This is a genomic window from Bacillus sp. FSL K6-3176 (genome assembly GCF_038003325.1).
Taxonomy (GTDB): Bacteria; Bacillota; Bacilli; order Bacillales; family Bacillaceae; genus Bacillus; species Bacillus altitudinis.
Map to the genome: position 1 here is coordinate 1,038,089 of NZ_JBBOOX010000001.1, position 228,257 is coordinate 1,266,345.

The following is a 228,257-nucleotide window of genomic DNA, read 5'->3' on the forward strand; positions in this document are numbered from 1 at the left end:
ATCACTATGGACAGAAAAACGAACTGCTGGCTGAACTGACTGGATTAGGAGAAGCTGGTCCAGAGGCATTAGCGAAAGCTAAAGAAGCAGCTGCGCAGGCGCAAGCTATTTTTCTTGAGAAAAAACAAACGCGGGACGAAGCGTTCACTACTTTTACAAAAGCGCAAGCCATCTGGCAGTATCAAAAGGAACAAGAAGCGTACGAGAAGGAACAAAACAAACTCAATCTACTGGCACCAACGATGGAAGAGAAAAAGAATCAACTTCGCATTGCAGAGCAGGCAGAGACATTAAAGCCTTATGCGGATGCATTAACAAAGTCTGAAAAGCAGCTCTCTCAAGCATCAAAAGAGAAGCAGGAAGCAGAAAAACATTTACTTCATCAACGAACGATCTATGATCAAATGACGCAGGAGTATGAGCAAACGCGGCAAAAGAAAATGGAAAATGAGCCAGAGCTTCTTCAAAAGAAAGAGCAGCTGATTCAATTAAAAGAAATTGAACGAAAAAAAGAAACAGCTCTTCAGGAAAAGACCGTACTAGAGCAGCAAAACCATGAAAAAACGCAGCAATTGACTCAAAAAAAAGCGGAAGCCGAAAACCTGCAATCTTTATTAGAGCGTGCGCTTGCGAAACAAACACAGTTGAAGCATGAGCTGGAACAATTACAAGTCTCTGTCAAAGAGCGGAAACTTGTACAAGACGCACTTCGTTTCAGTGAAAATGTTCAAAGAATGAATGTGAGCATTCAAAAGGAAGAACAAAAGATTGAGGAGCTAAGACAGCGTTCAGCACAGGCGACACAATCATATGAAAAGCTTCAAAAACAGCAAAAAGATCATCATGAAAAAATAAATCAATCGTTTCAAGCGATAGAACAATTGTATTTTTATGTATGTGAATTTGAACGAGGTCTTACAGAATGGAGTCATAAAGAGCAGGACAAAAAACAAGAAAAATTAAAACAGCGTGATGTTGTCAGATCGGCAGAATTAAGAAAAGAATTAGCGGCAGAGCTAGTAGACGGTGAACCATGTCCTGTTTGTGGATCGATTCATCATGATCCAAATGCTGTGATAGACAATGACCATGAAGAAACGGTTGCCCAAATTGATGAATGGATTGTAAAAATGGATAAAGAGCTCAAGCTGGCAGAGGAATATGCTAGAGACATGTTTGCTGCAAAGCAGCTGCTTGAAACGCATGCCAATCAATTAGTTAAACAGTTCTCCTTTTTATCTCAAAAAGCCCCCGATTCGGAAGTAGCTGCAGCAGTAGAAGCAGTACAGAATCCGCAGTCTTTGTACCAGCTGATTCAAGAATGGAAAGGTGTAAAACAAGATATTCAAGCAATCGAAAGCAAACGAGCTCGTTTAATGGACGTCACTTATGATCAAGCGGCAGAAATGAGCAAAGTAAAAGATCAACTGACATTTGAGCAGCAGCGCATACAAGAACTAGACATGCTGATCAAGGAGCTTCGGTCTGAGCTTTCCGAACAACTGACGCAATTTGAACAGACCTTTCCTCACCTGACAATCAACCAAGTGCAGGAAATGCAGCAACAAATTGACGAAAAGGATCAACAAGCGGAAGGTTATCAAGAGCGTATTGAGAAGAGTATTTCTTTTCTAGAGGAAAAACAGCAGGCAAAAGAGCATCTGCAAACAGCCATATACGATCTAGAGAAGGAACTCGATAAGCTGGCGCATCAACTGGGAAGCCAGCAGCACCTGATCGATCAATATGAAACAGATCTACAGCGATATCCTTTAAAAGCCGCTTCTCTTTCTGATGAACTGGACGAAGTTCAACAATCTCTTGCTCATCTAAATGAAAAAGAACAGCATTCGTACGAGCAATTAAAGCATGCACAGCAATTATTTAGTGAGGCGCAAAGCCATTTCTCAAGCAGTGAACGTCAGCTCCAAGAGGCTAAGCGGCGAAAACAAGAAGCTGAGGAAGCATGGCAAAAAGAAACAGGACCTACTCCTTTTGATCAGCCGCAGGAGATTGAACCTGCTTTAATGGATCGATCTGTACGTCTTACAGTCAAACAGGAAATTGAGGAATTTGAGGATAAAAGAAAGCAATGTGCAGCAAACTTAAAGCGAATTTCTGAACTGTTAAAAGGTGAGTCGCTGGATGAAGACGAGTGGACAGACATTCAACTAAAAAAAGAAGCGGCAGAAAAAGCGCTTGAAGAAGCGACAGCGCTGAGTGGATCTGCACAAGAGCATCTGCGAGTGATTGAAACAAACCATCAGCGCTTTGCAAGCATTCATGAACGTCTTGAAGAATTGCAACAAGAAATTGACCGGCTGGATAAGCTTCAAACTGTGTTTAAAGGGAATACGTTTGTTGAGTTCCTAGCAGAAGAACAGTTAGAAAGTGTCAGCCGCGATGCTTCTCATCGTCTTGGGATTTTGACAAGACAAAGATATGCCATTGAAGTCGATTCAGAGGGCGGTTTTGTGATGCGGGATGATGCCAATGGAGGTGTCAGACGTCCGGTATCCAGCTTGTCTGGGGGAGAAACTTTCCTGACGTCTTTAGCACTTGCCCTTGCTCTGTCTGCACAAATTCAGCTGAGAGGTGAGTTCCCGCTGCAATTCTTCTTCTTAGATGAAGGATTTGGTACACTCGATCAAGACTTGTTAGATACGGTGATTACAGCATTAGAGAAGCTACAGTCTCAAAATTTGGCTGTTGGTGTGATCAGCCATGTGGAAGAATTAAAGATGAGACTGCCAAAGAAACTGATTGTCCACCCAGCAGATCCAAGCGGGAAAGGAACAACAGTCTCGATGGAATTAATGTAAAGTGAGGTGATCTCAGGTTGGCAAAGCAAACGATTGGATTATGTGAGCTGTGCGGAAGACAAGAGGTCGTCCTTACGGAACATCACTTGACCCCAAAAGAAGAGGGCGGGGCCTTTCTACCGACTACCTTCCTGTGTATCCCTTGCCATAAACAAGTACATGCTCTTTATACAAACCAGGAGCTTGCCGCACGTTTGAATACGCTGGATGCACTAAGACAAGATGAAAAGCTTGTTCCGTACATCAAATGGATTCGAAAGCAGCCGGCAAGCAAGCTGGTCAAAACAAAGAAATCAAGACAACGTAGAAAGAAATGAGCATAAAAAAGCGCTCCTCTAAATGAAATGAGTGTAGAGGAGCCGCTTTATGCATTGCCTACCATATTCTGATCATTTAAGTCAGGATCCACATAGTTGGTGGCGCTAATGCCATTATTTAAAATCAAGAAATCTCCGGTATTCCCCGCTCCAGAGCCTAAAGCAGATTTTGAAGAACTTTTAGGCGAAAGATAAAATGAGTCACCGACGTTTACGACGCCCCCAGAAATCGAGTTAATGTAAATGGGTCCGACAATTGCTGGCATAATCGACATCCTTTATTCGAAGTCATATCACCATCATATGCGCAGGTAGGTCCAATTGTGAGTTTGGCGGATGTTCGTCATTGTTGCTAAATAACTCTCGAATATGCTTCACTCGCGCAACGGCATTTATTCCGCACGTAGAGCCAATTTGATAGATAGACGAGGAAGAGACCCCTTCTACATGAATGGACGAAACTTTAATGAGAGGCTTTTCATGATAAAAGGCCGTTCTAACCGCTCGTTCTGGCAGCATCAATGGGATTGGTTCATAATACACTTCAAATTCTTTTGCATCTAGGTTTTTAGCTTCATTTCCATAAAACAAACTAATGGTTCGCTGAACAGCTAACACCTTCACGTTCGGACATAGCTCCTGTGTATCACCAATTTGAACAACACTCGCAATCCCGACAGAATTCACCTTCGAGAACTTCACTTGAGATGTGCGCTTAATCATTATCGAGGGGCTAGAGGAACAAACGGGCCAATAATTAATGATTCTGGCGGTGTATCGAAAATCGATGACAGTTGTACGTGATCTGTGTCCCCGATAATAAATAGGGAAGAGGACGATACCCCAACTACTTTAATGCTTCCGGTTTCGATGTTGCGGTTGACGACTGTGAAATTCATCCGTTTTCCTCTCCTTTCGTTTCATTTGGAATATGGGCTAAAAAGTGCTCGATTGCCCGTTTGACATCATGTTTCACATATTCAGCAATTTGCTCGGAACGTTGAAGCGGGGTCATATCTTCCCTTTGTGGCAGCTGCCCCGCATAATATTTGATTCTGCTGTCTATTTGTTTTCGAATGTCCTCAATGATATGGTGTTTGTTGCTTTCATCAAGCGAGCCTTCGTATCGCTGCTCTAGTTCTTCAAGAAGCTGTGGAGCTTCTTCATTTAAGAATGCATCGACAAGCTGGCGTGTTTGATTGAAAGATTGATCAGCCATTTCTTGCTGCATCATTCCAATTCCCGGGGTTGTTGTTTGGCCCACTTCAAAATTTTGAACACTATTTGGATCAGATGGATTGAGGCCGATATTTAATGTGCCTTCCAGCCGCTCGATTTTCAGTTGATCAAATTGATAATCAATCCGTTCAATCGTTGTTGTCGGTTTATCTTTGATCATTTGCATTTCCTGCTGAAGCTCGTTAAGCCTTTTTTCAAGCATCATGATTTGCTGTGTTTGCTTTTGAATGATGCCATACAATTGTGAAGCGCTGTTTTGATAGTCATACATATGCATACACCTCCGGGGATTGCAGATGAACTTATGTTGTTGGTGACTGAAGCGGTACAAAAGGTGCTGTGCTTGCGCCTTGAGATTCTTGAATTCCTTGTGTGCCTGCTGCGGCAGGTGCTGATTCTACATAGCTTCCAGTGTTATACAGATTGGAGAGTGCCTTGATTGATCCAGCACTTCCGATTTGCAGAACGGATGAGTTACTCACAGACTCCACACGTAAGTAATTAATTTGTATCGCTTGATTAATATAGAAGTTCAACGGATTCTCACTCCTTACAAGTTACCAACAAGCGGTTGATCAATGACATCACTATCATACGTATTTGTCACACTTTTATAGTTGCTAATGCGTAATTGATCACCAGTGTTAAAACTGCCTGCGCCGGCAAACGTTTTAACCTGACTATTTGGAGAAATGGTGATGCAGTCTCCAACATGAACGACTCCGCTCGTTCCGACGGCATTTACTTTAAAGGCTCCAACAATAGCCGGCATAGCGGTGCACATCCTTTAGAAAAATAGGGCACTTCGTTTTTGGGCGTTTCACCATAGCTTATGATGGGTCTTTTAATATGTGATTGTCTTTTTGAAGAACTTTGATGAGAGGAATGAAGTGTATGGTTTACCCTTTATTCGAGCATTCTTTAGAGGTGGTTTTGATGCCTTTATTTAAGAGTGTGTCAAGCTCTTGACTGCACCTGATGGTTTCTTCGGCATTCATTCCGAATTTTTTTGCGGTCTCAATCAAATGTAATCTTTTTTGTTCAATTTCATAATTGATCATAACGGACGCCAACTCTCACATTTTTTATCAAATAGAAGGATATGGTTAGTATACCCTATTTTTCTATAAAAAAAGCTCTTTCGTCAATATGAGAACTAAAGTGACAAAATTCGAAAGTGTCTTTACAGGCGCGATGTCTCTTTTTTAATCTCAGTTTGTAAATAACGTCGTCTTTTGTTGATATACTGTCGGATTAATTCTCGCTCTGAACGCAGCATGTCTTGTCGGTTTTTCGTATATGGATCATCTCCAATTCGCTGATCAATCGAAGCATGCCATGTCTCAATGATGGGGAGAAGCCGGTTTTCTAAAAAATGTGTATCTAGTACGTGCTGGAAAAGGGCATAATAGTCTCTTTTAAATGCAGGGATGTCTAGTAATCTAGCGGTTAATGTATTGAAACCGCTGACTGGAATATAATCAAACGCCATTTCTTCTCCGTGAATATCACGACCCCAAGTCGCATCATAATCCCAAGGCATTACTTGAAACCTTCCTTGATCATTCACATAAAGCGCATAGTTATGAACAAAGCCATCAAAATTTTGGGTACACACGACACCAATGAGCCAGCGAAAATATTGTGTCACATCAAGGTACTGCTCAATCTTATTTGCAAACGTGTCGTCCCTTGCGGTGTTCAAAAAGTAAATAAATTCACTCAGCTGCTTGTCGTGTTCAGGAGTTCCCGTTTTTTTCTCATAACCGAGAAGAAGATGTTTTTTTGGCTTTTTATCAAATGAACTTAAAAGAGAGAAATTGGCGTCATCATCTACAGCATAATAAATGCCGCCTCCATGCAGCTGTCGTTTTTGGAGGAACAGCTCATCTACAGATTCTATTTTTAAATAAATGCCTTCTTTTCTTCCATTAATGGTCAGAAACACATGAGAAGCGGACGGGCTGAACACACCCATTTGTTCAAAGAAATAAAAAGATAGCCTGTTGCGAATGAAAGAAGGATCATTGTACTCTGCATTTAAGTGAAAAAGGGATTCGCCCTGTCTTTGCTTTGGTTTTCGATATTCAATTTGATATGATTTTTTCTTGAGCTTTCGAATGTGTGATCCTCGGTATGAGGCATAAATATGTGACTTGGTTTGGCCGGTTTTCAGAATGGCCTCAACGGGTTCATCGTTCCATACGTCCTTTTTTAATTCCATGAGATCTTTTGGATGAATCCAGATATCCAGTTGTTTTAAAGGTTCTGTGTCCATGCGTTCATCACCCTCCTATATCTCCTCCACTATATGAAAATGAAGGAATGTCCTGTACCTGCTGATAGGTATTCATGGAGTTTTATAAGAAAGAGGCATTCGCCAAGAACACTTGTCTATCGAGTCTCGTAACATAAAGCAGAGAAGATAAACAGCTTTGTCTGTTTGTTTTGTCAGAGCACAGATTGGGAGGGGAATTGTTCGTGAGCACATTTGATCATTCGCATATTGAACATGCAGTTGATTCACTTCGAAGTGAGGGGCGTGATCATCACTTAGATCGTGAACCTGAATCGGGACATTCACACAAATCATCTCGTTCTCGTCATTCAAATCGCCGTCACTGGTTCTTTGGTGGGGGAGGATGCCGTAAGTCACATCGCAGCAAAAAAAGCCATAAAAGCTATCGCTCTAAAAAAAGTCGCTGTTCAAAGAAAAGTGTAAAGAGCGAGAAACCATGCAAAAGTAAAAAGTCGTACCGCAGCAAAAAGTCGTACCGCAGCAAAAAGTCGTATAAAAGCAAAAAGTCATGCCGTAGCAAAAAGTCGTATAAAAGCAAAAAGTCATGCCGTAGCAAAAAGTCGTATAAAAGCAAAAAGTCTTGCCGTAGCAAAAAGAGTGAACCAAAAAAATCATGCCGCAGCAAACACAGATCACATCATAAGAAAAGCTGCCGCAAATCACACCGCAGCCATCGATCTAAACGTTTTCATCACCATAAACGGAGTCACTCTTGCCGAAGATGCGGAAAGAAAAAACATCATTCCCGCCATCAAGGAAATGTTGATCGTAAATGGGATCAAGGGAATATGTGGGAGTATCGACGCTACCGCTAAATGTCAGGTCTTCATTTTTGAAACCCTTTTTAAAAGAGAGTATGATAAAAAAGGGTTTTTTTTATTTCGTAGAGAAATAAAAATGAGACATCATAATGTATTGAAATGAAGATTGTGAGGGGAAGACATGAAGTTTTTTACAGGTGAGATACATAACAGATTGTTTATCGGGGTCGTCATTGATGATGAATGGGTGATGGACGTCAAAAAGGCAGAAGCAAAACTATTTGAGCTAGAAACATTGCCAAACTCTTTATTTGAATGCATCAACATGGGGGACAAGTTTGTCGAACACGTCAAACAGCTTCTTGATTGGGCGGAGAAAAAAGAAGAAGACCGCGGCTCTTATGTCTATCCGCTTTCGGACGTGACACTCCATGCACCAATTCCAAAACCAACGAAAAACATCATGTGTGTTGGGAAAAACTATCAAGATCACGTCATGGAAATGGGAAGTGCGGCAGATATTCCTAAAGACGTGATGATCTTTACAAAGGCGCCTACCTCTGTTGTAGGGCATGAAGCGGACATTCTTCTCCATGAAGATGTGACAAGTGAATTGGATTACGAAGGGGAGCTTGCCATTGTCATTGGCAAAACAGGAAAGAATATTGCTCCAGAAGAGGTCCAAGATTACATTTTCGGTTACACCATTTTAAATGATATAACGGCAAGAGATTTGCAGAAAAAACACAAACAATTTTTCATAGGAAAAAGCTTAGATACAACTTGTCCAATGGGACCTTATATCGTTCACAAGTCAGTGATCGAGGATCATGGAGCACTCCATGTGGAAACAAAGGTAAACGGAGAGGTTCGTCAGTCTGCCAGTACGGAATTAATGATCTTCCCAATTGAAGACATTGTGTCAACTCTTTCAAAAGGGATGACGCTGGAAGCGGGAGACATCATTGCAACAGGTACACCTTCTGGAGTCGGCAAAGGTTTTGAACCGCCAAAATTTTTAGCCTCAGGCGATCAGGTTGAAGTAACAATTGAACCAATTGGGACGTTATCAAATCGCGTCAAATAAAGGCGTGTTGACACAGGATTGTCGCTTTGTGTTCGACTTATTTCGTGGTACGATGAGAAGGTAATTGTTCTGATAAAGGGGGAAATCACAAATGGGAACACATTTACATATTACAGCGTGGGTGCTAGGTATTATCTTATTTTTCGTTGCCTTTGCATTAGCAGGTAAAAACGATAAAGGCGCTAAAATTGTGCATATGATCGTACGCCTATTTTACTTGATTATTATTGCAACGGGTGTAGAGCTGTATGTTCGCACAGGAATGAAAATCCCGGGTTACGGGGGCGAGTATGTTGGAAAAATGATACTTGGTATTCTTGTGATTGGTTTCATGGAAATGGTCCTTGTACGCAAGAAAAAAGGAAAATCGGTGACGGGTGTATTCATTGGTTTTATCGTGGTTGCTATTGTGACCATTCTTCTCGGCTTACGTCTGCCGATCGGTTTCCATATCTTTTAAGATAAAAAGGGCATTGCTTATCAAAAGCAGTGCCCTTTTTATGTGAGATCAAACTGAGACATCAGCCGGTGACCGTCAGACGTCGTCCATTCCAATTGAACTTGATTTGTACCCGAATGATGGTTGCATTGAAGGGCAAGTGATTGCATGTCTCCTGAAAACTGAAAAAAAGACACGCGATGAGAAGGATGGAAGGAAGAGAAGACACAATCATAGACGGAAAAGCCAAGCTGTTCTACATGGTCAATGATCTGATAAAAGACGCTTTCTGGTACGAACATAAGCAAATCAAGCCACCCTTTAGAAAGAGACGCTGTATATTGAATGCGTTCACCGCCTTTTACCTCCATCAACTTCCCATTATCACAAAGAACGACAGACCCGAGCAATTCTCCTTTTGTCCATCGATCCTTTTCTTTCAAACAGATCATAGAACTTTGAAGGCTTTCAGGCATCATGATGTCTCCTTCTTCGTCTTCAATCAGACAATGACCGTTTTCCATCAGTAAGTACCCGTTACACCATTTTGGGTGGTTTTGCTGAAGATAGGTCATGCGGTTCTCCATTCGCAAAACCTCCTTTCCTCTTTCTTTTCTTACCAAATGAAGCTTGTCCTATACACAGGAAGAAAAAAGGACAAATCAACTATCAAGGAGACGATGCATAAACTAAGAAAGGCTAAATGAGAACACTTGATGAAAAACGGATGGGAGCTGATGATGATGTGTGGAATAACAGGCTGGGCAGACTTTAAAAAGCAGCTCATCCAACAGGATCATGTAATCAATCAAATGACAGATACATTATCTAAACGAGGGCCGGATGATACAAATACGTGGAAAAGTGAGCACGTTCTTTTCGGCCATAAACGGTTAGCCGTTGTCGATGTTGAAGGCGGAAAGCAGCCGATGACATATACCCATCAACACCATGATTATACGGTGGTATACAATGGAGAACTCTATAACACAGAGGATATACGAAAAGAATTATTCAAAAGGGGGCACCGCTTTCTTGGGCATTCTGATACAGAGGTTCTTCTTCACGCCTATACAGAATGGAAGGAAGAGTGTGTGACCCATTTTAATGGAATTTTTGCATTTGTCATTTGGGATAGTGAGCGTGAATTATTATTTGCAGCGAGAGACCGGCTCGGTGTCAAGCCATTTTTCTATACAGAACGTCATCATTCCTTTTTGTTTGGTTCAGAAATCAAAGCACTTCTGGCTCATCCTGAGATGAAAGCCAAAGTCGATCATGAAGGCTTATCAGAAATTTTTGGCCTAGGGCCGTCTAGAACACCAGGGCAAGGCGTATTTAAAGGGGTGAAAGAGCTGAGGCCGGCACATGCCCTAACCTTTTCAAAAGATGGTTTGCGTGTGTGGAGGTATTGGAATGTCAAAAGCAAGCAGCATACAGACTCGCTTGATGACACCGCTCAGCACGTGAAGGAACTCTTTACGGATGCCGTTACAAGACAGCTCGTCTCTGATGTGCCTGTATGTACGTTTTTATCGGGCGGAGTGGATTCTAGTGCCATTACGGCCATTGCCGCCAAGCACTTTGAGAAAATAGGGAAAGCCCCGCTGCATACGTATTCCGTTGATTACGACGGAAATGATCAATTCTTTGAAGCAAGTCAATTCCAGCCCAATGCTGACGGGCCGTGGATTGATCGAATGACCAAAGCGTTTCAAACGAATCATCACAGCTGTATCATCGGGCAAAAAGAGCTGGCTTCTTATTTGAAAGAAGCGGTTGAAGTGCGAGATTTGCCGGGGATGGCAGATATTGATTCTTCCTTACTATGGTTCTGCCGAGAAATTAAAAAGGATTTTGTTGTTGGTTTATCAGGTGAATGTGCAGATGAAATTTTTGGAGGTTACCCATGGTTTCACATGGCAAGCGAAACCAATGGATTTCCGTGGATGAGATCAACGGAAGCACGCATTCAGCTTCTTCAAGACTCATGGCAAAAGAAATTATCACTGAAGGAATATGCGCAAAGCAAATATGAAGAAACCGTGGCAGAAACCCCTCTTTTAGATGGAGAAACTGGAGTAGATAAAGCCCGAAGAGAACTTTTTTACTTAAATATGATTTGGTTTATGACAACACTGCTGGATCGAAAAGATCGTATGAGCATGGGGGCGAGCCTTGAGGTACGTGTACCATTCGCAGATCATCGTCTTGTTGAGTATGTATGGAATATTCCTTGGGAAATGAAAATGTATGGAAATCGGGAAAAAGGGGTTTTGAGGAAAGCATTAGAGGGAATTTTACCGAATGAAGTGCTTTATCGCAAGAAGAGCCCTTATCCGAAAACACATCATCCTGCTTATACTCAGGCGGTAAAAGAGATGTTAACAGATTGTCTCGCGCAAAAGGATTCTGTGCTTCATGAATTTTTAGATCCACATCAATTAAAACAGCTGATTGAAACGGAAGGGGCTTCTTTCCAGGTCCCTTGGTATGGTCAGTTAATGAAAGGCCCACAGCTCATTGCCCATTTGGCACAGATTCATCATTGGTTTGAAACATATCGAATTGATATAGAAGCATAACAAAGGGTCGGCTTTCTTGCACTTGTTGAAAGGAAGTCGGCTTTTTTGATACATAACATGAGACTTTTAGAGCACATCAAAAGTTGAACTAACAGTTTTAATTTGTATAATTAACTTAAAGTGAATTAATTTGGAGGAAAAAGGATAATGAAAATCATTGTGATCGGAGCAGGACCAGGGGGACTTGCAGCAGCTATGATGTTGCAAAGCAAAGGACATGATGTTCATATATATGAAAAACAGTCCTTTGTTGGCGGACGTAACTCTAAGTTTCAACTTGGTGATTTCACGTTTGATACAGGTCCTACTTTTCTCAGTATGATTCATATTGCAGAGGAACTATTCACCTTTGCCGGTAAAAATCTCTATGATTATATAGATGTGATTGAATTAAAAGAAATGTATAGATTAATCTTTCAAGATGAGAAGCTTGATATGATTCGAGATCGAGACGAAATGTACAAACGACTAGAAGCCTTTGCACCTGGTGAGGGCGAAGGGTATGTACGTTTTATGAATGACACAAAACGAAAAATGGACCGCCTAACGCCGATTCTACAAAGTAAAATGGATCGTTTCCATCATTATTTGCGTCCAAAAGTCATCAAAGCACTTCCTCAGCTCTCATTAAATAAAAGCTTATATGATGTGCTGTCGGATTATTTCTCAAATGAATCAGTGAAATATGCCTTTACATTCCAATCAAAATATTTAGGGATGTCACCTTGGGAATGCCCAGGAGCGTTCTCAATTCTTTCCTTTATGGAGCATGACACAGGCGTTTATCATCCGAAAGGCGGAGTGAATCAGCTGTCAGAAGCGATGGCAAAGGCAGCTGTTGAATCTGGGGCTACCCTTCATCTATCAACTGGAGTTGAGAAGTTGCTGACGGAAGGCAGGAAAGTGAAGGGCATTCGCTTAGAAACTGGTGAAGAAATACAGGCAGATGAGGTCGTCGTAAATGGTGATTTTGCACACGTGATGACAAAGCTTGTAGAGCCGGGTCTTTTAAAGAAATATAGCGAGAAGAAACTGAAAAAGAAAAAATTCTCATGCTCCACCTTTATGCTGTACCTAGGTTTAGATACGATATATGATGAGCCGCATCATACCATCGTTTTTTCCGATGACTATGCGAAGTTCGTCAAAGAGATTACAAAAACCTTTGAGCTGCCGGATGATCCGTCCATTTATATTCAAAATGCAAGTGTGACAGATGATTCGCTTGCGCCAAAAGGCAAGTCCGCTCTTTATGTGTTAGCACCCGTTGCCAATAATCAAAGCGGTATTGACTGGGAAGCGTATCAAGAAGAATTTAGAGAGCTTGTGCTGGATACACTGGAGCGGAAAACGGGTTTTAAGAATATCAGGCAGCATATCGAAGTCGAGCGGATGATCACGCCGAAGCATTGGGAAGAAGAGCTGTACGTGTATGAAGGAGCTACATTTAATCTTGGTCACCAGTTGACGCAGATGATGGTACTAAGGCCGCATAATGAATTTGATGAGTTGAAACACTGCTGGCTCGTTGGTGGAGGAACCCACCCAGGGAGCGGATTGCCAACCATTTTAGAATCAGCGCGTATCACGACAAATGCGATTCTGTCAAAAGAGAAACATACGCACAAAAGAGTGCCACATGAAGAAAAGGGGAGCGCCTCATGAAAAAACATATATTGATTGCTGGCGGCGGTATTGGCGGAATGATCTCAGCTCTCTATTTAAATAAAGCTGGACATGATGTCACCCTTGTTGAAAAAAATGAACGGCTCGGCGGGAGACTTGCTTTTGTACGTGAGAAAGGATATAAAGTAGATGAAGGTCCGACCATTGTCCTACTTCCTGATATGTTAAAAGGCATTTTACATGACGTAGGCATTGATGAAACATCTCTTGATCTCTTGCAGCTCGATCCGCTGTATACGATCCACTATCAAGATGGAACCTCCTACACGAAATACTCTGATACACGGCGACAACTAGAAGAAATCAAACGTGTATTTCCAAAGGAAGAACAGGGATATTTAACATTTATGCAAGAAATGACGGATCGGTTTCAAGAAGGGCAGCAAGCTTTTCTAGAAAAATCATTTCATGAAAAACGAACCTTTTTTACAAAAGCGAACATGAAGATTTTAATGAAATTAAAAGCATATCGAACCGTTCAAAGTTCTCTCAAAAAATATTTTTCAGATGAGCGCCTCCGAGATGCATATGCACTTCAAACCCTCTATGTCGGAGGAAATCCGTATGAAGCATCCGCCATTTATTCGCTTGTTTCATATAGTGAGCACGCACACGGAATTTACTATTTAAAAGGCGGATATGCGAGTTTAGTAGATATATTGGAGAGACAGCTCTTAAAGACGGGTGTACGCATAAGAAAAAGTGAAGAAGTCGCACAATTTGAGTTTGAGGGGAAACGTGTGGTCAAGGCAAAAATAAATGATGAGCACATAGCAGCTGATGCATTTGTGATGAACGGAGATTATCCAGCGGCGTTAAAACAGCTTGGTTTAGGTGAACAAGATCGGCGTAAATACGTTCCATCCTCCGGCTGCGTGATGGTGTATCTAGGGTTAAACAAAGTATACGATGAAGCACCTGTTCATCAATTTTTCATGGGAGAACACTTTGATCAGCATATGAGAGAGGTGTTCCAAACGAAAACGATACCTCAAGATCCATCATTTTATACGTTTAATCCATCGACCATCGATCCATCCCTTGCCCCAGAAGGCAGCAGTGTCCTATATATGCTCATTCCTGTTCCATCAGGAGATCACATCAATTGGGAACAAGAGACAGACTTTGTGGATAAAATGGTGGAGCGTCTTGAAAAAAGAGGCTTTCCACAGCTGCGAGAGGCGGTTGTCTGGCATAAGGTGAGAACACCGAATGATTCAATGCGAGAAGGATTGTTTGAAGGCGGCAGCTTTGGACTCGCTCCTAATTTGTTTCAATCAGGTGTGTTTCGCCCGCAAGTAAAGGTTGCAGATGTAGACAATCTATATGCGGTAGGTGCTTCCATCCATCCCGGCGGCGGGGTACCGATCGTGATGCAAAGTGCAAAGCTCATGGCTTCTGTACTGCTTAAAGATCTGAACAACAGAAAGGAAGTGAAGCTAAGTGGTTGATGTGCAAACAGCATTGAAAATATGTGAAGAGACCATTCAAACCCATTCAAAAACGTTTTATCGTGCCTTTTCCATGCTGCCTAAAAAGAAAAGACAGGCTGTTTGGGCTGTTTATTCTTTTTGTAGGAGAGCGGATGACATTGTAGATGAGTCTCCTTCACCAAAGGAAGAACTGGCGTCTTTTCAGGAGGCATTTGAACGTTTCTTGCAAGGAGAAGTAGATCGTGATGATCCAATGTGGGTGGCGCTGGAGTATACATTTCAACAGTTTCGTATGGATGAATCCCCATTCCGTGACCTGCTGCGAGGACAGGAGATGGATTTAGAGCAGCACCGGTATGAAACGTTAGATGAACTGCTCATCTATTCCTATCATGTCGCAAGTACAGTTGGATTAATGCTGCTTCCGATCATTGCACCGCGTAAAAAAGAACAGCTAAAAGAAGCCGCGATTTCCCTTGGGATTGGCATGCAGTTGACCAATATTCTTCGAGACATTGGTGAGGATAAGGCGGAAAGGAACCGCATTTATTTGCCAAAACAAGTCATGGATCAATTTGGGTATACAGAGCAAGAATTACAAGAAGGGATCGTCAATCAAGCCTTCCAGCACGTATGGGAATATATTGCGTTTGAGGCAGAGGCGTACTATGAGGAATTTTTTGACCATCTACATGAATTCCCACTTTATTCAAGGATACCGGTGAAAGCAGCTGCTCACTTTTATAAGGCTATTTTAGATAAAACTAGAGAAAACGAATACCGCGTCTTTACGAAGCGGTCATATATTTCAACACAAGAAAAAGCACTTATTTTAGAAGATATTACGTAATGAAAAGAAGACAAAAGGTAAAATAGAGTTCGTTCGTTTTAGCCCTTTGTCAACAATCTGAAAGGACTGCACCCGCAGTCCTTTTTATGTGGAAGTAAACCGATACTCCGTCCACACCCTTGAACGCCACCGCCTATACATAAAGATGCCTCTTACCCATTCATCCACGATAAAAGAAATCCAAACCCCGATCAGGCCCATCTCAAGTTGAATGCCTAATAAATAAGCGATCGGAAGGCCGATGCCCCACATTGAAATCATCGCCATATAGACTGGAAACTTCGCGTCACCAGCTGCCCTCAAGGAGTTGATGATGACCATATTAAAAGAACGTCCAGGCTCTAAAATAATCGTCAATATGAGGAGAAGGCTCGCGATTTGAATGATCTCACTGTTGCTAGTGAAAAAAGTAAGTAAATGCGTCGATGATAAAGATAAAGCAGTAGAAGAAAGAAGTGAGATGGCAATGGCCCAGTATAAGCTTTTCATGCATCTTCGATAGGCCGCATCAAATTCTTTCGCCCCGATCAGGCGCCCAATTAAGATTTGCGTTCCTTGGCTAATGGCGGCACCAAATAACATAATGAACATCATCAAATTCTGGGTATAGACTTTTGCTGCCAGTGCTTGCGTGCCCATAAATGTGATAAACAGCGTAATAATCATTTGAGAGCCATTATAAGAAAGCTGTTCTCCAGCAGAAGGAATGCCGATTTTTAGCAGTTTTTTTAAATGCGTTCGCTGGATGTAAAACATTCGCTTGAATGAAAAACGCAATCCAATGCGGTGTCGAACAATGAGAATCATGGCTGTTAGACCGATCAACCGTGCAAATGATGTGGAAAGAGCAACACCCATGACACCTAATACAGGGAAGCCAAATGGTCCAAAGATGACCAAATAATTACCAACAACGTTTAACAGATTCATACCGATGGTGACATACATCGTATCTCTCGTGAATCCATAGCTTTTTAAAATAGCACTATAGGTCATAATGAGCGCCTGTATAAAAGAAAGCAGGCCGACAATCTGTAAAAAGACGGTTGCATCTGGCATTAGCTCGCTTGATAATCCCATCATATGCAGGATGGGCACAGCTAACACAAACATAAGAAGACTGATCACAAAGCTAATGAGGAAGTTGGTGCCTAGTGATACATAGGCAACTTGGGTCGCTTCCTGCTTGCGGCCCGCTCCTAAAAGCTGCGCAATGACAATCGTCGTCCCAGTCGTAATGAAGCTGAACATCACAATCAATAGATTTAATAGCTGATTACTAACCCCTACTGCGGCAACACTATTGTCAGAATACTGGCTGAGCATCAGTGTATCTGCGCTCCCCATCAGCATATATAAAGAGATTTCGATAAAAATAGGCCAAGTTAATGCAAATAATGAAGGGTGGGATTTTTCACTTTTGGCTTGAACCTTTTGTATTGTGAGTGCTTGTGGTTTCATCACATCACCTTCTTTCGTATAAATCCGATTTATAGTGTACCTTGCATCGACTATATTAAGAAGAGATGAAACCGAAACTTATTGGAGAAATCCGACTTCATAAGGGGATGAATATGGGTCCGTTTATTACATTTACTGTACCGCCATTTCCAGTCTATATTGCTTCAGGCAAAGGTGTATTCCATCCAGGAGAACGACATATCTCCAGAATTTTCACCGTATTTGATCTTCTTTATGTCACGAAAGGGGAACTATGGATCACAGAAGACGAGGTGCCTCATCACGTAAAAGAGGGAGAATATATCATCTTATCACCGGGACTCGCCCATGGTGGACATCTGCCATGTAAAGAAGAAACACTTTATGAGTGGCTGCATTTCTCAATTGATCCATTTGAGTTTACAGATCGGCCGAGAGAACACTGGTTTGACATGAAGCAAAATCAAGCCACTTTTGAAAAAGCAGCAAGCTATGAATTTCGTCTGCCCCGAAAAGGAAAAGTGAAAGGGGGAAGCGTGCTACAGAAGCATCTTTTAGCGATGCGCGCTTTAAATGATGATGCGTCTGAACTTCAGCTCAAAAAGCAGCTTCAATTTGAGGAAATGCTCATCCATTTACAAAAAGAAGCATTTCATATTCCAAGTGCAAAGGAGACTGTCGCTTCAGAAGTGGTTCACTATCTTGAACGTCATTTTACGCAAAAATTACAGATGGAGAAGCTGGCAGAGATTCTTCATTATCATCCTGATTACATGACAAGGTGCATGCAGACCGTGTACGGACTGACGCCGAGCCAGTACATCAATCGCCTCAAAATTGAAAAAGCCAAAAGCCTACTTGCTTCAACGAATGAAAAAATAGCTCTCATTGCAGAACATGTAGGCATTGATGACCCTACTTATTTTTCAAAGCTGTTTCGGCAAAATGAAGGAATGACGCCTATCGAGTATCGTCATCTTGCTAAAAGAACGACAAAGTAAAGGAACGTGAACAGATGAAAGGAAAAAAAGAAGAGATTGTGAGCATACGTCCATTAGACGAAACCGATTTAGAAGTGGTATGGCATTTAAGGTTTAAAGCACCAGACCAGGCCTATCGAAAGTGGAATGCACCGTATTTTATTGAACATGACATATCGCTTGCTGCATTTAAAAAACGCTATTTACAGGATGAATCTGTCCTGCCAAAACTATTTGGCATTGATGTCGGAGGTGAATTAAAGGGCACAGTTTCTTATTATTGGGAGAATGAACGCACACGCTGGCTGGAGTGCGGGATTCTTATTTATGACTCGCGTTTTTGGAATGGGGGCGTTGGAACAAAGGCATTGCGTCTATGGATCGATGAACTCTTTTCACACATTGATATCCCACGCATCGGTCTGACCACCTGGTCTGGAAATGAACGAATGATGCGTTGCGCAGAGAAATGCGGGTTTATCCTTGAGGGAAGACTGCGTAAGGTACGTTACTATCAAGGGGAGTATTATGATTCGATGCGGTATGGGATGCTGAGAGAAGAATGGCAAAGCCTTCCGAATCATTCATTTGAATAGTTGTTTTTAAGATTAGGAAAAAAGTATAGTAAGATTCAATAAATTGAAAAAGAAGGGTGGCGGATGAATGTGAAATGGATTACAGGTTGGTTTGTATCCATCTTAGTCGCAATCTACCTATTCGTTGATGCACCAAAACACGGGAAAAATAAATGGTTATGGGCCATCTTAGGTCTTTTACTCGGGCTCTTCACACTTGGAATATATCTCATTCAAACAGGAAGAAAAGGGTTGGGCTGGACAGTACTGATTGTGTCCATTCTCATCTATGCGATTGCCATCCTCGTCTTTGTCTTGTACTTTCTCATGCTGGTCTTCGGGTACTCCAACGCAAATTAGAGAGTACGGCTGTGGCGATTTGTTTCACTTCAAGTTGCTACCGATTGATGGTTTGATTGCGCCAAAGCATCTTAGGATAAATGGTGATGGGGCTCGGGCAGGATGATCCTCATGTTTATCCATCTTATTTTATCTCATGTGGCTCACTGCTTTGGTCAAGTAAGTCCTTCATAAAGAAGGGCTTTTTTCTTTTATTTTTTGAGCAGGGACACCTGCAATGACAATCCGCTCTTCATGAAAGGAGCGATTCACTACTGCATTTGCTCCGATGGAAATATGATTCGCAATATAAATATTTCCAAACAGTTTAGCGCCAGGGCCGATCCATACACGATCTCCAATGACGGGCACATCTTTTTCATGATGGTTTTGACCGATATTCACGCCTTGATGAATATCACAAAACGATCCGATTTTGGCATGCTTGTTCACAATCAACAGCCCAGTATGGTTGATTCTGAGCCCAGGTCCAAATACACCAATTGGGATATCAAAGCCAAGCTGCATGCCTTTCTTTTTATGTAAGTAACGATAAAACCATTTGCGTAACGTAGCACCGCTATTCGTATAGTACTCATATTTTCGTAAATATCTTTGATATTTCCAAATATCATCCCCAAGCCACTTTGGTCTTTTTCGATTGATGGCAAGTGCTTTCTGATCTTGTGCCAAGTAGTGGTGAAGGTCATGCTTCGTTAAAATCATCAGATCTCCCTCGATTCCCTTTCGTTTCAGAGAAATTATACCATCATAACCATTTATATCAAGATAAAATAACGTTCATTTTTTGTTTTACTGCATTCATTTCATTCGGCCGTCCCGTATCAAACAAGGGAGCTACAACGCATAGAGCAAAAGAACCAGGAGAATTGTTTTGTAATTTTTTTCAATATTTTTCATACTCAAACGTTACATCGCCCTTATGGCTGTAGATGTTTGTAAAAAATACACGAAATTACTCGTTAAAAAGAGAATATAGCATTCATATGCTTTTAGAATCATCTTTTTGAATACAATTGACTTTCGTATCTTACATCCTCTAGGCTAGTAAATGAAAATGATAATCTTTATCAATTGGAGGAGTGTTTTATTATGTCCATCAAAACCGTTTCTAAAAATCAGCAATTTTTAGAGCAGCAAAGTCAAAGAGAATCTAATGCAAGGTCTTACCCGAGACGGTTCCCATTAGCCATGCAAAAAGCCGAAGGTATGATCGTGACAGATGCAGATGGTAGAGAATTTTATGACTGCCTAGCAGGTGCAGGAACACTTGCCCTTGGTCACAATCACCCGGTTGTTATAGATGCTATTGAACGTATGCTTCATGAAAAAAGACCGTTGCATACGCTGGACATCACTTCAGAGATTAAAGAAGAATTTGTGAATGAGATTTTTTCTCACTTGCCAGAGGAGTTTGCAAAAAGAGCGAAAATTCAATTTTGCGGACCAACTGGTGGTGATGCTATAGAAGCAGCAATTAAACTAGTCAAGACAGCGACGGGAAATCGTTCCATTCTATCATTCCACGGGGCATATCATGGTGCTACGCATGGCACGATGTCATTAAGCGGCAACTTATCGCCAAAGGAAAGAGTACAAGGATTAATGCCAGATGTTCACTTCCTGCCTTATCCATATGAATACCGCTGTCCATTTGGAATTGGCGGTAAAGATTCACATCGCATTTCCAGCTCTTATATTGAGCGTGTATTAAATGACCCTGAGAGTGGAATTCTCCCGCCAGCAGGCATGATCTTTGAAGCGGTGCAAGGGGAGGGCGGCTCCATCCCGGCATCAATTGAATGGATACAAGAAATGAGACGAATCACAAAAGAAAAAGGAATTCCACTTATTATTGACGAGGTTCAATCAGGCATCGGCCGAACTGGTAAGATGTTTGCCTTTGAACATGCTGGTATTGTGCCAGATGTCATTGTGTTATCAAAAGCAATTGGGGGAAGCCTTCCGCTATCAGTTGTGATTTATGACAAAGACTTAGATCAATGGAATCCAGGTGCACACATTGGCACGTTTAGAGGAAATCAAATGGCGATGGCAGCTGGAACTGCTACGCTTAAATTTATAAAAGAAACCAATCTGCTTGATCATGTAGAAGCGCTTGGTCAGCGTATGCAGGCCAATCTAAAAGACATTCAAAAACAAGTGCCTGCTCTCGGTGATGTGCGAGGAAGAGGATTAATGATTGGTGTTGAAGTTGTGAATCCAGATGAGAAACAGGATGTGGACGGCAGTTATCCAGCAAATCCAGAGCTAGCCAGTCTCATTCAAAAGAATTGTTTTGATAAAGGCTTAATTGTGGAGACAGGAGGCCGTTTTGGAAGTGTGATTCGATTCTTACCGCCTTTGATCATGACAGAAGAACAGCTTGAAAAAGTCATCACGATTTTTAAAGAGGCAGTTTACGATGCAGTCAACTAAACCATCTGTCGATTCATTATTTATTCAACAAAGCCAGCTTGGGAGGGAGTCCTTCCAAGCGGCTCTCTACGCATCCATCGACAGTTTACTGGCAGAGTGGCAAACAAGCAGAGGACCGTATAGCGGGATATTGCCTGGGAAATTAGCGACTCATGTCGAATCGTTATTCCAGATTCAACCGGCTGGTGAATCCATTGAGTCTGTTTTTCAAGATATAAAAAATCACCTTTTACCGCATTTGGTTGATGTGTCACATCCTAAATGCCTGGCACATTTGCATTGCCCACCTCTTATCCCTGCTCTGGCAGCAGAGGTGATCGTAAGTTCCTTTAACCAATCAATGGATTCCTTTGATCAAAGCGGCATTGCATCTTTGGTTGAGGAGGAAATCCTCAAGTGGTTATGTGAAAAGTTTTCTTATGGAGAACGAGCAGATGGGACCTTTACGAGCGGTGGAACCCAATCTAACTACATGGGACTGCTTTTAGCAAGAGATGCATTTTGCGAAAACACTTGGCAATGGAATGTACAGCAGAAAGGGTTGCCGAGCGAGGCAAACCGTATGCGGATTCTTTGCTCCAAGAATGCCCACTTCACTGTGAAAAAATCAGCATCTCAGCTAGGTTTAGGTGAACAGGCTGTTGTGTTAGTTGAGACAGACGAACATCATCGAATGGACCTGCATGATTTGCAGAAGAAGCTTATGGAGCTTAAGGAGCAGGATTTGCTTCCATTTGCAGTCGTGGCGACTTGCGGGACAACTGATTTTGGCAGTATTGATCCTGTACGTGACATATATGACATGGTGAAGCCTTTCGGTTTGTGGATTCATGCAGATGCTGCCTATGGAGGAGCGCTTGTATTAAGCAAAACGTTCCGAGGAAAATTAGATGGCATCGAGCTTGCTGATTCGATCACGATCGACTTTCATAAGCAATTTTATCAGCCGATCTCCTGCGGGGCATTTCTACTAAAGGATAAAAGACATTTTGGTTTGATTGATTACCATGCAGATTATCTCAATCCAAAGGAAGATGAACTGGAAGGCATTCTGCATCTCGTGAATAAATCTGTTCAGACGACGCGCCGGTTTGATGCACTAAAACTCCTTCTCTCTCTGCGTATGATTGGAGAAGAAGGATTTGCAGGTATCATTGACCATACCATCCATTTTGCGAAAGATGTGGCTACGTTGATTGAGAAAAATGAGCATCTTGAGGTGATCAATCCTGATCCAGAAATCAATGCAGTCGTGTTTCGTTTTATAGATGATCATCAAGCAGAGGACATCAATAAAGTCATTCATCGCACACTTTTCCAAACAGGAACGGCTGTCGTAGCAAAAACAGTAGCCGATGGTCAAACATGCTTAAAATTCACTTTGTTAAATCCGAGAACGACTATTACACATATTGAGGAAATCCTTTCTGACATTGTTGATATCGGGATCGCTCATATTCAATCCGGGAGGGTACTACGTTGAGTCAATATAAACAAATGGCTGAAAATGCAACGATGCAAAGCTTTTTAAACTGTTTTTTACGTGAAACAGGAATTGATCGATCTGCAAAGAAAGAGACAAAAGCAGACGGCTCACTTGTATTTGTAGCAGCATTAGCAAAACAAGATCTTGAGCTTGTCATTCCGATTCGATATTTTTCGCCTGTAGGCCGTCATCTCTTTGATTTTCCCGTTCGCTTTCGCCCGCAAGGCAGTGAGCAACAGGGGACGATCGTCGATTATACAACACTTGTTGCTTTATGTTCAAAGGAACTTCTCATTGAATACGGCCGCACAGATGCAGAGGATGAGTTCATGCTTCGCATCATTTTAAGCTGCCGGAATATTGAACGATTCATCAGAGAGAGAGAAAGTGATCGGGCAGCTCTTTCTTCAGCTGATTTTGAATATATCGAAGCGGAGCAGTCACTCCTTCTTGGGCATTTAACGCATCCTACACCAAAAAGCAGACAAGGAATGACAGAAGAGGAGGAAGCTATTTATTCTCCTGAGCTGAAAGGCTCTTTCCAACTTCATTACTTTAAAGCACATCCGTCAATTGTGCTTCAGGATTCTTCAATTTCACAGTCTGCGGCAAGCCTCATGTTTGAGGAGCTCATGCGCCAGATGCCAGAAGAAAAAGAGAGACTGACGACGTTAACAGAAGGCGGTCAATATGTCCTGATTCCGATTCATCCGCTGCAAGTCCAAGTGGTGATGGAGAAAGCGTTCGTCAAGCGTTATATAGAGGACGGAAAGCTGGCGTATTTAGGGCCACTAGGGTCTGAATACACAGCGACATCTTCCTTTAGAACGGTCTATCAAAAAGACTCTGCGTACATGCTCAAATTCTCTGTCCCTGTAAAGATCACAAACTCTTTACGCGTTAACAAACAAAAGGAACTTGATCGTGGAGTTGAGATGTCTCGTATCTTAAAAACAGAATTAGGCGTTTCTTTATATGACAAATTTTCTGGATTCCGTGTGATTGAAGATCCTGCGTATCTATCTATTCAAGGGGATGAGGCGGAATCTGGCTTTGAAGTCGTCATTCGTCAAAATCCATTTTTGCATCATGAAAAAGGGGCAAGCTTAATTGCAGGGCTATGTCAGGATCATGCATACGGAGAAAAATCACGCCTTTCAGGCATTATTCATGAATTAGCAGACGCTGAAGGCAGATCAACAGAAGATGTCAGCCGTGATTGGTTCACACAATATTTATCGATTTCGTTAGAGCCGATGCTTTGGTTGTTTGAAACGTATGGTCTTGCCCTTGAAGCCCATCAGCAAAATGCTGTCGTACAGCTAAAGAATGGATATCCGCACACATTCTATTATCGTGACAATCAAGGCTACTATTATAGCGAATCGAAAAAGGATCAGCTTGCGAAGCTTGTTCAAAACTTAAGCGTCAGAAGTGAAACCATTTGTGCAGACGATGTAGCGGTTGAGAGACTGCGTTACTATTTCTTCTTTAATCATTTGTTTGGTCTTGTGAATGGTTTTGGTACAGAGGGGCTTGCAAAAGAAGAAGATTTATTAGCCCTGATTAGAGACACACTGCTTGCGCATGAAGAGACATATGGTGCATCTGAGCTGACGAACAGTCTTCTTCGGTCACAGGAGCTGCCTTCAAAAGCGAACTTACTCACGAGGTTTGAAGATATGGATGAGCTGACGGGTTCTTTAGAAACGCAATCCAGGTACACGTCTGTGTTGAATCCGCTCTTTTTACATAAGGAGGCGCTGATTGGATGAGGCATCGAATTGGGTTCATTCGCGCTGAATATGAACGGGACGTCCAGCTTGTCCACAAGTGGATGCAAGAAGAGTATGTCCACCCATTTTGGCATTTGAATATTCCATTTCCTGCTTTTGAAAAGCGCTTTTATCAGGCCATTCATGATCCGCATCAAACCCTTTATTTAGGAACCATTGATGGAACGCCGATGAGCTATTTTGAAGCATACAATGTGAAAGGGGATATCATTGAATCGTACTATCAGCCTTCTCCGCATGATCAAGGCATTCACCTGTTAATTGGAGAGCCAGATTATGTAGGGAAAGGATTTGCGACTCCGCTGCTTCAAGCCATGACAGCATTTCAGTTTGAGCAGAACAAACGAACAGAAAAAATCGTGGCTGAGCCAGATATTCGGAACGAAAAAATGATTCATGTCTTTGAAAAGTGTGGATTCGAACGTGTGAAACCAGTCACTTTACCAGATAAAACAGGTCTTTTAATGTTTTGTCATCGAGATCGATTTGAAAGGAAGTATAACCATGACGCGGTTCAACAAGCAAAATAATGTAGTGGATGTCATTGGGATTGGCATTGGACCATTTAACCTAGGGCTTGCTGCATTATCTGAAGAAGTAAACGAAATTGACGCTTTGTTTTTTGAAAGAAGTGAAGCGTTCCACTGGCATCCAGGTATGCTCATTGAAGGGACAACACTTCAAGTCCCCTTTTTAGCGGATCTTGTCAGTATGGCGGATGTGAAAAGCAAATATAGCTTTCTCAACTATTTGCAGGAACAAAACCGTTTGTATTCATTTTACTTTCTAGAAGACTTCCATATCCCGCGCAAGGAATATAGCCATTATTGCCGCTGGGTCGCGGATCAATTAGATTCTTGCCGATTTGGCATGAATGTCGAATCTGTCTCCATTGTTGAAAAAGCTGGAGAAAAACGATATGAAGTGCATGTCCGTCATGTGAAAGATCAAACGGTAGAGGTGTTTGAAAGTAAGCATCTTGTTTTAGGTATCGGCACACAGCCTGCGGTACCAGCACCTCTTCAGCCAGCTTTAGGGGATCGGGTGTTTCATTCTGCTGATTACTTGAAACGAAAGAAAGAAGGCTGTTTTAAAGGAAAATCCGTGACGGTCATCGGTTCTGGTCAAAGTGCGGCAGAAGTATTCTATGACATTTTATCAGACGATGAGGCGAAGGATATTCATTGGTTTACACGCTCTAAAGGGTTTTTCCCAATGGAATATTCAAATTTGGGTCTTGAGTATTTCTCTCCAGACTATATTGATTTCTTTTATGAGCTTCCGCAACCTAAAAAAGATGCGCTATTAAAGCAGCAAGATTTGCTGTATAAAGGCATCAGCTCAGCGATGATCCGAGATATTTATCACTTGCTTTATGAACGTTCTGCTTGCGGAGAGCAGCTGAACACCGTGCTGCAGGCGATGACGGAGGTCAATTTGATCGAGGAAACGAGGGACGGCTTATCGCTTTCATGCAATCAATGGGTCAAAGAGGAATCCTTTACGCATGAGACAGACATTGTCGTCTTGGCAACGGGCTATCAATCCGTATTACCGCCATTTATTGATCCGATTTCCCATCATATTCAGTGGGATCATCAAGGACGCTTCCAGGTTGAACGTGAATATCGATTGAAAACAAATACTTTAGGTGAAAATGATATTTTTGTACAAAATGCAGAGCTTCATACACATGGAGTAGGCGCACCAGATTTAGGGCTAGGGGCGTACCGAAACAGTGTCATTATCAATGAACTGGCTCGTCGACCTGTGTATCCACTTTATCAAAAGCATGTTTTCCAGACATTCGGTACACATAAACACGCAAATACATTTGAAGAAATCAAAGGGTAAGGAGGATGAACCGATGAGTGTACAAGATGAATTGAAAAAAGCGGTCAATCCTGCTGCTTGGAAAAAAGCAAACCAGCGAATGGTGGCAAAAATGCTGTCCGAATATATGTATGAGGATATGCTTCATCCCATTCAGCTAGATCATCAGGATGGCATCGCCCAATACGAATTAATCATTCACGAACAGAAGAAATATCGTTATCTCGCAAAACCTCGTTTGTTTGATAGTTTTGATACGATTGCTGAATCGATCGAGTGCTGTCAAGACGGAACATGGACAAAGGATGTTAGTGCCATTGTGTTTTTACTAGACATTCAGCCAATCATCCCAATGTCTTCTGAAACAACTGGCCATCTGATCAAAGAGCTTCACCATACCTTGTTAGCGGATGTTCATTTGCTGTCGAAAAAAGCACTTCATGCGGATGAGCTAACGGATACAGACTACGCATGGATTGAAGGCGAGATGACTGGTCATCCTTGGATCGTCTATAACAAAGGGCGTATTGGGTTCAGCTACGATGATTACTTAGCCTATGCACCTGAAAGGCAGGAAAGTGTGCAGCTGTCTTGGATTGCTGTTCACCGAGAACTTGCGACATTCCATGCGGTCGATCATGAGAACTATGAGCACATCATTGCCAAAGAATTAGACGAAGTCACGATTCGTCAATTCCAACGTGTGTTAAAAGATGAAGGGCTGAATGCGGCTGATTATTATATGATGCCTGTTCATAAATGGCAGTGGACGCATATGATCATCCAGCATTTCCCCGAAGATTTGGCCATGCGCCGCATAGTGTATTTGGGAGAAGGGCTGGATCAATATATTCCACAGCAATCGATCAGAACCTTTACGAACATCTCAAATAAAGGCAAGCATCATATTAAACTGCCAATGAGTATTTTAAATACGCTAGTGTACCGGGGGCTCCCATCAGAACGTACAGTTATTGCGCCACGTATTACAGCGCATATTAAAGGAATTGCCGATCAAGACGCCTTTTTATCCGATGTATGCCGCGTGATTTTACCAGGTGAGAATGCGAGTATCAATGTTGATCATCCTTATTACAGCAAGCTACCTGGTGCGCCATATCAATACCTTGAAATGCTTGGGGTCATTTTTAGAGAAAGCATTTATACGTATTTAGATGAAGGGGAGAGCCCTGTTACGCTGGCGGCACTGACTTATGAGGATCATGAAGGCGAGCCTTATCTAAAGCAGCTCATTGAAAAATCGGGTCTGTCAGCAAAAGAATGGATGGCGTCATTCTTCCATGTTGTCATGCCGCCGCTTCTGCACTTTATGTATCAATATGGCACGGTGTTTTCACCGCACGGACAAAATACAATTCTTGTATTAAAAGATCACAAGCCGCATCGTTTGGCGATCAAAGATTTTGTTGATGATGTGAACATTAGTGATCAACCGCTGCCTGAATTGGCTTCATTAGAAGAAGATCTAAAGGAAGTGCTGCGTAGTGAGCCGCCTGAGGGTCTTGTACAATTTATTTTTACGGGCCTGTTTATTTGCAATCTTCGTTACGTGTCAAACGTGTTAGACAATCACAATCTGTTAGATGAAACGACGCTTTGGCGCTTGCTTGCAGAAGAAATTCAGCAGTATCAAAAGCAATTTCCACAGCTAAAAGATCGTTTTGCTTTATTTGATCTATTCCAGCCTCAGCTGACAAAGCTTTGCTTAAACCGTAATCGCATGATTGATTATGGCTATGGAGATGGAGATGACCGGCCGCATGCATCAGAGCATGGCAAGGTCACAAATGCACTCGCTCAAGTTCTCTCATCCGTAGGCGAAAAATAAAAAAGAAAAGCTGTAGACAACATCTGTCTACAGCTTTTTGATTTTTTATGAAAATGCTTGTGAGGCCAGAAAATAGAGAAGCGCCGGATCGTTCTGCTTTTCGATCCCACGAATCATCATAAAATGTGCGACGTTTGTTTTCGTAAATCCTGCTTCTACAAGTGATGCATGCAGGCGTTCAGCTGTTTCTTCCTGCATATCTAAACGAAAGGCGCCAGAATAAGACGTGAGAAGTGATTGAATGAGTGATAGCGCCGTTTGTTCATCGTTTGCTGCAAGCGGGCCAATCATCAGATTAGCTGGTGTTTCCACACCAAACGCGAAACCGGTGATTTCGTGGTGTTCATCCTTTGCGATCAGTTTAAATGCTGCTCGCTCCATTCGTTTTATTAAGAAGTTTGATCGATTGGTTCCTGCGCCTTTTTCATCCAGTCTTTCAATAGACGGGAGGTGCGTTTCATCAGCGGGAAAAAGATGAATCTGATGTGACACGTGAAGCGCACTAGGATTTGTTTTTTGTGCTTTGTATGTATGAATATAACCGGCTGTCTGAAAGCCGATTTTTTCATAGACTGGCTGTCCTTGTACAGTAGCCGTTAAAACGACAGGGACACTTGGATCACTATGACGAAGCAGTGTGTCAATCATTTGACGGGCAAGACCGAGGCCTCGATGTGTCTCAGATACAATGACCGCTCCAATTGATGCCACACTGTCATACTGAAAAAGTCCAGCGCATGAAATGACTTGTCCGTCAGTTGTTGTAAAACCGGTAAAATGTCCATTTGTTAAAAGAGATGTGAGCTCTTCCGCATTGTAATCAGGCCAATCGACCTCTTTTGACAATGCGACAAGGTCTGGTATGTCATCAAGGGTTAAAGATCGTTGAATAACGTTTGGCAATACACGCAACTCCTTCTTAGCTGATTTCTCTCTATGTATCGTACCATAAGAACGCATAAGAAAAAGGAAAAGGGGATACCTTTTCCTTTTGTCTAGTTTAATAATTGAGGTCACGGTTGTATTCATATTCAAAGGTGAGCTGTAAGTTCTTAATTGAGACAACGCCTACTTTGATTAACCGTCCACCGATCAATTGAGGAACCTCGGTTGCATTAAAAGAAACAAAAAAGCGGTCTTTTGCTGGCACTTGACTTGTTTTATAAGAAGAGATGTCAACTTTTTGACCGTTCCAAGGTACGTTCACTGTTCCGCCTTTTAAGGAAGAGACGGTGAATACATAATTATATGCATTTGTACTACCTTTTTCAGCTTCTAATGACAGTCCAGTGACAACGGCATCCTGCGGCAAGCTGTTTAAATCAAAAGAAGAGTTGGGAGATCCGGCTTCATTGAAACTATTCAATGTGGCAGGTGATCCATATCGTTTCGTTGTGCCTTTTTCAATACTTTTATCAAAGACAATACGATACATGTTGTCCTCTTCATTTAATAATTGCTTTGGTTTGACGGCTAAATAGTAGTCAGTACTGGCGGCAATTTTCGGCATATGGATGATTTCATTTTGGTTGTTTGTCCGCACAGAGGAAGACACGAGTGACCCGCTCTGATTGTAAAGATAAAGATCGAAATCATTTCCAGCTTTCACATTGACGAGTTTGATAGAAAAGCGGCCATCTGCTCCATCAAATTTAGAGCTGGTGAACCGATAAAAATCAATGTCATTCATAGAAGAGATACTGCCTTCGTGATATAAATAGGTCTTGTTTAGATGAAGAGAGTGCTGTAAAAATTGAGCTTTTTCCATCGTATCATTGTTTGCATAATCACTGTCTGGATACAGATGCTCCAATTCTTCTGTATAATATTTTGTTTGTTTCGTAGACGTTTCACTTGCTTGAGCAGGTGATTGGAAAAGAGGGCTAGCGATAAAGAGGCCTGTAAGCAATAAAACCCCGATCTTCTTTTTGAACATGACAAACATCTCCTTTTAAGTAAATGACTTTCATTTATAATATCGGTAAATAAACGTATTTTTTCATATATATTCCATTTTTATTTATAAAAAGAACCTCCAATTCAGGAGGTTTTTTTAGTGAACGTTAAAATATCGAGCTTCAGGATGAGAAACGACAATGGCTGAAACGGATGCTTCAGGCTCCATCATAAACCCTTCTGTGAGATGAATCCCGATTTTTTCTGGCTGCAGCAGATGGAATAGTTTTTCTTGGTCTTCTAGATTAGGGCACGCTGGATAGCCAAAGGAATAGCGCTGACCTTGATATTTGGCTTGGAACCGTTTCTCCATCGTGAAATCGACTGGGTCTGGGAATCCCCATTTATCACGAATTACTTGATGCGTTCGTTCAGCCAAGCCTTCTGCAAGCTCAAGTGCTAAAGCTTGGACCGCATGCATTTTTAAATAGTCACCCTCTTGTTTAAATTGCTGCGCAACTTCTCGTATGCGGGCACCAGCCGTCACTGCAAATAAGGCGATATAATCTTTCTCGTTCTCTCCGCTTTTCCGCACATAATCAGAAATAGACCGGTACGGAAGTTTTTCCTGTCTTGGAAATTGGAATGTCTCAATGACGCGGTCAGGCGCTTCTGGATCATAGATATGCAGGTCATTCCCATTTGAATTGGCAGGGAAGAATTGATAGACGAATGCAGGTGCAAACCAGTTTTTCTCTCTGCCTTCTTGAAGAAGATCTGTGATCAGTTGTTTTAACTCCAATGCTTTTGGATGCTGTTCAGCCAAGAGCTTTTTGACCTTTCCTTTTAAACCGAGATGATGGCCGATCAGCATTTGCTCATTGACATAGGGCATAATGTGGTGCAAATCAATATCCCGTACATAATGGCGTTTCGTATTTTCTGGCGTGAATATCGCTGCCTCCGGAAGTGTCGCGCGTTTTTCTAGTAATTCAATCACGGCTTTTGGCTGCTTTGTTTCTTTTTCCTTATGGAGTGTTTCTTGATCCTCTAAGGGTTTTGTTTGAAATTGAAGAGGGTTCGTTCTTAATTCATTCGCTAAAGACAGACCGTCCATTGCATCTTTGGCGTAAAGGACGGGGCCATCATATTGAGGCGAAATTTTCATCTTCGTAAACTTCCGTGAAAGCGCCGCGCCGCCCACCAAAATGGGAACAGAGATGTTTGCTTTTTGTAAATCTTGAGCGGTCAAGACCATTTGCTGTGCTGATTTGACAAGTAAACCTGATAGTCCAATCATATCTGGCTTTTCTTTTTGCACCGCTTCAATCAATGTTTGTGGGGTTACTTTGATTCCGAGATCGACGACGTGAAAGCCATTATTGCTCAAAATGATGTCGACCAGGTTTTTCCCTATATCATGGACATCGCCTTTGACGGTGGCGAGGAGAATCTTCCCTTTGCCGCTTGCGTCCTTTTTCTCCATAAATTGCTCAAGGTATGAAACAGATGCTTTCATGACCTCAGCGGATTGGAGGACTTCAGCTACAATCAATTCGTTTTGATTAAAAAGGCGCCCAACCTCCGACATTCCCTGCATTAATGGTCCATTGATGACATGAAGAGGTGATTCAAATTTTTCCAAAGCAAGGGCAAGGTCATCAATCAGTCCTTCTTTCGTCCCTTCGACGACATAGAGTGCCAGCCTTTCATCAAGTGATAAGGAGATCTTTGGTTTCTTCTCTGTTTTCTTTTTCCCGCGATAAAATTGGGTGAACTCAGCAAGGGTTTGATCATTTGTTTCATAAAGTAAAGTTTCAGCCAGCTTGATTTCTTCCTTTGGAATTGAAGCAAAGCGTTCAAGCTTTTCAGTATTCACGATCGCATAATCAAGTCCTGCTTTGACGCAGTGATACAAATAAACGGCATTCAATATTTCTCTGCCGACTGGTGGGAGTCCGAAAGACACGTTACTAATGCCTAAAATGGTGAGACATTCAGGCAGTACTGCTTTGATTCGCTCAATGCCTTTAATCGTCTCTTCAGCAGCACCAATATACTGTTCGTCTCCAGTACCTACTGGAAAGACAAGCGGGTCAAAAATGATATCACTCGCAGGGATTCCATATTTTTTCGTGAGCAGGTCATGGGATCTTACGGCAATTTCAAGTTTTCGATCTGCTGTGACGGCCATCCCTGTTTCATCGATTGTTCCAACAACAAGTGCGCCGCCATATAGCTTGACAAGCGGAAGAATCTCTTCAAAGCGCTCTTCTCCATCCTCTAAATTAATAGAATTAATAATGGCTTTTCCTTGAGAATACATGAGTGCTTTTTCGATGACATGTTTATCGGTTGAATCAATGACAAAAGGAGCTTTCACTTTTTTCATGGCTTCTTTTAAAAAGCCTTCCATGTCTGCTATCTCATCACGATCAGGGTCTGCTAAACACACATCAATGACGTGAGCGCCATTTTTCACTTGAGCACGGGCAATTTCTGCTGCCTCTTCAAACTTTTGTTCTGCGATGAGCCGTTTGAATTTGCGTGAACCAATGACATTTGTGCGCTCACCAACAAAGAGGGGGCGCATCGCTTCTTCATAAATGAGGGGCTCGATTCCTGATACGGTATGCGGTGATGACTCATGCGACATGCTGCGGGGCTGAAGCGGACGTACTTCATCTGATAATGCCTTAATATGTGCAGGCGTTGTACCGCAGCAGCCGCCAACGATATTTAACCAGCCTTCTTTTGCAAAAGCGGCGATTTTTTTAGCAAGCGAAGCAGGGGATTCGTGATATTGTCCTTCTTCATCAGGGAGACCAGCGTTTGGATAGCAGCTGACAGCCGACTTTGAGATGGAGGAAAGTGTACGGATATGGTCTGTCATAAATTCTGGACCAGTTGCACAGTTTAGTCCGACGCTGATTGGTTTCATATGCTCAAGTGAGATATAAAAGGCTTCAATATCTTGACCGGCAAGGGTGGTGCCCATTGGTTCGATCGTCCCTGACACCATCAGTGGTAGCTCAATACCGGTTGCGTGAAAGGCTTCTTGAATGCCTTTAAATCCAGCTTTGACATTCAGCATGTCTTGACTCGTTTCTAAAAGAAGAGCATCACATTTCCCATCAATCAGGGCGCGGGCTTGTTCTTCATAATTTGCAACGAGCTCTTCAAACGTTGTGCCGCCTGTCACGGATAATGTTTTTGTAGTGGGCCCCATTGCGCCTACTACAAAGCGGGGCCAGTCTGGCGTCGACAAACGGTCTGCTTCACGCTTTGCCAGCTGAGCTGCTTTTACGTTCAATTCATAGGCGAGATGGCCAAGTCCATATTCATCGAGAACGAGCTTCGTCGCACCGAATGTATTTGTTTCAATGAGGTCAGCACTTGCCTCTAGGTATTGCCGGTGAATCGTGGAGATAATGTGAGGGGCTGTGACGTTTAAATATTCGTTACAGCCCTCATACTCTTCTCCGCCGAAATCCTCTGCTGTGAGATCGGCGTTTTGAATCATTGTGCCCATTGCACCGTCAAGGACGAGGATGCGTTTTTTGAGCTGTTCAGTGATAGTTGGCATGGATGTTTGGCTCCTTTTCTTTCTGATGGATGTAAGTTGTCAGTTCTGCTGTTAAATCTGATCGAAGGAAAGGGGTAATTAAATAGATACCATTAAACAATTCGCAAGCTGTATCTAATAAAGAGCGGGCAATCGCTAACCCTTCTGTCCGCTGCTTTTCTTTATTTTCGCCTGCCTTGGCCATAATCTCACGAATCGAGTCAGACAATTTAATGCCGGGAATTTCATGATGAATAAACTCTGCGTTTCGGCTGCTTGTTAGCGGCATAATACCGATGTAAATCGGTTTATCCAAATGTCGGCTTTCTTCATGAATCTTCACAAGCTGTTCCTCAGAGTATACAGGTTGTGAAATAAAATAATCGGCACCGTATTCGATTTTCTTCTCGAGGCGTTTGACTGCTTTATCAATATGACGGACATTTGGATTAAACGCGCCAGCCACTGAAAAATTAGTCTTTTTCCCGAGCGGCTTCCCGGAGAAAGATAGTCCCTCGTTAAATTGTTTGATCAGACGGATCAAATCAAAGGAGGTTAAATCATACACAGATGTCGCACCTGGGAAGTCTCCAATTTTAGACGGATCGCCTGTGATGGCTAAAATATCGGTTAGTCCAAGTGTGTCCAGCCCCATTAAGTGGGATTGGAGTCCAATCAAATTGCGATCACGACATGTGATATGGACAAGTGAACGCATATCAAGCTGCTGTTTTAATAAAGCGCCGCATGCCACATTGCTAATACGCGGGGTAGCTAGAGAGTTATCGGCCAGTGTGAGGGCATCAATGCCTGCACTTTTTAATTCGTTCGCTGCGACGAGGAATTTTTCAAAGTTCAGCTTCTTCGGCGGGTCTAGCTCGACGATAATCGAACGTTTTTTCACAGCCAGCTCGTCAAGACCTGGTTCTGTCCGTTGATCTTGGATGGAAATGATTTCTTCTTTTAATATTTTCACTTCTTTTTCGGTGATAGGTGCTAAATCTTTGACCGCCTCAGCCATGGCGCTAATATGCTGAGGGGTTGTTCCGCAGCAGCCTCCAATGATTCGTGCGCCCTGATTTCTAAACTCAAGTGCACTTTTTCGGAAATAATCATTATCTGTATCATAGACGAGTCTGCCTTCTTCAAGGGAGGGGAGACTGCTGTTTGGATAGACAGATAAATGAGAATTTTCCAAAAGTGGAACACCTTCAAGTGCCTGAATCATATGATAAGGGCCCAGCCGGCAGTTAATGCCGACGACATCAGCGCCAAGTGAGGATAATTCAGATAAACCGTCTTTTAGCGGTGTCCCGTCCTGCAATACACCTTGCTCATGCATGGAGACGTTCATGACAATCGGAAGCGCTGTTTCTTTGCGAGCAATCTCAAGAACGGCTTTTGCTTCTTCAATATCGTAATATGTTTCAAGCAGTAATCCATCAGGCTCTTCATTTAAAAGGATATAGAGCTGTTCTCTAAAGCTCCGTTTAATCTCGTCTAAAGAGTAGGCATTTTTGTTAAATGTTCGAATGCCACCGATCGTTCCAAGGACATAAGCTGAGCCAGCGGCTGCTTTGGCAATTTGTACAGCTTTTGTGTTAATGCGTTTTGTTTCTTCTTCCAAACCGTAGCGGGATAGTTTAATATAATTCGCACCGTATGTGTTCGTTTGAATAATGTCCGCTCCAGCTTGCACATATGCCTCGTGCACTCTTTTGACTTCATCTTCTTTTGATAAATTTAATTCTTCAAAGCAGCGGTCAATGCCATAAGAGTATAAAAGTGTTCCCATTGCTCCATCAGCAATCAGTACGCGATTTTGTAAGTCTTGTAATAGGCCCATTGGTTTCCTCCTTATTTCTATGTAACAAAAAAAGCCTTCTGATAAGAAGAAGACTTTTTGGCTGTATTGAAATTCTTCTCCTTATCTTCCAAGCAGTTGCTTGCTGGATTTAGCACCTTGGTCATAGAAAATAGATTTCTACTACACCGGTTGCTGAGGCTTCACAGGGCCAGTCCCTCTGCCTCTCTTGATAAGAAAGCGATATGAACATGTCAATGAATTGAACTTCCATCAACTGTATCGAAAAAATCGGAAATAATCAATGGAAAATTTGAAATTTATCGAAAATTTATAAATTGGACGTCAATCGGTAAATCTGCCTTGCGCATGAGCGCCATCACTTCTTGTAAATCATCTTTATTTTTTCCTGTCACACGCACTTGGTCATCTTGAAATTGCGACTTTACCTTTATACCAGATTGTTTGATCAAGGCATTGATCTTTTTGGCATTGTCCTTATCAATCCCGCTTATCAGCTTTGCACGCTGGCGAACGGTTCCACCTAGGGCATGTTCTGTTTTTCCGTAGTCAATGTTTTTAGTCGGTACGTTTCGTTTAATCAGTTTTGTCACAAGGACATCCTTTAGCTGCTCCAGCTTGAAGTCATCATCAGAAATGAGAACGAGTTCTTCTTTTTCTAGTGAAATATCACTTTTACTTCCTTTAAAATCATAACGGTTTTTAATTTCTTTCAGTGCTGCTTGAATGGCGTTTTGCACCTCTGGCAGCTCCACCTTCGATACAATATCAAATGAACTTTCTTTTGCCATCACATATGACCTCCAACTATAGATATTGCGTCTATTTTATCATGCCCATAGGGGAAGAAGAAACTTTATCGAGGAGAGTTCAGATGCATGCGGTATAATTCAAGTACAGTTTGTCCACTTTAGCTAACAGAACTAGAGATGTTCATGATGACAGAAGTATAGTAGAATAAAGTGAATCAAAAGATGAACGAACGCTCTTTTAAGGGCAGATAGGAAGGAAGAGAACATGAGACCAGGTGAGCAACTGACCTTGCAAATAGATAACGAGATGGAATACGGCTACTTTTTAACAGATGGCGAAGATTCTGTCCTCCTACATCGCAGTGAGATGACAGAGGATATTGGAGATCGTGATGAAGTAGAGGTCTACTTATATGTAGATCATGAGGAAAGACTGGCAGCGACGATGAAAATTCCTAAAATCAATGCACATACATACGACTGGGTAGAAGTCGTAGACGTTGTAGAAGATATGGGTGCTTTTGTCGATATAGGTTTGTCAAAGGATGCACTTGTTGCAACTGAACACCTCCCGCCTTTTGAGGAAGCGTGGCCGAAAAAAGGCGACAAACTATACTGTATGCTCAAAGTGACAAGTTACGGGAGAATGTTCGCAAAACCAGCCACTGAAGATGTGATCAGTGAATTGTTTACTGAAGCGCCAGAAACGTTAATGAACAAAGAAATTACTGGAACAATCTATCGCTTAATTGCGACAGGTTCTTTTATGCTGACAGATACAGGCGTGCGTGGATTTATCCACCGCACGGAACGAAAGGAAGAGCCTAGATTAGGATCGACCGTGACAGGACGCGTCATTGCAGTGAAAGAGGACGGAACCGTGAACGTTTCTCTGCTTCCTAGAAAACAGGATGCATTATCTGTCGATGCAGAAGAAATCTTAACTTACATGAGAACGAGAAACGGTGCAATGCCTTACGGGGATAAAAGTGATCCAGAAGATATCCGGGAAAGATTTCAAATGAGCAAAGCAGCCTTCAAACGAGCATTAGGTCATCTGATGAAAAATGATCTTGTTTACCAAAAAGAAGGATGGACATACGAGAAAAAGTGAGCATTTGCTCGCTTTTTTTATTTTTGTCATAAATAATGGTTTTTTTCAGTGAAAAAAGTCATGAAAAAAGCTGAAAATCCTTCACTTTATCATTGAAACAATGACTCTCAAATCCGATAAATAAGGGGTAAGGATGATAAAAGGAGTGTGTTTTTGGATGAAAGTGAAGATTTCATTACTTCTGATGGCAGCGATGATCATGGTACTCGCCTCATGCAGCAATCAGCAGGGAGGACCACCGATATCAAATGCGAAGCATATTGGTGTCATGCTGACGGATGATGGTCTTGGTGATCAATCATTTAACGATTCATCATTTAAAGGATTAGAAAAAGCACGTGATGAGCTTGGCATTGAATTTGATTATAGAGAAATTGCAGAAACCGATACATATGAAAAAGGGCTGACCGAGCTTGTGAAAGATGGAAATGACCTGATCATCGGTGTAGGTTTCAGTATGCAAGAAGACTTAGAAAAGGTAGCGAAAAAATATCCGAAAAAGCAATTTTTACTCATTGATGCTGTGTCTGAACTGAAAAATGTCACATCAGTGACTTTTAAAGAAGAGCAGGGCAGCTATTTAGCGGGAGCACTTGCTGCCATGACAACAAAAAGTGATGTCATTGGTTTTGTGGGCGGAGTCGATGCAGAGGTGATCCACCGATTTGAACAAGGCTATCAAAAAGGCGCAAAATCAGTGAATCCGAAAATCAAGGTCGTATCCACGTATGCTGGCACATTTAGTGATGCAGGCAAAGGCAGTAAAATAGCGAAAGACATGATCAAAAAGAAAGCAGATGTTTTATATGCTGCAGCCGGTTATACGGGTGTTGGTGTATTAAAAGAAGCGCAGACGCAAGGCAAATATGCAATCGGCGTGGACAGCGATCAGTATTATACAGCTGAAAAAGCCGTTATTTCGTCTATGGTCAAAAAAGTAGATGAAGTCGTTTATCAATTCAGCGAACAGCTCGTCAAAAGCAGCAAAATCAAAAGCGGGCATATCGTTTATGACTTAAGTAATGACGGAATCGATATGGCAAGAATCCGGGTGCTCAAAGATGCTGAGAAATTGACCAAAAAATTAAATGGACTGAAGCAGACACTTCTGAAAGAAGAGGGGGCAGCATCATGAGCTTACGCATCAAAATTTTGCTCAACTCACTCATTTCACTTCTTTTAGCGGTTGGCGTAATTGCCTTTATTATTGTGAGTATGACAAAGATTCAGTCATCAAGCGAAGAAGAAGTTCAAACCTTGCTGAACGTACAAAAAACGAAGGCCAGCTTTGAAAGTGTCGAACAAGCCATGACCAATTATTCCATGACCCTTTCAGATGAACAGCTAGAGGTCGTTCAAAGCGATATATCGACAGCGAAAAAACAGCTGCAAACGTTAAACAAAAACGCAGGAAATATGAACAAAGAAGCCCTAACACGGTTAAATTCAAAGTTTGACACATGGACGCAAGAAGCAAACAATGCCATTGGTGAAAAAAATGCCTCTGATGCCAGACGAGTGGCTGCCAGAATTGACGGTGTTTTAAACGACGTGCATACGATGAATAAAAGAGCACAAGAAGCGTATGAATACCATTTAGAGGAGGCGGCAGACAATGTGCAAAGGATCATCACAAGCGCATCTGTCGCAGCCCTCACGCTGATTGTCATTGCCGTCTTTTTAAATATTGGGTTAACGAGATCCATTGTGACGCCAATCAAATCCCTTTCTTACCGGGCAAAACAGATTGCCGAAGGAAACCTCGCTGTGGAGCGGATGGACATCAAGCGGAAAGATGAAATCGGTGGCTTAAATGAGTCGTTCAATCAAATGACGGATCAGCTGATTAGCTTGATTCAAGAAATCAGCCATGTATCAAGCCAAGTAGAATCATTCTCGGTTCAGTTAGATGATGAAAACAAAAAGCTTATGGAATCGGCCAATCAAGTGTCTGTATCGACAGACGAAATGGCGAATGGTTCACAAGCGATTTCAGAAGACCTTCAGCATGGCGTTAGTTTGATTGAAAAAATGGATTCACATGGCCGTAAGAATTCCGAAAGATCACATACAGTCATCCGTAGTACAGAGGATGCCATTGAAGCGGTGGAAAGCGGAAAGCACACGTTAACAGAAACAAAAGCAGCCATTGAAAAAAATACACGTGCGACGAGACAAATTGAAGAGTCTGCAGGAGAATTCACTCAGTACGCAAGCGGAATCTCCGCAATGGCCAAAACGGTTTCTGATATTGCGGACCAGACAAACCTCCTCTCGCTCAATGCGGCGATTGAAGCGGCAAGAGCAGGAGAAGCTGGCAAAGGGTTTGCCGTCGTAGCGGACGAAATTCGTAAGCTGGCAGATGAATCGTCTCGTGCAACAAGACAAATTTTTGACATGGTGAGTCATATTGAAAAAGGCATTCAATCCATTAGCCAAACTGTACAAGAAGGGGTCAAGCTATCACTTCAGCAGCAAGATGCAATGGACAAAACCTCACACTCCTTTGAAGATATAGAAACAAAAGCACAACATATTAAGCAAGAAATGGCGGTCTTAAATGACCAAATTATTCAATCAACAGAGCTTGGCGGACAAGTGCTGCACTCGATTGAAAATATTAGTGCCGTTGTAGAAGAAACGGCAGCGGGCAGCGAAGAAATTTCTGCCTCGGCAAACGAACAACTGCAATCTTTCCATCAAATGAACAAACAAGTAGAAGAACTGATGAGTATGACGGCAAGGTTAAACGAAACCGTTCACCGATTTAAGCTATCATAAGAAAAGCACCCTTCCCGTGATGTTTCAGGGAAGGGTGCTTTTTATGATGGGCTACCTGTAAAGAAGATGGCAAGTGTGCTAGGGCCTGAGTGGGACCCGACAGCCGCGCCGATGACCTGGATGTCGATTTTTTTTGGATGAAATTCGGCTTCGATTAATTGTCTCATTTCTTCTGCAAGTGCAGGGTCGTCTCCATGACTAATGCCAACAGTTTGACTAGACCAGTCAGATCCGCGTTCTTTCATCAGCTCGATAATGCGTTTCAATAATTTTTTACGGCCACGAATTTTTTCAAGGGGTATCAGTTTTCCATCCTCAACGTGTAAAATGGGTTTAATACTTAACAATCCGCCAACAAATGCGGACGCTTTACTGATTCTTCCGCCTCTTGCTAAATACGATAAATCGTCTACAGTAAAAATATGTTGTAAAGATTCACAAAAATGCTTTACAGACGTTTCAATTTCTTGTATTGTATTTCCGTCAATGGCAAGTGATTGAGCGTGTTTGACAGCTAGTCCATAACCAAGTGAAGCACATTTAGAATCAATGATTCGTAAATCGAAATCAGGGTATTCTTCCTTCACTTCGTTTGCCATCATCACAGCGGTTTGGTATGTACCTGAAAGCTCTGATGAAAAGGCAACATAAATAGCGGATGTATGGGTTTGTGCTGCAGAAACAAAGGCTTCTTTGATCCGATTCGGTGAAGCTTGTGATGTTTTTGGACTTGCACCTTGTCTCATCGCATCAAATACTTGTTTTGGTTCAATGGTGATCAAATCCTCAAATTCCTGCTCGCCGAGTAATACACGCAGCGGAATGAGTGTCATGTTTTGTTCATCATAATAAGAAAGAGGCAGATCAGCAGCACTGTCTGCTATGATATGAACAGTCATCAAAATCCCTTCTTTCTAAAAAAATCAACCATATTTTACATCTTTTTAGCCTAACTATATCATAGAAAATCATTTTTTCGTGTTCAAATTCTAAATTTTAGGGAAAACCATAGAGAGAATGGTAAGTGGAGGAATGACAACATGTTCATTGGAGAAGCAAAAAAACTCATCGTCGTCGTCATTGGTGCCTTACTCAATGCGATTGGGCTGAATTTATTTTTAATCCCTGCTGACGTATATGCAAGTGGTTTTACAGGGGTTGCCCAGCTGTTATCTAGTTTAATCGATCAATATGCACCGTTTTATTTATCAACAGGGATCCTATTATTTATTTTAAACATTCCGGTCGGCATTTTAGGCTGGATGAAGGTTGGTCGTTCCTTTACTTTGTATAGCATTATTAGTGTCGCACTGACAACGATTTTCCTCGGCATTTTACCAGAGACAAGTGTTTCTGAAGATATTTTATTAAATGCTGTATTTGGCGGAGTCATTTCTGCACTTGGCATTGGGATTACACTGAAATATGGGGCATCTACAGGCGGCCTTGACATTATTGCGATGATTTTAGCGAAATGGAAAGACAAACCAGTGGGCACGTATTTCTTCATTTTAAACGGAATTATCATTTTTACAGCAGGATTGTTACAAGGTTGGGAGAAAGCTTTATATACCCTTGTCACATTATATGTGACGACTAGGGTAATTGATGCCATCCATACGAGACATGAAAAGCTGACTGCCATGATTGTGACAAAGAAAGCAGATGAAATCAAAGAAGCCATTTATGGAAAAATGGTCAGAGGGATTACGACTGTTCCGGCAAAAGGGGCATTTACCAATGAACAAAAAGAAATGATGGTCATTGTCATTACAAGGTATGAGCTGTATGAACTTGAACAAATTATAAAGGAAGTCGATCCAAAAGCCTTTACAAATATTGTTCAAACAACCAATATTCTTGGATTTTTCAGACGAGATTAAAAGGTGGGTAGAAGATGAAAAAAGGGTTAGTGCTTTTTCTCGTTCTATTGGTTTTAACAGCTTGTGGACAACAAAAAAAGGATGAACCAGACAAGGAGGTATCCGGTCAAATGGGAGAAAAAACCGTTGTACTCACAGTAGACCCCGTCCAAAAAGGTTCTTCGGTTCAATTTCATATGTCACTCAAAAATGAATCAGATCGAGATATTGAATTCACGTTTAACACAAGCCAAAAATTCGAATTGAGTGTGTACGATGAAGACGGAAATGAAAAATACCGTTACTCGAAAGACCGTATGTTCACACAAGCCATCCAATCCTTTGTGCTGAAAGCAGATGAAACATATGACTTCCAAGATACGTGGTCAAACGGTGTGGAGCCGGGAACGTATGAAGCGGTCGTCACATTTAAAGGAAAAGCAGAAGGGCTAAAGCAAATCACTGAGAAGAAAACGTTCCAAGTGAAATAAGCATAAGAAAAGCTGTCCACAAAGCGGACAGCTTTTTTCGTTAAAGATCATCAAGCAGGTCTTGGAACGTATGCAGCTGGTTTCTTTCTGCATCTGTCGAATTAGCAAATGCAGATGATACGGCGTTTTTAGCTCGCTGAACTGCTTGTTGACGCTCTAAACCAGATGGAAATGAAGAAGTAAGGGCTTCTTCAGTAAATGATTTGGCTTGATCAAAAAGTTCGTTTCTCACAATGAACCTCCAGAAGCATCAGTCTTCATATTTCCCCTGTCCTCCGCAGCTTCTTCAAGTGTGGAACGATACGGAAAACGTGCGTCATGCAGACTGACTGAATCTTTACCTTGTTGTATAAAGCGTTTCGATTTGCTTCTTTTACCCATTCGGAATCCGCCCCTTTACACAAGCTGACAGGACAACCTGTCTAACGGTAGTATGCCCGCTTCGACCTGCTATGTATGAATGGAAAAATTAAAGCGAGAAGTAATTCGTTAGGAATTTTGCAATCCCATCTTGTTCGTTCGTATCTGTCACTTCATTAGAGACGCGTTTCACTGCATCAATTCCGTTGCCCATGGCAACCCCGCATCCAGCAAACTCAAGCATTTCTAAATCATTGTCTTCATCTCCGAATGCCACAATCCGCTCCTGAGGCACACCGTAATAATCACTGATCTTTTGCAGTCCAACGGCTTTATTCATACCTGTTTTAATGATTTCAATGACGTGCCACGGAGCAGCCCAGCGTCTGTGATCAATGACTTCTGCATGAACATCTGTCAAATAGCTCCGGATCGCTCCGACGTCTTCTTCTTTTGCGTGAATTAAGACGCTTGTGACATTCTCTCCAAGATTGTTCCGAAGGTCTCCAACGGTCACTTTGTTTGCATTCATATTAAATATATCAATGAGCTTTTCATCATGATAATGGAAATACAAATCGTCTAGCACTTCAGCTAACACATTGTGTACTTTATATTCCTCACTAATATCCACAAGCTGTTTCACGACTTGAAGATCAAGTGATGTGTGAAATCTGCCCCATTTTTCATCAAGAGGATGATGGACAAACGCTCCATTAAAGTTCACAATCGGTGAATCGAGCTGCAATTGCTGATAATAAGGAGAGCTGGAACGAAATGGCCGGCCAGTTGAAATACAGACATGATGCCCGCTGTCTTTCACTTTTTGAATGACATCAAGTGTGTGAGTTGAAATCGTTTTATCGTCTTTTAATAACGTGCCATCCAGGTCAAGTGCGATTAGATAAGGTTTAGTCTCCATAAAATCTCCTTTGATCTGTAAGTAATAGGAGGCAGCTGGTGCGGGTGCCTCCACCTATAGTGTATCTTTATCACATCTTCGTTGTCTACATGTTAAAATAAACAAAGACGGGAATGATAAAGGAGGATTCATAGGCTGTGATCACCATTGATGAGCAAATGACGCACGATATTCCATTTTTACATATCGTAAAAGCTGAAAATAAAGATAAACCACTGCCACTTGTATTTTTTATACATGGATTTACAAGTGCACGCGAGCACAACTTACACTTCGCCTTTCATTTGGCGGAAAAAGGCATGAGAGTCATTTTGCCTGACTGTGCTTATCATGGTGTAAGATCAGAAAACCTCAGCTTAGAGGAACTGGCATCAAAGTTTTGGGAAATCGTCCTAAACGAAATACGTGAAATCGATATACTTAAGACACATTTTCAAGAAAAACAATTGATTGAAGCTGATCTAATAGGTGTTGCAGGTACATCTATGGGAGGGATCACGACCTTTGGTGCACTTGCAAAGCATGATTGGATTAAAGCGGCAGTCAGCTTGATGGGCAGTCCGAAATATACGACATTCCTACAAGCACAAATCATGGACATGCGTCACAAAGGGTTGATGAAAGATATCACGGACGAAGAAGTCAATCAGCAATTAGACGCTCTGCGTCCTTATGATTTAACGCTGCAAACAGATCGACTAAACAAAAGACCGCTGTTATTCTGGCATGCAGAAAACGATCCAGTTGTCCCTTACAGACATGCAAAAGCTCTTTATGACGAGTTAGCAGAAACCCAATATAAAGAAGATCCGCACCTGATTCGTTTTATTACAGATGGACAGGCTGGCCATAAGGTCTCAAGACAAGCGATGTTTGAAACGATTGATTGGTTTGTGACACACCTGAAAAGCACAAACGTTTAGCCAAAAGGAAAAGTACGTTATACTAGTTGAAAAAGGAGTGGATATCATGGATGAAGCATTGAAAGAAAATATTTTAGGCGCCCTAGAACAGGTGATTGACCCTGAGTTAAACGTAGACATCGTCAACCTTGGACTTGTCTATGATGTCGATCTTGATGAGAATGGAAAAGCGGATATCACAATGACTTTAACATCAATGGGCTGTCCTCTTGCACCAGTTATCGTCGATGAAGTCAAAAAAGCATTGAGCGACTTGCCTGAAGTGAAGGAAACTGAAGTTCACATCGTCTGGAATCCACCTTGGACACGTGACAAAATGTCAAGATACGCTAAAATTGCGCTTGGTATTCAATAAGCACAAAATGAAAAATGCCTGGTATGAGATAAACTCGTACCAGGTTTTTTTATGAAAAATTAAGGTAGAGGAGGAGTATGGCTTGATATAATGGATGTAATTTTATAGAACGGAGTACCTATAATGAAACGAAAGTGGATATGGATCGTTCTTTTAATGGGATATGGTGCTGCCTTTTTTGCATCAGTCTCTATACGTGAAGGTCAAGCACACAAAAGACAAGGACTTGAGGCGTTTACAGATGTGAGTCACCTCATGCCGGTCAAAATAAAAAAAGTCGTGCAAGGAAAAGAAATAGAATCTTTAAAAGAAGTATTAGAAGAAGCAAAAGAGAAGAATCTGCCCATTTCAATCGCCGGAAAGCAGCATAGTATGGGCGGCCACACGTATTATGAAAATGGCATTGTACTAGACATGACGAAATTTCGCCGAATCGTATCATTTAATGAAAATAAGAAGACCATTCGGGTCCAGAGCGGCGCCACATGGGATGATATTCAAAAATATGTGAACCCATATGGTCTTGCAGTAAAGGTGATGCAATCTCAAAACATCTTTACGATTGGTGGCTCGTTAAGTGCAAATGCACATGGACGTGACATTCGCTACGGCTCACTTATTGACACTGTGCGCTCTTTCACACTGTTAAAAGCAGATGGAGAGATCATCACAGTAAAGCCTAGCGATGATTTATTTACTGCCGTGATTGGAGGATACGGCTTATTCGGTGTCATTTTAGATGTTGAGCTTTCCTTAACAAAGGATGAATTATATAAAATGGAGACAACCTCTCTACACTACGATGAATACACTGATTATTTTCAAAAGCATGTAAAGAACAATAAAGAAGTGCGCATGCATCTCGCAAGAATCTCTACAGCGAAAACAAATTTTTTGAAAGAGATGTATGTGACGAATTATTCACTTACTTCTGATCAACAGATCGATCCATACCGCGAGCTCAAAGAAGATCAGCTCGTCATCCCTTTAAAATTTATGCTCGGCCTTTCGAGAAGATTTGATATGGGGAAAGATTTGCTATGGAACTTGCAAAAGAAGTATTTTCAAAGTCAAAATGACCAGCTGATCACAAGAAATAACGTGATGCGGTCTGATTCTGCTTTTTTAGAATATGAAAATGAGTCAGATACCGATGTGCTTCAAGAATACTTTGTTCCAGTTGATCGTTTTCGTGCGTATATCGATGACATGAGAGGGTTTTTACAACAGGAAGAATTGAATTTAATGAACATCACGATCCGCTACGTACAAAAAAATGAAAAAGCGGATCTCTCATATGCGAAAGAAGATATGTTTGCACTTGTTTTGTTAGTGAATTATGGTTTTGAGAAAGAAGAGAAGGCAGAAGCAGAGCGGGTCATCCGGCAAATGACAGATATCACCTTGCGGCACCATGGAAGCTATTACTTACCATACATGCCTTATCAAACGAAAGCACAAATGAAACAAGCGTATCCAAAAACCGATCTATTCTTTCAAAAGAAAAAGCAAGCAGATCCAGATGGCAGATTTATCAACTACTTTTATGAAAGGTACAATACACAATGAATGCTAAAGCAATGAAATGGTTCGTCTATTCACAAAGTCTACTGTTTTTCGCCAGTAGTCTCATTTTCCCTTTTTATATTCTTTTTATTAAAAATGTTGGGTCGAGCTATTCTCAATTTGGTCTTGCTTATGGTCTGTTTGGTTTGAGCGGTGCGTTCATTCATTTATTATTAGGAAAACTTCCTGAAACGACCGACAGGCGTCTCTTTTTAATCATTCATTCGTTTGGTATGGCGTTTCTTCTTCTCCTTTTTCCACATATCACAGAAGTAGAGCAAGTTTATATGATTCAGATTGCCTTAGGTGTGCTAGGTGGTGTTCAGAAGCACGGAGAGAAACTGCTCGTCACCGAACTCACAAATGAGAAGAAGCGAATGAAAGAAGTTGGGCACTATCATTTTTGGACAGCGCTTTTTTCATCTATCGCCATCATGCTTGGCGGCCTGTTTGCTGATTTTTTCACCATTCATTTGATTTTTTATGCAAGTTCCCTATTATATTTATGCAGTGCGCTTTTGGTTCTCAATATGAAGAACAATAGATAAAATCCGCATGTCTCACGAAGATATGTGGATTTTTTTATGAAAAAAAATGAAAACAAATATTAAATATACAATTGAATTAATTTTTATACATGTTATAATGTTAAATAATTTCACAAAGATCAAGAGGGTGTATTGACGTTGAAAATAGGTGTTATAGGTGCTACAGGGTACGGTGGTGCGGAATTAGTTCGTATCTTTAAGCAGCATCCACATGTGGAGGAATGTATATTGTATTCATCAAGTGGTGATGGACAATTATACAGTCAATCTTATCCGCATCTGACAACGATTACTGACCAAACATTAAAAGCCATTGATCCGGCTGCCATTGTGCAAGAAACAGATGCTGTGTTTTTAGCGACACCAGCAGGCGTTTCAAGTGAACTCACACCGAAGCTCATGAATCAAGGAGTGCCAATTATTGATTTATCAGGTGACTTGCGCATTCAAGATGGAACTGTTTATGAAGCGTGGTATAAACGAAGGGCAGCGGATGAAGCATCGGTTCAACAAGCTGTATACGGATTATCTGAATTGAATCGTGAAACCATTAAGCAAGCGGAAGTCATTGCAAACCCAGGCTGCTTTCCTACTGCAGTTCTTCTAGGATTAGCACCGCTGATGAAACAGAATTTAATCGATGAATCTATGATCATAATAGATGCAAAAACCGGGGTGTCCGGTGCAGGACGATCAGCCTCACTTGGCACACATTTTTCAGAGCTGAACGATAACTTTAAAATTTATAAGGTGAATGAACATCAGCACACACCTGAAATAGAACAAGTACTTAGAGAATGGAACCCGCAAACGGCGAACATCACATTTTCAACACACCTTGTCCCGATGACAAGAGGGATTATGGCGACGATGTATACACAATTGAAAGCAGATGTCACAAAAGAAGAATTAATGAAACGGATGAAGGACTTTTATGAAGATTCCTATTTTGTAAGAGTGAGAGATCATGGGATATATCCGCAAACAAAAGAAGTATACGGCAGTAACTTCTGTGACATTGGTTTTCATTTAGATGAGCGAACAGGCAGACTGACGATTGTATCTGTCATAGATAATCTCATGAAAGGCGCAGCCGGCCAAGCGGTTCAAAACTTCAATATCATCAAAGGCTTACATGAAGAGGCGGGCCTCACAATGACACCTCTCTATCCATAAGAACAGGGGAGACAACAAACATGATCGAATTGAATGAAAAAAGTATTGTCAAAATAGACGGGGACGTATCATCACCAAAAGGTTTTGAAGCAAAGGGGATTCATATAGGATTACGCTATTCAAAAAAAGACCTTGGCTTGATCATCAGTGAAGTACCAGCAGCGAGTGCAGCGGTATACACTCAAAGTCACTTTCAAGCTGCGCCTCTTCAAGTCACACAAAAAAGCTTAAAAAAGACGGGCAAACTAAAAGGTGTCATTGTCAATAGTGCCATCGCCAACGCATGCACAGGTGAGCAGGGATTAAAAGATGCATACGACATGCAGGCAGCCTGTGCAGACATGTTAGGCACAGAGCCTGATTACATTGCCGTTTCTTCTACTGGTGTCATTGGAGAGTGTCTGGATATGGATAAAATCAAAACAGGCATCGCTCAGCTAAAAGAAGCAAAAGCAGGAAATGGCCACTTTGAAGAAGCGATTTTAACAACAGATACAGTCATTAAAAATACGACATACTCCTTGACGATAGACGGGAAAGAGATTCTCATTTCTGGTGCAGCAAAGGGCTCTGGTATGATTCATCCGAACATGGCAACAATGCTCGGGTTTGTCACAACCGATGCAAATGTCGAACAAGAAGCTTTGCAAAATGCTCTTCGTGACATTACAGATGTGACGTTTAATCAAATTACCGTCGATGGAGAAACATCAACTAACGATATGGTGCTTGTGATGGCAAATGGAATGGCAGAAAACCAGGCACTGAATGAAGAACATCCAGAATGGCCATTGTTTAAAGAAGGATTAAAACTAGCCTGCGAAGATCTAGCAAAAGAGATTGCAAGAGACGGAGAAGGCGCAACCAAATTAATCGAAGCAAAAGTTGTTGGTGCAAAAAACAACTTAGAAGCTGGTATTATTGCAAAAAAAATCGTAGGTTCAAGTCTTGTGAAAACAGCCGTATACGGTACGGACGCCAACTGGGGACGGATTGTCGGAGCAATCGGTCATAGCGCAGCTTCTGTCACGCCAGAAGAGGTTGAAGTTTACTTAGGCGGTCAATGTCTGTTTAAACATAATGAACCTCAGTCTTTCTCAGAAGAGGAAGCAAAAGCGTATCTAGAGCAGGATGAGATTACGATTTTCATTCAAATGAATGAAGGAAATGGTGAAGCGGCCGCATGGGGCTGTGACCTTACCTATGATTATGTGAAAATTAACGCGAGCTATCGCACATAATGAAGGAGATAGACATGGATAAAACGATCGTGTTCAAGTGTGGAGGCAGTGTCATTCGAGAACTTTCCGATACCTTTTATGAAAATGTCCGCTCACTTCAAGCTGCTGGATTTAAACTGGCTATCGTACATGGCGGAGGACCTGAAATCACGAGCATGCTGCAAAAATTAGAAGTGAAAACGGAATTTGTAGATGGACAGCGCAAAACAACAAAGCCGGTGTTAGAGGTAGCCGAAATGGTCCTTTCAGGAACGGTGAATAAATACTTTGTTTCAGAGCTGGCAAAGCATGATATATCATCTGTCGGTGTATCTGGTAAAGATGGACAGATGCTTGTCGCCGATTTTCTCGATCAAGATGTATATGGGTACGTTGGCGAAATCAAAGAAGTCAATCCAGAGATGGCAGAAGCACTAATGGAGAAACAATTCATTCCCGTCATTGCGCCGCTATCTATGACCGAAGAATGCCAAACGTTAAATGTAAATGCTGATCTTGCAGCATCAGCAGTCGCAGGAGCTATGAAAGCTGATAAGCTCATGTTTGTCACAGATGTGGAAGGAATTTTAAAAAATGGTGAGCTGTTAGACGTTGTCACCGAACAAGAAGCGCTCAAGCTCATCGATGAAGGTATTATTTCCGGGGGAATGATTCCAAAAGTGCAATCTGCGCTAAGTGCTTTATCAGGAGATGTGGATGAAGTCATGATTGTGAATGGAAAAGGCAGTATTTTTACAGGAGATACCTTTAAAGGAACTCGAATTGTAAAACAAAAGGAGGCGGTCCTGTGAGTCATCTCTTTCAAACGTACGGACGGTGGAATGTTGAAATTAAAGAGGCAGAAGGTTCTTGGGCAGTTGATACAACTGGGAAAAAATATTTAGACTTTATACAAGGCATTGCGGTCACGAATTTAGGTCACAATCATCCAAAGGTCAATCAAGCCATCAAGAAGCAGCTTGACGAGGTCTGGCACGTATCAAATCTATTTGAAAATGGACTGCAAGAAAAAGCAGCGGAAAAGCTGGCAGCAAACAGTTCAGGAGATCTCGTATTTTTCTGCAACAGCGGGGCTGAAGCGAATGAAGGGGCTATCAAATTGGCCCGAAAAGCAACAGGGAAAACAAATATTGTGACGTTTTTGCACTCTTTCCATGGGCGCACGTATGCTGGTATGGCTGCCACAGGTCAAGATAAAATCAAAACTGGTTTTGGACCGATGCTGGAAGGCTTTCATTATGTACCGTTTAATGACCCTGAAGCGATCACAGCGTGTGAAATCGATGATGTCGCAGCGGTCATGCTGGAAGTGGTGCAAGGTGAAGGTGGAGTGAATCCAGCTACAGCTGAATTTCTAGAAGCCGTTCAAACGTTTTGCAAAAAACATCAAGCACTGCTGATTGTAGATGAAATCCAAACGGGTATTGGGCGAACAGGGACAGCATTTGCCTATGAGCAATCGGGACTTGATCCTGATATTATTTCAGCCGCAAAAGGTTTAGGAAATGGATTTCCAGTCGGTGCAGTGATAGGGAAAAAAGCTTTAGGGGATGCATTTTCTCCAGGCTCTCATGGCACAACATTTGGTGGCAATATGCTCGCTATGTCAGCTGTGAACGCAACTCTTGATGTAATATTCAAAGAAGACTTTCTTTCAGAAGTGAAAGAAAAGGGTGCGTACCTTTTAAAGAGACTGCAAGAAGTCAAACAGCTGAACATCGTGAAAGAAGTACGGGGCAAAGGATTAATGGCAGGAATTGAGTGTCATCAGCCAGTAGGTGATTACATCACAGCCCTTCGAGAGCAAGGTTTGCTGGTGCTTCCAGCTGGTCCGAATGTCATTCGTTTATTACCTCCACTGAATGTCAAAAAAGTTGAATTGGATCAAGCAATAGAAGCGGTCATTCAAGTGTTAGCAAATGAAACAGTAAAGGTCTAAATTTTTTTACACCAGAACGCATAAACATGCATTTATATTATTAATTATTCAATATGGGGTGACACAAGCATGAAAGGTTATTTAAATTTAGAAGATGGAGCCTCTTTTGAAGGAGATCTGACAGGAGAAGCTGGCATGACAGGTGAAGTGGTCTTTTTTACAGGTATGACAGGTTATCAAGAGGTGCTCACAGATCCTTCTTATAAAGGACAAATCATTGTCTTCACATATCCGCTCATCGGAAATTACGGCATCAATCATGAAGACTTTGAGAGCAAAAAACCACAAGTAAAAGCGGTCGTTGTCTATGAGGCAGCTGAGCATTTTTCTCATCACCTTGCAGCCGTAAGCTTAAAAGATTATTTACAGAAGTGGAACATTCCGCTTCTTACACATACAGATACTCGCGCAGTCGTGCAGAACATTCGAGCCAATGGAACGATGAATGCAGTGCTTAGTTTAGACGAAAATGAAACGCCGCCTGCAATGAAGCAAGACAATGTGGTTGAGCAGGTCACAGAAGATGAAGTATACACACAAGGCAGCGGCGAGGAACATGTAGCACTCATTGATTTTGGCTTTAAAAAATCTATTGCAGACTCACTCGAAGCGCGCGGCTGTAAAGTCACAGTGATTCCGTACAAACAAATGGAAATGGTATTTGATATCAAGCCAGATGCGATCCTTTTGTCAAATGGACCTGGAGATCCAAAAACAATGAAGCCATATTTAAAAACCATTCATCACATCATGATGACCTTCCCGACACTAGGCATTTGCTTAGGTCATCAATTAATTGCTCTTGCGCTTGGCGGGGATACGTATAAGCTTCCTTTTGGCCACCGCGGGGCGAATCATCCTGTACAAGATACAGAATCAAAACGTGTCTTTATGACAAGCCAAAATCATAGCTATGTGGTCAATGAAAAAAGCATGAATGACAAAGAAGTGGACGTCAAATTCCTCCACGTGAATGACGGATCTGTTGAAGGATTCATTCATAAAGAGAAGCTGATTATGTCCGTTCAATTTCATCCAGAAGCACACCCAGGCCCTGCAGAAAGTGAATGGGTATTCGATGATTTTATTGAGAAAGTGAAACAAGCAAGGAGAGAAGTCGCACATGCCTAAAGATCAAAGCATACAAACCATTCTAGTCATCGGGTCTGGTCCAATCATCATTGGTCAGGCAGCAGAATTTGATTACTCAGGAACACAAGGTTGTATGGCCTTAAAAGAAGAAGGCTACAACGTCATCTTAGTAAATAACAACCCAGCAACCATTATGACAGACGAGTCGTTTGCTGATGAAATTTATTTTGAACCGCTTTCAGTTGATTCAGTGACAAGAATCATTGAAAAAGAGAAACCAGATGGTCTTTTAGCCAATCTTGGCGGACAGACGGCTTTAAACCTTGCTGTCGAGCTGGAAAAAGCCGGTGTGCTGAAAAAGCATGGGGTAAAACTGCTCGGAACGTCAGTTGAAACAATTGAAAACGGTGAAGATCGTGAGAAATTCCGTGCTCTCATGAAGCATTTGAATGAACCTGTACCAGAAAGTGAAATTGTGGATAATGCGAAAGACGCCCTTCAATTTGCAAAAGAAGTGGGTTTTCCCGTCATTCTTCGACCAGCCTACACACTTGGTGGTAAAGGGGGAGGCATCGCTTTAACTGAAGAGGCTTTTAAACCGCTGATTGAAGGTGCTCTTCTAGCGAGTCCGATTCATCAGTGCTTAGTTGAAAAAAGCATTGCTGGCTTTAAAGAAGTCGAGTATGAGGTCATGAGAGATCGTCAAAATACGTGTATCACTGTATGTAACATGGAAAATATCGATCCAGTTGGTGTGCATACAGGCGACTCGATTGTCGTTGCACCGTCACAGACATTAACGGATCAGGATTATCAAATGCTCCGTTCAGCGAGCTTAAAAATCATTTCAGCGCTTGATGTCGTTGGCGGCTGTAATATCCAGTTCGCTCTTGATCCACTTAGCAAAGAATATTTTGTCATTGAGGTCAATCCTCGGGTCAGCCGATCTTCTGCTCTTGCATCGAAAGCAACAGGCTATCCGATTGCCAAAATGGCGGCAAAACTTGCGGTCGGTTATACACTAGATGAATTGAAAAATCCGCTTACAGGAACAACGTATGCTAGCTTTGAGCCGGCACTCGATTATGTCGTGGTGAAATTCCCGCGTTGGCCGTTCGATAAATTTAAACAGGCAGACCGGAAATTAGGCACAAAAATGAAGGCGACTGGTGAAGTCATGGCGATTGACCGTAATTTAGAATCTGCCATTCAAAAAGCCGTCGCATCACTTGAAATCAAAACAAAGGGCTTCCACTTGCCTGAACTGAAAGAACATTCGACTGAACAGTTATTTGAATTAATCAAAACACCGGACGATCGCCGTTTCTTCGCTGTCATGGAGCTGCTTTCCAGACAAGAAACCGTTGAAACGATTCATGAAACGACGAAGATTGATCTGTTTTTCTTACATGTCTTCAAGAATATGATCACACTCGAACAAGAATTGAAGAATCATCAGGGGACGCTATCCAAAGACACCTTAAAAAAGGTGAAAGAAAAAGGTTTCCTTGATGAAACAATCGCTTCTCTGACGGATCGCAGTGAACAAGATATCAGACAGCTTCGCCAAGAGTATGGCATTGCCGCTTCATTTAAAATTGTCGATACATGTGCGGCTGAATTCGATGCAAAAACGAATTACTTCTATTCTACGTACTTTGGCAAAAGTGATGGAGAGCATCAAGAGAAAACAAAGGAGCGTGCACTCATCATTGGCTCTGGTCCGATTCGAATTGGGCAAGGGGTCGAGTTTGATTATAGTGCCGTTCACGGCGTTCTTACTTTACAAAAGCTTGGATTTGAAACCATCATGATGAACAATAATCCAGAAACGGTTAGTACCGATTATGAGATTGCAGATCGTTTATACTTTGAGCCGATCACGTTAGAACATATTTTAAACGTAGTTGAAGCGGAGCAAATTGATTTTGTCATCGTTCAATTTGGCGGGCAGACAGCAATCAATGTGGCGGAAGGTTTAGAAAAAGCCGGCGTTACCTTGTTAGGCACGTCCTTTGACACACTAGATGCATTAGAAGATCGCGATTTATTCTATCAGCTTCTTGATGAACTGAATCTTCCTCATGCAAAAGGAGATACAGCTCATTCAAAAGAAGAAGCACTGGGGCATGCTGCAAGCATCGGGTACCCTGTTCTTATTCGTCCATCATATGTCATTGGGGGAATGGGCATGATCGTTGTCCATACAGAAGCTCAATTGGCAGCAATACTTGATCAGCCAGATCATTTACCTTATCCGATCTTAATTGATGAGTACGTCACTGGAAAAGAAGTGGAAGTGGATCTCATTTCAGACGGAAAGACGACATTCATTCCAACAATCGTTGAGCATATTGAAAAAGCGGGCGTACACTCAGGTGACAGCTTTGCCATCTTGCCAAGTGTCTCTATTAGTGAAGACATCAAAGAGCAGGTGTATAACGCTTCTGAACAAATCGCAAAGAAATTAGCTTTTAAAGGCATCATGAATATTCAATTTGTGATGAAAGGGAACCAGGCGCTCGTATTAGAGGTGAATCCTCGGGCAAGCCGGACTGTTCCAGTTGTAAGTAAAGTCATGGGTGTTGACATGATCCCAATGGCGACACAGCTGTTAGCTGGTGCAACGCTTGAAGAATTGAATCCTGTAACGAAGAATAAGGGGGGCACAGCTGTTAAATTCCCAGTCTTCTCCTCACATGCCATTCAAGATATCGATTTAAAGCTGACACCTGAAATGAAAGCGACGGGTGAAGGAATGTGTGTTGGAAAGAACGTCGAAAGCGCTTTGAAAAAAGTGTTTGCGCCGATCTGGCAACAGAAAGGGACCCTCTATATTCATGGCAGTGAATTACTCATAGATGAAGCTACACGAGCAGGCTTTAACGTCTGGACTGGCAGCTTTGAATCGTGGCTGCAACAAGACGATAAATCGCTTCACATTCATTTAGGTGATGATGAAGAGGCAAAAGAACAGCGTGTAAAAGCACTCACACATGGTGTTCAAGTTCTAACCGAATATGAAACAGCGCAAGCGTTCCTGCAAGGAAAAGATGGAGATGTATCACCAGTATCTCTCCACGAATTATATAAAAAGGAAGTGACGGCATGAGCCAAGTCGACGTGCAACCGGCATTATACGGAAAAGACTTTTTATCGTTAAAAGACTTTTCGATCAATGATATTGCGTACTTAATTGAAAAAGCAGAAGAAATGAAACAACATCCATATCAAGATTTATTCAAAGGAAAAACATTAGCGATGATCTTTGAAAAATCTTCAACTAGAACCCGTGTCTCGTTTGAAGCGGGCATGACGCAGCTAGGCGGACATGCGCTCTTCCTCAGCTCAAATGATCTGCAAATTGGCAGAGGAGAAACGATTGGTGATACAGCGCAGGTGCTGTCTGGGTATGTAGATGGCATTATGATTCGAACCTTTGAACATGAGAAGGTAGAAGAACTTGCAAAATACGCCTCTATTCCAGTGATCAACGGACTAACGGACTACTCTCATCCATGTCAGGCACTGGCTGATTTACTGACGATTAAAGAAGCGAAAGGCACACTAAAAGGTGTGAAAGTGGCGTACATCGGTGATGGGAATAATGTGGCTCATTCCTTAATGGTCGGCTGCGCGCAGTTAGGCTGTGACATTGCCGTTGCATCACCAAAAGGCTATGAACCTCTTCAAGAGGTGACAGACACTGCCCGGGAGTTTGCAAAACAATCAGGCGCAGAAGTCATCGTCACAACAGATGCAGTAGCTGCTGTTCAGGATGCAGATGTCATTTATTCGGACGTATTTACAAGCATGGGGCAGGAAGCTGAAACAGAGAAACGTCTAGCTGAATTTAAAGAATATCAAGTCAATGAGGAACTCATGCAACATGCAGCAGCAGATTATATCTTCCTTCATTGTCTGCCGGCACACCGCGGAGAAGAAGTGACGGCTGATATCATTGATGGACCACACTCTAAAGTATTCCAGCAAGCAGAAAATCGTCTGCATGTGCAAAAAGCGTTAATCAAAGAGCTCATGTATCAACAACCTAAATAAATCACAAGTGTCCCTGTCTCGGCTGAGCAGGGACTTTTTACATATTGGATTGGAGAGGCAATGGACGGGACATAATAACATCAATCGAGAAAGGAGGATGGAAATGGGTCAACAGCATCAGTTTAAATCTGGTAATAAGGCACCTAATAATGGTGTTTATATCGAAATCGGTGAGACCGGTAGTATGGTGAAAGATCCTTTAAAGATAAAGCTTAAAGCAGGAGACGTCTTTCCAGATAACTCGAACCATAACCGTGTTTGGACTTACCAAAGAAAGCCGTAAGCAATTGACTAAGAGTCGATATGAATAAGTCTTTAGAGGCATGTGTCATGCCTCTTTTTTCTTTATAATAAAAAACAATTAAGTTCCAATTTTCAAATAAATAGTATGAAAAAAAGAAAGATTAAGGTAAAATATGTAAGAATAGTATAAGGTTGAAAGGATTTGTGTGATGGAAAAGATGAATCTCAGTGAAAGTGTTTGGAATAAACGCTTCACCTCATTGTTCATATCAAGACTCATAAAAAATACAGGAGAAAGTTTTGCTTTTACATCCGTTCTTTGGTTATTAATTTTAAGAGGGGATGGAGCGCTCGGTACCGGACTTCTTCTAGCAGTGACAGTTCTTCCTTCATCATTGTTGGCCCCAATACTAGGACCTCTTATGAAAAGACATCATTTATCTAAATGGATGTTTGCTTCAGATGTCATTCGAGCAACCATTGTACTCATTATTCCACTACTGCATTTTTCGCACATATTGCCTCTATGGTTATTGATCTCATTAATGGTTATTCAATCGGCAACAGGTGCAGCCTATAACCCGGCTTCTGTGGCCATCCTGCCACAGATTGTTCCAAAGCATCTCATTCAAAAAGCAAATGCGATCCTGCAATCATCTTTTGAAATTGTCGCACTTGCTGCGGTGATGGTCGCTGGTCTTTTGGTCAAATTAATTGGACCTGCAGATACGCTCCTGATCACCACTGCTTTATTTATCATATCGGGCTTGTTCATTATTGGCGTTAAACTCCAAAAGTCAGATGCAGAAAAAGCAGCAGACATTAAACAAGCAAAGAATACATATCTGTATAACTTAAAAAGAGGCTTTCTAGTTGTTAAAAATCATCATATTTTATTTGCACTGACCCTTTATTGTATTTTAATGAATGTCGCCGCAGCTCCGTGGCAGGCATTATCCGCTGTATATGTAGCAGAAGCGCTGCAAAGTGATTCAATGGTGTATTCCATTTTAAGAGGTGTCGCCGCAGTCGGTGCATTTATGATGGGCTTTGCACTGGCGAAGGTGAAAATCAAAAGATTCGGCTTGTTCTTTATTGTCGCAGGCATGATTGAAGGAGCTGCATTCTTTATCACTGGAATGAGTACATGGCTTCCAGTCGTTCTTCTAGCTTCCTTTATTTTTGGTGCAGCCGTCAGTGCAATCAATGTCCCAGAGATGGTCATTATTCAAACGTCTGTTGACCAAGAAGATCAGCCGCAAGTATATGCCGTGATCAATGCGTCATCAAATGTCTTTCTCCCGCTTGCAGCCGTCATATCGGGCGTCCTGGCAGAACGCTTTGGAGCAGGACCTGTCATTGCGGGGGGTGGTGTGCTTGAAATTTTATCGGGCATTGCGATCTTCCTGTTCACAGGGCTTGCGAAAAGCCATTTGTCAGCAGACAAACAGAAGTCCGAAACGGTTGAGGTGTAACTCAAAAACCCCCTGTAATTGACGGCAGGGGGTTTTAGCGTGCCCTCTCAACTTCTGGTCATCATTCTGAAAAAAAGAAAAAGAGCTAACCTCAAATCATTAGCTCTTTTTCACCAATATTAAGAATGTTCTGTTGAACTTTCTGTTTCTTTCATTGGACTTACTTCAGCAAAGATGAATAAAATAACCGTAAACACTATGGCAAGAATGGAAGTTAACGTAAAATCATAAGCAGCTCCATTCATAGATGCAACGATGTAACCAGCCATATGTGTCAGCAGAAAAGTCCAAATGAGGGTGATAATGTAATGCATTATTCCACCGTCCTTTATGTAACAATCTATTGACTATCATACCATAGATACGAGTTCAGAGAAAAGACTGTTTTCCGCCTTTATGTGACCATTTTGAGACCTTCTACTATAAAAATAAAAAGAATTCTTCTGTCTTTAGGGGATTTCCTTATTCCTACAAGAGTTGTTGTTCATATCATAGAAAGCAGAATCACTGAAAGGAGGCTGGCCATATGGGTGTAAGCGAACGTTTTTTCCAGCTTGGTTCCCAGTGGAACGTCATTCACCTTCCTCAAAAACCAAATGGCTTTGGCATTCTAATCCTCGGTGACCGAAATCACTTTGTGCAGGAAAATACATCATTCTGGCTTCAGCATTACGGAAGAAACCAGCTTTTAACTGCTTTAAAGGATGAAGGATATACATTGTTTAATAGTCATCTTCATGGGAATCACTGGGGATGTGAAGATGCTGTTTTTAGTGCGAAACAGCTTGTTCATCACACATTAAAACAAGAAATATTAAACCGGGAAATTCATGTGCTTGCAGAGGGAATGGGAGCACTTGTCGCCATGAGTCTTGCCGAAGAAATGCCAGAAGTGCTAAGGTCTATAGCCATGATGAATCCATGTTTACACCTGCAAGCACAAAGAGAAAGAGAAAAGGAACACAAATTCTTCTACAAACAGTTCATGAAAGAACTCGCACAGAGCTATGGGTGCTCTGCAAAGGAAGCTGAAACGTATCCACTTCCTTCTTGCCCCGTTCATTCAGCTCATGTACCGATTCATATATGGCAGAGACTAAACGGCGCACCGTATGCCTATGAACTACACGCAAAGCCTTTTATTGATCAGCATATGATGAATCCAGACCATTGTCAGATGGACCTTACCTTGCATATGTTTGATCATCCAAGAAGAATCTTTCAGTCCATTCACAAGTTTTATAAATCGCATGAAAGAGAATTGTAATGAATAGGATGATAACAGCCCTTCATGGAAAGGGCTCTTCTTTTTATTCGATATGCTAAAAAAGGGGACATGAACATGGAAACAGGACTGATCATAGGTGCAGATGAATTTTTTGGCCTGACACTTTGTGAATATATGATGAAAGAGGGCATACAAGTGGATATCACATATCCTAAGGAGCAGTCAGAGGAGCAAAAAATGTTATTAGAAGAGCGGATGATGTGGCTCGGCCGCAATGATCTTGTCCGCGTTATTGATGGTCAAGATAGGAAAGAGGCATATGACCTGATCTTTTTTCAATCAGATGATTCAATGAACAGAGAGACAGACCTCGAAGCGAAGCATGGCAAATACCGCTTGTTTTACGAAGAACCCGAAAGCCATTCGCATGAACAAAGCGTTTCGGCTGTTATCCTTCCACGCATGTTTGGTCCGTGGACACTCCATGAAGAGAGACGAATAAAGGATGATCACACATTTTTTGTAGAAGATGTCGCAAAGGAGCTTTTAAGGTGGGCACGCACCGATCAAAGGCAGGAAATGATCCATCAATTAAAGGTAGAAAGACAAACAGATGACAAACAAGCAGAAGAAATCATAGCAGAATGGAAAAGACAAAACTCAACATTTTTCGACAAAAAGCAAGAATGATCTTCCATCTTATCTTTTTTCAGTATAAAATAAACCTATATTTAACATACAGGTTCATGCCTGCGTGTTGCAAAGGGAGTTGAACATGGCATGAAGTACCAGCGGCTTGTCATGATCTTTTCGTTCCTTCTTCTTATGCTATCTGCCTGCTCGCAGGCGCCGTTAAAAGGACATATTGAGAAGGTGGGTTTACTCGTCCCCGATACGATTAATGATCAAGTTTGGGGAACGAAAGGTTATAAAGGCTTATTAAATATCCAATCAACATTTGGTGTAGATGTTTATTATAAGGAAGGGATGGTCGACAAGGAGAAAATCGTTGATGCCATTGAAGAATTTCATAAAAAAGGAGTCAATTTGATTATTGGCCATGGCAATGAATACAGCGAAATTTTCAACTTGATCAGTGAAGATTATCCGAAAACACAATTTATCACGGTCAATGGAGGCAAGCCTCAAGCTGATAATGTCACAAACGTCACGTTTAAAGGGGAAGCAATGGGCTTTTTCGGAGGCATGACAGCAGCGCATATGTCCAAAACAAAAAAGATTGGTATTCTGGCTACATATGATTGGCAAAGTGAAGTAGACGGTTTTATCAAAGGTGCAAAATATCAGGACGAACATGTGCAAGTCCTAGCGGAATTTGTCGAAAACTGGGATGATGCTGACAAAGCGGTGAACCTCTATCAAAAATTGAAAAAACAAGGTGTAGATGTTGTGTATCCAGCAGGTGATGGTTATAATATCCCTGTCATTGAACAAATCAAAACCGACAATTTATCTGCGATCGGATATGTCACTGATCAATCCAACCTTGGAAGCCATACGGTGTTAACTAGCACAGTCCAGCATGTCGATAAAGCGTACAGTATCATTGCGAAGAAGTTTAATGAAGGCAAGCTAAACGAACAAGGTGAGTACTCCTTTGACTTTAAAGAAGGAGTGATCGAAATGGGGAAATTTAGCTCAACCATAGACCGCGCTTTTGTGAAAGACATTGAGAAGGATATTGCGAATTACAAAAAAACAGGCAAACTGCCAAATGAAAAGTGAGGACGTTGAACATGCAGCACGAAAAATCGATGGAGTTTTTACAAATTGCGATGAAGTATTTTCCACAAGCAAAAGAAGAATTAGATAAAGCAGGGATTCAGCTTGATCCACAAGCACTTCAGCCGCTTCTCTCTTTGTTTACATCTGTCATGCAAGAGGCATATGAGCTTGGAAAAGCAGATGCAGCATCAGAAAAAGCCACAGAATAGTGGCTTTCAGCCTGTAGACAAACCCTCGCATTCTTTGTCAGTCCTGCGCGCTGGTGCTCACGAATGACAAATTCGCTCCGTGCAAGTAGCTGTCCTTCCTAGACTGCAAAGGTTTTCTATCACGCTGAGAAGAAGACAAAGGCCTAAAATATTTTAGCCCTTTGTCAACAATCAAAAAAAGCCACAGAATAGTGGCTTTTTTTTATGATAATTTTTTCTTAAAGGCACTGATCATAGGGCCGACATCTTTAAACACAGGCTTCAGCTCATCGATGGAGTTCATAATGTTTCCAATTTGATTCATGACATGCATGTAGTCAATGGAGTCATCACTTGAAGAAGTCTCTGTACGCTCCTCCTTTTTTTCTGTCTTGCTTTTCTCCTTTTCAAGCGGCTGACCAAACATCATTGCTGAGAAAATATCCTTTTGCGCCATATCACATGTTCCTTTCTACTATTGGTATATCATTAATCTATGAAAAAAGTGAGAGGAAAGGTTAGACGTTTGTATTGCCAAGGAGAAAAAAATAAGGTAAAATTAGTACCAGATACTAATATAAGATCACAATATCACATGCTCGTATGAGTAAAAGGAGTCTTATTCAATGAATGCTGGAATTATTGGCCTTGGCCGCTATATACCTGAAAAAGTATTAACAAATCGTGATTTAGAAAAAATGGTTGAAACTTCTGACGAGTGGATTCGTACTAGAACAGGTATAGAAGAAAGAAGAATTGCATCTGATGATGTCAATACATCTCATATGGCGCTTGCTGCTGCAAAAAAAGCTTTAGCTGACGCAGATGTGGCTGCAGAAGATATTGATATGATTCTTGTAGCGACAGTTACGCCAGATCAAGCATTTCCGACAGTCGCTTGTATGATTCAAGAGCAGCTCGGTGCACATAAAGCATGTGCAATGGATATTAGCGCTGCATGCGCTGGCTTTATGTATGGGCTTGTTACTGGAAAACAATTTATCGAATCTGGCACTTATAAACATGTGCTTGTCGTTGGTGTAGAAAAGCTTTCTCGCATTACCGACTGGGATGACCGCAACACAGCTGTTTTGTTTGGAGATGGAGCAGGTGCTGCTGTACTAGGAACAGTCAGCGAAGGCAAGGGAATTCTATCATTTGAGCTTGGAGCCGATGGAAGCGGCGGGAAGCACTTGTACTTAGATGAAAAAGATCATACAATCATGAATGGAAGAGAAGTATTTAAATTTGCTGTGAGACAAATGGGCGAGTCAAGTGTAAACGTGATTGAAAAAGCTGGACTATCAAAAGAAGACGTAGACTTCTTGATTCCGCATCAAGCAAACATTCGCATTATGGAAGCAGCACGCGAACGCTTAGAGCTGCCAGTTGAAAAAATGTCGAAAACAGTCCATAAATATGGAAACACATCAGCAGCATCCATTCCAATTTCACTATGTGAAGAAATCGAAGCCGGAAAAATTCATGACGGCGATGTGATTGTAATGGTTGGTTTTGGTGGAGGATTAACGTGGGGCGCAATCGCTATGCGATGGGGCCGATAAAAGAGTGGGGTGCACAAATTAATGGATAAGAAACGAGTAGTTGTTACAGGATTAGGTGCTTTGACACCTCTTGGCAACGATGTAGAGACAACATGGAAAAATGCTGTAGCAGGTGTATCAGGTGTTGGCCCGATCACACGTGTTGATTCAAGTGAATATACAGCAAAAGTAGCAGCAGAACTAAAAGATTTTAACATCGAAGATTACATGGAGAAAAAAGAAGCGAGAAAGATGGCACGCTTCACACAATATGCAGTCGTTGCTGCTCAAAAGGCTTTAGATGATTCACGCCTTGAAATTACAGATGAAAACGCACCTCGTGTTGGGGTATGGGTTGGATCTGGTATTGGCGGACTTGAAACATTCGAAGAGCAATTCGAAGTGTATTCGAATAAAGGAGCAAGACGCGTAAGCCCGTTCTTCGTTCCAATGATGATTCCAGATATGGCAACAGGCCAAATTTCAATTGCTCTTGGCGCAAAAGGGGTTAACTCTTGTACTGTAACAGCATGTGCAACAGGAACAAACTCCATTGGTGATGCCTTTAAAGTCATTCAGCGTGGAGATGCAGATGCGATGATTACAGGTGGAACAGAAGCACCGTTAACGAAAATGTCGTTTGCTGGCTTCTGTGCAAACAAAGCCCTTTCGACAAATCCTGATCCAGATACAGCAAGTCGTCCATTTGATAAAAACCGTGACGGATTTGTGATGGGTGAGGGAGCGGGAATTGTTGTACTTGAAGAATTAGAGCATGCGTTAAAACGTGGTGCGACCATTTATGCAGAAATCGTTGGCTACGGCTCAACTGGAGATGCATACCATATCACAGCACCTGCTCCAAACGGAGAAGGCGGCGTACGTGCAATGAAAGAAGCCATTCGTGATGCAGGTTTAACAGTGGAAGAAATTGATTATATCAATGCCCACGGAACAAGCACACCGTACAATGATAAGTTTGAAACAATGGCGATTAAAGAAGTGTTCGGAGAGCATGCGAATCAGCTTGCGATCAGTTCGACAAAATCGATGACAGGTCATTTACTTGGCGCAGCAGGCGGAGTAGAAGCGATTTTCTCTGTTCTGGCGATTAAAGACAGTGTCATTCCGCCAACGATTAACCTTGAAACACCAGATGAAGAATGTGATCTTGATTATGTAGCAAATGAAGCACGTTCAAAAGAAGTACAAGTTGCTTTGAGCAACTCACTTGGTTTTGGCGGGCACAATGCGACAATTATCTTCAAAAAATACGAAGCGTAATATGTCTTAAGAAGGCGGCGATCTATAAACAGATCGCCGTCTTTTTGCATATGATGAAAATGGAGGTGTTCAGCGGTATGGGTCTGATCAATACACAATATCTCATTGAGCAATCATCATCATTTCAGGAGCTGGCGGCACGTTTTGTCCCTTATTTTAAAGGAGCGGAGAAAAAAGAAGGATCATCTATTCTCGCCCATTTACAACATCACGGAATGGTTCGATCATGGAACGCCTGCCAGGAAATGATCGACAAGCTCAAAGAAAAAGGGTATTTCAAGCTTGTGATGAAAGAATACAAAGCGCTGCAAAAAAAGTGGGGAGGTCCTGATGTCCCTGTCTTTATTTTGCCTGTTAATGAGAGCAGCAAAGAGATCAGAGAACAATTTTACTTTCAATCCGGCATGGCATTTGATGACAAAATCTTTCTTTTTTTATCCCCGCATACACCGAAGGAGCGAATAGGTACGTTGCTGACGCATGAATATCACCATGTATGCAGGTTGCATTTTCTCACGAAAGAAGAAAAAGATTTTACATTCCTTGATACAATCATGATGGAGGGGCTCGCTGAATATGCTGTGTATCATAGATATGGAGAAAGCTATACAGCAAAGTGGACGACTTTATATGACGAATCGCAGCTGCAGCGCATGTACAAGAAATGGGTATCCAGTCACCTTTATCAGAAAGTGCAGGACGACGAAAGGCTGATACAGAATCTCCTTTATGGAAAAGGGAACTACCCCAAAATGCTTGGCTATGCCACTGGATTTTATATCGTGAAAAAGTATTTCGATGAGCACCGAATCAGCGAGGAGTCTATGATTGCGGAGCCAGCGGAAACGTTTTTAAAGGCGATAGAATCATAAAGACAATCATTCACAAAAAAAGTGACATATTACAATTTTACTAAATACTTCTTGATTTCGTCATGCTGATGTAATAATATACAAATATAAATTTTGATAATTCTTTTTATTCTAAAAAGACGGAATTTTTTGATTTGGTTCATTTGATCTATGGAGAAAGGGGCGAATGCATGAGCACACTGCTTGAAGTGCAAAACTTAAAAACCTATTTTTTTCGAAAAAAGGAACCAATACCTGCTGTTGATGGCGTTGATTTTAGTATCAAAAAAGGGGAAACAGTCGCATTAGTCGGTGAGTCTGGGTCTGGTAAAAGTATTACGTCTTTATCCATCATGGGTCTGATTAATGGGACTGGTGGGAAGATTATGGATGGTTCCATTATGCTTGATGGAAAAGACCTTGTTACATATAGTGAAAAGGAATTGTGCAATATTCGCGGTAATGATGTATCCATGATCTTTCAGGAACCCATGACCTCACTTAATCCCGTCTTAACCATCGGGGAACAAATAACAGAAATCCTCATTTACCACAAAAAACTTTCAAAAAAAGAAGCGACCAAAAAAGCGATTGACTTGCTAAAGCTTGTAGGCTTTTCCAGGCCAGAACAAATCATCAAAGATTACCCGCACCGTTTATCCGGCGGTATGCGTCAACGAGTCATGATCGCCATTGCGCTAAGCTGTGATCCGAAGCTCCTCATTGCGGATGAGCCGACTACTGCTCTCGATGTGACCATACAAGCCCAGGTGCTGACCTTAATGAAAGATTTATGTTCGACCTTTGGTACATCTATACTTCTCATTACGCACGATTTAGGTGTTGTGTCGGAAGTAGCAGACCGCGTCATTGTCATGTACTGCGGACAGGTTGTTGAAAATGGAACCGTTGAAGAGTTGTTTGATCAGCCGCTTCACCCATACACAGAAGGACTGCTTGAATCCATTCCGGTCATTGACGGAGACATTCAGCCATTAACGGCGATAAAAGGAAATGTCCCTGCGCCAGATCAGCTTCCCGCAGGATGCCGTTTTGCGCCTAGATGCCCGAAAGCCATGGAACGATGCATAGGTGAATTGCCCAAACTGACAACCTTTGAAAATGGTAGAAGCGTCAGGTGTTTCTTATATGAGGAGGCAAGCCAAACATGACACTTGCTGAAAATCAACCATACATGACAGATCGATCTGAGAAAGAAACCATCCTGGAATTAAAAAATATACGAAAACACTTTCCGATTAAAGCTGGCGTGCTGCAAAAGAAAGTAGGAGCAGTCAAAGCGGTTGACGGCATCGACTTAAACATTTATAAAGGCGAAACGTTAGGCATCGTTGGAGAGTCTGGATGCGGTAAATCCACATTAGGACGGACGATGATTCGTTTATATGAACCAACAGAAGGACAAATTCTATTTAAAGGGCAAGATATTTCTCATGTATCTGAATCAAAACTAAGACAATCAACAAGGAAAAATATCCAAATGGTTTTTCAAGATCCCTTTGCATCACTCAACCCTAGAAAAACACTTCGAAGTATCATCAAAGAACCCTACAAAACACATCACTTATATTCCTTAAAAGAAAGAAATGAAAAAGTAGAACAGCTTTTATCCAAAGTCGGCCTTCACCCAAGTTTTGCGAATCGATACCCGCACGAATTCTCCGGCGGACAAAGGCAACGGATCGGTATCGCTCGTGCACTTGCCATGAATCCTGAAATGATCATAGCAGATGAGCCTGTTTCAGCGCTTGACGTCTCCATTCAGGCGCAGGTCATCAATTTGATGGAAGAGCTTCAAGAAGAGTTTGACCTCACGTATCTATTCATCTCTCACGATCTCAGTGTGGTCCGCCACATTAGTGATCGAGTGGGCGTCATGTATCTTGGCAAAATGATGGAACTTGCGGATAAGCATAGCCTGTACGATGATCCGCTTCATCCGTATACACAGGCGCTTTTATCTTCCGTTCCAGTCACCCGTAAAAAAGGTCAGGTGAAAAGGGAACGGATTATGCTGCAAGGGGATTTACCAAGCCCTGCAAATCCGCCAAAAGGCTGTGTGTTTCATACAAGATGCCCACACGCGAAAGAAGTCTGTAAAGAAAAAGTACCAGAATTTCAAGAATTAAAAACGAACCACTTTGTGGCCTGCCACCTCTACGACGCTTGATCACGCTTGTATGATCTCATCTTTGAGAGGGGGGATGAAACGGGCTTCTGTCATCATTTTTTAAAAAAGATAGGGGGAATTGTCTATGAAAGATAGAAAGAGAAAGTCCATTTTGGTCAGTTTGCTGCTGATCTTTACATTGATCCTTGCTGCTTGTTCTGGTGGAAATAAAACGTCTGGAGACAGTGAAAAGAAATCCACAGGTAAACCTGTACAAGGTGGCGATCTTGTCATTGGTTCGATTGCAGAGCCTACATTATTTAACTCACTTTACTCAACAGACGTGGCAAGTTCTGATATTGAAGAGAGAATCTATAGCTTTTTACTGCAAACAGATGGGAAGCTTAACCCACAGCTGGCGTTGGCAGAAGATATTAAAGAATCCGATGACGGCAAACAGTTTGATGTGACCATTAGAAAAGGCGTGAAGTTTCATGATGGAGAAGAACTGACTGCTGATGATGTTGTGTTTACATACAGCATTCCGATCAATAAGGATTACAATGGTGAGCGTGGATCAGGCTTTGAAGTATTAGAGTCTGTCAAAAAAACAGGGGACTATTCGGTCGAATTTAAGCTGAATAAAAAAGATCCATATTTTTATAATGTCACGCTAGGAAGCTATGGCATTTTACCAAAGCATATTTTAGGTGATGTCCCTATAAAGGATCTTGGGGAAAATGAATTTAACCGAAAAAATCCAATCGGCTCTGGCCCATTTAAATTTGCCGAGTGGAAAGAAGGAGACTATGTCAAACTTGAAGCATTTGATGACTATTGGGATGGACGGCCATACCTTGATACAGTCACCATTAAAACGATTCCTGATCAAAATGCAGCCATGGCTCAGCTATCCGCAGGTGATATTGATTTCTTTGCAGTGCCTGGAGCAGAACTGCAAACAGCTGAAAAAGTTAGTAACATCAAAATCGAATCTGATCTAGGGCTAAATTATTCATATATTGGCTGGAATCAGAAAAACGAACTGTTCAAAAGCAAAAAAGTCCGCCAAGCGCTTACCCATGCCATTGACCGTCAAACAATTGTCGATCAAGTGTTAAATGGAGACGGGAAAGTAGCCAACATCCCAGAAAGCCCGCTGTCATGGAACTACCCTAAAAATGAAAATGTCCCAGTATTTGAATTTGATCAAGAAAAAGCGAAAAAGATGTTGAAAGAAGAGGGCTGGGAGGATACAGATGGAGATGGTTATCTTGATAAGGACGGTAAGAAGTTCTCCTTCGTCTTGAAGACGAACCAAGGAAACAAAGTCCGTGAAGATATTGCTGTCGTTGTCCAGCAGCAACTCAAAGAAATTGGTATTGAAGCAAAACCGCAAATTGTGGAGTTCAGTGCATTAATCGAACAAACAACTCCGCCAAAATGGGATTATGATGCGTTATTACTCGGCTGGAGCTTAGCGACATTCCCTGACCAATACAGCATTTTCCATTCAAGTCAGTCTGAAAAAGGCTTAAATAACATTTGGTATAAAAATGAAGAAGTCGATAAGCTGCTAGTTGATGCCAAAAACTTGAGTGATCGTAAAGAGTATTCAAAGGCGTATGAAAAAATTTATGAGCTGATTGCAGAAGACCAGCCGTATACGTTCCTTTATTATGCCAACTCACATCGCGCGATGCCATCTAATCTACAAGGCTACTCTTACCACCCGAAAGATGAATATTATAAAATCGAAAAATGGTGGATTGAACAGTAGTCTGCTAGTGAAGAAGGGGAGGGGTCTCCCCTTTTTTCATCATAGTATGGCCATCCGATGAAAAAGGAGTTGTGCATATGGTTACATATATCATTAGAAGGACACTTCTTTCCATCCCAATTTTGTTTGGTATTACGATTTTGTCCTTTGCGATTATGAAAGCAGCACCAGGCGATCCGATGTCACTCATGATGGACCCGACCATTAGTGCCGCAGACCGGGAAGCCTTTATTGATAAGTACGGCTTGAACGATCCTGAATATGTGCAATATATGAAATGGCTCGGTAATATGCTTCAAGGTGACTTTGGCACATCCATTGTAAAAAAAGGAACGCCCGTGGCTGATTTGATTTTTGCTCGGTTGCCAAATACCCTCATCCTCATGATCTTTTCTACATTAGTTGCCCTGATCATTGCCATCCCATTTGGTGTTCTTTCAGCAAAACGTCCGTATACAAAACTTGACTATGGTATTACGGTTACATCATTTATCGGACTGGCTATTCCGAATTTCTGGTTTGGTTTGATCCTTATTATGGTGTTATCTGTGAATTTAGGATGGTTTCCGACCGGGGGTGTCTCTACCTTAAATGCAGACTTTAATCTATTTGACCGGCTTCATCATATTATTTTACCGGCCTTTGTTTTAGCAACGGCTGATATGGCCGGCCTTACACGTTATACAAGGTCAAGTATGCTCGATGTGATGCGGCAGGATTACATTCGCACGGCGCGAGCGAAAGGTTTTAGAGAGAACAAAGTCATCTTCAAACATGGATTGAGAAACGGTCTGATGCCTGTTATTACGATCTTTGGACTCATGATTCCATCCTTTATTGGCGGCGCAGTCGTGGTGGAACAAATCTTCACATGGCCAGGGCTTGGGAAACTGTTTATCGATTCTGCTTTTTCAAGAGATTATCCCGTCATTATGGCGATGACTGTTATCTCTGCTGTGCTCGTGGTCGTTGGAAACTTAATAGCGGATATTCTCTATGCGATCGTTGATCCGCGTATTGAATATTAGAAGGGAGCTGAGGCACAATTGGCACAACCTAATATGGGAACACCTCCTGTTGATCTCAAATTAAAAGAAGGCCTTCCGCCAAAACCAGAGACGATGCTTCGTTTATTTTGTGAGAAATTTTTCAAAAATAAATTGGCGGTTGCCGGCTCCGCTATTTTATTGGTCATTATCTTTTCGGCTATTTTCGCCCCGGTGATCGCACCTTACGCACCGGAACAGCAAGACTTGTTGAAACGGCTACAGCCTCCAAGTGCAGAGCATTTTATGGGAACCGACAAGTTTGGTCGAGATATTTTTTCAAGGGTGCTATACGGAGCGAGGGTGTCTCTATTAGTTGGCTTTGTCTCAGTAGTCGGAGCCATCACCATTGGAACCGTCATTGGGGCGGTAGCGGGATACTTTAAAGGCTTTGTCGATTCTGTGCTCATGAGAATGGTGGATGTGGTATTGTCTATTCCAGATATTTTTCTCTTGATCACGCTAGTGACAATTTTTAAACCGGGTATTGATAAATTGATTTTAATCTTTGCGCTGACTGGATGGACAACAACCGCCAGGCTGATCCGCAGTGAATTCTTGTCACTTCGCACAAGAGAATTCGTACTCGCAGCAAGAACGATCGGAACGAAAAACCATGTCATCATCTTTTCGCATATTTTACCGAACTGTATCGGCCCTATCATTGTGTCTGCTACATTGAAAGTCGGTTCTGTGATTTTAGCTGAGTCGACACTTAGCTATCTAGGGTTTGGCATCCAGCCTCCAACGGCGAGCTGGGGAAACATGCTTCAAGATGCACAAAATTTCTCCATCATGGTGCAAGCATGGTGGTATCCACTGTTCCCAGGTTTACTGATTCTACTTACCGTTTTATGCTTTAACTTCTTAGGTGATGGACTGAGAGATGCCCTTGATCCTAAAAAGCTAAAATAAGGTTCTGCTTATAGAAGATCGTGAAAGGACTCTGCGAGACGTTCTCCTTTTCCCAGGAAATAAAGCCGTCCTTCCGTCAGGGCGAAGTTTTAATAAAGTTGGAATAATTTATCTATCCCTTGCCCATACTGTGGACAACAGTTTTTAAAAAGTGAGGGATTGGTTATGTTATTTCTTCATGACGTATGGGTGAATTGGTTTGAAGGGGAAGAGAATGGCTATAATGTGTGCCATTTTCATGAGTGGCGCAAGGAGGACAGCGTGGAGCTGTTAGATCAAGTACCTTTACTCAAGGTGCAGAGTCCTTTGTTTGATTACATAGAGAATGATCTATCAGAGCTGCCAAAGACGCTGCTAGAGACTGTATTTGAGAAATCATATATTCGAAAAAATCATGAACGCCGTAAATTAGAGTATTGCTTTGTGGTCACGGACGGGATTAGAATCATCGCTGTAGATACGATTGGTTATTCCATCCCTGTGAGAAAGAGCCGATTGATTCCAAGACAGGAGCAATTGGTGTATGAAATGGTGAAAGATGTGAAGGCAGAGGAGTATGAATTTACGACAGACAGCCTTGAATCGACGAAAGAATATCACATCCTATCATTACCACCGCAGCATATCAGCGGATTAACGAGAAAAGAAAGACAGCTGAAGCAGCTGATGTTTATGGCGCTAGATCAACTAAAGGGGCTTCAAAATCGAGCAGAAATTGCCTATTGGTATACAGAATGGAATCCGCGTATGTACAACCAGATCAAACGAATGTCTTTCGAGGAAATTTGGAACATGCTTTATAACGAAACCATTGATGGATGGTCAGAAAACCATTTAGCTTTTTGTGAAAAAATGATTAAAGGACAGCCATTTTTTGAAAAACTTTGGGAAATGGAAAATGAATCAAAAGTGAATTAGAAAAAGCTTGCAGCTGAATATGCTGCAAGCTTGTTTTATTTGCGTTTCCGGCCAAGACCCATCGCATTCTCCATTTTTTTCAGCATTTTGTTTGCCGTACGGTTCGCTTTTTCAGCACCTTCATCTAAAATGCGGTCAAGCTCTTCTGATTCAATGAGTTCATAATAGCGATCTTGAATCGGTTTTAATGCATCCACAACAACGTTCGCAAGATCTCCCTTAAATTCACCATAACCTTTGCCTTCGTATTTTTGTTCAAGCTCTGCAATCGATACGTTCCCTAATACAGAATAAATCGTCAGTAAGTTGGCAATTCCAGGTTTGTTTTCTTTGTCATATTTGACGATGCCTTCTGAATCAGTCACAGCACTTTTGATTTTCTTTTCAAGCTGTTTTGGCTCATCTAATAAGGTAATGAAAGATTTTTGGTTCGGATCAGATTTGCTCATCTTTTTCGTTGGATCTGCTAAAGACATAATCCGAGCGCCTTCTTTTGGAATTTTGACTTCAGGTACAGTGAAGATGTCATTGTACTTTCGGTTAAAGCGTTCAGCAAGCGTTCTCGTTAATTCAAGATGCTGCTTTTGATCTTCTCCTACAGGAACTAAGTCCGTACCGTATAACAAAATATCGCCAGCCATTAATGGCGGATACGTTAATAGTCCTGAAACGACCGCTTCCTTACCAGCAGATTTGTCCTTAAATTGAGTCATTCTTTCTAATTCCCCAATATAAGCGACACATTGTAGCATCCATCCTGCCTGGGCGTGGGCAGGTACCTCTGATTGGATAAACAATGTTGCCTTCTCTGGATCAAGTCCCACTGCCAAATAAAGAGCGGCTAAGCTTCTAATATTTTGTCGAAGGGCTAAACGGTCCTGACTCACCGTAATGGCATGCTGATCGACCACACAAAAGTAGCCGTTGTAATCATGCTGAAGATCGACAAATTGCTTCATCGCTCCAATGTAGTTCCCCAATGTCACAGAACCGCTAGGCTGAATGCCTGAGAAAATCGTCTTTTTTGTCATACTAAAACCTCTTTTCTTCAATATAAAAAGGCCCACCCATCACTTTTCAACAGAAAAGGGACGAATGAACCGTGGTACCACCCTTGTTATTTCAATACGAAATCACTCAAGACGTTGATATCGGAGACTGCTCCGTCTAAGCCTACTGACTCTGTCAAGTGTTCGGTTAGCTGCTCCAAAGCCCATTCCATACATACCATTATCTGCTTGCACCGACCGCAGACTCTCTGTAAATGGTGAATATATGTACTCTTCTTTTTCATCGCAACAGTATGTCTATCTATTATAAAGGATGACCATGAAAAAGTCACGAAGCCTATTTGTGACCTTCTCATCATGTCGTTTGACACTTAAAATTTTAGATAAAATAGTAACTATCTGTCAGAATTTTTTAAAAAAGGATGATTAATTATATGTATAAAACATTATTCCTGCTGAATTTGTTAAATTATTTTAATCAATTTACGCTTTAATTTGTTGAAGTGATTGAGACTTTAGTTTATAAAAATCAATCTTTATCCCCATTTACGTTTTTTAAAAATATGTGAAATTGATATTGCAATAAATTATTCTATTCATTATAATGAATTTGTTCACACGTTTGTGCTAGGCTCTTTACATAGTGAAAATTCAGAAAAAACAAAAGAAATAGAAAGTAAGCTATTCAGGGACTTTTTTACGCTATTTCTTAAATCTGAATCTCATCTTCTATCGAGACCTTTGAACTAAAAACATATTATAAGGGGGAATACAGTTGAAAAAGCGTTGGTCTGTTGTTACTTTAATGCTTATTTTCACACTTGTATTAAGCGCTTGTGGTTTCAGCGGAAACAAATCAGGCGACAGCACGAGCAGTTCTGGAGAGGCTAAAACAACATTAAATGTGAATATCTCCACTGAGCCTTTTTCTCTACATCCGGGATTGGCAAATGATTCAACTTCAGGAAGTGTCATCCGTCAGACTTTTGAGGGATTAACAAGAATTAACGCTGAAGGTAAGCCAGAAAACGCAATGGCTTCTGATATCAAAACAAGTGATGATGGTAAAACTTACACATTCACACTTCGTGATGCAAAATGGTCTAATGGTGACCCTGTCACAGCACAAGACTTCGAATATGCTTGGAAATGGGCATTAGATCCTAAAAATGAATCTCAATATGCTTACCAGCTTTATTATATTAAAGGTGCTGAAGCTGCTAACAAAGGGGAAGCAAAAGTTTCTGATGTTGGCATTAAAGCAAAAGACGACAAAACGCTTGTAGTTGAGCTAGAGAACCCAACACCGTTCTTTACTGAACTAACTGCATTCTATACGTATATGCCAGTCAACAAAAAAGTGGCTGAAAAGAATAAAAACTGGTACACAAATGCTGGTGAAAACTACGTATCTAACGGACCATTTGTTCTTTCTAAATGGAAGCATGGCGGTTCTATCACACTTGAAAAGAACAATGAATACTGGGATAAAGACACTGTGAAATTGAAAAAGATTAACATGTCTATGATCAAAGATACAAACACTGAACTTAGCATGTTCAAAAAAGGCGAACTTGACTGGGCTGGTTCTCCAACTGGAAGCCTTCCAACTGAGTCTTTAAAAACGTTGAAAAAAGAAGGCGGTCTTGAAATTCAAACGATCGCTGGTATCTATAACTACAAATTCAATACAAAAGTAAAACCTTTAAACAATGCGAACATCCGTAAAGCCCTTGCATACTCAATCAACCGTCAAGCGATCGTTGACAAAATTACGCAAGGTGAACAAGTTCCAGCGATGGCAATCGTTCCTCCAACAATGGAAGGATTCACGGATAACAAAACTGGTTACTTCAAAGATCATGATGTAGCGACTGCTAAAGAACTTCTTGAAAAAGGTGCGAAAGAATTAGGTTATAAGTCAGTTTCTGATCTTCCAACATTGAAATTGTCTTACAACACAGATGAAGGCCACCAAAAGATTGCACAAGCAATTCAAGAAATGTGGAAAAAAGATTTAGGTGTTAACGTTGAACTTGATAACTCTGAGTGGAACGTATACATCGATAAAATCCACAGTGGAGACTACCAAATCGGACGTATGGGCTGGTTAGGTGACTTCAACGATCCAGTGAACTTCCTTGAGCTTTACAAAGATAAAGACGGTGGAAACAATGACACTGGATGGGAAAGCAAAGAATACAAACAATTATTGAATGATTCTGCAAAAGAAACAGACAAAACAAAGCGTGAAGAAATGCTGAAAAAAGCAGAAAAAATCATCATCGACGATATGCCTGTAGCGCCTATTTACTTCTACACTCAACTTTGGGTACAAGATCCAAAACTTAAAGGTGTGGTTGTATCTGGACTTGGTGATGTTCAATACAAATGGGCACATTTCGAAAAGTAAGAGTTATAGTGTAAGAGATCTACGGCAAGGATCTTAAGGTATATGGAGGATGTCTCTCCATATACCTTTCTTGCTGATTAGAGAAATTGTTGTAAAATCATGGAGGTGCAATTCCGTTGCTTAAATATATCGGTAAGCGATTAATATATATTTTAATCACACTGTTTGTTATTGTAACTGCAACTTTCTTTCTCATGCAGGCAGCACCTGGTGGTCCATTCTCTGGAGAGAAGAAACTTCCTGCTGAAATTGAAGCAAACCTAAACGAGCACTACGGGTTGGACAAACCCTTATTTGTTCAATACGTGAGCTACTTAGGTTCCGTTGCGAAATTAGATTTCGGTCCCTCATTTAAATATAAAGGACAAACTGTTAATGACTTAATCAGTTCTGGATTCCCCGTTTCCTTTACCCTCGGAATTGAGGCAATTCTCCTCGCATTAGCATTTGGTGTATTGTTTGGGGTCCTTGCAGCGCTCTATCATAACAAGTGGCAAGACTATACGATTGCCATTTTAACGATCTTTGGAATCTCAGTTCCAAGTTTCATCTTAGCGGCGCTATTACAATATGTATTTGCATCTGAGGCAAGCTTTTTAGCGATCTTCCCAGTTGCAGGATGGGAGTCTTGGGCAAGCACCGTACTACCTTCTATTGCACTTTCCTTCATGCCAATGGCATTTATCGCTAGACTTGCACGGTCAAGTATGCTTGAAGTATTAAATAGTGACTACATTAGAACGGCTAGAGCAAAAGGATTAACAAAATCAGCTGTGACGATCAAACACGCCATTCGAAACGCATTGTTACCTGTTATCACATACATGGGACCAATGGCAGCTTCAGTGTTGACAGGTAGTTTTGTCGTGGAGAAGATTTTTGGTATTCCTGGTCTTGGCTCTCACTTTGTTACAAGCATTACAAACCGTGACTACACCGTCATCATGGGTGTCACAGTCTTCTACAGTATTATTCTATTAGTCAGTATTCTAGTTGTTGACGTCCTCTACGGTATTATTGATCCTAGAATTAAACTGACGAAGGCGAAGAAAGGGGTCTAACACATGGAAGAGATGAGAAAAGATTTATTTGTGCCTGCGACAGCTGACGCAGCAGAATCTGAAAAAATTTCTAAACCTAGTCTATCTTTATGGAAGGATGCCATGCTTCGCTTCCGTGCAAATAAACTTGCAATGGTTGGACTTGCAATCATTTTCATTATTGTGATTCTGGCCATTTTCGTTCCAGTATTTTCGAAATATGATTATTCAACGACAGATTTGCTTAATGCAGATCAGCCGCCATCAAAAGAGCATTGGTTTGGTACAGATGATTTAGGCCGAGACATGTTTGTTCGTACATGGGTAGGGGCAAGAATTTCGATCTTCATCGGTCTTGCTGCAGCGCTTCTTGACGTAATCATCGGGATCATCTGGGGAAGTATTGCTGCGTTTAAAGGCGGCCGTACAGATGAAGTGATGATGCGTATCGCAGACGTTTTATGGGCAATTCCAACACTATTAATGGTTATTTTAATGATGGTTGTTCTGCCAAAAGGATTATTAACGATTATCCTTGCTATGACAGTCGTAGGCTGGATTAACATGGCACGTATCGTTAGGGGACAAGTTTTACAATTAAAGAGCCAAGAATACGTTCTTGCAGCACAAACATTAGGTGCAAAAACATCTAGACTTTTATTTAAACACTTGATTCCAAACTCAATGGGACCCATTCTTGTCACAATGACATTAACGATTCCTTCTGCTATTTTCACAGAAGCATTCTTAAGCTATCTAGGTCTTGGTGTACCGGCTCCATTAGCTAGCTGGGGAACAATGGCTTCTGACGGAATTCCGGCCATGACGTATTATCCATGGAGATTATGGTTCCCAGCCGCATTTATCTGTATTACAATGTTTGGTTTTAACGTGGTTGGAGACGGACTAAGAGACGCTTTAGATCCGAAGTTGCGTAAATAAGGAGTGATTAGGATGGAACGTGAACGTATTCTAGAGGTGAAAGACCTTGCAATCTCATTTAAAACATATGGTGGAGAGGTTCAAGCCATTCGTGGTGTGAACTTCCACTTAAATAAAGGCGAGACACTTGCTATTGTAGGTGAATCTGGTTCTGGAAAAAGTGTAACATCACAGGCCATCATGAGATTAATCCCGATGCCGCCAGGTTATTTCAAGCGCGGAGAGATTTTATTTGATGGGCAGGATATTGTCAAGAAAACGGAAAAGCAAATGCAAACCATTCGAGGAAAAGACATTTCGATGATCTTCCAAGATCCGATGACTTCTTTGAACCCAACCATGAAGGTCGGGAAACAAATTACAGAAGTACTTTTCAAGCATGAACAAATCTCAAAAGAAGCGGCTGAAAAAAGAGCCATTGAACTTTTAGAGCTTGTTGGGATTCCAATGCCTGAAAAAAGAATCAAACAATATCCACATGAATTTAGTGGCGGGATGAGACAAAGGGTTGTCATCGCGATGGCACTTGCAGCCGATCCAAAGCTATTGATTGCTGATGAGCCAACGACTGCACTTGATGTAACCATTCAGGCGCAAATCTTAGAATTAATGAAAGAAATTCAGCAAAAAGTCGAAACATCTATTATCTTTATTACCCATGATCTAGGTGTTGTGGCCAATGTTGCTGATCGTGTAGCCGTTATGTATGCTGGACAGATTGTGGAGACAGGGACTGTTGATGAAATTTTCTACAATCCGAAACATCCATATACATGGGGACTTTTAGCATCTATGCCAAGCCTAGACACAGATGGAGGAGCTGAAGGGAAACTAACGGCAATTCCAGGAACACCACCAGATTTAACAAACCCGCCGAAAGGAGATGCATTTGCACTCCGGAGCGATTATGCAATGAAAATTGACTTTGAACAAGAACCGCCAATGTTCAAAGTATCAGATACGCATTATGTGAAATCATGGCTACTTCATCCGAATGCCCCTAAAGTTGAACCGCCTGCTTCCGTAAAGGCGAGAATGCGTGAACTAGAAGGTAGCTACGAAAAACCTGTATTAGTAAAAGAGGGTGAATAGCATGGCAGAAAAACTGTTAGAAATTAAAAATTTAAAGCAGCATTTCCACACAGCAAGAGGGACTGTAAAAGCAGTTGATGGTGTCTCATTTGATATTTATAAAGGTGAAACACTTGGACTTGTAGGTGAATCTGGATGTGGAAAGTCGACAACCGGCCGTTCGATCATTAGACTTTATGATGCGACAGATGGCGAAGTTCTCTATAAAGGAGAAAGCGTACACGGAAAGAAATCAAGACAAAAAATGCTTGAATTTAACCGTCAAATGCAGATGATTTTCCAAGACCCATATGCTTCACTTAACCCTAGAATGACAGTTCTTGATATCATTGCAGAAGGTATTGACATTCATGGTCTTGCGAAAACAAAGCAAGCACGTAAAGAGCGTGTGTATCAATTGCTTGAAACGGTTGGTTTGAATAAAGAGCATGCGAATAGATACCCGCATGAATTTTCAGGCGGTCAAAGGCAGCGTATTGGGATTGCTCGTGCGTTAGCTGTTGAGCCTGATTTCATCATTGCCGATGAGCCAATCTCTGCACTAGATGTGTCGATCCAAGCGCAGGTCGTCAACTTAATGAAAGAACTGCAAGAAGAAAAGGGCTTAACGTATTTATTCATTGCCCATGACCTTTCAATGGTGAAATATATCAGCGATCGTATCGGCGTGATGTATTTTGGGAAATTGGTTGAGCTGGCACCAGCGAATGAATTATATGAAAACCCGCTTCATCCATATACAAAATCATTACTATCTGCGATTCCGCTTCCAGATCCTGATTATGAGCGTAACCGCAAACGGATTAAATACGATCCATCTGTTCATAAAGGAACAAATACGGAATTTCGTGAAGTTAAGCCAGGTCACTTTGTCAGCTGTACTGAGGAAGAATTCAAAGAGATCAAAGCAAAACAATAAGAACAGAGAAGAAGCACTGCGATATCAGTGCTTCTTTTTTTATTTTACAAAAAAACAAGTTGATGGTAATTTTTATGTAAAATGAGTAAACCAGGAGGAAATCAAATGTTGTTATGGAAGATGTTTCGCTATTCATGTCTTCACTTTTTTATCGTCACGATGCTTTTTTCAATATCTTTTTTAACGGAACCAAACGGAGGAAAGTGGATGATCGCATTTTTAGTGTTCATTTGCATCATTTCGTTTTCGGTTGAATTTGCTGTGTATCGGCGCACGAATAAACAGAAGGAAGAAGTCCGGCGTATGAAGTACCTTTATTTCATCATGTTTCAGGTCGCAATGACACTTCTTTTGTTTGCTTGCTTTCAAATGCTCATGAATCGTTCGATATAAAACTTTTTTTGCTTTCTCTTGAAAAAAAGTGAAACCACCAATGGCATTGCTGCGTCTTACTAGTACAGGCGTTTAAATAGCAAGAAATCGGGAATAGATAAGGAAGTGGTTCTTAACTACATCATAAGGAGCGGATCCATGAATTGGTATGAAAAGCTCAGTGAATACTTCCCGATAGAAGAAATGAAGTCAAAAGAGCATATGGAAGCTTTATTAAAGGAAAGAAGTGATATTTATCATAAAGAAGAAGGGCCTCATCATGTGATGATGTACGCTGAATTTGATTCTTTCATCTTTATTGATTATTTATTTGTTTCCAAGGATGCAAGAGGTGAAGGCCTCGGCTCAAAGCTCATTCATAAGCTGAAGGAAAAAAGAAAACCGATCTTGCTTGAGGTCGAGCCTGTAGATGAAGATGATGCAGATACTGCAAAACGCCTAAAGTTTTATCAGAGAGAGCACTTCAAGCATGCTGAATCAATTGGTTATAAACGCAGGTCACTTGCAACGAATGAAGTGAACCGCATGGAAATTCTTTATTGGTCGCCTCGTACAGATAATGAGGAAGAAATGATGGAGGCCATGAGAAAGACGTACGAAAGAATCCATACGTATAAAGACGAAGAATGGTATGGACAATCGTATGAGGATGTTGACGATGTGCTGAAGGTCATTGAAAATAAAAAACAAAAAAATATTTTCGATCATCTCGACTAAATGAGAATGTTCAGACTTCAAACATCTGCACAAAAAGAATGAAATTGTCTAGTTTTTGTCACAAAAATTGCAAGAAAATCTGTTCACACTTACTTTTTTATAGTATAATCACTATAAAGATTACTTATTTAGAACAATTTTAATTTAAGAATACAGATCAATATTCATTCTACAAATTGAGGAGTGAAGATTTATGGTAACATTATACACATCACCAAGCTGTACATCATGTAGAAAAGCAAGAGCGTGGTTAGAAGAGCACAATATTCCATACCAAGAGAGAAATATCTTTTCTGAGCCTCTTTCAATCGATGAAATCAAAGAGATTCTTCGTATGACGGAAGATGGTACAGATGAAATTATCTCAACACGTTCTAAAGTATTCCAAAAACTAAATGTAAATGTTGAGACAATGCCGCTTCAACAATTGTATAAACTAATCAATGAGCACCCTGGTCTTCTAAGACGTCCAATTATTTTGGATGAAAAAAGACTGCAAGTTGGGTACAACGAAGATGAAATTAGACGTTTCCTTCCTAGAACGGTTCGTACATTCCAACTTCGAGAAGCTCAGCGACTTGCTAACTAATAGAGAACAAGAAAAGCTGCCGATCATTTGGCAGCTTTTTTTATTTATTTTCAGCCGTTTGTTCGTAAAAGAGACTGGCTAAAATAACGGTTGCGACGGTTAAAAAGGGAAGCAACAATTCAAGTGTTGTATGCTGCGCCATAAATTCATTCAGTTTTACATCACGGACAATCATTTCTCCGCCAGTAAAAGCTAAAAGGGCACTCCCTCCGTATAAAAGAATCGGAAACTTGGTTAGTGCTGCATGAATCAGCTTACTCCCCCAAATAATAATCGGGACTGAAATCATTAAGCCAAAGGCAGTGAGCACCATGTTCCCTTTAGCTGCCCCTGCAACAGCGATCACATTATCAAGTGACATAAAAAGATCTGCAATCACGATGGTCTGAACAGCACGCCAAAGCGAGCCGCTGCTTTTAATCCGAATGGATTCTTTCTTTTGTTCAATTAACAAATTGTATCCTATATAAAGGAGAAAGAGACCGCCGATAAATTGCAAATAGGGGATGGTCAATAAATAAACGGCAGCACCAGTCATGGTAATTCTCATCAGCACTGCCAAAAGTGTGCCGATCCATATGGCTTTGTTTCGTTTTTCATTTGATAAGCTTCGACTGGCCATCGCAATGATTAATGCATTATCTCCGCCTAATATGAGGTCTATGCCAATAATCATCAGTAAGGATACGATCCACTCTGTTTCCATCCAGTTCACCTCATTTCACTAAAATAGCTCGTACAACCAATATATGAAGACAATTCAAATATATGTTTCTGCAAGTTTTCTCTGCAAAAAATGCGTTTTTATTTCTTTTATTCATGTTTTATCATAAAATAGACAGTACACAGCAATACCTCATTTCTTTAAATGGTTAACATGTAGACGGAACGGGTAAAGTGTAGTAAAGTACTATTAATTGGGAGCTTGTATGTCCCTTCAACATCTTATATAGAAGGGAAGGTTGGCAAAATGGAAATCGAAAGAATAAATGAACATACAGTCAAATTTTATATTTCCTACGGTGATATTGAAGATCGCGGTTTTGACCGTGAAGAGATTTGGTATAATCGTGAGCGCAGTGAAGAGCTGTTCTGGGAAGTGATGGACGAAGTGCACGAAGAAGAAGAATTTGCAGTAGAGGGACCACTTTGGATTCAAGTACAGGCACTTGATAAAGGTCTTGAAATTGTCGTGACAAAAGCCCAACTTTCTAAAGATGGACAAAAGCTCGAATTGCCGATTCCAGAAGATAAAAAAGATCAAACAGATGAAGAAAGTTTAGATGCTCTGCTTGATGATTTTCATAAAGAAGAGCAAGATCAAGAAGATCATAATGAGAAGGACAAAAAACTTCAACTTCAGTTCGTATTGAAAATGGATGATTTTGAAGATTTGATTGCACTTTCTCAATTAAATATGCAGGATTTTACGACAAGTTTATATTCGTTTGAAAACCGTTATTATCTATATGTTGACTTCCACGAGGATTTGTCAGATGAGCAGGTGGAGAATAAGCTTAGTATTCTGCTTGAATATGCTCATGAATCAGTGGTCAGCATCTACAGACTGCAAGAATACGGTCAGCTGATTGTCAAAGAGAATGCGCTTGAAACGATTCAACAGCACTTCTCGTAACAACCAAAAGTCGATTTCTATAGAGGAATCGACTTTTTTATCTGAATGAAAAAGTAAATAAAGTGATCGGCAAGGAGAAAATGAAATGAGAAATGTAGTCAAAGTTCTATTTTTTCTTATCATTACGATAGGTGCTTATTTGATTATCCAAATTTTTGCCGGTGATCTAGCGGTAAGTGTATTAAGTTCCGTCAGTGTTCTATTCACTTTATCGATTATCTTCATCGGGTTTGTCATTTTCTTAGAAAACAGAAACCCCTCTCAAACGATTACGTGGCTTGTGCTGCTTGGGAGCTTTCCGCTTTTCGGGTTTTTGTTTTATATTTTCTTTGGACGCAATATTAAAAAGCGCAGACTTTTTGAAAAGAAAGCGGTACTAGACGAACAGCTTGTCCAGGAAGATGAACGTATCCACAGAGAAGCAATTGAAAAAATGACTCATATGGGTGACCATCAGCAGCTCTTATTTAAGCTGGCCCACAGACTTGGACATACCCCTATTACGTATCGCACATCCTCTAAAGTTCTGACCAATGGAGAAGAAACGTTCTCTCATATTTTTGAAGAAATCAAAAAAGCAACACATCACATTCACCTAGAATATTATATTCTCCGTCATGATGATCTGGGACAAGAATTAAAGGACATTTTAATCGAGAAAGCAAAAAGTGGTGTGATTGTCCGCTTTTTATATGATGATGTAGGCAGCCTAAAACTCTCCCGTCAATATATTGCTGACTTAGAAAAGGCTGGCGTGCAGATCGTTCCGTTTTTACCAGTGAGACTGCCCTTATTAAATAATAAAATCAATTTCCGAAATCACCGGAAAATCGTGGTGATTGATGGAGAAGTAGGATTTGTCGGCGGACTTAACATTGGGGACGAATATATGGGCAGAAGCAGACAATATGGATTTTGGCGTGATACGCACCTGATGATTAAAGGTGAGGCCGTTCGTGATTTGCAGCAGATTTTTATGCAGGATTGGTATTACATGACCAATGAAAGATGCTCGGGTGTGGATTATTTTAAAGATTTCAGTCATATGGAGAGTCGAGCAGAAGGCGTACAAATGATTGCTGGTGGTCCTGATAAACAGTGGGAAGTCATTAAAAATCTCTTTTTCTCCATGATTATCTCCGCCAAAAAATCAATTTGGATTGCTTCACCTTATTTTGTACCTGATGATGATATTTTGTCCGCACTGAAAATTGCAGCTTTGAGCGGAGTCGATGTGCGAATCATTGCGCCGAAAAATCCAGATAAACGCATCGTATTTCATGCGTCCCGTTCATACTTCCCCGAACTTTTAGAAGCAGGTGCGAAGGTATATGAATATGATCAAGGCTTTATGCATAGTAAGTTTATCATTGTGGATAGTGAGCTAGCATCAATTGGTACAGCAAATATGGATATGAGAAGTTTTCATCTGAACTTTGAAGTGAATGCTTTCCTCTATAAAACAAAAAGTACAGAGAAGCTGGTCAACGACTTCTTAGGTGATTTAGAGCAGTCGCATGAAATTGTTCCAGAAGAATTTGCGAAAAGACCTTTGAGGGTGAGGCTGTTTGAATCAACAGCAAGATTGTTATCACCACTTTTATAAAAATTGTATTTTCCCCCCTTTTCTAAAAGGGGGATTTTTTATTTTACTAAGGGAAAGTAGGTTGAAATCGTGTTTTGATACGATAAAAGTTCATTTTCGATATTCGCTTTCTTGTGAGAGAAAAAGCTATAATACGGTCATCAAAGAGCAAGGGGCGAAATATATGAATGCAGCGATCATGGAGAATGGCAAGCTGATTCGCATCACACAACATCTGACTAAAAGGCGGCTAGAGCATGTAAGAGCTACGTGCAAATTTTACTGTCCTGAATGTAGGCAGGAGGTTCTATTAAAGCTAGGTGAGCATCGTGTCCATCATTTTGCACATAAACAGCTCTCGGCATGTCCATTAGCGTCCACCGGTGAAACAGCTTATCATCAGGCAGGGAAAATGGCTCTTAAGGATTGGCTCACGCAGCTTGGATATGAGCCGTTACTAGAGAAATATGTTTCAAACATTCAGCAGCGCCCTGATGTGACCGTTGCTATAGAAAATAAAAGCTATGCCATCGAATTTCAATGTGCAAATATTTCGTGGAAAGAGCTACATAAACGAACGGAAGGTATCCGTGCTGCGGGGCTCTATCCTATATGGGTCATAGGGGCGAATCGTTTAAAACGAATGGCTGGCCAGCTCTTTTCATTCTCCTCCATTCATTGGGGAATTTTAAGGCAGTCAAAGAATAGGAGACTCATTTTTTATTGTCCGATCCAAAATAGATTCATCCACCTGGATCAACTTCTCGTGTTTCAGCCAACGAAAATATGTGCCTCAATGACCGTTAGACCGCCTTCAGCTTATCGCCAACTATCAGCACTCTTATCTGTTTCCTCGAGCAATCATCAATTGTATAAAGAGTGGCTCAAGTGTATTCGGCAATTTAGGGAGCGACCACCCCGCATTTTAGCAAACGAAAGCAAGCGTTTAAGAACCATTTTTTATGAGCATCATCAAACAGCATGGTCATTTCTACCGACAGAATTATTTATCCCCCTGACAGAAGCATATATCTTTTCAAGCCCTGTTTATGTGTGGCAAGGATGTCTTTATGATTGGATGGTTCGAAAGGGAAAAGAACAAGTGACCATTCATCTTCTTTTAAAAGAAATTGAGCGATGTGTCCAGAATAAAGAAGTGAAGCTCCGATATGCCAATGTCACAATAGAAGAAATCAAAGAGGTGATCATTTCATATGTACGGGCGCTTGTGAAACTAGGGTTTTTATACATGACGAAAGAGGGTAATTATCAAGTAACGTCGAATCAAAAGCCTATACGAACAGCAGATGAAGCGATAAAACGAGATGCTTTCTTATTTCATTAGCATGTTTCATGCCCACTTTGATCATGATAAGAAAAAGGTGGTGCTGCTATTGAATAGAAAGAAACGCTTTTTTATCATTTTTTTAGTTTGTTTGGTATTTATTTCTGCATATGATTTGACAAATATAGTTCAAAACAAAGAAGATAAATACAACACCAATTTCTTTCACTTTCCGAAAGGTTGGTTCAACACAACTCATGCAAGGGGGATTCATATGACTTCACAAAATAACAACAATCATTTACCAGACAGAAGCGAAGTAAAAGAAGAAAACAAATGGCGCCTTGAAGATATTTTTGAAAGTGTCGATTCATGGAATAAGGAATTCGAAGCTGTAAAAAAAGAAATTCCGAAGCTCGCCCAATTTAAAGGCAAGCTGGCCCATTCTGCTGATGTCTTGTATGAAGCCCTAACATTTCAGGATCAACTTTCTGAAAAGCTTGGCAAGCTTTATACATATGCGCACATGAAATACGATGAAGATACAACAAATTCATCATTTCAGGCTTTAAATGATAAAGCATCCAATTTATTTACACAGCTGTCTAGTACATCTGCCTATATTGTTCCGGAAATTTTATCTATTCAAGAAGATAAGCTGCAGCAATTTATTTTGGAAAAAGAAGAATTAAAACTTTATTCTCACGCTCTCGAAGAAATTAACAAGGAGCGTCCGCATATTTTAAGTGAGGAGCAAGAAGCTTTATTAGCTGAAGCCTCTGAACCTTTATCAACATCATCCACTACGTTTAGTATGTTTAATAATGCAGATATTTCGTTCCCTTCTGTTAAGGATGAAAATGGAGAAGAAAAGAAAATTACTCATGGCAACTTCATTACCTTTTTAAACAGTGATGATCGTGAAGTGAGAAAGAATGCTTTTAAAGCCGTTTATAAAACGTATGATCAATATAAGAATACTTTGGCGTCTACACTCAGCGGCTCGATTAAAAAGGATAATTTTTATGCGAAAGTACGTCATTACAAATCTGCAAGAGAAGCAGCGTTATCACGCAACAGTATTCCTGAAGAAGTGTATGACAATCTAATTGATACAGTTCATCAATATTTACCGTTATTACACCGCTACATTGAATTGCGTAAAAAGGTATTAAAGCTTGATGAAGTGCACAATTATGACTTGTATACACCATTAGTAAAAGATGCTGGCATGAAGCTGACATATGATGAAGCAAAGGATTATATGCTGAAAGGGTTAGCGCCATTAGGAGAAGAATATGTTTCGGTATTAAAAGAGGGACTCGAAAATCGCTGGGTAGACGTTTATGAGAATAAAGGGAAACGAAGCGGCGCGTATTCTTCTGGAAGCTATGGTACGAATCCTTATATCTTAATGAACTGGCAAAATAATATTGATAATTTATTTACGCTGGCTCATGAATTTGGTCACTCTGTTCATAGCTACTATACAAGAAAGCATCAGCCATATCCGTACGGAAACTACAGCATTTTTGTAGCGGAAGTAGCTTCTACAACAAATGAAGCATTACTAGGTGAATACTTACTCAATCATTTAGAGGACAAAAAGCAGCGCTTGTATGTGCTCAATCACTTGTTAGAAGGATTTAGAGGGACGGTATTCAGACAAACGATGTTTGCAGAGTTCGAGCATCTGATTCATGTGAAAGCGCAAGAAGGGGAGGCATTAACGCCAGAGTTTATGACGAACCTGTATTACGACCTGAATAAGAAGTATTTTGGCGACGGTATGGTTGTGGATAAGGAAATCGGATTAGAATGGACGCGAATTCCGCATTTCTATTACAACTATTATGTGTATCAATATGCGACAGGCTATAGTGCGGCACAGGCATTAAGTAAACAAATTTTAGAAGAAGGGAAACCTGCGGTGGAACGCTATACAGACTTCCTTAAAGCAGGAAGCTCTGACTATCCAATCAACGTGCTGAAAAAAGCTGGTGTAGATATGGCATCTAAAGAACCAATTGAGGCAGCATGTCAATTGTTTGAAGAAAAATTAAAGGAAATGGAAGAGCTCATCTCAAAGACTGGTGAGTAACGAGAAGACTTCTGTCAGATGTGTGAGTGCAAACTCACCTTTTGGCAGGAGTTTTTTCTTGAAATAAAAAGACCAGATTGTTGACAAAGGGCTAAAATGAACTTGATTTTAGCCCTTTGACTTCTTTTTAGCGTGATAGAAAACCTTTGCAGGACTGACACCGAATGCGAGGGTTTGCCTACACGCTAGACCTCGTCTATATGAACGAGGTTTGTACATTCAATGATTACGCTTTAAATCCTTTGAAGGTTTTTCGGTGATTCATTCGATAGAGTGTAAAGAGAATGGAAGCGAATAGGAGTGGAGATGTCAGGTAAAGAGGCAGCATCTTCATTAAGCCTAATATATTTAAACAGAAACATAAGCCAATGGCAACAAGACCAATGGTTGTGCTGCGCATGCAGATCCCCCCATTTTGTTGTTACTTTCACTATATGAAAGTGACAGTCCTCTTATGTTTTGTGACAAAAATATGAACATATAGTATATCGGTTGTCATAAGTCGACAAAATTTGATATACTACAGATGTGAAATTAATCACATACAAACATTACCCCTTTGTTTGACCGTGAAAAATTTCTCCCATCCCCTTTGTTGTCGTTAAGACATAGTGAAACCGCGCTTATCCCGGCGCGGTTTCTTCGTACTTATAAATAGAACAAATGTTCTTTTGGGAGTAAAGAAAAAACATGGGTCAGCACCCATGTTCATTCTCACAGCGGTAGACATCAAGATCTGAATGATTGTCTCCTTCTGTATAACGCCAAAACATTTCCTGATGTACTTGTACACGTTCTACCTTTTTAGCAAATGCGAGTTTTTTCATCTCGCGTTCAACTTCTTCAAGGGTCAGGTCATATACAACGGCAATTTCTTTTGCTGATGCAAATTGAAAGTAAGCGATAAACCATTCAATTGGCGGTCGTTCTGAAGGTGTTGGTTTTTCGCCAATCATTTCAAAGAGAATTTCCTCGTAAATATCATAAGAATATGCACCTGAAATCTTTAATCCTTCTTCACCATTGATCGTATTAAAAAAGGCGAAAGTGGGAAGCTCAGACACATCCATTTCAGCTGCGATTTTCATATCACATTGGAGCGCTTTGACAGCACTTTGAGAATGGATATCTCGCTGGAACTCTTCAATGTCCAGTCCAGCCGTTTTTGCATTTTCTAGCAAGACTTGTTCACTGGTGACGTCCTGCTGATGGCAAAAAAGCGATTCTTGAATGAGTCGTAAAAATTTCATTCCGCATTTTCTGCCCTGAAGTTCAGCTGCTTTTAATGCAAGAGAGGCGAGATAAGGTGATGTCACAATTTGTTCAGACAGCATTTGTTCTTTTTTGGTCTGAGTTTTCGTTGCAAATTTCCCCCACGCTTCGGTTAGTAAATGTTTTTTTCGTTTCCGGTTCAAAGCATTAATACTAGAACTTGTAACCGTTCGTAAAGTGAAGAAACGGCCATATTTCATTTTCAACTTTTTAATTGATGGCTCTAATAACCAGCAGTCCGGGCTGAGAGGATCAATGAATACATAGATTTCAATCGGCTTTTGAGGATGTCCGTGACAATGTGAGAAATATTGCTCATGCGGATTGCAGCTCAAGATCGTCCGTCCTTTTCAGGTATTTGGTTGACCATGTGACGAGCCGTCAAAGACAGTCGCTCAAATAAAAAGTCACGAATATCGCCGGTTAGTCCTACTTGATCCATTGCATCCTCCATGCATTCAAGCCATGCGTCCGCTCGCTCCTCAGTAATCGGAAAAGGGAGATGTCTCGCCCGTAGCATTGGGTGACCATGCTCCTCAGTATAAAGCGGCGGTCCGCCTAAATATTGAGTTAAGAACTGTTTTTGTTTTCTTGCTGTTTCTTTTAAGTCATCCGGGAAAATAGGATGAAGCAAAGGATGACACTTTACATTTTCATAAAAAGTATCAACAAGTTGCGATAGAAGTTCCTCTCCAACCGCTTCGTAAGGTGCGTTAAACGATTGTACCATGTTGACTACTCCTTTAACTCGTAGCTAATAGGATGGCTCACCCTATTGCGAATTTCATGTATTTCAAAAGTGATATTCAGTTTGTTCTATTTTGTTGTTTCTATTATTGTATACTTATTTTAACAACCTCTACTCAATTCCACAAACAAACCGCTTTGGTCCTTTGGGAAAAGTGAGGGAGACAGGTTCCGTGTTCAATTGACCATATCATAACACATTCAGTCAAAAAAGGGTGAAAAGCGACATACAAAAAACCGAAGAGGTTATTCTCTTCGGTTTAGGCGAAATATTGAGCTGTGATTTTCTTTACATAATTTTGTGTTTCTTTAAATGGAGGAATACCTCCGTACTTATCTACATTCCCTGAGCCTGCGTTATAAGCGGCTAAGGCGAGTGAGACATTTCCATTATATTTTTGAAGCATTTGTTTTAAATACTTCGTTCCGCCTTCAATGTTTTGGGCTGCATCAAAGGCATTGTTCACGCCAAGTGATTTAGCAGTAGACGGCATAAGCTGCATCAGTCCAAGTGCACCTGCATGGCTGACAGCATTCGTGCGATAACCGGATTCTTGCTTGATCACTGCATGGATCAGTTTTTCTGGAACTCCGTGCTTTTGAGCCATTTGTGAGACGATTTGATTAATCTCTTTTGATGAAGAGCCTGAAACAGCTTTTTGAAGGGGCGGTGTGTAGCTGTTATTTAAGACGTTTCCAATACCATTTGCGGTATTCAATTGGCTGTCATTTGCATAAAGAGACTGAGATTGAAGCTGTTCACTGCCCGCTATCGCAGATAAATATGGATTCATTCGTGCATATTGCGTGTTCGGAGACGTTGATGGGTCCGATCCCATGAAAGCAGAAATGGAAAGCGGGAGTCGAGATAATTCTGATCCGCCTAAAAAATCTTGCAACAGCGACTGGAATGAAGTCTCAGCGCTTGATTCTTGTCCAGCTGTGAGTTGTGTTTGTCCATTATCAGATTGTAACGTTTTGAGTGCTTGAAGCTGCATAAAGGATTGAAGTTGATTGACGTTCATCATGTTCCTCCTTCAAGGAATTCATCTATTCTTTTGTTTTCATTTTTTCTTCATAAAAACGTACGACTTTGTTTTTCGTGTGTCTTGGTGGGATCTGAAATTGCTGAAGCAATGCTGTGAAAGCGGCTTGTCCAATGTCTAAATCGCTCACTTCAAATTCAAGTTCATAGTCCTCTACTGTTAAATATCGGCTGTGATCCAAAACAATTAAGCCTTCTTTGATCATTTTTTCTGCTCTTGACGTTTCCAGTGAACCAAAATACACGATTTGATCCTTTTGAATGTGAAGGTGTACTAATCTGTCTGCCACTTCACCTTCTGGCAGGTGGAAATGTTCAAGACTTGCGGGAGGATCGATCGTTTGGTGAGTTTCCAAAAGGCCGATCTCATGCGGTTCCTTTAATGTGAGGACCCACTGCCCGCCTTTTTCTCTCATTCGTAATGCAGCGAATTTGGATTTTATATCAAATTGAGGTGTATCAAAATAATAGTTGGTTTGAGTGTGGAAGTCCTCGTCCTTTAATTGAAAATATTCTTTTAACTGTTCAAATTCTTCTTTCATTAATAATTGTTTTAGTTCTATCTCAATTTCCTGTGCCATTTTGACATCAACCTTTCATTTAGAGGAAATATGATTATTGTACATGAAAAGCTTCTTTTTTTCTTATTTATTCCTTAAAAAGAGACGTATATAGATGCTAAATGAGGCAAAATGAACAACGAAATGGAGAAATCAAATTTTCTCAAAAAGTTCGGTTTATCAATATTGAACTTGATATGATAAAATAAAGCTGTACTTTGTTGTAAAGGAGATCATGATGCAAAACAGAATTGAAATCACAGAAGCAACTTTAAAAGAAGACAGGCTGATCTTGACGGTCCAGTCAGATGAGCAAATTCAAAAAGCAAAAGCATCAGGACAAATGCTTGTTGATTCTGATCACTTTGCGTTCGTTTACATACTTGAGACTGAGGAGTCTTTTACGTATCTTATTTTAGGAGAACATACATGGGCTCCATTAAAAGAAGCAATGAATCGTGAAATCCCTGTCTATTTGGCGGCGGAAGAGCAAACGCTAGAACTCATTCAACTTCATCAGGAATTAAACTATTTAATCGACAATATTAAAGACAATGCCAATTACGGAGATATGGAAGAGAAAGTGAAGAGCACATTCCTCTGAAATAATTAGGTATTTGGAATTGGGGGAAGTTTCATGGACAAAAAACAATGGGATCAATTCCTCGCACCATATAAGCAAGCAGTCGAAGAATTAAAAGTGAAACTAAAAGGCATCCGAAAACTGTATGAATTTGAGGATGACCATTCACCAGTAGAATTTGTCACTGGCCGAGTGAAACCCGTTGCCAGCATATTGGAAAAGGCAAAGCGTAAAAACATCCCGATGCATGAGATTGAAACGATGCAGGATATTGCAGGGCTTCGCATTATGTGCCAATTTGTAGAAGATATACAAGTCGTCAAGAAAATGCTTCAGTCACGAAAAGATTTCGTGGTAGTAGATAAACGCGACTATATTGCAGAACATAAAGAAAGCGGATACCGCTCGTACCACCTTGTTGTGTTATATCCGCTGCAAACGATCAATGGAGAGAAGCAGCTCCTCGTCGAAATACAAATCCGTACATTAGCCATGAACTTTTGGGCGACCATCGAGCATTCTCTGAATTATAAATATAGCGGGAATATCCCGGAGAAGGTCAAGCAGCGCCTTCAAAGAGCTTCTGAGGCAGCATCTCTTCTTGATGATGAGATGTCTGAAATCAGAGGGGAAATTCAAGAAGCGCAAGTGGCATTTTCCCGGAAAAAGAAAAACGATAGCTGAGCCTAAGCTTGATCAAATATGATGCTGCTTTCTCGTCGCAGCAAGGTGGAAAAGGAGAAGAATTCATGAAATTTGCAGTTTCTTCGAAAGGGAATTCTGTATCTGACACACTCAAAAATAAAATACAGACCTACTTATTGGATTTTGGAATGGAATTAAATGAAGAGGAACCCGATCTCGTCATTACAGTTGGCGGAGACGGAACCCTTTTATACGCTTTTCACCGGTATAGCAACCGTCTGAACGAAACCGCTTTTGTCGGCGTACATACAGGCCATCTTGGTTTTTATGCGGACTGGGTACCGAGTGAAATAGAAAAGCTTGTGTTAGCCATTGCCAAAACGCCTTATCATATTGTGGAATATCCGATTCTTGAAGTCATCGTCAGGTACAACGATGGCGGCCGGGAAGAAAAATATTTAGCAATGAATGAATGTACGATTAAAAGTATGGAAGGTACACTTGTGGCAGATGTTGAGATTAGGGGTCAGCTTTTTGAAACATTCAGAGGAGATGGTCTTTGTTTGTCTACACCATCTGGCAGTACAGCCTATAATAAGGCACTTGGCGGGGCTATTATTCACCCATCCATTAGGGCGATCCAGCTGGCAGAAATGGCTTCAATCAACAACAGAGTGTTTAGAACGGTCGGTTCGCCGCTCATTTTGCCGGACCACCATACGTGTGTGATCAAACCGATTAATGATGTGGATTTTCAGGTGACGATAGATCATTTGTCGCTGCTGCATAAAGATGTGAAATCCATTCAATGCCGAGTGGCAGACGAGAATGTCCGGTTTGCCCGATTTAGACCATTTCCATTTTGGAAAAGGGTGCAAGATTCCTTTATCGGCAAAGGAGAATAAGAAAGAGGTTGTTCTCGCTGGAATACTTTAAGATAAACAAAACCATATCAGCCAAAGAAGAAGGCAGGCTGTTGAAGGACTACTTAATCGATCTTGGCATTTCAAAACGAATGCTGACAGATATTAAATTTGATGGCGGTGACCTTCTGATTAATGGAGAGCATGTGACCGTGAGATATGAGCTGCGCGAGGGAGACAGGCTCACCATTTTATTTCCCGAGGAAAAAGTGAGTGAAGGGCTAAAACCTGCGGCCATTCCGCTTGATATTTTATTTGAGGACGAGCACGTGCTTGTGCTGAATAAAAAGCCATATATTCCATCGATTCCTTCTCGAGAGCACCCTGAGCATAGTATTGCAAATGGGTTGCTTCACCATTATGCTAAGCAGTCCGTTCGACTGACTGTCCACTTGGTGAACCGTCTTGATCGTGATACTTCTGGTGTCATGTTAGTCGCTAAACATCGCTTTGCACACAGCCTTTTATCAAAGGCGCAGAAAAAAGGGGAAGTCAAGCGAACGTATAGAGCCATGACACACGGCATGATCACGCAAAAGGAAGGAACAATTAGAGCAAAAATTGCTCGAAAAGGGGACAGCATTATTGAACGAATGGTGGATGAATCTGGTCAGGAAGCCGTAACACATTATACGGTGCTGGCGGTACATACTCATTTAGATATGTCTGATGTGTCCCTCACCCTTGAAACGGGAAGAACACATCAAATTCGTGTTCACATGCAATTCCTTGGTCATCCGCTTGTTGGAGATACGCTATATGGTGGAACAAGCGAGAGAATAGGCAGGCAGGCACTTCATAGTGAAACCCTTGTTTTTCCGCATCCGATAACAGGGGAGTCCATGACCTTTTCGGCTCCTTTGCCGGATGATATGACATTATTGCTTCAGTAAACAAGTAAACCCGGTCACCTGTCATGGTGGACCGGGTTTTTTATTGCGTGAAATGCTGAAATCTTGAATCATCATATGGCATAGATGAAGGAACAGATACTGTCTCAAGCTCTGGATATCTAAGGGCAGAGAGCTTGTGGCCAAAGACGCAGCCTGTATCAATGTTAACCGTTCTACCGATAAATCTTGGTTCTTTTACGGGTGTATGCCCGTACACAATCCATGGTTTTCCGTGATATTCCTTTGCCCAGTCCTTCCTGACAGGTCGACCGTCTGGCCATGTTTCTCCGGTGACTGCTCCAAATAATAGATAAGACCTCATCTGTTTGTTCGGTTTTTTGCCAATATCCTTTTCCTTCATTGCTGCGTGTGCAATGATCAGTTCATTCGGAATCAGTACATCATAAAGCGGTGCCTTTTCAAATAAATGTTTAAATTCACGTGATAAAATGGTTTGTTCATCATGCGGCAGTTTTTTGATTTCGTTTACCGTTGTTTCAATGCCGTGCAGTAATTTTACGGGATTTCCTTTCAAATAGCGATACAACTTAAAACAATGGTTGCCAGGCACATAGCGGATGGCGCCCTTAGAATAGGCGTGTATGACAAATTGCATCACGGCAACTGATCGAGGGCCGCGGTCTGTTAAATCACCAACAAGGGCCAGTGTTCTCTTATCAGGGTGGACAGGTAGTCCGTGTTTGAGTTCGTATCCTAGTTTGTGTATGAGGGTAAGCAGCTCTTCGTAGCAGCCGTGGATATCGCCGATGATATCGAATTTCATAAAGGTTCCTCCTGATTTTTTCATCCATTTATCGGATATAAAGAAGTTTGAATTTTAGAAAATATAACGAATGGCTTTCATTTCATTTGGGCAATTGTTAGAATCAATGCTTTAACGTAAAACTTAAAAATTAAACATGAATGTTAGGAGGCTTTAGCCAATGGAGCATACATCTGTTTCATCACTCGTTGTCGTTATTATTGTAGCCTTTTTCACCCCCATTTTATTGCACCGATTTAAGCTGACCATCCCGGTCGTTGTCGCTGAAATCATCATGGGGCTCATCATTGGAAAAAGTGGTCTTCAACTAGTTGTTGAACACGACGCATGGCTAGATACGTTATCCATGCTAGGTTTTATTTTTCTTATGTTTTTAAGTGGACTTGAAATAGATTTTTCTTCTTTTGAATCAAAGAAGAAAGCGCGAGAACTACCAAATGGATTAAAAGAACCGAATACATTTAAAACAGCGACCATTATTTTTGTTGGCGTATTTTGTATGTCCTTTATCCTGTCTTATGCGTTTGTCCTTGCAGGATTTATTCAAAATGCCTTTTTAATGACGCTTATTATTTCCACCATCTCATTGGGTGTGGTAGTTCCTACCTTAAAAGAGGAAAAGTTGATGCAAACGAATATTGGTCAAATCATTTTGCTTGTAGCCGTCATTGCTGATTTGGTGACAATGATTTTACTTGCTGTGTTTTCCTCCATTTATGGCGATGGAACAGGGAACATGTGGTTGCTCTTATTATTATTTGCGGCAGGTATTCTTCTTTATTTATTTGGCCGGGTATTTAAGACAAAGTCCATTTTTCAGTCCATGTCAAAAGGAACGGTGCAAATTGGGACAAGAGCCATCTTTACTCTCATTATAGTCTTAGTTGCCTTATCTGAATCACTCGGTGCTGAAAATATTCTTGGGGCTTTTTTAGCAGGTGTGCTTGTGTCTCTTCTTTCGCCTAATAAAGAACTCGTACAGCAGCTGGACTCGTTTGGCTATGGATTTTTAATTCCGATCTTTTTTGTGATGGTCGGTGTGGACCTGAATATATGGTCACTCTTTAAAGATCCAACCATCATGATCATGATTCCGCTGCTGTTTATCGCATTATTGCTTAGTAAACTCGTTCCGATTCTTTATTTAAAAAAATGGTATGACATGAAAAAAGTTATCGGTTCTGGTTTTTTATTAACCTCGACGTTATCCCTAGTTATTGCTGCTGCAACGATTGGTGAGCGGCTTGGTGTCATTGATCATAAAATGTCAGGAGCCCTTATTCTAGTCGCTGTGCTCACGAGTGTTTTAACGCCTGTTTGGTTTAAGGCGTTATTTAAACAAGAACGTGAAACCAATCATAAAAAGCGTGTGACGTTTATTGGAGCGAATCAGCTGACGTTACCTGTGACGCTTGATTTGCATCAGGATGAATATGATATCCGTATTTTACACGTCTTTCAGGAAAATAAAGAAGCCTTGCTTGCTGACTCCATCTTTGAAGTTGAAGCGATTGAACAATATGACGATGATACGCTCAGGCAGGCTGGCATCGGTCAAGAGGATGTACTCGTTGTGGCTACAGGCAGTGAAACGAAAAATAAGGAAATTGCTTTATTTGCAAAAGAAGAAGGGTCTAAACAAGTCATTGCAAGTGTTAACAAAGCGGAAGCCGAGCTGACTCTAAAGGAAGCAGGGATCGATACCTTTTCTAACTTCTTATCATCTAAAACGGTGCTGAGGGCATTGATTGAAGCACCTGATGCGATTCGCTTGTTAACAAATGAGGATTCTTCTTTGTATCAAATTCAAATGAACAATCATCGGTATCATAATGTCATGCTGAGGGAATTTCCTTTTACCGGCGATTTGGTGTTTGTCCGTATTTTTAGAGGAATTGACAGCTTAGTACCGCATGGGGATACGACGCTTAGAAGCGGTGACCGCGTGCTTGTGTCTGGCTCCCGGGAGTATGTGGCAGGACTTAGAGCCCAATTAGAGTTGCAATGAACCCTTGACCGATGAACAAATCCTGATTAAGATAGAGGTACAACAATATATGTTTGATCCACTAGGGGAGTCCTTTAAAAGGGCTGAGATAAAAGTGTAGACTTTTAGACCCTCATTACCTGAACAGGTTCATACCTGCGTAGGGAAGTGGTGCGGTGTTTGACTATGCTTTTTACAAATTCCAAACCACTTTCCACGCGGAAAGTGGTTTTTTTATATGGAAAAACAGGAGGAGAGGAACATGACATTTTCAAACGAATGTAAAGAAGCAGCAGCTAGATGGTGGAATGGGAGCTTTACACACCCTTTTGTGAAAGGGATTGGTGATGGCACACTTTCACTCGATCGGTTCACTTATTATGTGATGCAGGATTCGTACTATTTAACTCATTTTGCAAAAGTACAATCGTATGGAGCCGCCATTAGTGAGGACTTACATACGACAGGCAGAATGGCATATCATGCGCAGGGTACGTATGAAGCAGAGCTATCACTGCATAGAAAGTTCACAGAACTGCTCCAGATCTCTGATGAAGCGCTGGCAAACTTTAAACCTTCTCCAACTGCTTATGCATATACCTCGCATATGTACCGATCTGTGAAAAGCGGTCGTTTTGAAGAAATTTTAGCCGCATTATTGCCGTGCTACTGGCTTTATTATGAGGTAGGAGAAAAACTGAAACAAACAACACCTGACCATCCGATTTATCAAGAATGGATTTTGACATATGGTGGGGATTGGTTTAAAGAGCTTGTTTTTGAACAGGTGAACCGTTTTGATGAACTTGCAGAAAAAGCGCCAGAACATGTGCGGGCTAATATGAAAGAAAATTTCGTGATTTCAAGCTATTACGAATACCATTTCTGGGAGATGGCGTATGAAAAAGAAATGTGGCAGACAGCATGCTTAGATGGGGTTGGTGCAAATGGAACTCCATGCAGTGACAAATGATACGCTTCCTGTCAGGGAGCTCATCAAGCAAATAAAAGACATTGCGTCTGAAGTAGACTTTATTCATATTCGTGAACGATCGAAGGCAGCAGGTGAGCTGGTTCACCTCGTGAAACAACTACTAGCAGAAGGTGTTCCGAAAGAAAAGCTGATTATCAATGACCGAGTTGACGTTGCGCTGCTGACCAATATTCACCGGGTTCATCTTCCAGGACACAGCTTTTCGCCAAAGGAATTAAGACAAAAATTTCCTCACCTCCATGCGGGGGTATCGGTTCATTCGATAGAAGAAGCCAAAGCAGCAGAGAAGAACGGGGCAGAGTATGTCATGTTTGGGCATGTGTATGATACCGCATGCAAACCCGGACTTCAGGCGAGAGGCATAAAGATTGTGGAAGACATGACTTCTTCGCTGTCCATTCCAGTCGTTGTCATTGGTGGAATCACACCAGAACGACTGCCAGAATTGATGCATGTTGATTTAAAGGGAATAGCCGTCATGTCGGGGATTTTTGCTCATCCTCAGCCGCGCAAAATGGCGCAAATATTTTCTAAAAAGCGAAAGGAGAATCCTTATGAACAAGCATTATGATGTTGCAATCATTGGTGGTGGAATCATAGGGATGTCGATCGCTTATCACCTTGCAAAAGCAGGAAAGCAGATTGTCTTATTTGAGGCAAATGAGATCGGGAAGCAAACGACGAGTGCGGCTGCTGGCATGCTGGGTGCACATGCTGAAGGAGAAGGTGATGAGGATATTTTCTTTCAAGTAGGCAGACAAAGTCAGGTTTTATATGAAAAATTAACGGTCGACCTTCAGCGTGAATCGGGCATTGATATTCGGACATCAGTGGGCGGGATTATGAAGGTGGCTTTTACAGAACAAGAAAAGCGAGCGCTTTGCCGGATGCAGCATTTGCCCACATTTGAATGGCTTGAAGCAAGCAGCGTAAAAGAACGTATGCCTCAAATAGCAGATGACATCGTAGGAGCAGGCTTGATAGCAGATGATGTACATGTCGAGCCATATGCGGTATGCAGGGCTTTTTGGCAGGCGGCTGTTCGGCACGGAGCGGATGTGAAGGAGTTTACCCCCGTTATCGATGTGAAGAGGGGAAAAGAAACTTTGACAGTCAGTACAGCTAAAGGCATCTTCACATGTGATCATCTGACTGTAGCAAGTGGTGTATGGTCAGGCCGTTTTTTAGAAGAACTGGGGTTATCACATTCTCTCTATCCTGTAAAAGGAGAATGCGTGTCTGTTTGGAATAACGGTCCAGCGCTTGCACACACCATCTATCATGATCATTGTTATATCGTTCAAAGGGATAGCGGTAAGCTAGTGATTGGTGCAACGATGAAACCGAATGACTGGCAGGCCGTTCCGACACTTGGCGGTATTGAAGCAGTTATTCACAAAGCATCTCAGCTCATGCCTTCTATTCGAGAGATGCCGATTGATCAATGTTGGGCAGGTCTTCGGCCAGCGACAAGCGACCGGCACCCCTATATCGGAAAACATCCGGAAGACGAGCGTATTCTTTTTGCAACGGGACATTACCGAAATGGCATTTTACTTGCGCCAATTACGGGGGAAATCATTCGCGGCTTGATAGTAGGCGAGTCTGTTCACAAGGAATGGCTTCATGCGTTTCGTATTGGGCGAAAGGAGGCATTGTTCGTATGAAAATTCAATTGAATGGAAGAATGGTTGATTTCGATAAGGAAAATGGCACGATTTTTGATCTGCTGTCAGCCTATCAACTTGAAAACCGAGTGGTGATCGTTGAAAAAAATCAAGAAATTATAGATAAAGAAGCCTTTCAACAGGTAAAAATTCAACCAAATGACACGATTGAAATCGTTCACTTTGTAGGAGGAGGATGACACCATGCTGCGCATTGGCGGAAAAACATTTACATCAAGACTATTACTAGGGACAGGAAAGTATCCATCATTTGAAGTTCAAAAAGAGGCGGTCAACGTATCAGAAGCTGAAATTTTGACCTTTGCTGTGCGAAGAATGGACATATTTGAACCATCACAGCCCAATTTTTTAGAGCAGCTCGATTTATCAGCCTATACATTGCTGCCAAATACTGCAGGGGCAAGTACAGCGGAAGAAGCGGTGCGGATTGCCCGTTTAGCGAAAGCTTCTGGACTGTGTGACATGATCAAAGTAGAAGTCATTGGCTGCTCAAGGTCTCTTCTGCCAGATCCAGTCGAAACGTTAAAAGCATCTGAAATGCTATTAGAAGAAGGTTTTATCGTGCTGCCATATACGTCAGATGATGTGGTGCTGGCAAGGAAATTAGAAGAACTTGGTGTCCATGCCATTATGCCAGGTGCTTCTCCAATCGGTTCAGGTCAAGGGCTTTTAAACCCTCTGAATCTATCGTTTATTATCGAACAGGCAAAGGTGCCAGTTATTATTGATGCGGGTGTAGGTTCGCCGAAGGATGCTGCTTATGCGATGGAATTGGGCGCTGATGCTGTATTACTGAATACAGCCGTGTCTGGCGCAAAGGACCCTGTGAAAATGGCTAAAGCGATGAAGCTGGCGATTGAATCTGGAAGACTCGGTTTCGAGGCAGGCCGTATTCCACTCAAAAACTATGGAACAGCCAGCAGTCCGCAGGAAGGAATGCCAGCATTTTGAGCACACGTTATTCACGCCAAGAGCTTTTTAGGCCGATTGGAACAGAAGGACAAAAACGGCTACATGCCTCAAAGGCCGTCATTATTGGGGCTGGGGCACTTGGAACATCGAGTGCTGAAATGCTTGTCCGTGCCGGCGTAGGATCTGTCACCATTTTGGATAGAGATTATATTGAATGGAGCAACCTGCAGCGTCAGCAGCTATACACAGAACAAGATGTTCTTGATCGGTTGCCAAAGGCTGTGGCTGCTGAGAAAAGACTCAAGCAGGTGAACAGTGACGTTCATGTGAGAGGAATCGTCATTGACGTGAACGCTCAAAATATTGATGAGTACGTCAGCGGGGCATCCATCATCGTGGATGCAGCGGATAATTTTGAGGTGAGAATGATTGCGAACGATGCGGCCGTCAAACATCAAATTCCGTTCCTTTATGGAGCCTGTGTAGCAAGCTATGGTATTCAATTCACAGTGATTCCTGGTGAAACACCATGTTTACACTGCCTGCTTGAGCATTTACCGCCACAAGGCATGACATGTGATACAGCAGGAATTATTATTCCAGTAGTGCAGCAGGTTGCGGCCTATCAAGTGGCGGATGCACTGAAGCTTTTAACAGGACACCACATCACGCCGGTATTAAGATCGTTTGATTTATGGACAAACGAGCGATCTGATATTCGATCCGTTACGTCTTTAAAAAAGAAACAATGTCCAAGCTGCGGTCTTAAGACATATCCATTTCTCTCATATGATCAAAGAGCAAAAGCAGATGTATTATGTGGACGAAATACTGTACAAATTCGCAGTGCACTAGGGGCACCCCCGGCGCTTCATGAAGTAGCACGTCAGCTAAAGAAAGCAGGAATGGATGTGCTGGAAAATCCTTATTTGCTTTCGTGTCAGAAGGATGAGTACAAGCTTGTTTTATTCAAAGATGGCAGAGCGCTTGTACATGGGACAAATGATATTGCGAAAGCGAGAACGATTTATCATCAATGGATTGGCTAATGAGAGGGTGAGATGACATGACGATTAAAAAAGCATTATCCATCGCAGGTACTGATTCTGGTGGTGGAGCAGGTATTCAAGCAGACTTGAAAACCTTTCAGGAGCTTGGTGTGTACGGAATGTCCGCCATTACGGCCATTACAGCGCAAAACACACTTGGTGTTCACGGTATTTATCCACTGTCTATCGAGGCGCTCGAAAGTCAAATTGATGCAGTAGCAGAAGACTTGTTGCCAGATGCCGCTAAAACAGGAATGCTGTGGAGTGCTGAAATGATCAGTGTCGTTGCTGAAAAAACGAAGCAATATGACTTGAAACTAATTGTCGATCCAGTCATGATTGCCAAAGGGGGCGCCTCTTTATTAAATGAAGATGCGGTCTCTGCTATGAAAACACAGTTACTGCCTGTCAGTTATGCAGTCACACCGAATCTCCCTGAGGCAGAAGTGCTGACAGGCATGCGCATTCAGACAAAAGAAGATCGCCATAGAGCAGCTGAACGACTTTATGAGCTTGGCACGTGCTATGTTGTGATCAAAGGAGGTCATAGTCCTTCAGGCGGCCTCATTACAGACCTTTTGTACGATGGAAAAAGCTTTTTTGAACTCAGTAATGAACATATTGATACACCACATACACACGGAACAGGCTGTACATTTGCAGCGGCATTAACGGCAGAAATAGCAAAAGGTCGTTCCATGAAGGAAGCCTTTGAAACGGCAGAAACCTTTGTCCATGAGGCGATCAAATTTCCTCTGAATATTGGCGCTGGGCACGGACCGACTAACCACTTTGCTTATCAGCAAAACAGAGTCAAAGCATAAAAAGAAGACTGTCTTCACTTGTGAGGACGGTCTTTTTTCTGAAATAAAAACTTTCTTTCAACGGAAATTGTCAATATCTCATGATATGTGATAAGATTATGATCAGGTACTAATACTATGTCTTGAAAAAATAGGAGGCTTTAATACATATGAACTTTTCTTTAGAAGGCCGTAATATTGTGGTGATGGGTGTTGCCAATAAACGAAGCATCGCTTGGGGGATCGCTCGTTCACTTCACGAAGCAGGAGCTCGTTTGATTTTTACTTATGTTGGAGATCGTCTGGCAGAATCAGTAAAAGAACTAGCAAGCACGCTAGAGCGTGATGATTCCATTATTCTTCCTTGTGATGTGACAAGTGATGAAGAAATCGAAAAATGTTTTGCAACGATTAAAGAAAAAGTACAAGTCATCCATGGTGTTGCACATGCGATTGCATTTGCGAACAAAGAAGAGCTTGTCGGTGAATATTTGAACACGAACCGTGAAGGTTTCCTTTTAGCGCACAACATTAGTGCCTATTCACTAACAGCTGTAGCAAAAGCAGCACGTCCGCTCATGACAGAAGGCGGAAGCATTGTCACACTTACTTACCTAGGCGGAGAGCGCGTTGTCTCTAACTACAATGTCATGGGTGTAGCAAAAGCAGCCCTTGAAGCAAGTGTGAAATACTTAGCAGCTGATCTTGGAGCGGAAGGCATCCGTGTGAACAGCATTTCTGCTGGTCCAATTCGTACGTTATCTGCAAAAGGAATCAGCGGCTTTAATACGATCCTGAAGGATATTGAAGAGCGTGCACCGCTTCGCCGTACAACGACTCCTGAAGAAGTTGGCGATACAGCACTATTCTTATTCAGTGATTTATCCCGCGGCATGACAGGTGAGAATCTTCATGTTGATTCTGGCTTCCATATCATTGCCCGCTAAACGAATAATTGATTTGCAGCATACCAATCACTGGTATGCTGTTTTTTATTTTTCTTCTGATTTGGGGTGTCCTCTCATATATATAAGGAATGAATCATTCGGGAGGGATTAGTATGTCAAATAAAGGTGATGAGAATCAAAAGCCGCTTATGTATATTGTTCAGCCGAGCTATGATGAATCAGCGCCGGCCATGCAAAATATTGTGAGAAAGCGCAAGAAGTCAGAAAAACCTTCAGAAACCAAAAAAAGCGCCAAAGAGGATGCAATCGAAGAGAGCGTGCAAGAACCTGTATCACAGGAAGTAAAGCAGAAAAAAGAAGAGCCGCCTGCGCTACAGCAAGAGCGGGAGATCAATCAAGAAAAAGATAATTCACAAAATCGAGAGCCAGTACAAGAACAAGAAAAACAGCCAGAAGGCGTATTTCATGAAACAAAAGAAGAACCAAGAAGAAAACGAGTGAAGAAGCCGTTAAGCCAAATGAATATCGAGGAGAAAGTCGATTTTCTTACAAGTCTGCCGCATAATATGCCGAGAGCGCTTTGCCTCATTGAAGCCGATGGAAAAACATATAGAGGGATCATCATGGAGAGAAAAGACAATATGGTGGTCATCCGCACGGCAGGCGGCGGTAATCCAGTGGAATTAGCAATTGGTGATATTTCTTCTATTCATCCACTTGGTTTTTAATGAACATAAAAAAAGTCCCATAACGGGACTTTTTTTGTTAGCAGCTACGGTTGATGAGTCTTGGATTTAAGCACTCGATTGCGCAGAAGCAGTCAAGGTCTACTTCAATGCAATATTTTGATTTTTCTAAACGGAACACATCACATACGGAATCTTTATCTGTAAAATCTAAAATATGACGATCTTTGTCAAATGCAATAAGCAAGCTGAGTGTTGCGCAGTGATCAGAGATGTGTTCGACTCTGAAAAATGCAGTGCTAAAGCAAGGGCCAGCATCTACTTCTCCGACGTTTCCGAATGCGACGAATGGTTTTGATTTTGAGGTAAATAGAACAAACGGGACAGTGTCACCTAATGAATGTGATGGAGAAAGGAGATTGCTGTAACAGCTGGTCGGGCAATCCTCTTCGACGGCATTTTGTAAGTCGTTTATGTTTTCAACAGCCTCTGCTACACAGTTCCATGAATGTTTGCGGCTCATATTCAACCCTCCTATACAAGGAAATTTGTTTGAGTGTTTGAGCACTGTCATCATCATCTATAAGCTTTATTACGTGTCTCGCCGGTTGATGCATCTAATGTCAATCAATGCGGAAGCGGCCGCCTTTTGCTGACTGCTCCGCATGATTGGTTGTCATTCGTGAGGAAGGGGATGCTTTGACTTATGACAAGATAGATGAGCGGGCGATTGGTTTAGCCGTGGTGATGATGCTTTTTATCTTTTGTTGGCATGACTCTGTCGACAAGTTCTGGATTTAAACATTGGATCGCGCAGAAACAGTTCAAATCAACTTCGATACAAAAGTCCGCTTTTTCTAAACCAAAGAAGTCAGGATCGCAAGGGTGACAAACGCTTAGCGTATGTCCGTGTACATCAACAGGTCTTAATACAGATAATGTGGCACAGCAGTCATGCAATTTTTCAACCCGGAAGAAAATGGATTCGAAGCATTGGCAATCGTCAACAAATCCTCCAATGTTTCCGAAAGTAGAGAACAATCCGCCCTTTTTATCAAAAAGTAAAAACGGAATCGTATCTTTTCCAGAAACTGTCGGGCTTAATAAATTACTGTAGCAGCTCGTAGGACATTTATCTTCTACAGCTTCCTGCTCTGCTAAAATCTTATCAACCGCATCGCATACACAGTTTTCATCATGTCGGCCATGGTGTTTTCCGCAGCTCATGGATTTCAGCTCCTTTAACAAGGTATTTGACTTTAGTCCTTAACAACATATGTATGCGCCCTCTAGTTGGTGTGGGTAAATGACTATTTATCTTTGTTGTATTTTTAGAAAAAGGAAAAGCAGAGCTTTTCGCTCTGCTTTTGTACATTAGAGGATACCAATTGCAACGATCGTCGCAACAAGTGTCTGTGTAAGCGTTTGGATGGCAATAGAGATGTCCGCATCGATTGTAGAGACTGTAACGTTTCTAGAGTTTTCGATAACAAGTTTCTGGCGATTTGTTTGTTTGTGGCTAGCTGCTTGTAAGAGATCTTGCGTGACGCGGTCAGCTAGGTCACCATCAGCGATTGAGATGTTTGTAATGGTGATGATCGCTGTTTGAACAGCTGCTTGGATAGATGCTGCAACCTGTGCATCAACAGAAGAAACGTTAATGTCACAAGAATCTCTAACGATAATGACTTCCTCAGATGTCTGCTTTGTGACACTCACTTGATCAAAGTCTTGTAAAACATCTTCATCATCATAATAGTGGCCGTCACAAACTGCTTTTCTTTCGTAGTTATGATGGTAATCGCCGTGGTGTGTACAGTTACGATCTAGAGCGACCCAAGAGTATGGTTTAGAATCCATTTCTTTTCCTCCTTCCGTTTACTTTATTAAATGCTGGAATGATTGGTTTTGTCTCGGGCATTTATCCTAGCAGGCAACCCATTTTTATTTAATCGTTATTTTGCTGCGCTTGACGGCGCTGCTGGATACGATCTCGAAGTGAATTTCGTTTAGGGCGCACTTGTGGTTCAGGCTCGACCTCTTCTGCATGTTTTGCTGCCTCTGCCTGACGCTTTTTCTCCTGCTGCTGCTGTACGAAATCATCTGCTTTCTTTTGTAAATCCTGAACCAGCTTCAAAATCATCCTTCTTTGATCTTCTGAAAGGTTTGCTTTCTGATCATCTGTGACATTATTTTTGTTTAAAATATCACTCACAAGAAGGCTTGTTAATGGATCAACATCAGTGTTGATTTGAAACTCCTTTTTTTCGTTCTCTTCAGCCACGATTATTTCACCTCTTTCATACATGATGTTAGAAAAAGAAAGGGTCAAAGAATGCCGGCTTCAACTAAAAGTACATTCAGTGTTTGAGTGAGAATTTGGACGGAGTTCATAATGGATGCATCAGATAATGTAATCGTGACGTTATAACAATTGATGATTTGAATCACTGTTTTCTTTTGAACTGTCACTTGTTGTGCAGCTAAAAGCTGTTCTGTGATGTCTGCAGCCAATTCATCATCTGGTACAAGAATTTGAATTAAAAGAGTAATGATTGTCGTTACGGTCGCTTGAAGGGAGAGTGCGGCTGTTACATCTGTTTTATGAATCGTGACATTTTCGGAATCCTTGATCTCGATGAAATCATCATAATTGCTGATTAATTCGTTTAACAGTTGTGTGTATAATAAATCAGCACTTTCTTCAATAGACAATACTTTCACTCCTTTCTTATCTATACATTATTTAATGCAGCAGAGGCTCAAGGTGGAATCGGAAAGCATGAAAAAGTACAACCCAATTTTATTTCCACTCGATTCATCATGGCGGTCTTTCTTTTTGCATATATAAAGAAAGGACGGAAAAAGAAGAATGAAGGAGGTGGAGGTTCCATGAGCGGCGCTTTGTCATTTGCTATATTTGCCCTCGCATCCTTTAGGCTGACGAGATTGATCGTGTTTGATACGATTACAGCCCCCTTTCGCCGTCTATTTCATGAAGAGCAAGAAGAGGTAAACGAACAAGGTGAAGTCGAGACCTATATCGTCATTAAGGGGAAGGGACTGCGATCTTGGATAGGAGAGCTGTTAAGCTGTTATTGGTGTACGGGTATGTGGTGCACTGCTGCTTTACTTGCGATATACATATTTTTTCCTGTCATCAGCATGTGGCTTAATTTACTATTAGCGATTGCCGCCGCAGCAGGCTTGATTGAAGCAGTCGTGTCAAAGCTTGTGAAATAAACAGGCATTCTGATCAGACACGCTTAAAGAAAATGCATATACTAACATGGAATAGGAAAGGAAGGGTTGCGATGAAACCAACTGAAACACCGTCACATATGCTTCAAGGGTATCCAGCGCAGTCAAATCAACAATCTGTATATACGAAGAAAATCAAGAAGACGGGCTGCGGCTGCGGGAAGAAAAAGAAACCTCAATAGAGAAAAACAAAAGCCGGATTTATCCGGTTTTTTTGTTGCCCTTTTTTTGGGTGATGCATATGTAAGAGAGAAGGGGTGACCAGAATGGATGCATTCGAACAATTAATCGGTTCCTTGTTCACTAAACCCCATGATGGGAAAGAGCAAGCGCACGAAAAAGCTGAAATGGATCTAGCGAACAAAGCGAAGGATCTTGAAGAGCACTTAAAAGCATTTGGCGAGAAAATGGATACTTTTGCGAAAGAAACAGAAGCATTCATGATCCGCCATGGAGAGGCAGATTACGTCTTTAAACAGCAGAAATAAAAATTCCGCACTTTTTTATGTGATCGTCCAAACCATTTCATGTATTTTTCATATTTTGTAAGGGAGAAGAGGAGGTGCTTAAATATGAGTTGTTACGGTTACGGTGGCGGTTATTGCGGAGGTTATGGCGGCGGCTACGGCGGCGGTTATGGTTCAACTTTTGTTCTTGTCGTCGTGCTTTTCATTCTTCTAATCATCGTTGGTGCTTCTTTCTTTAACTAAACAGTAAGAAGGTGAGGGAAGCAATAGGGAAGCCTTTTGCTTTCCTTTCTCTTTGCTAACAAGGCAGCAGGATAGGCACATATCTCGCCTATTTTCATATAGTAAGGTGATTACTCCACAAAGAGGAGGCAAAGGAATGGATAATAAGTTCTTTAAAAGTGTGGAAAATAAAACAGGTGTAAATATGAATGATGTCTTTAAGCTTGCAGGTTCTTTGCAAAACGCGAACTTTAAAGATGAGAATACCGTTCGAGGTGTCATTAAAAAAGTGGCGCAGCTTGCAAACAAACGTGTACCTAAAGAAATGGAAGACAAAATCGTTCAATCGATTACAAGTGGAAAAGAAAAGCTTGATTTTAATACAATCGCTAAAATGATGAACAACAAAAAATAAACAACAGGCTCTCCATTTAAAGGGGGGCCTGTTGTTTTTGTGTGAATAATTCACGATTTTTCTTTAAAAGAGGGTACAAAAAGCGGGAGCGGTGAGCCGTTTTTCCTCTTCTATATGATGGAACGGATAGATAAAGGGATTGTTCTGCTCTCGTCATGGCAACGTATAATAAGCGCCGCTCCTCTTCAATGGCTTCTTCATCACCGCTTCTCAGCTCATCAAGTGCAAAGTCATGAGGGAGCGCCCCATCAACCACGCTCGTGATGTACACTGTTTGGAATTCTAGTCCCTTCGCACGGTGGATCGTCATGAGCTGAACGCCTGGTTCATCTGATTTTTCCTTTTCAGCAGATTTCATATGTTCGGCATGAGCGAGGAAGGCTTCAATCGTTTCAAAACGTTTCGCCGCTGTTTTCACATCTCGTACATCATCAGTTCCTTTTTCAAGCACATTCGTATCACTCACACGTTTTTTTAAATAATCACCAAGTCCCATCCTTTGTTCAATAAACGCTACAGCTTCAGATGGCTTTAACGATTTTAACGTACGAAACAGGGGAACGATCGATTGCAGTTTTTTGCGCTGAAACGGCTGAATGTCTGTTAGCTTTCCAAGTGCCTCTACCATAGAACAATCTTCCGTAATGGTCAGTGCCTTCATGGTATTCAGTGTTTGCTGCTTTAAAAAGAAAACGGGCAGCAGCAGCTTCATTGCGGCGACATCATCTGCATCCTGACTGAGCGAAAGAAAAGCGAGCAGCACCCGAACAATTCTTCTGCTATAAAAGGCTTTTACGCCAGCATCGGTTTGATACGGAATCGCCGATTGATGAAGACGTTCATAAATCGCACGGCCTCCTGTATTCGTTCTAAACAGCACGCAAAAGTCATTCGGTTTTGCACCGTTTTTAATTTTCTCCTGAATATCTGCTACGATCATGGTCGCTTCCTCTTCCTCGTCATATGGATAAAAAAGAGTCGGCGGAATTTTCTCCACGCGAACGGCTTTTAACGTTTTCTCGTAACGATGCTGGTTCTTCTTAATAATGGCGTCTGCACTTGCGACAATCGTATGATGAGAGCGGTAATTTGCATGTAAATGGACGATCTCGGCCGAAGGATAGTCCTGTTTGAAGTCAAGAATAAAAGCAGGATTGCTTCCTCTAAATGCATAGATGGCTTGATCATCATCACCTACACAAAATAGCTGCTCGGATTCTCCAGCTAAAAGCTGGATTAATTGATATTGTACGGGATTAATATCTTGAAATTCATCTACTAAAATATACTTGAATCGTTCTTGATATTGTTTGAGCAATTCAGGCTGCTTATTCAGCATGTGTAAACAGGCAATGGCCATGTCATCAAAGTCAAATTGTTGATTTTCACGCTTTTGCTGTTCGTATGACTGATAGATTGTCCACATTTGCTTTTCCTTTTCATCTTTCAGCTCAGGAAGTTCGTTTGGTAAAAAAGCATTTTTCCAATAGCCGATTGATTGCAGCACTTGATCGGTTGGATAGTCTTTTTCATCAAGTCCTTCATTCATGATCGCTTTGCGAATATACTGCTCTTTTTGCCAGTCGAATTTAATCAAATGCTGTCCGTTCCATTTGCCCCGATCATCGTGAAGCAGCATTTTATAAAATAGACTGTGGAATGTGCCTGTCACAACTTGGCTCGCCTGTGAAGGATGAAGCTGATACTGCATACGTAGTCTTTCTTTCATTTCACTGCTTGCTTTTGTGGTGAAGGTCACGAGCAGGATATGGTGAGCAGGGATTTGATGGTGCGACATCAGATAAGCAGCTCTTGCTGTCAGTACCCTTGTTTTCCCGCTGCCGGCGCCAGCTAGTACAAGCATCGGACCGTCTTTGTGTGTGACTGCTTGAAGCTGCGGTGCGCTAAAGGTGATGTGTGGAAAGAGGTCAATGGTATGCACTTCTTCATTCTTTTCTAAATGAAAGGTTTCGCCAAATTGAATGGACCGTGGTTCCTGCCAGTCATCCGATTCTTCTGTTTGTGAGATGATCTGTTTGCCGGTTGGAAAGCGAAAGCCGCCAAGTTCTTTGTAGGATGCCTCTTCCTCTCGTTCAGCCGGTTTCTTTTCCTCTTGTTGTTCTCTTTTTTCGCAAATCTCTTGCTGAGATATTTGCTTATGGATAAAGGCAGGTTCTTCATGTATATTTAATCTAAAAAAGACGGGGTGTCCGCAATATGGGCAAGATAAATGCCCTTTTTTCCCCTCATCATGGAGGAATTGATAGTGTTCTCTCGAATATGTATGTAATGAGATCGTTCGATCATGTCGTCGTGCGCATTTCAAAGCTAGTCCTCCAATAGTCAATCAATCTTAAAAAGAAACACATCTAATCATATCAAATGAGGCGTGTTTCAAACAGTCATAATTAGGGAATAGTAGAGTAGAAGAGAAGCAAAGGAGGCGTTCTTGATGGGATATATAGCCCCGATTCAGCCGGATCTGTATTTTCAATATATCAATCGTCCTGCTCCTCAGGATAAAGAAGACTATGCGAAAGTGACGAAGGTCACCCGCACCTTTCATGACAAGGTATACAGAGAGCTGGAGAAAAAAGAGGACTTAGTGACAGAAGCGGAAACGAAAGTACAGCAAAAAAAGCGGGAACGCTTTGTACGAGATATGTTTATGGAAGAAGGTAAGGGCGTTCATATCAATACTTACGTCTAAATGACTGCGCTTTCTTCCTGAGCGAACGAGATGGAATCAATAAAAAGCCAGAGCATCCATGATGCCCTGGCTTTTTATTGTCGTTAAACGGATAGTGTTTTTGTCATTTTGACATGTGTAATTCCTGCTTCTTCAAACGGTTCTGAAACGGCTTTGTAGCCTTTCTTTTCGTAGAAAGGAAGAGCTTGGACTTGTGCATGCATGACAGCTTCTTTCGCTCCGTTTGCCATCGCTTCAGACTCAAGTGCTTCTAAAAGCTGGTGGCCAAGACCGAAAGAGCGCGCCTCTTTTAATACACAAATTCGTTCAAGCTTTGCCTTATGACCTTCAATTATGCGCAGTCTAGCAGCAGCTTGTGGTTTGTTGTCATCATTATAAATGACAAAGTGAATGGCTTCGTCCTCAAGTTCATCAATTTCGATCTCTAACGGGACTTCTTGTTCTTTTACGAAAACTTCTTTTCGAACATAATAAGCATCTTCTCGTTGTGTTTGTTCTTTTACGATGACTGTATTCAAATGTCTTTAACCCTCTTCTCCTAAGATAAATGTTTCATAAACGGTCCAAGAACCGTTCTCTAATTGATATAAAAGGTGGAAGCGGTCAACCGTTTCCTCGTGGTCAATTTTTCTCAGCTTCAATGTGCCTAGAACGTCTGAATGCTCATCGTCTGATAACTTTTGAGCCACTGTCACATGCGGAACAAATGCATATTCAGGTGTACCAGCAAGCGGATCAGTGTACAACTTCTCATTGAGAGTCATTAATTCTTCGTTCGGTTCTACTTTCATATAAATCACGTTGTTTACAGGAGCGAATGAACTGAATTTTTTAATACGTAACGTAATAGGAGAAGCATTTTTTGCGTACTCTCGCAAGGTGGAGACGACCTCAGCTGCTTCTAGATCCGTTAATTCAAAAGGTGTTCTTAATGTTAAATGAGGTGGTATGAGTGCATAGTTCGGATCATAACGTTTCCGATAAGAGTTCGCAATGTCTTGCAATTTTTTTGATGGAAATAAAACAACTCCGTATTTCATCATGTTCCCTCCTGATTAAGAAAGTATTTATTATTTTTTATTATAACAAAATTCAGTTGATTAACGAATATGGGAGCATTCTTTTTAACGAAGGTGAAATGAGCGGCTGCCAAAACGTCCATTTATGATCGCCTTCGAATGTCTCAAATAAATAATCCGCACCGGACTTCTCCAAAAGGACCTTTAATTCTTCGTTCGGCTGAATAAAGTCAAGCACTTGCCCATCTGTCGTTTTCACAGCTGTTTCTTCTAACCCGATTTGATGGATAATGGCATAATGAGCAAGGGATGATGACTGTTTGACTGCTTGCAGAACAGACTCATCCACGTAAGGAGACTGCAAAATCAGTCCGCCAAATAACGAAGGATAATCAATGGCTGTCATAAGTGAGATCGTAGCACCTAATGAATCACCAATAAATGTACGACCTGATCCAACTTGATACGTTGGATAGTGTTCATCAATATACGGAACTAGTTCATTTGCCAAAAAGCGTTTATACGCCTCGAACTTTGGTCCGTCTGGATGATACGTATTTCGTCTTTCAGTAACATTTTCATATGGGACACCAATGATAATCGAGCGTTCCATTTCTTTATTTTGCATTAATTTTTCCGCCTGTCTGCCTATTTTACCTAGACGGAAATAATCATGACCATCTTGTGCAATGATGACATGATATGTATAAAGGGGGGAGTAATTGACTGGCAAATAAATCAAAATGGTCATATCTGCCCCAAGTTCTTTTGACTGTAAGGTTTCTTCTTGAATGATGCCTGTTTTCTTCACCATAATCCATTCCTCCAGCTAACCAAATTCATCATAAGTGAAACGTTTCCATTCATTGTAACACGAAAAACAGCGTTGTTCCTATATGCTAACATGCAATCAAATTGGCTGACATCCAATCTGCTACAAAATACAGAAAATTTTAATTAATCGTTACATTTCCCCTTGAAAAATGAGGTTTAATGCGTTACAGTATTAAGAATTAGAACAGACAGACAACACATTCTTATCGTGAGAGGTGGAGGGACTGGCCCTTTGAAACCTCAGCAACCGGTATGCATCACTTCATGTGATGTACCAAGGTGCTAAATCCAGCAAGCAGCTTTTTTGCTTGGAAGATAAGAGGAAGCGATTAAACCCCTTCTTCTTATGAAGAAGGGGTTTTTCTGTTTTGAAATTAGATTTTTACTTAGGATGGTGTCAAATGACAGAACATGTGGAAACGAAGTTAGCGCAAATTGGAAACCGCAGCGAAGAGGTGACTGGTACTGTCAGTCCTCCCGTTTATCTTTCAACAGCTTACAGACATAGAGGCATTGGGGAATCAACAGGATTTGATTATATTCGAACGAAAAACCCAACAAGACAGCTTGTAGAAGATGCGATTGCTTCACTCGAAGAAGGAACGGCCGGTTTTGCCTTCAGTTCGGGAATGGCTGCCATCCAAACGATCATGGCGCTGTTTGAGAGCGGGGATGAACTCATTGTTTCATCAGATTTATATGGTGGTACATACCGTCTATTTGAAAACGAATGGAAAAAGTACGGACTGCGCTTTGTTTATGATGATTTTTCAGATGAAGACTGTTTACGCTCTAAAATGACGCCAAATACAAAAGCCGTCTTTATTGAAACGCCAACAAACCCACTCATGCAGGAAGCGGATATTCAAAAGGTTGCGAAAATCGCTAAAGAGTATGGTGCATTGGTCATTGTGGATAACACCTTTTATACGCCCGTCTTGCAAAAACCGATTACACTCGGAGCGGACATTGTCATTCATAGTGCAACCAAATATTTAGGCGGACATAACGATGTTCTTGCCGGACTTGTCGTCACAAAAGGGGAGCAGCTATCGGAAGACATGTTCCAGCATCAAAACGCCATCGGAGCGGTTTTATCTCCATTTGACTCATGGCTTTTAATGAGAGGAATGAAAACATTGGCGCTGAGAATGCGCCAGCACGAAGCTAATGCGAAGGAATTAGCTGACTTTCTAAAGCAGCAGCCGGAAATTCAAGATGTGCTTTACCCAGGAAAGGGAGGCATGCTGTCATTCCGAGTAGCCAAAGAGGACTGGGTCAATCCATTTTTGAAGCAGCTGAAAACGATTTGTTTTGCTGAAAGCCTTGGCGGAGTCGAAAGCTTCATTACGTATCCTGCAACGCAAACCCATATGGACATCCCAGAAGAGATTCGTATTGCAAACGGTGTGTGTAACAAATTGCTCCGTTTCTCAGTCGGGATTGAGCATGTGGAGGACCTAAAAGCAGACCTGAAACAGGCACTATCAAATGTGAAAGAGGAGGTACACACGAAATGACCACACACGATTGGACACTAGAAACACAACTCGTTCATAATGCGTTTAAAACAGACCGTTCAACAGGTGCAGTCAGTGTACCGATTCAACATGCATCGACGTTTCACCAAAGCAGCTTCGATGACTTTGGTCAATATGACTACTCCAGATCAGGCACCCCTACACGTCAGGCATTGGAGGATACCATTGCAGCGCTAGAAGGAGGAACGAGAGGGCTTGCCTTTGCGTCAGGTATGGCAGCCATTTCAACCGCTTTTCTTCTATTATCAAAAGGAGATCATGTCCTTGTCACAAGAGATGTGTACGGAGGGACTTTCCGAATGATCACCCAAGTTCTTTCAAGATTTGGGATTGAGCATACCTTTGTGGACATGACCAATTTGAATGAAGTGAAACAAGGCATTCAATCAAATACAAAAGTCATTTACATGGAAACACCGTCAAACCCTACACTCGGTATTACGGATATTGAAGGTGTCGTACAGATTGCGAAAGAACATGACTGTCTGACTTTCTTAGATAATACGTTTTTAACGCCTGCGCTTCAGCGTCCGCTGGACCTTGGTGTAGACGTTGTGCTGCACAGTGCAACGAAATTTTTAAGCGGCCACAGTGATGTACTGTCAGGCTTAGCCGTGGTGAAAGATGAGAAGCTAGGAGACGAACTTTATTCGCTGCAAAACTCCTTCGGGGCGGTGCTTGGCGTACAGGATTGCTGGCTTGTGCTCAGAGGATTAAAGACCCTTCAAGTCAGATTAGAAAAAGCCAGTCAAACCGCATTAGAACTGGCTACATTTCTAAAAGAACATCCTGCGGTCAAAAAAATATATTACCCAGGATTAGATGATCACCCAGGGGCAGACATTCAGCGGAAGCAGGCGAGCGGTGCAGGTGCTGTTCTTTCATTTGAACTAGAAAACCAAGCGGCTGTCAAAGAATTGGTCGATGGCGTCACATTACCTGTATTCGCCGTAAGCCTCGGAGCAGTCGAATCCATTCTTTCCTATCCGGCCAAAATGTCCCATGCCGCTATGCCAAAAGAAGAAAGAGAAAAAAGAGGCATCACGGATGGTTTACTTCGATTAAGTGTGGGCGTAGAAAACGGAGAAGACCTCAAAAGGGACTTCAAACAAGCACTAGATCAACTAAAGCCAGTTCTTGTGAACCAATCATAAAAGTCAGTAAAAAGCCGGTATGGATACCGGCTTTGTGCCTTTTTTGAACAAAACCATTGACGACTGACGATGATGGTTATATAATAGAGACTGTCAGTAACAGAAATCCCAGAACTGATACATAACCCGATTCCGTAGCTCAGCTGGGAGAGCGCTACCTTGACAGGGTAGAGGTCGCTGGTTCGAGCCCAGTCGGAATCATCGTTGAAACCCTTGTGTAGCAAGGGTTTTTTTGTTTTTTAACAACGAATATTTGTTCCGTTTCTTTTGGTTGGGGACGAATTGGGGACGAACTTTATCCGCCAGATTGTTTCTCAGTATTTTTAGGATCAAAATGATTAAAGTGTTCTGCGGTGTTAAATTCTAATTTGTTTGTGACATGACCATAAATATCTGAGGTTGTTTTAGCACTAGCATGTCCGGCTCTTTTCTGAATAGCATTAATGCTCTCACCTGCCTCTATAAGAAGAGCGACCATTGTATGTCTTAAATCATGTAGTCGAATGTTTTTTAATTTGTGTTTGTTTTTGATTTTTGACCATTTGGAAGTAGGGGTTGTGTAATGGAAAGGCTCACCAAAGCCATTATGAAATAAATATTGGTGATCATCTCCTTCCCATAAGTCACCAACTAATAGTTTTTCTTTTTTCCACATGATATGGAACTGCTTTAATTCATTCATATACCAGTTAGGCATCTTTACAAAACGTTTAGAACTTCTTGTTTTAGGTTCTTTAACATAGGGTTTTCCATCAACTGTCTTTGAAATTGAACGATTTATATGAAAGCCGCCGAGATCCCAATCAACATCTAAATGCCATTCAAGTGCAAGACCTTCACCGCGTCTTAGACCGCCAATCATAGCAGCTAAAAAATAAAGTCTCCATTTAATATCAACTTCTTGATACAAAATTTTTATACATTCAGCAGCTTCGTCAGATTCAAAATAGTTCATTTCTTGCTTTTCATGTTCTGGTTGAGGAAGTCCTTTCATAGGATCAACTTTAATAATCTTCCATTCTTCAGTAGCCGTTTTAAAAACAACTTGTAAAATTTTAAAAATGTCTTGGATAGTGGCTCCACTTAAACCTCCTGGTTTTCCATCCTTTCGTGCGCCATCTTTTTTTAAACTGTCTAAAAAATCTACAATATGAAGGCTTTTTATTTGTTCCATTTTTTTATTGCCAAAGACAGGGAGAATATGATTTTTTAAATGTCTCCAATATACATCGGAAGTAGTGAGAGAGTATGGTTTTCCGCTCTTTTGATAAAGCTTCTTCTCTTTCCACTTAGCGATAAAAGATTCAAATGTTAATTTTTCAGGTTCTATGTATTCTTCAGAAGAAACTTCGATTTTAAATTGATAGAGCTGGTCTGAGAGATACTCTTGCAATCTTCTTTTCGTCTTTAATAGTTTTGTATCTTCTATACGAATGGTTTTAGTTTTTTTCTTTCTTTTTCCGTTTATATCGTGACCAGCTTCAACAATTAATCTAAAAGAATTGTTTCCTCTTTTTTCAATGCTAGCCATATAAAACACCCCTTGTCTGAGAATAAGTTTTTTGATAATAGAGATTTAAACGGTGATTTGCAAATTCAGGAGTAACGTTAAAAATATTAGAAACTTTCAAGACAGCGAGTTCTGGTCTTTTGGGTAAATCCAAATCAATTAACATGAATGTTGGGATACAAAAATGATAAGCAAAATAATTCGCTTGTCTTTCTTGATAGATATTCCATAAAGTTTTAGTCAAATGAAAATTAGTGAATTTGCTAGATTGTCTAACTATATGGCAAAGTTCATGAGCGAAATCCTGCCATTGTTCCTCTTTAGATAGGTTTTTATTTAGAAAAATAGTGTACAGATTGTTAATTTCTACATAATGACTTGTGTCATTAACATAAAATATCCAAATGTCTAGATCATTAGCTATTTTGTGTTTATTTAATTGTGAAGGTTCAGTTATGCCAATATTACTAAGGAATGACTCAATCCAATCTTCTAAATGACTATTTATATATCTCAATGTTAATAAGCCCCTTTCTAAAAGAGAATGCTCTTAGATGAGTTAGAAACATATGTTCTGTTTTGGTGTGAAAATAAAAGCCCAATATGGGCAGTGTTTATTTAGTTTTAAAGAATAGTTTACCTGAAGTAGATATACTTTTATAAGCTATTAAAAAATCATCGTCTTTTTTTACTTGATTCACTATATAACCTTCAAGTGAACCACCGTTATATACTTCGCCTTCAAATTCTTTTGGCACAACAGTACCAATTTCCTCAGAATAAGGAGAACCATCACTACTAAAAAAGTCAAAGTTAAGAATTGGACTGAATAGTATAGGTTCATCATCTGTTTCAGAATTTGTCATCTTCACTTTGACCTTAACGAGTGCCCATTCAAAACCCTTTTTAGGTTGAGAAACAGTGCTATTCCTCTTATATAAAACATTAAATGCTTTATCTCCTCGAATAACCTCTTCTACATTCATCTTTAATTCAGCAGTATATTCATTATCCGATGCACTAATGTAATCGTCGAAATATATTGGCTTTTTTAAAGGTATAGGAGCAGTTCGTGTTCCATCAGCTTCTTTTTTAGTTTTCTTCTTAGCAGATGAACCCTCATTAGATTCCTGTTTATCGCTTTTTTCATTTGATTCATTTACTTTTGTATTCTGTGAATTACACGCTGTTAAAGACGTTGCTATTAAGAAAATAAGCACGCAAAAAAAAGTCTTTTTCAAAATATGCGCCCCTTTCATGAAATACATGTATGAAAGTAATTGAAGTCTTTTATTTAGTCACCATAGAAGTCTTTCTGCTTATCCCCTGGTTTACGACCTTCCTGAAGTCTTAGTGCTCTTTCAATTCTTTCAATTCTCTTTTCTATATCAGAATTTCCATCACTTGCAGCAGTAGACGCGTTGCCTGATCTCAGAAGTTGTTCTGCTTCAAACCTATAATCTTTCCCGGTTAGCAAATAATCTGTAGATACCCCAAAAACCTCAGCGATTTTCACAATTTCAATATCAGTTAAAGGACGAGTTCCTTTTTCTATTCTGTTCATTACACTGACATTCATATTGATTTTTTGAGCCAACTCTTTTTGGTTCCACTGTTTTTGTTCTCTCAATTTAATTATTCTTTCGCCTACAGCCAGCATCTTTAATCACCAACTTTCTATATTAGCAATATAAATCTTAACATTTTTCCAAAGTAGAAAAAAATAAATTGCTAAATTAGAAATAAAACAGTTGAAATTTCTTTTTTAGAAATGTATTATTAAATCAACAACAGGATTTCTAAAACAGAAATCGAGAGGAGGGAAATATGTTAGATTTAAAATTTGTCAAATCGAGACGTCATGTTAAACAAATTAATTTGCAACAAATGGCCAAGGCTCTAGGATTCAAAAATGCCTCAACATATATGAAATATGAGACAGGAGAATATGCCTTTAAAGCAAACCATCTCCCGATATTGGCTAAAGAATTAGACTGTGACATAAGGGATTTCTTTCGGAAATGAATTTCTAAAATAGAAATACAATTAAGTGACTAGGAGAGATAAGATATGCCATCAAAATCAACTATGACTGTTCATGAAACGGCTGATTTTCTTGGGGTACATCACGACACTGTTTACACAATGGTTCGTGAAAAACAAATACCTTTCTTCCGAGTAAGAAAAAGAATTTTCTTTAAACGAGAAGTTCTTGAAGAATGGCAATTAGCTCAAATGGAATCTAATTTTCAGCCAGTTGAATGATTAATAATTTACCACCTTAGAATACAGCGGATTTTTAGGTTTTTCTGTTCCAATTCGCAACATGTTCTATATAGGAACATTAAGGGGGTGAGGAAGTTGAGGTTGGGGGTAGTGCTCCGACAAGCAAGGAAAAGAGCTGGGATGTCCCAAGAGAAGTTGGCTGAATTGTTAAGTCGCTCAAGGAGCTGCATATCAAAATTTGAGAATGATCAAAAGATGCTTGATGTTCCTACATATGTACGGTGGATGGAGGCGACAAATGCAAAAGAAGCCATGATCGCAACCTTATGTGGTGTCGATCCACTTGCGGTCACGCAGCAAATTACAGCCATTATGGCTTTGTTTGGAGGATGAAGATGAGAAAAGCGATTTTCAAGAGTATTGATCATGAAGGGATAACAGCTGAAATGATCTGTATTGAGCAACTACAAAAAAGATTAATGAAAGCATTAGAGAGTGCTGATACAAATACGGCATTGGCAGCTCACAAAGATATTGCAAAATCACTAAACCAAATTCAGCGTTACGAAAGCCAAGCTAAGGTTCATTTATTAAAACAGGCTGCTAGGATTACAAAAATCAAATATCCAAAATCATTAAAAAATAGATTGCGAGGATTGATCTAGATGAAGTATTTGTTCACAGCAAGTCGCTTAATGAAGGCGAAAGATATCGTGAAACAATGTCAGATGCGTCATACAGAGGAAGGGCTCATTTTATTAGCCGCTCTGGAATTACAGATCAGAACGGAAATAGAAAACAGAAAAAAGCAGCAAGCTCCGACACTTACTGCTTAAATCATTTCAAACCATGAATAACAAAATGATCGATCTCATTATAGCGTTATTTAGAGATCACGACAAGGCTTATTCTTGTCGTCCGGCTTGCGGATGGGACAGTGCACACCTACCCCCTCAAATCATGCTCCATCCGCGGTCGGACGATGCGAATAAGCATCAAATAATGTGTTAGGGAGGAAAGAAGTCTTGAGAACTAAACCAGTTATTAAACCTTTCAGTGAGAGACAGTCTGATCAGTTCTATCTATCACAAGTGAATGGATCAATTGTGATGACTGACAAAGGTAAGCCATTGTTCCAATTTCCTGATAAACAAGCCTTTGAGAAATTTCAACAACTAAAGGCCGATGCGATCCGCTCAAAATTAGAGATTTCTTGATGCTCACACCAAACAGAAGAGGAGGGAAGAAGATGAATATTGAGCATCCGATCATCACAGAGATTAATAGATACGGCTATCCAAAAGAAATGGTGAGGCAAGAAGAGCACTTTGGAATTGATTTTTATGGGTCAGAAATTTTGCTAGAAGATGACTATGTTGAGGATAAAAATTCGGGTGAATTGATCTTGCGAGAAAATCTAGAACGCTATCTTGTAGAGGAGCTTGATTTTGAATTTAAAACAGCAAAATAAAAGAGCTCACTCCCACAAGTGAACTCATCTAAATAACCAGACACAGAATATGGTGTCAACCACTATTATAAGCAGGTTGGCACCTAAATTCAATGGGGGTTTCTTATATGAATGGATTGTCAAATGTTGATTACTCAAACTATATGGCAGCTTCACAACAATCAGCAGGAACGTCAGTAACAACCGAAGCAATGGTTAGTCGGCAGGCACAAGAAGTACAAGCAGCTATGGTCATAGCAAAGAAGTTTCCGCGAGACGTTTATGCTGCTTTTGAACGAATCAAGAAAGCATGTGAGCGTAGGCTATTAGCTGAGAATGCTGTCTACGAATATCCACGAGGTGGCACAAAGGTATCAGGTCCTTCAATTCGACTAGCTGAAGCTTTGGCGCAGAATTGGGGGAACATTGATTACGGAATCATGGAACTTGAACAAAAAGCAGGAGAATCTTCTGTTATGGCTTATGCATGGGATCTTGAAACCAATACTCGCCAGACCAAAATATTTACGGTAAAGCATGAACGAAAAGCAAAAGGAGCCATTACAAAGCTCAACGATCCAAGAGATATTTATGAACTGGTTGCAAACCAAGGAGCGCGTCGGGTTCGTGCGTGCATTCTCGGAGTGATACCAGGAGACATTGTTGATGCAGCAGTTGATATGTGTCAAAGAACGCTGATTAGTGGTCATAAAGAGCCTTTAGAAGACCGTTTAAGAAAAGCATTAACAACATTTAAATCTGATTTTGGTGTTACGAAGGAAATGGTCGAGGAATATGTCGGTAGTAAATTGGATGCATTTACTGAGCAGGATTACCTCAAAATAGGACGCATCTATACTTCACTTCGTGATGGAATGGCAAAGAAAGAGGACTATTTCAACGTCAAAACTTCAGGTGCTACTAATGCTACAAAATCCAAAATCGAAGAAGAGTTTCTAAAGCAGCAGGAACAAAAAGAGAGTGATACAAAGGCTGGTGAGCCAGCAAATGATGATGCCGACAATCAACAAGGAGAATTATTACTCTAACGAGATAGACCGAGTTTATATGTCAAATTCTCAATATAAGAGTTTCTTAGAGTGTGAGGCGGCTACAATGGCAAAACTCAACGGTGAATGGCAGCCGCCGTCCTCTGAGGCTCTTCTATTTGGACAATATGTTCATGCCTGGCTTGAAGGAGAGCAAGCCTTTGATGAATTTAAGATGAACACACCTGCTCTATTTACACAAAAGGGCCAATTATATAAACAGTATCAATTGGCTGATCTCATGATTGAAGCTATACAGAATGACGATTTGTGCATGTTTGTTCTTCAAGGAGATAAAGAAGTGATCATCACAGCTAAATTGTTCGGAGTGCCTTGGAAAGGAAAACTCGATGTGTACAACCCAGCAGGTGGGCGTTTTGCTGATCTTAAAACAACTCGATCTCTTAGGGAAAGGATATGGGATCAAGAGATTGGCTATTGTTCATTTGTAGAAGCCTATGGATATATTGCTCAAATGTCTCTCTATGCAGAATTAGAAAGACAGGAAGCAGGACGTAGTGAATGGTTAGAGCCTTTGATAGTGGCCATATCAAAAGAAGATCCACCAGATAAAGCAGTTATCAATATTGATGAGTCAAGGATGGAAATTGAGTTAGAAGATATAGAAAAAAACATGGAGCGGATCGTTCAGGTTAAGCATGGCGGAGAAAGACCGAGAAGATGTGAAAAGTGTAAGTATTGTCGATCTACAAACCGTCTTAGCCGGATCATCCATTTTTCTGAGCTGGTGAACAGCTAATGAGGGAGAAGCTAATCATTAAAGTTCCTATTCCGTTTGTGTACTTGTCTTTATCTAAATCAAGTCGTAATCAAGCTGCGTTATTTAGAGCGCATGTAAAGGGTTATATCCAAAGAAATGAGCCGGGTCTTACTTTTATTAAGAACAGTGGAATGTACGCCCTATGTGAGATTAAAAGGCTTTAATTGACGATGTTGGAGAGGAGGAAGTTATTTGTCTACTGGATGGGTAAAACTGCATCGCAAAATATTAGAACACGAATTATGGAATGACGTGACTACCTTTAGACTGTTCACTTTATTAGTTATGAGAGCTAGTCATCAAGATGGCTTCAAAATGAATGGAGTTGTATTAAATAAGGGCCAGTACATAAGATCGTACTCAAAACTATGTGAGGACCTCGCTTATAAAGAAGGAAGAGGGCTAAAAAAGCTGTCTAAAAGTACAATTATGCGTTCAATTAAGAAACTCGTTACGAACAACATCATCACTGTTAGCGAAACGGAACTAGGAACACTATTCACCATCGTGAAATACGAGTCATATCAAGAGTTTTCGAGTGATCACGAAACAGAACCCAGAACGGAAGAAGAACCTATCGCAGAACGAAGACGGAACGAAAGCGGTACGAAGTCGGAACTATATCAAGAATTAAAGAATTTAAGAATTAAAGAAGAAGAGGAAGAAGAAAAGAGAGCCTCAGTAGAAAATGATTTAACTCCTTTCCAGCAGATCGAAGCAAAGTACTTATCACGAAAAGGTGGGCTGATGTTAACGCCAAAAGATTCAGCTGCCATTGAAAGGATTCTCAAGGAACGAATCCCACTTGAAGACATATTGGTGTGGATCGACGAGGTATTTGATCAATATCAACCAAAGCATAGAGCAGACAGTATTAAATCATTTGCATACCTGGAATCAGCGATTCTTGATCGTTGGTATGCACAGCAGCACCAACCTCAGCCTCTTAAAAACAATGTTTCTGAATTTAAACCAAAGCAGCATAGACAAAGTAATTTAGACGCTCTAGCTCAATACGCAAAAGAAAATGGGATTAAATTTGGAGGAGGTTGATGGACATGAATCAAGAACAAGCAATGTCTATCCTAACAAGAATTGCAGCTGCCTATCCAAGGTTTGAACTCACTACAGACACCATCGGAAAAGAAAGAATTAAACTCTGGCTTGACCACTTAAAGGATCAACCCTATGAACAGGTTTTGAAAAAGATTGACCAGCACATTGCTGAAAAGAGGTTCCCACCTGCTATCGCAGAAATCAAAATCAAACAACCAGAGCAAAATGAATTCTTAGCGAAACAGAAAGCGTGGGAACAAAATGCAAAATTTGCGAAACGTAGAGGCTGAACAGTTTTTATTAGGTTGTATCATCCTTGAGGGTGATCTGATTAAGGAAACGGCACTAGAGCCCAGACATTTTGCTGAAGAGCGGCATAAGAGGATTTTCGAAGCGATGAGGGAAGTGGACAAGCTAGGTAAGCCTGTTGAATTGGCCAATATCGCTGCATCTATGGGAGACCTTTTAAATTCAATTGGAGGCTTTGAATACTTAACCAATCTTGCAAGTACTGTTCCCTCAAAACATGCTTTCGAGACCTATGAAACATTAATTTACGAGGCTTTTAGACTCAGAGATTTACAAAGTGCTGCTTTAGCTTTTGCTAATGCCCCATGCGATGAGGGGATCACTGAGCTTTATCAAAAAACCATTGAGGTGCAAGAAGTTGGAGTTAAAGCCACTCGGACGAAAATGGATGTTCTGACGGAGATATTCATGAGCATGGAAGAAGATCAAGGAGATCTTACAGGAGTTGACACTGGTCTTGCGGATCTGAATGCTATGACAGGTGGTTGGCAAAAAAGCGATTTGATTATCGTGGCTGCTCGTCCATCCATGGGAAAGACTGCTTTTGCTCTTAACTTAGGATGTAACAACGCGCTAAAGGGTGGAGTAACTGATATTTTCTCGCTCGAAATGTCAGATACACAGTTAACTCATCGAATGTTAAGCAGCCTTGGGAGAATTGAAGGCACGAAGTGGAGAAATCCAAAAAAGTACTTTAGCGATCAAGATTATGATAGAGCTAACAAAGCCATGGGTGAATACGAAAAATTAGATATCTATATTCATGATCAGCCTACCCAAACAGTCGCAGATATCCGGTCCCAAATCCGTAAAACTAAAAAGGATCACCCTGATCAAAATCATTTAGTGGTCATTGACTACCTTCAACTCATTACCCCAATCGGTAAATTTGAGAGCAAAAACTATGAGGTTGGTGCCATCACCAAAGAGCTGAAGAATATGGCGAGAAGCTTTAATGTCCCAATCATTTTACTATCACAGCTCTCACGTGGAGTGGAACAGAGGCAAGATAAGCGTCCAATGATGTCTGATCTGCGTGATTCAGGAAGCATTGAACAAGACGCTGATATCGTTACGTTCCTCTATCGTGATGATTATTACAACAAAGATAGTGAACAGAAAAACATAGTTGAAATCATCTTTGCTAAACAGCGAAATGGTGAAGTTGGGACAATAAATGCTGCTTTTATGAAAGAGTACGGAAGGTTTGTAAACTTGTCGCGGCAAATGGAAGCCGCTTTATGATACGGAGGATGAATATGTCAAATATTAATAGCAAACAGCGTCGTGAGTACCTTTTAAGCGAATTAACTCGTATTGGATATTTAGCTAGTTTGGACAAGAACCCCGAAAATTTATCACTCTATGAACTTGAAATGCTTGTCATTTCTCTCAAGAGTCAACGTGGCAGCAGGGTGTTAACATATAACGCTAAGATGGAGGCATCTGAATGAAGATAGCATTCACCGTCTACGGAGAGCCAGTTGCACAAGGGCGTCCAAGAGCTACCCATATGAATGGAATGACAAGGTTATACGACCCCAAGAAGTCACGAGACTTTAAGCAATATGTGAGGTTGGCAGCAAGTGATCACCGTCCAGATCAGCTCCTTACAGGTCCACTTGAATTGAAAGTGAAAGTCTATAAATCCATATTAAAAAGCTTCAGCAAGAAAAAAGCAGCAGCAGCCGAAAAAGGCGAGTTGAGACCAGCCAAGAAACCTGATGTTGATAATTACATCAAAGGGATAAAAGATGGCCTGAATAAAGTCATTTGGCGGGATGATAGTCAAATTGTTGACCTGCATGTCAGCAAATTCTATAGCAGTTCACCGAGAATTGAAGTCGAAGTCTCAACTCTCACACCAACCCATGAGGAGGAACAAATATGTCTTTTGTAAATTTTGATGGATCAGTCAAGAAAGTAAATCACAAGCCTAAGGGTGTTACAGAATTGGTCCTTGAAATCTCAACGAAGGATCTAGGAAACAGCATTCAAAATCTTGCTGAAATGATTGATAACGATGTGCGTGTTGAAATTGAGAGCGATGTTGTCCGCTATAACGTGCAGATCAATGCTCACACTGAGCGACCTATCGTAAATTATCAAGTAGACCAGAGCGGCGTGGTTCACATTGCTGAGCCAGAACCAGAACAGTTAGAGGCTGAATTGGGCTTACCTGTAGAAAAACCACAAATTGAAGAAAAACCTATGGAAATTAAACGCGTAGTGGTGAATCAATTCATCCAAGAAGGTATGGCACCAGAGCAAGAAGGTTTCCCAGAGAATATGGCTGACATTGTGAAACGGCGCATTGAGGGTGAATCATACCGCAAATTGGCTTCAGAGCTTGAGATGTCATCCGGCGCAATAGTTGATCTGATCAATGACTACCGAGCTGCAGTGGCTCCACTCGCTGAAAAATGGTGGGATTGGAAAGAGGATCAAGCCAATGAAGCTGTGCCAATGCAAAAAAATGAAGAAGCAGCTGATGTAGATTTAGATTCCTCTCAAAGTGTGAAAGACGATTCTGACGGGAATGATCAAAAAGAAGAGGAAGACGGGGCTGCCTAAGATGGCACGCAAACACTCAAAACGGTGGTTCTTGCTTTATCGCGAAGAGGATGGACAGCGCATCCACCTCTATGAACCACTTAAAAAATATGAACTGCTCAGTCGGATCAGGAAAGGATGGAGGATTATCAGATGAAAAACAAATTCTTAGAAGGAGACTGGATCAAAGCATCAAGGAAAGACAAAAGAGAAACACTTAACAAAGAAGGTTATGTACTTAAAGTATCTGAAGATGACATTTTAGTAAGGTTCCTTAGTGGTAATACCTTGGTTGTTCCAAAGTCTTGGGCTGAAAATTTGGATGAGGCGCTTACTGAAGATGATCTGAAGGTTTTGATTGACCTGTCTTTAGATTTAAGGGACGAACACCTCTTTAGAATGTGTGTACGTGATTTGCAAGCTCTCCAGGGCAAATAAAAAGAACCGAAGCACAAGGCCCCAGTTCTATTGATCTGCACAATTCATTATAACATGGGAGGCCTTGTGCATGAATAATCCTTATAAACATATAGACTCTAACGTCTCAATTTATCAGCTTTTTGAAAAAGGAGAGGTTAAAGTCATTATCCTAGATGGCCATTCCAATAATGTAGTGTTGGCTGAAACGCCAATGTATGGAAAAACTGAGATAACAACACGTGATGGTCAATTCACAAATTTAAATTACAACAGTTCATTTAAATTTAAGTAAAAGAGATGCTTCTTAGAATATTAGTTGTAGAGGTTTTGATAAAGAGGAGATGAGTCAAGGTAATCAAACACTCAAGGCGACACCTACTAAGATAGATGTTTTAAGAAAATCGAACAGTGTAGTAAATTTCTCTACAAAAGAATAAAAAGGATTTTCCATAGTATCAGCCCCATTCATGAAATTCATAATAAATAATGTGAACAGTAAAATAATCAATTCCATAGTGGGTATCGCAACTGCGGAGATGCCGCCTTTAGTGTTTGATTTAATAGGATAAGAATAGCATTATTTCTATTTGTTTTCAAATTTCAAAATCTTATAGTTATTAAGAGGTGTAAGAATTGATAGCAGAACAATTGTCCCTACTGCCTGAGATCGATGAGAAGCAAGTCAGAAATGCTCTTATCAAGGAGTTGAAGGTCTATAGGGCCCTGAAGGTGAAGGAGGAAAATAGAAAGGAACAGGAGGCAAATGGCGCAACAGGCCTTTTTCCTTCTCTCAGGAACCAGGAAGTTTTAAATGAACTGAAGGTCCGGCAGATTGAAAGAGCGCTAGAAAACAGCCTAGATGAAATTGAGCAAGACATCATTCGGATGAAATACCTGACATCACGTGCGGTGAAGGATTTGGAGGTGTGTGAAGAACTGGGTCTGAAGAAAGACCGGTATTACAAATTGAAGAAGCAAGCGACATTTAATCTTTCAACAGCACTCGGAATCATATGAGTGCTGTTTTTATATATATGGTATTTTAGGATCATTTAATAATAGATACATATATTGTATATTGGATTTGTTGTAAATAATTTGGAAAAGGAGTATCAGAATGAAGAAATTTGCTTATTCGATTTTCTTTATGGTTTTTCTGTTGACGGCATGGTTATGGACAAGTGATGCGGAAGCTAGTCAATCAAAGGACGGTATCACAACATACAAAGAGACACATGTACTAGAAGTTGACGAAAATGGACATGCAAAAGAAATACAGAGTAAATCTGATATTATTGATCAAGCAAGACAACAATTTAAAAACCAACCTCATGATCCACCTCAAAGAAATATGCCACAGGGTGACACCGTAGTGCTGCAACCATCCACTAAGAATAAAAATACTAATAAGACTCCAGACGCTAATACTAAAGTCGCGAATACAATTGTCATTGATACATTGTTTAAGTTAGATCAATCGAAAAAGGCAATTACTCATAGTTCTACAATTCGTAGCATTATAGGCAAAGCGAAGCCGGTTATTGTAATTGTAGGTAGCACTCTATTTGTAGGAGATGATTATGCGGGGAAATATAATGCAATTTCAACTTATTCTAAAGAATTTACGGGTTCTCAGATAAAAGTTGGTGCTACAAAATCTAAAACGTATAAGATGGTTAAAACGAAATTTGTGTATAAATCCGATATACTGACAGCCGGTTGGGTCGGAAGTGCCCCAGGTACTAAACAGAGTACAACTGAAACATATTTAGTTAATAAAAATGCTTATCAATATCCGCAAATTCATAATAGTCATAGTGGTAAATCATTGCCGGCACCAACAAAAGCAAATATGAAATGGTATAAGCCTGAAGATAGAGTTAAGAGAGATAAGGATATCCGAAATAAATATATCAGATGGTATATTGGTAAATACGGCGATCCTAAATGGGATTGGTCAGGTTTAGATATTCACCATGTTATACCTTTAGAATATGGTGGCGATAATAAAATGGGTAATTTATATGCACTCACAAGAACGCTACATCAACAAGAGGTTTCTCCTTGGTGGAGAGGATATAGATAGAAGGTGAAAGATTGAGTAGGATCGTGCAGATATTACAAGAGCTTAAAAATCAATTAGATGAGAAGAACATCATCAAATTCTCGGTAGACGGAGAAGTCTATGAAAAGTGCTGTACCTTTAATGCTCCAGCCGATCAAGATAATATAAAACAATTTGAAAAGAAACACCATGCATTGCCTGACGATCTCAAAGAGTTTTTATGTCTACATAATGGCGCAAGAATATTTGAAGACATAGTTTTCGGGAACAAGGTAGGTGGAGGATTACATGTTTTCAGTTTAGAAGAAATCGAATCTGAGTTGTCTAATGATTTTTTTGATCAGGTTGATGGAACAGCTATTGCTGCTCTTTTTGAAGGGTGCTATTTGATACTAAATAAGGGAAATTCCAACCTTTATCTATTTGAAGACGGTTTAGAATATAGGCTGCTTGATGTAGATTTTGAAACTTTTCTTCAGAAGTATATTGATTGTGAAGGCGATGCGTTTTGGGAATAGTATTAATTAGAGTGCCCATAAAGGAGGGCACTCAGGTTGACAATAGAATTTTGAAATTCTTAATTTTGCACATCAGCCTCTACAGTAGCCACTGATTGTTGAGAATCATCAATCTGAAGCCAATCTACTTCAGGTTTAACAATTAATCTAGCATTATTATAAGCCATACTCATTGTTAAGCAAGTTCTAGCCTGATAAAAGCCATTCTCTTTTTTTATAGCTAATGCTAAATCAGGCATCTCCGATGTCGTGGATAAAGAGAGTGGTACTAATAATTGTATCGAATCTTTGTAGTATTGAGGAACAGCTAATTTATAGTTAGCTGCCACCTTTTTTTTAGCTACCTCGATAGCCCCAGTTAAATGTTGAGACAATTTCACAGGTGATAACTTTTGAAACTCGTTAGGCAATCTGTTAATATTCTCTTCTTCAGCAAGAATGTGTGAAACATTAGGTCTTATATCAATTCGATAATCGTAAATCAAATCTCCCACATTGTTAAAATATTGGGCACGTTCAGGAAGTTGTTTAAAAACATTTAAAGCAGTATCTGATTCAGTCTTAAAACCAGCTAAGTACCAGTCTTGTTGTTCTTTATTTTTATTTTTTTCAAAAAAGGCATATACAGGTTCTAACAGCTTAGTAAATAACCCAGTATTGAAAACTGCATGCCCCTCATTATCAGCAGTAATCGAGATAAATTTTTGCCTTTCAATATCATCAGCACTTGAATAATCACTATAGATTTTTTTGAAAGTGTGGTTTAAATAATTAAACAGAATTTGATTATTTTCTCCCCAATTTTCCTCTAAACAGATATTTTTTAATTCTTTAATTCTGTTTCGTAGATTCCCTAAATAAGCAAAATCTTTTAACTCCGAAATAGTTTCACTAGCCATAAAATCCCCCCAACAATTGACAAAGTATAAATAAAATTATAATATTAACTCATTATTTAGTCCAAACATTATTTTTTAAAAAACATTAGTTGGTTGCCTTTTAATTATTTTTGTGGAAGAAATATTTTTTTGGAATTATTAGAACAAAAGAGATCTGAAAGCTGTCGAGATTATCTCGACAGCTTTTTTTTGAAGATATATAAATCATATATGAAAAAATATGAAAAGAATTGAGAAATACCTTTACTTGTATTGCCGATAAAAAGCCGACAATAAGGGGGATAAAAAGGGGACCTTTTTTCCAATGTGGTTCATCGTATGATAGAGACAAGCAAAACAAACGTGAATATTTTGTCCAGAAGGAAGAACCTGCGGACGCTGATCATTGAGCACTCTAAGTGCCTTGATTGGTGTCCGCTTTTTTTATTGGGAGATGCGCCTTTCCCTTATCAATGGTGTATCTGGATACGGAACAAAGGTGTTGAGGAATGTGGCCATACGAGAGGGGCATTCTGAGCCTGGATAGCAGCTGGTCTGCGGCAGCCGTATCGAGGACAGTTTTTTATTTTATTTAATGATGGACTGTACTTGGCATCCTCTCGGAGTGTAGTCATCATTTCAAAATCTATTTAAGCGAATAGCGTAAGGCGGTGCTTATTCGGCAAGGAGAGTATGAACATGAAGATCAGGGATTCTGTTTCTAAAGAGACATTAAAGCAATTTAAAAGCATTGCTCCTGGTTCTAATAGAAAGAAGGAGAGCGATGCTGATCCCATTACGAATAGGGATTGGGAAGAAATTATGGGAACGAGACGCGAAACGTACCAACGACAAGGCGGCCGTATCCGGAGGAAACGCTGATGATTTGATGGGAACAGTCGTCTTTTGGGTGTATGGCTGCAGGTGCTTTGGTGAGGGATAGGAGCGCAAAAATATAAAAAGGGAGATGATGAGCATGGCATCATTAAAAGGTGTATCAGCGAATCCGACAAAGGCGAATCATTTTTTAGGAAAGGATAAGGTTGTTCGTATTGCTGTCAAAAATGACAATGACTATATCGCAGGACCGAATCTTATTCCGCAGCGCAAGGTTAATGGAAAGTGGGAGACGATTAAAACCAATTCACCAAACCCGCTTAACCCAGCAGAGAAACAGTACGATGAATTCAGCATCAAGGAATCACTTGATAACAAGAAAGGCACGTATCGATTCAGGGTTGATGTAGAGCGATACGACAAACATGGCAACCATGTTGAAACTGTTGGTACGTTCTACACATCTGAATTTTACGTTAAATAAAAACAATGCACTGAATGCCTGAAAATTTCCAAATCACCTCCGATATAAGTTTAGGAGGTGATTCTTTTGAACGAATCTAATGAAAACGAAGAACAAATGCTATTTGGTCAGATTAAAGACGTGTCAATGTATTTGCTGCGCTTTGGGAAGAATATACATAAAGCAAATATTAATGAACAAACAGCATTCAAAGAGAAAGTTAAGAAGTATCATAGTAGTGAAAAAATCAACATGCTTTTGAAGAGGCTTGAAGAAGGACTCGATACTCATAAATCTTTAAGTCATTTTACTACTGCTTTTTTTACAATTTTGGCTGTAATATTAGGTAGTACAATAAATTATGGTCTCAGTTTGTCAGATGCAGAAGGAGCAGAAGGAGCAGCCCCAATGATTATATTAATGACCTTTTATATTGCAATTATAGTTTGGGGTTATCAATCTATAACTCATTCAATAAAGCTAAAAAAAGCGAACAGATATAAAACATTGCTATTAGAGTGCTTAGATGAAATATCTGAAAAGGAAAGCGAAAGGCGTTTCTTAAAATTAACAAATAAGTACCGAACACCTTAGGAGGCAGGGTGTTTTTTGGCGTGAAACGGGCACATTATTTTGTTTGAGAGCGGCTTCTATGGAGGAGGTCGTTTTTTCGTTCGACAAATTCTGAGAATAGTTCCATATACTCGCATTCTGCCGATATAAATGCTGGAGGTGAAATATGCAACTTACTCGTAAAGACAACATACTAATATCTATCATTATATTTTTAATTCTAGTAGACTTGCTTGTTCTTTTAGCGATTTTAGATGTTCTATTTGAAGATTTAGTAACAATATGGGCTGGAATCATTGCTTTTGTAGGGGCAATAATAGGTGGGGCAATTACTTACTTTGGAGTTAAACTTCAAATTAAACATAGGGAAAAAGAATTGTTCATGGAAACAGCGAATGAAAAACTCGTCCAAATGAACATATTGATTAATTCATTAAAACCTATGTTTAATGAATTTTTTTATATAAGATACACTGAAACTGATGAGGAAAAAAAGGCTGAGAAATTTCGAAAATGTGTTAAAGAATTTGACAGATCGCTAACTCAGCATAAAGAAATTGTACAAAAATGTCTTGATTACAATTTAGTAGGATTAATCGAATACCACCAAAGGTCTTTATCTCTAGAAGGTGAAATACTGAATATTAATGAAATAAAAAATGACGTGGATAATTTAAGAAAAGTATACAACATGATAAAAGATGAAATGTATGAGATTGAAGAGAAATATATGCAGCTTAAAAATACAAAATAGGCATTCAGCGAGGTGCTTTTTGTTCGACAAATTCTGCAAATAATTGCATATTCTTACTTTACTCCGATATAAAGGAGGGAGGTGAAAAAATGGAATATGTTGAAATTTTTAGAAATCATTTTCAAAATTTCATAACAGACATAACTCGTGACTATTATGAGATTATGGCTAAAGGAGTTTATGAATTTATTGAAGGGGATGAAATTAAATTTATTTATTCTAAAAAACCCTTTGATATCAAGAGTGCCGAGCATTATTTCTTCTTAGAATCGGGTTTACTCATTGCTGAACAAAAAGAGGAACGATTTGCTTTGAATTTCTATAAGAGTAGGATTGTTAAAAAAAATCTTACTTTTAGTGGAAGACGAGAAGCTAATTTGACTTTAATTTTTGAGAACGGTGAAGAGATTGAATTTGATGCAAAAGACTGTAATGAAGCTCATGAATTCAACTATGCTAAATCAATCAAAGATCTTTACAAACTAATTTAAGCACCCCAAAACGGGTGTTTTTTTGTTCCCTGTAAACTGCTTCCGATGAAGAATTTCTATAAAAAGTATCGGCTTAAAGGTAGAGTGCGGCGGCAGTTTAGAGGAAATAAAAATTCCAAAACAACACGAATCAGAAGGAGGCGGCAGGTGAATGTAGATGGAATCCAAGCACATTCAGGCGGAGAAAGATTACGTCAAAGGCATGAAATACAAGGACCTTGCCGAAAAATACGGGGTGTCAATCAACACCATAAAATCATGGAAAAAGCGGCATGGTTGGAAAAGGAAAAAGGGTGCACCAAAAGATAAAAGTGTGCACACAAAAAAAGGTGGGCAACCCGGTAACAAAAACGCTGCAGGGAATAGCGGCGGTGCTCCTGCAAGAAACCAAAACGCAAAGACACACGGTTTGTATTCAAAACACTTGCCAGCTGAAGCGTTTGAGATCATGCAGGACATCCAAGAGTTTTCACCAGTGGATCTGCTGTGGGAACAAATACAGATTCAATTCACCGCTATAGTGCGGGCCCAGAAAATTATGTTCGTTGAAAGCAAAGACGAAATGATCAAAGAGTTGAAAAAGAAAAAATCAGTTGTTTCAGATTCTACTGATATTGAGGAAGAAGAATACGAGTTTCAATTCGCTTGGGACCGTCATGCTACATTCCTAAACGCTCAATCAAGAGCGATGGGAGAGCTGAGAAGCTTGATAAAACAGTTTGAGGGGTTAGCGCATGAGAAAGACGAAAGACGGCTTAAATTGAAGCAGATGAGACTTAATATTGATAGGACAAAAGCTGAAGTGAAACGTCTTACAAATGATAAAGAAGATTCAACGTTTGAAATCATTATCAAGGATAAGGGGGACCGTTGATGGAAAAAGAAGTGAACCCCCACTTTAGAAAATTTCTTTTTGATTGGGATCAAAAGTTTCAGTTCCTAGTGGGCGGTTACGGCTCCTCCAAAAGCTATCATATTGCCCTGAAGCTCATTCTGAAACTACTAGATGAAAAGAGAACCGCTCTTGTGATTCGTGAAGTCTACGACACGCACAGGGATTCTACGTTTTCTTTATTTGAAGAGATCGTGAATGATCTAGGACTCGACCATGTCATTCAGTGCCGGACATCACCGCTCATGCTTAAATTCCATAATGGGAGCCGGATCATCTTCAAAGGGTTGGACAAGCCAACCAAGCTGAAGTCGATCAACAACATCTCAATCATTTGGATTGAGGAATGTTCAGAAGTGAAGTATGAGGGATTCAAGGAGCTGCTTGGTCGTTTGCGTCATCCAACGTTACAGCTGCACATGATACTATCAACGAACCCTGTCGGGCAGGATAATTGGACGTACAGACATTTCTTTAAGGACGATCAAAAAAACCGTTTCATCCTGGATGATGAAAGGTTATACAAAGAACGAACGATCGCTATCAATGATACGTACTATCACCACTCGACGGCCGAAGATAACCTATTTCTACCTGTGAGCTATATCAAGCAGCTGGATGAACTAAAGGAATACGATCCCGACCTTTATCGAATAGCCCGAAAAGGTCATTTTGGCATTAACGGAATTCGTGTTCTTCCTCAATTCGAGGTGCAGCCGCATGATGATGTCATGTTAGCAATCTCAAATATCAATCGTCCTTTGCTTAGAGCGGGCATGGACTTTGGTTTCGTAGAGTCTTATAACGCTTTGATTCGACTGGCCGTCGATCACGAGAAGAAATATCTATATATCTATTGGGAGTATTATCAAAAGGGCACAACCGATGATGAAACTGTACAAGAGCTCATCGAATTTACAAAAACAAAAGAGCTGATCAAAGCGGATGCAGCTGAACCGAAAACCATCGCATACTTCAGGAAGATGGGTTACAACATGGTGGCCGCTCATAAGTTCCAAGGATCACGCTTGCAGTACACCAAGAAGATCAAGCGATTTAAGAAAATTATTTGTTCCGACTCATGCAAAAACACGATCTATGAGCTTCAGCCGCTCACGTACAAGACAGACAAGCGCGGCAATATCATAGAGGACGAGTTTCAGATTGATCCTCATACTTTTTCAGCCATCTGGTATGCGCTAGATGATTATGAGGTAACCGACCTGAAAGAGAAACCAAAAGAGCGGACACGCCCGAACAGAGAAAGGAGGTCACGCTGATGAAAACTGTCAGAGCAACAGTGATGAAGGCCAATGTGTCTGAAACCACTAAGCAGATTTATGATGATGGATTTAATTACGATGCTGATGATGTGATCGAGCCGCCATACAATATCAAAGAGCTCAAACAAATGGCCGAGTATTCTACCATTCTTCAACAATGCATCGATGCGTATAAAACCAACATTCTAGGTTTCGGCTTGGGAGTTGAATACACTTTCGACTTTAATGCTGAGAATGCATCAGAGGAAAAGAAAAAGGCAGCTGAGAAAGAATGGACCCAACTTGAAGAGTTCACCAGATATATGAACTATGATGAGTCAGCCGAAGTGGTTCTTGGTTATGTAATAGAAGACCGAGAGAAAACAGGTAATGGATTTGTGGAAGTGCTTCGAGAAGGTACAGGGAAACCTGCAGGTATTGAGTACCTGGATGCACAATACTTACGAGTTTGTAAGCTGAGCGATCCCGTTGAAGTCGATTTCCGATACACAGAAAACGGCCAAGTGAAGTCATTGAAGCGAAAGAAGAGATTCAGAAAGTATGTTCAGAAGAACAATACCAAAAAAGTATTCTTTAAGGAATACGGTGATCCAAGAACAATGAATTCTGCTACGGGAGAATATAGCGAAAAAACTCCCCCTGAACTTGTAGCAAGCGAAGTCATTCACTTCAAGATAGGCAGCGGTACATATGGTGTTCCTCGTTGGATTGGTAACATCGTCAATATGTATGGAGCGCGCAAAGCTGAAGAGCTGAACTATCTGTACTTTAAACAAGGGCGGCATGTGCCGGCAGCCATCACAGTGGAAAATGGGATGCTGTCTGAATCTTCGTATGAGCAGCTCCAGGAATACATGAATGGCATCGAGGGATCAGACAATGCACATAAATTCCTGTTACTTGAAGTGGAAGGGATTCCGAAGAAGGATGAGATATCAAACGATGAAGAGCCGGCGAATGTAAAGGTGGATATAAAATCACTTGCCGAGATTCTTCAGGAGGATGCACTATTCCTTGAATACGATGAGAAAACGAGAAACAAGATACGTTCTTCTTTCCGTCTGCCGCCGATCTACACAGGCGAATCACAGGATTATAACAAGGCGACAGCTGACACCGCTCGAAAGACGACAGAGGAACAGGTGTTTCAGCCAGAGCGAATGATCATCACTGGCAAGCTCAATACGCTCTTCCTTCCTGATCTCGATCTCTGGCATGTGCGACTCATATTAAATGGTCCTGATTTTCGTGATCCGCTCGAAATTGCAAAGGTTCTTACGCCGTTTATTCAAGCAGGAGCAGTTTCACCAAACGATCTGCGTGATCTAGCTGGTCGTATTCTTGGGAAAACATTAGAAGAATGGCCAGAGGAAGAATATCACCGACCAATTGAGGCGAAGCCAAAGGCATCAACTAGCTTGCTTGATACGGTTCTTCAAAAGTCTGCGGGTACTAACAATGAATTGGTATCTATCCTCAAAGACCTTCGGGATGAACTAGAGGAGATCCGCAAATGAGCAAGATCGATCAGCTGATAAAAAACATCAATACCTTTGTACAAAAAGCGGAGGAAGATGAGGTCAAGGAACTAGAAGCAGCTGTAGCTGATTTCCCTGAACTGGAGGATATCCCTTCTTTGGTGGAAGAGTACGAGAAAACCACCGCAAAACTTCTCAGATTGCAACGCAGGACGTTTTTAAATGCTCTGAATGGTTTTATATCCAAGGACGATTCGGAGACGTTAGAATCAATTCTAGCATTCTTCCAAAATGACTTGTTTGCAGCTGATGAATTTGCGGAGCTGTTTGGAAAAGAAACGGCCATTTTCTTGACGCTGACGGTCACGCAACTGGCCGAGAAAATCATGAATTCCATCGATGCTGATATTCCTTTCAAAGTCTTATCTGAAAGAACCGCAGAGTGGATTGAATCGTGGTCTCAGGAATTGGCTCAGCTGATGAAGCTGAATACTCATACAGCCATTGAACAAACGCTGAAAGAAGGTATAAAAGAAGGCCGCTCTATCCAAGAAATTGAACTGGAGCTGAAGGATCTTCCTGAATTTAGCCGGAAGCGCGCACGTGTGACAGCTGTAACTGAAGTGTTGACCGCTTCTTCTGTCGCTCAACATGAATCCTATGTCCAATCCCCGGCAGTAACGGGGAAGAAGTGGAAGCACAGCGGTGGAAAGAAGAATCAGTCGAGAGAAAGTCACGTGCAGTTGGATGGAACTATCATCCCTTTGGATGAAGAATTTGAGATACCAGGCAGCGGAGAGCGGTGCATGTTTCCGAGAGATACACAGCTCACGCCAAAAGAGCGAGTAAATTGTCATTGTGCGGTTGGTCCTGTTGTTGATCCTGTTATTCTAGAATTGTCAGCTGAGGAAAAAGAAGAGATTAGAAGAGGGTCTTACAAAACATGGAATAAAATAGTATAATATCTTCATTACTTTGGGAATGAGGGGAATTAATGAATTGGGATTGGGTTAAAACTTTTTTTGATGTTGTTGGTGGTTTTACTGTGAGTGTGTCTAACTTCTTTACTTCAAACGCATGGCCATTAGTAACTCTTGTAATTGCATTGAGTTTTAAAAAACCATTAACTAAACTGATTAGTACGTTAGCAAAAATTAAGTTTAAAGAATGGGAACTAGAATTTAAAGTTAATCAGAAACTGGATCAATTTGATGAAATAGTAGAATTGGAAGAAGATAGACATCAAACAGAATCTGGTGATAACTCAAATATTCTCCCGAATAATAAATTCAAATATCTCAAAAGAATAAAAAGGAAATCGATAAGAAATCCGAATGTTGGCAAAGAGCTTCAAAGAAGTATAAATGAATTAAGTGAAACAATTCAGAAGTTGTACATCTGTACTTACGAAAGATTTGATGAAAACAAAGAGAAAACTAATTGGTCTGAAGTAATTGGCGAAATTGAAATACCAAACATGATCTTTTATTTAAGAGAAAAAAACATTATCAGTGAAGAGCTTGTTTCAATAATGATGGAGATGGTAGCAATTATACCTAATTATATGGTAGAACCCATTTCTGAAGAGGTAGAGCATAAATATATATTGCTTTGTAGAAAAGTAAGGGAACATCTTGATGAAAAATATTCAGAATTTATAAAACATGCTGAAAAGACCTCATCTTAAAAGAGGTCTTTTTCTTTGTACGGTTGGTCGGTCATTTTAGGGTTGACAGCTGAGGAAAAAGAAGAGATTAGAAGAAGAGTCTTACAAAACATGGAATGAAATAGTATAATATCTTCATTACTTTAGAAATGAGGATATTGTGGATGATTGCAGAAGTACTAATAGCTTACAAGTGGCCGATAACTATAATTGTTCTCTCATGCATATTTAGAGAGCTTGTAATGAAAGTCGTTCCAGAAAGAGACGTAAATCTCAAATATAACAATGGGTCTTTAGAATTAAGCCTTAATCAAATTCAAGAAAAAGCACAGAAATATGTGGAAAAATCAATTGATCATTCTTTAGCACTTGATGACTCTAAGCAGAATCAGATTCTTTATAAAAATTTTGAAGTGGAACTTCCAGAGCTAGTATCGAAAAAAGATAATCAGTCGATATCGGATATCTTAACTATCGCACATAATAATCCTATTGGAGCGATAAATAAAATATCCGAGAATTTCAGAGAAGATTTATATAAATTAATAGACTTTTATGGTGATTTAACTAACCTTTCATACGAAGGAGATACAGTCCATTGTCTAAATGTGCTGAGAAACAATGGTGTAATAACTAAACAAACTCATTCTGCTGCTTTAAGTTTCTATAATCTCTTTATTATGATTGATTTACAATCCGATTTCATAACAAAAGACTTTATAGAAAGTAAAGTTAGAGATTATAAAATTCTTTCTGTTGAGATTCTTACTAATATCAAAAATGAAATGGCACAGAAACTAAAAGACCTTGAATCATAGGGTCTTTTTCTTTTGAAAGGAGGTGAATGAATTGCCACGCGAATTGATAAATGCGAAGATCACACACGTTTCATACGTAGACAAGGCTGCTAATCAAAAGCAGTTCTTTTTTATGAAGTCAGAAAAAGAAAATGACTTTCAAAAGGAAATCAAGGTCATTGCGAAAGCTGATGATGCACAGCGTCTTGTGTACGGCATTGTATACGAACCAAACGTAGCTGATGCACATGGGGATTACATGACGCCGGAAGAGATCGAAAAAGCCGCTCATGGGTTCCTGAAGGATGCACGTGAGATTGATAAGCAGCACGACTTTCAAGGCGGTGTCGGGGAAGTCGTTGAATCTTATATCGCTCCTTCCGATTTTGAAATGGGCGATGAGATGATCAAGAAAGGATCGTGGGTCCTTGTGACAAAAGCATCTGATGAAATTTGGGAACAGATTCAAAAGGGTGAGATCACCGGATATTCAATGGCCGGAACAGCAGACATAGGAAAACAAGAGCGTGAGCCAGCTTCTGATGAGAAGGGGCTTTTTTCTTTGCTCAAAAACTTCTTTCTTAAAGGAGAAGTAAAGAACAGATATGACAAAGGCCGCATGCGTCGTGAGTTTTGGGCGGCACAAGAGGCGCTGAATTCCGTTTTGTATAAATGGGGTTCTTACGACGATGGAGACTTGGAGACTGATCCTGAAAAGGTGAGGGCAGCACTGCAAGATTTTGTGGAAATCACACAAGAGATTTTGCTTACTGATGACTTGGCTGGGATCCAAACTGATCCACCTGAAGAAGTCGCAAAAGCTGGCCGAAAGTTTTCAGCTGCTAACTTAACTGAACTGAAAAATGCAAGAGCCGCTATCGACAATCTGTTGAGTCAAGCGGAAGAGAAGGAGGAAGAAGAAGTGAACAAAGAAGATCTGCAAAAGATGCTAGATGAAACAATTGCACCAGTCGTAAAACGTCTGGATGACCTTGAGAAGGGAGAAGGCGAGCAGCAAACTGATCCGCAAGAAAATCAACCAGATGAAGCTGTTGCAAAAGAAATGGCCGCAGCTGTAGAAAAGGCATTGACTCCAGTTGTTGAAAGAGTCGAAGCACTGGAAAAGGCACGTCCGCAAGGTAATGGAGTAGGAGATCAACAACAACAAGACGTACAAAAATCTAAAACGGTATGGGGCGGCTTGCTTTAAGCCGAGAAAAGGAGGAACTAACGTGAGAAATCAAGAGGTAATTAACAAAGCGGAAGTGACGCTTGGGACGTTAAAAACAGGCGGTCTAATGAATCCAACCCAATCTAGCACATTTATTCGTATGGTGCAAAATGCACCAACATTGCTGCAAGATGCACGTGTCATTCCGATGGATAGCGATGCACAAAAAATCGAAAAAATCGGTTTTGGTCAGCGCATTCTGCGTCCTGGTGTGGAAGGAAAAGCAGTTCCAGCAAGTGATCGAGTTGCACCAACAACAAGCACTGTGGAGCTAAATGCAAAAGAAGTCATCGCAGAAGTGAATATTACGTATGACACACTTGAAAACAACATCGAGGGCGATGCTTTGCAAAACACCATCATGCAAATGCTGGCTGAACGAGCTGCAGTAGATATTGAAGAATTGATCTTAAATGGTGATACATCGTCATCTGATACTTACCTTGCGCAGCTTGATGGTATCCGCAAGCAAGCCACATCTCATATCGTAGATGTTGCTGGTGAACCACTTACACGCCAAGTATTCAAACAAGGATACAAAGCTGTTCCACCAAAATATTTGCGAGTCCCACAAGAGTTCCGTTTCTATTCTTCCCCAGGGCAAGAGGTCGAGTGGAAAGACAAAGTGGCCGATCGTCAAACAAATTTAGGAGATGCAGCAGTACAAGGTGGGCTTTCTTCTGCATTCGGTGTTCCAGTCAAAGGAATTGCAAACATGCAACCGTATGATGCGGACGGCACAGATGTTTCAGACATTTTATTGACTCATCCAAAAAACATCATCTTAGGCTTCTCTCGTAATATCCGTATTGAGGTAGATAAAGACATCCGTAATCGTAAATTCATCATTGTGTTGACTGCGAAGCTGGACAGCAAATTTGAGGAAGAGGATGCTGTTGCTAAGATCATCAAGGTCAAGGAGTGATCGATATGTATACAGCTGAATTGATCAAGGGAAAGACATACGCTGTGATGGGGCATGTCTTTCTTTTAAATCAAGAAAAAGATATTGAGAAAAAGGTTTTTCAATATCTCGATGGCAATGAGTTTTTTGATTGTAAGCAGCTTGATGTTCCTGTTGATGATCCAAAAACGGATGATCAAACAAAAGAAAAGCCATCGGAAGAGGAAGAACCAAAAGAGGCCGAAGAAGAACCGGCACAAGAAACAAAAACCTACACTGAATCAGAACTGAAGGGCATGAACAAAACTGAACAAGAAGCCATTGTTATTGATCTTGGCGGCGATCCGTCTCAACTCAAAGATAAGAGTGAAAGAATTGCCTATATCCTCGAGCATCAAGAAAAAGCAGGAGAGTAAGGCTGATGCTGATCTCTCCTGAAGATGTTAGGGCATATACCGTATTCGAATCAGTGAAAAGCCGATCTGATGAACTATTGGAAAGTGACATCATCGAAGCTGAAGCTGAGGTATTTAAGATCGTAGGTCATGATTTCACAAGTGAAAAATATCAGCCACTTCCTGAAAAGGCAAAGATCGCATTGATTAAAATGGTGCAGTTCTTCGCACTTATTAACGGTGATGAATCAATCATAAAAGGGTACAAGTCGGAAAAGATTGGCGACTACTCTTACACACTGGCAGACGGGAACGCCGTTTCAAAGCCAGATGTGTATAACCTGTTGATAGATTTCATTGAGCCAGGAGAACCGCCAGAAGATCCAGGCAGCATCAAATTAAGGTTGAGATCGCTATGAGCTATCAATCGTTATTAACGGATCGATGCGATATATATCACTTGCAAACAGAGCAGCTGTCAAAAGATCGCTATGGAATACCTGTCCAAGATGCGCAGCCGCTCTTTTCATATCCTGATGAGCCTGATCACGTTGCGCAGCCATGTTATTTTACGGAGAAAAACCAAACCATCACACAGCAGGAGCCAAACGCAACCATTCATCAATCGTACCTTGTTCATTTTCCTATAACTGCTGATGTTCGTCTAAATGACAAATTAGTATGGGAAGGCATTACTTTGAAACTGCAAAAGCCCAGACGGATCAAAAACCATCATATTGAGGTGGTAGCGATGAGGAGTGAAAGCCTATGAGGATTGATGGTCTTGATCAATTCATTGAGGACTTGAATGCAGCTGTTAATGGCGGCTTGCAAGCTGAATATGAAGAATGGTTGGAAGCGATGGGTTATGAGTTCCTAGACATCGTTCAAGATGAAGTTATCCGAACAAAAACGGTGGATGCTCGCCGTTTGCTCAACTCATTCCAAAAGGGAGACCAAGAAAACGTATTTTCTATGAGCAGCGGTGGTCTTACCTTGGATGTAGGGACCAACTTGGAATATGCATCTTACACAAACGATGGACACTTTACGATTGATCCTAGTAAAAATCAGGATAGACGATGGGTTCCTGGCAGATGGGTTGGTGACCGGTTTGAATACGATCCAAACGCTGAAACAGGAATGCTTCTAAAGTTCCAGTGGGTTGAGGGCAGCGGCTATTGGGATAATGCAATATCCATCTTTGAACAGATGTTTGAACAATCACTAGATCGCAAGCTGCAGCAATGGATCGATGAACAATTTGGGCGGTGATTAAATGAATCAAGAAGTCGGCGCCATCATGAATTATTGTTACAAGCGGTTTCCGGTGAAGGTTTACGAAAAGGAAATTCCAGAACAATTTCAGGTCCCATCGATGTATTTTCCTGCAGCATGGGTCAATACAAGAAACGATACTGTTTCAACGTTCCTCAAAACATACACGCTGCATATTAAAGTGTTTCACAAAGATTCTGGACAGGCTCATGATTCGGCAGAAACAATCATTGATGCCTTATCAGCTGATCGAAACATCATTCAAATGGTCAGTGAAGAAGGTGAACCGCTTGATGATTATGTCCGCATTAAGAGAGCAGAAACTAGGATTGCAGATCAAGGCGTGGCAACGATTGTCCTCACATGGGATAGTGCTTATTGGTACAACCGAGACGAGCAGCCAAGCCTTGACGACATAAATTTTTCAGACGGGGTGATCAAAACGTGAGCAAGACTAAAAATGAATCACAGGTGAAAGAAGAAAAAGCCGCACCTGTTCTTACTAAAGAAGCGGCATTTTCATTTGAAGCCTTGAAAGAGCACAGCAAGGAATTGTTTGGCGTGAAGCCTGAAATCCTTGAGGGTGCTCTTTTTTATATCAAAGATCAACCAATTACAAAAACAGAAGCAAAGAAGCAGATTGATGCTTTTTTGTCTAAGGAGGTTTAAGCATGAATGGAGGTACTTTTACACCAGGTACAGAGAAAAAGCGTCCTGGTATCTACTTCAATTTCAAAACCACAGCACAGCAGCGTATCACGTTAGGTGATCGCGGCACCGTTGCACTTCCAATCACAATGAGCTGGGGAGAGCCGAAGACGTTTATCTCTATCTCAGGCATCGAGGACTTAAATAAAAAAGTCGGGTTAAACATCGATGACAAGTCGCTTCTTCTTTTCCGAGAAGCGAAGAAAAAAGCACAAACGGTTCTTTTGTATCGCTTGAATGAGGGTGAACCTGCAAAGGCTCAGATCAGCGAGAATTTCAACGTTCTTGCCAATTATGGCGGGCAGAAAGGTAATGAGGTGACAATCCAAGTCACTGAAAACGTATTGGATAGCTCGAAGCGTGATGTGGTGACTTACGTGGGTACAGATATTGTTGATAAACAGGTTGTCACTGATGTCAAAGAACTGCAGCAAAACAAATATGTTTCGTTCTCTGGTGAAGGTGAAGTGACGATCACCGCTGGTATAACACTAAGCGGTGGGAAAAACGGTGTGCCAAGCGTGGCAGATTACACAGCATTCCTTGAAGCAGCTGAAACAGAATACTTTGATGTGATCGCGCTGCCTAATAACACTAGCGAGCAGCTAAAAGCGACATTTGTGGCTTTCATCAAGCGTTTGCGTGATGATCAAGGGCGTAAGGTGCAAGGTGTTTTGGCAAACTATCCGGCTGATCATGAAGGAATTATCAATGTTACAAGTGGTGTTTTGCTTGAAGACGGCACAGAGATCACACCAGCCAAAGCAACAGCATGGGTTGCCGGTGCATCTGCAGGAGCCAACTTCAATCAGTCACTGACCTTTGTGGAATATGAAGGGGCTGTTGATACTTTAGAGCGTCTTGATAATGATCAAGTGGAATACCGTTTATCACAAGGCGAATTCCTGTTCACGTTTGATGCGAGAGATCGCACAGTGAGCGTTGAGAAGGACATTAACTCCTTAACGACTTATACAATCGAGAAGAACAAGACATTCGCTAAAAACAAGATCATTCGTGTGCTTGATGCGATCAACAATGATCTCACACGTGAATTGAAGGATTTAATTAAATTACGCAAAGCAAATGGAAATGACATTCCTGCATCTGATGATGGGCTGCAGCTGGTGAAAACACTCATCACACAATATCTCACGCAGCTCCAAGATGGATCTGGAATCACTGGCTTTGATTCTGAAACGGATATCGCGATCAGCTTGAATGAAGATCGTGACGGTTTCTTGATTGATCTAGCTGTTCAACCAGTTGATGCAGCAGAAAAATTCTATTTCAATGTAGAGGTGAAATAAGATGGCTTTTAAAGCGCAGAATACCATTTCAGGTAAGGAAGGGCGTCTTTTCCTCGACGGTGAGGAATTGGCGTTCATCAAGACGTTTGAAGCAAATGTGGAGAAGAACAAATCAGAAGTTAACGTTATGGGCCGTCGCATGACCGGTCACAAGACAACCGGTGCGAATGGTACTGGCACAGCGACTTTTTATAAAGTCACATCACGTTTCGTTCAGTTGATGCTGAACTATGTAAAAAAGGGACAAGATCCATACTTCACCATTCAAGCAGTTCTGGATGACAAATCATCCGGCCGAGGCACAGAGCGTGTCACATTGTTTGATGTGAACTTCGATTCTGCAAAGATCGCAGGGCTTGATGTGGATTCAGAAGCGCTTGAAGAAGAGGTTCCTTTCACGTTTGAGGACTTCGACCTTCCTGAGAAGCTGAAGGATACATTTTAAAATGATACAAAATATCCATCTACGGTGATAAACTACGGTGATAAAGTTCTAAAATTTATTTGGTTAAGCTCTTAAATTACAACACAGCATACATTACAAAAAACTAATGAGGTGTTTAATTTGAGTAATATAGTTTATTACCCTGTTTACTTTTATCCTGTTCCGTATTACCAGTTAAGGGATGCACATGAGGAGTACAGACCTAATGGATACTTTATTAACCACTCTACTAACTTGTTGAATTGGGGATCTGAAAAAGTTGATCAGTCGTTTTATCAACATGGAAAGTCTATAGGAAAAGATTTCAATTTAGATTTTAAACCAGCAAATACTGGAGATGAACTAATTAAGTTGGTAAATAGTAATGCGAAAACACTTGTGCGTAATTTTCAAGATTATAAAAAAGTAAAAAATCAATTACCGTTTTTGAAAAATTTAAATCCTGAAATAATTAATAGATTTGAAGAATCCTTAGTTTTTAATAATGGAGGGTATGCCTCATCTTATTACGGAGATTTAGCTCAAGTGTTGTCCTTTAGAGATTTTAGTCAACTGTATGCGCTATTTGGTTTAAGTATGAAATATTTTTATGATACGGCTGGTTATCAATGTGACGATTGTGTAGGTAGTGGTAAAGAATGTGAGTCTAATAGTAATTATTCTTGTGCCAGTACATGTGGTTCTTGTGACTAAATTTCAGAGGTATTAATAGATTAATTTTAAATAGACACTAGTATAGAGTGTCTATTTATTTTTATTAAAAGGAGCTAATTAACATGAGCGAAAAACAAAACGAAAAAGTATATGATCTTTCATTCTTTATGCCAGGACAAACAACAGAAGCGGAAGAGGTCAAATCAATCATTTCAAAGCGTTTCGTTGATAAAGAAGGTAAAGTGATTCCATTCGTATTCAAAGCGATCACAACAGAGCGGATCGATGAACTGGAGAAAGAAAACACGACTTTCAAAAATGTCAAAGGTCGCGGACGTGTGAAAGACTTGGATTCTCAACGTTTCTATGCACGTATTGCGGTTGAATCAACTATTTATCCTGACTTTAAGTCAAAAGAATTGCGTGAAGCATACAGCACCCAAGATCCAGTCGAAGTGGCAAAGCGTGTCCTATCTGTCGGCGGTGAATATGCGAACTGGTTAAACAAAGCCATTGAGGTCAACGGTTTTGAAGATGAAATTGAGGACCTTGAAACAGAAGCAAAAAACTAATAAAAGACGGGAACAAAGAGGCTGTGTATCTGTATTACTGTATGCATGAGCTTCATTACTCCCCGTCTGAACTCTTAGAGGTCTATGAAGCGCCAAGGCGATTCAAGGCCTTTTTGTTTGGGTTGATAGCCCACAAACTTGAAGTGTTAGAAAAAGAATCAAAGAAAGGGGGATAAGACATGGCTCGTTTGACAGCTCGGTTTGATTTACAAGACCGGATCACGCGTAAATTGCGTTTGATCAGAGGGGACCTAGAACGCCTTGATAGATTGCGCCGCAGATCAGAGCGGCCGATCACATTGAGAGTACGAGACAATGCCACAATCGCATTAAGACGTGTGCAGCGGTTTGTATTGCGCGACCTTGCGCGAACTTATCAGCTGACGCTTGATGTAAATGATCTGGCCACAAAAGCACTACGAAAGTTCAATGGCTTCTTACAACGCAAGATGCCGCGTACTCATAGTGTGCTGATGCGGATTAAAGATCAGGCAACACCAGGTCTTGTTCGGCTACGTCGTTACATCGATCGAAAGTTTGGCAAAGTAGAACGGTTTGCCATAACGGTCTATGATCGGGCAACCGCAGGGATCAAACGTATTGCTTCATATGCAGCGCGGCAGCTTGGCCGAGGATACAGCTATACCATTAGAGCTGTTGATATGGTCCGGCGTACAGTCAGCCGTATAGCGTCTTATACTCGGAATACCTTGGGTACAGAATACAGGGTGGCGATCAACGCGATTGATCGTTTCACCGCTCCAGTACGTGGGGCTGTCTCATTTGCAAATACCCATTTGGGACGGACTTACACAACCACAATTAAGGTCCTTGACCTAATCACAAAGCCATTGAGAGGGATCGTGTCAGCTGTCACCAGTACGCTTGGTTTGCTTGGAGTCGGTGCCGGTGCAACAGGCGGTATTGTTGTGCCGCTCAAAATGGTGGCGGATCGACAGAACATGACCACTGCGTTTGAAACTCTGCTCGGCAGCAGAGGGAAAGCAGATGCACGACTGGATGAACTGACGGCATTTGCTGGTCAAACGCCATTTACTCGTGATGAGATTTTCGAGTCAAGTCGTGTCCTTCAAGTATTTACGGGCAATGCCCTTTCTACGACTGAAGGAATGAAACTAGTCGGGGACGTTGCTGCAGGTGTTCAACGACCGTTTTCCGAAGTTGCGCTATGGATGGGGCGTTTATATGACGGCATTAAATCGGGGCGTCCTATCGGTGACGCAACGGCAGCGCTGCAAGAAATGGGGGCTATCTCTGGTGATGCCAGAGGTAAGCTCGAAAAACTTGCAAAGAGCGGAAAGGACATCTCTAAGACATGGCCGGAAGTCACGAAGGAATTTGGCAAATACAACGACATGATGATCAAAATGTCGGACAACTTGGCCAACTTATTTCTGGGTGTCAAATCATTCATCAACAACAGCATCCTGATGCCTTGGGGTAAAGGACTTGCAGCTGCGTTCCAACCTGCGTTAGAAGCGTTCAGGACATGGCGTGGGGAATATTCCTTTGTGCTGACTGATCTATCAAACAAAGCTGAAAAGGCTGGTAAAGCCTTTGCGAAGAGCTTTTTAAATCCGACCAAAAGCGTATTCGGATTTATTGGTGATCAGTTCAAAATTTTGTTCCCAGGAGAAAAACTCTCCAAGAAGCAGACACAAGAACTGAAGGTCAAATTTAAAGACAATCCTAAGTTGAAGAAGCACTTTGAACAGCTAGAAAAATACAGAAAAATGGACTTTGAAACTCGGTGGAAGCTTGTCCTTGATAATACGAAAGACGTATTTGGACAATGGTGGGAGAAGACGGGGAAACCTGGTCTTTTCAAAATGGCCGAGAATGTCGGGAAGACTTACGGTGGCACCATAAACGGTGTGATCAACGGTCTACTTGGTATTGATGACAAATCATCCGAAGATAGTTTTACCGATGCAGGAGCCAAAGCAGGAAGGATATTCATCGAATCATTTTTAGAAGCTCTTGATCCAGCGCAATTGGGAATTCGTATCACCAAGAAGATCGGTGAGATCAACTGGAATGCCCTTACTGGTGAAGGATCAATTGCTGGTGCTTTGATTGCCAATGCGTTTGCGCTTGCATTACTGGGAAAAGTGGCCACGTTGTTAAAGCCGCTCAAATCCATTCTTTCTGGAGCCTTTGCTGTCTATAAATGGGGCAAAGGTTTAAGAGGCGGGATGGGAGCAGGAACAAGCGGTGGTGTAATCGGAGGAGCTGGAGGAGCAGGGCGACCGCCAAGGAACCAACGACCTCCTGAATATCGGCAACCTTGGATTAATAGAGGAGAGCCAGTAAGACCAACCACACCAAACCAAGGGCGTGGCGGTGGATTCTTAGGAAATCTCGGCAAAGGTGCAAAGAGCATCGGCAAACGTATTCCTATTCTCGGTACACTGATTGCGGCCACAGAACTGATCGGCATCAACAATGATAATAAAGGTGAAAAGATCGGTGGATTTGCTGGAAATCTAGGTGGCGGTATCGGTGGTGCCGCGATAGGAACAATGATCGCACCTGGTATCGGAACCGTTATCGGTGGAATTTTAGGAAGCATCTTTGGCGGTGATCTTGGCAAATGGATTGGAAAGATGTTCGACAACGGAACCATCAAGAAAAAATGGGATGAGATCGTCAAATGGTCAGAGGATGCAATCAAGTGGATTAAAGATACATGGAAAGATATTTCTACTTGGTTCAATGACAACGTTGCTGAACCAATTGGTGGTTTTTTTGAAAAAGCATGGACAAAAATTAAAACTACTTGGGAGAAAGTCTCTAACTGGTTCATGGAAAAAGTATTCATACCTATTTATAACTTTGTTGTACCAATCATCAACTTTGTGGTTGGTGTTTTCACCGTTGCTTGGAACATTATTAAAACCATATGGGGTGTTGCATCAACTTGGTTTATGGAAAAAGTGTGGAAACCATATGGTCAATATGCAGTAGAAGCCATTGGCTGGGTATGGAATAAACTTGTTGATACATGGAATTGGATCAAGGAGACGTGGGGAGTATTATCGGAGTGGTTTAATGAATATGTGTGGACACCTTTTAAGACATATGCCATTCCAGCAATCATGTTTATCTGGAATCTATTCAAAGGCACATGGAACTGGATTAAAACAACATGGGTGATACTTGCAAATTGGTTTGATGAGTATGTATGGCAGCCGTTTAAAACTTACGCTTTGCCAGCCATTATATTCGTTTGGAATCTATTTAAAAACACGTGGAATTGGATTAAAACTACGTGGGAAAAACTCTCTACTTGGTTTGATGAAAATGTATGGCAACCATATAAAAAATATGCAGAACCAGCGATTTCCTTTGTGTGGGAGAAATTCCAAGATGCCTGGAGAATTATCAAAGGTATCTGGAAGACAGTGAGTACATGGTTTGAAAAATATGTTTTTAATCCGCTAAAAGACCATGCTGAAAGGTTAACGAGCACATGGAAAGGCTTATTTGACATTGTTGGGAATGTAGTTGGTAAAGTTAAAGAAATTAGTGGAAATGTATTTCATATCTTTGAGAAAAAAGGAGAAGAAAAAACAGGCCTGAAAAAGAAAGAGAAAACAGCAAATAACGCCACCGGTGGTTATATCACCCAACCTACCTTATCATGGATTGGTGAAGCAGGTAACGAATTTGTCATCCCGACTGAAAACAACAAAGGACGAGGAAAGATGCTACTTGCACAAGCAGCTTCTCATCTTGGAATGTCCATAGTGCCAAACGGTTCATCACCTACCTCTCCAGCAAGCTCATCATCTCCTATGAGACCGGCAGCTGCTTCATCAGTTTCCACTTCTGCAAGTGGATCAGTATCAATTGGAGACGCGGGCAACGCATCAAAATACGGGGAACAGTTTAGCACTGATTTTGAAAAAGGGTTAAACAGCAAAGTCGTTTCGCTTGAACAGTGGAAACAAGCCAATATCAAGCAACCATTTACTCAAATTCAGACATCGACTCCGCAGTATGGAGCGCAAACTGTCACCGGCTTTGCTGCAGGTCAAAACATGACACCAACTGGCACAGGTCAATTCTTAGATCAAAATGTAAGACAACCTTTCTTATCCGCTCGCCAAGAGTCACCTACCTGGGGCGGTGGACTGATTGACTCATTCAACAGCGGTATGCGTTCCAAAGGAAGTGAAGTGACACAAGCAGCCAAGGACATGGCCAAGAAAGTGGAGCAGGCGTTTAGGGAAGAGCTAGACATTCATTCTCCTTCACGTGTCATGATGAGTCTTGGGAAATTCGCATCGATCGGTGTCGTCAAAGGTCTTGATTCAGTTGATGTAAAGAAATTCGCAGAGAATCAAGCCGGTTCCTTGATCGCTGCATTTAGTGGAATGGGCGCATCTAATCTGAGTGTTCAACAATGGCTCATGGCAGCTCTGATGGCAACCGGCACATCGATGAGCTGGCTACCTGGTTTGATGACGATCGCGCAGAATGAGTCACGTGGAAACCCGAAAGCTATCAACCTATGGGATTCAAACGCCAAGAGAGGAACGCCGTCTAAAGGATTAATGCAGACCATTGATCCGACCTTTAATTCAAACAAGGCAAGTGGCATGAACGACATCTGGAACCCGATTCATAATGCTGCAGCTGCTATCAACTACATCAAAGGCAGATATGGAAGTGTCTATAATACGCCTGGTCTTAGAAGTATCAGAAACGGTGGACCATATAAAGGCTATGCAAATGGTGGTCTAATCACGCAAGAACAAATTGCTAGAGTCGGTGAAGGAAACAAGCGTGAATGGATTATTCCTGAAGAGCGTGGCATACGTGGTCGCTACTTGTTGGCGCAAGCTGCACATGCACTTGGAATGGATGTTTATGATCCGACCAACGCTACATCATCTGAACTTTCACAAGGTCAGGTGCAAACAGTAACAGCTGGCACAGCAAATGCACCGTCTGCTTCTGGTGAATCAAAACAGATCATCATTAATTTTAATGGTGAGCAGCATTATCATAATGGCCAAGACGCAGAAGACCTTGCAGAAAAGATCAAACAAATGCTTATTGATGAGTTAGAGAATGAAATCAACACAGGAACGAAGGGAGTCGTGATCGATGGCTAAATCAAAATATCAATTTTGGATTTCGCAAGGGAAGGACAAACTGCGATTCCCTGTTCTTCCTGAGAAATTAGAACTCAATAACAACGTACAAAATGAATCTATCAAAGTATCAAAATTTGGCGAGCTTACATTCTTGGATGTACCAGGGGCTCGCCAAATTTCATTTACAGCCTTTTTTCCGAAGAAGTATACACCGATCGCTGAATATAAAAGTATTCCATCTCCAGAAAATGCGATTGCCAAAATAGAGCGATTCATGAAGTCAAAAAAGCCTGTACGCTTTATTGTCACAGGAACCAAAATCAATATGCAATGCAGCATAGAAAGCTTCAATCACAATGAAGGTACTTATGATGTTGGTGATCGAGAATTCACTCTGCAGCTTAAAGAATATAAAACTGCATCACCTAGAAAAATTAAAAGGAAAGCCAAAAAGAGCAGCAAAAAACGCAGCTCAAAAAGCGCACCGAAAGTGTACACCGTTAAAAAGGGTGATACCTTGTGGGATATTTCTGGCCGTTTCTATGGTGACAGCACAAAATGGCGGCGCATTTGGAATGCGAATAAAGCTGCGATGATCAAACGAAGTAGACGCAATATTAGACAACCAGGGCATTGGATTTTCCCTGGTCAAAAATTAAAAATACCACAATAGGGGTGATCTGATTGATAGAACTCTTTGTAGTGCGGAGCGGGACCATGTATGAGCTGGTGACAGAGAGCGTCACGCTTCGTGGTCAAAGGTATCAAGCTCCCCGATCAATACAAGCAAATATCGTGACAAAACAGGGTTCTCAAAAGTATTACAGCATCAAAGAGGGTGACACTGTTCTTTTCAAGTGGAAAGGAAAAGAACTTTTTCGAGGAACAGTCTTTGCAAGAACGCCCAAAGATGAAAAGATCACTTTTACTGCTTACGACATGCTTCAGTATTTGGTGAAGAACCAGGATGTCTATGTCTTTTCCAATAAGAGAGCTGATCAGATAATGAAGCGGCTTGGTCAAGATTTTCAGATCCCGATGATGTCGATTGCTAATACTGGTCATGTCATTAAATCACTTGTATTCAAAAACGATACAAGCCTTTATGACATCATCCTGCAGGCGTTGAAAGAAACAAAAAAGCAAACAGGACGTAACTATCAAATCTATTCTGCTAAAGGAAAGATGGGGCTGAGAGCGTGGCCTGATCCGTCCGAAGTATGGGTCATTGAATCAGGCGTGAATCTCATTGATTATCAGTACAGCACCTCGATTGAGGAAACAGCTACACGTGTAAAGATGAGAGCGACACATGTGGAAAAAATTAAGGTGCTGAAGAAGGAAAAAAAGAAATCTAAGACTACTGACAAAGATAAAGAAAAAGATAAGAAAACGACCAAACCTACCAAGCCGAAAACTGTTACGCAAAAGAAAGAGATTGAGATGTTGGCTGTGGCGAATGATAGTGCTGCTAGAAGTAAATACGGCATCCTGCAGCACGTCGAAAGAGTGTCAGGGGAAATCAATCAGGCACAGCTGCAAAAGAGGGCTGATGTTCGTCTCTCACAGAAAAAGGGCGTGAAAAAAGAACTCAAAAGTATTCAAGCTCTAGGTATTCCTGGATTACAAAGCGGCATGCCTGTCCGGATCATCATTCCGGATATCGGCATCAAAAAAACGTACTGGATCGATCAAGACAGTCATGAATTTAAAGGAACCAAACACACCATGACGATCGATGTCGTTGAGAAAAATTCCATCCCAACGGGGAACCAATCATGAAACTAAGTGAGGCAATTAAGCGATTGGCCGTCAATGCTGTTGATGCACAATCACCAATGGAATTGATACTTGGTGATGTTGTCTCCGTTTCCCCTCTTAATGTCAGGCTGAACGAAAATGACAAACTTATCATTCCGGAAGATCTGTTAATGTGGCCAGCTCGATTGGACGAAGATGAAGATGATGCACTCGAAGAAGGCGATAGTGTCATGGTCATTGCGATGACAGGTGGCCAGATATTTTACATCTTAGATAAAGTAGTAGGAGGTGGTTCATGATGGCTCTTTCACCTGAAGAAGAGATTGAGGATTTGGATGAGGACGAAGAGGATATTGTTGAATCTTCGACCACCTACCGTATCGACTTCGAGTCAGGACGTCTAACCAATGAAAAGATCAATGGTCTTGATGCCGTTCGCCAGTTCGTCTATATGGCTTTGCGAACGGAACGATATTCACATGCTGTTTATAGCCATGATGTAGGATGCGAAGTGCAGGAAGCTGTGTCTGATGAAGAATCAACGGACGAATACAAGGAAATGGAGATCCCACGGCTCATTGAAGAAGCTCTTTTAGTAGATGAAAGAATCGAAAGTGTTCAAGACTTTGAGATCACTAAAGAGGGTGCAGCCTTTAAGGTGGTCTTTGATGTTGTGACAGATGAAGGGACCTTGGAGATCGAGGAGGTGATTGGCGAAGATGTTTGAAGATCAGTCTTATGAAGCCATCATGGAGCGAATGCTGGAACGTATACCCGATGATATTGATAAACGTGAAAACAGCGTGATATGGAATGCGTTGGCCCCTGCAGCTGCCGAACTTGCTCAATCTTATATATGGCTAGATCAGGTATTCGATCTTGTCTTTGCAGATACAGCGCAGGGGGAATTTTTAGATCGACGAGCAGCAGAAGTGGGGATCACTCGTAAAGCGGCCACAAGTGCTGTATGGTCCATTGAAGTCTCACCTGAAGGTATCAGAATACCAACGGAATCAAGGTTTTATATCGACAATTTGTACTTCCAGTATCAATTTGACGGCACGCTGAAGTGTGAAACAACTGGTGCTGTAGGCAATGGGAATTTTGCAGAGCTGCCGCTCCTATCACTCGATAACATACCAGGTTTAGAATCAGTCATTTTCGAGGAGCTGAAAATACCTGGTCAAGAGGAAGAAGACGATGAAGCTCTTTATGAACGGTACTTGATGAGGGCAAGACGTGAAGCTGTCAGTGCCAACAAAGCACACTATAAAAAGTGGGCTGAAGAAGTTGAAGGAGTTGGCAGGGCGAAGGTGTTCCCGCTTTGGAATGGTGAAGGTACAGTGAAAGTTGTCATCACAGATGGTAATTTTGATGTTGCGACGGATCTGCTTGTCAATAAGGTGCAGGAGTACATTGATCCGGCTCCAGGCGAAGGAGAAGGCCAAGCACCAATCGGGGCAACTGCCACTGTTGAAAGCGCCAAGTGGAAAGATGTAGAGGTGTCTGTATCTGTGGAGCTTAAAATGGATTACTCCATTGAAGATGCACAACAAGAGATTGAAGAGAAGGTCAAAGCGCTTCTAAAATCACTTGCCTTTGAAGAAAATGTGATTAGAATGTCAGCGATCAATGACATTTTATATCATGCGGATAGTGTCTCTGATTATGCGGATGTCTTGATAAACGGCGAACCCAAAAACTTGCCCCTCCAAGACATTGAGATTCCGCGTCTAGGGCAGGTGATCGTCAATGAGCAAGTATGATGATATGAAGGCCTATTTACCTTCCTATCTAACGGAGATCACTGAATTTGATGAATTAATGAAATCCGAAGCCCCTGAGATGGAAAGGCTAGATGATTCTATTTTTGATATGACTGATCAGCTTTTTCCGATCACAGCAACATGGGGATTGGATCGATGGGAAAGAATGCTGAAGGTGCAGCGTGAGTCAGGTGACTCGATTGAATTGAGAAGGGCACGTGTATTGAATCTCATGTCAAACATTCCACCGATCACGTATGCATCACTAGAAAGAGCAGTGAACCGGTTCTTGAAGAAACCTAGCGCAGTGGTTCGTCTAACGACAGGCCGCTATCATTTCTCCCTTCGTGTTAATTTGGATGACCTGCAGAACACCAGATACATTGTGGAGACGCTTGAAAACTTAAAGCCTGCACACTTGGCTTACAAATTCACAAGCGTTCATCATACTGATGTTCATGAAATCAAAGATTATCATAATCGGCTCACACTGCGCAGCAGAGTGGGCTTCTTTGATCACATTCCGATCCTACTCAATGGAGAGTTTTTACTGAATGGAACTTTTTATTTGAGCGGATCGCGCAATTCTACTGACATTCCTGTTCGGTTTAGGCAGTCTTTAAAATTGGCCATGAAGCTCAAAAAAGAAAAGCAAGTTCTTGGACGGACAAGATATGTCTTGGTAGGAGCCAAACATGAAACGAATCAACAAGCTGCTCTTACGCTTCGATCACGCTTCAATCATGTTAGGAAAGAAAAAAAGAAAATGACATTCCGCATGGCTGCACATGTATCAAATGAGCAAAGCGGAAGTGTAATCATTAAGCAGAAATATTGGACGCTTGATGGATCGGTACCGCTCGACGGTTCAAAATATCTAGCTGCCACGTCCAAACAAATAGATTTATAAAGGAGGATCATTATGGCTGATCAATTAACCGTTACAACGCTTTATGCTCGCCAACAAATGGCGAAGGCTAGAGCAGAGGGAACAAGGCTAACTAAAGTGGTCAAGATGGCTTTCGGAAAAGGTGGAACGAAAGACGGAAAACCAATCTCTCTGGATGGAACAGAACAAGAGTTAAAGAGTGAACTTGTTCAAAAGGACATTGATTCATATGAGTTTATGGAGCCGGCAAAAATCCGGTACACGTGCACCATCGCTGAAGGAGAGCTTGCTGGGGAAATCATCAATGAATTGGCTCTTGTTGATGAAGATGGAAAGTTTACGGCGATCCGCACCATGACAGACAAGCAAAAAGATGGTGACATTGAATTCATCTTTGAGATTGATGATATTTACTAGGAAAGGAGTGCTCATCGATGGATATTAAATCTCCTAAAGTGTTTGAAACAAGTGACAAGGCTCATGCGGATCTGTTCAATGACATGGTTAAAGTGTTGCTTGAAAATGATACTGGACTGTTAGATCAACTTGGTGGCCATATTGGCGATACTAAGCCGCATGCATCTGAATCGGAAAAAAAGAAATGGAATGAATCGCAGATATATAAGATCACAGCTGATGACGGCAAATACTTGGTTTCTGTTCCTGCTGACAAAAATATTTTTGATGCGATCAAGGACAAGGGAACCTGTACTTTTATCGCTTCTCCAGGTGTAGAAGATTCCCCAGCGCCCAGCAATGCCTATTTGAGAGGTATTCAGACGGTGGGACAAAACAACATCGGAACCGGTTTTGCGGTAGACACATCAGGTAATGCCTATTACTTCTACTATAATTCTAGCCATATATCTATCACTTGGACGAGGCTGCCGACAATAGCTGAACAAGATACATGGAACAATGGCCAACTCTATAAATTGACGCAAGATTCAGGTGAACGTAAACCGCTCCCCAAAGTATTAAACGGAACAGATGTCTTATCATTGCCTCCTGGCCGTTATTATGCAGCTGGTCAATACCTTACAAACATGCCGACTATAAACGACTCAGGTTGGTTCAATATTGATGTTGAAGCTGCTGTAACTAGAAAAGACATCCATGTATGCAGGAGTTTCGATAATTCACATTGGGTCGGAACTGTCCATACAGAGGGGGATTTTACAGGTTGGAAACGTGTTCTTACTGACGCAGATGCAAAGATCAATTGGAAGTATCCTACGATCGGCAACGGTTGGAAAACATATCAGTCTGAGGTCAATAATGATTATCGGGTACGTGTTGCAAAGGATGCGCTTGGAACTGTTACTGTTAAGGGAGCAATTGCCGGAGGGACATTAGGTGATGTACCTGCCTTTACGTTACCAGAAGGATGTGAACCAGTTGCTCCATTCTATAATCTTGGAGTCGCTTCAAGTACCGGTGGTTTTAAAGGACCTCAATATAGTAGACAATATATCGCTACAGATGGACGTTTCTGCATACAAAGCACAAGCAGCAATACTGAGTTTATTGTTGTGAATTGTATGTTTAAGGCAAAGGAGGGATAAATCATATGAAGCCAATATACGCGTACGATGAGGAATTTAAGTATATACCTGGTGGAGATAAAGAAATACCCGATGATGCTGAAATTCCAGAGGGTTTTACAGATGTTCAACCGCAAGAAGGGTTGTACATCGCAAAATACAATCCTTCAAGTAAGACATGGAGTGAGTCGGCAACCCAAGAATACATTGATAGCTTACAAACAGAGCAACCGCCGTATGATATTGAGTTACTAAAGCAGCAAAATGCGGTCTTAACTAAACAATTGACTGAACTGTCAAAGGAAGCAGCTGCAGCCAAACTGCGCGAAGCACAAATGGCGAAACAATTGGCCCAACTCATGACTGAGATTCAGGAGTTGAAGGGTGGTGAAAAATCATGATATATCCAACAGTTGCAGATATAAAGCAGTTTTGGGAGTGGAAGTGTTACGGTCCTGAAGACATTGCCTTTTATGTAGAAATCGGTTGGATTAACAAAGAAGACTATCAAGAAATAACGGGAGAACAGTACGAAGCCTAGAGGGGCTTTTTATTTTGCCTTCTTTAAGGGGGTGATCAAGTGAGGGAGTAGGTGAGTATGGTGGAAATGGATTTGGCTCAATATTTGATGACACAAGGACCATTTGCGGTTCTTTTTTGTTGGGTTCTGTTTTATGTTCTCAACACGACAAAAGAAAGAGAAAACAAGCTCAATGAGCAAATTGAGGCACAAAATGAAGTCTTAGCAAAGTTTAGTGAGAAGTATGACGTGGTGATCGATAAACTCGATAAAATTGAACGGAATTTAAAATAGTAGGAGGAAACAATTATGAAAAACTTCGACAAAGGCACTGTGATCCGTACAGTGCTTCTTTTTATGGCATTAATCAACCAAACTTTAATTCTATTTGGCAAGCCAATCTTGCCGATCAGTGAGGACCAAGTCACTTCGTTGGCTGAGACATTGTACCTTGCCTTCTCAATGGTCTTTACGTTAGTAACAACTCTTGTCGCATGGTTCAAAAACAACTATGTGACAAGTCGAGGGAAAGCCCAAAAAGAAGCGCTGCAACAAAAAGGATTAACGAAGTAAGGAGCTGCCATGAGGTGGCTCTTTTTATGTTTAATAGACCAAAAAGGAGACGATGAACGTGGTAAAAATCATTAAAGATTATATTCCGAAAAGCAACAAGAACCGTCCTGGCAACTACATGAAGCCTTTATATATTACGGTCCACAATACTGCTAATACTAAAAAAGGAGCAGACGCAGCTAATCACGCTAGTTTTGTTAAGCGATCTAGCACGGGGGTAAGCTGGCACTTTACTGTGGATGAAAATTGTATCTATCAGCATTTGCCGCTAAACGAAAACGGTTGGCATGCGGGAGATGGTCGGGGAACCGGCAATATGAGATCAATTGGTATCGAAATTTGTGAGAATGCTGATGGGGACTTTGAAAAGGCAGTTGAGAACGCCCAATGGCTAATTCGTCAGCTGATGACTGAGCAAGGCATTCCATTGGCCAACGTTGTGCCACATAAGAGATGGAGCGGCAAAGAATGCCCACGAAAGTTGCTTAATCGCTGGGACAGCTTCAAAGCGGGTATTGCAACCGCTCATACAAGTAACAAGGCAACAGCGAAGCCTGTGGAAGCAACACCTGTCAAAAATACACCATCCAAGCCAAAAGCGAGTAAGCCTAAAAAATCGTTTAACTTGCCATCTGGCATTATTAAAGTAACCAAGCCTTTGACAAAGGGCGCTGGAGTAAAAGCATTGCAGGAGGCACTGGCTGCTGTATATTTCTATCCTGAAAAGGGAGCCAAAAACAATGGAATAGACGGCTACTATGGGCCAAAAACAGCAAATGCGGTCAAACGATTCCAATTGATGCATGGACTCACAGCAGACGGCATCTATGGTCCAAAGACTAAAGCAGTTCTTGAAAAATCATTGAAATAAGTAAAAGCCCTGTCTATTATGGGATAGGGTTTTTTTTAAGGGGAAGTTGGTTATAAGGCTCATGATAAATTAGTGCGTTTTCTTTTCCTGTTTATGCGTGGGCTTGTTTCTGATGGGAATTATGGAACAGAAACAGAAAGGAAAATAAAGAGTCTCTTAAAAAATTAAACGGTACTTTACTGATTAGAATACCTACTTATTTCATTATTTTGATATTTTATGTATAATTTATCCTAATGACTAATTTATATCGAATCATTTGTTATTAATGATTAAAAGGGGCGACAAAAAAATGGGTGTATTGAGGAACTTGGAGGAAAACAATGAATATCCAATAATATTTATAGGATCAGGTATGTCAAAAAGATATTTAGAAAATTTCCCCAGTTGGGATGAACTATTAAAAGAATATTGGGAAAAATTGAATGAGAATTTGAATTTTTACGGATACCTTAGTAAAATAAGCCGTGAAATTGAAAAGGAACATCAAAATATTTCTAAAGATGAACTAACTTATTTAACAAATATAAGAGCGGCTCAGGAGATAGAAACTCAATTTAACGAATTGTTTATGGAAGAAAAAATTAAAGTGCCAAATTTAGATGTTCAAACTGCATATCAAGATAAAATCTCTCCATTTAAAAAATCTATTGCTGAAAAGTTTAAAACATATCAATTTAAGGAAGACTGTCAATCTGAAATAGAACTATTCACACAATTCATAAGAAAAGCTCAAATTATTGTTACAACTAATTATGACACATTTATAGAAGATATTTTTAATTATGAATATGACGGAAAAATAACCACATATGTTGGGCACCGAGGTTTTTTTGACCAAACAGAAGGATGGTCAGAATTATTTAAAATTCATGGAAGTGTTGAAGATCCAAACTCTATTGTGATTACTAAGAGTGACTATGATCTTTATGATAAGAAGTCAATTTTGATAAGTGCTAAATTAATTGCTGCTTTAGTTCAATCTCCAATTATTTTTTTAGGCTATTCATTAACAGATGTAAATGTTCAAAATATGATATCAGACTTTGCTTCACAACTTCCAAAAGAAGACTCCAGAAAATCAGCTCAACGTATAATAATTGTTGAAAGAGACGAAGGCAATGAATCGATTCTTGAAGAAAAATTAAGTGATCATAATAAAGGGTGGCACTATACACTATTAAAAACTGATAATTTCAAAAAATTGTTTGAAGAATTGACAAAGGTTAATCAAGGGTTATCGCCATACCATGTTCGGAAATATCATCAGGTAATAAAAAAGCTTGTTGTCGATAAAGGTAAAAAGGGTTCATTAGATGCTGTACTTTTATCTCCACAGGAACTAGATGCGATTGAAGACAAAATAGATACTGGAAAACCGATAGTTTTGGCTTTAGGAGACAAGGCTCATATTTATAAGATGCCCAATGCAATATCTTACATGAACGATTATGTCTTCGGTAAACAGGAGATAATGACTGATGTAGCTTTAAGGTATGTTGCTTCTCAATCATCACATTCCAGAATACCTTTTGCCAAATACGTCAAGGATGTTGATTTAGAAAAAGTTGATATTACAACAGAAGAAAAGGAAAAGATTTTACAAAGAATACAAAACCATGGTTCTCTAGAGGAAATGCAAAATAGTATAAGCAGATTTAATAGGCAGAATTATAACAATATCGGCGATATTCTTAATGAAGAGTTCAATAATTCAAGAAAAATCGATTTAGTTGTTTATAATATTGATAATTTTAGAGATGAAGAAATTGAAGCTTATGTTAAAGAACAAATTGAGCAAAATTTTGCGACTTCCACCAATCAAATGGAAAAGACATCACTGCGACGTTTGGCAGCAGCATATGATTTGAAATTATATGGGGACTTGAAGATATAAGGCAAAATTCCAAATTCAAACAATTCTATTATATTACAATTCAAGAATATTAGATGATGATGAAGTGACGGAAGACCGTCTGTATGAGCTTTATAAAATAGACGTCAATGAAATTCTCGGCATCTTTGAGGATCCTGAAGATTAAGATAAAGGGGCAACTTCTGACTTGGAAGTTGCTCTTTTTAGTGTAGCAGACAGTAGTTAGCTGATACTAAAACCGCCATTCTCTTTTCTCTTTATCCCATTTCAATTCTTCTTTTTCCAGAAGTTTTTTGACTGCTTTCCTAACAGTCTTCTCGTCTTTACCTGTTTTTCTTTTCAGATCATCAATTGTTGGATTCTTACGGAAGCGGCTCATATTATAAATAATTCGATAAATCTTTCTCTCGAGATCAGACATACAATCACCACCAAAAACAGTTTGATAGAATATAAGTTCGCAAAAGAATTTTGTTAAATGACACTAGGAGGAAATAAACTTTGAAATCTTTTTGGGAAATAGACGAAGAAGGTTACTATACGTTAAAAAAGATCACTGCAGAAGAAGTAGCTAAGGCTGAAAAGAAACTTGGTGTCACTTTGCCAGATACATATAAAAAGCTCATATTAGAGCAGAATGGTGGTAATACCATTCATAATGCTTTTCCAACCACTCACTCTAATTCATGGGCTGAGGATCATATTCAATTTAATCACCTGCTGGGAATTGCTGAAGATGAAGGGATTATGGATAGTGCCTACTTAATAAAAGAGTGGGAGCTGCCAGAAGGGCTTGTTTTGATTAACGGGGATGGCCATACTTGGGTAGCTATGGATTATAGAAAAACGAAAGAGAATCCTGCAATTCATTATTTTGATGTTGAGATGGAAGAAGATTTTAAATTAGCAGATTCCTTTGATGAATTCATTGAGGGGCTTTATACAGTTGAGTACACTGTTGATGAAGAAGCAGCAGAAGGTGAAAATGAACTTTCTGAAGTTCATTTAAGCAAAGAAGAACTTGAAGCCATATTTGAATTGGACGTCCTTGATGAAGGTAATCTGTATAAAATTCAGTATTACCCGATGGTTGATTTGAAAGAAATTGAATGGTTATTTAAAAAGATGCAATATCACATTGAAAATACAAAAGATGAAGATGTGCTTTATCAAGTAGCTGATACGATTCTCTGCATTTTCTTATTAAATCAAAATATGCCGATCAACGAAAAAATTAGTGAGATTCTGCATCAAATAGCTAAATTTTTAGAAAAAAATGATGACCCACTTTTAGTGAATCTCGGAGAAAATATTGCTATGGAAACAAGTTTCCTTTATTAAGGAACTGCTAGACTTAGTTAAGAGAATATTGCATTGCTTTAGAGGACAATACTAATACCGACAATAACAAAAGATATATACAAACAAGTACTATTGTAAAAAATTATTTGATTATTTACAAATATTAAAAGGTGAAAAAGAGAGGCAATTGTCTCTCTTTTAGTTTAAGTGAAAAATAGATGTCCTGATTTTCTGGAATATTATAAATTCTTGTTCAATAAAACCGCTGTTTAAAACTCTTTTATTAAGGTAACACAAGAGTAATCATTAGAATGTTTATTTCTTCATATAAAATTCTTCTAATCTTGGAAGAGCAAATTCAGCAAACCATTCAGATTGTTTAAGTGCTAAAAATAATTTTGTTTGCCACGAATTTAAATTTACATATTTATTTGTTAGGTAGTTATCATTTAAAAAATCTTTTGCTTTGTTCGTAGGATTAGAATTATACTCTCTAATTAGAGAAGTCAATCTTCTGGTGAATTCTCTAGCGGCATTATCAGCATATAGTTTACCTAACTCTAACAAGTTAAATTGATAATTTATTCGTGAACGTAAGGTGTAGTCTGTTATTGAATCAGAGACCTCATATGTGAAGTTTACAGGTAACGTATCTTCAATTACTCTACAATTCAACCAATCGATCTCATCTAAGTCATCGAAATAAGGATGTATCAGCATTTCATTTTCATCAAGGCTCTGTTTATCAAGCTTTTCTTTATTACAATCTGAGCAGCAAGGTAATAAATTTATTGGTGTTATTGCGAACAGCATGTATTTTGATTTGGGGAGAAAATGATCAACTGTTTTTACTTCTCTTTGTGAACAATAAGGACATAGGTTGTAATCCGAATTTGCAAGAATAGATTCATATACTTCTCGACCAATTTTTTTTGAAAAGGGCCTATCAACAAAATATTCTTCATAAACCTTCTTCATTTCTGAAGTACTAATATTATGTTCTACCCCTTTTTCCATCTCAGGAAGATTAATACTATCTATAGGATTGATTTGATGAAGAGACTTAGTAGAGGCCAAGTTAAAATATGAATTTTCAGCTTCAACGAATCTTTCTTTTGCTGCAATTAATCGATTCGTAAGAAAATTGTTTTTAGTATTGTTATGTCGGTCTACTAAAAGTTCTTCGAAATAATCTTCAATTTTAAATTTAGGCAAATTCAATTTATACATTGATTAATCCTCTAATTCTAATTCATTTAAATATGTTCTAATTATTGACTTAGCTTCAATACTAAGTTCATTATTAAAGGCATCAAGAACGGTTTCGTAGTTTCTAAGTTCTTCAACTTTTTTCCTCAATAGTGTATGGAATCCTGTTTTAGGAATTTCTAAACCAAATACTTCCTCAGTTAAAACTGCAACGTTCTCTCCAAATGTTTCAAACCGAGGTTTCTGAATTGCTATATTACTTCCAAATTTTCTTATAATCGATACACATGATCTAGGAACCTCTTGTAATACAACCGGTGAGTGAGTTGCTAAAATTGCTACTGCATTATGAGTTGTTGTAATATCAGATATTGCACGAACAAAAGCGGATAGTAGTGGGGGATGAAGATGTGTTTCGGGCTCATCAATAATGATTAAGGTTTTCTCAACTACTAACTCTACAATTTTTGCCATAGACAACAAAATAATTTGATGCCCAGAACTCAAAGTGCTAAATACCCTACTAAACTCTGTATTTTGAATATCAGTATTAAGGGGATCATTATACACTGAAGATGAAAAATCACTTAATAACTCATTAAAGCCGATGCTATCTAAATTATAATCTGCGCGCAAAATATTAAAAACTTTCTCAAAGATATAGTACCTTTTCTTTGAAAAAATATTACATATTGATTTATTAAACTCTCTTTTTAAATCTTCTTGTGACTTTGTTTTTAACCCATCTTTAGCCCCGACATAATAATAATCTTTGCGAATATCATCAGTAGAATTATGTTTATCAAAAATGCTAAAAGATATATAAATTGCATTTGAAAAATCTTCATTTAGTTCTTCATTTAAATAACCTGAAACGATTCCTTTAAGGGTTGTGGTTTTACCAGAACCATTAGTACCAATAATTGTATGAATATTAGTAGGGGGGAGAGATTCAGGAATAACTTCAAATTTAAAAGAGTCTTGGATGCCTGGAATATTAAAATTAAAATTAAATTCAGTTAGAGTAGATCCCCCATGTGCAATCCTTCTATATTGATTATTTACTGTTTTTATGTTTGTTTCTCTTAACAATGATTTTATTACAACTTTTTCATTAATTACTTGCTTACATATCTGTTCATTGTATGCAATGTCGTTTAAACCTTTTAAACATTTTATTCTTACTTCATCCCCTAAGTCGCGAAGGTTGCTATAATAATCTAAAAAACCCAATGAAAAATATTCATCACCTAACTCATAAAAATTAGTAGGTAAAGAGGTAGCCCCTGCTTCTTGACCTCTAAACCCAATTTTTAAATGACCTATTTCTGTTTCATGGTTAAGATCATCTATATAAAAAAGCTTAAATAGGGTGTAGAACCCAAAATCGTTCCAATTATCACTGACTAAATGAAATCCCTTGTTTATTCTAGATCTACCGTATGGAGTTAGCGTAAACACTATTATCTCACCTCAATTTAATAAGTAACTGTTTTACATATCATACACTAGATTTGAATTAAAATGAATTTTTGTAAATATATACAGCGCTTTTCGTTTTCTTTTATTAGCTCTAATTGAAGAGAACGTATGTTTGAATTGTTGTTTCAATTTCGTTATAATAAGAATTAGATTGACCCCTTCATGAACCTGGCTGAAACTCAGTCAGGTCTTTTTTATATCTACTGGTAAACTTGTTTTTCTTGCAGGAGGTGATTTGAGGTGAAAGTCAAAATCATTGAAGGCCCGAAAGTTGACGAGCGTCTTAATGATTGCTATCACTATTTAATTAAGTGGTGGAGGAGAGAGTTAAAACGGGATAGTAATTTACACGAGGGAATTTCTCAAGGTGTTACCAATAAAAGGGCAGAGGATGGACAGCACGATTAATGCAAAAGCTGAACTACAATGTTATTTGCAGATAAAGGTTTCTCATTAGATAAATTAAATAAAAAACAGGCCTTTAGGGGTCTGTTTTTTATGGGGACGGATTGGGGACGAACCCTTTCAGTTTTCTTCAGAAATGCACATTTTTTATCAGAAAGGCTCATCATAGAACCTTATTAAATCAGTCTTTTTCAGAGAACGTCCGTTTGCTTCGGGTGAGGTCATTCACCTTGACAGGGTAGAGGTCGCTGGTTCGAGCCCAGTCGGAATCATCGTTGAAACCCTTGTGTAGCAAGGGTTTTTTTGTTTTTATCTTTTCTCATAAAACAAAGATTTAGACTTGTGGGGCCATTGTGGGGCCATTCTTTCAAAAAAAGTTATGAAATTGATCAAATGGCCTAAAAATTATTTAAATTAATTTGCGGTTTCGCTCCGAGCTGTTTTAAATACATCGAATTTATCAGCTGTATCTTTATCAACTTTTTCTGTCACATGACTATAGGTATCAGAAAGTACCTTGAGGCTTTCATGACCAGTTCTTTTTTGTATGGCTTTCATTTGAGCTCCAGCTTCAATAAGAAGAGTAACCATTGTATGCCTTAGATCATGAAGTCTTATTTTTTTATCTCAGCTTTCTTTCTGAACTTATCCCATCGAGCAGTTGGGGTTGTATAATAAAATGGTTTTCCACTTCCGTTGTGGAATAAGAATTCAAAAGTTCCACCTTCCCAATCTTCACCAACTTTCATTTTTTCTTTCCTCCACCACAAATAATATTTCTGTAAATCTTCCATATACCATTCAGGCATTGAAACGAAACCGAAGCTGCTTTGTGCATTTCTAAACTATAGCGAAATTTTTTCTAAGATCCGTCATGCCTTCAAGGTACGGGAATAAACATATTATACACTAAAATAAGAACTTGCGTTCGTTTTTTTAAAAGTATACTTAAGCTAGAGGCTTAGTTAAAACTCTGAATTTGAGATTTGTATATTTAATTCTATAAAAATATACAATTTTTGAGTAAAATGTATAAAGGTGATTATAGTCAACAATAATTATTAGCGTTCTCTTTTAAGTAAGCATTTAAATCGCAGCTTGATGAAACTATTTTATGATACTAGGGGTGTTTCTGTTTTGAGATATTTTAAAGATAAGATTAATCAAATTTTTAAAAAAAATAAACTTTTACGTCGCAATGATAGGCATATTATTTATTATTATGATTATAACAATGCTTATCAATGTGTTTGTAGATAATACTTTGTCATATAATTTTTGGGTTTTCTCAATATATTTATTAATGTATGTATTTATCATACAATCATTATTTAAAATTAACCCCGAATATTTGAAAGTACCTAAAAATATATATGAATGGTTAGATATTCCGATTCTTTATAATAAAGATCAATTTCTAAATGAAACTAAAAAAAAGAAAATTAATAAAGAAGATCTTATGGAAAATTTAGATTACTTTCGTAAACAACTCTTAACATATACTAAACATGACTTAACTAAACTAAGGATGCTCAAAGCATATGTAAGGGCTAAAAACAGTAAGGGGAATTTTGCAACAATTATGCAAACATTAATTGCATTAATTTCAGGTCCTTTATTTGTTTTTGTTATCAGACAAGAAGCTGTTATTAACTACTTTGGTAATCCTGAAGCTAATCCACTTATGAATAGTATTATGACTTATATATTTATAACCTTATTATTTGTGTTTGTTTTGATTAACATCATTTTTTTATTTTCAGGTAATAAAACCAGATTATCTTTTATAGAGGAAATGATTGAGGTTTGTATAAAAGATATCGAAGAAGAAAATAACAAATCAGCTTGATTTGTGTATTTTTGTATGGTTTCAAAGTATTTAGATAGTGTGACAGACATGATTGTTTGAAATAGTCCAAGACGGAGAGCCTGCGGACACTGATCAACACCTTTTAGTGGTGCTGATTGGTGTCCTTTTTTTATTTCTTAGAAAGGAGTGGCACCATGAATAAAAAACAGATTGAAGGACTCATTCGCAATTATCACTGGATGACGAAAGAGGTTCAGCGACTCCAGCGTGTTTTATATGGCACCGACATTCCTATGCGCAGCTGGGGCGTTGCTCAATACGGCATCGAGGCAACCTTACCGAAAGGGAGCAAAGGAAAAAGTCAAGCTGAATTGCGTGACATGGATATGAGGGAAGAAAGATTGTTTAAACGTCTTCGTGAATTTGAAGAGCGTGTATATGCAATAGAGGCAGCAGCAAGTAAAATCGAAGGAGAAAAGAACCGTGTGGTCTATGACTGCATGATGGAAGGTATGAGTTATCGTGCCATTGGACTTCACTTGGGCCTGTCTCGTGAAAAGGTCCGTCAGATGAAAGATAATATCATCGACCAATTATGCCAATATTGCCACTTTGTGCACTTGTTGAAAGAGGAAAAATCCGTAGTGTAAAATGGAAGGCAGGACGGGGAGGCGTAATATTCACGTGTCACCACAAATTAATATATTTTCACTTCCTTGCGAGCTTGGGATTCGTTCGACAAATTTCGTAGACTCCTCAACTTTATCAATCTTATCCGATAATGATATTGAGGAGTGAGTAGAGTTGGGTAAAAAAAAGAAACACGCAAAAAAAAATAAAATACGAAGTGAAAAAATAAAAAAAATAGATGATGAAATTTACTCAAAAAAGTTAATGGAGTTAGAAGATGTCATCTACACTTACCGAAATGAGGAATTACTTTCTTATTTTTTTGAAGAGTTTAAACAAGGTAAAGCAAAGAAAGATTATATAAAAAGTGTCTCATCACTCTCTGATTTAAACATTGAATGTCTAGAATTCGCAATAGCAAGATTTACTCAAATTGATAATAATTTATCTCCTGACAGAAGGTATCTAAATGTAATTATGCCTTTATTCGTAGCATTTCTTGTAATGCTTTCTAGATTAAGTGAAGTAATAAATTTTTTTGGTATTCTCCTTACAGGCGGTACGCTTTTTTATTTTCTATTTTTCCTTAATAAGGACAGAAAGAACAGAGGTTATGCAAATGCCATGTTAATAACATTTGAGCAAGTCCACGCTAGGAAACAGAAAGAAAAAGAGTGAATTTCGTTCGACAAATTATGCGAATAGTTCCCTGTGTTCGCTTTCTGCCGATAAAAAGGTGGGAGGTGAAAAAATGGAATATGTTGAGATCTTTAAAAATCATTTTCAAAATTTCATAACGGACACAAATTATGACTATTATGAGATTATGGCTAAAGGAGTTTATGAATTTATTGAGGGAGATGAAATTAAATTTATTTATTCTAAAAACCCCTTCAATAACAATAGTGCCGAACATTATTTCTTCTTAGAATCTGGTTTACTCATTGCCAAACAAAAAGAGGAACGATTCGCTTTGGATTTCTATAAGAGTAGGATTGTTAAAAAAAATCTTACTTTTAGTGGAAGAAGAGAAGCTAATTTGACTTTTACTTTTGAGAACGGTGAAAAGATTGAATTTGATTCAAAAGATTGTAATGAAGCTCATGAATTCAACTATGCTAAATCAATTAAAGAACTTTACAAACTAATTTAAGCACCCTTCGGGGTGTTTTTTGTTCTTTGTAAACTGCTTCCGATAATTCTTTACACCAAGCATCGGCTTAAAGGTAGAGTGCGGCGGCACCAGATGCGCTTGAACATTGATAAAACAAAAGCCGAAGTCGAGAAAATGGAATTAGGTGACGTTGCTCCAGTTTACATTGTTGATGATATAGGTGATGACGATGACTAAAGTATCGGAAGTGCTGGTACCGGCATTTCGTGAGTTTTGGAGATACAGAAGAGCAAAAGAGCATCTTCATTACGTTCTAAAGGGTGGCCGTGCTTCTGGTAAATCATTCAGCGTGGGTAATGATGTGGTAACAGATATTATTGAATACCCTGTTTCCGCTCTCGTGCTGCGTAAAGTACAGAATACGCTTGTTAAATCAGTTTTCGCACAGATAAAGCAAGCAACGGTAACGCTGGGTGTCTCTCATCTATTCAAGTTTGTTCCTTCTAGGTTAGAGATCATATACAAGCCAAGAGGGAACAAGATATATTTTGCAGGTGCTGATGATCCTGAAAAGCTCAAATCAATCAAAGACGCTGATTTTCCAATCGGTGTCATGTGGATAGAAGAGCTTGCAGAATTTAAGTCAGATGAAGAAGTAAGCACCATTATGAACTCGGTTCTACGTGAAGAACTAACACACAAAATAAAGACAGAGAACCCACGTAAACGAGCAGGGAAGTTTGATTATACGTTCTATTACACTTATAACCCGCCAAAGCGTAAGCAAAATTGGGTTAACAAGAAGTATGAAACGTCATTCCCTGCTGAGAACACGTATATTCATCATTCAACATACCTAGACAACCCTCATCTATCAAAAGCGTTTTATCAATGAGGCTGAGACAACTAAAGTCAAAAATGATAAGAAGTATAGATGGGAATATCTTGGGGAAGCAATTGGAACTGGCGTTGTTCCATTCGATAACCATCATATCAAGAAAGGCAGCATAACTGATGATATGGTCCGCTCCTTTGACAATATACGTCAAGGTGTTGACTTTGGTTATGGTCCAGATCCGCTTGCTTTCGTCAGATGGCATTATGACAAGAAGCGAAGCAAAATATATGCACTTGATGAATTATATGATCACAAAGTTTCTAACAGAGAACTAGCAAAGTGGATTAAATCAAAAGCTATGAAAGCAATGAGATTACAGCCGATAGCGCTGAACCAAAAAGTATAGCCGAGCTTAAAAAGGAACACGGCATTAGAAGGGTTTCAGGAGCAAAGAAAGGCCCTGACTCGGTTCAATATGGTGAGGAATGGCTTGGTGATTTAGATGAAATAGTCATTGATCCATTGAGAACACCAAATTTAGCCCGTGAATTTGAGAACATTGATTATCAAACAGATAAAGACGGCAACCCTAAACCACGTCTTGAGGATAAGATTAATTAATTTGTCTTTTTGGCCAATATCATCAACAACTACTTTGTAATCTTCAATCTATTCCAATTTCTTTTTTCTTTCATTCACTATAAACACCTCCATGTTCAAGTATTTCTAAAGAGAGGTGCCTATATGTAATTGATGGCAATAAAAAAGACCTTCAAACCAAGGCCATTAATTGAATTTCTTTTTTAATCCATCCATCATATCTGCATCATAAAAAGATTGTAAAAGCTCGTCCACATTGATTTTTTTATCCTTCTTGCTTAGAAATTGATTGATGATCTCTTCATATTCTTCTCTAGTATTTCCTTCAATATCTGAAAGGTTTAATTCTTCACCAAAGTGTCTAATGAACGCTGTCCTTGTTATATCATATGCCTTTTTGTTTTCTTCTTCACAGGTGCAAAATGCTCCTGAGAGAGTAATGAGGAATTGAACATCTTCATCGTCTAAACCATTTGATTTTTGGAACTGAATGAATTGATTTTGTGACATATTTAGTCACCATCCTTTTATCTAAAGTATGAGTAAATCAGCAGTGAGAACGATGTATTCAACAACAAGTCCAATTGTATCAGCTACACCTGAGTCTATATGTTTTTTAAGCTCTGCAGAAACAACCTTTCGAGCCCTACCAGCTGCATTTTTTGGAGTATCAATAATTTTTTCTAATTCTTTAATGATCTTGTTTGCATTTTTGACAGTACCATTTACAGCTTCCTTTCCAAAACGTTGCTGTAAAACCCATTTTGCCCAGTCGTTATTCACTAAGCCTTTAATTACTTTTATTGCTGCCTTAATAGCCGCACCCTTAGGGCCATTTGTAGTAGCAAGTGGATCATTGTTAGCATTCTCAATAGCTTTAAATGCTTGAAGCAAGTCTTCTTGTTTTTCTAAAGGTACATCCCTTAGAGCAAGTTGTTTCTGAAGTTCAGTGGGATTGATAGTTACTACCAAATCTTCTTTCTGATCGACGTTTTCTGTTGCATATGTAGCTGTTGTTGGAACAAATACTGCTGCTGATATAAGAACTAGCAACATCTTAACAAAAAACTTTTTCATTGGAATACTTCCTTTCTAATCATTTTTCAATAGTGAGGATATCACAGAAAGGAATTGATTTTACATAAATTAGAATAAATGGGCTTTAAATCACATGCTGTTTGTCTTTGTTTAATTCGATGAGTTACTAATTTCTTACATCTTGAAAAGGGCATATTTATGCATGAAAAAACCATCTACACATCAATGTAAGTGGCTATTTGTCTATCTAATTTTTTATTTATTTGATTGAATTCATTCTTTACATCATCAATGAATTCAATAATATTGTATTCAATTTCTTTTTAGATGCAAGGTTAATTGATGAGTTACTATTTGTAACAATCATGAGCACATTAGGGCTATTCCTACTGCTCATGATCGTCATTTCTAGCTGATTAGAAAAGTGTTGGCGCACTATCTAATCTGATGGGTTGGTATGCTCTGTGATACCAGCCCATTCTAACTTAATTTAGTTTGTATTCAATAGGTCGTGCATTTTACGAGGCAAGTAAAGTTTACCTCACCTAACTAAATAGAATCAGTCTATACTCCTGGATCAATGTGTTGTCTTTAGTGATGCCATTTTTAAGGATAAGACTGTCGTGGAATGCGCTAACACACGTTAAACTTAAAAGGGTAGTGACTCAGTCGATGGTAAATGAGGATAGGATACCACTATGCTTTCCTATTTGTACATGTATCTGAAAGGCGAAAGCTGCCATTAAGTGCTGAACGAAGGATGGGTGTAACTTAAAGCTACGGTATTTTTTTCATTCTATCTAAATCCTCTGTATAATTAAGGAAATAAAATTAGGGGGATTAAAAATGAAAATACTTAGCTTTAGATATGAGGATAATAGATTCGAATTACATGCAATGTTTATGAAAGATATTTTAAGCTTGGACGATCGGGTTATTCAGTATGACATGGTAATGAAAAGTAAAGCTATACTCAAAATTGCTATAGGTACTTTCGATTGTTTAAAAATAGAGAATTTAAAGCTATTTGAAGAAACCAATTCTGTGTATTGCTCATATACGTTTTGAAAGGATAACAAGAAAACATCATTACAGTAGAGATAAATTCATACAAGCAAGTAGCTGAAGAGTATTAATTTTTGATAAATGTAACCAAGTTACTGTAATTTAATCCAAGCTAATCAGGGCTATAGAAACCTCAATATCTCTGTCGTATACTTTTTGATGAATTATTTGAAATCGAAAGGAAAGAAGACAGTGATTGAGGTTAAAATTGACAAAGAAGAAGTTAGAAAGATTTATTTAGAGGAGTTAGAAAAACATTTAAAAAAATTAGACAATGAGTTGCTATTTTGGAATACGAAAGAACTTGAACGTCAAACGAGCATGTGTATGAACACAATGCAAAAAGAGTTTTTCTTTGATGAGAACTTTCCTAAAAGGAAGATAGGGAACAAGTGGTATTATCCAGCAGCGCAGACGAAGAAATTTTTGTTGGAATGGATTAATCATCAATCTAGATGAAATAATCTTTGTACTGATTGAGAATTTGAAAAGAACCCATGTTATCATAGAAGAAAATGGATACTGGGGGATTGTCAATAAATGCTCAAATCAAAGTTAGTTGTTTGGACGTTTATCGTTGTGACTGGATTCTATATGCTGGTGAGTATATGGAACATTGCTGTATTTCCAGATAAGACATGGACAGATTACGCAGGACAGATTTTGATTGTAGTTTTTGGAAGTATGGTGAATGGTTTAATCGCTGCATTCTTTATGTACGCAGCAGCTATGTTGGTGAAATATATTAATGGTGATAAAGCTTAAAACAGGTGTATAAAAAGGTAACATTTTTTTCGGTTTTAAAAAAATACGAAGGAACACCAGAGAATACAGAAGGGTAAGGAAAGCTTATGTATCAAGGCTTATAAGTGAATAGAGGATATCGGTGATAATCACAGGATTCTACAACAGGGTAGAGGTCGCTGGTTTGAGCCCAGTCGGAATCATCGTTTAAACCCTTGCCTAGCAAGGTTTTTTTGTTTTGTGGGTAATGAATATTTGTTCAGTTTTTATCCATCAGGTTGTTTCTAAGTATTCTTAGGACCAAAACGATGAAAGTGTTCTGCAAAGTGGATCGTTACGTCTGTTAAGGTTTAAGTCAGCAATCTAAGGTACTATATAGACAGGAAAAAGTTAATTCCAGCCGAAAATCGGGATTTTTGTTTAAAGTCGGTATATAATTGAGCAATAATAAAACCACTAGGTAAAAAACAGTAGGAGATGATATTAATGGAGAGTTATCCGTCCACTCGGATGAGAAGAAATCGAAACAATGACTGGAGCCGCAGATTGGTTGCCGAAAATCGGTTGTCGGCTGATGACTTCATTTGGCCAGTTTTTGTTCGGGAACAACCGGGAGAGGAAGAAATTGTTTCGCTGCCAGGGCAGTTGCGAGTCGGACTAGATCGTCTTATTGAGCACGTGGGACAGGCAGTAGAATTGGGAATTCCAGCAGTTGCGCTATTTCCTGTTATCGATCCAGAAAAAAAAGATGCTGATGGGAGTGAGGCGACAAATCCGGATAATTTGATTTGTCGGGCTGCCCGCGAGCTTAAGAGGGCATTTCCGGAACTGGGATTAATCGGTGATGTTGCATTAGATCCTTACACCACTCATGGGCAAGATGGAATTTTACGTAATGGCTATGTCGTAAACGATGAAAGTGTAAGTAGATTATCCGAACAAGCCATCATACTTGCGGAAGCTGGTTTTGATGTTGTAGCTCCATCTGACATGATGGATGGGCGTATAGGTGCTATACGGAGTGCTTTAGAAGAAAAGGAACTGGTTAATACAAGAATTCTATCGTATGCGGTAAAATATGCATCCGGCTTCTATGGTCCTTTCCGTCAAGCTCTGGGGAATGTATTGTCTGGGGATAAAAAAAGCTATCAAATGGATTCTGCCAATAGCGATGAAGCCCTTCGAGAGGTAGCGCTTGATTTGAATGAGGGCGCGGACATGGTCATGGTAAAACCAGGGCTGCCTTATTTAGATGTCATACATCGGGTGAAATCTGAATTTAAAGTTCCTACTTTTGCCTACCAGGTTAGTGGAGAATATTCAATGTTGATGGCAGCTATTCAGAATGGCTGGCTTGATGCAAATGTTGTAATTGAAGAATCATTAATGGCGTTCAAACGCGCCGGATGCGATGGCATTTTGACTTATTTTGCTTTAGATATGGCGCAGCGATTGAGAGATGGAGAATCCCAAAACATATAGTCAAAATGAAAACAGACCCTGAATGGTCTGTTTTTTATGAGGAGGATTTGAGAACCTTCAGAAAAAGTATTGATGGAAGATAATCCGATACGGATTTTAAATATTTTCATTTATAATTCTCTATTTGTCTATACTTTTCATATCGCTGTTGTATAAGCTCTTCCGAGGATAATCGTATCAATTTTTTAAGAGATGATTCGATTGCAGATTCAATCAATTTTGCCTGTGATTTTATATCATTTTGTGCTCCACCCTTAATTTCAGGAATAATTTCATCAATAATTCCTAAATGCTTTAAATCTTTTGCTGAAATTTTCATGTGTTTAGCAGCTTCTGGAGCATACTTAGCATCCTTCCATAGGATAGAGGCTGCTCCTTCTGGCGAAATGACTGAGTACCATGAATACTCTAACATATGGATATGGTTACCGACACTAATACCAAGAGCTCCACCACTTGATGCCTCTCCAATTACAATACAAACAATTGGCACTTTAAGTGTAGCCATTTCCAATAGATTTCGAGCTATCGCTTCAGAAATTCCACGTTCTTCAGACCCTTTGCCTGGATAGGCGCCAATTGTATCAATAAATGTAATAATAGGGCGATTAAATTTATCAGCTTGTTTCATCAGTCTTAGCGCTTTTCTATAACCTTCTGGATGTGCCATTCCAAAATTTCTTTCTATATTTTCCTTTGTACTTCTCCCTCTTTGATGACCAATAACCGTAACGGGCATCCCTTTAAATTTTGCAATACCACCTATCATTGCTTGATCATCACCATATAATCGATCACCATGAAGTTCGAAAAAGTTTGTAAACAATAAAGGTATATAATCCAATGTCGTGGGCCGGTTACGTAGCCTTGCAATTTGAACTCGTTGAAAAGGTGTAAGATTAGAATAAATTTCATCTTGCATTTTATTTAAACGTTTTTCTAATTCTTGAATTTCTGATGATAAATCTACATTATGTTCTTTCATCATTTTCTTTAATTCATCAAATTTCTCTTTTAGTTCAATAATAGGACGTTCAAAATCCAAACTCATTTTATCCTCCAAAGGGTATGATTTACCTCACTCTAATCAAAAGACTTAGAAATAGAATCAATAAATAATTCAAAACCATCCACAACTATTTTTTGTTCTGATTCTGATAAATTATTAAGGATACGTTGATAAAATGTAAGGGATTGTTCTCTTAAGCGATTAACAGTAATGTGACCTTTTTCTGTGAGGTGCAGAAAAAGTTCTCTTCTGTTTTTTTCATTTACTTCACGATAAACAAGTCCCTTTTTTACTAACTTATCTACCAATCTACTTACAGTTGAAGTCTCTAATCTAAGTTTATTGGATAGTTGCCAAACAGTTAATTTTTCCATCTCTATTTCCTCTAACGCCATCATTTGAGAAGTTGGTAGAGGTTTTTCAAATGGTCCATTGGGCAAATTTTGAGATTCAAAAACCCCAGTTATTATAATCATTTTCTTAATATCTGATCTTAGTTTTAAGGCATCTTCTCTTTTCAAAAAGGTCACCCTCCTAAAATTCATGTATGATACATCAATTGTATTATACATGAATATGTTTTTTTCACAAGTTTAACGTCAGCCCATATGACAACATGGACAAGAGATTTCTTCTTGTTAAAATGGTTTAAGTGGATTGATCATAGTCGATCCACCTGATTGATAGATGCATCAGGATCTTACCCTAAGTAATTACTGTTTACTGTTCTTTCAACAAAAATATGAAAAATGAAGAGAGGGGGAGAAAAATATGAAGTCATTTTTACTAATTGGACAATCTAATATGGCGGGTCGAGGCTTTAAGCATGAAGTGCCGCCAATTTATAATGAAAGAATCATGATGCTGCGAAATGGAAGATGGCAAATGATGACTGAACCTATTCATTTTGATAGGTCGGTAGCTGGTGTAGGACTGGCGGCTTCCTTCGCGGAGACTTGGTGTAAGGATCATGAGGGAGAAAAAATTGGTCTTATTCCATGTGCCGAAGGTGGCAGTTCCATTGATGAGTGGTCACGAGATGGGGCATTATTTCGTCATGCAATAAATGAAGCTAAATTTGCAAGGGAAGATAGCGAATTGGCCGGAATATTATGGCATCAAGGAGAAAGTGACAGCCAAGATGGGAAATACAAAGAATACGATGAAAAAATACGAAGATTATTTCATGAACTGAGAACTGAATTATCTGTACCTAACATTCCGCTTGTGATAGGTGGTTTGGGCGATTTCTTAGGAAAGACAGCATTTGGCGCAGGATGTGTGGAACATCAACTGATCAATGAGATACTACAAAAATATGTAAATCATCATGAAAATTGTTATTATGTTACTGCGAAAAGCCTTATACCTAATCCGGACGGAATTCACATCAATGCGATGTCCCAAAGAATATTTGGTATAAGATACTATGAAGCATTTCGAAAAACAGAACATATACATGAACCATTACCAAATGAACATGAGCTAGTGAATGACTGTCATAATAGAATGAATACCTCAGCGGAGAATACATATATAGCACTAGAAAAATTCACGTTGGGCAAGATGACTTATGAAGAGTTGCTGGAGGCTTTAACTTAGGTAAAGGTCATGGTAGTCTTTGAATAAACAGAAACATGATATATCTTGTGAAAGGATGATTGTGGTGGTAAAAACAGATAAAGCTTCCTCCTGAATACAGTAAATCACATTCAGGAGGAGATATAAAATGTTTAAACAAATAGTCGAAAGTTATCCATGAAAAGAGTACTTTCATCATTATATGACGGTAGCCTGATGCTCATATAGCTAGGTGATCGATCTAGACATCACGAAATTGTATGCAATATTAAAAGAAAAAAGGCTAGATTCAATGCAAATTACCTGAAGACAAAAGGTATTCTCATGGAAATCTAGAAGATGAAGGCAGACTGAAATGAGTCTGCCTTTTTGTTTTGTGAGGATAAAGACATGTGCCAAAGGTTTATTGATGTACACTGGTTCTTTTTGCGGTTTCTTTTCGGTGCCTTGTAAATTTCTGTATGTCATAATAAATGTAATATAAGGAAATATTGTAGAAGGGGAGTAAGGGGATGGAGAAAGTTCTTTCTTCACATGTTGGTGTGAAAATAAATGAATGGTATAAAATGATTCGTCAATTTAGTGTTCCAGATGCAGAGATTTTGAAAGCTGAGGTAGAACAAGAAATTGAACGAATGGAAGAAGACCAGGATTTACTGATTTACTATCAATTGATGTGCTTTCGTCATCAGCTTATGCTTGATTATATTAAACCCTCAGAGCAGCGCTCTTTATCCATAGCAGACTTAGTAGATAAAATAGAAAACTCCAACCATAAATTGTCCGGCATGCTGCAGTATTACAACGCGTTTTTTCGTGGAATGTATGAGTTCAGTATAAAAGAATATGTACAGGCCATTCAATATTACAAGATCGCTGAGCGGCAGCTCGCACTGGTTGTCGATGATATTGAGCAAGCGGAGTTTCACTTCAAGGTGGCTGAAGCCTACTATATTATGAAACAAACTCATGTTTCTATGCATCACATCATAAAGGCGCTTGAAATATACGATCAGTATGAGTTATACAAGATTAGAAAAGTTCAATGCTTATTTGTAATAGCAGGAAATTATGATGATTTTAAGCAGTATGAAAAATCATTAATACATCTGAATAAAGCCTATTCCATCGCTGAAGAAATAGCGGATAAAAGGTTGATTGCCAAGGCACTTTTAAATATAGGAAACAATTATGAAAAAAAACAAGATTATGCAAAGGCTATCCAATATTATCAAGAGTCTCTTGAAATATCAGAAGATGGTGTGGACGATGTAAAATCGGTCATATATGTTAACCTCTGTTGGGCACTATATAAGACAGGAGAAAATGATGAAGCATCCAAATTAGTGGATAAAGCTTTGGAACTTGTCTCTCATAAAGAGAACCCGCACGAAATTTTATTAATACGTTCTATAAGAACAACATATGAAAGTAATGATGAGGAAGAGATTCAAGCTATGCTACAGGCATTTGAAGAAAAGCAGTTGTTTGTTTTCGTAGAAGAATTCACTAAAAACCTTGCAGTGATTCATGAAAAAAGAGGAAAGTTTGAAAAAGCAACAGAATATTACAGGAAGGCATTTCAAGCCCAACATAATATTCAAAAAGGAGAGTGTCTTTATGAGTGTTAAAAAAATGATTGTTATAAGCTCTATTATCCTTCTAGGTGCAGGTGTATATGAAGCATCTAGCTTGATTAAACCAGCATCAAATCGGAATACAACAATGGAGGAGTCGAATAGAAATACAACTTTCATTCCACAAAAAATCGATCGAAACACGACAATGATCAATCGAAATACAATTTCTCAAAACGTATAGGCAAAATTAAAACAGACCATACAGGGTCTGTTTTTTTATGGGGACAGATTGGGGACGAACCTTTTCAGTAAACACACATTTTTTATCAGAATGGCTCATCATAGAACCTTATTAAATCAGTCTTTTTCAGGGAAGAACAAAGTAAAACCCCTGACTTTTATGGCTAGGGGATTTTTTCTGAGAACTTTCTTCAAATGTTAATCACAAAAAAACAAAGGCACCAAAAGTGAGAAGTGTAACGCCAAGAGATACCAAACTGATAAGTGGCGTAATAGTTCGCATTAATTCCGCTTCGACATTCACTACTAAAACCAGCTTTCTCAATTTCTTTCTCTTGCAAAATGCCCACTATCTTAAAAAAACCTGCATTTTTGTTGTAATTGCAATAAAAATATTTTATTCTTACTAGTATAAGACCATATAAATGCTTCACCTGGTTCAGACTAATATCAGAAAAGGATTGATAAACAATGCATATAAAAAAAATAACAACTGAAAATGACTTACAAGTTGCTCTTAATATTAGAAAGTCGGTCTTTATTGATGAACAGCAAGTACCTGAGTCTGAAGAATTTGATCAATTTGACACTCTTCAGGAACAATGTCAGCATGTCTTGGTATGCCATGAGAATGAACCTGTCGGCACAGGTCGGGTGCGTATTGTGGATGGTACAGGTAAATTGGAACGAATTTGCATCCTAAAACCTTATCGTAAGTACGGTTTAGGCAAAGTGATTATCAGAGAACTGGAAAAAATCATGCAAGAAAAAGGAATTGCAAAGATAAAGCTGCATGGACAAACACAAGCAGAAGGTTTTTATAAAAAACTTGGTTTTCAAACTGCTTCAGATGAATTTATGGAAGACGGGATTCTGCACGTTTTAATGATAAAAGAATTATCTTTAAGTAGAGATCATGTCTAATAAAAAAAAGTATGTTTATTACGGATTAGGTGTACTCGTATTAAGTTTAGGAATTTCATTAACAATACAATCAGGACTAGGTGCTTCTCCATTTGATGCTCTTTTAGTTGGCCTTTCCAAAGAATTTGGTCTTACCGTAGGGAGCTGGGAAGTCTTAATTTCAATCATCATCTTAATTTGCAATTCTATATTAGTGAGAAAAAAACCTGTTTTTTTAGGTTTGATTACAGCGTTCGTGACTGGAATCGGTATTGATCTGTGGTTACTCCTCATCAAATATGTCATTTATACAAGTACTTGGTTTAGCAAACTGACTTGCTTCGGAGCTGGTTTGATATTCATTGGTCTTGGAACAGCCGTATATCTTCAAACAAAATTCGCATCAACGCCAATTGATCATTTAACACTCATTCTTCGAGATATTTCAAAAAGAACCATCGCATTTTCGAGAACAATATTATATGCATTTTTCTTCATATTAGCTTTTATATGCAAAGGACCTATTGGTGCTGGTACCATATTAACGATTTGTTTCGGAGGCATCATTCTTCACTTTTTCATGCCTATTGTTAACCGTCGGTTATTATCAAATTGATGATTTGGCTGGGTACGATAAAACAATGGAAAAGCTTCAGCAGCAGTAAGGGTAGAAGTGAATAGAGGATAGCACTCAAAATGACAAATTCTATATTGACAGTGGAGAAATATATATGGCACTAGAACCCTTCACGTTAGGGAAGATTACTTACGAAGAGTTGCTGGAGGCTTTATCATAAACAAAGCTCATGGTAGACTTTGAATGGACAGAAACATGACATAACTCTTGAAAGGATGATTGTGGTGGTGAAAACAGATAAAGTCTCCTCCTGAATACATGAAATAACATTCAGGAGGAGATAAAAAATGTTTAAACAAATAGATGAAAATTATCCGAGAAAAGAGCACTTTCATCATTATATGACGGTAACCCGATGCTCATATAGTCTGGTGATCGATCTAGACATCACAAAATTGTATGCAATATTAAAAGAAAAAAGGCTAAAAGTATATCCTGTGCAAATTTATTTGTTAGCAAGAGCTGTGCAAAAATTACCGGAATTTCGGATGGATCAAGTGAACGATGAACTTGGTTACTGGGAGATTCTCCATCCTAGTTATACGATTTTAAATAAAGAAACAAAGACGTTTTCAAGTATTTGGACGCCTTATGATGAAAACTTTGCTCGGTTTTATAAAAGCTGTGTAGCGGACATGGACACTTACAGCAAAAGCAGCAGCCTATTTCCGAAACCTCATATGCCAGAAAACATGTTCAATATTTCAAGCCTGCCGTGGATTGATTTTACTTCTTTTAACCTTAATGTATCTACAGATATAACTTATTTACTGCCAATATTTACGATAGGCAAGTTTAAGGTGGAAGAAGGAAAAATCATTCTGCCCGTTGCGATTCAAGTACATCATGCTGTTTGTGATGGCTATCATGTCGGTCAATATGTTGAATATTTGAGATGGCTTATAGAACATTGTGAAGAGTGGTTAGATTCATTGGATATGTCCTGAATGTCAGGAGTGATTTGCAAGAGGTGTTCCCGTGGAATTTAAAAGATAGCTTAAAGCAGACTTAAATGAGTCTGCTTTTTTGTTTTTTGATGAAAATTTAAACGTGACAAGTAGCTATTAATGGCAATAAAGATTTGTTTCTCATTTATTTTTGCGGTTTCTTTTCGGTGTTTTGTAAATTCTATCATGTGATAATAAATGGAATATAAGGGAACTTAATGAATTGTGAGTAGGGGATGTAGAAAATTTCAGCTTGAAACTGTTTTCAAGAGTAGGCCTGAAAAGTGATTTGTGATGATTCTGAGTATATTTAAGCTTCTAAGTCAATTAAAGATAGGTGATAAACTACGTAGTAATGGAATATAGAACGTTAATTCAACCATAGCAATTCATTATGCTGCTAGGGTTTACAGGAAATATGGTTTCGATTTTGATAAATATTAAACAAGTTATGGTTTATGACAACGTAAAAAAGATTAACAAATTAAATAACAGCCCAACAAAAGGTTAAATAAAATTTTGAAATTATTAAAACAAAATCAATGCGGAATACAACAATCAAAGAACAACAAAAAACATGTCGAAACACGACGATGATTGCTCGACGCACAGCATCTCAAAATGTATAAAACATATGAAAACAGACCTTAAGGAGGTCTGTTTTCATATTGGCTTCAGTCAAAATCATCATGAACATGAGGAAGATGTAAGTGTTGTATGCACTTTTGTTGTGCACAACATTTTATGTCAAGCCTCAAGGTTGTGTAAATAACCATCAAGATAAAAAGACATTGTATTCATCACATCTGTTTTAAAATCTCGTTTAAATTCATGCAAATTATGATTTTCAATAATAGTAATGACTTCATCTGGTAAAGTGGCAGTGAGTTTGCATCCAGTGATAATCGCTGCTTCAGCTTGAAAAATATCCATCACTTGCGCCTCATTGATCACATCATTTGAACAAAGTAAGTCTGTCATTTCCGTTAGCTTTTGAAATAATAACAGTTTTGATTGAAGCATGGTATCAGAGTCGATGTTTCTTTCCAAAACAGACGTGCGAATGGCTTCTAATCTAATGTACATAGGATTTTTATCAATGATTTCTTCCAATTCTTTCAGAAAAAGTTGTTTGATATCCTGAAGTTTTTTGATCTGTGTTTCAGAAATAATTTCAATGAAGCGTTCTAGTCTCTTTACATATTCCCGGCATAATAGTTGGAAGAAAAGAGCTTCTTTTGTTTTGAAATAAACAAATAGTATGCCCTTTGATAGCTTCGTTTCTTTGGCGATATCTGACATTTTGATTTGGTTATATTCATGTGTCTCAAAAAGCGCTGCTGCTTTATCTAAAATCGCTTGAGCTCTTAGAGCCTTCGCTTCATCTGTCATCGCTCGTTTCATTATTTTCAACCTCCATTTCAAAGGTAATTTTGATTTGGAGTCAGACAAAGAGATATTTAGGGGAGCAAGTGATTAGCTGAATCTTTTAATGATTTTGTCAAACGTACGATCACCCAGGAGATTTTTCATAAACACCATAGGTTTAGCACCAAACCCAACCAAATAGCGCGTTTTAGGTTTCGTTACAGTGACAGCTTTCACAATTGTATTTGCAATGACATCTGGTTTTGTTAAATTACTTCCTGAATACGTTTTTACCATATTATCTGCTGATTTGTTGGCAGCTTCTTTATAAGCTCCTTTTGCTGAAGCAGTTTTAAGTTTTTCTGCTGCAATGACGCCCCAATCGGTTGCGATCCCGCCAGGTTCCACAACAATCACATCAATACCAAATGGTTCAACTTCTAACCGTAAGCAATCAGAAAAACCTTCTACTGCAAATTTTGTAGCGTGATACCATGCGCCAAATGATGTCCACACTTTACCACCCATAGAAGAAATATTGACGATCTTTCCATAGTTGTTTTGTCTCATATTAGGCAGAACAAGCTGCGTCATTCTGGCCAGTCCAAACAGGTTGACTTCTACTTGTCTTCGAGCTTCTTCCATAGATACATCCTCCACCGCACCATATGAGCCATAGCCCGCATTATTGACAAGCACGTCGATTCTTCCTTCTTTGTCCAAAATCTCACGTACACAGTTTACCATAGACTCTTCATCAGTGACATCAAGTGAAATGGTGTGAATTCCTTGAGAGATGAGATCCTCCATCATTTCTTTTCGACGAGCAGCACCATAAACAATAAAACCTTTCTTATTTAATTCAATTGCTGTGGACTTTCCAATACCTGCTGATGCACCTGTGATAAGAGCAACTTTTTTACTCATTCGTTCTTCCTCCTTTTAATGACCCTTGGTCAATTATATATGACTTAGGGTCAATTATAAATGACTGACGGTCAACTGTAAAGGGGAATATGAAGATGTTTTATCATTTGTTTTAATGGTCGAATTTATGACCATGAAACGCTTTAAGAGTACAAAAAAGGTGTTTAATACTTTGACCGCCAATGGCCGGAGGATCTGGTGGTCATTTTAAAAATATGAATGATATACTTATCTCAATAAATACTGGGAGGCATCCATTTTGAATTTGAAATCATTCTGGGAGAAAGATGAAGAGAGTCCTTTTACGTTAGAAAAGATAGATGAGGAACAAATTCGTGAAGCAGAGGGAACACTTGGAGTCACTTTACCCGATACATACAAAAAACTCATTTTAGAATGGAATGGTGGTTTTACAGTTCGTAATGCTTTTCCAACCGAACGGCCGAATTCATGGGCAGAGGATCATGTTCAATTCGATCATCTAAGAGGAATCGCTAAAGATGATGGAATTATGAATAGTGTTCAGTTAAGTGATGAATTGGAGCTACCAGAGGGATTTGTTTTCATCAGCGGGGAAGAAGATACATGGATCGCCATGGATTATCGAGAAACGAAGGAACATCCTCCTATTCACTATTTCGATTTAGAGCTGGAAGTAGATTTTAAGCTGGCAGATAGTTTTGATGAATTTGTTGAGCGGTTATATACAGCTGACGACGCCATGGTTGAAGTAATAGAGATTGAGGAGGAAGCTTCGGATTTATATATCAGTAAAGAAGAGCTTGAACACATTTTTGAGAGAGGAGACCTTTGTCAGCAGAATCTCTTCAAAATGGCACATTATCCGATGGAAGACATTGAAGAGATCGCATGGTTTTTCTTGCGCATGAAACAGTGCATCAAACAGATAAAAGATCAACATGTCTTGTATGAAACAGCTACTGCTATTCACTCCAACCTTTTGTTAAACCCAGATATGCCAAGGAATGACTGTATCAATAAAGAGCTTCAAGAAATTGCAGAATTTCTAGAAAATAGTGGAGATCCGAATACTGCCTTTTTGGGAGAGGGCATTCATCCAGTGAAAGAACGATAGTGAAAGATGAAAAGCCCTTTCTAGGGCTTTTCGAATGTAGTTTATGATCTCTTTTTATTTAAAATTTTCATAATGAATAATGCTATATATGAAGCAATGAATGAGCCCAAAGTGTAAACAACAACCCAGCCAAAGAAAGAGACATTAAAAAGTGTAAATGTCAGAATGAGCAAAATGATAAAGCTCACAACTGGCATGAAATAAACCTTTTGTACAAACAATGTGACGATTAATGAAGCGATCAAAATACTTACTGGAAGCAAGCCGAATGCGAATTCTAAATGAGTCATATCCATTCTCCTTTTAAAAATGACTTAGCTACATTTGATTTGTTCTCATTGTCTCTCATACACTCAAAATTCATAGTACATCGGGTTTTTGAGTTTAATAAATTATATTAGACAGAAGAATCAATAGCCATATCATAACACAGAAAAATGAAATTATTTCATTTTATGTAATTTAAAGGATGTTTGATGATTTTAAATCCTTCTTTTTGTCATCTTATTGAAAGTCATATTTAAATAAAGTATAGTAAATTTATATGATAAAGAGGAGGATGGTTAAAGATGATGCATTCAGGAAGATTACGCCAGAAAACTTTGAACAATCAGTAATTTCATATGTTCAAAGGCTCTGTTTTCATCAAACGGAGTAAACGGGGTAGTCTGCACATTTTTAATGATCTTCAGCGGGAAAGTATGCAATTTCACTAGAAAAGAGGCAGCTAATCGATCTGTCTTTTTTTGTATGTTATTTATGATGCAAAGAAAGGCATATGTCTAGCTTTGTTTACTCTGACCACATAAAGTAGCCTGTTTGTGGGTTTTGTGATGATATTCTTGGTGCCTATTGATCATGACTAAATGAGCAATTGGAGGAATGGATATGAACAGACTGGAATTAAAGCAGTTAGTCAAACATCACGGATTAGAGATTTTAGAGAATACCATCAAAATAAATGAATCAGGTGTGGATTTCCGTGTCGCTCACGTCGAAGATTTACATGGTGATCAATGGATATTAAGAATGCCTCGCAGACCTGAATCAATGAAACATACCTTACAAGAAAAAAAGACATTAGATTACATTAGTAATCAGGTTCACTTTCAGGTTCCTAAGTGGTCTATCTTTACAGAAAATCTGATTGCTTATAAACAATTAGAGGGGGTACCGGCAGCTAGTATTGATGTGGAACAGCAATCTTATGTGTGGAGTTTTGACCAAACGAATGTACCGCAAGCTTATTATGAATCATTAGGAAGAGTTTTAGCGAATGTACATTCCTTAGATCAACAGCCTTTTAAAACGATCGGTGTGGAGATGATCAGTGCACATGAATTAAGAGGATCAATGAAACAGCGAATGGAACGTGTCAAATCGCAATACACCATTAACAGCGGTTTATGGGAGCGTTGGCAAGAATGGCTAGCTAAAGATTCTTTATGGCCGCCTTTTGTGGGAGTGAAGCATGGAGATTTGCATCCTGGCCACATTCTGATTGATGAAAATCAATGTGTTACCGGTGTGATTGATTGGTCTGAAGTGGGGATTGGTGATGTATCTGCCGACTTTTTGTCGCATCAACTTCTGTTTGGGAAAGAAGGATTAACGAAACTTATCCACCAAATTTTTTGCAGTTTCCATATGATCAACCTCAATGGAAATGTTCGGTGTGATGTTGTTTTTTTGAAATAATCGGTGGAGCATCAACCAATCAAATGACCCATAGTCAAAGAAAATAAAAGGTTGTTCTTCTAGTTCTTTCATATTGATGTTGCCATGGCTGGCGAGCGGGTGATGAGTTGGGACGAACAGCCCGATTGGATCGCTGAAAATCGGGATTGATTCAATTTGAGGATGTGTTTCAGTCCTGACAATGCCAAAGTCTACTTGGTTGTTAATCACTTTTTGGACAACATCCTTTGAATGTCCTGTTACAATTTTCACTTTCAGGTTTTCGTATTTTTCTTTTAGGGCGGGCAATATGTTAGGCAATAGATTATTGGAAATAGAGGATGCGCATCCAATCGTCAATTCATAAGGGATCATCGTTTGTTTAAGACTATGCTTTGCTTCTTGATAAGAATGGAGAATCTTTTTGGCATGAGGGTAAAACTGTTCACCTTTTTCCGTCAGAGATAATTTATTTCTCTGTCTATCAAATAATTTCAGATCTAATTCTTTTTCTAACGATTGAATACGTGCCGATACAGAAGGCTGGGTTAAATACAGTGCTTCTGCAGCTTTATTGATACTGCCTAGCTGGCATACATAAATAAACGCTTCTATATTCTCAATATTCATGTTATCCCCTTATATGACGTTCTTTAAATGTTTAGCTTTTCAAGCTCATACACTAATTTTACAGCTTCTTTCGCCAAAATGACAGTAGGGTCAATCACTTTCACAGCTTTGGTTGACCTTAGAACTAAAGGAATTTCTGTACAGCCGGCAATGATGGCTTCTGCTCCTTGATTGATTAGAATTTCTGCAGCTAACGCCAGTTCACTTTCGCCTTTACTCAATTTCCCTGCTTTCACGGCATAAATCCCATTCATCACGTTTTTCTGAAGAGTTTCACTAGGAGTCATGACATCAATCTTGTGATGGGCACAAGCCTTTTGATAGAGCTGGGTTTTTAATGTGCCATCAGTACATAGTAAGCCCACAGACGTATAGTGATGTTTCTTCAGGTGCTTTGCGGTTTCTAATGGCATATTCATGATAGGGATATGAGTGGATTGTTGTACGTTTTCTAAAAAGAAGTGAGCGGTATTGCATGCAATCAGAATAAAGTCCGCTCCTGCGCGCTCTAATCTTTTAGCTGATGCAATCATATATTCTGTAGGATCTTCGCCTTTCCCAAATATGGCATTGGTTCTATCAGGGATTTGCGGATCATTATCAGCAATCACATGGAGATGATCCTGATCTTTTATCGCTGGTGTATGAGAAATGATTTTTTTCATCAGATCAATCGTCGCTAAAGGGCCCATACCACCCATAATACCAATTGTTGTAGACATGCATATCACCACATTTCATTTTTTTCTATTATAAAAAAAGAAAGGATGGTGAGTGTTATAGAAAAGTTCTATTTGTATATAGAAGGTTGATTAAAAGCACCTTTTATTTTCTTCTTTATCTGTTTTGCGGTATGAGTTGCAATCTAATCAAAAAACATTAGAATAAAGAAAAATTGATAAAGGAGCTACCATATGAATTTCAATTTGGATGAAGCTTTAGATATGTTGAGTCGAACTCCTCGTACATTAGAAAGTCTTTTGTCAGGTTTATCGAAGGATTGGCTTTACAGTCGTGAAGGGGAGGGAACGTGGAATCCCGTTGAAGTCATTGAACATTTGATTGAAGCAGAGAAATTCAACTGGATTCCCCGATTAAATGTCATTCTTGCTGATGGAGAGAATACCCCATTTCCTGCATTTGACCGCTACGCCCATTTGAATCAAACTGAAAGACAGATAGAACAGGCACTAGCGGAGTTTCATCATGTGCGGATGGAGAATGTGGCATACATTCAGCGTATGACACATTCAAATCTTGATCTAGAGAAAAAGGGCGTCCATCCAGAATTCGGCGTCGTGCAAGTGAGCGAATTACTTTCTGCGTGGGTTGTCCATGATTTCACCCATATCTCCCAAATTGTTCGAGTCATGGCGGAACGATATCGAACCGATGTGGGTCCATGGAGCGCTTATTTAGGGATTTTGAATAGGAAATAAATGATTAATGACGCTTCGCGGCCCACTCGGATTGAAGAATGGCATATTGATACTCATCGACCCAATGTCCTTTTGACATATAATTTTGCAGCAAATGTCCTTCGCGTCTCATGTCTAAACGTTCCAGTACTCGAATAGATTTTTCGTTTCGTACATCTGTAAAGGCAATGATTTTATGCTTGTTCAGTGTAGTGAAAATATATTCGATCATTGAATTCAAGGCTTCATGAATATAGCCCTTTCCTTGAAATTCAGGCGCGAGTGTAAATCCTATTTCAACGATTCTAGGCTCGCTGCCGAGTGTATGAATGGCGCAATCTCCTATCAACTGATTGGATTCAGATAAGGCAATCGCGTATTGAAACCACGTCCCTGGTTGATTAGGTTGTTGCGTCATTTGGTGTTGTACAAATGATTCAGCGTCTTCGTACGTGTAGTTTTCCCAGGATTGAAATGTGGCAATAGAGGGATTTGATCGGTATTGATAAAATGCTTCAATATCCTGCTGATCAAACTGACGAATCACGACCCGGTTTGTTCTTGTAAATATGCTGTTTGCATTCTTCATGTGTTACCCTCACTTTTTAGTTTGTTCTTGATTTGAAAAAGTCTATTAGCCATTCAGATAGCTGTTTTTGCGCTTTGGTCACAAATCGATCGGCATAATACGTTAATTCAAGATGCCGAACAGGAGCAGGGGCAGAAATAGGAATAGAGACAATATTAGGCCATGCTGAATGTTGCTTTAACAGCCCTCTTGGCTGGATGGTGGCGCCGATCCCGGCTTCAACCAGCTGCAATAATGAAGTGGCAGACCCAACATCCATGACCGTGTCCAATTCAAAACCGTGTTCTTTACATACGTCATCGACCAAATCTCTTCCTAGATAGCCTTTTGGATACATGACCAGTGCATGCTTTGTCAGCTCTTTTAGCGTCACTTCACGCCTTTTTGCCAGTTCACTGTCTGAATGAACAAACAATTCGTAGGGCTCATCGCCAAGTGGAATTTGAATCAGTCGTTTATCCGCAGGCCCGCGCAGCCCAATTCCGATATCGACTTTATGTGAGAGCACCTCGTCACGAACAAAGATGGTCGAAAAAGCCTTTAGGTTGATCTCTGGATACAGCGTTTTAAATTCTACAAAAAGCGGAACAAGCTGAAAGTCAAGATCAGAGGGAAGGACGGCAAGCCGAACGGTACCCCGCTGTTCAGATAACAGTTCTTTCATGGCATTTTTTGCATCTCGTTCAGCCTGAAGCATTTTCATGCCATATTGATAAAGAAGCGTACCAGCTTCAGTTGCAACTACTTTTTTACCGATTCGGTCAAAGAGCGGCATCCCAACTTCAGCCTCAAGCAGCTGAATCTGTTGGCTTAATGTAGGCTGTGATATACCTAGTTGCTCTGCAGCCTTTGTGAAATGTAAATGATCGAATACAGCCATAAAATAGGTAATGTGACGAGTATCCATATGCCATCCTTTCATTAATGATAGTATTTTCCTATCATCATAATACGAATTATTGTATTGATCAATGAATGAAGCGGATTTATACTCATAGTAACCTCAACAAGATGAGAGAGGAAGAAGAGTATTGATGAAAAAAGTATTTTATTTAGCCGCTTTATTTTTAGCTGCATTAAACTTGCGCCCAATCATTACATCCGTGGCTTCTATGATGAGCATGATTCAATCAGACCTTGGCGTTAGTGCACTCACGGCAAGTCTTTTAACCACTTTGCCGGTCTTGTGCATGGGAGTGTTTGCCCCTGTAGCAACGAAACTAAGCCGCCGGTTTGGATTAGAGAGAACTCTTTTTTTCTCGATTTTTCTTATCACAATTGCGACTGGACTGCGTGGTACAAGTCAAACGGTTACCATCCTTCTCATGACTGCTTTTGCAGGAGGAGTTGGAATTAGTTTTGCCGGACCATTGTTGTCTAGTTTTATTAAAAAGTATTTCCCGAAAAGTCCTGGGATTGTCAGTGTGTACTCTATATCGATGACAGTTGGAGCTGCACTTGCTTCGGGCTTGACCATTCCGATTTACCTTCGCAGTGAGCATAACCTTCCACTTGCGTTAGCCTGCTGGGCGGTTTTAGGCGTTATTGCACTGATTTTATGGCTCGGTCTAGCTCGTAAAAACCAACAAGCGGATCATGCAGATGTGCCGCTGAGATTACCACTACGAAACAAAAAAGCCATTCAATTTACTTTGTTCTTTGGCTTTATGTCAAGCATGTTCTATTCGTTAACAGCGTGGATTTCACCCATTGCGCTTAATTTTGGGAATAGTCCGCAGTATGCCGCCATGCTGCTTACGATATTTACGCTCATTCAGATTCCGGTGGCATTACTTGTTCCAGCAATCGTTAATCGTCTAGGAAAGCCGAAATTATTTCTGATCTTATGCAGTTTGTCAGAGCTGATTGGCCTCATATTCCTTCTACTGCCAATGCCGATCCTGCCAGCTGTTATTTTTCTAGGGATTGGAGCAGGTGGATTATTTCCTTTGGCGCTTATGCTGCCTATTATTGAAACGCGTACACCAGAAGAAGCCGGTACATGGTCCGCGATGTCACAGATGGGCGGGTACATCATGGGAGGATTTGGTCCATTTTTAATCGGTTTGATTTTCGATATTAGCGGACATTTTCAAGCTGCTATTGTCGCAATGCTCGCCATCGTGATGCTGATGATTGGCGTGCAGTTATCGATGAAGTTAGGGAAAAAACGTGATGAGGTATCCAATTAAAGATCAATATACCGCTGCTTTTATATCATGACTCAATTGAAATCGCCATAGCCTATTCCTAAGTAGGCTATGGCGATTATTTTACTCAATTTTTAAAAGATGCAACTGAATGGATTATCGTGCCAGATTTTTTTCAACTTTACGAGTGGCCATTTCTGCAGCCTCCATGATCATTTCACCTAATGTTGGGTGAGGATGAATCGTCATGGCTAAATCTTCTACTGTAGCACCAATTTCAATAGAGAGAGAAAGTTCTGATATAAGAGTAGATGCCTCTGCACCTACGATCTGTGCTCCTAAAATAAGGCCAGATTCAGCATGGGCCACAATCTTCACAAATCCTTCTGGTTCTTTTAATGCCAGTGCTCGACCATTAATAGAGAACATTGTTTTTCCAGTAACAGTCGGAATGGATTGTTGCTTGCAATCCGTTTCGCTCAGTCCAACACTCGTCAATTCTGGGCTAGAAAACACAACAAGTGGGATCGCTTTATAATCGATCATCGAAGGTTTCCCGGCGATTGCCTCTGCTGCCACCTTCGCTTCATAGGAAGCTTTATGAGCCAGAGCAGGACCCTCGGTGATATCACCAATTGCATAAATGTGCGGAATGGAAGTTCTGCATTGTTCATCAATTTTAACTAGTCCGTTAGGGGTAATGGACAAACCGATAGAATGGAGACCTAATGTTCCATCTGTATTCGGTTTTCTTCCGACAGTAATCAGTGCATATTCCGCTTGCACCGTGTAACTTTCTTTCTGTTTCTCATAATGAAGATCAATTCCGCTCATATGCTGCTCGGCACCTATGACGTTTGCTCCTGTAATCACGGTGATGTTATCTTCTTTCAATTGTCGAACAACAGGTGAGACAAGTTCACTTTCAAAACCAGGCAATACTTGATTGCCGCCTTCTAGAATGGTGACTTTTGATCCAAACCTTGCAAACATCTGTCCGAGTTCAACACCAATATATCCACCCCCAACTACGACAAGGCTTTTAGGGATTTCGGGAAGGGATAGTGCTTCAGTGGAAGACAATATACGACCTCCGAAAGGGAGTGATTTAATTTCAATTGGACGAGAGCCGGTTGCTAATATAAGGTGTTTGAAGTTGATTCGTTTTTCACCTTTTTCGGCATGTTGAATCACCGCTGTATGCTGATCGAACAAGCTTGCATCGCCTTCCAAAATGGTAACTCCAGCTGACTTTAACAAAAATTGGACGCCTCCAGCTTGTTTTTCCACAACAGCTTTTTTGAACGCTTGAGCTTCATTGAAAGAACCGCTTTCTTGAAAACCACCCCATTGTGTGCGGAGTTTGAACCGCTCTGCTTCTGCTATTAGCGCTTTAGAAGGGATACAGCCTACATGGGTGCATACGCCACCTAACTGATCACGTTCTACAATCGCAGTCTTCATGCCGAGATGAGCTGAACGTAACGCCGCCACGTAGCCTCCCGGACCTGATCCAATCACCAATGTATCTACTGTTTCTAAATGAATCATTTCTTACACCTCCAATTTCAAAATATGATGATCATAATATATTATAGTCATCATATTTTGGCGAAGTCAATCCCATCTGAGTGAGGAAAGATGGATTTTAGTCAATTGACACAAGATTATATGATAATTATAATATTTTAATAAATACACTTAGATGAGTTAAAAGGAAGGAGAAAAGAGGATGCCTTATCCGAAAGGTCATAAGTCAAAAGTGAGAGAGCAGATCATCGCTAGTGCTGCACGAGCATTTCGAACAAATGGCGTCCGTAGTATCAGTTTGCCATACATTATGAAAGGGGCAGGTCTAACTCATGGAGGGTTTTACGCTCACTTTAAGAACAAGGATCAGTTGGTGATAGAGACTTTTCATTTTGCTATTACTGATACGATCAAGCTGCTGCAAAGTGTTGCAGACAAGAAAACAGACCAGCCTCGAATTCAGACGATCATTGACTTTTATTTAAGTTCCGTTCACCGTGATCAGACGGAGATCGGCTGTATATTGCCTGCACTGGCAGGGGAGATTGCTCAATTATCGCAAGAGGTACGTAAAACCTATACAGATGAATTGAAACGGTTTATGGCGTTTACAGCTGATACGGGAAACATAGATCTCTCTACCAGTTACGCACTAGTAAGCAGCATGATTGGTACAATTGCTCTTGCACGAGCTGTCAATGATTCGCAGTTCAGTGATCAATTGTTAATGGCAGGTAGAACACAGGCAAAACACATTTTAAATTCAAATTAAAAAACATAGGGGATGTTGCGATGTTGATTAGAGAAGCAAGCATAGAAGATTATCCACAATTAAGACAAATCTATTTAGAATCCCGACGTCAGAGCTTTCACTGGCTCAATACAGAAGAAATCAAACTGCAAGATTTTGATCAAGATACGCAGGAAGAGCAAATTTTCTTAACTGAGGAGAACAATAAAATCCTTGGATTCATCTCATTATATGTACCAGATCGTTTTATTCATCTCTTGTTTGTACATCCAGAAGCTGCTGGTCAAGGGGCTGGCGATCTGTTGCTGAAACATGCGATCAAAGTGCTCGGAACACCAGTCACCCTCAAATGTGTATCCGAAAATCACAAAGCTTTGTCTTTTTATCAAAAAAGAGGATGGAAGGCTGTTGTAGAGGAAGGGGAGCCTGGGGCGAAGTACTGGGTGCTTGCTTATGAATAAGGATAAAATTGTAAAATAATCTAATGTGACTCACACGTTAGGTATTGGTGATCCTGCTTAAAAAAAAGCCTCCATAATAGAGGCTTTTTAATTTACTTTCTAACCGTTATATAAAGAGCGCCTAATAGAGCGCCATTTGATTTATACATCCATACTTCTACTTGGTTACTACCTGAATCTTTTAACCCTTTAATATCTCTACCGGATACAGAGACATACTGTGATCCTTTCACAACAACAGCATATGAGGCAATGTCATCAATAGGATAACTAGATCCTACGTTAATTGTGATATTTCTTGCATTTGTTTTAATTGGAGCATCCGCGGATAAAGATTTTAGCGTAATAGGCATAGATGAAAGATGATTAGTTTGAACGGATTCTTGAGCAGAAGCAACCCCTCCAATAGTAAAAGTCAATGCAGAAACAGCAATAAGAGAATACATAGATTTCTTCATTTTCATTCTAAAGCACTCCTTTTAAATTAGTTTACAAGTCATTAATTCGATATTAAATCGAGATATTCCTGTTAAAAAGTGTTAATTAATTGTGAACATTTTCCTTTCGGGATGAATTGAAATTTTCTGTGAAGAAAACGACTTAATATCTATCTATCTATTAAAAATTTAAAACATTATTTTTTAGTAAGAATATTGCTCATTACTCGTATTGCTAAAGCTCCTTCTCGATTTGAATATCTACCTATTTTAAGAAATTTCCTCAGAGAATTGTGAAGAGGAAAAGTCTAATCTTTTCCCATGGATGATATTGAAAAAAATCTAGCCATTTCCTAATTCTATCTTCATTCATTCGCCGCTTAAAAGATCATTTACAACTAAAGAAGTGACACGGCATTGACCGTTTGCGGGACTCTATTTTGAACTAGATTGTGAAAGCCAAGCTTTATCAAGAGCATCATAATTATTTCAGTTTTGTAAGGTCCTATCATTAATGTCATTTCAGTGTGAATGTAAGTATTCAAGTCTATATAGGCTTTTTCAAGAATTAACAGGTCTTGGTTCTTATTGAATGTTTTTTGTATAAATGAATAAAGATAGACTATATGTTAAAACGAACACAAATTACAGAAGAAACTTATGTTAAAAGGAGGAACGATTATGAAAAAACTTTGCCGGGAAGTCTGGATCGAAGTTAATCTTGATGCAATTAAAAGAAATATGGAAGCCATTCAAGCGCATATTCCAAAGAAGAGTAAGATCATGGCTGTCGTGAAGGCGAATGCTTATGGACACGGTTCAGTGGAGGTAGCGCGGCAGGCACTAGAAAGCGGTGCGACGGAGCTCGCAGTTGCTAGCTTAGAAGAAGGGATTGTATTGCGAAGAGCAAAAATAGAAGCACCTATTCTTGTGCTTGGATTTACACCGCTCGACTGTGTGAAAAGGGCCGCAGCCTGGAGAATTGATCTATCTGGCCTTCGTGAAGATTGGATTGCTCAAGCAAATGAGATCTTAGCTGAAGAAGAAAGCCAGCGCCGGCTTGGGATTCATGTCAATGTTGACACAGGGATGGGGCGATTAGGTGTACGGACAAAGGAAGAGCTGTTAGCGGTGGTGAAGGCGCTTGAAAAGAGTGAAAACCTGAGGTGGGATGGAATATTTACGCATTTCTCCACTGCGGATGAGCCTGATCCTGATTTTACGTTGCTTCAGCACAGCATCTTCATTGATTTCCTTCGGTTTTTGAAAGAAGAAGGGATCAAACTGCCGACCGTACATATGAACAATACAGCTGCTTCGATTGCGTTTCCTGAATTTAGTGCCGATATGATCCGGCTTGGTATCGGACTTTATGGATTGTATCCCTCGCAATACATTGAAAGCTTAGACGCTGTTCAGCTAGAGCCCGCTCTCAGTTTAAAAGCAAGAATTGCGTTCGTGAAGAAAATGGTGACAAAGCCAAGAACCGTCAGCTATGGGGCAACCTATGTGGCAAAGCCTGACGAAGTCATTGCGACCATACCGATTGGCTATGCAGATGGGTACTCGCGTGCTTTATCCAATCGAGGGTTTATGCTTTTCCGCGGAGAAAGAATGCCGATTGCTGGCCGAGTCACAATGGATATGACGATGATCAGCTTAGGAGAGATGAAAGCAAAGCAAGGCGAGGAAGTCGTCATTTATGGCCGTCAAAAGGGCGGAGAAATTTCTGTTGATGAAATTGCTGAAATGCTCAATACGATTAACTATGAAGTCATTGCAACATTAAGCCGCCGTGTTCCAAGGTTTTATCGTCGAGGCGGGAAGATTATTAAAATATCGACGCCGGTGATGTATGTGTGAAAGTAAGGACAGCATGAAATTGCAAAAATCCCCCTTTATAAAGGGGGATTCAGATTGTAGAGAAACTCATATTTTTCTACAATCTTTTTTATTTTCATCGTAATGATGATGGATTTGAGTTTCACGTCTTATTTCGGCTTAAGCTCGATACTCTTTATCTAAAATAAGAATTGGTTTAATCGTAGATCCATTTTTAGAATCTTCAAAAGCTTGTTCAATCTCTTCTAATTCGTAGAATTTTGCTAGTTTCTCAACTGGGAATTGTCCATTTTTAAAGAACTTGACTAGTTTAGGAATGAATAGTTGAGGAACGGCATCGCCTTCTATCACACCTTTTAACGTGAGCGCATTGAGCATGAGATCATTGGTCACATTAAACGTTAAATCGCGCTTTCCTACTGCTACTGTTGCACAAGTTCCTTTGACACGCAGGCAGTGAAGGGCAGCTAGCGTGACTTCTGGTACTCCAGTTGTTTCAAATGAGTAATGTGCCCCTTTTCCTTCTGTGATTTCCTTCACTTTTTCAGCTGGGTTCTCATGTTTACTGTTGATGACATGTGTTGCACCTAATTCTTTTGCTAGCTCAAGGCGGCTATCATGGATATCAACGGCAATTATCGGATCACAGCCTGCAATTTTTGCTGCCATTAACCCACTTAAACCAACAGCACCTGTACCGAACACAACAAAGCTTGTACCTGGAGCTGGAGCAAGTGAATTTAAGACAGTACCGCTCCCAGTCATTAAGCCGCAACCGAATGGTCCTAAATAACGTAAATCAGTTTCTTTGTCTACTTTCACCACATTTTTCTCATCAACCGTTGCATATGTACCAAATGACGATTGACCAAAAAATTGTGATACATCTTGATGATCATGTGTATGGATAGGCGTTTCATTATGTTTATTACGACCAGAAAAATTCAGTGGAATCATGTTTTCACATCCACCAGCGTTCCCGTCAAGACAATTATGGCAATGACCGCAATAAGCGAAACCAAGTACAACGTGGTCTCCTTCTTGAACGGTTGTGACATTAGAACCTGCTTTTACGACAATGCCAGAGCCTTCATGTCCTAATAAAGCAGGACGTGGGACAGGGAGCGTACCATCTAATACTGTGGCATCTGTATGACAAACGCCAGATGCAACGATTTTGACAAGCACTTCATCTGCTTTTGGATCATCTAGTAATAGTGTTTGTTTCTCGAAATCTTTTTCATTTGTTGTGACCATCGCTTGAATTTCCATATCATGTGCCCTCACTTTTTGTATAGTATGATATTCTGAAGAAAGGTTAGATCAAATGTCACAAAAAATTCATTTCTTTATGACTAAGTTGATTGTAGGACGAAAGATTTTCCGTTTCAATCAGCAAAAAATCTTTTTTGTATAGGTTTTCAACACAAATAAATTTATGTATATCTAATCAACATTTATTAAAAAGTGTCTAAAGGAGGGGCCCATGATCAAAAAAGAGGATCGCCGTGTTGAGCGAACAAAAGAAACACTTCGTCAAACATTCAAAATACTAGTAAAAGAAAAAGGATATTCGCACGTAAAAGTGAAGGATATTGTGGAAAAGGCAAACTATAATCGGACGACGTTTTATGTGCATTATGAAAGTAAAGATGAATTAGCAGCAGATGTTATTCACCGGGAAATGGTCGATTTCGAATATGAATTTTGTAAGCCGACTCGTGAAAATCCACTGTTGGATTTAACTCGCATGAAACCAGAGGGCACCGATGTATTTCAATATATCGTTGAAAATCGCGACTATTATGATTTATTAGTGATGGAAGACCGAATTCCACACATACAAGAACAATTGCTTAAGAAAATACAATATATCTTCAAAAATAGAATGTCATTTGTGAGTGATCAGTATGAAGAAATCAACGACAGTTATTTTGTCCAGTATCGTTCATACGGGATCTTTGGTTTTATCATTGAATGGATCAGAAATGACTACAATGCATCTCCCTCAGAAATGGCACGACGTATTATCAATTTATTATATATTCAATCCTCACTCATGATTCAGTTGAAAAATGAAGAAGCGATTATGAAAAGGTAATGCTTAGGCCGCATCTCTAGCGCACAACATTTTGAATGTATATAAAGTTATATTTAAAACTTCTTTAAATTGTAAACTTTGTAAAAAATAGAACGATAAAAGGAGGGAACATAACGAGTTGGAGGAATAGAAAATGAAAAAAAGGTTTTTATTATTTATCACGGTACTCCTATTAATGAGTACTCTTAGTCCATTTAAAGCAAATGCAGAAAATTCAATTGGATGGACGAAACGAGCTGATTTACCAGAAGAACGTATTAATGCTGGTGTGGGAGTCGTTGATGGGAAGATTTATGTATTTGGTGGAGCAAGTGAAAAAAATAAGTTGAATAACCAAACATTTATGTATGATCCAAAAAAAGATGTTTGGGAAGAGAAAGCCAGTATGCCAAGAAATAGAACAGGCGGTACTTACGCTACTGTAGGTAAAAAAATCTATCTAATAGGTGGAATTAATGAAGAGACAGAAGTAGCTTATAACACTATAGATATTTATGATGCAGAACTTGATCAGTGGGCTGAAGAGCCGATTCGAATTCCAAGAGAGCCGGTTTTTTCAGCTTATAGTAAAGGAACTTTACAAGCAGTTGCAGTGAAAGAGAAGATATATATTGTATCTTCAAAAAACTCATATAAGAATAATGTCTATGAATACAATACAGTATCTGGTGAATGGAAGAGCTTGAACTCATCGGGTTTACCATCTCGGAATGGGAGAGCCATTTCTGCAATTGACGGAAAAGTATATGTTGCAGGTGGCGAAAATTCGATAGGGCATAGTAGAGAAAAGTATTTGTTTCAGTATGATATTGCAACAGATACTTGGAAGAGACTTATTGATGTTCAGTTAACAACTTATACATATGAACCCTCCTATGAAACTTACAACGGCAAGTTCTTTATTATTGGTGGGCAATTATATGGTGATAGTTCGAAAAATATGGTAAACAAAGTTCAGATTTTCAATCCGAAAGATGGCCAATTTAAAAATTCAGCATATGATTTACCAGAAGGTAGAGTATCAGCTGTCGCAGCAATTGTTGATGACCAATTGTATGTCATTGGCGGACGTAACTATTCGGAATCTATGAGACATCTTTCTGTAAAAAGTGATTACAGATCCGTGATTTCTATTTCATTAAAAGACTTACAAGTGACTGAGGATGAAACAAAGCCAGATGATGGGATAGCAGAAGACCCAAAGGATCAAGACGGGACACAGCCAGGTGATGATACAACAGAAGAACCGAAAGATCAGGACGGGACACAGCCAGGTGATGATACAACAGAAGAACCGAAAGATCAGGACGGGACACAGCCAGGTGACGGCACAACAGAAGAGCCGAAAGACCAAGATGGAACAAAACCAGGAGAAGAAACTGTAAAAGGTATACTTTCTATTACCATGATCAATGGGTTACAAAAGGATTATCTGCTCTCAATGAAAGAAATCAACGATTTTCTTAATTGGTATAAAGAAAGAAGCTTTGGAATCGGAATGAACTTTTATGAAATCAACGATGAGCACAATAAAGGACCTTTCACAAGTAAGAAAGATTACGTGGTATACCAAAATATCTTAATATTTGATATCAAGCAATACTGATATTCATATAATGGAAAAACTGCTGGTGAAAGATCAGCAGTTTTTGTTTTTGTGAAATTGTTAAAATTAGGACTAATATCATTAAAAATGCGTTATTTTTTAAAAAATCTGTTAAACATCCTATAACCATGTCCGATATTAAAATTGACAGGGGTGATAAGCCCTAGAACGAAGGACTTTTTTCAGACAAGGACGTCTGTCAGGTCCCACATACATGGAGGTAATAGGAAATGAGAATTAACCACAATATCGCAGCACTTAACACATTAAACCGTTTATCTGCAAACAACGGTGCGAGCCAAAAGAACATGGAGAAACTTTCTTCTGGTCTTAAAATCAACCGTGCAGGAGATGACGCAGCAGGTCTAGCGATCTCTGAAAAAATGCGTGGACAAATCCGCGGATTAGAAATGGCTTCAAAAAACGCCCAAGATGGTATCTCACTTATCCAAACAGCTGAAGGTGCATTGACTGAAACTCACTCAATCCTTCAACGTGTACGTGAGCTTGTTGTTCAAGCTGGAAACACGGGTACACAAGACGATACAGATCTTGGTGCAATTCAAGAAGAAATCAAGAACCTTGTCCAAGAAATTGGTAATGGTTCTGAGAAGAATGGTATCTCTGATCGTACTGAGTTCAACGGTAAAAAATTGTTGAATGGTGCTTTCGCTAATGGTACAGCTACTTTAACTTTCCAAATCGGTGCAAATAAAGCACAAAAATTAGAAGTAAATATCGAAGCAATGTCTTCTGATAAAATTGGTGCTACTCAACCAGATGGAACTCTTGTAACTGGTCAAGCGGTCTCTAACATTGATGTTACACAATTCGCTGCTGCTACACCAACACTTACATTTGATCAGCAACTAGACATCGTAGATGGTGCAATCGAACAAGTTTCAAATCAACGTTCTAAACTAGGTGCGGTTCAAAACCGTCTAGAGCACACGATCAACAACCTTGGTGCTTCTGGTGAAAACTTAACAGCTGCTGAGTCTCGTATTCGCGACGTTGACATGGCGAAAGAAATGAGTGAGTTCACTAAGAACAACATTCTTTCTCAAGCTTCACAAGCAATGCTTGCACAAGCGAACCAACAGCCACAAAACGTACTTCAATTACTTCGTTAATGACAGGCCCCTTTATGGGGCTTTTTTGTTTTGTTCCTATTCAATTTAATACAGGTTATGTGCTCATCACTTGAACGAAGAGAATAATAGAAATCTATTTAAAACTAAATGGTGAATAAAGATATGTAAAATCGATCAATATATATTAAAAAATGTTAAACTTCCTATGAAATAATCCGATAAAAGAATTGTCAGGGTTGATAAGCCCTAGAATAAAGGACTTTTTTCAGACAAGGATGTCTGTCAGGTCCCACATACATGGAGGTAATAGGAAATGAGAATTAACCACAATATCGCAGCACTTAACACACTGAACCGTTTATCTGCAAACAACGGTGCGAGCCAAAAGAACATGGAGAAACTTTCTTCTGGTCTTAAAATCAACCGTGCAGGAGATGACGCAGCAGGTCTAGCAATCTCTGAGAAAATGCGTGGGCAAATCCGCGGATTAGAAATGGCTACTAAGAACGCACAAGACGGTATCTCTCTTATCCAAACGGCTGAGGGTGCATTGACTGAAACTCACTCAATCCTTCAACGTGTTCGTGAACTAGTGGTTCAAGCTGGAAACACGGGTACACAAGACGATACAGATCTTGGTGCAATTCAAGAGGAAATCAAGAACCTTGTCCAAGAAATTGGAAATGGTACTGATAAAAACGGTATCTCTGATCGTACAGAATTTAACGGAAAGAAATTACTTGACGGTACGTTCAGCGCAGCTGGTGCTACACCAAAATCATTAACTTTCCAAATTGGTGCAAATAAAGCACAAAAATTAGAAGTTAATATTGAAGCAATGTCTTCTACAGCACTTGGTGCGGTTGATCCCGGTACTGGTGCTCTTATTGCAGACCACGCAGTAGCTGACATCGATGTAACACAATTTGCTGATCCAGCTGCTGCTGGCGCACTTTCTTTTGATGATCAATTAGATATCGTTGATGGGGCGATCAAACAAGTATCTGACCAACGTTCTAAACTCGGTGCAGTTCAAAACCGTCTAGAGCACACAATCAACAACCTTGGTGCTTCTGGTGAAAACTTAACAGCTGCTGAGTCTCGTATCCGTGACGTTGACATGGCGAAAGAAATGAGTGAGTTCACAAAGAACAACATTCTTTCTCAAGCTTCACAAGCAATGCTTGCACAAGCAAACCAACAACCACAAAACGTACTTCAATTACTACGTTAATGAAGAGCCCTATATGGGGCTTTTTTTGTTTCCTAACTTCATACAGTTCATAAAACTGAATATGTTAAAATGCGATAAAAAATATTAAAGAATGTTAAACTTCCTATAAAATAAACCGATAATACACTTGTCAGGGTATATAGACCCTAGAAAAAAGGACTTTTTTCAGACAAGGACGTCTGTCAGGTCCCGCATACATGGAGGTAATAGGAAATGAGAATTAACCACAATATCGCAGCACTTAACACATTAAACCGTTTGTCTGCAAACAACGGTGCAAGCCAAAAGAACATGGAGAAACTTTCTTCTGGTCTTAAAATTAACCGTGCAGGAGATGACGCAGCAGGTCTAGCAATCTCTGAAAAAATGCGTGGACAAATCCGCGGACTAGAAATGGCTTCTAAAAACGCACAAGACGGTATCTCTCTTATCCAAACAGCTGAAGGTGCATTGACTGAAACTCACTCAATCCTTCAACGTGTTCGTGAACTAGTGGTTCAAGCTGGAAACACGGGTACACAAGACGATACAGATCTTGGTGCAATTCAAGAGGAAATCAACAACCTTATCAAAGAAATCGGTGGCGGAACGGATGGAAATGGAATTTCTGATCGTACTGAATTCAACGGTAAAAAATTGTTGAATGGCGACTTTGAAACAGATACATTAACATTCCAAATTGGTGCAAACAAAGCTCAAAAATTAGATGTGAACATCAAAGCGATGTCTGCTGATAAAATTGGAACAGATCCAACTGACGCTACTAAAACAGTATCTGCTATTAAAGTAACTGATTTTGCAACAACTAGTTTCGATGATCAACTAGATATCGTTGACAATGCAATTAAACAAGTTTCAGATCAACGTTCTAAACTTGGTGCAGTTCAAAACCGTCTAGAGCACACAATCAACAACCTTGGTGCTTCTGGTGAAAACTTAACAGCTGCTGAGTCTCGTATCCGTGACGTTGACATGGCGAAAGAAATGAGTGAGTTCACAAAGAACAACATTCTTTCTCAAGCTTCTCAAGCAATGCTTGCACAAGCGAACCAACAGCCACAAAACGTACTTCAATTACTACGTTAATGAAAGGCCCCTTAATGGGGCTTTTTTTATGCTCTTTTTTCTTCGCTTTTTCTCCTTCTCTTCACTTGTGATTCTTTAATCCCTCTGTTAAATCATGAAAAACGACCTTTAAATTTGGCATACTCTAGCGAAACGATCATATTGAATAAGACTTTCTCCTTATTTATTCCTTTTTTGTTAAACATATTCCATTAAAGTTCGATAAATGGATTGTAAGGCTTACAAAAAAATTCTAATTTAGAACTTTTGGACATGGATGTCTAATTGGTTCAAACACATGGAGGTCATTTAATATGAGAATTAACCACAATATCGCAGCACTTAACACACTGAACCGTTTGTCTGCAAATAATGGAGCAGGGCAAAAGAACATGGAGAAGCTTTCTTCTGGTCTTCGTATCAACCGTGCAGGAGATGACGCAGCGGGTCTTGCAATCTCTGAAAAAATGCGTGGACAAATCCGCGGATTAGAAATGGCATCTAAAAACGCACAAGATGGTATTTCTCTTATTCAAACAGCTGAAGGTGCATTAACTGAAACTCATGCGATTCTTCAACGTATGCGTGAATTGACAGTTCAAGCAGGTAACGTTGGTACACAGCAGACTGAGGATTTAACGGCGATTCAAGATGAGATTAAAGCACTTGTTGAAGAGATTGATGGTATCTCAAGCCGCACAGCATTTAATGGAAAGAACCTTTTAAATGGAGATGTTACAGACGGATTCCAATTCCAAATTGGTGCGAACAAGGAACAACATATTATTGTTGAAATTGGTAAAATGGATGCAGAAACATTAACAGTTAAAGATATTGATGTAAGTGTTGATGGCTTCAATTTCGATACTGAAATTGAAAAAATTGATGCGGCAATCGGCGCTGTATCTAAACAACGTTCATCACTTGGTGCGGTCCAAAACCGTCTAGAGCACACTATTAACAACCTTGGTGCTTCTGCTGAAAACTTAACAGCTGCTGAGTCTCGTATCCGTGACGTTGATATGGCGAAAGAAATGAGTGAGTTCACTAAGAACAACATTCTTTCTCAAGCATCTCAAGCAATGCTTGCACAAGCGAACCAACAGCCGCAAAACGTACTTCAGTTATTACGTTAATTAAAAGCCCCCGTTGAGGGGCTTTTTTTATGTTAGTTTGATTTTAGCAATTGATGTAATTGAAAGTCTGGAACAGCTTCATAGAAGAAAGCTCGATTTAATTCCTCATTCTTTTGATCCCACCTATGCCACCAGTGGCCGACATCACCAGTGAAGTCAGCTTGAATCATGTCTTGCAGCTGCTCTAGGTTGATGATTTTTCTCGGTTCTATTAAGAATGAATGCATACGATGATACGCCTCAAGGTATTTAGTTTGTTTTGTTTGAACGGCATATTGTACATAATAATTTAAAAATTCTTGTACAAATGTCAGATGGGGAATGGGGGTTCCTTTTAACTCGACGCCTTCCCATGCCATATCCGCAATTGCACAAAGCCACCAGCCAAGCTCATTGGCATGCTGCATTTGTTGTAAGGTATGCCGTTCAAAAGAAATAAGCTCATTTTCTTGTGCTTGTTTGAGCATACGCTCAAGTGTCTGTGCCTCAAGAGCGGCTTTTGTCATTCCCTGACCATGTATTGGATCTAATGTGCATAAGGCATCACCCATGACCAATAAGCCGCTTGGCCAATCTTCCATTTGTTCATAGTGGTTTCTGACACAAGCCGGAACTCTAAATCCTTTTGGTTTCGTATAGGGAATTAAATGAGTGATGGCTTCTGCTATCGAGGAATTGGTCAGCCTAGCGGTCTCTACATCAAACTGATCAGCGTCCGTTGTTGGATAATGAGAGCCGCCAGCTGCAGAGAGAAGAACCGCTGCTAAATCATGATCTACTCGTTCAAACAGTCCTGTTGGAATTTTTTTATTTGGCTGTCCAACGATGACCATTGGTTCTAGGTTCGGTGCCTCAGGTGATATTTGGTAGTATCTTGTGCTATAGCCAAGTGAGACGATTAGCTCATCTGTCTGCGGCAAGGTTCGTCCTGCGTTTTTCAGCCATTTTGGCAATTTAGATATTCTTCCAGACGTATCAATGACTAAGTCCGCACTTATTTTATTGATGATTCCAGGCTTTATCCTCCGATCTTTGACCTGTAATCCACTCACTTTAGTCGTTTCTTCTTCAAAAAGAAGAGCGATCGCTTCATGTTTTTCTAAAAATTGAACACGTTCCTCACGTAACATTCTTTGCATCAGCACCCACTCTAGCATGGCACGTCGTGTGACAGCTGTTTCTTCAGTATCGGTGAGTACTAACTCGCCATCTTTTGTTATAAAGCGAGATGTCTGATGCCGTGTGTTGTACCCGCCCAATTCCAGTAATTCTTTTGTATAACCAGGAAATAGACGTTCCACTATTTGTTTGCCTAGTGGCAGCATTCTATGTGGATGAAAAGCTTGAGGCGTGCCAAGACGATTCTCAGGAGCGTCTGGCAATTCGTCCTTTTCAATAATCAATACTTCAAGGTAAAAACTTGATAAAACCTTTGCAGCAAGCATTCCCGTTATTCCGCCTCCGATGACGATCGCCCGCTCATATTTCATGGGTTGTGTCACAACATGCGCCTCCAGTGAATATATAAAATGGTTACATGACCATTTCATCATATGTTGATTTTCTAAGTATAGCAAATTCTCTTTTTTTTGAATATAAAAAGGAATTGGCATACTTTTTACTCGTAAATATGAAAAAAACTTCAATCATGATCATTATTTTTAAAAAATAATGATCAAATTTAAGAGGAATGACCGATAAATACATTAAGGGGGTAGAGAGAATGGATATACTACAGGGTATTGTAACAGCAGCACCTTATATGATGAAGATTTTAAAAGATGAAGTGACGATGGGGGTCATTGATCGAGAAAAATTCTTGCTGTATTTGCCATCAAAAGATGTGGATTTTCAAATACGGACAGGAGATCCCATTAAACCAGATGATCAGAATATGAAAAATGCGCTTAGAGGCGAAACATCAAGTACATTTGTACCTGAATCGGTGTATGGGACGCCTTTAAATGCAATGGGATTGCCGATTTTCGATGAAAATCAACAAGTCATTGGTGCAATCGCTTTAGGTTTTCCACTTAAAAATCAAATAGAACTTGAGGCGTATATGGAGTCATTGAACGACATCATTCAAAGTATTCAAGAAAAAGTACATGTGGTGGCGGCTCATTCAGAAGAGCTCTCTGCGACAAGTGAGGAAATGACATTCCAAACACAGCAAACACTTGAAAGCTCGAAAAAAACTTCAGATATTACAAAAATGATCAAAGGTATCTCTAAACAAACGAGTTTGCTAGGATTGAATGCTTCAATTGAAGCGGCCAGGGCAGGAAAAGAGGGAGCGGGTTTTAGTGTGGTAGCAAGCGAGGTTCAAAAGCTCTCAAGCGAAACCTCACGTGCAACGGAAAATATAGAAAGCTCATTGCAAGGGATTTCCTCTAATATACATACATTACTTGAGAGTATGGGCCATATGAAAGGGTCATCTTCAGAACAAGCTTTATTAGTGATGGAGTTTAGTGAAATTGTAGACCGGTTGACGACGGTTAGCAAAGAAATGAAAGAATTTATGCAAAAGGTGATGTCAACGTAAAAAACGAATCCAAAAAGGGTTCGTTTTTTTGCTGGCTCGTTATTTTCTGTTTTTCTGATCAAAGCGATAATCGTATGTTTCACCTTTGACCACATTTAAAAACTCATGTCCAATTTGAACGAGCTGTGCATTTTCCCATTTAATCAGAGGATCTTTATCAGGGTACTTCCAGTAGATTGTTTTCTTGTGATGGGTGAGTTTGTTTTCAATTTCTGCTCTGACCGCATTCTCTTTTAGCTTTCCTCCGCTATGTCGATATGTGTTAATGGTATAGGTTCCATCAGGTGATGATATCGAGCGGATGAATGTTCCGTGAGACACGCCTTGAAGAGAGAAGCATTTCCAGTAAATAATTCCGGCGAAGCTAAGACATAAGATGGCAAGGATGATGGTGGTTTTCTTTTTAAACATGAATTCCTCCAGGTGTAGATCGCAATATTCTAATATATGAGAGAGATGACAAAAAGATTCATATAGTCCAAAAGTTCTATTCATTTCAATTATCGGTCATTTTTCCTCAACATTCAACAGTTAGCCCGTAAAGATAAGGAAAATTTAAGGATGCATTCAGATCACACTGGTCATTCGAAAACACTTTACAAAAGAATTTGCGATCAGTAGACTTATGCTCATATAGAGAAATGGGGCAGATGGAATGAATCAAATCATAGATACGTATCAAAATTATGAAGAGCTTTCCGCTCATGAAAGAAAAGGGATCGACTATCAAATTCTTCATCAGCGGAAAGGGGATCAGCTTCTCGTCCTGTCACCTCATGCGGGCGGAATTGAATCTGGCGTGAGCGAGCTGGTCCATGAAGTAGCAACCGATTATTCTATGTATTTATTCGAGGGCCTTAAAGTGAAAGGCAATCATGTTCTTCATATTACGAGCACACGTTTTGATGAGCCGATTTGTCTTTCTCAAGTGCATACACATCATTATACATTTGCACTCCACGGCTATGGAGAAACAGAGGTCCTACAAACTTTAGTTGGCGGTACCGACAGGGAAAAAGCTGCTGAAACAGTGAAGTGTCTCACACAAAATGGCTTCCATGCCTTGCTTTTATCTGAATCGGATCAATTTGCTGGAACACATCCTCAAAATATTAATAATCAATGCCTCACAGGAAAAAGTGTTCAAATTGAAATTAGCCAAGCTCAGAGAAGAGCTTTCTTTCAAGACTTTAGGCGGAGCCGTAGGCGTGATACACAAACCGAACAATTTTATCAATACACAAATGCGCTGAAACAAGTGTTAAGCCTTTATGAATAAACTTCTGACGTCACGTGTGCTGACGCTTTTGTTTGATATGTAGCTTCATTTTCTGCGACCTTGCTGGCTCTCATTAAATAAGAAGTAAATTCTTTTTGAAATTGAATGCCGGCTCTTCGCTGTTCAAATAGAGCAAGCCGTTTTTCAGCAAAAGCCCGAGTGACATGAAATGTTTGAGCAATATGCAAAATGGCTTGCTGCCTAAGGTTTGGGAGCGTCATTTGCAGCAGCATAAAAGTCGGAACACAAAAGTGATACATGAATTGTTTTGCTTGAAACTCTTGCAGTTCTCGAAAGAGCTTGTGCATGTTAAAGTGGTTGCCTGTATGCTTCAGCACATGACAAAGCTCGTGGGCGAAATCCTGCCACTGTTCTTCTGACGATAAGGCTCTGTTTAAAATAATACTGTAAAGACCTTGATGTTTGATCATCATGCTGCCAGTATCCTCGTAGTGTACCCATACATGAAATTCAGCTGCGATCCTATGCATGTCTACATAGGCAGGGCCGCTTATTTGCAGTTGAGTGTATAACCGTTTAATATCTTCTTCTAAATGGGTTAAAAAATAAGTCATGTCAAAACCTCCATACAAACGTATGTTCTATTTTTGCCGTAAAAGAAAAGTCCATATAGGACTAAATGGCTAATAAAGCTATCGCTTACTTTTTATATCGGCTTGTTTTTAACAATTTTAACATAAAATCAAAGAAAATTGGAAGTTTTTCCTGTTTTTATTCTGTTTTTTTATAAAGATAAAATGGCGATTGAATTCAAATTTTACCATAGTCTTATGACGAAAACAAACAAATTTGTCTTACGTTTGCCACCGATTGATGAGCAAGATCAAACATCAATTTAACAAAAAGGAGTGCAAAACATGGTACAAATTTATCAAGATTTTATTCCAGTTGGAAACGGAAATCGGCCAGGATATGCTATGACGCCGCTTTATGTAACTGTGCATAACACAGCCAATACATCTAAGGGAGCTGACGCAAAAAGTCACGCGGCATATGTCAAACGCTCAACAACAGAGGTAAGCTGGCACTTTACAGTGGATGACAAGGAAATTTTTCAGCATCTCCCTTTAAATGAAAATGGATGGCATGCTGGGGATGGACATGGAGATGGCAACCGAAAATCGATTGGCATTGAAATTTGTGAAAATGAGGATGGAAACTTTCAACAAGCTGTCAAACATGCCCAGTGGCTTATTCAAAAGCTTTTAAAAGAACATGGCATTCCATTAGCAAATGTGGTGACGCATCAGCATTGGTCAGGAAAAACATGTCCACGTCTGCTGCTAGCTACATGGGATGAATTTAAAAGAGGAATTGAGACTGCAGGTGATCCGGAAACGGTGATCACATATGTGGTGAAAAGCGGGGATACGCTAACGAGTATTGCCAAAGCCCATGGTGTCACAGTGAGTGATTTACAGACATGGAATCAGATTAGTGACCCGAACATGATTCGAGTTGGACAAGTTCTCAAGATTTATCATGCAGAAGAAAAGCTCAGTTATGAACTGCCAGATGGGGTGTTAAAGGTGACATCACCTCTGACAAAGGGGGAGCATGTACGTCTCGTCCAAAAAGCGCTTGCTGCTGTGTATTTTTATCCTGACAAAACAGCTGCAGATAAGGGCATTGATGGCGTTTATGGGGAAAAAACAGCCAATGCCGTCGCGCGATTTCAACTGATGAACGGTCTAACAAGTGATGGAGTATACGGTCCTAAAACAAAAGTGAAGTTGCTTCAACTATTAAATCAGTGAGTCTTTCTTTTTGGCCGCTTGAATGACGGCTTCACTTTTTTCGTGTAATCGGCAGATATAAGGGGATGGCTTAAATTCAGCAAACTGAACATACCTCAATTGTTTAAGTTTCTTTTTCATATTGGCACCTCAATCGTTGCAGCAGTTGGTTTTATTGTATGCAAGTAGATGTGAAAACGGAAGTAGGACGCGGATGATGTTCCGCGTCCTTTAGTGTAATCAAGCTTTTTTATTTTTATACTCATCTAGGAGCTGTTCATTCTTTTTGAAAATACGCTCCGTATGGGGACTTACTTTGTAATCAGCCATACTAATATGGCGCTTTTTCTTTAAAATCTTAAATGGGTTTTTCTTGCGATTGTTATTATCCCCTTGAAGTGCGTGTTCCATCTTCATCACCTTCCTCTTCGTCAGGCAAGATTAGGTCATAAATCGTTGTAAGTGAAGTCATTAATAAATAGTCGAATTCAGTGACAATTTCCTCAGAGGTCAGCTTAATCACAAAGTGTGCATCCGCTACTGAAAACGGGATGAGAACCAATTTGCCGAAGTCATCGTAATACACTTCCTGCCTGTCAAGCTTTGCTTGAATAAGCGCTCTCTGATCAAGTGTCCGCAGCAGGTCATCTTTTTGCTCCTGCGTATCATAAGGACAAAGAACTGCTTGAATATTCATTTTTTCTGCAAAAGAATAGATCAGTCGTTCAATTCCCTCTATATATGCTTCTATACTTCCATAATATACATGGATCGGTTCGTTTTTCAATAGGTATTGGTACGTTTTTAGTTTATTGAGGTAAGAATGAAGCAGGTCGTTATTTTGTTCTAGGAGTTGATGGGTGTCGGTTTCAAGTTCATGATTTCCGAGTTTTTTAATATAGGAGCTGAGGAAAATAAAGGCATCAGTTAATGCGAAAAAAACAGCAATAATCAGGTAGTGCATCCAATCGGTGAAGATTGAAGCAGGGTCATTTGTCCAGTACACAACAGCACCCGCTACATAAATCCAATACCACGTTTTACGAATCGCAAACATCTTTTCTTTTACTTTTTGTTCAAAGCGCCATACCGCAAATACATATACAGCAAGAGCACCTAGCAATAACCAAACAGTCAATTGAAAAAATAATAGCATGTTCCTCTCTCCCATAGACAGATGGATACTTATTTATTTCTATGGATATGTTTGGAAACCCTGCTTCATGAAAAAATGGCTTGCAGAAAAAGAGGATGCAAACAAATAAAAAAAGACCTGTTAGACAGGTCTTTGATATTAGAGAATCGCATTTAACACAAAGTATATAAGTGCCCCTAGAGTTCCCGAAATCGGTAATGTGATCACCCAAGTGACAAGCATACGTTTTGCCGTACCCCAGTTGACTCCTTTTACTCTATGTGCAGAACCTACACCTAGAATAGAAGATGAGATCACGTGAGTGGTACTAACAGGTAAGTGAATAAATGTTGCACCGAAGATAATAGCTGCACCCGTTAAGTCTGCAGACACTCCGTTTACTGGACGAATCTTCATGATTTTACCGCCGACTGTTTTAATAATCTTCCAGCCGCCAATAGACGTACCTAGTCCCATTGCAAGTGCACAAGAGAATTGTACCCAGAAAGGAATGTCGTCTGTTGTATGCAAATTACCTGCAATTAAAGCCATCGTAATAATTCCCATCGCTTTTTGCGCATCGTTTGTTCCGTGGGTATACGATTGCAGTGCAGCCGTTAAAATTTGAACACGTCGGAATTGTTTATTTGTTTTTGCGAGATTGTTATTTCGGAATATAATTTTGATAATGGTATACACGATATATCCTAAAACAAAAGCCAGGATAGGTGAAAGCAAAAGTGCTTGAATGATTTTAATGAATCCCGAATAGTTTAAAGCGCCAAAACCAGCAGAGGCAATAACAGCTCCTGCAATTGATCCGATCAGTGCGTGTGAAGAACTACTCGGAATCCCGTAATACCAAGTAAGCAAGTTCCAAGTTATCGCTGCAATTAAAGCAGCCAAAATGACGACAGATCCGTTTTGAAGTGTAAAAGGATCTGCGATGTCTTTTGTAATGGACTTTGCCACACCTGTAAATGTCATTGCTCCTAAGAAGTTCATAAACGCTGCCATAATAATAGCATGTCTAGGCTTTAACGCCTTTGTTGAAACAGAAGTAGCAATGGCATTTGCTGTATCGTGGAATCCGTTAATGAAATCAAAAGCAAGTGCACAAATGACAATAAGTATGGTAAGGATGAGTAATGTATCCATGTTTAACTAACCCCGTTACGCATTCTTCATAATGATTGTTTCTAGATTGTTGGCAACACTTTGACAGGAATCTGCGATTTCTTCAAGTGTTTCGTAAATTTCTTTGTATTGAATGACCTTAATTGGATCTGTTTCTTTTCCAAACAAGTTCTTTAGTGATTTGCGGTGAAGATTGTCACAATTATGCTCAATCTCTTTAATTTTGATTGCGTGCGGATGAATATCTTTCAAGCGATTATCAGCCAGTAATTCAATAGTCGTTAAAATTTCTTTCGCACATTCTCTGATGTAGTGGCTGAATTTGTCGATATGTTCGTCAGAGCTTGTAATTGAATAAATTTCTAAAGTTGCTGAAAAATGCTCAATTCCGTCTAAAACATCGTCGAGGCTATTCGTCAATTGAAGAATGTCTTCACGTTCAATCGGTGTAATAAAGGCTTTATTCAGCTCTTTAATCATGGTATGAACATGATTATCACCTTTTGTCTCATATTCCTTCAATGTGTCAGAAAATTCTTTCAGAGTGGTTTGATTTGTTACTTTATAGCTAACAAAATACTCAGCAGTTTCATCTAAATTTTTAGCAATTTCCGTTAACAAGACGGAAAACTTGTCTTTTTTCCTTTTTAACATGTAAAAACCCTCCATTGTATAAATGAGACAATGCACACATCAAATAATTATATATTCTTTTGTCGAAAAAAAACAGGTGTAGTCGAAAATTTCTTCACTTTTTCTATTTGATCTTATTCTGACCTAAAGATGTGATCTCAACTCACCTTTTTCAGAAAGGGGAAAAGAAAGCAAAAAAGCGGACCATTTTTGGCACCGCTTAAACGTTAAGAAGCTGAATAAACAAGCTTAAATCGCTCACAAACAAGAAGCATATCTTCCTTAAATGTTAATCCGTACGGCTTAAGGGCTTCTGTGAAAAATTCTTCATGTTCTTTGTACCAATAGTCATATGAAAGATCGCCTTCACCTTCTGCTTTTGCAAATGATTCAGGAACCTCATTCATAGGCATGATATCTACTTGCGTGATCTCTATGATGGCTTTTGGTTCCTCCCGGCTGTCCAAAATGACCGCATAATGACCGGGTTTTGGAAGAGGCTCTTGTTCTTTTTCGTAAAAAAGGTATCCAGAACAAGTGGCTGTTTTTTTTCCTTGTTGTACAAGGTCAAGCAAGTGATCTGGGTTTGCGCCAAATGCCCAAGCAGAAACAGAGGCGTGATCAGGAGTTTTTCCTGATTTTTCTTCCCAATAAGATTCCCAAAATAAAGTGCTTTTGTGGTTCATCCTTTTTCCCCCTTTGTTATGAGTTTATTATATCGTGAAGTTTCCTACTTGAAAAACGTATGTCTTTATTACTACAAGATGTGCATGTCATATGTTTTGAAAACATGTGTTTTGTTTGGCAGATATAGGATGATAGAATGAAAAATTTTGAAATTTTAGAATAATCTATTGTATTCTGGTCAAGAAGTCGGTAAGGTCAAAGTAAGAATATGGAAGGGGTGTTGTTCATGAAACGCATTTCTCTAACTGTTTTGTCCATATGTCTGTTTGTTTTCTCGTTTTTCCTGCCGGTCAGCCAAGTCACTGCAAACGAAACTCATGGGAATAAAGTAGCTGTTGGCAAAGATGGGATGGTGGCTACTGCACATCCGCTTGCATCGGAGATTGGTGCTGACGTATTGAAAAAAGGTGGGAACGCAGTGGATGCTGCTGTTGCCATTCAGTACGCACTTAATGTAACAGAGCCAATGATGTCTGGAATTGGCGGCGGCGGATTTATGATGGTTTATGATGGGAAGACAAAGGAAACATCCATCATCAATAGCAGAGAGCGAGCACCACAGGGCGCAACACCTGACATGTTTTTAACAGATGATGGAAAAGTGATTCCGTTTGCTGAGCGATCTACACATGGAAATGCGGTAGGTGTTCCAGGGACTGTAAAAGGTCTTGAAGCTGCATTAGATAAGTGGGGTACTCGTTCTATGAAGGAATTGATTGAGCCCTCCATTCAACTTGCAGAAGATGGTTTTGAAATTGATTCTGTCTTGGCAAAAGCGATTGATGATCATCAAGCAAAATTGAAAAAAACGGCCGCAGCGCCAATTTTTCTTCCAAATGATCAGCCGCTCGAAGAAGGAGATCTGCTTGTCCAGCCAGGTCTTGCAAAAACATTTAAACTTATTGCGAAAAAAGGAAGCAAAGCGTTTTATGAAGGAAAAGTAGCAAAGGCACTTGCAAATACAGTTCAAGATTTTGGCGGGACGATGACTTCAAAAGATATCAAACGTTATGAAGTCAAGACTGACAAGCCAATCTGGGGAGACTATAAAGGATATCAGCTTGCAAGCATGCCTCCACCAAGCTCGGGCGGGGTGTTTATGCTACAAATACTCAAAATACTTGACCATTTTAACCTGTCTCAGTATGACCCCAAATCATTCGAAAAATATCAGCTGCTTGCTGAAACGATGCACCTCTCCTATGCTGACCGAGCCGCATATGCCGGCGACCCCGAATTCGTAGATGTTCCACTAAAAGGACTATTAGACGATGATTACATTTCAGAAAGAGCCTCTCTCATTCAATTAGATCAAATGAATCGCAGCCCGAAAGAAGGAGATCCTTGGGCATATGAGGATGAAAAAAATCCATCCCCAATTGTTCCTCAGCCAGAAGATAAAACCATTGGTGAGACGACCCATTTTACTGTTGCAGATCAGTGGGGAAATGTTGTGTCATTCACCACTACCATTGAACAATTATTTGGTACAGGGATTCTTGTTCCAGAGTATGGATTTTTCTTAAATAATGAACTAACTGATTTTGATGCACGACCTGGCGGGGCAAATGAAGTCCAGCCAAATAAACGTCCATTATCAAGTATGACCCCGACGATCATTTTTAAAGATGGAGAGCCTGTCATGACTGTTGGATCTCCTGGTGGAACGACGATCATTGCTTCTGTTTCACAGACGATTCTCAATTTACTTGAATATGACATGGAGCTTCAGGATGCGGTAGAAGAGCCAAGAATCTACACAAACAGCTTAACTTCGTATCGTTATGAAGTAGGTGTCCCTCTAGATGTAAGAACAAAGTTAAATGATATGGGTCACCAGTTTGGCAGTTCGCCTATTGATATAGGGAATGTGCAAGCTTTACTGATTGATCGAAAAGCAGGGACATTTACTGGAGTAGCTGATTCTACGAGAAATGGAACTGCTGTTGGTGTCAATCTAAAAGTAGCTGCAGATCAATAGCATTTCCCGGGAAAAGAAGCGCCTCATCAAGAAGGCGTTTCTTTTTAGTTTTCATTAAAATAAAAACACAGTTGACACCTGTGAATAGTTTGAATAATATATAGACTAACATCAATCATACATAGCTGATCGGACAACCGAAGGCTCTTGGCATTGACGTACAGGACTTTTTTGTACTTCAATCGCTGAGGGCCTTTTTTGCGTATAGAACTGAAAACGGCAAGGTTGGTGTCACTATTCAATGTGAAAGGGAGCGGATAACATGAAAAATTGGATATGGATGTCTATTGCGATGACACTTTTCATCATCACAAGTGCCGCATGCTCAAATGCGAATGAAGCCTCAAATCAAAATGGAAAGGTTGAGCTGTTGAATGTGTCATACGATCCTACACGTGAATTGTATCAGGAATACAATCAAGCCTTCCAGACTTATTGGAAAGACAAAACCGGTGAAGATGTGACGATACAGCAGTCTCATGGAGGGTCGGGTAAGCAGGGGAGATCGATTATTGATGGACTCGAAGCAGACGTGGCTACACTTGCTCTTGGGTACGACATTGATGCCATTGCAGATCGAGGGCTACTTTCAAAGGATTGGCAAAAAGAATTTCCGAATCAGTCCACACCTTACACGTCTACGATTGTGTTTCTTGTGAAGAAAGGGAACCCCAAAAATATTAAAGACTGGGATGACTTGCTTCAGCCAGGTGTATCTATCATCACACCAAATCCAAAAACGTCAGGCGGTGCAAGATGGAATTATTTAGCCGCATGGGCATATGCCGATAAAACCTTTCATGGGGATGAAGAAAAAACGAAGGATTTTGTAAAAAAGTTATATGAGCATGTTGAGGTACTCGATTCAGGTGCTCGTGGCGCCACAACAACTTTTGTCGAGCGCGGTCTTGGTGACGTGTTAATTGCTTGGGAAAATGAAGCCTATTTAACACTGCATGAATTAGGCAAAGACAAATTTGAGATTGTCAGTCCCTCCATTAGTATTTTAGCAGAGCCGCCCGTTGCCGTTGTCGACCAAAATGTGAAACGAAAAGGAACAGAGAAAGTGGCAAAGGCTTATTTAGATTATTTGTATTCTAAAAAAGGACAGGAAATTGCGGCGAAAAACTATTATCGACCAAGAAATCAAGAAGTGCTAAACAAATATAAAGATCAATTTAAAGAGATTGATATGGTGACCATTGATCATGCATTTGGCGGATGGCGAAAGGCGCAGAAAAGATTTTTTGATGATGGCGGATTATTTGATCAAATATATAGCGGACAAAAATAGGGGGCGATGTGATGAAGAAAGGCTATGCTGCCGCCAATAAAAGAAAACGTGTATTGCCTGGATTCGGGCTGAGTCTCGGAGTGACACTTGTTTTTGTCAGTGCGATTGTCGTGATTCCTTTATCTATGGTATTTATTTGGACGGCTTCATTAGGAGCAGAAGGAATTTGGAATGTCTTTAGTGATGCGCGGGTGCTAAAGTCGCTGCAGCTTACGGTTACGACTTCTTTTGCAGCTGCACTCATCAATGCAGGTTTCGGTGTACTGATCGCATGGGTTCTCACGCGGTACTCGTTTCCAGGAAAGAACATCCTGGATGCCCTCATCGATTTGCCGTTTGCTCTTCCAACGGCAGTGGCTGGCATCGCTTTGACGACTCTTTATTCTCCGAATGGGTGGATTGGGCAATTTTTGCATGTGAAGGTGGCATACACCCCGCTCGGTATTATTTTGGCACTGATTTTTATTGGCATTCCATTTGTCATAAGAACGGTTCAACCGGTCATTGAGGGGCTTGAGCAGGAAGTGGAAGAGGCCGCAGCTATACTTGGTGCTACAAGAAAACAGACCTTTTTTCATGTACTGCTGCCTGCCTTGTTTCCAGCGGTAATGACTGGATTTTCTCTGGCATTTGCAAGAGCACTCGGTGAATATGGCTCCGTTGTGTTTATAGCGGGAAATATTCCGTTTAAAACAGAGATTACACCACTGATGATCATGTCTAAGCTTGAGCAGTATGATTATCAAGGTGCCGCAGCCATTGCCTGTTTCATGCTGCTCTTATCATTTGTCATTTTGTTATTGATTCACGGATTGCAGTGGTTTGTCGAGCGGAAAAAACAAGTGGAAGTGAGGTGAGACGATTGGAAAGGGAGCTTCTTAAAGAGCACCGCATCAAGTACAGGAGTCCTGTGACGGAATCAAAAGCGGTGAAGCGTATGTTGATTAGTGTGGTGTATGCTTTTTTGATTTTGTTTTTACTCATGCCGTTGATTGCTGTGTTTTCAAAGGCTTTTGAGAAAGGATGGAGTTCTTATCTTCTTGCCATCTCACATCCAGACACGCTTGCGGCAATTAAATTGACTGTTTTCATTGTGATGATCACATTGCCGCTTCAAATGATTTTTGGGATCAGTGCTGCTTGGCTCATCACAAAATTTCATTTCCCGGGAAAACGTTTGTTAACAACTGTCATTGATCTTCCGTTTGCGGTGTCACCTGTCATTGCAGGACTTGTATTTGTACTTTTATTTGGTTCAAATGGACTTTTAGGACCGTGGCTATTAGCAAATGGATGGAAAGTGATTTACTCTGTACCGGGGATGATTCTTGCGACCATCTTTGTGACATTTCCTTTTGTTGCGAGAGAATTAATTCCGTTTATGCAAAATGAAGGCATTCATGAGGAAGAAGCATCGCTTACGCTTGGTGCCAGTGGGTGGAAGACCTTTTTCCTTGTGACACTTCCAAATATAAAATGGGCCCTTTTTTACGGCGCCATTTTAGCAGGGGCAAGGGCGATTGGTGAATTTGGTGCAGTGTCGGTTGTATCCGGTCATATACGCGGAATGACGAATACGATGCCGCTTCATATAGAAATTCTATACAACGAGTATCAATTCCAAGCGGCTTTTGCCGTGGCCTCTCTCATGGCGTTTGTAGCGGTCATTACATTAATCATCAAGCAGATCATTCAGCAGAGAGATCACAGGCTTGGCAAGCGTTCAAAATAAATGGAGGGATCATCCTTGGGGATTACAGCGAAACAAATATCAAAGCAATTTGGGCAGACGAAGGTTTTGCAAAACGTGGATTTGACGATCGGAAATGGGGAATTAATATCCTTACTAGGACCATCTGGATCAGGTAAGACGACTTTATTAAGAATTATTGCAGGGCTTGATGATGCGAATACAGGGCAGATCTTATTTGGAGAACAGGATTATACTCACATCCCAGTGCGAAAACGGAAAATTGGTTTTGTCTTTCAGCAATATGCGCTTTTTCGAAATATGACGGTATTTGATAATGTGGCTTTTGGATTGAAGATGAAACCTAGAGGTGAAAGGCTGCCTAAAAAAGACATCAAAGAGCGGGTGCATGAGCTGCTGAAAGTCGTTCAATTAACGCAGTATGCTCACCGTTATCCAGAGCAGCTGTCAGGTGGACAAAAGCAGCGTGTAGCACTTGCACGTGCGCTAGCCGTTAAACCGAAAGCTCTTCTCTTAGATGAACCTTTTGGTGCACTAGATTCAAAGGTGAGAAAAGAATTAAGACATTGGCTGAAAAAAGTTCATCAAGAATTTCAAATGACGACCATCTTTGTGACGCATGATCAAGAAGAAGCGTTTGATATCGCTGATCGTGTTGTGGTGATGAATGAGGGCAGAATCGAAAAAATCGGCACAAAAAAAGAAATGACAGAGCAGACAGACAACCTTTTTGTAGCTGAATTTTTAGATATAGGAAGCCATATTTAACAAGAAGTTGATGCGATGTAATGAAAGAGATGCGGCAAAAAGCTGCATCTTTTTTTATAAAAATTTTCCTAGGAACATTGACTTATAATTTCGAATATTATAATATCTTTACAAAGGTAACAGCATTGAACATTTTATAAAACATCTATTTGTAAGCGCTTCACAAAAGGTTCTATTTTAAAATGTTCATTCTTTTTGTTACATGTGTTCATATTTATACCAAATGAAAGGGGTGGTTGTTTGAACAGCTTGTTTGAGTTAGATCAACAGCTGATTGAGCTGCAATACGAAGCATCTTCAAGTGAGGAGGTGACTGCCTATTTAGCAGAAAGGTTAGAAACTGGAGGGTATATCAAATCGAGCTTTTTACCAGCAGTGCTTGAAAGAGAAAAAACATATCCGACCGGTCTTCCTCTTGCGACCTTTGGGGTAGCCATTCCCCATACAGATCCTGAACATGTAAACAAACCGGCGATCAGTGTAGCGACATTAAAGGAACCTGTTATTTTTCATAAGATGGGAAGCCCTCATGAGACAGTTCAAGCCAAAATTGTGTTCGTTCTGGCAATCTCTGAACCTAGTAAACAGCTCGTGATGTTAGAGAAACTGATGACGCTTTTCAGAAAAGAAGAAGTAATGACAAGTTTATCTCACATGACATCGTATGAAGAAGCAGTTGATGTACTTCAAAAAGAATTAAACCAATAGCTATTCACGACATAATGTAAGCGCTTTATTTAAAATCAGGAGGTGGATGTATGATCAAGCAAGCCGTCGATTTCATCTTAGACTTAGGGCCAACAATTATGCTCCCAATTATTATGACGTTATTCGGTATGATTTTAAGGCAAGGATTTAAAAAATCCTTCCGTGCAGGTATTACGATCGGAATTGGATTTGTCGGGGTCAATCTTGTCATTAATTTACTCGTAAGCGGTCTTGGACCAGCAGCCAAAGCCATGGTCAATTCTCTTGGATTAAAGCTTGATATTTTAGATGTCGGCTGGCCGATTGGAGCCGCCATTTCATTTGGTACACCTGTTGCTCCTTTGATGATTCCTCTTGTGCTCTTGTTAAATGTCATTTTGCTGTCTGTTAACTTTACGAAAACATTGAATGTGGATATTTGGAATTTCTGGCATTTGATTTTCGCTGCTTCTGTTACTTACTACGCTTATCATAATATGTTCTTAGCTCTTGCCGTTGGTTTAATCGTTTCTGCGATTACACTAAAACTAGCCGATTGGACGGCACCGACGATTGAACACCATTTCGGATTAAAAGGCGTATCGATGGCTCATGCTGAAACGGTCAACTTCGCTCCGCTCATGTATGCGTCAAACCGCGTGATTGATAAAATCCCTGGTTTAAACAAAATTCATGCGGATCCAGAAACTTTGAAAAAACGTTTTGGCATCTTTGGTGAACCACTTGTGATGGGTCTTATACTTGGTATCATTATTGGTCTTCTTGGTGGCTATGATGCAAAAGGTGTCATGACCCTTGGAATTCAAATGGCTGCAGTGCTTGTGTTAATGCCAAGAATGGTTGCTTTATTAATGGAAGGACTTATTCCAATCTCTGAGGGTGCTCGTTCTTATATTCAAAAGCGTTTCCCTGGAAAAAATGTCTATATTGGTTTGGATACAGCGATTGTCATTGGTCATCCAGCGAATATGGCTGTAGCCCTTTTGATGGTGCCAATCACCATTTTGCTCGCTGTCGTTCTTCCCTACAATGGTATGCTGCCGTTTGCAGACTTATCGGTTCTGCCATTTACAGTGGTATGGGCAGTAGCTGCCGCTCGTGGGAATATTATTCGCGGCCTCATTAACAGTATTTTTACTTTAATGATTGTTTTCTTCATTGCAACGAACCTTGCACCACTCGCCACCACAATGGGGAAAGCAGTTGGTTTCGACTTCCCAGAAGGGGCAAATATGATCTCTGGTATTGATCTTGGTTCACACGTCATTCCTTGGATCATGGTGAGACTTCTTGATCCGAGCAACCCTTACTTCATTGCAGCGATTGTCTGTGCACTGGCATATGCGCTTCTTTGGTACTGGGTGCGAAATGATATTAAAAAGCAGTATGCAAAAGAAATGGGCTTAGATCAGAAAGATCAATAAATGAGCTGGAGGGATTCTCATGGCAAAAAAAATATTAGTATCTTGTGGAACGGCAGTTGCTACGTCAACGGTTGTAGCAAAAAAGGTAGAAGAGACATTAAAGGAAAAAGGATACGATGTCATCGTTGAACAGTGTAAGGCATCTGAGGTTCCGCAGAAAGCGGAGGGTGCTGATTTAATTGTGACGACAACGCCTGTTAGTGATACAAAAGGAACGCCTGTGATTCAAACGTTGTCTTTTTTAACGGGATTTGGCATTGAAGAGGATATTGAAAAAATTATCGATCATATTAAGTGAACGATGGTTGCGTGGAGGAGCTGCGAAAGCTCCTTCCATGTCATTTGAAAGGAGGAGCTCTCATGCAGCAGCATGCTTATAGCCGAACGTCTGCCATGTTTTCTATTTTCCTTCCGGCCTTGTTAATATGTGTGTTTTTTCTCTGGTCTCTTTATACGTTGATGTCGGCAGGACCTGAGCCATTAGCTGTGTTAGGTGTCTATACGCTGCCTATCCTTATGCTTTCTAGCATCACTGGCCTGAATCAGCCAACGAATATCATGATTAGTGAAGATGAGCTGAAAATAGGTGCTTTTGGCAGGTGGCACACATATGCCGTGTCCGATATTAAAGGAAAATTGTTTTTAAAACCATATCCTCATATCGGGAAAGTATATGTCAGAGTGGGACCTGCGCGAATATTTGGCGGACGCTACTGGATTTCAAGTGAGATGAGTGAGTACAAGCAGCTCGTTCAATCCTTGCAGAGTCTTGCGACATGTGATGAAAAGGAGGATGCGGCTAAATGAAATCAGCTGTCTTTTATTCTTCAGAGGACATTCGTTACGAGGAGCGGAAGCGGCCAGCCATTGGTGATGATGAAGTATTATTAAAAATGCGTGCCTGCGGCTTATGCGGGACGGATATTTATAAAGCAACACATGAGACGGTACCTCCTGGCACAGTGCTAGGGCATGAAATCGCTGGTGACATTATCGAAACAGGCCGTCACGTCACACATGTTCAAACGGGAGACAGGGTGTATGTAGCGCATCATGTCCCTTGTTTCACTTGTGACTTTTGTCAAAGAGGATTTTATACAATGTGCCCGCAATTTGCAGCCACAAATGTAGAGCCGGGCGGTTTTTCGGAATATATTCGTGTTCCTGCTTTACATGTGAAGCATACAATGGGCAAGCTCCCACATGACGTCTCATATGAACAAGGAGCGATGGTCGAACCGGTTGCCTGCTGTCTTCACGGCTTTGAAAGGGCGCCCGTTCATCCTGGAGATTCGGTGTTGATTCTTGGAGCGGGGCAAATTGGCTGCATTCAATTACAGCTTGCCAAATATTATTTGGCTGGAAAAGTGATGATCACAGACGTAAATGAGAACAGGCTCCTTCAAGCAAGAAATCTTGGGGCGGACGTCGCTTTTCATCCAGCATCTGAGCCAGTAGAAAACCGCGTCATGAAAGAAACAGATGGAAAGGGAGCGGACCTTGTCATTATTTCTGTGGGGAGCAGTGCGCTTTTAAAAGAAGCATTTCAAGCTGTTGCAAGAGGCGGAACGATTTTGGTCTTTGCTCACTTTCCAAAAGGGGATGTCTCCATTCCAGCAGAACGTTTTTTCCATGATGAAGTGAAAGTAGTCGGAGCTTATTCCTCGCATCCATACCATTATCGTGAAGCGCTAGAGCTCTTAAAAGCAAAGGTCGTTCATACAGAAAAAATGGTGACGCATCGATATCCATTAAGTCAGCTTCGTCAGGCGATAGAATGCGCTAGGCATCCAGAAGGTGAAAGCGTCAAAATCATGATGTATCCAGATGAATGAGAATGTACGAGATGGAGAGAAAGAGAAGGTCTTTGGAAAAGGGCTTTGCCTTTCTCTTTTTTTCTGAAAAAAGATGAAAACGCTTAAAAAATAAACGGAAATACTTGACTTCAATGAGAGTTAAACGTATGATAATTACAAATGTAACATATAAGAACAAATGTAAAGGGGAGAGAAGAAATGCAAAAACAAATCACTTTGCCTGAACAGATTAGTCATGAGAAATTAGCAGATTTATATAAACAAATGTGGTTAGTAAGATATTTTGATGAAAAGGTCGATCAATTCTTTGCTAAAGGATTAATCCATGGAACGACCCATTTATGTGTTGGACAGGAAGCATCGGCTGTTGGATCTATTGCTGTGTTAAAGGATGAAGATAAGATTGTCAGTACACACCGCGGACATGGTCACTGTATTGCAAAAGGTGCAGAGGTCAATAAAATGATGGCTGAACTATTCGGACGTGAAACAGGTTACTGCAAAGGAAAAGGCGGTTCCATGCATATTGCCGATTTAGAAAAAGGAAACCTTGGGGCAAATGGAATTGTTGGCGGCGGTATTCCGCTTGCAACAGGTGCGGCGCTCACGTCCAAGATGAAAAAGGAAGGCTTTGTGGTCCTTTGTTTCTTCGGAGACGGTGCCACAAATGAAGGTAGCTTCCATGAAGCGCTGAATCTTGCTTCCATTTGGGATTTACCTGTTGTGTTTATTTGTGAAAACAACCAATACGGCATGTCTGGTCCTGTGAAAGAAATGATCAACATTGAAGACATCTCAACGAGAGCAGAAAGCTACGGAATGCCAGGGAAAACAGTTGATGGAAATGACATGGTTGAGATCATGAATACAGTAGATGAAGCGGTAAGCCGTGCAAGAGCTGGAGAAGGGCCATCACTCATTGAAATGAAAACGTATCGCTGGAAGGGTCACTCAAAGAGTGATGCGAAAAAATACCGTACACGTGAAGAAGAGACAGAATGGAGACAAAAAGACGGAATTAAACGCTTTAAGTCACTCTTAATGGAGCTAGATGTTCTGACAGAAGAGCAGGCTGCTCGTTTACAAGAAGAAGCGAAGCAAGAGATCGAGGCATCTGTTGAATTTGCGAAAAATAGTAAAGAACCATCAATTGACACACTATTAGAGGATGTATACGCCTAATTAGGAGGGGAATCACGTGACAAACACGACAGTGAGAGAGATTTCATATTTAGAAGCCGTTCGAGAAGCAATGAGTCAGGAAATGAGAAAAAATCAAGATGTCTTCATTTTAGGTGAAGATATCGGCGTATACGGTGGCGCATTTGGTGTCACGCGCGGGATGATCGAGGAATTCGGTCCAGAACGCGTCCGCAATACGCCAATTTCAGAGGCTGCCATCGCAGGAGGCGCAGTCGGAGCGGCTTTGACAGGGATGCGTCCGATTTTAGAACTACAATTCTCTGACTTTATTACAATTGCAATGGATCAGCTTGTAAACCAAGCAGCGAAAACACGTTACATGTTTGGCGGAAAAGGGAAAGTGCCGCTTGTTGTCAGAACACCAGCAGGTTCCGGGACAGGTGCCGCAGCGCAGCACTCCCAAAGCTTAGAAGCGTGGATGGCTCATATTCCTGGACTAAAGGTGGTTCAGCCTTCAACAGCTTATGATGCAAAAGGACTTTTAAAAGCAGCAATGGATGATGACAACCCTGTCATTTTCTATGAACACAAGCTTTTATATAAAACAATTGGTGAAGTACCAGAAGAGCAGTATTCGATTCCTTTAGGGAAAGCGGATGTGAAGAGAAGCGGAAAGGACGTCACAATTGTCGCAACAGCCATTATGGTGCACAAAGCGCTCGAAGCAGCGAAGGAACTAGAAGCGGAAGGAATCGATGTCGAGATCATTGATCCGAGAACGCTCGTCCCATTAGATGAAGAAACCATTATTGAATCTGTGAAAAAAACAGGCAAATGTATCGTTGTGCATGAGGCAGTGAAACGCGGCGGCTACGGCGGAGAGATTGCCAGTATGATAGCGGAGAGTGAAGCCTTCGACTATTTAGATGCACCTATTAAACGACTTGGCGGTCTTGCCGTCCCAATACCGTACAACCCAACGCTGGAAAAAGCAGTCATTCCACAAGTGCCAGATATTATTGAAGCAGCAAAAGAGCTCGTGCGCTCTTAAGTAAAGGGGAGAAGATCATGCCAAAAGAGATATTTATGCCGAAGCTAAGCAGTACGATGGAGATCGGTACCTTGCTTCAATGGTTTAAAGAAGAAGGAGATTCGGTTGAAATCGGTGAGCCTCTATTTGAAATTATGACAGACAAAATCAATATCGAGGTTGAAGCCTATGATGATGGCGTTTTTCTAAAGAAATATTACGAAGCAGATGATCAGATTCCAGTCAATGCTGTCATTGGATATATCGGAGAGGCAAATGAGCAGGTACCGAGCGAGCCGCCAGCGCAGTCAGATGAAGCATCTTCTGAAGACAGCGGAACGTCATCACCATCTGAACCATCTGTTTCGACTGACGTTGAACCAACGGTGAATGAGAAAGTACGCGCAACACCTGCAGCGAGAAAAACGGCAAAAGATCACCAAGTAGCCATTCACGAAGTATCTGGTACAGGACCAAAAGGCAGAATTCAAAAACGGGATGTCGAAGCGTCCCTTCATACGAACGAGGAAGGCCAGCGCATATCACCACTTGCAGGAAAAGTGGCTGCTCGTGAAGGGATCGACTTAGCGAATGTTGCTGGTTCTGGCGTCCACGGAAAAATCATGAAGAGTGACGTAAAAGCAGCAGGCGCACAAAAGGCAGAGGCTGCTCCAGTGAGAACACAAAAACTAGCCGGGATGAGAAAAGTGATCGCAGATCGCATGTCACAAAGTGCCTTTACAGCACCGCACGTCACATTAACAAGTGAAATTGATATGACAAAAGCAAAAGAAGTGCGCAAACAGCTGCTCCCAGCGATTGAAAAAGAGACAGGCTACAGATTGTCGTTTACAGAAATCATCATCCATGCGGTCAGCAGTGTCCTCACGCGCCATCCGCAAATCAATATGACGTTTGAACAAAATGAGCTCCATTTCCATGAGGATGTGCACATTGGTCTTGCGGTTGCTGTGAAAGACGGCTTAATGGTTCCGGTCATCTCTCATGCAAATCAAAAAGGGCTGAAACAGCTCACAAAAGAAGCAAAAGAAATTGGTCGAAATGCACGCGATCAAAAGCTGCTGCCAG

257 protein-coding genes, 1 tRNA gene, 5 pseudogenes, 3 riboswitches and 1 other annotated feature (2 of these 267 running past the window's edge) are annotated in these 228,257 nt (G+C 40.2%); of the genes and pseudogenes, 190 read left to right on the top strand and 73 right to left on the bottom strand.

The window, feature by feature from the left end; genetic code table 11:
- Together sbcC and MHB38_RS05270 are read left to right on the top strand one after the other, a co-directional pair.
- On the top strand, nt 1-2,822 hold the 3' portion of the coding sequence (gene sbcC, locus MHB38_RS05265) for an exonuclease subunit SbcC (protein WP_202734578.1). The gene continues 574 nt to the left of window position 1, outside the view; 2,822 of the gene's 3,396 nt are visible here — the last part of the coding sequence; the start codon falls outside the window, past its left edge; it ends in the stop codon at nt 2,820-2,822.
- Between the two features lie 17 nt (nt 2,823-2,839).
- Nucleotides 2,840-3,139: a hypothetical protein gene (locus tag MHB38_RS05270; protein WP_035700204.1), complete on the top strand. Its 300-nt coding sequence runs from the start codon at nt 2,840-2,842 to the stop codon at nt 3,137-3,139.
- A 47-nt stretch (nt 3,140-3,186) separates the two neighbouring features.
- On the opposite strand, the gene MHB38_RS05275 is transcribed toward MHB38_RS05270, so the two are convergent.
- The 8 genes from MHB38_RS05275 to MHB38_RS05310 all read right to left on the bottom strand — a co-directional run bounded on the left by MHB38_RS05275 (nt 3,187) and on the right by MHB38_RS05310 (nt 6,656).
- Nucleotides 3,187-3,405: a spore germination protein gene (locus tag MHB38_RS05275; RefSeq protein ID WP_003211468.1), complete on the bottom strand. Its 219-nt coding sequence runs from the start codon at nt 3,403-3,405 to the stop codon at nt 3,187-3,189.
- Nucleotides 3,406-3,427: 22 nt separating this feature from the next.
- A complete protein-coding gene (locus tag MHB38_RS05280; protein WP_202734577.1) occupies nt 3,428-3,862 on the bottom strand; it encodes a spore germination protein GerPE in 435 nt (144 codons plus the stop codon).
- Nucleotides 3,862-4,038 (bottom strand): germination protein GerPD, encoded by a 177-nt coding sequence (locus tag MHB38_RS05285; RefSeq protein WP_003210893.1) that lies wholly within the window; start codon nt 4,036-4,038, stop codon nt 3,862-3,864. The genes MHB38_RS05280 and MHB38_RS05285 overlap by 1 nt, the downstream gene beginning before the upstream one ends.
- Nucleotides 4,035-4,649 carry a spore germination protein GerPC gene (locus MHB38_RS05290; RefSeq protein WP_202734576.1) on the bottom strand — a complete coding sequence of 205 codons (615 nt, stop codon included), beginning with the start codon at nt 4,647-4,649 and terminating at the stop codon, nt 4,035-4,037. Before MHB38_RS05290 ends, MHB38_RS05285 begins: the two co-directional genes overlap by 4 nt.
- A 31-nt stretch (nt 4,650-4,680) precedes the next feature.
- Nucleotides 4,681-4,914 carry a spore germination protein GerPB gene (locus MHB38_RS05295; RefSeq protein WP_017366980.1) on the bottom strand — a complete coding sequence of 78 codons (234 nt, stop codon included), beginning with the start codon at nt 4,912-4,914 and terminating at the stop codon, nt 4,681-4,683.
- 14 nt (nt 4,915-4,928) lie between these two features.
- Nucleotides 4,929-5,150, bottom strand: coding sequence for a spore germination protein (locus MHB38_RS05300; RefSeq protein WP_003211745.1), 222 nt, complete (start codon nt 5,148-5,150; stop codon nt 4,929-4,931).
- Between the two features lie 127 nt (nt 5,151-5,277).
- Nucleotides 5,278-5,439: an aspartyl-phosphate phosphatase Spo0E family protein gene (locus MHB38_RS05305; protein WP_008348605.1), complete on the bottom strand. Its 162-nt coding sequence runs from the start codon at nt 5,437-5,439 to the stop codon at nt 5,278-5,280.
- A 122-nt stretch (nt 5,440-5,561) separates the two neighbouring features.
- Entirely contained in the window at nt 5,562-6,656 is a 1,095-nt protein-coding gene (locus tag MHB38_RS05310; RefSeq protein WP_098680887.1) for a CotH kinase family protein, read from the bottom strand.
- A 203-nt stretch (nt 6,657-6,859) separates the two neighbouring features.
- On the opposite strand from MHB38_RS05310, the pseudogene MHB38_RS19540 reads away from it, so the two are divergent.
- The 4 genes and pseudogenes from MHB38_RS19540 to MHB38_RS05325 form a co-directional block, all read left to right on the top strand.
- Nucleotides 6,860-7,429 (top strand): annotated as a pseudogene (locus tag MHB38_RS19540) (CotG/ExsB N-terminal domain-containing protein); the annotation flags it as partial.
- Nucleotides 7,317-7,601, top strand: coding sequence for a hypothetical protein (locus MHB38_RS05315; protein WP_411266123.1), 285 nt, complete (start codon nt 7,317-7,319; stop codon nt 7,599-7,601). The pseudogene MHB38_RS19540 and the gene MHB38_RS05315, both read left to right, overlap by 113 nt.
- Nucleotides 7,602-7,619: 18 nt before the next feature.
- The gene (locus tag MHB38_RS05320) at nt 7,620-8,525 is read left to right on the top strand and encodes a fumarylacetoacetate hydrolase family protein (RefSeq protein ID WP_048001710.1); all 906 of its coding nucleotides are present in this window, start codon (nt 7,620-7,622) and stop codon (nt 8,523-8,525) included.
- Between the two features lie 91 nt (nt 8,526-8,616).
- Complete coding sequence (locus MHB38_RS05325) at nt 8,617-8,985, top strand: YisL family protein (RefSeq protein WP_007499115.1); 369 nt, start codon at nt 8,617-8,619, stop codon at nt 8,983-8,985.
- 38 nt (nt 8,986-9,023) lie between these two features.
- On the opposite strand, the gene MHB38_RS05330 is transcribed toward MHB38_RS05325, so the two are convergent.
- Nucleotides 9,024-9,551 carry a DUF2777 family protein gene (locus tag MHB38_RS05330; protein ID WP_144626461.1) on the bottom strand — a complete coding sequence of 176 codons (528 nt, stop codon included), beginning with the start codon at nt 9,549-9,551 and terminating at the stop codon, nt 9,024-9,026.
- A gap of 156 nt (nt 9,552-9,707) precedes the next feature.
- Between MHB38_RS05330 and asnB the strand changes: the two genes are divergently transcribed.
- The 4 genes from asnB to MHB38_RS05350 all read left to right on the top strand — a co-directional run bounded on the left by asnB (nt 9,708) and on the right by MHB38_RS05350 (nt 15,518).
- The gene (gene asnB, locus MHB38_RS05335; protein WP_024720029.1) at nt 9,708-11,549 is read left to right on the top strand and encodes an asparagine synthase (glutamine-hydrolyzing); all 1,842 of its coding nucleotides are present in this window, start codon (nt 9,708-9,710) and stop codon (nt 11,547-11,549) included.
- A 147-nt stretch (nt 11,550-11,696) separates the two neighbouring features.
- A complete protein-coding gene (locus MHB38_RS05340; RefSeq protein WP_017366984.1) occupies nt 11,697-13,214 on the top strand; it encodes a phytoene desaturase family protein in 1,518 nt (505 codons plus the stop codon).
- Nucleotides 13,211-14,686: a phytoene desaturase family protein gene (locus MHB38_RS05345; RefSeq protein WP_202734575.1), complete on the top strand. Its 1,476-nt coding sequence runs from the start codon at nt 13,211-13,213 to the stop codon at nt 14,684-14,686. Before MHB38_RS05340 ends, MHB38_RS05345 begins: the two co-directional genes overlap by 4 nt.
- Nucleotides 14,679-15,518, top strand: a complete 840-nt coding sequence (locus tag MHB38_RS05350) for a phytoene/squalene synthase family protein (RefSeq protein ID WP_024720032.1) — start codon at nt 14,679-14,681, stop codon at nt 15,516-15,518. Before MHB38_RS05345 ends, MHB38_RS05350 begins: the two co-directional genes overlap by 8 nt.
- An 84-nt stretch (nt 15,519-15,602) precedes the next feature.
- On the opposite strand, the gene MHB38_RS05355 is transcribed toward MHB38_RS05350, so the two are convergent.
- On the bottom strand, nt 15,603-16,979 hold the full coding sequence (locus MHB38_RS05355) for an MATE family efflux transporter (RefSeq protein ID WP_058213993.1): 1,377 nt from the start codon (nt 16,977-16,979) through the stop codon (nt 15,603-15,605).
- 113 nt (nt 16,980-17,092) lie between these two features.
- On the opposite strand from MHB38_RS05355, the gene MHB38_RS05360 reads away from it, so the two are divergent.
- From MHB38_RS05360 to MHB38_RS05370, 3 genes are all read left to right on the top strand, one after another.
- On the top strand, nt 17,093-17,959 hold the full coding sequence (locus tag MHB38_RS05360; protein ID WP_108611352.1) for an AraC family transcriptional regulator: 867 nt from the start codon (nt 17,093-17,095) through the stop codon (nt 17,957-17,959).
- Between the two features lie 14 nt (nt 17,960-17,973).
- The gene (locus tag MHB38_RS05365) at nt 17,974-18,534 is read left to right on the top strand and encodes a GNAT family N-acetyltransferase (protein ID WP_136944460.1); all 561 of its coding nucleotides are present in this window, start codon (nt 17,974-17,976) and stop codon (nt 18,532-18,534) included.
- A 63-nt stretch (nt 18,535-18,597) separates the two neighbouring features.
- A complete protein-coding gene (locus MHB38_RS05370; RefSeq protein WP_008348576.1) occupies nt 18,598-18,873 on the top strand; it encodes a hypothetical protein in 276 nt (91 codons plus the stop codon).
- Between the two features lie 168 nt (nt 18,874-19,041).
- Here MHB38_RS05370 and MHB38_RS05375 read toward each other — a convergent pair whose 3' ends face one another.
- On the bottom strand, nt 19,042-19,578 hold the full coding sequence (locus MHB38_RS05375; RefSeq protein WP_202734574.1) for a serine O-acetyltransferase: 537 nt from the start codon (nt 19,576-19,578) through the stop codon (nt 19,042-19,044).
- 387 nt (nt 19,579-19,965) lie between these two features.
- Between MHB38_RS05375 and MHB38_RS05380 the strand changes: the two genes are divergently transcribed.
- From MHB38_RS05380 to MHB38_RS05405, 6 genes are read left to right on the top strand one after another with little or no spacing between them, the layout of a single operon-like run.
- Nucleotides 19,966-21,312: an aspartate aminotransferase family protein gene (locus MHB38_RS05380; RefSeq protein WP_025207123.1), complete on the top strand. Its 1,347-nt coding sequence runs from the start codon at nt 19,966-19,968 to the stop codon at nt 21,310-21,312.
- Complete coding sequence (locus tag MHB38_RS05385; protein WP_065460112.1) at nt 21,299-22,795, top strand: pyridoxal phosphate-dependent decarboxylase family protein; 1,497 nt, start codon at nt 21,299-21,301, stop codon at nt 22,793-22,795. The genes MHB38_RS05380 and MHB38_RS05385 overlap by 14 nt, the downstream gene beginning before the upstream one ends.
- Nucleotides 22,792-24,573, top strand: coding sequence for an IucA/IucC family protein (locus MHB38_RS05390; protein ID WP_076821912.1), 1,782 nt, complete (start codon nt 22,792-22,794; stop codon nt 24,571-24,573). The genes MHB38_RS05385 and MHB38_RS05390 overlap by 4 nt, the downstream gene beginning before the upstream one ends.
- Nucleotides 24,570-25,124: a GNAT family N-acetyltransferase gene (locus MHB38_RS05395; RefSeq protein WP_065460116.1), complete on the top strand. Its 555-nt coding sequence runs from the start codon at nt 24,570-24,572 to the stop codon at nt 25,122-25,124. Before MHB38_RS05390 ends, MHB38_RS05395 begins: the two co-directional genes overlap by 4 nt.
- Entirely contained in the window at nt 25,099-26,448 is a 1,350-nt protein-coding gene (locus MHB38_RS05400; protein ID WP_025207126.1) for a lysine N(6)-hydroxylase/L-ornithine N(5)-oxygenase family protein, read from the top strand. Before MHB38_RS05395 ends, MHB38_RS05400 begins: the two co-directional genes overlap by 26 nt.
- 13 nt (nt 26,449-26,461) lie before the next feature.
- Nucleotides 26,462-28,276, top strand: coding sequence for an IucA/IucC family protein (locus MHB38_RS05405; RefSeq protein WP_341002706.1), 1,815 nt, complete (start codon nt 26,462-26,464; stop codon nt 28,274-28,276).
- A gap of 45 nt (nt 28,277-28,321) precedes the next feature.
- Here the strand turns inward: MHB38_RS05405 and MHB38_RS05410 are convergent, their stop codons facing one another.
- The 5 genes from MHB38_RS05410 to MHB38_RS05430 all read right to left on the bottom strand — a co-directional run bounded on the left by MHB38_RS05410 (nt 28,322) and on the right by MHB38_RS05430 (nt 36,353).
- Nucleotides 28,322-29,179 (bottom strand): GNAT family N-acetyltransferase, encoded by an 858-nt coding sequence (locus tag MHB38_RS05410; RefSeq protein ID WP_202734573.1) that lies wholly within the window; start codon nt 29,177-29,179, stop codon nt 28,322-28,324.
- 97 nt (nt 29,180-29,276) lie between these two features.
- Nucleotides 29,277-30,212 carry an anti protein gene (locus MHB38_RS05415; protein WP_202734572.1) on the bottom strand — a complete coding sequence of 312 codons (936 nt, stop codon included), beginning with the start codon at nt 30,210-30,212 and terminating at the stop codon, nt 29,277-29,279.
- 117 nt (nt 30,213-30,329) lie between these two features.
- Nucleotides 30,330-33,758, bottom strand: coding sequence for a methionine synthase (gene metH / locus MHB38_RS05420; protein ID WP_341002714.1), 3,429 nt, complete (start codon nt 33,756-33,758; stop codon nt 30,330-30,332).
- Entirely contained in the window at nt 33,742-35,583 is a 1,842-nt protein-coding gene (locus MHB38_RS05425; RefSeq protein WP_046527338.1) for a bifunctional homocysteine S-methyltransferase/methylenetetrahydrofolate reductase, read from the bottom strand. The genes metH and MHB38_RS05425 overlap by 17 nt, the downstream gene beginning before the upstream one ends.
- A 78-nt stretch (nt 35,584-35,661) precedes the next feature.
- Nucleotides 35,662-35,780: riboswitch (SAM riboswitch) on the bottom strand.
- A gap of 81 nt (nt 35,781-35,861) precedes the next feature.
- Nucleotides 35,862-36,353 (bottom strand): YajQ family cyclic di-GMP-binding protein, encoded by a 492-nt coding sequence (locus MHB38_RS05430; protein WP_076821901.1) that lies wholly within the window; start codon nt 36,351-36,353, stop codon nt 35,862-35,864.
- Between the two features lie 226 nt (nt 36,354-36,579).
- Here MHB38_RS05430 and MHB38_RS05435 point away from each other — a divergent pair, with 226 nt between their 5' ends.
- From MHB38_RS05435 to MHB38_RS05445, 3 genes are all read left to right on the top strand, one after another.
- A complete protein-coding gene (locus MHB38_RS05435; protein ID WP_017360190.1) occupies nt 36,580-37,428 on the top strand; it encodes a CvfB family protein in 849 nt (282 codons plus the stop codon).
- Between the two features lie 157 nt (nt 37,429-37,585).
- Complete coding sequence (locus MHB38_RS05440) at nt 37,586-38,563, top strand: BMP family lipoprotein (protein WP_025207132.1); 978 nt, start codon at nt 37,586-37,588, stop codon at nt 38,561-38,563.
- Nucleotides 38,560-40,209 (top strand): methyl-accepting chemotaxis protein, encoded by a 1,650-nt coding sequence (locus tag MHB38_RS05445; protein ID WP_341002718.1) that lies wholly within the window; start codon nt 38,560-38,562, stop codon nt 40,207-40,209. Before MHB38_RS05440 ends, MHB38_RS05445 begins: the two co-directional genes overlap by 4 nt.
- A 41-nt stretch (nt 40,210-40,250) precedes the next feature.
- Here MHB38_RS05445 and MHB38_RS05450 read toward each other — a convergent pair whose 3' ends face one another.
- Entirely contained in the window at nt 40,251-41,108 is an 858-nt protein-coding gene (locus tag MHB38_RS05450; protein WP_148780246.1) for a DegV family protein, read from the bottom strand.
- 141 nt (nt 41,109-41,249) lie between these two features.
- Between MHB38_RS05450 and MHB38_RS05455 the strand changes: the two genes are divergently transcribed.
- The gene (locus tag MHB38_RS05455) at nt 41,250-42,092 is read left to right on the top strand and encodes a YitT family protein (RefSeq protein WP_025207135.1); all 843 of its coding nucleotides are present in this window, start codon (nt 41,250-41,252) and stop codon (nt 42,090-42,092) included.
- 14 nt (nt 42,093-42,106) lie between these two features.
- The gene (locus MHB38_RS05460) at nt 42,107-42,562 is read left to right on the top strand and encodes a BsuPI-related putative proteinase inhibitor (RefSeq protein WP_008348542.1); all 456 of its coding nucleotides are present in this window, start codon (nt 42,107-42,109) and stop codon (nt 42,560-42,562) included.
- A 40-nt stretch (nt 42,563-42,602) separates the two neighbouring features.
- On the opposite strand, the gene MHB38_RS05465 is transcribed toward MHB38_RS05460, so the two are convergent.
- From MHB38_RS05465 to MHB38_RS05475, 3 genes are all read right to left on the bottom strand, one after another.
- The gene (locus MHB38_RS05465; RefSeq protein WP_008348541.1) at nt 42,603-42,794 is read right to left on the bottom strand and encodes a DUF3813 domain-containing protein; all 192 of its coding nucleotides are present in this window, start codon (nt 42,792-42,794) and stop codon (nt 42,603-42,605) included.
- A complete protein-coding gene (locus MHB38_RS05470; protein ID WP_008348539.1) occupies nt 42,791-42,943 on the bottom strand; it encodes a hypothetical protein in 153 nt (50 codons plus the stop codon). Before MHB38_RS05470 ends, MHB38_RS05465 begins: the two co-directional genes overlap by 4 nt.
- 88 nt (nt 42,944-43,031) lie before the next feature.
- A complete protein-coding gene (locus MHB38_RS05475; protein WP_341002724.1) occupies nt 43,032-43,844 on the bottom strand; it encodes a Cof-type HAD-IIB family hydrolase in 813 nt (270 codons plus the stop codon).
- Between the two features lie 137 nt (nt 43,845-43,981).
- Between MHB38_RS05475 and MHB38_RS05480 the strand changes: the two genes are divergently transcribed.
- The 13 genes from MHB38_RS05480 to MHB38_RS05540 all read left to right on the top strand — a co-directional run bounded on the left by MHB38_RS05480 (nt 43,982) and on the right by MHB38_RS05540 (nt 58,461).
- Entirely contained in the window at nt 43,982-44,767 is a 786-nt protein-coding gene (locus MHB38_RS05480) for an alpha/beta fold hydrolase (RefSeq protein ID WP_017360185.1), read from the top strand.
- A 46-nt stretch (nt 44,768-44,813) separates the two neighbouring features.
- Nucleotides 44,814-45,122, top strand: a complete 309-nt coding sequence (locus tag MHB38_RS05485) for a metal-sulfur cluster assembly factor (protein WP_003211530.1) — start codon at nt 44,814-44,816, stop codon at nt 45,120-45,122.
- Nucleotides 45,123-45,245: 123 nt separating this feature from the next.
- On the top strand, nt 45,246-46,691 hold the full coding sequence (locus MHB38_RS05490) for an FAD-binding oxidoreductase (protein ID WP_341002727.1): 1,446 nt from the start codon (nt 45,246-45,248) through the stop codon (nt 46,689-46,691).
- Nucleotides 46,688-47,236, top strand: a complete 549-nt coding sequence (locus MHB38_RS05495; RefSeq protein ID WP_048001695.1) for an MFS transporter — start codon at nt 46,688-46,690, stop codon at nt 47,234-47,236. Before MHB38_RS05490 ends, MHB38_RS05495 begins: the two co-directional genes overlap by 4 nt.
- 138 nt (nt 47,237-47,374) lie before the next feature.
- A complete protein-coding gene (argC, locus tag MHB38_RS05500; RefSeq protein WP_202734568.1) occupies nt 47,375-48,412 on the top strand; it encodes an N-acetyl-gamma-glutamyl-phosphate reductase in 1,038 nt (345 codons plus the stop codon).
- A gap of 20 nt (nt 48,413-48,432) precedes the next feature.
- The gene (argJ, locus tag MHB38_RS05505; RefSeq protein ID WP_007499060.1) at nt 48,433-49,653 is read left to right on the top strand and encodes a bifunctional ornithine acetyltransferase/N-acetylglutamate synthase; all 1,221 of its coding nucleotides are present in this window, start codon (nt 48,433-48,435) and stop codon (nt 49,651-49,653) included.
- Between the two features lie 14 nt (nt 49,654-49,667).
- On the top strand, nt 49,668-50,444 hold the full coding sequence (gene argB / locus MHB38_RS05510) for an acetylglutamate kinase (RefSeq protein ID WP_017360181.1): 777 nt from the start codon (nt 49,668-49,670) through the stop codon (nt 50,442-50,444).
- Complete coding sequence (locus MHB38_RS05515; protein WP_017367004.1) at nt 50,441-51,592, top strand: acetylornithine transaminase; 1,152 nt, start codon at nt 50,441-50,443, stop codon at nt 51,590-51,592. The genes argB and MHB38_RS05515 overlap by 4 nt, the downstream gene beginning before the upstream one ends.
- A 69-nt stretch (nt 51,593-51,661) precedes the next feature.
- Nucleotides 51,662-52,723 (top strand): carbamoyl phosphate synthase small subunit, encoded by a 1,062-nt coding sequence (locus MHB38_RS05520; RefSeq protein ID WP_202734567.1) that lies wholly within the window; start codon nt 51,662-51,664, stop codon nt 52,721-52,723.
- Nucleotides 52,716-55,796 (top strand): carbamoyl phosphate synthase large subunit, encoded by a 3,081-nt coding sequence (locus MHB38_RS05525; protein WP_254505833.1) that lies wholly within the window; start codon nt 52,716-52,718, stop codon nt 55,794-55,796. Before MHB38_RS05520 ends, MHB38_RS05525 begins: the two co-directional genes overlap by 8 nt.
- Entirely contained in the window at nt 55,793-56,743 is a 951-nt protein-coding gene (argF, locus tag MHB38_RS05530) for an ornithine carbamoyltransferase (protein ID WP_008348520.1), read from the top strand. The genes MHB38_RS05525 and argF overlap by 4 nt, the downstream gene beginning before the upstream one ends.
- A gap of 103 nt (nt 56,744-56,846) precedes the next feature.
- Nucleotides 56,847-57,026 carry a YjzC family protein gene (locus MHB38_RS05535; protein ID WP_008348517.1) on the top strand — a complete coding sequence of 60 codons (180 nt, stop codon included), beginning with the start codon at nt 56,847-56,849 and terminating at the stop codon, nt 57,024-57,026.
- Between the two features lie 169 nt (nt 57,027-57,195).
- The gene (locus MHB38_RS05540) at nt 57,196-58,461 is read left to right on the top strand and encodes an MFS transporter (RefSeq protein WP_007499050.1); all 1,266 of its coding nucleotides are present in this window, start codon (nt 57,196-57,198) and stop codon (nt 58,459-58,461) included.
- A gap of 119 nt (nt 58,462-58,580) precedes the next feature.
- Here MHB38_RS05540 and MHB38_RS05545 read toward each other — a convergent pair whose 3' ends face one another.
- Nucleotides 58,581-58,775: a YjzD family protein gene (locus MHB38_RS05545; RefSeq protein WP_008348514.1), complete on the bottom strand. Its 195-nt coding sequence runs from the start codon at nt 58,773-58,775 to the stop codon at nt 58,581-58,583.
- Nucleotides 58,776-58,987: 212 nt separating this feature from the next.
- On the opposite strand from MHB38_RS05545, the gene MHB38_RS05550 reads away from it, so the two are divergent.
- The 4 genes from MHB38_RS05550 to MHB38_RS05565 all read left to right on the top strand — a co-directional run bounded on the left by MHB38_RS05550 (nt 58,988) and on the right by MHB38_RS05565 (nt 61,644).
- Nucleotides 58,988-59,728, top strand: a complete 741-nt coding sequence (locus MHB38_RS05550) for a hypothetical protein (RefSeq protein WP_007499048.1) — start codon at nt 58,988-58,990, stop codon at nt 59,726-59,728.
- 75 nt (nt 59,729-59,803) lie between these two features.
- Complete coding sequence (locus MHB38_RS05555; RefSeq protein WP_202734565.1) at nt 59,804-60,379, top strand: nad binding enzyme; 576 nt, start codon at nt 59,804-59,806, stop codon at nt 60,377-60,379.
- Between the two features lie 90 nt (nt 60,380-60,469).
- Nucleotides 60,470-61,435: a BMP family ABC transporter substrate-binding protein gene (locus tag MHB38_RS05560; protein ID WP_017360174.1), complete on the top strand. Its 966-nt coding sequence runs from the start codon at nt 60,470-60,472 to the stop codon at nt 61,433-61,435.
- Nucleotides 61,436-61,446: 11 nt separating this feature from the next.
- Nucleotides 61,447-61,644 carry a ComZ family protein gene (locus MHB38_RS05565; RefSeq protein WP_008348507.1) on the top strand — a complete coding sequence of 66 codons (198 nt, stop codon included), beginning with the start codon at nt 61,447-61,449 and terminating at the stop codon, nt 61,642-61,644.
- A gap of 202 nt (nt 61,645-61,846) precedes the next feature.
- On the opposite strand, the gene MHB38_RS05570 is transcribed toward MHB38_RS05565, so the two are convergent.
- Nucleotides 61,847-62,080: a hypothetical protein gene (locus tag MHB38_RS05570; protein ID WP_060832239.1), complete on the bottom strand. Its 234-nt coding sequence runs from the start codon at nt 62,078-62,080 to the stop codon at nt 61,847-61,849.
- Between the two features lie 169 nt (nt 62,081-62,249).
- On the opposite strand from MHB38_RS05570, the gene MHB38_RS05575 reads away from it, so the two are divergent.
- The 9 genes from MHB38_RS05575 (at nt 62,250) to MHB38_RS05615 (ending at nt 72,092) form a co-directional block, all read left to right on the top strand.
- Nucleotides 62,250-63,188 carry a beta-ketoacyl-ACP synthase III gene (locus MHB38_RS05575; RefSeq protein ID WP_008348504.1) on the top strand — a complete coding sequence of 313 codons (939 nt, stop codon included), beginning with the start codon at nt 62,250-62,252 and terminating at the stop codon, nt 63,186-63,188.
- A gap of 21 nt (nt 63,189-63,209) precedes the next feature.
- A complete protein-coding gene (gene fabF / locus MHB38_RS05580) occupies nt 63,210-64,451 on the top strand; it encodes a beta-ketoacyl-ACP synthase II (RefSeq protein WP_007499040.1) in 1,242 nt (413 codons plus the stop codon).
- 77 nt (nt 64,452-64,528) lie between these two features.
- Nucleotides 64,529-65,323, top strand: a complete 795-nt coding sequence (locus MHB38_RS05585) for a DUF2268 domain-containing protein (protein WP_017360172.1) — start codon at nt 64,529-64,531, stop codon at nt 65,321-65,323.
- 170 nt (nt 65,324-65,493) lie between these two features.
- A complete protein-coding gene (locus MHB38_RS05590; RefSeq protein WP_182489085.1) occupies nt 65,494-66,474 on the top strand; it encodes an ABC transporter ATP-binding protein in 981 nt (326 codons plus the stop codon).
- Nucleotides 66,475-66,497: 23 nt separating this feature from the next.
- Nucleotides 66,498-67,493, top strand: a complete 996-nt coding sequence (locus MHB38_RS05595) for an ABC transporter ATP-binding protein (RefSeq protein WP_025207148.1) — start codon at nt 66,498-66,500, stop codon at nt 67,491-67,493.
- 85 nt (nt 67,494-67,578) lie between these two features.
- On the top strand, nt 67,579-69,213 hold the full coding sequence (locus MHB38_RS05600) for a peptide-binding protein (RefSeq protein ID WP_025207149.1): 1,635 nt from the start codon (nt 67,579-67,581) through the stop codon (nt 69,211-69,213).
- A gap of 77 nt (nt 69,214-69,290) precedes the next feature.
- Nucleotides 69,291-70,241 (top strand): ABC transporter permease, encoded by a 951-nt coding sequence (locus MHB38_RS05605; RefSeq protein WP_007499031.1) that lies wholly within the window; start codon nt 69,291-69,293, stop codon nt 70,239-70,241.
- A gap of 33 nt (nt 70,242-70,274) precedes the next feature.
- Complete coding sequence (gene opp4C, locus MHB38_RS05610) at nt 70,275-71,174, top strand: oligopeptide ABC transporter permease (protein ID WP_008348491.1); 900 nt, start codon at nt 70,275-70,277, stop codon at nt 71,172-71,174.
- Between the two features lie 165 nt (nt 71,175-71,339).
- Nucleotides 71,340-72,092: a YjbA family protein gene (locus MHB38_RS05615; protein ID WP_017367012.1), complete on the top strand. Its 753-nt coding sequence runs from the start codon at nt 71,340-71,342 to the stop codon at nt 72,090-72,092.
- Nucleotides 72,093-72,127: 35 nt separating this feature from the next.
- On the opposite strand, the gene trpS is transcribed toward MHB38_RS05615, so the two are convergent.
- The gene (trpS, locus tag MHB38_RS05620; RefSeq protein WP_017367013.1) at nt 72,128-73,123 is read right to left on the bottom strand and encodes a tryptophan--tRNA ligase; all 996 of its coding nucleotides are present in this window, start codon (nt 73,121-73,123) and stop codon (nt 72,128-72,130) included.
- A gap of 53 nt (nt 73,124-73,176) precedes the next feature.
- Nucleotides 73,177-73,395, bottom strand: a binding site (T-box leader).
- 482 nt (nt 73,396-73,877) lie between these two features.
- Between trpS and MHB38_RS05625 the strand changes: the two genes are divergently transcribed.
- The 8 genes from MHB38_RS05625 (at nt 73,878) to spxA (ending at nt 81,207) form a co-directional block, all read left to right on the top strand.
- Nucleotides 73,878-75,515, top strand: coding sequence for a peptide ABC transporter substrate-binding protein (locus MHB38_RS05625; RefSeq protein WP_007499024.1), 1,638 nt, complete (start codon nt 73,878-73,880; stop codon nt 75,513-75,515).
- 116 nt (nt 75,516-75,631) lie between these two features.
- Nucleotides 75,632-76,576 (top strand): ABC transporter permease, encoded by a 945-nt coding sequence (locus tag MHB38_RS05630; protein WP_007499022.1) that lies wholly within the window; start codon nt 75,632-75,634, stop codon nt 76,574-76,576.
- A gap of 3 nt (nt 76,577-76,579) precedes the next feature.
- On the top strand, nt 76,580-77,497 hold the full coding sequence (locus tag MHB38_RS05635; RefSeq protein ID WP_007499020.1) for an ABC transporter permease: 918 nt from the start codon (nt 76,580-76,582) through the stop codon (nt 77,495-77,497).
- Between the two features lie 12 nt (nt 77,498-77,509).
- Nucleotides 77,510-78,589, top strand: a complete 1,080-nt coding sequence (locus MHB38_RS05640; protein WP_007499018.1) for an ABC transporter ATP-binding protein — start codon at nt 77,510-77,512, stop codon at nt 78,587-78,589.
- A gap of 1 nt (nt 78,590) precedes the next feature.
- On the top strand, nt 78,591-79,508 hold the full coding sequence (locus MHB38_RS05645; RefSeq protein ID WP_007499016.1) for an ABC transporter ATP-binding protein: 918 nt from the start codon (nt 78,591-78,593) through the stop codon (nt 79,506-79,508).
- Between the two features lie 105 nt (nt 79,509-79,613).
- Nucleotides 79,614-79,901, top strand: coding sequence for a hypothetical protein (locus MHB38_RS05650; protein ID WP_057079700.1), 288 nt, complete (start codon nt 79,614-79,616; stop codon nt 79,899-79,901).
- Between the two features lie 138 nt (nt 79,902-80,039).
- A complete protein-coding gene (locus tag MHB38_RS05655) occupies nt 80,040-80,618 on the top strand; it encodes a GNAT family N-acetyltransferase (RefSeq protein WP_113747595.1) in 579 nt (192 codons plus the stop codon).
- Nucleotides 80,619-80,811: 193 nt separating this feature from the next.
- Nucleotides 80,812-81,207: a transcriptional regulator SpxA gene (gene spxA / locus MHB38_RS05660; RefSeq protein WP_003211421.1), complete on the top strand. Its 396-nt coding sequence runs from the start codon at nt 80,812-80,814 to the stop codon at nt 81,205-81,207.
- Between the two features lie 40 nt (nt 81,208-81,247).
- Here the strand turns inward: spxA and MHB38_RS05665 are convergent, their stop codons facing one another.
- Complete coding sequence (locus tag MHB38_RS05665; RefSeq protein ID WP_007499010.1) at nt 81,248-81,913, bottom strand: TerC family protein; 666 nt, start codon at nt 81,911-81,913, stop codon at nt 81,248-81,250.
- A 264-nt stretch (nt 81,914-82,177) separates the two neighbouring features.
- On the opposite strand from MHB38_RS05665, the gene mecA reads away from it, so the two are divergent.
- The 4 genes from mecA (at nt 82,178) to pepF (ending at nt 87,814) form a co-directional block, all read left to right on the top strand.
- Entirely contained in the window at nt 82,178-82,843 is a 666-nt protein-coding gene (gene mecA, locus MHB38_RS05670; RefSeq protein ID WP_008348474.1) for an adaptor protein MecA, read from the top strand.
- 85 nt (nt 82,844-82,928) lie between these two features.
- Nucleotides 82,929-84,449, top strand: coding sequence for a cardiolipin synthase (cls, locus tag MHB38_RS05675; protein ID WP_008348473.1), 1,521 nt, complete (start codon nt 82,929-82,931; stop codon nt 84,447-84,449).
- Between the two features lie 163 nt (nt 84,450-84,612).
- The gene (locus MHB38_RS05680) at nt 84,613-85,773 is read left to right on the top strand and encodes a competence protein CoiA (RefSeq protein ID WP_035700308.1); all 1,161 of its coding nucleotides are present in this window, start codon (nt 84,613-84,615) and stop codon (nt 85,771-85,773) included.
- Nucleotides 85,774-85,987: 214 nt separating this feature from the next.
- On the top strand, nt 85,988-87,814 hold the full coding sequence (pepF, locus tag MHB38_RS05685; protein ID WP_282706805.1) for an oligoendopeptidase F: 1,827 nt from the start codon (nt 85,988-85,990) through the stop codon (nt 87,812-87,814).
- A 226-nt stretch (nt 87,815-88,040) separates the two neighbouring features.
- Here the strand turns inward: pepF and MHB38_RS05690 are convergent, their stop codons facing one another.
- The 5 genes from MHB38_RS05690 to MHB38_RS05710 all read right to left on the bottom strand — a co-directional run bounded on the left by MHB38_RS05690 (nt 88,041) and on the right by MHB38_RS05710 (nt 91,459).
- The gene (locus MHB38_RS05690; protein ID WP_008348466.1) at nt 88,041-88,214 is read right to left on the bottom strand and encodes a hypothetical protein; all 174 of its coding nucleotides are present in this window, start codon (nt 88,212-88,214) and stop codon (nt 88,041-88,043) included.
- Nucleotides 88,215-88,509: 295 nt separating this feature from the next.
- Nucleotides 88,510-89,421, bottom strand: a complete 912-nt coding sequence (locus MHB38_RS05695) for a ClpXP adapter SpxH family protein (RefSeq protein WP_007499002.1) — start codon at nt 89,419-89,421, stop codon at nt 88,510-88,512.
- Nucleotides 89,418-89,816, bottom strand: a complete 399-nt coding sequence (locus MHB38_RS05700) for a globin domain-containing protein (protein ID WP_007499001.1) — start codon at nt 89,814-89,816, stop codon at nt 89,418-89,420. Before MHB38_RS05700 ends, MHB38_RS05695 begins: the two co-directional genes overlap by 4 nt.
- Nucleotides 89,817-90,093: 277 nt before the next feature.
- Nucleotides 90,094-90,858 (bottom strand): lytic transglycosylase domain-containing protein, encoded by a 765-nt coding sequence (locus MHB38_RS05705; protein WP_008348461.1) that lies wholly within the window; start codon nt 90,856-90,858, stop codon nt 90,094-90,096.
- Nucleotides 90,859-90,883: 25 nt separating this feature from the next.
- Nucleotides 90,884-91,459: a CYTH domain-containing protein gene (locus MHB38_RS05710; RefSeq protein ID WP_007498999.1), complete on the bottom strand. Its 576-nt coding sequence runs from the start codon at nt 91,457-91,459 to the stop codon at nt 90,884-90,886.
- 217 nt (nt 91,460-91,676) lie between these two features.
- Between MHB38_RS05710 and MHB38_RS05715 the strand changes: the two genes are divergently transcribed.
- The 4 genes from MHB38_RS05715 to MHB38_RS05730 all read left to right on the top strand — a co-directional run bounded on the left by MHB38_RS05715 (nt 91,677) and on the right by MHB38_RS05730 (nt 94,482).
- Nucleotides 91,677-92,042: a UPF0738 family protein gene (locus MHB38_RS05715; RefSeq protein ID WP_008348459.1), complete on the top strand. Its 366-nt coding sequence runs from the start codon at nt 91,677-91,679 to the stop codon at nt 92,040-92,042.
- Nucleotides 92,043-92,075: 33 nt separating this feature from the next.
- Nucleotides 92,076-92,705, top strand: a complete 630-nt coding sequence (locus tag MHB38_RS05720; protein WP_008348457.1) for a GTP pyrophosphokinase — start codon at nt 92,076-92,078, stop codon at nt 92,703-92,705.
- 65 nt (nt 92,706-92,770) lie between these two features.
- Nucleotides 92,771-93,571, top strand: a complete 801-nt coding sequence (locus MHB38_RS05725) for an NAD kinase (protein ID WP_008355343.1) — start codon at nt 92,771-92,773, stop codon at nt 93,569-93,571.
- Between the two features lie 17 nt (nt 93,572-93,588).
- Nucleotides 93,589-94,482, top strand: a complete 894-nt coding sequence (locus MHB38_RS05730; protein ID WP_057079819.1) for an RluA family pseudouridine synthase — start codon at nt 93,589-93,591, stop codon at nt 94,480-94,482.
- Nucleotides 94,483-94,522: 40 nt separating this feature from the next.
- On the opposite strand, the gene prpE is transcribed toward MHB38_RS05730, so the two are convergent.
- Nucleotides 94,523-95,266 carry a bis(5'-nucleosyl)-tetraphosphatase PrpE gene (gene prpE, locus MHB38_RS05735; protein WP_039963415.1) on the bottom strand — a complete coding sequence of 248 codons (744 nt, stop codon included), beginning with the start codon at nt 95,264-95,266 and terminating at the stop codon, nt 94,523-94,525.
- Between the two features lie 160 nt (nt 95,267-95,426).
- On the opposite strand from prpE, the gene MHB38_RS05740 reads away from it, so the two are divergent.
- The 10 genes from MHB38_RS05740 (at nt 95,427) to MHB38_RS05785 (ending at nt 104,335) form a co-directional block, all read left to right on the top strand.
- Nucleotides 95,427-97,274 (top strand): monovalent cation:proton antiporter family protein, encoded by a 1,848-nt coding sequence (locus MHB38_RS05740; RefSeq protein WP_007498989.1) that lies wholly within the window; start codon nt 95,427-95,429, stop codon nt 97,272-97,274.
- A gap of 53 nt (nt 97,275-97,327) precedes the next feature.
- A riboswitch (TPP riboswitch) is annotated at nt 97,328-97,437 on the top strand.
- A gap of 78 nt (nt 97,438-97,515) precedes the next feature.
- Nucleotides 97,516-98,226, top strand: coding sequence for a thiaminase II (gene tenA / locus MHB38_RS05745; protein WP_017367022.1), 711 nt, complete (start codon nt 97,516-97,518; stop codon nt 98,224-98,226).
- Nucleotides 98,201-98,818 (top strand): thiazole tautomerase TenI, encoded by a 618-nt coding sequence (gene tenI / locus MHB38_RS05750; RefSeq protein WP_035392414.1) that lies wholly within the window; start codon nt 98,201-98,203, stop codon nt 98,816-98,818. The genes tenA and tenI overlap by 26 nt, the downstream gene beginning before the upstream one ends.
- Nucleotides 98,802-99,914, top strand: a complete 1,113-nt coding sequence (thiO, locus tag MHB38_RS05755) for a glycine oxidase ThiO (RefSeq protein ID WP_050827160.1) — start codon at nt 98,802-98,804, stop codon at nt 99,912-99,914. Before tenI ends, thiO begins: the two co-directional genes overlap by 17 nt.
- Nucleotides 99,911-100,114 carry a sulfur carrier protein ThiS gene (thiS, locus tag MHB38_RS05760; RefSeq protein ID WP_017367025.1) on the top strand — a complete coding sequence of 68 codons (204 nt, stop codon included), beginning with the start codon at nt 99,911-99,913 and terminating at the stop codon, nt 100,112-100,114. The genes thiO and thiS overlap by 4 nt, the downstream gene beginning before the upstream one ends.
- Before the next feature lie 4 nt (nt 100,115-100,118).
- A complete protein-coding gene (locus tag MHB38_RS05765; protein ID WP_035392407.1) occupies nt 100,119-100,886 on the top strand; it encodes a thiazole synthase in 768 nt (255 codons plus the stop codon).
- Nucleotides 100,883-101,896, top strand: coding sequence for a thiazole biosynthesis adenylyltransferase ThiF (locus MHB38_RS05770; RefSeq protein ID WP_341002763.1), 1,014 nt, complete (start codon nt 100,883-100,885; stop codon nt 101,894-101,896). Before MHB38_RS05765 ends, MHB38_RS05770 begins: the two co-directional genes overlap by 4 nt.
- Nucleotides 101,897-101,913: 17 nt before the next feature.
- Nucleotides 101,914-102,720, top strand: a complete 807-nt coding sequence (thiD, locus tag MHB38_RS05775; protein WP_144610187.1) for a bifunctional hydroxymethylpyrimidine kinase/phosphomethylpyrimidine kinase — start codon at nt 101,914-101,916, stop codon at nt 102,718-102,720.
- 149 nt (nt 102,721-102,869) lie between these two features.
- A complete protein-coding gene (gene fabI / locus MHB38_RS05780) occupies nt 102,870-103,646 on the top strand; it encodes an enoyl-ACP reductase FabI (RefSeq protein WP_003211867.1) in 777 nt (258 codons plus the stop codon).
- A 113-nt stretch (nt 103,647-103,759) separates the two neighbouring features.
- Nucleotides 103,760-104,335 (top strand): CotO family spore coat protein, encoded by a 576-nt coding sequence (locus MHB38_RS05785; protein ID WP_047945549.1) that lies wholly within the window; start codon nt 103,760-103,762, stop codon nt 104,333-104,335.
- A 37-nt stretch (nt 104,336-104,372) separates the two neighbouring features.
- Here MHB38_RS05785 and MHB38_RS05790 read toward each other — a convergent pair whose 3' ends face one another.
- The 5 genes from MHB38_RS05790 to MHB38_RS05810 form a co-directional block, all read right to left on the bottom strand.
- Nucleotides 104,373-104,816, bottom strand: coding sequence for a CotY/CotZ family spore coat protein (locus tag MHB38_RS05790; protein WP_008348434.1), 444 nt, complete (start codon nt 104,814-104,816; stop codon nt 104,373-104,375).
- A gap of 212 nt (nt 104,817-105,028) precedes the next feature.
- A complete protein-coding gene (locus MHB38_RS05795; RefSeq protein ID WP_008348432.1) occupies nt 105,029-105,520 on the bottom strand; it encodes a CotY/CotZ family spore coat protein in 492 nt (163 codons plus the stop codon).
- A gap of 147 nt (nt 105,521-105,667) precedes the next feature.
- Nucleotides 105,668-106,153, bottom strand: a complete 486-nt coding sequence (locus MHB38_RS05800; protein WP_008348431.1) for a spore coat protein — start codon at nt 106,151-106,153, stop codon at nt 105,668-105,670.
- 88 nt (nt 106,154-106,241) lie between these two features.
- Nucleotides 106,242-106,577, bottom strand: coding sequence for a hypothetical protein (locus MHB38_RS05805; RefSeq protein WP_008355377.1), 336 nt, complete (start codon nt 106,575-106,577; stop codon nt 106,242-106,244).
- Nucleotides 106,578-106,621: 44 nt separating this feature from the next.
- Nucleotides 106,622-107,008, bottom strand: a complete 387-nt coding sequence (locus MHB38_RS05810) for a spore coat protein (protein WP_007498962.1) — start codon at nt 107,006-107,008, stop codon at nt 106,622-106,624.
- Between the two features lie 177 nt (nt 107,009-107,185).
- Between MHB38_RS05810 and MHB38_RS05815 the strand changes: the two genes are divergently transcribed.
- The 5 genes from MHB38_RS05815 to MHB38_RS05835 all read left to right on the top strand — a co-directional run bounded on the left by MHB38_RS05815 (nt 107,186) and on the right by MHB38_RS05835 (nt 108,658).
- Nucleotides 107,186-107,536: a DUF1360 domain-containing protein gene (locus MHB38_RS05815; protein WP_019743061.1), complete on the top strand. Its 351-nt coding sequence runs from the start codon at nt 107,186-107,188 to the stop codon at nt 107,534-107,536.
- A 71-nt stretch (nt 107,537-107,607) separates the two neighbouring features.
- Nucleotides 107,608-107,736, top strand: a complete 129-nt coding sequence (locus tag MHB38_RS05820; RefSeq protein WP_008348422.1) for a hypothetical protein — start codon at nt 107,608-107,610, stop codon at nt 107,734-107,736.
- 84 nt (nt 107,737-107,820) lie between these two features.
- On the top strand, nt 107,821-108,042 hold the full coding sequence (locus MHB38_RS05825) for a hypothetical protein (RefSeq protein WP_008348420.1): 222 nt from the start codon (nt 107,821-107,823) through the stop codon (nt 108,040-108,042).
- Between the two features lie 84 nt (nt 108,043-108,126).
- Nucleotides 108,127-108,264, top strand: coding sequence for a YjcZ family sporulation protein (locus MHB38_RS05830; RefSeq protein WP_008348419.1), 138 nt, complete (start codon nt 108,127-108,129; stop codon nt 108,262-108,264).
- A 136-nt stretch (nt 108,265-108,400) separates the two neighbouring features.
- Nucleotides 108,401-108,658, top strand: a complete 258-nt coding sequence (locus tag MHB38_RS05835; protein WP_008348417.1) for a stage VI sporulation protein F — start codon at nt 108,401-108,403, stop codon at nt 108,656-108,658.
- Nucleotides 108,659-108,674: 16 nt separating this feature from the next.
- Here MHB38_RS05835 and MHB38_RS05840 read toward each other — a convergent pair whose 3' ends face one another.
- Nucleotides 108,675-110,984 (bottom strand): ATP-dependent helicase, encoded by a 2,310-nt coding sequence (locus tag MHB38_RS05840; protein WP_144610186.1) that lies wholly within the window; start codon nt 110,982-110,984, stop codon nt 108,675-108,677.
- A 126-nt stretch (nt 110,985-111,110) separates the two neighbouring features.
- Here MHB38_RS05840 and MHB38_RS05845 point away from each other — a divergent pair, with 126 nt between their 5' ends.
- Complete coding sequence (locus MHB38_RS05845; RefSeq protein ID WP_008348414.1) at nt 111,111-111,368, top strand: hypothetical protein; 258 nt, start codon at nt 111,111-111,113, stop codon at nt 111,366-111,368.
- Between the two features lie 83 nt (nt 111,369-111,451).
- Here MHB38_RS05845 and MHB38_RS05850 read toward each other — a convergent pair whose 3' ends face one another.
- Genes MHB38_RS05850 through MHB38_RS05860 form a run of 3 tightly spaced genes read right to left on the bottom strand, consistent with a single transcriptional unit; the run spans nt 111,452 to nt 113,201 of the window.
- Nucleotides 111,452-111,886, bottom strand: coding sequence for a GNAT family N-acetyltransferase (locus MHB38_RS05850; protein ID WP_008348412.1), 435 nt, complete (start codon nt 111,884-111,886; stop codon nt 111,452-111,454).
- Between the two features lie 6 nt (nt 111,887-111,892).
- Nucleotides 111,893-112,408: a YjcG family protein gene (locus MHB38_RS05855; RefSeq protein ID WP_024720139.1), complete on the bottom strand. Its 516-nt coding sequence runs from the start codon at nt 112,406-112,408 to the stop codon at nt 111,893-111,895.
- Nucleotides 112,409-112,460: 52 nt separating this feature from the next.
- The gene (locus MHB38_RS05860; protein ID WP_046527487.1) at nt 112,461-113,201 is read right to left on the bottom strand and encodes an esterase family protein; all 741 of its coding nucleotides are present in this window, start codon (nt 113,199-113,201) and stop codon (nt 112,461-112,463) included.
- Nucleotides 113,202-113,421: 220 nt separating this feature from the next.
- Nucleotides 113,422-113,543: riboswitch (SAM riboswitch) on the top strand.
- A 79-nt stretch (nt 113,544-113,622) separates the two neighbouring features.
- Between MHB38_RS05860 and MHB38_RS05865 the strand changes: the two genes are divergently transcribed.
- From MHB38_RS05865 to MHB38_RS05875, 3 genes are all read left to right on the top strand, one after another.
- Nucleotides 113,623-114,741, top strand: coding sequence for a methionine biosynthesis PLP-dependent protein (locus tag MHB38_RS05865; protein ID WP_008348404.1), 1,119 nt, complete (start codon nt 113,623-113,625; stop codon nt 114,739-114,741).
- Entirely contained in the window at nt 114,738-115,916 is a 1,179-nt protein-coding gene (metC, locus tag MHB38_RS05870) for a cystathionine beta-lyase (protein WP_008348402.1), read from the top strand. The genes MHB38_RS05865 and metC overlap by 4 nt, the downstream gene beginning before the upstream one ends.
- Nucleotides 115,917-116,044: 128 nt before the next feature.
- Nucleotides 116,045-116,117, top strand: a tRNA-Val gene (locus tag MHB38_RS05875).
- Nucleotides 116,118-116,211: 94 nt separating this feature from the next.
- Here the strand turns inward: MHB38_RS05875 and MHB38_RS05880 are convergent.
- From MHB38_RS05880 to MHB38_RS05895, 4 genes are all read right to left on the bottom strand, one after another.
- A complete protein-coding gene (locus MHB38_RS05880) occupies nt 116,212-117,447 on the bottom strand; it encodes a tyrosine-type recombinase/integrase (RefSeq protein WP_133743983.1) in 1,236 nt (411 codons plus the stop codon).
- Nucleotides 117,440-117,943: an ImmA/IrrE family metallo-endopeptidase gene (locus tag MHB38_RS05885; RefSeq protein ID WP_046343204.1), complete on the bottom strand. Its 504-nt coding sequence runs from the start codon at nt 117,941-117,943 to the stop codon at nt 117,440-117,442. The genes MHB38_RS05880 and MHB38_RS05885 overlap by 8 nt, the downstream gene beginning before the upstream one ends.
- Nucleotides 117,944-118,040: 97 nt before the next feature.
- Entirely contained in the window at nt 118,041-118,667 is a 627-nt protein-coding gene (locus MHB38_RS05890; protein WP_166644683.1) for a DUF4352 domain-containing protein, read from the bottom strand.
- A gap of 53 nt (nt 118,668-118,720) precedes the next feature.
- The gene (locus MHB38_RS05895) at nt 118,721-119,086 is read right to left on the bottom strand and encodes a helix-turn-helix domain-containing protein (protein ID WP_223254151.1); all 366 of its coding nucleotides are present in this window, start codon (nt 119,084-119,086) and stop codon (nt 118,721-118,723) included.
- A 167-nt stretch (nt 119,087-119,253) separates the two neighbouring features.
- On the opposite strand from MHB38_RS05895, the gene MHB38_RS05900 reads away from it, so the two are divergent.
- From MHB38_RS05900 to MHB38_RS05995, 20 genes are all read left to right on the top strand, one after another.
- Nucleotides 119,254-119,451 (top strand): helix-turn-helix domain-containing protein, encoded by a 198-nt coding sequence (locus MHB38_RS05900; RefSeq protein ID WP_046343209.1) that lies wholly within the window; start codon nt 119,254-119,256, stop codon nt 119,449-119,451.
- 45 nt (nt 119,452-119,496) lie between these two features.
- Nucleotides 119,497-119,691 (top strand): helix-turn-helix domain-containing protein, encoded by a 195-nt coding sequence (locus MHB38_RS05905; protein WP_096881243.1) that lies wholly within the window; start codon nt 119,497-119,499, stop codon nt 119,689-119,691.
- 111 nt (nt 119,692-119,802) lie between these two features.
- Nucleotides 119,803-120,045 (top strand): helix-turn-helix domain-containing protein, encoded by a 243-nt coding sequence (locus MHB38_RS05910; RefSeq protein ID WP_223251388.1) that lies wholly within the window; start codon nt 119,803-119,805, stop codon nt 120,043-120,045.
- Nucleotides 120,046-120,047: 2 nt separating this feature from the next.
- The gene (locus MHB38_RS05915) at nt 120,048-120,317 is read left to right on the top strand and encodes a hypothetical protein (protein ID WP_087976836.1); all 270 of its coding nucleotides are present in this window, start codon (nt 120,048-120,050) and stop codon (nt 120,315-120,317) included.
- Entirely contained in the window at nt 120,318-120,488 is a 171-nt protein-coding gene (locus MHB38_RS05920) for a hypothetical protein (protein WP_155267116.1), read from the top strand.
- A 189-nt stretch (nt 120,489-120,677) separates the two neighbouring features.
- The gene (locus tag MHB38_RS05925) at nt 120,678-120,869 is read left to right on the top strand and encodes a hypothetical protein (protein WP_133743980.1); all 192 of its coding nucleotides are present in this window, start codon (nt 120,678-120,680) and stop codon (nt 120,867-120,869) included.
- A 32-nt stretch (nt 120,870-120,901) separates the two neighbouring features.
- The gene (locus tag MHB38_RS05930) at nt 120,902-121,123 is read left to right on the top strand and encodes a YqaI family protein (protein WP_133743979.1); all 222 of its coding nucleotides are present in this window, start codon (nt 120,902-120,904) and stop codon (nt 121,121-121,123) included.
- Between the two features lie 107 nt (nt 121,124-121,230).
- Complete coding sequence (locus tag MHB38_RS05935) at nt 121,231-122,151, top strand: hypothetical protein (protein WP_133743978.1); 921 nt, start codon at nt 121,231-121,233, stop codon at nt 122,149-122,151.
- On the top strand, nt 122,111-122,911 hold the full coding sequence (locus MHB38_RS05940) for a PD-(D/E)XK nuclease-like domain-containing protein (RefSeq protein WP_341002786.1): 801 nt from the start codon (nt 122,111-122,113) through the stop codon (nt 122,909-122,911). The genes MHB38_RS05935 and MHB38_RS05940 overlap by 41 nt, the downstream gene beginning before the upstream one ends.
- A gap of 213 nt (nt 122,912-123,124) precedes the next feature.
- Nucleotides 123,125-123,985, top strand: coding sequence for a hypothetical protein (locus MHB38_RS05945; RefSeq protein ID WP_210552367.1), 861 nt, complete (start codon nt 123,125-123,127; stop codon nt 123,983-123,985).
- A gap of 5 nt (nt 123,986-123,990) precedes the next feature.
- Nucleotides 123,991-124,278: a replicative helicase loader/inhibitor gene (locus MHB38_RS05950; protein WP_073979814.1), complete on the top strand. Its 288-nt coding sequence runs from the start codon at nt 123,991-123,993 to the stop codon at nt 124,276-124,278.
- Nucleotides 124,250-125,542 carry a replicative DNA helicase gene (gene dnaB / locus MHB38_RS05955; protein ID WP_210552368.1) on the top strand — a complete coding sequence of 431 codons (1,293 nt, stop codon included), beginning with the start codon at nt 124,250-124,252 and terminating at the stop codon, nt 125,540-125,542. Before MHB38_RS05950 ends, dnaB begins: the two co-directional genes overlap by 29 nt.
- Nucleotides 125,543-125,556: 14 nt before the next feature.
- Complete coding sequence (locus tag MHB38_RS05960) at nt 125,557-125,751, top strand: hypothetical protein (RefSeq protein WP_034667616.1); 195 nt, start codon at nt 125,557-125,559, stop codon at nt 125,749-125,751.
- Nucleotides 125,748-126,197 (top strand): RusA family crossover junction endodeoxyribonuclease, encoded by a 450-nt coding sequence (locus MHB38_RS05965; protein WP_341002795.1) that lies wholly within the window; start codon nt 125,748-125,750, stop codon nt 126,195-126,197. Before MHB38_RS05960 ends, MHB38_RS05965 begins: the two co-directional genes overlap by 4 nt.
- Nucleotides 126,185-126,871 (top strand): hypothetical protein, encoded by a 687-nt coding sequence (locus MHB38_RS05970; RefSeq protein ID WP_341002798.1) that lies wholly within the window; start codon nt 126,185-126,187, stop codon nt 126,869-126,871. Before MHB38_RS05965 ends, MHB38_RS05970 begins: the two co-directional genes overlap by 13 nt.
- Before the next feature lie 132 nt (nt 126,872-127,003).
- The gene (locus MHB38_RS05975) at nt 127,004-127,288 is read left to right on the top strand and encodes a hypothetical protein (RefSeq protein WP_341002800.1); all 285 of its coding nucleotides are present in this window, start codon (nt 127,004-127,006) and stop codon (nt 127,286-127,288) included.
- Between the two features lie 70 nt (nt 127,289-127,358).
- Entirely contained in the window at nt 127,359-127,562 is a 204-nt protein-coding gene (locus MHB38_RS05980) for an XtrA/YqaO family protein (protein WP_341002802.1), read from the top strand.
- Nucleotides 127,563-127,903: 341 nt separating this feature from the next.
- The gene (locus MHB38_RS05985) at nt 127,904-128,287 is read left to right on the top strand and encodes an ArpU family phage packaging/lysis transcriptional regulator (RefSeq protein WP_341002805.1); all 384 of its coding nucleotides are present in this window, start codon (nt 127,904-127,906) and stop codon (nt 128,285-128,287) included.
- 100 nt (nt 128,288-128,387) lie between these two features.
- Nucleotides 128,388-129,356 carry an HNH endonuclease signature motif containing protein gene (locus MHB38_RS05990; protein WP_341002808.1) on the top strand — a complete coding sequence of 323 codons (969 nt, stop codon included), beginning with the start codon at nt 128,388-128,390 and terminating at the stop codon, nt 129,354-129,356.
- Between the two features lie 11 nt (nt 129,357-129,367).
- Complete coding sequence (locus tag MHB38_RS05995; RefSeq protein ID WP_250026233.1) at nt 129,368-129,853, top strand: SMI1/KNR4 family protein; 486 nt, start codon at nt 129,368-129,370, stop codon at nt 129,851-129,853.
- 59 nt (nt 129,854-129,912) lie between these two features.
- Here the strand turns inward: MHB38_RS05995 and MHB38_RS06000 are convergent, their stop codons facing one another.
- A complete protein-coding gene (locus MHB38_RS06000; RefSeq protein WP_250026235.1) occupies nt 129,913-130,752 on the bottom strand; it encodes a DUF3825 domain-containing protein in 840 nt (279 codons plus the stop codon).
- 678 nt (nt 130,753-131,430) lie between these two features.
- Between MHB38_RS06000 and MHB38_RS06005 the strand changes: the two genes are divergently transcribed.
- The 39 genes from MHB38_RS06005 to MHB38_RS06195 all read left to right on the top strand — a co-directional run bounded on the left by MHB38_RS06005 (nt 131,431) and on the right by MHB38_RS06195 (nt 162,409).
- Nucleotides 131,431-131,613, top strand: a complete 183-nt coding sequence (locus MHB38_RS06005; RefSeq protein WP_341002817.1) for a hypothetical protein — start codon at nt 131,431-131,433, stop codon at nt 131,611-131,613.
- Nucleotides 131,614-131,707: 94 nt separating this feature from the next.
- Nucleotides 131,708-132,052, top strand: coding sequence for a hypothetical protein (locus tag MHB38_RS06010; protein WP_046343240.1), 345 nt, complete (start codon nt 131,708-131,710; stop codon nt 132,050-132,052).
- Between the two features lie 66 nt (nt 132,053-132,118).
- On the top strand, nt 132,119-132,625 hold the full coding sequence (locus MHB38_RS06015; RefSeq protein ID WP_250026236.1) for a hypothetical protein: 507 nt from the start codon (nt 132,119-132,121) through the stop codon (nt 132,623-132,625).
- A gap of 145 nt (nt 132,626-132,770) precedes the next feature.
- On the top strand, nt 132,771-133,358 hold the full coding sequence (locus MHB38_RS06020) for a hypothetical protein (RefSeq protein WP_341002822.1): 588 nt from the start codon (nt 132,771-132,773) through the stop codon (nt 133,356-133,358).
- An 89-nt stretch (nt 133,359-133,447) separates the two neighbouring features.
- Entirely contained in the window at nt 133,448-133,849 is a 402-nt protein-coding gene (locus tag MHB38_RS06025; protein WP_046343243.1) for a hypothetical protein, read from the top strand.
- A gap of 157 nt (nt 133,850-134,006) precedes the next feature.
- On the top strand, nt 134,007-134,723 hold the full coding sequence (gene terS / locus MHB38_RS06030; RefSeq protein ID WP_341002826.1) for a phage terminase small subunit: 717 nt from the start codon (nt 134,007-134,009) through the stop codon (nt 134,721-134,723).
- A complete protein-coding gene (locus MHB38_RS06035; protein ID WP_341002828.1) occupies nt 134,723-136,021 on the top strand; it encodes a PBSX family phage terminase large subunit in 1,299 nt (432 codons plus the stop codon). The genes terS and MHB38_RS06035 overlap by 1 nt, the downstream gene beginning before the upstream one ends.
- Nucleotides 136,021-137,541 (top strand): phage portal protein, encoded by a 1,521-nt coding sequence (locus MHB38_RS06040; protein WP_341002831.1) that lies wholly within the window; start codon nt 136,021-136,023, stop codon nt 137,539-137,541. The genes MHB38_RS06035 and MHB38_RS06040 overlap by 1 nt, the downstream gene beginning before the upstream one ends.
- Nucleotides 137,538-138,464: a phage minor head protein gene (locus MHB38_RS06045; protein ID WP_341002834.1), complete on the top strand. Its 927-nt coding sequence runs from the start codon at nt 137,538-137,540 to the stop codon at nt 138,462-138,464. The genes MHB38_RS06040 and MHB38_RS06045 overlap by 4 nt, the downstream gene beginning before the upstream one ends.
- 32 nt (nt 138,465-138,496) lie before the next feature.
- On the top strand, nt 138,497-139,189 hold the full coding sequence (locus MHB38_RS06050) for a hypothetical protein (RefSeq protein ID WP_341002837.1): 693 nt from the start codon (nt 138,497-138,499) through the stop codon (nt 139,187-139,189).
- A gap of 143 nt (nt 139,190-139,332) precedes the next feature.
- Nucleotides 139,333-139,986, top strand: coding sequence for a hypothetical protein (locus MHB38_RS06055; protein WP_341002839.1), 654 nt, complete (start codon nt 139,333-139,335; stop codon nt 139,984-139,986).
- A gap of 31 nt (nt 139,987-140,017) precedes the next feature.
- Nucleotides 140,018-141,175: an XkdF-like putative serine protease domain-containing protein gene (locus MHB38_RS06060; RefSeq protein WP_341002842.1), complete on the top strand. Its 1,158-nt coding sequence runs from the start codon at nt 140,018-140,020 to the stop codon at nt 141,173-141,175.
- 22 nt (nt 141,176-141,197) lie between these two features.
- The gene (locus MHB38_RS06065) at nt 141,198-142,121 is read left to right on the top strand and encodes a phage major capsid protein (protein WP_216889094.1); all 924 of its coding nucleotides are present in this window, start codon (nt 141,198-141,200) and stop codon (nt 142,119-142,121) included.
- A gap of 5 nt (nt 142,122-142,126) precedes the next feature.
- Complete coding sequence (locus MHB38_RS06070) at nt 142,127-142,516, top strand: YqbF domain-containing protein (protein WP_341002850.1); 390 nt, start codon at nt 142,127-142,129, stop codon at nt 142,514-142,516.
- 5 nt (nt 142,517-142,521) lie between these two features.
- Nucleotides 142,522-142,914 (top strand): protein YqbG, encoded by a 393-nt coding sequence (yqbG, locus tag MHB38_RS06075; protein ID WP_341002852.1) that lies wholly within the window; start codon nt 142,522-142,524, stop codon nt 142,912-142,914.
- Complete coding sequence (locus MHB38_RS06080; RefSeq protein ID WP_341002854.1) at nt 142,911-143,267, top strand: DUF3599 family protein; 357 nt, start codon at nt 142,911-142,913, stop codon at nt 143,265-143,267. Before yqbG ends, MHB38_RS06080 begins: the two co-directional genes overlap by 4 nt.
- Nucleotides 143,264-143,770 carry an HK97 gp10 family phage protein gene (locus MHB38_RS06085; protein WP_144481898.1) on the top strand — a complete coding sequence of 169 codons (507 nt, stop codon included), beginning with the start codon at nt 143,264-143,266 and terminating at the stop codon, nt 143,768-143,770. The genes MHB38_RS06080 and MHB38_RS06085 overlap by 4 nt, the downstream gene beginning before the upstream one ends.
- A gap of 4 nt (nt 143,771-143,774) precedes the next feature.
- Nucleotides 143,775-144,221, top strand: coding sequence for a phage tail terminator family protein (locus tag MHB38_RS06090; protein ID WP_341002858.1), 447 nt, complete (start codon nt 143,775-143,777; stop codon nt 144,219-144,221).
- Nucleotides 144,218-144,442, top strand: a complete 225-nt coding sequence (locus MHB38_RS06095; protein WP_061409322.1) for a hypothetical protein — start codon at nt 144,218-144,220, stop codon at nt 144,440-144,442. Before MHB38_RS06090 ends, MHB38_RS06095 begins: the two co-directional genes overlap by 4 nt.
- A 2-nt stretch (nt 144,443-144,444) precedes the next feature.
- Nucleotides 144,445-145,791, top strand: coding sequence for a phage tail sheath family protein (locus MHB38_RS06100; protein WP_341002861.1), 1,347 nt, complete (start codon nt 144,445-144,447; stop codon nt 145,789-145,791).
- A 1-nt stretch (nt 145,792) separates the two neighbouring features.
- Nucleotides 145,793-146,236, top strand: coding sequence for a phage tail tube protein (locus MHB38_RS06105; protein WP_025092909.1), 444 nt, complete (start codon nt 145,793-145,795; stop codon nt 146,234-146,236).
- 120 nt (nt 146,237-146,356) lie between these two features.
- Entirely contained in the window at nt 146,357-146,929 is a 573-nt protein-coding gene (locus MHB38_RS06110; RefSeq protein WP_341002866.1) for a hypothetical protein, read from the top strand.
- Between the two features lie 83 nt (nt 146,930-147,012).
- On the top strand, nt 147,013-147,462 hold the full coding sequence (locus tag MHB38_RS06115; RefSeq protein WP_341002868.1) for a phage tail assembly chaperone: 450 nt from the start codon (nt 147,013-147,015) through the stop codon (nt 147,460-147,462).
- Nucleotides 147,463-147,491: 29 nt separating this feature from the next.
- The gene (locus MHB38_RS06120) at nt 147,492-147,638 is read left to right on the top strand and encodes a hypothetical protein (RefSeq protein WP_191098159.1); all 147 of its coding nucleotides are present in this window, start codon (nt 147,492-147,494) and stop codon (nt 147,636-147,638) included.
- Between the two features lie 3 nt (nt 147,639-147,641).
- A complete protein-coding gene (locus tag MHB38_RS06125) occupies nt 147,642-152,606 on the top strand; it encodes a transglycosylase SLT domain-containing protein (protein ID WP_341002870.1) in 4,965 nt (1,654 codons plus the stop codon).
- Nucleotides 152,599-153,261, top strand: coding sequence for a LysM peptidoglycan-binding domain-containing protein (locus MHB38_RS06130; RefSeq protein WP_341002873.1), 663 nt, complete (start codon nt 152,599-152,601; stop codon nt 153,259-153,261). The genes MHB38_RS06125 and MHB38_RS06130 overlap by 8 nt, the downstream gene beginning before the upstream one ends.
- Before the next feature lie 11 nt (nt 153,262-153,272).
- On the top strand, nt 153,273-154,370 hold the full coding sequence (locus MHB38_RS06135) for an XkdQ/YqbQ family protein (RefSeq protein ID WP_341002874.1): 1,098 nt from the start codon (nt 153,273-153,275) through the stop codon (nt 154,368-154,370).
- Nucleotides 154,367-154,648 (top strand): DUF2577 family protein, encoded by a 282-nt coding sequence (locus tag MHB38_RS06140; RefSeq protein WP_212049104.1) that lies wholly within the window; start codon nt 154,367-154,369, stop codon nt 154,646-154,648. Before MHB38_RS06135 ends, MHB38_RS06140 begins: the two co-directional genes overlap by 4 nt.
- The gene (locus tag MHB38_RS06145; protein WP_341004283.1) at nt 154,648-155,076 is read left to right on the top strand and encodes a DUF2634 domain-containing protein; all 429 of its coding nucleotides are present in this window, start codon (nt 154,648-154,650) and stop codon (nt 155,074-155,076) included. Before MHB38_RS06140 ends, MHB38_RS06145 begins: the two co-directional genes overlap by 1 nt.
- Nucleotides 155,069-156,115: a baseplate J/gp47 family protein gene (locus tag MHB38_RS06150; protein ID WP_341002882.1), complete on the top strand. Its 1,047-nt coding sequence runs from the start codon at nt 155,069-155,071 to the stop codon at nt 156,113-156,115. Before MHB38_RS06145 ends, MHB38_RS06150 begins: the two co-directional genes overlap by 8 nt.
- Nucleotides 156,102-157,025: a YmfQ family protein gene (locus tag MHB38_RS06155; protein ID WP_341002884.1), complete on the top strand. Its 924-nt coding sequence runs from the start codon at nt 156,102-156,104 to the stop codon at nt 157,023-157,025. Before MHB38_RS06150 ends, MHB38_RS06155 begins: the two co-directional genes overlap by 14 nt.
- A gap of 12 nt (nt 157,026-157,037) precedes the next feature.
- Nucleotides 157,038-157,421, top strand: coding sequence for a phage tail-collar fiber domain-containing protein (locus MHB38_RS06160; RefSeq protein ID WP_046343271.1), 384 nt, complete (start codon nt 157,038-157,040; stop codon nt 157,419-157,421).
- A 17-nt stretch (nt 157,422-157,438) separates the two neighbouring features.
- Complete coding sequence (locus tag MHB38_RS06165) at nt 157,439-158,569, top strand: hypothetical protein (RefSeq protein WP_341002888.1); 1,131 nt, start codon at nt 157,439-157,441, stop codon at nt 158,567-158,569.
- Between the two features lie 5 nt (nt 158,570-158,574).
- The gene (locus MHB38_RS06170; protein WP_216099062.1) at nt 158,575-158,949 is read left to right on the top strand and encodes a hypothetical protein; all 375 of its coding nucleotides are present in this window, start codon (nt 158,575-158,577) and stop codon (nt 158,947-158,949) included.
- Complete coding sequence (locus MHB38_RS06175; protein WP_041506910.1) at nt 158,946-159,089, top strand: XkdX family protein; 144 nt, start codon at nt 158,946-158,948, stop codon at nt 159,087-159,089. Before MHB38_RS06170 ends, MHB38_RS06175 begins: the two co-directional genes overlap by 4 nt.
- A 60-nt stretch (nt 159,090-159,149) precedes the next feature.
- Entirely contained in the window at nt 159,150-159,362 is a 213-nt protein-coding gene (locus MHB38_RS06180; RefSeq protein WP_025092921.1) for a BhlA/UviB family holin-like peptide, read from the top strand.
- A gap of 15 nt (nt 159,363-159,377) precedes the next feature.
- Nucleotides 159,378-159,641, top strand: coding sequence for a phage holin (locus tag MHB38_RS06185; protein ID WP_046343279.1), 264 nt, complete (start codon nt 159,378-159,380; stop codon nt 159,639-159,641).
- Nucleotides 159,642-159,699: 58 nt separating this feature from the next.
- Nucleotides 159,700-160,512, top strand: a complete 813-nt coding sequence (locus tag MHB38_RS06190; RefSeq protein WP_341002893.1) for a peptidoglycan recognition protein family protein — start codon at nt 159,700-159,702, stop codon at nt 160,510-160,512.
- A gap of 292 nt (nt 160,513-160,804) precedes the next feature.
- On the top strand, nt 160,805-162,409 hold the full coding sequence (locus tag MHB38_RS06195; RefSeq protein ID WP_341002895.1) for an SIR2 family protein: 1,605 nt from the start codon (nt 160,805-160,807) through the stop codon (nt 162,407-162,409).
- A gap of 211 nt (nt 162,410-162,620) precedes the next feature.
- Here MHB38_RS06195 and MHB38_RS06200 read toward each other — a convergent pair whose 3' ends face one another.
- On the bottom strand, nt 162,621-162,809 hold the full coding sequence (locus MHB38_RS06200) for a BlaI/MecI/CopY family transcriptional regulator (protein ID WP_341002897.1): 189 nt from the start codon (nt 162,807-162,809) through the stop codon (nt 162,621-162,623).
- 80 nt (nt 162,810-162,889) lie between these two features.
- Between MHB38_RS06200 and MHB38_RS06205 the strand changes: the two genes are divergently transcribed.
- Nucleotides 162,890-163,729, top strand: a complete 840-nt coding sequence (locus tag MHB38_RS06205) for an SMI1/KNR4 family protein (protein WP_341002899.1) — start codon at nt 162,890-162,892, stop codon at nt 163,727-163,729.
- A gap of 276 nt (nt 163,730-164,005) precedes the next feature.
- On the opposite strand, the gene MHB38_RS06210 is transcribed toward MHB38_RS06205, so the two are convergent.
- Nucleotides 164,006-164,920, bottom strand: coding sequence for an HNH endonuclease (locus MHB38_RS06210; protein ID WP_341002901.1), 915 nt, complete (start codon nt 164,918-164,920; stop codon nt 164,006-164,008).
- A gap of 3 nt (nt 164,921-164,923) precedes the next feature.
- A complete protein-coding gene (locus MHB38_RS06215) occupies nt 164,924-166,360 on the bottom strand; it encodes an AAA family ATPase (RefSeq protein WP_341002903.1) in 1,437 nt (478 codons plus the stop codon).
- A gap of 261 nt (nt 166,361-166,621) precedes the next feature.
- On the opposite strand from MHB38_RS06215, the gene MHB38_RS06220 reads away from it, so the two are divergent.
- Nucleotides 166,622-166,789, top strand: a complete 168-nt coding sequence (locus MHB38_RS06220; RefSeq protein ID WP_182489103.1) for a hypothetical protein — start codon at nt 166,622-166,624, stop codon at nt 166,787-166,789.
- A 411-nt stretch (nt 166,790-167,200) separates the two neighbouring features.
- On the opposite strand, the gene MHB38_RS06225 is transcribed toward MHB38_RS06220, so the two are convergent.
- Both MHB38_RS06225 and MHB38_RS06230 read right to left on the bottom strand, forming a co-directional pair.
- Nucleotides 167,201-167,377, bottom strand: a complete 177-nt coding sequence (locus MHB38_RS06225) for a hypothetical protein (RefSeq protein WP_080770808.1) — start codon at nt 167,375-167,377, stop codon at nt 167,201-167,203.
- Nucleotides 167,378-167,400: 23 nt separating this feature from the next.
- On the bottom strand, nt 167,401-167,535 hold the full coding sequence (locus tag MHB38_RS06230; RefSeq protein ID WP_255201842.1) for a hypothetical protein: 135 nt from the start codon (nt 167,533-167,535) through the stop codon (nt 167,401-167,403).
- Nucleotides 167,536-168,020: 485 nt separating this feature from the next.
- Here MHB38_RS06230 and MHB38_RS06235 point away from each other — a divergent pair, with 485 nt between their 5' ends.
- The 5 genes and pseudogenes from MHB38_RS06235 to MHB38_RS06255 all read left to right on the top strand — a co-directional run.
- On the top strand, nt 168,021-168,635 hold the full coding sequence (locus MHB38_RS06235; protein WP_052006297.1) for a hypothetical protein: 615 nt from the start codon (nt 168,021-168,023) through the stop codon (nt 168,633-168,635).
- A gap of 155 nt (nt 168,636-168,790) precedes the next feature.
- Complete coding sequence (locus MHB38_RS06240) at nt 168,791-169,246, top strand: hypothetical protein (RefSeq protein WP_008348394.1); 456 nt, start codon at nt 168,791-168,793, stop codon at nt 169,244-169,246.
- 154 nt (nt 169,247-169,400) lie between these two features.
- Entirely contained in the window at nt 169,401-169,904 is a 504-nt protein-coding gene (locus tag MHB38_RS06245) for a hypothetical protein (protein WP_035700353.1), read from the top strand.
- Between the two features lie 73 nt (nt 169,905-169,977).
- Nucleotides 169,978-170,379, top strand: coding sequence for a hypothetical protein (locus MHB38_RS06250; RefSeq protein ID WP_144610184.1), 402 nt, complete (start codon nt 169,978-169,980; stop codon nt 170,377-170,379).
- Between the two features lie 184 nt (nt 170,380-170,563).
- Nucleotides 170,564-171,796, top strand: a pseudogene (locus MHB38_RS06255) (PBSX family phage terminase large subunit); the annotation flags it as partial.
- Between the two features lie 168 nt (nt 171,797-171,964).
- On the opposite strand, the gene MHB38_RS06260 reads toward MHB38_RS06255, so the two are convergent.
- Nucleotides 171,965-172,288 (bottom strand): hypothetical protein, encoded by a 324-nt coding sequence (locus MHB38_RS06260; protein WP_008348386.1) that lies wholly within the window; start codon nt 172,286-172,288, stop codon nt 171,965-171,967.
- A gap of 21 nt (nt 172,289-172,309) precedes the next feature.
- Nucleotides 172,310-172,855 (bottom strand): hypothetical protein, encoded by a 546-nt coding sequence (locus MHB38_RS06265; RefSeq protein ID WP_008348384.1) that lies wholly within the window; start codon nt 172,853-172,855, stop codon nt 172,310-172,312.
- A gap of 807 nt (nt 172,856-173,662) precedes the next feature.
- On the opposite strand from MHB38_RS06265, the gene MHB38_RS06270 reads away from it, so the two are divergent.
- The 4 genes from MHB38_RS06270 (at nt 173,663) to hemB (ending at nt 176,107) form a co-directional block, all read left to right on the top strand.
- Nucleotides 173,663-173,884: a hypothetical protein gene (locus tag MHB38_RS06270; protein WP_017359646.1), complete on the top strand. Its 222-nt coding sequence runs from the start codon at nt 173,663-173,665 to the stop codon at nt 173,882-173,884.
- 189 nt (nt 173,885-174,073) lie between these two features.
- Nucleotides 174,074-174,340 (top strand): hypothetical protein, encoded by a 267-nt coding sequence (locus MHB38_RS06275; protein WP_039956503.1) that lies wholly within the window; start codon nt 174,074-174,076, stop codon nt 174,338-174,340.
- A gap of 81 nt (nt 174,341-174,421) precedes the next feature.
- A complete protein-coding gene (locus MHB38_RS06280) occupies nt 174,422-174,646 on the top strand; it encodes a hypothetical protein (RefSeq protein WP_017359644.1) in 225 nt (74 codons plus the stop codon).
- A gap of 465 nt (nt 174,647-175,111) precedes the next feature.
- A complete protein-coding gene (hemB, locus tag MHB38_RS06285; RefSeq protein ID WP_017359643.1) occupies nt 175,112-176,107 on the top strand; it encodes a porphobilinogen synthase in 996 nt (331 codons plus the stop codon).
- Between the two features lie 106 nt (nt 176,108-176,213).
- Here the strand turns inward: hemB and MHB38_RS06290 are convergent, their stop codons facing one another.
- Together MHB38_RS06290 and MHB38_RS06295 are read right to left on the bottom strand one after the other, a co-directional pair.
- Nucleotides 176,214-177,158 carry an acetyl-CoA carboxylase carboxyltransferase subunit alpha gene (locus MHB38_RS06290; RefSeq protein ID WP_017359642.1) on the bottom strand — a complete coding sequence of 315 codons (945 nt, stop codon included), beginning with the start codon at nt 177,156-177,158 and terminating at the stop codon, nt 176,214-176,216.
- Nucleotides 177,159-177,190: 32 nt separating this feature from the next.
- Nucleotides 177,191-177,637 carry a MarR family winged helix-turn-helix transcriptional regulator gene (locus MHB38_RS06295; RefSeq protein ID WP_008348375.1) on the bottom strand — a complete coding sequence of 149 codons (447 nt, stop codon included), beginning with the start codon at nt 177,635-177,637 and terminating at the stop codon, nt 177,191-177,193.
- 250 nt (nt 177,638-177,887) lie between these two features.
- Here MHB38_RS06295 and MHB38_RS06300 point away from each other — a divergent pair, with 250 nt between their 5' ends.
- From MHB38_RS06300 to catA, 6 genes are all read left to right on the top strand, one after another.
- Nucleotides 177,888-178,718 (top strand): sialate O-acetylesterase, encoded by an 831-nt coding sequence (locus MHB38_RS06300; RefSeq protein ID WP_019743044.1) that lies wholly within the window; start codon nt 177,888-177,890, stop codon nt 178,716-178,718.
- A gap of 491 nt (nt 178,719-179,209) precedes the next feature.
- Complete coding sequence (locus tag MHB38_RS06305) at nt 179,210-180,328, top strand: response regulator aspartate phosphatase (protein WP_008348370.1); 1,119 nt, start codon at nt 179,210-179,212, stop codon at nt 180,326-180,328.
- Nucleotides 180,318-180,518 carry a hypothetical protein gene (locus MHB38_RS06310; protein ID WP_008348369.1) on the top strand — a complete coding sequence of 67 codons (201 nt, stop codon included), beginning with the start codon at nt 180,318-180,320 and terminating at the stop codon, nt 180,516-180,518. The genes MHB38_RS06305 and MHB38_RS06310 overlap by 11 nt, the downstream gene beginning before the upstream one ends.
- A gap of 470 nt (nt 180,519-180,988) precedes the next feature.
- Entirely contained in the window at nt 180,989-181,441 is a 453-nt protein-coding gene (locus MHB38_RS06315; RefSeq protein ID WP_008348366.1) for a GNAT family N-acetyltransferase, read from the top strand.
- A complete protein-coding gene (locus MHB38_RS06320) occupies nt 181,434-182,036 on the top strand; it encodes a YczE/YyaS/YitT family protein (protein WP_008348364.1) in 603 nt (200 codons plus the stop codon). Before MHB38_RS06315 ends, MHB38_RS06320 begins: the two co-directional genes overlap by 8 nt.
- Before the next feature lie 308 nt (nt 182,037-182,344).
- Nucleotides 182,345-183,004, top strand: coding sequence for a type A chloramphenicol O-acetyltransferase (gene catA, locus MHB38_RS06325; RefSeq protein ID WP_008348362.1), 660 nt, complete (start codon nt 182,345-182,347; stop codon nt 183,002-183,004).
- 747 nt (nt 183,005-183,751) lie between these two features.
- On the opposite strand, the gene MHB38_RS06330 is transcribed toward catA, so the two are convergent.
- Both MHB38_RS06330 and MHB38_RS06335 read right to left on the bottom strand, forming a co-directional pair.
- Entirely contained in the window at nt 183,752-184,408 is a 657-nt protein-coding gene (locus tag MHB38_RS06330; protein WP_008348357.1) for a TetR/AcrR family transcriptional regulator, read from the bottom strand.
- A 72-nt stretch (nt 184,409-184,480) separates the two neighbouring features.
- Nucleotides 184,481-185,299: an oxidoreductase gene (locus MHB38_RS06335; RefSeq protein ID WP_008348355.1), complete on the bottom strand. Its 819-nt coding sequence runs from the start codon at nt 185,297-185,299 to the stop codon at nt 184,481-184,483.
- Between the two features lie 265 nt (nt 185,300-185,564).
- Between MHB38_RS06335 and MHB38_RS06340 the strand changes: the two genes are divergently transcribed.
- Entirely contained in the window at nt 185,565-186,395 is an 831-nt protein-coding gene (locus MHB38_RS06340; protein WP_186306180.1) for an SMI1/KNR4 family protein, read from the top strand.
- A gap of 41 nt (nt 186,396-186,436) precedes the next feature.
- Here the strand turns inward: MHB38_RS06340 and MHB38_RS06345 are convergent, their stop codons facing one another.
- On the bottom strand, nt 186,437-186,685 hold the full coding sequence (locus MHB38_RS06345; protein WP_008348351.1) for a DUF2651 family protein: 249 nt from the start codon (nt 186,683-186,685) through the stop codon (nt 186,437-186,439).
- Between the two features lie 598 nt (nt 186,686-187,283).
- Here MHB38_RS06345 and MHB38_RS06350 point away from each other — a divergent pair.
- Nucleotides 187,284-188,021: pseudogene (locus MHB38_RS06350) on the top strand (macrolide 2'-phosphotransferase); the annotation flags it as partial.
- On the opposite strand, the pseudogene MHB38_RS06355 reads toward MHB38_RS06350, so the two are convergent.
- Nucleotides 188,019-188,702 (bottom strand): annotated as a pseudogene (locus MHB38_RS06355) (LysR family transcriptional regulator); the annotation flags it as partial. The pseudogenes MHB38_RS06350 and MHB38_RS06355 overlap by 3 nt on opposite strands.
- A gap of 23 nt (nt 188,703-188,725) precedes the next feature.
- On the bottom strand, nt 188,726-189,424 hold the full coding sequence (locus MHB38_RS06360) for an aspartate/glutamate racemase family protein (protein ID WP_008348344.1): 699 nt from the start codon (nt 189,422-189,424) through the stop codon (nt 188,726-188,728).
- 192 nt (nt 189,425-189,616) lie between these two features.
- Here MHB38_RS06360 and MHB38_RS06365 point away from each other — a divergent pair, with 192 nt between their 5' ends.
- Nucleotides 189,617-190,141, top strand: coding sequence for a DinB family protein (locus MHB38_RS06365; protein WP_050827176.1), 525 nt, complete (start codon nt 189,617-189,619; stop codon nt 190,139-190,141).
- 4 nt (nt 190,142-190,145) lie between these two features.
- Here the strand turns inward: MHB38_RS06365 and MHB38_RS06370 are convergent, their stop codons facing one another.
- Complete coding sequence (locus MHB38_RS06370; protein ID WP_007498922.1) at nt 190,146-190,709, bottom strand: GNAT family N-acetyltransferase; 564 nt, start codon at nt 190,707-190,709, stop codon at nt 190,146-190,148.
- 16 nt (nt 190,710-190,725) lie between these two features.
- Entirely contained in the window at nt 190,726-191,631 is a 906-nt protein-coding gene (locus tag MHB38_RS06375) for a LysR family transcriptional regulator (RefSeq protein WP_019743043.1), read from the bottom strand.
- A 112-nt stretch (nt 191,632-191,743) separates the two neighbouring features.
- On the opposite strand from MHB38_RS06375, the gene MHB38_RS06380 reads away from it, so the two are divergent.
- A complete protein-coding gene (locus MHB38_RS06380; protein WP_008348337.1) occupies nt 191,744-192,901 on the top strand; it encodes an MFS transporter in 1,158 nt (385 codons plus the stop codon).
- 114 nt (nt 192,902-193,015) lie between these two features.
- Here MHB38_RS06380 and lpdA read toward each other — a convergent pair whose 3' ends face one another.
- Nucleotides 193,016-194,410, bottom strand: a complete 1,395-nt coding sequence (lpdA, locus tag MHB38_RS06385; protein WP_046527477.1) for a dihydrolipoyl dehydrogenase — start codon at nt 194,408-194,410, stop codon at nt 193,016-193,018.
- A 181-nt stretch (nt 194,411-194,591) separates the two neighbouring features.
- Here lpdA and MHB38_RS06390 point away from each other — a divergent pair, with 181 nt between their 5' ends.
- Together MHB38_RS06390 and MHB38_RS06395 are read left to right on the top strand one after the other, a co-directional pair.
- Nucleotides 194,592-195,161 (top strand): TetR/AcrR family transcriptional regulator, encoded by a 570-nt coding sequence (locus MHB38_RS06390; protein WP_035392352.1) that lies wholly within the window; start codon nt 194,592-194,594, stop codon nt 195,159-195,161.
- Between the two features lie 20 nt (nt 195,162-195,181).
- Complete coding sequence (locus tag MHB38_RS06395; RefSeq protein WP_017359613.1) at nt 195,182-195,601, top strand: GNAT family N-acetyltransferase; 420 nt, start codon at nt 195,182-195,184, stop codon at nt 195,599-195,601.
- Nucleotides 195,602-195,693: 92 nt separating this feature from the next.
- On the opposite strand, the gene MHB38_RS06400 is transcribed toward MHB38_RS06395, so the two are convergent.
- Complete coding sequence (locus tag MHB38_RS06400; RefSeq protein ID WP_008348328.1) at nt 195,694-196,065, bottom strand: hypothetical protein; 372 nt, start codon at nt 196,063-196,065, stop codon at nt 195,694-195,696.
- 342 nt (nt 196,066-196,407) lie between these two features.
- Nucleotides 196,408-196,467: pseudogene (locus MHB38_RS19545) on the bottom strand (YunG family protein); the annotation flags it as partial.
- 252 nt (nt 196,468-196,719) lie between these two features.
- Between MHB38_RS19545 and alr the strand changes: the two are divergent.
- Nucleotides 196,720-197,901, top strand: a complete 1,182-nt coding sequence (alr, locus tag MHB38_RS06405; protein WP_341002928.1) for an alanine racemase — start codon at nt 196,720-196,722, stop codon at nt 197,899-197,901.
- A 138-nt stretch (nt 197,902-198,039) separates the two neighbouring features.
- Here alr and MHB38_RS06410 read toward each other — a convergent pair whose 3' ends face one another.
- Nucleotides 198,040-199,152, bottom strand: coding sequence for an NAD(P)-dependent alcohol dehydrogenase (locus MHB38_RS06410; RefSeq protein ID WP_007498906.1), 1,113 nt, complete (start codon nt 199,150-199,152; stop codon nt 198,040-198,042).
- A 214-nt stretch (nt 199,153-199,366) separates the two neighbouring features.
- Here MHB38_RS06410 and MHB38_RS06415 point away from each other — a divergent pair, with 214 nt between their 5' ends.
- From MHB38_RS06415 to hag (MHB38_RS06440), 6 genes are all read left to right on the top strand, one after another.
- The gene (locus tag MHB38_RS06415) at nt 199,367-199,981 is read left to right on the top strand and encodes a TetR/AcrR family transcriptional regulator (RefSeq protein ID WP_202734558.1); all 615 of its coding nucleotides are present in this window, start codon (nt 199,367-199,369) and stop codon (nt 199,979-199,981) included.
- Nucleotides 199,982-200,114: 133 nt separating this feature from the next.
- A complete protein-coding gene (locus tag MHB38_RS06420) occupies nt 200,115-201,587 on the top strand; it encodes a Kelch repeat-containing protein (RefSeq protein ID WP_341002931.1) in 1,473 nt (490 codons plus the stop codon).
- A 230-nt stretch (nt 201,588-201,817) separates the two neighbouring features.
- A complete protein-coding gene (gene hag / locus MHB38_RS06425) occupies nt 201,818-202,720 on the top strand; it encodes a flagellin Hag (protein WP_148780209.1) in 903 nt (300 codons plus the stop codon).
- 274 nt (nt 202,721-202,994) lie between these two features.
- Nucleotides 202,995-203,915, top strand: a complete 921-nt coding sequence (gene hag / locus MHB38_RS06430; RefSeq protein ID WP_008346310.1) for a flagellin Hag — start codon at nt 202,995-202,997, stop codon at nt 203,913-203,915.
- Nucleotides 203,916-204,128: 213 nt separating this feature from the next.
- Nucleotides 204,129-205,001: a flagellin Hag gene (gene hag / locus MHB38_RS06435; RefSeq protein WP_008346308.1), complete on the top strand. Its 873-nt coding sequence runs from the start codon at nt 204,129-204,131 to the stop codon at nt 204,999-205,001.
- 293 nt (nt 205,002-205,294) lie between these two features.
- Nucleotides 205,295-206,116 carry a flagellin Hag gene (gene hag, locus MHB38_RS06440; RefSeq protein ID WP_008346306.1) on the top strand — a complete coding sequence of 274 codons (822 nt, stop codon included), beginning with the start codon at nt 205,295-205,297 and terminating at the stop codon, nt 206,114-206,116.
- A 32-nt stretch (nt 206,117-206,148) separates the two neighbouring features.
- Here the strand turns inward: hag (MHB38_RS06440) and MHB38_RS06445 are convergent, their stop codons facing one another.
- Nucleotides 206,149-207,618 carry an NAD(P)/FAD-dependent oxidoreductase gene (locus MHB38_RS06445; RefSeq protein ID WP_202734556.1) on the bottom strand — a complete coding sequence of 490 codons (1,470 nt, stop codon included), beginning with the start codon at nt 207,616-207,618 and terminating at the stop codon, nt 206,149-206,151.
- A 221-nt stretch (nt 207,619-207,839) separates the two neighbouring features.
- Here MHB38_RS06445 and MHB38_RS06450 point away from each other — a divergent pair, with 221 nt between their 5' ends.
- Nucleotides 207,840-208,664 (top strand): methyl-accepting chemotaxis protein, encoded by an 825-nt coding sequence (locus MHB38_RS06450; protein ID WP_202734555.1) that lies wholly within the window; start codon nt 207,840-207,842, stop codon nt 208,662-208,664.
- Nucleotides 208,665-208,703: 39 nt separating this feature from the next.
- On the opposite strand, the gene MHB38_RS06455 is transcribed toward MHB38_RS06450, so the two are convergent.
- The gene (locus MHB38_RS06455) at nt 208,704-209,075 is read right to left on the bottom strand and encodes a DUF5412 domain-containing protein (protein WP_017359605.1); all 372 of its coding nucleotides are present in this window, start codon (nt 209,073-209,075) and stop codon (nt 208,704-208,706) included.
- A 244-nt stretch (nt 209,076-209,319) separates the two neighbouring features.
- Between MHB38_RS06455 and MHB38_RS06460 the strand changes: the two genes are divergently transcribed.
- Nucleotides 209,320-209,943 (top strand): poly-gamma-glutamate hydrolase family protein, encoded by a 624-nt coding sequence (locus tag MHB38_RS06460; protein ID WP_116306750.1) that lies wholly within the window; start codon nt 209,320-209,322, stop codon nt 209,941-209,943.
- Here MHB38_RS06460 and MHB38_RS06465 read toward each other — a convergent pair.
- On the bottom strand, nt 209,934-210,518 hold the full coding sequence (locus MHB38_RS06465; protein WP_017359603.1) for an ImmA/IrrE family metallo-endopeptidase: 585 nt from the start codon (nt 210,516-210,518) through the stop codon (nt 209,934-209,936). The two genes, MHB38_RS06460 and MHB38_RS06465, sit on opposite strands and share 10 nt — an antisense overlap.
- A gap of 303 nt (nt 210,519-210,821) precedes the next feature.
- Between MHB38_RS06465 and MHB38_RS06470 the strand changes: the two genes are divergently transcribed.
- Entirely contained in the window at nt 210,822-211,721 is a 900-nt protein-coding gene (locus MHB38_RS06470) for an N-acetylmuramoyl-L-alanine amidase (RefSeq protein WP_138825607.1), read from the top strand.
- On the opposite strand, the gene MHB38_RS06475 is transcribed toward MHB38_RS06470, so the two are convergent.
- From MHB38_RS06475 to MHB38_RS06500, 6 genes are all read right to left on the bottom strand, one after another.
- Nucleotides 211,710-211,841 (bottom strand): hypothetical protein, encoded by a 132-nt coding sequence (locus MHB38_RS06475; protein WP_255201815.1) that lies wholly within the window; start codon nt 211,839-211,841, stop codon nt 211,710-211,712. The two genes, MHB38_RS06470 and MHB38_RS06475, sit on opposite strands and share 12 nt — an antisense overlap.
- A 99-nt stretch (nt 211,842-211,940) precedes the next feature.
- Nucleotides 211,941-212,117 carry a type II toxin-antitoxin system SpoIISB family antitoxin gene (locus tag MHB38_RS06480; protein ID WP_008346289.1) on the bottom strand — a complete coding sequence of 59 codons (177 nt, stop codon included), beginning with the start codon at nt 212,115-212,117 and terminating at the stop codon, nt 211,941-211,943.
- Nucleotides 212,086-212,856 carry a type II toxin-antitoxin system SpoIISA family toxin gene (locus MHB38_RS06485; RefSeq protein ID WP_017359599.1) on the bottom strand — a complete coding sequence of 257 codons (771 nt, stop codon included), beginning with the start codon at nt 212,854-212,856 and terminating at the stop codon, nt 212,086-212,088. The genes MHB38_RS06480 and MHB38_RS06485 overlap by 32 nt, the downstream gene beginning before the upstream one ends.
- Nucleotides 212,857-212,994: 138 nt before the next feature.
- A complete protein-coding gene (locus MHB38_RS06490) occupies nt 212,995-213,993 on the bottom strand; it encodes an inorganic phosphate transporter (RefSeq protein ID WP_017359158.1) in 999 nt (332 codons plus the stop codon).
- 15 nt (nt 213,994-214,008) lie between these two features.
- A complete protein-coding gene (locus tag MHB38_RS06495; protein ID WP_017359157.1) occupies nt 214,009-214,626 on the bottom strand; it encodes a DUF47 domain-containing protein in 618 nt (205 codons plus the stop codon).
- Nucleotides 214,627-214,832: 206 nt separating this feature from the next.
- Complete coding sequence (locus tag MHB38_RS06500; RefSeq protein ID WP_008346278.1) at nt 214,833-215,291, bottom strand: ASCH domain-containing protein; 459 nt, start codon at nt 215,289-215,291, stop codon at nt 214,833-214,835.
- A gap of 227 nt (nt 215,292-215,518) precedes the next feature.
- On the opposite strand from MHB38_RS06500, the gene ggt reads away from it, so the two are divergent.
- The 13 genes from ggt to MHB38_RS06565 all read left to right on the top strand — a co-directional run.
- Entirely contained in the window at nt 215,519-217,273 is a 1,755-nt protein-coding gene (ggt, locus tag MHB38_RS06505; protein ID WP_008346275.1) for a gamma-glutamyltransferase, read from the top strand.
- A gap of 262 nt (nt 217,274-217,535) precedes the next feature.
- A complete protein-coding gene (locus MHB38_RS06510) occupies nt 217,536-218,567 on the top strand; it encodes a sulfate ABC transporter substrate-binding protein (protein WP_123768172.1) in 1,032 nt (343 codons plus the stop codon).
- 11 nt (nt 218,568-218,578) lie between these two features.
- Nucleotides 218,579-219,424 carry a sulfate ABC transporter permease subunit CysT gene (gene cysT, locus MHB38_RS06515; RefSeq protein WP_206114291.1) on the top strand — a complete coding sequence of 282 codons (846 nt, stop codon included), beginning with the start codon at nt 218,579-218,581 and terminating at the stop codon, nt 219,422-219,424.
- Nucleotides 219,425-219,429: 5 nt separating this feature from the next.
- A complete protein-coding gene (gene cysW, locus MHB38_RS06520; protein ID WP_052320227.1) occupies nt 219,430-220,299 on the top strand; it encodes a sulfate ABC transporter permease subunit CysW in 870 nt (289 codons plus the stop codon).
- 15 nt (nt 220,300-220,314) lie between these two features.
- Nucleotides 220,315-221,046 carry a sulfate/molybdate ABC transporter ATP-binding protein gene (locus tag MHB38_RS06525; protein ID WP_025207205.1) on the top strand — a complete coding sequence of 244 codons (732 nt, stop codon included), beginning with the start codon at nt 220,315-220,317 and terminating at the stop codon, nt 221,044-221,046.
- 240 nt (nt 221,047-221,286) lie between these two features.
- Nucleotides 221,287-221,754, top strand: coding sequence for a PTS sugar transporter subunit IIA (locus MHB38_RS06530; RefSeq protein ID WP_008346265.1), 468 nt, complete (start codon nt 221,287-221,289; stop codon nt 221,752-221,754).
- A gap of 50 nt (nt 221,755-221,804) precedes the next feature.
- Nucleotides 221,805-223,178 (top strand): PTS galactitol transporter subunit IIC, encoded by a 1,374-nt coding sequence (locus MHB38_RS06535; protein WP_007498866.1) that lies wholly within the window; start codon nt 221,805-221,807, stop codon nt 223,176-223,178.
- 19 nt (nt 223,179-223,197) lie between these two features.
- Entirely contained in the window at nt 223,198-223,476 is a 279-nt protein-coding gene (locus MHB38_RS06540; protein WP_008346262.1) for a PTS sugar transporter subunit IIB, read from the top strand.
- Nucleotides 223,477-223,538: 62 nt separating this feature from the next.
- Nucleotides 223,539-223,985 carry a hypothetical protein gene (locus tag MHB38_RS06545; protein ID WP_008346260.1) on the top strand — a complete coding sequence of 149 codons (447 nt, stop codon included), beginning with the start codon at nt 223,539-223,541 and terminating at the stop codon, nt 223,983-223,985.
- A complete protein-coding gene (locus tag MHB38_RS06550) occupies nt 223,982-225,013 on the top strand; it encodes an alcohol dehydrogenase catalytic domain-containing protein (RefSeq protein WP_017367078.1) in 1,032 nt (343 codons plus the stop codon). Before MHB38_RS06545 ends, MHB38_RS06550 begins: the two co-directional genes overlap by 4 nt.
- Nucleotides 225,014-225,193: 180 nt before the next feature.
- On the top strand, nt 225,194-226,177 hold the full coding sequence (pdhA, locus tag MHB38_RS06555; protein WP_008346257.1) for a pyruvate dehydrogenase (acetyl-transferring) E1 component subunit alpha: 984 nt from the start codon (nt 225,194-225,196) through the stop codon (nt 226,175-226,177).
- A gap of 31 nt (nt 226,178-226,208) precedes the next feature.
- Complete coding sequence (locus MHB38_RS06560) at nt 226,209-227,189, top strand: alpha-ketoacid dehydrogenase subunit beta (RefSeq protein WP_026050078.1); 981 nt, start codon at nt 226,209-226,211, stop codon at nt 227,187-227,189.
- Nucleotides 227,190-227,206: 17 nt separating this feature from the next.
- A protein-coding gene (locus MHB38_RS06565; RefSeq protein ID WP_019743462.1) for a dihydrolipoamide acetyltransferase family protein crosses the window boundary here: on the top strand, nt 227,207-228,257 show its 5' portion. It continues 272 nt past the right edge of the window; only the first 1,051 of its 1,323 coding nucleotides appear in the window; it begins with the start codon at nt 227,207-227,209; its stop codon lies off the right edge, out of view.

Bases quoted from the DNA above. Each gene is read 5' to 3' on its own strand.
- MHB38_RS05275 (WP_003211468.1), bottom strand. From the start codon at position 3,405: ATGCCAGCAATTGTCGGACCCATTTACATTAACTCGATTTCTGGGGGC.
- MHB38_RS05280 (WP_202734577.1), bottom strand. From the start codon at position 3,862: ATGATTAAGCGCACATCTCAAGTGAAGTTCTCGAAGGTGAATTCTGTC.
- MHB38_RS05285 (WP_003210893.1), bottom strand. From the start codon at position 4,038: ATGAATTTCACAGTCGTCAACCGCAACATCGAAACCGGAAGCATTAAA.
- MHB38_RS05290 (WP_202734576.1), bottom strand. From the start codon at position 4,649: ATGTATGACTATCAAAACAGCGCTTCACAATTGTATGGCATCATTCAA.
- MHB38_RS05300 (WP_003211745.1), bottom strand. From the start codon at position 5,150: ATGCCGGCTATTGTTGGAGCCTTTAAAGTAAATGCCGTCGGAACGAGC.
- MHB38_RS05305 (WP_008348605.1), bottom strand. From the start codon at position 5,439: ATGATCAATTATGAAATTGAACAAAAAAGATTACATTTGATTGAGACC.
- MHB38_RS05310 (WP_098680887.1), bottom strand. From the start codon at position 6,656: ATGGACACAGAACCTTTAAAACAACTGGATATCTGGATTCATCCAAAA.
- MHB38_RS05320 (WP_048001710.1), top strand. From the start codon at position 7,620: ATGAAGTTTTTTACAGGTGAGATACATAACAGATTGTTTATCGGGGTC.
- MHB38_RS05325 (WP_007499115.1), top strand. From the start codon at position 8,617: ATGGGAACACATTTACATATTACAGCGTGGGTGCTAGGTATTATCTTA.
- MHB38_RS05330 (WP_144626461.1), bottom strand. From the start codon at position 9,551: ATGGAGAACCGCATGACCTATCTTCAGCAAAACCACCCAAAATGGTGT.
- asnB (WP_024720029.1), top strand. From the start codon at position 9,708: ATGTGTGGAATAACAGGCTGGGCAGACTTTAAAAAGCAGCTCATCCAA.
- MHB38_RS05340 (WP_017366984.1), top strand. From the start codon at position 11,697: ATGAAAATCATTGTGATCGGAGCAGGACCAGGGGGACTTGCAGCAGCT.
- MHB38_RS05345 (WP_202734575.1), top strand. From the start codon at position 13,211: ATGAAAAAACATATATTGATTGCTGGCGGCGGTATTGGCGGAATGATC.
- MHB38_RS05355 (WP_058213993.1), bottom strand. From the start codon at position 16,979: ATGAAACCACAAGCACTCACAATACAAAAGGTTCAAGCCAAAAGTGAA.
- MHB38_RS05360 (WP_108611352.1), top strand. From the start codon at position 17,093: ATGGGTCCGTTTATTACATTTACTGTACCGCCATTTCCAGTCTATATT.
- MHB38_RS05365 (WP_136944460.1), top strand. From the start codon at position 17,974: ATGAAAGGAAAAAAAGAAGAGATTGTGAGCATACGTCCATTAGACGAA.
- MHB38_RS05370 (WP_008348576.1), top strand. From the start codon at position 18,598: ATGAATGTGAAATGGATTACAGGTTGGTTTGTATCCATCTTAGTCGCA.
- MHB38_RS05375 (WP_202734574.1), bottom strand. From the start codon at position 19,578: ATGATTTTAACGAAGCATGACCTTCACCACTACTTGGCACAAGATCAG.
- MHB38_RS05380 (WP_025207123.1), top strand. From the start codon at position 19,966: ATGTCCATCAAAACCGTTTCTAAAAATCAGCAATTTTTAGAGCAGCAA.
- MHB38_RS05385 (WP_065460112.1), top strand. From the start codon at position 21,299: ATGCAGTCAACTAAACCATCTGTCGATTCATTATTTATTCAACAAAGC.
- MHB38_RS05395 (WP_065460116.1), top strand. From the start codon at position 24,570: ATGAGGCATCGAATTGGGTTCATTCGCGCTGAATATGAACGGGACGTC.
- MHB38_RS05400 (WP_025207126.1), top strand. From the start codon at position 25,099: ATGACGCGGTTCAACAAGCAAAATAATGTAGTGGATGTCATTGGGATT.
- MHB38_RS05405 (WP_341002706.1), top strand. From the start codon at position 26,462: ATGAGTGTACAAGATGAATTGAAAAAAGCGGTCAATCCTGCTGCTTGG.
- MHB38_RS05415 (WP_202734572.1), bottom strand. From the start codon at position 30,212: ATGTTCAAAAAGAAGATCGGGGTTTTATTGCTTACAGGCCTCTTTATC.
- metH (WP_341002714.1), bottom strand. From the start codon at position 33,758: ATGCCAACTATCACTGAACAGCTCAAAAAACGCATCCTCGTCCTTGAC.
- MHB38_RS05425 (WP_046527338.1), bottom strand. From the start codon at position 35,583: ATGGGCCTATTACAAGACTTACAAAATCGCGTACTGATTGCTGATGGA.
- MHB38_RS05430 (WP_076821901.1), bottom strand. From the start codon at position 36,353: ATGGCAAAAGAAAGTTCATTTGATATTGTATCGAAGGTGGAGCTGCCA.
- MHB38_RS05435 (WP_017360190.1), top strand. From the start codon at position 36,580: ATGAGACCAGGTGAGCAACTGACCTTGCAAATAGATAACGAGATGGAA.
- MHB38_RS05440 (WP_025207132.1), top strand. From the start codon at position 37,586: ATGAAAGTGAAGATTTCATTACTTCTGATGGCAGCGATGATCATGGTA.
- MHB38_RS05445 (WP_341002718.1), top strand. From the start codon at position 38,560: ATGAGCTTACGCATCAAAATTTTGCTCAACTCACTCATTTCACTTCTT.
- MHB38_RS05450 (WP_148780246.1), bottom strand. From the start codon at position 41,108: ATGACTGTTCATATCATAGCAGACAGTGCTGCTGATCTGCCTCTTTCT.
- MHB38_RS05455 (WP_025207135.1), top strand. From the start codon at position 41,250: ATGTTCATTGGAGAAGCAAAAAAACTCATCGTCGTCGTCATTGGTGCC.
- MHB38_RS05460 (WP_008348542.1), top strand. From the start codon at position 42,107: ATGAAAAAAGGGTTAGTGCTTTTTCTCGTTCTATTGGTTTTAACAGCT.
- MHB38_RS05470 (WP_008348539.1), bottom strand. From the start codon at position 42,943: ATGGGTAAAAGAAGCAAATCGAAACGCTTTATACAACAAGGTAAAGAT.
- MHB38_RS05475 (WP_341002724.1), bottom strand. From the start codon at position 43,844: ATGGAGACTAAACCTTATCTAATCGCACTTGACCTGGATGGCACGTTA.
- MHB38_RS05485 (WP_003211530.1), top strand. From the start codon at position 44,814: ATGGATGAAGCATTGAAAGAAAATATTTTAGGCGCCCTAGAACAGGTG.
- MHB38_RS05490 (WP_341002727.1), top strand. From the start codon at position 45,246: ATGAAACGAAAGTGGATATGGATCGTTCTTTTAATGGGATATGGTGCT.
- MHB38_RS05495 (WP_048001695.1), top strand. From the start codon at position 46,688: ATGAATGCTAAAGCAATGAAATGGTTCGTCTATTCACAAAGTCTACTG.
- argJ (WP_007499060.1), top strand. From the start codon at position 48,433: ATGATCGAATTGAATGAAAAAAGTATTGTCAAAATAGACGGGGACGTA.
- argB (WP_017360181.1), top strand. From the start codon at position 49,668: ATGGATAAAACGATCGTGTTCAAGTGTGGAGGCAGTGTCATTCGAGAA.
- MHB38_RS05520 (WP_202734567.1), top strand. From the start codon at position 51,662: ATGAAAGGTTATTTAAATTTAGAAGATGGAGCCTCTTTTGAAGGAGAT.
- MHB38_RS05525 (WP_254505833.1), top strand. From the start codon at position 52,716: ATGCCTAAAGATCAAAGCATACAAACCATTCTAGTCATCGGGTCTGGT.
- argF (WP_008348520.1), top strand. From the start codon at position 55,793: ATGAGCCAAGTCGACGTGCAACCGGCATTATACGGAAAAGACTTTTTA.
- MHB38_RS05535 (WP_008348517.1), top strand. From the start codon at position 56,847: ATGGGTCAACAGCATCAGTTTAAATCTGGTAATAAGGCACCTAATAAT.
- MHB38_RS05540 (WP_007499050.1), top strand. From the start codon at position 57,196: ATGGAAAAGATGAATCTCAGTGAAAGTGTTTGGAATAAACGCTTCACC.
- MHB38_RS05545 (WP_008348514.1), bottom strand. From the start codon at position 58,775: ATGCATTACATTATCACCCTCATTTGGACTTTTCTGCTGACACATATG.
- MHB38_RS05550 (WP_007499048.1), top strand. From the start codon at position 58,988: ATGGGTGTAAGCGAACGTTTTTTCCAGCTTGGTTCCCAGTGGAACGTC.
- MHB38_RS05555 (WP_202734565.1), top strand. From the start codon at position 59,804: ATGGAAACAGGACTGATCATAGGTGCAGATGAATTTTTTGGCCTGACA.
- MHB38_RS05560 (WP_017360174.1), top strand. From the start codon at position 60,470: ATGAAGTACCAGCGGCTTGTCATGATCTTTTCGTTCCTTCTTCTTATG.
- MHB38_RS05565 (WP_008348507.1), top strand. From the start codon at position 61,447: ATGCAGCACGAAAAATCGATGGAGTTTTTACAAATTGCGATGAAGTAT.
- MHB38_RS05570 (WP_060832239.1), bottom strand. From the start codon at position 62,080: ATGGCGCAAAAGGATATTTTCTCAGCAATGATGTTTGGTCAGCCGCTT.
- MHB38_RS05575 (WP_008348504.1), top strand. From the start codon at position 62,250: ATGAATGCTGGAATTATTGGCCTTGGCCGCTATATACCTGAAAAAGTA.
- fabF (WP_007499040.1), top strand. From the start codon at position 63,210: ATGGATAAGAAACGAGTAGTTGTTACAGGATTAGGTGCTTTGACACCT.
- MHB38_RS05585 (WP_017360172.1), top strand. From the start codon at position 64,529: ATGGGTCTGATCAATACACAATATCTCATTGAGCAATCATCATCATTT.
- MHB38_RS05590 (WP_182489085.1), top strand. From the start codon at position 65,494: ATGAGCACACTGCTTGAAGTGCAAAACTTAAAAACCTATTTTTTTCGA.
- MHB38_RS05595 (WP_025207148.1), top strand. From the start codon at position 66,498: ATGACAGATCGATCTGAGAAAGAAACCATCCTGGAATTAAAAAATATA.
- MHB38_RS05600 (WP_025207149.1), top strand. From the start codon at position 67,579: ATGAAAGATAGAAAGAGAAAGTCCATTTTGGTCAGTTTGCTGCTGATC.
- MHB38_RS05605 (WP_007499031.1), top strand. From the start codon at position 69,291: ATGGTTACATATATCATTAGAAGGACACTTCTTTCCATCCCAATTTTG.
- opp4C (WP_008348491.1), top strand. From the start codon at position 70,275: ATGGGAACACCTCCTGTTGATCTCAAATTAAAAGAAGGCCTTCCGCCA.
- MHB38_RS05615 (WP_017367012.1), top strand. From the start codon at position 71,340: ATGTTATTTCTTCATGACGTATGGGTGAATTGGTTTGAAGGGGAAGAG.
- trpS (WP_017367013.1), bottom strand. From the start codon at position 73,123: ATGACAAAAAAGACGATTTTCTCAGGCATTCAGCCTAGCGGTTCTGTG.
- MHB38_RS05635 (WP_007499020.1), top strand. From the start codon at position 76,580: ATGGAAGAGATGAGAAAAGATTTATTTGTGCCTGCGACAGCTGACGCA.
- MHB38_RS05640 (WP_007499018.1), top strand. From the start codon at position 77,510: ATGGAACGTGAACGTATTCTAGAGGTGAAAGACCTTGCAATCTCATTT.
- MHB38_RS05645 (WP_007499016.1), top strand. From the start codon at position 78,591: ATGGCAGAAAAACTGTTAGAAATTAAAAATTTAAAGCAGCATTTCCAC.
- MHB38_RS05650 (WP_057079700.1), top strand. From the start codon at position 79,614: ATGTTGTTATGGAAGATGTTTCGCTATTCATGTCTTCACTTTTTTATC.
- MHB38_RS05655 (WP_113747595.1), top strand. From the start codon at position 80,040: ATGAATTGGTATGAAAAGCTCAGTGAATACTTCCCGATAGAAGAAATG.
- spxA (WP_003211421.1), top strand. From the start codon at position 80,812: ATGGTAACATTATACACATCACCAAGCTGTACATCATGTAGAAAAGCA.
- MHB38_RS05665 (WP_007499010.1), bottom strand. From the start codon at position 81,913: ATGGAAACAGAGTGGATCGTATCCTTACTGATGATTATTGGCATAGAC.
- mecA (WP_008348474.1), top strand. From the start codon at position 82,178: ATGGAAATCGAAAGAATAAATGAACATACAGTCAAATTTTATATTTCC.
- cls (WP_008348473.1), top strand. From the start codon at position 82,929: ATGAGAAATGTAGTCAAAGTTCTATTTTTTCTTATCATTACGATAGGT.
- MHB38_RS05680 (WP_035700308.1), top strand. From the start codon at position 84,613: ATGAATGCAGCGATCATGGAGAATGGCAAGCTGATTCGCATCACACAA.
- pepF (WP_282706805.1), top strand. From the start codon at position 85,988: ATGACTTCACAAAATAACAACAATCATTTACCAGACAGAAGCGAAGTA.
- MHB38_RS05690 (WP_008348466.1), bottom strand. From the start codon at position 88,214: ATGCGCAGCACAACCATTGGTCTTGTTGCCATTGGCTTATGTTTCTGT.
- MHB38_RS05700 (WP_007499001.1), bottom strand. From the start codon at position 89,816: ATGGTACAATCGTTTAACGCACCTTACGAAGCGGTTGGAGAGGAACTT.
- MHB38_RS05705 (WP_008348461.1), bottom strand. From the start codon at position 90,858: ATGAACGTCAATCAACTTCAATCCTTTATGCAGCTTCAAGCACTCAAA.
- MHB38_RS05710 (WP_007498999.1), bottom strand. From the start codon at position 91,459: ATGGCACAGGAAATTGAGATAGAACTAAAACAATTATTAATGAAAGAA.
- MHB38_RS05715 (WP_008348459.1), top strand. From the start codon at position 91,677: ATGCAAAACAGAATTGAAATCACAGAAGCAACTTTAAAAGAAGACAGG.
- MHB38_RS05720 (WP_008348457.1), top strand. From the start codon at position 92,076: ATGGACAAAAAACAATGGGATCAATTCCTCGCACCATATAAGCAAGCA.
- MHB38_RS05725 (WP_008355343.1), top strand. From the start codon at position 92,771: ATGAAATTTGCAGTTTCTTCGAAAGGGAATTCTGTATCTGACACACTC.
- prpE (WP_039963415.1), bottom strand. From the start codon at position 95,266: ATGAAATTCGATATCATCGGCGATATCCACGGCTGCTACGAAGAGCTG.
- MHB38_RS05740 (WP_007498989.1), top strand. From the start codon at position 95,427: ATGGAGCATACATCTGTTTCATCACTCGTTGTCGTTATTATTGTAGCC.
- tenA (WP_017367022.1), top strand. From the start codon at position 97,516: ATGACATTTTCAAACGAATGTAAAGAAGCAGCAGCTAGATGGTGGAAT.
- tenI (WP_035392414.1), top strand. From the start codon at position 98,201: ATGGAACTCCATGCAGTGACAAATGATACGCTTCCTGTCAGGGAGCTC.
- thiO (WP_050827160.1), top strand. From the start codon at position 98,802: ATGAACAAGCATTATGATGTTGCAATCATTGGTGGTGGAATCATAGGG.
- thiS (WP_017367025.1), top strand. From the start codon at position 99,911: ATGAAAATTCAATTGAATGGAAGAATGGTTGATTTCGATAAGGAAAAT.
- MHB38_RS05765 (WP_035392407.1), top strand. From the start codon at position 100,119: ATGCTGCGCATTGGCGGAAAAACATTTACATCAAGACTATTACTAGGG.
- thiD (WP_144610187.1), top strand. From the start codon at position 101,914: ATGACGATTAAAAAAGCATTATCCATCGCAGGTACTGATTCTGGTGGT.
- fabI (WP_003211867.1), top strand. From the start codon at position 102,870: ATGAACTTTTCTTTAGAAGGCCGTAATATTGTGGTGATGGGTGTTGCC.
- MHB38_RS05785 (WP_047945549.1), top strand. From the start codon at position 103,760: ATGTCAAATAAAGGTGATGAGAATCAAAAGCCGCTTATGTATATTGTT.
- MHB38_RS05790 (WP_008348434.1), bottom strand. From the start codon at position 104,816: ATGAGCCGCAAACATTCATGGAACTGTGTAGCAGAGGCTGTTGAAAAC.
- MHB38_RS05795 (WP_008348432.1), bottom strand. From the start codon at position 105,520: ATGAGCTGCGGAAAACACCATGGCCGACATGATGAAAACTGTGTATGC.
- MHB38_RS05800 (WP_008348431.1), bottom strand. From the start codon at position 106,153: ATGGATTCTAAACCATACTCTTGGGTCGCTCTAGATCGTAACTGTACA.
- MHB38_RS05815 (WP_019743061.1), top strand. From the start codon at position 107,186: ATGAGCGGCGCTTTGTCATTTGCTATATTTGCCCTCGCATCCTTTAGG.
- MHB38_RS05820 (WP_008348422.1), top strand. From the start codon at position 107,608: ATGAAACCAACTGAAACACCGTCACATATGCTTCAAGGGTATCCAGCG.
- MHB38_RS05825 (WP_008348420.1), top strand. From the start codon at position 107,821: ATGGATGCATTCGAACAATTAATCGGTTCCTTGTTCACTAAACCCCAT.
- MHB38_RS05830 (WP_008348419.1), top strand. From the start codon at position 108,127: ATGAGTTGTTACGGTTACGGTGGCGGTTATTGCGGAGGTTATGGCGGC.
- MHB38_RS05835 (WP_008348417.1), top strand. From the start codon at position 108,401: ATGGATAATAAGTTCTTTAAAAGTGTGGAAAATAAAACAGGTGTAAAT.
- MHB38_RS05845 (WP_008348414.1), top strand. From the start codon at position 111,111: ATGGGATATATAGCCCCGATTCAGCCGGATCTGTATTTTCAATATATC.
- MHB38_RS05855 (WP_024720139.1), bottom strand. From the start codon at position 112,408: ATGAAATACGGAGTTGTTTTATTTCCATCAAAAAAATTGCAAGACATT.
- MHB38_RS05860 (WP_046527487.1), bottom strand. From the start codon at position 113,201: ATGGTGAAGAAAACAGGCATCATTCAAGAAGAAACCTTACAGTCAAAA.
- MHB38_RS05865 (WP_008348404.1), top strand. From the start codon at position 113,623: ATGACAGAACATGTGGAAACGAAGTTAGCGCAAATTGGAAACCGCAGC.
- metC (WP_008348402.1), top strand. From the start codon at position 114,738: ATGACCACACACGATTGGACACTAGAAACACAACTCGTTCATAATGCG.
- MHB38_RS05880 (WP_133743983.1), bottom strand. From the start codon at position 117,447: ATGGCTAGCATTGAAAAAAGAGGAAACAATTCTTTTAGATTAATTGTT.
- MHB38_RS05895 (WP_223254151.1), bottom strand. From the start codon at position 119,086: ATGCTGGCTGTAGGCGAAAGAATAATTAAATTGAGAGAACAAAAACAG.
- MHB38_RS05900 (WP_046343209.1), top strand. From the start codon at position 119,254: ATGTTAGATTTAAAATTTGTCAAATCGAGACGTCATGTTAAACAAATT.
- MHB38_RS05905 (WP_096881243.1), top strand. From the start codon at position 119,497: ATGCCATCAAAATCAACTATGACTGTTCATGAAACGGCTGATTTTCTT.
- MHB38_RS05915 (WP_087976836.1), top strand. From the start codon at position 120,048: ATGAGAAAAGCGATTTTCAAGAGTATTGATCATGAAGGGATAACAGCT.
- MHB38_RS05920 (WP_155267116.1), top strand. From the start codon at position 120,318: ATGAAGTATTTGTTCACAGCAAGTCGCTTAATGAAGGCGAAAGATATC.
- MHB38_RS05930 (WP_133743979.1), top strand. From the start codon at position 120,902: ATGAATATTGAGCATCCGATCATCACAGAGATTAATAGATACGGCTAT.
- MHB38_RS05935 (WP_133743978.1), top strand. From the start codon at position 121,231: ATGAATGGATTGTCAAATGTTGATTACTCAAACTATATGGCAGCTTCA.
- MHB38_RS05940 (WP_341002786.1), top strand. From the start codon at position 122,111: ATGATGATGCCGACAATCAACAAGGAGAATTATTACTCTAACGAGATA.
- MHB38_RS05950 (WP_073979814.1), top strand. From the start codon at position 123,991: ATGAATCAAGAACAAGCAATGTCTATCCTAACAAGAATTGCAGCTGCC.
- dnaB (WP_210552368.1), top strand. From the start codon at position 124,250: ATGCAAAATTTGCGAAACGTAGAGGCTGAACAGTTTTTATTAGGTTGT.
- MHB38_RS05960 (WP_034667616.1), top strand. From the start codon at position 125,557: ATGTCAAATATTAATAGCAAACAGCGTCGTGAGTACCTTTTAAGCGAA.
- MHB38_RS05965 (WP_341002795.1), top strand. From the start codon at position 125,748: ATGAAGATAGCATTCACCGTCTACGGAGAGCCAGTTGCACAAGGGCGT.
- MHB38_RS05970 (WP_341002798.1), top strand. From the start codon at position 126,185: ATGTCTTTTGTAAATTTTGATGGATCAGTCAAGAAAGTAAATCACAAG.
- MHB38_RS05975 (WP_341002800.1), top strand. From the start codon at position 127,004: ATGAAAAACAAATTCTTAGAAGGAGACTGGATCAAAGCATCAAGGAAA.
- MHB38_RS05980 (WP_341002802.1), top strand. From the start codon at position 127,359: ATGAATAATCCTTATAAACATATAGACTCTAACGTCTCAATTTATCAG.
- MHB38_RS05990 (WP_341002808.1), top strand. From the start codon at position 128,388: ATGAAGAAATTTGCTTATTCGATTTTCTTTATGGTTTTTCTGTTGACG.
- MHB38_RS06000 (WP_250026235.1), bottom strand. From the start codon at position 130,752: ATGGCTAGTGAAACTATTTCGGAGTTAAAAGATTTTGCTTATTTAGGG.
- MHB38_RS06005 (WP_341002817.1), top strand. From the start codon at position 131,431: ATGAAGATCAGGGATTCTGTTTCTAAAGAGACATTAAAGCAATTTAAA.
- MHB38_RS06010 (WP_046343240.1), top strand. From the start codon at position 131,708: ATGGCATCATTAAAAGGTGTATCAGCGAATCCGACAAAGGCGAATCAT.
- MHB38_RS06020 (WP_341002822.1), top strand. From the start codon at position 132,771: ATGCAACTTACTCGTAAAGACAACATACTAATATCTATCATTATATTT.
- MHB38_RS06025 (WP_046343243.1), top strand. From the start codon at position 133,448: ATGGAATATGTTGAAATTTTTAGAAATCATTTTCAAAATTTCATAACA.
- terS (WP_341002826.1), top strand. From the start codon at position 134,007: ATGGAATCCAAGCACATTCAGGCGGAGAAAGATTACGTCAAAGGCATG.
- MHB38_RS06035 (WP_341002828.1), top strand. From the start codon at position 134,723: ATGGAAAAAGAAGTGAACCCCCACTTTAGAAAATTTCTTTTTGATTGG.
- MHB38_RS06040 (WP_341002831.1), top strand. From the start codon at position 136,021: ATGAAAACTGTCAGAGCAACAGTGATGAAGGCCAATGTGTCTGAAACC.
- MHB38_RS06045 (WP_341002834.1), top strand. From the start codon at position 137,538: ATGAGCAAGATCGATCAGCTGATAAAAAACATCAATACCTTTGTACAA.
- MHB38_RS06050 (WP_341002837.1), top strand. From the start codon at position 138,497: ATGAATTGGGATTGGGTTAAAACTTTTTTTGATGTTGTTGGTGGTTTT.
- MHB38_RS06055 (WP_341002839.1), top strand. From the start codon at position 139,333: ATGATTGCAGAAGTACTAATAGCTTACAAGTGGCCGATAACTATAATT.
- MHB38_RS06070 (WP_341002850.1), top strand. From the start codon at position 142,127: ATGTATACAGCTGAATTGATCAAGGGAAAGACATACGCTGTGATGGGG.
- yqbG (WP_341002852.1), top strand. From the start codon at position 142,522: ATGCTGATCTCTCCTGAAGATGTTAGGGCATATACCGTATTCGAATCA.
- MHB38_RS06080 (WP_341002854.1), top strand. From the start codon at position 142,911: ATGAGCTATCAATCGTTATTAACGGATCGATGCGATATATATCACTTG.
- MHB38_RS06085 (WP_144481898.1), top strand. From the start codon at position 143,264: ATGAGGATTGATGGTCTTGATCAATTCATTGAGGACTTGAATGCAGCT.
- MHB38_RS06090 (WP_341002858.1), top strand. From the start codon at position 143,775: ATGAATCAAGAAGTCGGCGCCATCATGAATTATTGTTACAAGCGGTTT.
- MHB38_RS06100 (WP_341002861.1), top strand. From the start codon at position 144,445: ATGAATGGAGGTACTTTTACACCAGGTACAGAGAAAAAGCGTCCTGGT.
- MHB38_RS06105 (WP_025092909.1), top strand. From the start codon at position 145,793: ATGGCTTTTAAAGCGCAGAATACCATTTCAGGTAAGGAAGGGCGTCTT.
- MHB38_RS06115 (WP_341002868.1), top strand. From the start codon at position 147,013: ATGAGCGAAAAACAAAACGAAAAAGTATATGATCTTTCATTCTTTATG.
- MHB38_RS06125 (WP_341002870.1), top strand. From the start codon at position 147,642: ATGGCTCGTTTGACAGCTCGGTTTGATTTACAAGACCGGATCACGCGT.
- MHB38_RS06130 (WP_341002873.1), top strand. From the start codon at position 152,599: ATGGCTAAATCAAAATATCAATTTTGGATTTCGCAAGGGAAGGACAAA.
- MHB38_RS06140 (WP_212049104.1), top strand. From the start codon at position 154,367: ATGAAACTAAGTGAGGCAATTAAGCGATTGGCCGTCAATGCTGTTGAT.
- MHB38_RS06145 (WP_341004283.1), top strand. From the start codon at position 154,648: ATGGCTCTTTCACCTGAAGAAGAGATTGAGGATTTGGATGAGGACGAA.
- MHB38_RS06150 (WP_341002882.1), top strand. From the start codon at position 155,069: ATGTTTGAAGATCAGTCTTATGAAGCCATCATGGAGCGAATGCTGGAA.
- MHB38_RS06155 (WP_341002884.1), top strand. From the start codon at position 156,102: ATGAGCAAGTATGATGATATGAAGGCCTATTTACCTTCCTATCTAACG.
- MHB38_RS06160 (WP_046343271.1), top strand. From the start codon at position 157,038: ATGGCTGATCAATTAACCGTTACAACGCTTTATGCTCGCCAACAAATG.
- MHB38_RS06165 (WP_341002888.1), top strand. From the start codon at position 157,439: ATGGATATTAAATCTCCTAAAGTGTTTGAAACAAGTGACAAGGCTCAT.
- MHB38_RS06170 (WP_216099062.1), top strand. From the start codon at position 158,575: ATGAAGCCAATATACGCGTACGATGAGGAATTTAAGTATATACCTGGT.
- MHB38_RS06175 (WP_041506910.1), top strand. From the start codon at position 158,946: ATGATATATCCAACAGTTGCAGATATAAAGCAGTTTTGGGAGTGGAAG.
- MHB38_RS06185 (WP_046343279.1), top strand. From the start codon at position 159,378: ATGAAAAACTTCGACAAAGGCACTGTGATCCGTACAGTGCTTCTTTTT.
- MHB38_RS06195 (WP_341002895.1), top strand. From the start codon at position 160,805: ATGGGTGTATTGAGGAACTTGGAGGAAAACAATGAATATCCAATAATA.
- MHB38_RS06200 (WP_341002897.1), bottom strand. From the start codon at position 162,809: ATGTCTGATCTCGAGAGAAAGATTTATCGAATTATTTATAATATGAGC.
- MHB38_RS06210 (WP_341002901.1), bottom strand. From the start codon at position 164,920: ATGTATAAATTGAATTTGCCTAAATTTAAAATTGAAGATTATTTCGAA.
- MHB38_RS06225 (WP_080770808.1), bottom strand. From the start codon at position 167,377: ATGGTTACTCTTCTTATTGAAGCTGGAGCTCAAATGAAAGCCATACAA.
- MHB38_RS06230 (WP_255201842.1), bottom strand. From the start codon at position 167,535: ATGAAAGTTGGTGAAGATTGGGAAGGTGGAACTTTTGAATTCTTATTC.
- MHB38_RS06235 (WP_052006297.1), top strand. From the start codon at position 168,021: ATGCTTATCAATGTGTTTGTAGATAATACTTTGTCATATAATTTTTGG.
- MHB38_RS06240 (WP_008348394.1), top strand. From the start codon at position 168,791: ATGAATAAAAAACAGATTGAAGGACTCATTCGCAATTATCACTGGATG.
- MHB38_RS06250 (WP_144610184.1), top strand. From the start codon at position 169,978: ATGGAATATGTTGAGATCTTTAAAAATCATTTTCAAAATTTCATAACG.
- MHB38_RS06260 (WP_008348386.1), bottom strand. From the start codon at position 172,288: ATGTCACAAAATCAATTCATTCAGTTCCAAAAATCAAATGGTTTAGAC.
- MHB38_RS06265 (WP_008348384.1), bottom strand. From the start codon at position 172,855: ATGAAAAAGTTTTTTGTTAAGATGTTGCTAGTTCTTATATCAGCAGCA.
- MHB38_RS06270 (WP_017359646.1), top strand. From the start codon at position 173,663: ATGAAAATACTTAGCTTTAGATATGAGGATAATAGATTCGAATTACAT.
- MHB38_RS06280 (WP_017359644.1), top strand. From the start codon at position 174,422: ATGCTCAAATCAAAGTTAGTTGTTTGGACGTTTATCGTTGTGACTGGA.
- hemB (WP_017359643.1), top strand. From the start codon at position 175,112: ATGGAGAGTTATCCGTCCACTCGGATGAGAAGAAATCGAAACAATGAC.
- MHB38_RS06290 (WP_017359642.1), bottom strand. From the start codon at position 177,158: ATGAGTTTGGATTTTGAACGTCCTATTATTGAACTAAAAGAGAAATTT.
- MHB38_RS06300 (WP_019743044.1), top strand. From the start codon at position 177,888: ATGAAGTCATTTTTACTAATTGGACAATCTAATATGGCGGGTCGAGGC.
- MHB38_RS06305 (WP_008348370.1), top strand. From the start codon at position 179,210: ATGGAGAAAGTTCTTTCTTCACATGTTGGTGTGAAAATAAATGAATGG.
- MHB38_RS06310 (WP_008348369.1), top strand. From the start codon at position 180,318: ATGAGTGTTAAAAAAATGATTGTTATAAGCTCTATTATCCTTCTAGGT.
- MHB38_RS06315 (WP_008348366.1), top strand. From the start codon at position 180,989: ATGCATATAAAAAAAATAACAACTGAAAATGACTTACAAGTTGCTCTT.
- MHB38_RS06320 (WP_008348364.1), top strand. From the start codon at position 181,434: ATGTCTAATAAAAAAAAGTATGTTTATTACGGATTAGGTGTACTCGTA.
- catA (WP_008348362.1), top strand. From the start codon at position 182,345: ATGTTTAAACAAATAGATGAAAATTATCCGAGAAAAGAGCACTTTCAT.
- MHB38_RS06330 (WP_008348357.1), bottom strand. From the start codon at position 184,408: ATGAAACGAGCGATGACAGATGAAGCGAAGGCTCTAAGAGCTCAAGCG.
- MHB38_RS06335 (WP_008348355.1), bottom strand. From the start codon at position 185,299: ATGAGTAAAAAAGTTGCTCTTATCACAGGTGCATCAGCAGGTATTGGA.
- MHB38_RS06345 (WP_008348351.1), bottom strand. From the start codon at position 186,685: ATGACTCATTTAGAATTCGCATTCGGCTTGCTTCCAGTAAGTATTTTG.
- MHB38_RS06360 (WP_008348344.1), bottom strand. From the start codon at position 189,424: ATGTCTACAACAATTGGTATTATGGGTGGTATGGGCCCTTTAGCGACG.
- MHB38_RS06365 (WP_050827176.1), top strand. From the start codon at position 189,617: ATGAATTTCAATTTGGATGAAGCTTTAGATATGTTGAGTCGAACTCCT.
- MHB38_RS06370 (WP_007498922.1), bottom strand. From the start codon at position 190,709: ATGAAGAATGCAAACAGCATATTTACAAGAACAAACCGGGTCGTGATT.
- MHB38_RS06375 (WP_019743043.1), bottom strand. From the start codon at position 191,631: ATGAAAGGATGGCATATGGATACTCGTCACATTACCTATTTTATGGCT.
- MHB38_RS06380 (WP_008348337.1), top strand. From the start codon at position 191,744: ATGAAAAAAGTATTTTATTTAGCCGCTTTATTTTTAGCTGCATTAAAC.
- lpdA (WP_046527477.1), bottom strand. From the start codon at position 194,410: ATGATTCATTTAGAAACAGTAGATACATTGGTGATTGGATCAGGTCCG.
- MHB38_RS06390 (WP_035392352.1), top strand. From the start codon at position 194,592: ATGCCTTATCCGAAAGGTCATAAGTCAAAAGTGAGAGAGCAGATCATC.
- MHB38_RS06395 (WP_017359613.1), top strand. From the start codon at position 195,182: ATGTTGATTAGAGAAGCAAGCATAGAAGATTATCCACAATTAAGACAA.
- MHB38_RS06400 (WP_008348328.1), bottom strand. From the start codon at position 196,065: ATGAAAATGAAGAAATCTATGTATTCTCTTATTGCTGTTTCTGCATTG.
- alr (WP_341002928.1), top strand. From the start codon at position 196,720: ATGAAAAAACTTTGCCGGGAAGTCTGGATCGAAGTTAATCTTGATGCA.
- MHB38_RS06410 (WP_007498906.1), bottom strand. From the start codon at position 199,152: ATGGAAATTCAAGCGATGGTCACAACAAATGAAAAAGATTTCGAGAAA.
- MHB38_RS06415 (WP_202734558.1), top strand. From the start codon at position 199,367: ATGATCAAAAAAGAGGATCGCCGTGTTGAGCGAACAAAAGAAACACTT.
- MHB38_RS06420 (WP_341002931.1), top strand. From the start codon at position 200,115: ATGAAAAAAAGGTTTTTATTATTTATCACGGTACTCCTATTAATGAGT.
- hag (WP_148780209.1), top strand. From the start codon at position 201,818: ATGAGAATTAACCACAATATCGCAGCACTTAACACATTAAACCGTTTA.
- hag (WP_008346310.1), top strand. From the start codon at position 202,995: ATGAGAATTAACCACAATATCGCAGCACTTAACACACTGAACCGTTTA.
- hag (WP_008346308.1), top strand. From the start codon at position 204,129: ATGAGAATTAACCACAATATCGCAGCACTTAACACATTAAACCGTTTG.
- hag (WP_008346306.1), top strand. From the start codon at position 205,295: ATGAGAATTAACCACAATATCGCAGCACTTAACACACTGAACCGTTTG.
- MHB38_RS06450 (WP_202734555.1), top strand. From the start codon at position 207,840: ATGGATATACTACAGGGTATTGTAACAGCAGCACCTTATATGATGAAG.
- MHB38_RS06455 (WP_017359605.1), bottom strand. From the start codon at position 209,075: ATGTTTAAAAAGAAAACCACCATCATCCTTGCCATCTTATGTCTTAGC.
- MHB38_RS06460 (WP_116306750.1), top strand. From the start codon at position 209,320: ATGAATCAAATCATAGATACGTATCAAAATTATGAAGAGCTTTCCGCT.
- MHB38_RS06465 (WP_017359603.1), bottom strand. From the start codon at position 210,518: ATGACTTATTTTTTAACCCATTTAGAAGAAGATATTAAACGGTTATAC.
- MHB38_RS06470 (WP_138825607.1), top strand. From the start codon at position 210,822: ATGGTACAAATTTATCAAGATTTTATTCCAGTTGGAAACGGAAATCGG.
- MHB38_RS06475 (WP_255201815.1), bottom strand. From the start codon at position 211,841: ATGAAAAAGAAACTTAAACAATTGAGGTATGTTCAGTTTGCTGAATTT.
- MHB38_RS06480 (WP_008346289.1), bottom strand. From the start codon at position 212,117: ATGAAGATGGAACACGCACTTCAAGGGGATAATAACAATCGCAAGAAA.
- MHB38_RS06485 (WP_017359599.1), bottom strand. From the start codon at position 212,856: ATGCTATTATTTTTTCAATTGACTGTTTGGTTATTGCTAGGTGCTCTT.
- MHB38_RS06490 (WP_017359158.1), bottom strand. From the start codon at position 213,993: ATGGATACATTACTCATCCTTACCATACTTATTGTCATTTGTGCACTT.
- MHB38_RS06495 (WP_017359157.1), bottom strand. From the start codon at position 214,626: ATGTTAAAAAGGAAAAAAGACAAGTTTTCCGTCTTGTTAACGGAAATT.
- MHB38_RS06500 (WP_008346278.1), bottom strand. From the start codon at position 215,291: ATGAACCACAAAAGCACTTTATTTTGGGAATCTTATTGGGAAGAAAAA.
- ggt (WP_008346275.1), top strand. From the start codon at position 215,519: ATGAAACGCATTTCTCTAACTGTTTTGTCCATATGTCTGTTTGTTTTC.
- MHB38_RS06510 (WP_123768172.1), top strand. From the start codon at position 217,536: ATGAAAAATTGGATATGGATGTCTATTGCGATGACACTTTTCATCATC.
- cysT (WP_206114291.1), top strand. From the start codon at position 218,579: ATGAAGAAAGGCTATGCTGCCGCCAATAAAAGAAAACGTGTATTGCCT.
- MHB38_RS06535 (WP_007498866.1), top strand. From the start codon at position 221,805: ATGATCAAGCAAGCCGTCGATTTCATCTTAGACTTAGGGCCAACAATT.
- MHB38_RS06540 (WP_008346262.1), top strand. From the start codon at position 223,198: ATGGCAAAAAAAATATTAGTATCTTGTGGAACGGCAGTTGCTACGTCA.
- MHB38_RS06545 (WP_008346260.1), top strand. From the start codon at position 223,539: ATGCAGCAGCATGCTTATAGCCGAACGTCTGCCATGTTTTCTATTTTC.
- MHB38_RS06550 (WP_017367078.1), top strand. From the start codon at position 223,982: ATGAAATCAGCTGTCTTTTATTCTTCAGAGGACATTCGTTACGAGGAG.
- pdhA (WP_008346257.1), top strand. From the start codon at position 225,194: ATGCAAAAACAAATCACTTTGCCTGAACAGATTAGTCATGAGAAATTA.